This window comes from Arthrobacter cavernae, from assembly GCF_017368795.1.
GTDB classification, from domain to species: domain Bacteria; phylum Actinomycetota; class Actinomycetes; order Actinomycetales; family Micrococcaceae; genus Arthrobacter; species Arthrobacter cavernae.
The window spans coordinates 171,883-402,568 of the sequence record NZ_JAFNLL010000002.1 but is presented as its reverse complement, the minus strand read 5'-3'; the positions used below and the strand labels follow the sequence as shown (position 1 = coordinate 402,568).

Sequence of the window (230,686 nt, the reverse complement as noted above, 5' to 3'; positions counted from 1 at the left end):
GGCGCAAACCTCGCCCCCATCAACTGGGTGCTCGGCGCCCTCGGCATCCATCTCGGCCTCGGCTTTGCCGACACCGTCATCGTTCTGGTCCTGGGGAACCTGATCGGCATGCTCCTGTTCGGCTGCTTCGTCCTGCTGGGCCAGAAGACCGGCGCCACCGGCATGGTCTTGGCCCGCGCAGCCTTCGGCCGCCGCGGAAATTACCTGCCGGCCGCCATCCAGGCGCTTCTCGTGATCGGCTGGTGCGCGGTCAACACCTGGATCATCCTGGACCTCGTCATGGCCCTCTTCGGAACGCTCGGCTGGGTGGATCCGGAGGCCCACAACTACGGCTGGAAGATCGGCGTCGCCACGGGCATCATGGCCGCGCAGGTGGCCATCGCCTGGTTCGGCTACAAGGCCATCGCGGCCTTCGAAAAGTGGACCGTCCCGCCTACCATCATCATCCTGGCCGTCATGTCCGCCGTTGCCTGGTTCGGCATGAAGATCGACTGGGGCTACGCAGGCCCTGCCGGGAACATCCTGGAAGGCTCCGAGCGCATCGCCGCCATGAGCGCCGTGATGACCGCCATCGGCATCGGCTGGGGCATCACCTGGTTCACCTACGCCGCCGACTACTCCCGCTTTGTCAGCACCTCCGTCCCCAAGCGCAAGGTCTACCTGGCCTCCGTCCTGGGCCAGTTCATCCCCGTCGTGTGGCTCGGCATTCTCGGCGCCAGCCTCGCCACCAACAGCGGCGAGGTGGACCCCGGCAAACTGATCGTGCAGAACTTCGGCGTCCTCGCGCTGCCCGTGCTGCTGATGGTCCTGCACGGCCCCATTGCCACCAACATCCTGAACATCTACACATTCTCCGTGGCAACCCAGGCACTGGACATCACCATCAGCCGCCACAAGCTGAACCTGTTCGTGGGCGTCTTCTCCCTCATCGCGGTGGTGTTCTTCATCTTCCAGGAAGACTTTGCCGCGGTCCTGGATGCCTGGCTGATCGGCCTCGTGGCCTGGGTGGCAGCCTGGGGCGGCGTCATGCTGGTGCACTACTTCTGGCTCGAGAAGCGCTGGCCGGGCAAGGTGGAACGGCTGTTCGACGGCGTCGGAACCCGCCGCCTGCCGGTGGTCAACTGGGCCGGCGTCATCTCGCTCCTGCTCGGAATCTTCGCCACCTGGCTGTTCATGTACGGACTCATCCCCGTCATGCAGGGCCCCATCGCCGTGGCCCTGGGCGGCTGGGATCTCTCCTGGCTGGCAGGCGGCCTGACCAGCGCGGCGTCCTACGCCGTCCTCGGCCCGCGGGTCCACCGCAGCTTCGTGGCATTGGAAGAGGACACACGGCACGCCGGCAGGCACAACACGGGGCAGCAGCCTGTCCAGGCACCTCTCGCGGTCGGAGAGCCCTCCTGACCCGGAACCTCGCCGTCGTCGCTGCTTAGAAGTCCTTGCTGCAGGGGCCCGTGCCGAGCCTGGCCAGGCCGGCCCGGTCCCCTGCGGCATAGTCGCGGACCCAGGACGCTTCATCGAACATAAGCTGTTCGGGGTCACTGACGTGGTCCAGGCCCAGCAAATGCCCCAGCTCGTGCATGATGACGGCGATCCCGATCGCCTCGCCGCTGGGAGAATCCAGGATGCCGTGGAACTGCGGGGCATCCAGGGAAACAGAACCGGTGACGTACGCTTTGTAGCCATTGCTCAGACCGATGGACGAACTTCCAGCCAGCCCCACGGTCTGCCCATCCAGGCGCGGCACCACGCCCGGGGTGGTCCAGGCGATCAGCACTGGCGCCCAGCGGTCCCCGTACCTGTCCGGTTGGTAGCCGGCCCTGTTGCTTGACGGGGTTTCGTCCGTCGTCCCGTCGTAGACGAACTGCAGCCCGGAAGCCCAGCTGGCCTCCTCAATGGCATCCTCGAGCAGCCGCTGCCAGGACGCCGGTGCCAGGTCCGTGTTCACCACGTAGTGGATGGGACGGCACGGTGAGTACGTCAACGGTGAACCGTCACCTTTGACCGCAAGGAACTTGTAGGAATCGCTGGGCCAGGTGAACGGCGGCGGACTGCCCAGGGGCGCATTGGCCTCCTCGATGCCGGGAACCGGATCCCGGCGTTGGCCGAACGGAAGAGCTCCGGGCCGGGAGACCTGGCTGTCCTGCTCCGCGCCGAACAACGCGGGCCGCAGATCGCCACTGAAATAGGCGCCGGCGCACACCAAGGCAATGATTCCCAGCAGGAACAGGACCGCGGCAATGCTGCTGTGCCGCAGCCCTTCCCGGGGCGGAGGGACATAGGGGTCAGGCCAGCGCGGCGACCCATAAGGTTCCATTGAACCCCCTGCCAGGCGGCATCAAACGGGCGGTGATTGCCGCCGTCGGCCACTCAGACCAGCTTAGGTCGGGCACGAGGTGCCGTCCATGGGTGACCCTAGACGATCACAGCACCAAACGCGAGCCCCAGACCGTAGGTGGCGGCAGCCGCACCGATTCCGATCGCCAACTGCCGCAGGCCGCGGCTCAAGGGAGACGTTCCGGAGAGCAGTCCGACGACGGCGCCCGTCGCCAGGAGTGCCACGCCCACCAGCACGCCAGCTACCAGCAGCGCAGCCAGGCCGCTCATGCCAAAGAGGAAGGGCAGGATCGGTACGATCGCGCCGGAGGCGAAGAAGCAGAAGCTGGACAGGGCCGCACCCCAGGCGGAGCCGACCGTCTCGTGCTCGTCCTCAGGCTCCTCGGCTTCAGGCTGCAGGGAGAGGCTGGGATCGCAATCGCAGCTGTAGAGGCCCATGCGTTCGGCCGCGCGGTGCTCGGCTGCTTCATGGCTCATGCCACGGGCCAGGTACACCAGGACGAGCTCATTGTGTTCGAAGTCCAGGGATGGAGCAGCGGTCAGGGTGGCCTGGGTGGGCCGGGTGGCGTTCAGCAGTTCGCGCTGGGAGCGGACCGATACGTATTCGCCTGCGCCCATGGACAGGGCGCCGGCCAGAAGGCCCGCCACGCCGCTCATCAGCACCACGGGGCTGGGAACGCCGGTGGCGGCCATGCCCATGACGAGGGACAGGTTGCTGACCAGGCCATCGTTGGCGCCGAACACGGCAGCGCGGAAGGTGCCGGAGAGCCTGTTGCGGCCCCGTGTCGCCAGGCCACGGACCACTTCTTCGTGGATCTGCTCGTCGGCGGCCATGGCAGCGGTGGCCGAGGGATCGCTTGAGTAGGGGGAGCGGCCTTCGGCGCGCTGGGCGAGTGCCAGCACAAACACGGAGCCGAAGTGGCGCGCCAGGAAGCCGAGCAGCTGGCTGCGGGTGGATGCCCCCTTGGGCATGCCCGCATGTTCGCCCAGGAGCCGCAGCCAGTGGGCCTCGTGCCGGCCTTCGGCGTCGGCGAGGGCCAGGAGGATTTCGCGTTCCTCGCCTTCGCGGCGCAGGGCGAGTTCGCGGTAGACGGCGGCCTCGGCGCGTTCATCGGCCAGGTATTGGCGCCAGCGGCGGATGTCCGACGACGACGGCGCCGGGCGGGAGCCTGCGGTGTCGGCCGGGGTCCACAGGGGGGATTCTGCGGCTGTGGGGGCTTCTTCGAGGATGGGTGCTGCGTCCGGAGCGGGGCTCGACGTATGGTGGGATTCCTGGTGCTTCTGCACTTCTACTCCTGTGCTTGCTGGGGCTTTTGCGGCTCCATTGCACGCCCACTTTACCGTGAATTTCAGGGGATTTTTGGCCGGTGTTCCTCAAAGGATTTCTTAGGCGCACCGTAAAAACAATTCCGTGGCGCCTGCCGGAGAAAGGTGCCTTGACCCCTGCAACAGGCAGTGCTCAGATGGAAGGACAGGGACGGGGCGGCACTGATCCCGTACGCGCAGGGGCTCGCTTCAGCCCCCTCGGACGGAGGTTGCATCATGGACACCACCGAATCACACGCCAGGCATCCGGACCGGCCAACCATCGAGTCCGACCCCGCCTATGACTACAACGAGGACGAGGTAGTGGACGAGGCCTGGACAGAGGACGACGAGGCCCCAGCCGACGAGGAACGCGTGGTTCCCCTGGACGAAGTGGATGCTTTCCGCGAGCCCGAGGAGGAAATCTGAGCTTCCCCGCTCTATGGACTCGGCGCGAAGCTGAAGCGCTTTTCGACGCCTGCCTGCCGGCCCCTGGCCGCCACTGTCAATGAAAGGGTCTGCGTGGCCGGGAACCAGCGGGCCGGGCGCACAGACTGGCTCAGGGCGTCCGCGATCAGCCGGGGTTCGTGGTGCCAATGGCGCACAAGCTCCCCGTCAACAATGAACGTCACCGTGCCGAGCAAGAGGTCGACGCCCGGAATGACACGGACTGAGGCGGGTTCTGCTTGGGTGTGGACGACGTCGGGATAGTACGGCACGTGCCTGCTCCTTGGGGGAGATGCTCTTGCCCGCTCGGTTGTCTCTGGTCCGAAGCCGGGCCGCTTCCTCATCCGAACCACCCGGGAACATGGGGTTGGTGCGTGGCAAGTCGGAGCTTGGCGCCACATCTCTTGAAGCTGGCACCACTGTACCGCAACGATTCACCTGTACCGCAACGTTCACCGCAAAAGCCCGACGGCGGCGCGGCCCCCGCGTAAGGGGCGGCACCGCCGTCGTGGTTAATGCAGTTCCGGGACCCTACGCGGTGGGGGCCGGTACCTCTTCCTCCGCCAGCTTGGTGCCGGCGACGCGGTCCGTCCAGGCCTTCATCACGGCGGGGTCGGTGGGCTTGCTGGCGAGTGAAACCGCCACGTAGACCACTGCCGATGCGATCAGGCCGTAGTAGATGGGCTCGTTGGCGTAGATGCCGTCCAGCGGCGCCTTGGCGTTGATTTCGAGGACGATCATGGTGCCCAGAGTGATCACGGAGCCAACTCCCATGGAGGCGGCGGCGGCGATGCCCGTGCCGCGCTTCCAGACCAGGCCGCCGATGATGGCGACGAGGAGTCCGCCCACCAGGATGTCGTAGGCGATGGTCAGGGCCGCCACGACGTCCTTGGTGCTGATGGCGATGATGATCGCGACGATGCCCAGGCCCAGGACCCAGTAGCGGTTGGCCTTGACGTCGTGCTCGGGGTTGTCGGAATCGGAGGTGTCCACGTTCTTGCCGAACCAGCTGGCCACGAACGGCATGACGTCGGCGCGGGCAACGGTGGCGGCAGCAATCAGTGCGCCGGAGGCGGTGGACATCATGGCCGCAACGGCGGCGGCGAGCACGAGGCCGCCGATGCCGATCGGGAGCAGGTGCGTGGCGACCTCGGCGTAGACGTCGTCCTTGGCCTTGATCTCAATGCCAGCCAGGGCAACGTTGGCTGCCATGCCGATCAGGGCGCCGGCGAGGCCGTAGAGGATGCAGTAGACGCCGGCGGTGGCGCCGCCCCAGCGGGCGACCGTGGGGGTCTTGGCGGTGAAGACGCGCTGCCAGATGTCCTGCCCGATCAGCAGGCCCAGGGTGTAGACCACAAAGTACGTGATGATGGTCTGCAGGCCGATGCCGTCGATCTGGAAGAAGCTGGCGTCGACGCGGGCACGGATGCCGTCCAGGCCGCCGGCTGCGTTCAGGGCGAACGGCAGCATGAGGAAGAAAATGCCGACCGTCTTGATGACGAACTGCACCTGGTCGGCCAGGGTGATGGACCACATGCCGCCGATGGTGGAGTACACCAGGACGATCGCGCCGCCGATGGCGATGGCCAGCCAGCGCTCCCAGCCGAACAGCACCACGAAAATGGTGGCGTAGGCGCCGGTGGACGTGGCGCACAGCATGAGCGTGTAGGCCAGCATGACGATGCCGGAAGTCTGCGTGGCCGTGCTGCCGTAGCGGAGCGTCAGCATCTGGGAGACCGTGTAGATCTTCAGCTTCTGGATGGTGCCGGCGAAGAGCAGGCTCAGCAGGAGCACGCCGGCGCCGATGGCGACCACGAGCCACATGCCGGAGATGCCGAACTTGTAGCCGAGGCCCACGCCGCCAACCGTGGAGGCACCGCCCAGGACGACGGCTGCCATGGTGCCGGTGTAGAGGAACGGGCCCAGTCGGCGTCCTGCCACCAAGAAGTCACTGTTGTTTTTCGTACGGGACTTGCCCCACCAGCCGAAGGCCAGCATGGCGAGCAGATACACCACTACTATCGCGATGTTGATGAACGAAGAGTCCATGGTTGGCTCCCTGGAGCTGATGCGCAGAGTGTTGGGGGTTTTCCGACGATACTCCTGCGTATCGCCGAAGTCTCTGCGCTGATGGTTTGGGGGATGGGTCTGTGATGTATGCCTGACAAACAACACTTGTTGCCTATGAGAATACGTTGTGATCGGAGTAACAGTCAACAATCGGGGTGCCGTAAATGTGTTTGCAGGCCGGAATGGAGCGCAATCCCGTTAGTATGGCTGCAATGACAGGGCCGCCTGGGCGGCCTGAAAGGTTCGTGAATGAAGGCTCTACCCGTTGAACCGAGCAATGTACCTGTTGCCATTGGTTCCAGAATCCGCGCAGCCCGCCAGTCGCAGCGTCTCACCATCGAACAGGTTGCGGACGCCACCGGCCTGACCAAGGGATTCCTCAGCCGTGTGGAGCGGGACCTGACGTCGCCGTCGGTCGCCTCGCTCGTGACGCTGTGCCAGGTCCTGTCGGTGTCCGTCGGTGAGCTGTTTGCGGCCCCGGAAACCCATCTGACCCGGCGTGACGACGGCCCCAGGATTTCGCTCGGCGGCGAAGGGATTGTCGAACGGCTGCTGACGGCCCGTTCCGAGCGCCGCCTGCAGATCCTGCAGGCCATCATCGAACCCCGCGGCCGCGGTGAGTCCGAGCTCTACGCCGTGGACTGCGACGTCGACGTCCTTCATGTGGTCAAGGGGCGCATCAAGCTCATCCTCACCAACGAGGAATACGAACTCGAGGAGGGCGACACCCTGTCCTTCCCCGGCCGGGAGCCCCACACCTGGGTCAACCCCACCGACGAGACCGTCGAGGTCCTCTGGATTCTGGTTCCCGCCGCAAGCCGGTAGGCCTGGTTTCCTGCCCGTTTAGATGGTTCCCTGCGCACCCGATTATTCGACCCATCTAGTGCGCAGGGAACCCTCGAAACGGAGGGCCGCTACCCCACGTGCACCCAGGGGCGCCGGGTGATGTCCGGCTCGGCTTCGCGCAGCACTTCGCGGGTGACCGGGGCGATCTCGCCCTCGCCGAAGAACAGGAACTTGCTCAGGTTGGCAATCGGGTTGCCCTCGGTCCAGCGGAAATAGATGTGCGGCATGAGGCCGGTGACGTCGCGGATGTGCAGGAGAACCGCGGCCAGGGTGTTGGGCACGTTGTTGCTGTGGACCTCCAGGATCTTGAAGCCGTGCCGTTCCTTGCCCACCACCTGCAGCTCCTGTTCGAAGTCCGAGCTGTCGTCCACGATGATTTCGATGAACACCGCATCGCTGTCCGCGGGCAGGTGGTTGGCCTGCTCCGCATGGGAGAGCTTTTCGCGGTACCGGTCGGCGCTGAGCCGCTTGGGCTCGTGGGCGATGATCCGGATGGGCCCTTCCTCGTTGGCGGCCGTGAATTCGAGGGCTTTCTCGTCCATCTTGATGTGCGTGGCGCGCAGTTCGAAGGCGCGCCGGATGCGGGAAGCGAAGCTCACCAGCAGAATGCCCAGGATGAACATGCCCGCAATCTTGAGGCCGTCGGGGCGCTCCACGGAGTTGACCACTGTGGTGTAGATAAACACGAGGGACACCACGCCGAAGCCGATGAACTGCGGGCGCTGGCGTTTGCGCCGCGCGGAGAGCGTAACGGCGATTGAGGCGGAGGTGATCAGCACGAGGACGCCGGTTGCGTAAGCGCCGCCCTGGGCGTTGACATCGGCCTTGAAGATGATGGTGACGGCGAACGCGATGGCAGTGAAGACCAGTACGAGCGGCCGCAGTGCGCGGGCCCATGCCGGGGCCATGCCGTACTTGGGGAGGTAGCGCGGCACCAGGTTCAGCAGTCCGGCCATTGCTGAGGCGCCCGCGAACCAGAGGATCGCGATGGTGCTGATGTCGTACACGGTGCCGAAGCCATCGCCCAGGAACTTGTGGGCCAGGTACGCCAGGGCGCGGCCTTCCGCCGAGCCGCCAGGCTCGAACTCGGCGGCCGGGATCAGCATGACCGTGGTGAAGCTGGAGGTGACCAGGAACGAGCTCATGATGAGGGCCGCCGTCGTCAGCAGCTTCCGGGCCCCCCTGATTCGTCCGGCCGGGTTCTCTTCCGTGTCGCCGGGGGCGCCCTTGATCTGCGGCATCACCGCAACGCCGGTCTCAAAGCCCGAGAGCCCCAGGGCAAGCCGCGGGAACACGATCAGGGCGACGGCGATCATCAGGACGGGGTTGCCGTGTGAGGTGGTCAGTGCCGTCCACCAGTCACTGATGACCCGGGCATCGGTGAAGACGTGGCCGAGCGAGACGAAAATAACCACGAGGTTCAGTGCCAGGAACGCGGCCACCAGGACGACCGCCACGTTGATGGCTTCCTTGAAGCCGCGCAGGAAGACAACGCCAAGCCCGGCGATAAGCGCCAGCGTGATCACCACCTGCTGCCCTTCCAGGAAGTGCGGGGCGAAGGGGTTCTCGATTACGTGGGCCGTGGCGTCCGCGGCGGACAGGGTGATGGTGATCATGAAGTCCGTGGCCGCGAAGCCGAGCAAGGCGAGCACGAAAAGCTTGCCGCCCCAGCGGGGGAGCAGGCGCTCGAGCATGGAGATGGAGCCTTCGCCGCGGGGGCTCTCTTGCGCAACGCGCCGGTATACCGGCAAGGCCCCGGCCAGAGTGACAACCACGAGGACGATGGTGGCCAGTGGCGAGAGCAGGCCGGCCGCCAGGGCCGCAATCGCAGGCTGGTAGCCGAGGGTGGAGAAGTAGTCCAGGCCGGTGAGGCACATGACCTTCCACCAGGACTGGGCCTTGTGGGCTTCGTCGGTCCCGGCATGCGGACGCCGCTTTCCCGATGGCTCCGGCATGCCCTCCAGCAGCCAGGCCTTGAGCCGATGGGGCTGGTGCTTCCGGTGGTCGGAGGGGTCGGCCGGGGGCCTGGTCAGGGTTGTCACGTGGTCCTTTCGCGCAGCACGGGAGCTGCCTCACAAGGAGCGTATGGCCGGGCCCGACGGCGGGACGCCGGTTTTTATGGAATCTTTACGCCGCTTGTGACGGGCGTCTCATTTATTGCCCGGGAGAAAATTATTCCAGACGATGTAATAACTGTGGCTCCTCGGGAAACTAATGGGGTGACGGGGCAAGCGCCCCGCCCATCCGTCAGGACCCTTGTTCACGATTGGGGAAGACAATGCACTCTGCAAGATTCGGGAAAGCGGCAGAATTCAAGAAAGCTGCATCTTTTGGGAAAGCTGCGGCCGGGGCTGCCCTGGCGATTGCGCTCGCTTCCGCCACCGCGTCATGTTCGCCGGCGCCCGTACCAGGCTCGACGGCGGACCGGGGCTCCGGTTCAGCGCTCACCTTGACCTCGGTGACGCAGGCCGGTGCGGAAAAGGCCGGTGCGGAAAAGACCGCCGGAGACAAGGCAAAGGTGCCGGCGCCCGCGCTGAAGACCTTCACCTTCCCGGACGGGCATATCTCCTTTGCCTATCCGGCCAATTGGTCCATCCGCACCAACCCGGGTCCAACACTGCCCGGCGGTCCAGCCGACTGCGTCGAGGCGGTGCTGAGCGACCACCGCGGCAAGGACGTGGCGTTCATCGTCAGTGGCTCCTATGGTGATGGTGCATCCGGCCCGGTGGACCGTACCGTCTTTGACTCCGCGCCCGTTCCCGGGCTGGCTGCCTTTGGGGAGCCGACGTTCGGCTTCTTCCGGGATAGCTATATCGACGTCAATGACCACTTCTACATGGACGTCCGCCCAGCCGCCGAGTTGGGATCCGGAAGCGTCAGCAGCGGCAACGGCCAGGTGGTCCTGCCCAATGGTGCGGCGATCTTCCGGGTATACATCGACTCTCCCGGCTTCCCTTCGCCTGAAGCCGCCCGGGCCTGGGTGGCCACGCCCGAATACGCGCAGCTCAAGGCTCTTCTGCTGAGCGTGACGTACAACTGATCCTTGGGCGGGGCCTTGCGGCCCGTGCCTGACGGCGGGCGGGCGCCCCAGGTGACCGCCCGCCGTCGTTATTTCTTCGGCACGTTGATTAGTTTGTAAACATATGATGCATATAAGGCAACTTTGAGTGTATGATGGGTGTCACAGTCATCTATCGATCCCCACCTATCCAGCAAGGAGAGGCGTATTTTGGAAGAGCTTCGTATTGAGGCCAACGGGAACCTCGGCCCCATTGATTCGTCCCGCATCCCGCGCTACGCCGGTGCCGCCACCTACGCCCGCCTTCCGCGGCTGGACCAGGTCGCCAAGGCCGATGTCACCGTGGTCGGCGTCCCCTTCGACTCCGGCGTTTCCTACCGCCCCGGTGCGCGCTTCGGCGCCAACCACGTGCGTGAAGCCAGCCGCCTGCTGCGCCCGTACAACCCGGCCTGGGACGTCAGCCCCTTCGAGAACATCCAGGTAGCCGACGCCGGCGACATGGCGGTGAACCCGTTCAACATCAACGAGGCCATCGAGACCATCCAGCAGAATGCGCTGGATCTGACGGCCAACGGCAGCAAGCTCGTCACCCTCGGTGGCGACCACACCATCGCCTTGCCGCTGCTCCGTGCCGCCGCCGAACGGGCCGGCGAGCCGGTCGCCATGCTGCACTTCGACGCCCACCTGGACACCTGGGACACCTACTTCGGCGCCGAGTACACCCACGGCACCCCGTTCCGCCGCGCCGTCGAAGAAGGCATCCTGGACACCGAGGCCATCAGCCACGTGGGCACCCGCGGTCCGCTGTACGGCAAGAAGGACCTCGACGACGACCACCGCTTCGGCTTCGGCATCGTCACCTCGGCCGACGTCTACTACCAGGGCGTTGTGGAAACCGTGGCCAAGATCCGCGATCGCATCGGCAACCGTCCGCTGTACATCTCCGTGGACATCGACGTCCTGGACCCGGCCCACGCGCCGGGCACCGGCACGCCGGAAGCCGGCGGCATCACGAGCCGCGAGCTCCTCGAAATCATCCGCGGCTTCCGGGGCATGAACCTCGTGGGCGCAGACATCGTGGAAGTTGCCCCGGCCTACGACCACGCTGAAATCACCGGCGTCGCAGGCAGCCACGTTGCTTACGAACTCGTTACCCTCATGGCGGACAACGCCGTGGAAGGCGACCGCCAGGGCACCCCCAACGGCTATGCCGCCCAGGCCCTCGGCGCCCGCATGGCCGAGCTCGCCGCCGCCACTCAAACGGCCGGAGGAACCAAGTGAGTCCCCAGCTGCTCCCCACCCTTGCAAGCTCGGCCGGGGGCCCCTCGCGGCCGGAGGCCCCTGCCGGACCCCAGCGCAACGGCGGGGACCTCGTCGTCGAGACCCTCGAAGCGCTCGGTGCGAAGACCGTCTTCGGCATCCCCGGCCAGCACGCCCTGGGCCTTTTTGATGCCATGGGCCGCGGAAAGTTGCACTTCGTGTCCTCCCGCGTGGAGAACAACTCGGCCTTTGCCGCGGACGGCTATTCCCGCGCCACCGGCGAGGTGGGCGTGCTGTTCCTGTCCACCGGCCCGGGCGCACTGACGTCCCTCGCCGGTCTCCAGGAGGCCTACGCCACCGGCGTCCCCATGGTGGTTGTGGCCAGCCAGATTCCCCTCGAGGGCCTGGGCGCGCGCCGCAAGGGCATGCTGCACCAGCTCGATGACCAGAAGGCCTCGGCCGCCAACGTCACCAAGAGCCAGCGCCTCATCCAGCACGCCTCCGGCATCCCGTCCGCCATCCAGGACGCCTGGACCGAGGCCATCTCCTCGCCCCAGGGCCCGGTGTGGATCGAGATCCCGCAGAACGTGCTCCTGGACCCCATCATGGTGCCCCCGGTGGAGGACGCCCTCGCCGAAGCCGCAGACAACCCGCCGCGCGTGGAGCTGGTCCGCGAAGCCGTGAAATGGCTCTCGACGGCGGAGCGTCCGGCCATCATTGCCGGCGGCGGTACGCGCCGCGGCCGGGCCGAGAAGTCCCTGCTCTCGATTGCCGAGCAGTTGCGGGCCCCGGTCATCTGCACCCCCGGCGGCAACGGCGCGTTCCCGTGGAACCACGAACTCTCGCTGCAGTCCTGGATCGAGGACCGGTACATGACGGACCTGCTGGAGGACGCGGACGTGCTGATCGTGATCGGCTCCTCCTTGGGCGAGGTCACGTCCAACTACTTCACGTTCGAACCGCGCGGCCGGATCATCCAGATCGACGCCGAACCCCGGGTCTTGGAATCCAACCGGCCCGGCCTGGGCATCCGTGCCGACGCCGGACAGGCGCTGGCTACCCTGGACGAGGCGCTGGCAGCAGCCGGCACGGCCGAAAACTCGGCGCTGCGCAGCTGGCACGGCACCTCGCCCGAGGACTTGGTCAAGGACTCCCTGGCCAGGGTCAAGGCCCGCCTGGAATCCCAGGACCTCGGCAAGGAACTGAAGTTCTTGTCCGACATCCGGGAGGCCGTGCCCGCGGACATGCAGACCTTCTGGGACATGACCATCGCCGCGTACTGGGGCTGGAGCTGCTGGGACGCCCGCGACGGCGAGTTCCACTCCGCCCAAGGTGCCGGCGGCCTCGGCTACGGCTTCCCCGCGGCCATCGGAGGCGCCGTGGGCCTGGAAACCACCGGCAAGCCCGGCCGCGTGCTGGCCGTGTCCGGCGACGGTTCGTCCATGTACTCCATCTCGGAACTCGCCACCGCCAAGCAGCACAACATCCCGGTCACCTGGCTGATCGTGGACGACGGCGGCTACGGCATCCTGCGCGAATACATGGTGGGCGCCTTTGGCAAGGCCACGGCCACCGAGCTGGCCCGACCGGACTTCGTCAAACTCGCCGAATCCTTCGGCGTCCCGGCCCGCCGGGTGGCACCGGAGGACGTCGGGGACGCGCTCAAGACAGCATTTGAATCAGACGGTCCCAACGTCGTCGTGGTTGAGACGCTGCTGAAAATGTTCGGCCCCACCCACCTGGGCGGCTGACCCGGCACACACGTGTCAGGGACCCCGGAGCGGCGAGGCGACCACCACAACGTTCTTGCCCTGGGGGTCCTCGGTGTAGCAGCTGATCAGGACAATCCGATTGGGCACGACGGCCCAGATGGGGCTGTCCTTCAGGGAGCCCTTGAGGTACGTGGTGACCGAGTCCACCGTGTAGGTCATGGTTCCGGAAGCCGTGATTGCCGTGAACCGGTCTCCGGGACGGGCAGCCGAGCTCAAGTGGTTGAAAGGCGCGTCGCGGTCCTCCCAGCTGTGGCCAAGGATGTACGTGGTGTTCGCAGAGCCTGCGCCCGGCGTCCCGTAGAGGGTCAGCCAGTAGCCGTCCAATGTTTCGGGTGGCACGAGGGTCCTGCTCTCCATTTCGCTGCTGCTTGGCTCGAAGGGATGGACCACCACGTCAAGGTCCGCTGCCGGGTAGCTGATCCGGCTTGGGGCTGCTGCTGCCGGATAGACGGGCGACGGCGGGATGCCGGTTTTGTCTGTTGGCGGCAGGGTTGTTTCGCTGATCGGTCCGGCAGCGGGCGGGGTTGACTGCGTGACGGAACTCCCGGGAATGCCAGGGCCTGGGGCCAGCATTCCGGGCAAGAACAGAAATGCCAACAGGCCGAGGACCCCGCACAGGATCACCAGAATGTCTACGCGGTTGCGACCCCTTGGTCGGGGCGGGCCGTCCGCTCTGTGAAGGCGACGAGTTGGCATGCCGATCCTGCCTGGCTCTCATAGGATGGGCGCCGCACCGTGTGGTGCGGCGCCCAAGCTGATTTCCCTGAACTTTTGCTAGCTTATCCGTGCCCTCCTCCGCAGACGCACAGTTGCAAGCGCCATGAGCAGCAGCGCCACGCCAGCCGGCCACATCAGGAGGCCGGAATCACCTGTGGTGCCGGCTGCGGTCTGCGCATTGAATCCCGGGTTTACTGCCATCGGGGCTGCAGCACCCTGGGCCATGGCAGCCGCTGCCGGAGCAGCTGCAGGGGCAACCACTGCCGGGACTACCGTCGTGCCAGCTGCCGGAACCACGGGCGTAACCATCGGCGGAACGACGACCGGGGCCGGCGGAACGACGACCGGCGCCGGGGGAGCGACCATCGGGACGCAGCCGTGGCCGGGTCCGCTGCGGTCGCCGTGGGCGGGTCCGCTGGGGCCGGGTCCGCTGCGGTCGCCGTGGCTGGGTCCGCTGTTGTCGATTTCTTCACAAACTTCCACGTCATCATGCGGGTGTGCATTTGCCGGTGCGCTTGTGCCGAGCAGAGCGAGGCCCACAATCCCGGCCAGAGCAAAGATACGTCTCATCGCAGCTCTCCATTCAATCTGATCGAAACTGACCAGGCTGTCCGGGTAACCGCTATCCAACATCTATCCACCACAAACAGTGAGATTTCCGATGACGGCTGCCTTCGGCGAATAGTCAGTTTGCTGACGTGCTTAGTCTAGAATTGCCCCCCGTGTTAGTCGAGACTAATTTGCTCCGTGAAATCCCTACCTTGTCCGTGCCCTCCTCCGCAGAGCCACGATGGTTCCAGCCATCAGGAGCATTGCCAGGCCAGCCAGGGACAGCGGAGTTGCCGCTTCCGTACGTTCGCCGACTGCGGTCTGCGCGTCGAATCCGGGGTTCATGGCTGCCGGTGCAGCTGCTCCGACGCCCATGGGAGCCGGGACTGCCGCCGGCGGGGCCACCGGGGGAACAGCGGCTGGCGGGGCTGCCGGGGGAACAACAACGGTCGGCGGGGCTGCCGGGGGAACAACAACGGTCGGCGGGGTTACCGGGGGAACGACGGCCGGGGGGTCGACGACCGGCGGAACCACAGCGCCCGGGCATCCTGCGGCCGGAGCCGGGATGATGTCCTCGAGGCCCTGGTGGTTTTCGTGGGCCTTGACTGCGTTGACGCTGATGGTGATCTCGACGAAGGGGTTCGTCTCAGAGCCGGTAGCGTGGCAGATGGTGACCTTCTTCCCTTCTTCGCCCTCAGCCAACGCCGGCGTCATGACGCCAAGGTGGGTGAAACCCAAAACGGCGGCCACCAAGGCCACCAGTGCCAGGAATCGTCTCATAGCGGTTTCCATCCAATCTGATCGAAACTGATCGGACCGCCGCGGGCAACCGCTATCGAAGAGGTAATGCATCAGCCAGGTCGACGGTTGCTGGTGCAGAGCCATCAGTTTGCCTATTTCTTCAGGCTAGGAGCGCCGCTTCAAATAGTCGCGAGTAGTCGGTACTCGTGTTTTACTGCCTAAACCGGCGACGACGGCGAAAGAGTACTCGCTCGGGTTACGCGACTACTGGGAGCTACTCAGTTGTTGGCAGTGGGTTTGCCGCACGGAGGCGGAAATTGGCCGCCGAGACCTGAAATACTCCGCAGGGATGATCTTTGACCGCGGATGTTTCGCTGAGGCAACGGATTTCGTAGAGTGGTTCTTCCAAGACTGTCAGCCCCTGCTGATACTAATTTCCCGAACCCATTCGCGCACTCTTTCTAAGGATCCGTGGGCATGCTTGTCACACTGATACGGCGCTATTCCAAGCCGTATTTGCCGCAAATTCTGGCCGTCCTCATCTTCCAATTGGCGTCCACCATCGCCACCCTGTACCTCCCGAGCCTCAATGCCAAGATCATTGACGAGGGAGTTTCCCGGGGCGATACTGACTTCATTTGGCGGACGGGCGCCCTCATGCTCGCCGTGGCCTTCGGCCAGGTGCTGACCGCCATCGCCGCCGTCTACTTCGGCGCCAGGACGGCGATGGCGATCGGCCGGGACCTGCGCCGCAGCGTCTACCGGCAGGTCAGCGGATTCTCCGCCCAGGACGTCAACCGCTTCGGCGCGCCCACGCTGATCACGCGCGGCACCAACGACGTCCAGCAGGTCCAGATGCTGGTGCTCATGGGCCTGAACTTCATGGTGGCCACGCCCATCATGTGCATCGGCGGCATCATCATGGCCCTGCGCGAGGACCTCAGCCTTTCGTGGCTTGTATGGGTGTCCGTGCCCATCCTGATCGCCGTGGTGGGCTACCTCGTGGTCCGCCTGATGCCCTTGTTCCGTTCCATGCAGAAGAAGATCGACTCCATCAACGGCGTCCTGCGCGAGCAGATCATCGGCATCCGCGTGGTCCGTGCCTTCGTGCGTGAACCCTACGAGGCCAAGCGCTTCGGGGAGGCCAACCGCGATCTGACCGAGGTGTCGGTCAAGATCGGCAACCTGTTCGTCCTCATGTTCCCGGCCATCGGCATGATCCTGCACCTTTCCACCGCGGCCGTGCTGTGGTTTGGCGGCCAGCGCGTGGATTCAGGCGACATGCAGGTGGGAGCCCTCACCGCCTTCCTGCAATACCTCCTACAGATCCTCATCGCCGTCATGATGGGCACGTTCATGGCCATGATGATCCCGCGCGCCTCGGTATGTGCGGACCGCATCGGCGAAGTGCTCGACGTCGAATCCTCCATCCACGACCCCGGGTCGCCGGTGGCTCCGGCCGAGAAGAAGGGGCGCGTGGAGTTCCGCGACGTCACCTTCAAGTACCCGGGGGCCGAGGCTCCTGTGCTGAGCAACATCTCCTTCACCGCCGAGCCCGGACAGACGCTCGCCATCATCGGATCCACTGGTGCCGGCAAGTCAACCCTGGTGTCCCTGCTGCCGCGCCTCTACGATGTCGCCTCCGGTGAGGTGCTGCTCGACGGCGTTCCGGTCACCGAACTGGACCGGGCGGACATCACCAGCCGTGTGGCCGCGGTGCCGCAAAAGCCCTACCTGTTCTCCGGCACCATCGAACACAACCTGCGCTTCGGCAAGACCGACGCCACGGAGGAAGAACTGTGGGATGCGCTGGAGACGGCACAGGCCAAGGACTTCGTCCAGGAAAAGTCCTCGGGACTGAACCGCAGGGTGGCCCAGGGCGGAACCAACGTCTCCGGCGGGCAGCGCCAGCGCCTGTGCATCGCCCGGGCCCTGGTCACCAAGCCCAAGGTGTACCTGTTCGATGACTCCTTCTCGGCATTGGACGTCGCCACCGACTCCCGGCTCCGCAAGGCGCTCAGGGAGAAAACCCAGGACGCCACAGTCATCATCGTGGCCCAGCGCGTGTCCACCATCGCGGACGCAGACCAGATCCTGGTCCTGGACAACGGCAGGATCGTGGACCGGGGGACCCACGAGGAACTCCTTGAGACCTCTCCCACGTACCAGGAAATCGTTGAATCACAGCTGGCTGCGGAGGAAGTGGCATGAGCGATCACAGGCAGCACTACGACGATGACGACTTCGTCGAAGAGGAATACACTCCCGGCGAGGCCGATGGCGGCATGTTCGGCGACGTGCCGGCCAAGAAGGCCAAGGCATTCTGGCCATCGGCCAAGCGCCTCATGGGCCTGCTGAAGCCGGAGGGCGCAGGCGTGATCATCGTGATCGGCCTCGTGGTGGTCTCCGTAGTCCTGAACGTCATCGCCCCGAAGATCCTCGGCAACGCCATGGACGTCATCTTCGGCGGCGTCATGGGCAAGCAGCTCCCGCCGGGAGTGACGCAGGAAGAGTTCGCGGAGCTCATGCGCCAGCAGGGGCAGGGCAACTTCGCGGACATGGTGGCCAAGATGGAGCTCACCAACGGGATCGACTTCCCCAGGCTGACGTTCCTGATCTCGATCGTGCTCCTCATGTACTTCGTGGCGAACATGTTCCTCTGGGCACAAGGCTGGTTGCTGAACAGGATCGTCATGCGGGTCATCAGGAAGCTCCGGGATGACGTGCAGTCCAAGCTCAACCGGCTCCCGCTGGACTACTTCGACACCCGCCAGCGCGGCGACATCCTGTCCCGGGTGACCAACGACGTCGACAACGTCCAGCAGGGCCTGCAGCAGGCGTTCGCCCAGCTGGTCAGCTCGGTCCTGACGGTCCTGGGCATCATCGTGATGATGTTCATCGTTTCCTGGGAGCTGGCACTGATCGCCCTCATCGCGCTGCCGCTCTCCGGCATCGTGGCAGGCGTCATCGGCGCCCGCAGCCAGAAGCTCTTCGCCGCACAGTGGAAGAACACCGGGGCGTTGAACGGCCAGATCGAGGAATCGTTCTCCGGCCACGACCTCGTCAAGGTCTTCGGCCGCGACGCGGACATGCTGGAGCGTTTCGACGAGCGCAACGAGGCCCTCTACAAGGCATCCTTCGGGGCGCAGTTCGTCTCCGGCGTGATCTTCCCGGCCATGAACTTCGTGTCCTACCTGGCGTATGTGGGCATCGCCGTCGTGGGCGGCCTGCGCGTGGCGTCCGGCTCCATGAGCCTGGGCGATGCCACGGCCTTCATCCAGTACTCGCGTGAGTTCACCCAGCCGCTGGGCCAGATTGCCGGCATGGCCAACATGCTGCAGTCCGGCGTGGCTTCTGCCGAGCGCGTTTTCGAATTCCTGGACGCCGATGAAGAGGTCAAGGAGACCGCCACCGGGCACCTGCCGGCCAAGACCGACGGGCATGTCGAGTTCCAGCACGTCAGCTTCAGCTACGTGGCGGACAAGCCGCTCATCGAGGACCTGTCCTTCAGCGCCGAGCCGGGCCACACCGTGGCCATCGTGGGCCCCACCGGGGCCGGCAAGACCACCCTGGTCAACCTGGTCATGCGCTTCTATGAGCTCAACTCCGGCCGCATCACCCTGGATGGCGTGGACGTCAAGGAGCTCAGCCGTTCCGAGCTGCGCTCGAAGGTAGGCATGGTCCTCCAGGATGCGTGGCTGTTCGGCGGCACCATCTACGACAACATCAAGTACGGCAAGCTGGACGCCACGGAGGAGCAGATCATGGAGGCGGCCAAGGCCACCTACGTGGACCGCTTTGTCCGCGCCCTCCCGGACGGCTACCAGACCATCATCGACGAGGAAGGCAGCAACGTCAGTGCGGGTGAAAAACAGCTCATCACCATTGCCCGGGCCTTCGTGTCCGATCCTTCGCTGCTGATCCTGGACGAGGCCACGAGCTCCGTGGATACGCGTACCGAGCTGTTGCTGCAGAAGGCCATGGCCGCACTGCGCACCGACCGGACGAGCTTCGTGATCGCCCACCGCCTGTCCACCATTCGCGACGCCGACACCATCCTGGTGATGGAGAACGGCAAGATCGTGGAACAGGGCAACCACAACGAGCTTCTCACACTCCAAGGTGCCTACTACAGCCTGTACATGTCTCAGTTCGCAGGTGAAGACGTGGAGGAAACCACAGTGGATGATTCGACGGCGGTGCACAGCTGAGCACCGCAGATCTGAATACAGACGCACCCCGGCGCATCGAAGTCCAGGTGCCGATGCGCTGGGGCGACATGGACGCCTATGGGCACATCAACAACGTGCAGATCGTACGGATGCTGGAGGAAGCCCGCATCGCCGCGTTCGGCCCGCCCCGCGGCGCCGGGCTGCCCGGCGTCGAGCCTCCCGTGTCCCTCTTCAACGATGTTGCGGAGGGCATCATGGCCCTGGTGGTCGAACACAAAGTCCGCTACGTGCGCACACTGGAATACCGCAACATCCCTGCCGTGGTGGAGATCTGGGTGGGCGCCGTGAAGGGTGCCAGCTTCGAGCTGCACTACGTGATGAAAGACCCGGTGACGCGCGAGGACTGTGTGAAGGCCACCACGCACCTGGCCTTCGTGGATGAGGCCACGGGCCGGGTGCTGCGGCTGACCCCGGAACAGAAGCAGCGGCTGGAAGAGTATCGAGCCGTATAGCTCCGGCGGCCCTGCCCTCGGGAGCCATGCAGCCGTAGAGTGGCCCCATGAAACTAGAGATAGCCGTTGTCAGTGCGCTGGGGGCAGGCGTGGCCGCTTCGGAAGGCGCCGACCGTGTTGAACTGTGCAGCAGTCTTGAGCTTGGCGGAGTCACCCCCAGCCAGGGGCTGATGGAAGCCAGCCTCGAGCACGTGGACGGACGCGTGGAGATCCACCCCCTCATCCGGTGCCGGCCCGGCGATTTCCGGTACTCGGCCTCGGAGCTGGACACCATGGCCCGGGAGATCCGCGGCCTGCTGGCCCAGGGCGCACACGGCGTAGTGCTCGGGGCCCTGACGGCCGGAGGCGACGTGGATGTCCATGCCACCCGCCTGCTGGTCGACGTCGCGCGGGAGGCGAAGCCGGATACGCAACTGACGTTCCACCGGGCCATCGACCAGAGCCATGACCCCTTGGCCGCCCTGGAACAACTGTTGGAGCTTGGCTTCACCCGCGTGCTCAGTTCGGGCCACGCGGCCACGGCCGGGGCCGGCGTCGATACCCTGGCGAGGATGGTGCAGCGCGCCGGCGGGGAACTGGAGATCATGGCCGGGGGAGGCCTCGCCTTGGCGGACATTCCCGCCATGGGCCAGGCAGGCGTTGCTGCCGTGCACCTCTCCGCGAAAAAGATGGTGTCCACCTTGGCCGCCGGCGCGATCCCGCTGGGAGGCCAGGACGCTGCAGACCCGACGGCGTATATGGTCACCGACCGTGAGACGGTCCGGGCTGCGCGGGCTGCGGTGGACGCATCCAATGCTGTGGAGATCGGCACGACCCCCGAGTTCGCCGAAGTCACAGGGCATGATGTCACCACCATCATCTGCGTTTGCGGCAACACCGTCGGCGATCAGGGCCTGATCCAGGCCAACTCGGAAGGCATTCCCGTCCACCTCGGCGGCAACGCCGACGTGCCGGCCGGACTGGCCGCCTGGCCTGAGGATGAGGCCGTCTACACCCTCTGCCCCTCGTGCGGCCGCGTGTACCGGGACAACACCATCGAAGAGACCGGGACCGCGCCGGTTGAGTTCCAAGTTGATGTCACGGCCGGGCCAGTGGCTGAAGCCATCCGTGTCCACTGGGAGCTCAGCACTTAAGACGATCGAACTGGCCACCGACGTCGTTGCCGGCTTGAGGAGGTGCCCATGCCGGGCGGGGATGCCTGACGTAGCCGGGGTGGTGTATCTGGCCATCGGAATAGTGGTCGCCAGCACCCACGGGTACTTGGTGGCATGGAACATTCCCGGCAACATTCTCGAAGGCTTGGCGGCGATTGTGCTCTGGCCGCTCGTGGCCTTCTTCGCGGTCGATCTGCACACCCTGATCGCCTAGGGTTTGGTACTCCGAACCCCTGGGCGTCCTGCACGGTTTCGTGGCCGGCTGTCAAGGCGCAATTTCACTGAGTGCGCTTCGCAATGACCCTTTACAGGGCCACTGCCGCAGTCAATGATTGAAGGATTCACCACGTTGGTGAACAAGCCCTCACGAGCCACCTTCAGGAGCCCCAGCGATGCCGCTGAACCCGCCGGCCCAAGCAGCCGGAATAGTCCACACCACCGTCACCATAGGGAACACAGGCACCGGACACCCGGAGGTGGAGTGCGGCGTCGGGAGCTGGGACAAGCTGCTCTACGGGAACCACCGCTTCCTGGTTGAAGTGCCGGCGATGGAGGTGCCGGTGGCGGACGAAACACCTGAAACTGCCATGGCCCACCGGGTAGTGCTCCCATGGCGCCGGCACGACGCCGATCCTACCGGCGTGGAGGTCATCGTGGCCTCGGCGCGGACAGGGGCGCGGGTGCGCAACGTGCTGGTGGAGCGCGCCGATCAGGAGTCGGGCGAGATTCTGTTCGAAGCTGTGGACGGGCCGGGCCTGTACTTCTTCTACTACCTGCCCTACGCCATGCTCGGCAAGGCCCACTACCCGCAGGCGCAGTATCTTCCGCGGCGGCAGGGCGCCGAACCTGCCTGGGCGGCCGCCGTCGAGCATTCCGGCTGGGGGCCGGCGCGGCCCGAATTGCCGCGGGCGAGGGTCCTCCGCTACGAAGCCGCCAGCCAGCGGGACTCGTTCGCCCCCATGAACTTCACGGCGAGCAGCCAGGAACTTGACCGGCTGCACGCGAAGCATACCGGCCAGGCATTCCTGCTGTTCCCGGAGGACCGGCTGAACCCCGTCTCCATGCGGGAAGCCGTGCCGGCGCACTGGGCCATCAACGGTCCACGCGATGAGTTCCGGGCCACCGCCCAGCCGGGCGAGGACTACGTGGTGCAGCTTGGTCTCTACGCACTGCAGGACCTCGACGGCGTCACGGTGGAGGTGCACGGCTTCGAAGTGTACGGCGGGCCCGAGGCGGGCCACTGCATCAACACGCGCGGCACGGACCGGCTCGGCCGCCCAATGCTCCGCACGCTCGGCGTCGCCAAGGGCAGCGTCCAGGCCTTGTTCACCGTCCTGCCCATCCCCGTGGCGGCCGCCGGGACCACCATCGAAGCCAGCATCACCGTCGCCGCGGCCGGCCATGAACCACGCACCGTGGACGTCACCCTGGACGTCCTTCCGCTCGAGGACGCCGATCCGGAGATCGTGGCCGGCGGCTTCGGCGATCCCCGGTACCTGCGCCGCCTCGCGTGGCTGGACTCGGCCGTTGCCCAGGACCGCGAACTCGTAGCCCCCTTCACGGCGGTGACCCTCGATCCGCAGGCACGCACGCTGGGCATCCTCGGCAGGACGGTGCGGCTCGCGCCGTCGGGCCTTCCCGCCCAGCTGTCCTCCACCTTCACGTCCGCCGTCACGGGAACCGACGGCCCCGCCGTCGAGCTGCTGGCCGCCCCCATGGAACTGGAGCTCGACGCCGGCGTGGAGCCCGGCTGGAGCTACTCGCCGCTGGAATTCAGCATCGACGGCCCGGCCCAGGTGTCGTGGACGTGCCGCTGGACGGCCACCGGGACGGCCACCGGCAGCGGGGGCGGCGGGCTGTCGCTTGAGCTCCGGGGCGTGCTGGAGGCCGACGGCGCGTGCACCTTCGCGCTCAAGCTCGCCTCCGGCGGGACGGCAGCCGGGCTGTACGACGTCGGGCTGGCGCTCGATTTCCATGAGGCCGCGGTGCCGCTGGCCATGGGTCTGGGCGTTCCCGGCGGCCGCAGGCCCGAAACGCTCGACTGGAGCTGGGACGTGGCCACGCGCAACCAGGACGCGCTGTGGTTGGGCGGGGTCAACGCCGGCGTCCAGCTCGCCCTGCGTGACGGCAAATACGAACGGCCGCTGAACACGAACTTCTACCGGGAAAAGCCCCTGGTGGAACCGGCGTCGTGGGCCAACCGCCAGGACGGCGGGGTCCGCGGCGGCGTCTCCCTCCGCACTCTTGACAGCGCAGACGCCACCACGGTCAGCGTCCGCGCCTTCAGCGGCGCCCGCACCCTGGCCGCGGGGGAGAGCCTGGACTTCGACTTCCGCCTGCTGCTGACCCCCTTCAAGCCCATCGAGCCCCGCAAGCACCTGGCCAAGCGCTACTTCCACGCCCCGGCGGCGCCGAAACAGATCGCCGCGGCGGGCGCCACCGTGGTCAACGTCCACCACGCCACCGCCCCGGCCCCCTACATCAACGATCCCCTGCTGAGCGCGGAATCGCTCGCCGAGTACACGGCCGAGGCACACCGGCACGGGCTGACGGCCAAGATCTACAACACCGTCCGCGAACTGACCTTCCACAGCCCCGAGTTGCTGCCCCTGCTGTCCCTGGGCCACGAAATCTTCAGTGACGGCCCCGGCATGGGCCACATCTGGCTGCAGGAACACGCCGGGAGCGGCTACGTCTCGGCCTGGTTCGCCCCCAACGTGGAGGATATCGCCGTGGTGACCACGGGGGAGTCGCGCTGGGAGAACTTCTACGTCAGGAGCCTGCAGGAGCTGGCCCGCGGTTCTGGAGCCCGCGGTTCAGGAACGGACAACACGGGCATCGACGGCATCTACCTGGACGACATCGCCTACGACCGCCACGCCATGCTGCGCGTCCGCAAGGTCCTGGAACGGAACTGCCAGGCCCGCCAGACCGGCACCGGACCAAACCGCGACGCCCCGGAGATCGACCTCCACTCGGCGAACCAGTTTACGGCCCACGATGGCTTCGCGTCCTCGGCCAACCTCTACATGGAGCAGCTGCCGTACGTGGACCGGCTCTGGTTCGGCGAGTACTTCGACTATGACAACACCTCGCCCGAATACTGGCTCGTGGAACTTTCGGGCATTCCGTTCGGGCTGATGGGCGAGATGCTCGAGGGCGGCGGCAACCCCTGGCGTGGCATGGTGTTCGGCATGACCGGCCGGGCCCCCGCCGTGGACAACCGTCCCTTGTGGCAATTCTGGGCCGACGCCGGACTGGAGCAGGCAGAGATGATCGGGCACTGGGCCGCCGACGCCCCGGTCCGCAGCAGCCACCCGCAGGTGCTCGCCACCACCTGGCTGACCCATGCCGGGCTGGTGGTGGCGCTCGCTTCCTGGGCCGAGGAGACTGTGGACGTGACCTTGAGGTTCGACGGCGGCCCGGGATTTGCCGCCGCCCCGGTCACCGCACCGGAGATCGACGGCTTCCAGACGGCCGCCAGCTACGCGCCTGGCCAGCCCATCACGATCGAACCCAAGCGCGGACTCCTCCTGATGATCGGAAACCACGATGTCTGAAACGCGCCCGCCTGAAACACGCCCGTCTGAACCAACAACCACCGCATCCACCCTCACCGTCACCACCATCACCTTGACCATGGCGGAGCTGGGGCCGGAGAACCTGCTCCCGGTGGTGGCCGCCGAACTCAACCAGCCGTACACCATCGGCGACGGCGTCCCGGAGGAGCTGCAGGCCGCGGCCCGCTACGGCCAGGTGCCCAACATGTTCCCGTACCGCATGCAGGACGGCTACACGCGGGAGGCCGCGCCCCGGGAGATGGCCGCCGTCGTGCTCGACAACAGCAAACTGCGCGCGGTCATCCTGCCCGGCCTCGGCGGCAGGCTCTGGGAACTCTTCGACAAGGCCTCGGGGAAGCAGCTCCTGCACACCCACGGCGCCCCGCAGCTGGCCAACATCGCGCTGCGCAAGGCCTGGTTCGCCGGCGGCCTTGAATGGAACATCGGCACGCGGGGGCACTCGCCCAGCACCTGCGATCCGCTCCACTCCGCCATCGTCCACACGCCCGACGGCCAGGAAATCCTGCGGATGTGGGAGTTCGAACGGCTCCGCGAGGTGGTCTTCCAGGTGGACATGTGGCTGCCCGCAGACTCGGACGTGCTGTACGCAGCCATGCGCCTCCGCAACCCGAACAGCCACGACGTCCCCATGTATTGGTGGAGCAACGCCGCCATCCCGGAAACCCCGCGCACGCGCGTGATCGCCCCCGCGGACGAAGCCTTCGGCAGCGACTACGCCACGGACATCACGCGCGTCCGGCCCACGGACTACGAAGGGATCGACGGCACGTGGCCGGTCCGCAGCCCGCACGCCGCGGACTTCTTCTTCGACATCGACCCGGCAGAGCGGCGCTGGGTAGTGGCGGCCGACGACGACGGCGATGGGCTCGCGATGCTGTCCACCAGCCGCCTGCGCGGCAAGAAGTTGTTCGTCTGGGGACAGGGCCACGGTGGGCAGCGCTGGCAGGAATGGCTCAGCCCCGGCGCGGGCCCGTACGCCGAGATCCAGGCCGGGCTGGCACGGACCCAGTTTGAGCACCTCGCCCTGCCCGCCGGGGCGGAATGGAGCTGGGTGGAGGCCTACGGCAACGGCCGGCTGGACCCGGAGACCTCCCACGGCACGGACTGGGACGCCGCGGTGGCCCACGCCGGCGCCCGCCTCAAGGAGCTGCTGCCGAACGAACAGCTTGAGGCCATGCTGCCGGCAGCCATCCGCAATGCGGACGTCCCGCCGTCGACCATGCTCGGCCTGGCCAGCGGCTGGGGTGCCGTGGAGAAGGCTCGACGCCGGCACAACGGAAGCGCGTGGCTGGACGAGAGCGGTACCCCCTTCGCCGATGAAAGCGTGAGCGCGGAACAGCGGCCGTGGCTGGAACTGCTCGCGGGGCAGGACTTCGGCGGAGCAGCGAGCTTCGTTGCCGGTGCGGACTGGGAGGAACTGCTCGCCGCCGCCGGCAACAATCCGGAAGCTCGTTTCCACCTTGTCACCATGAAGCATGCCCGCCAGGACCTCGCCGGGGCCATCGCTGGCTACCGGGGGCTGCTGCAGGACCCGGTGGCAACTTCGGCCACCCAAGCCCTCACACGCCGCGGCCTCGCCCTGGCACTCTTCGCCACCGGAGAGGACGCGCAGGGCCTCGCCGAGCTGGCCACTGCCTGCCGCCTCGAGCCCGCCAGCATCCCCCTGCTCACCGAGGCCATGACCCTCAGCATCCGCCACGGCAACCCGGCCCAGGCGCTGGACCTGGCAGGCCGGGCACCCGAGGGGAGCGCCGCCGTCGGGCGTGTCCGGTTCCTGACGGCGCTGGCGCTCGCCAGGAGCGGACGTGTTCCCGAAGCGGCCAGGATCCTGCGCGACGGCGTGGAAATTCCGGACCTGCTCGAAGGCGAGGACGCCCTCTCGGCACTGTGGCAGGAAGTGTGCCCGGGGGAACCCGTTCCTCCTGCCTACCAGTTCGGAATGCACTAGCGCGGGCCCCTGCGCCGGGGGTGCCGGGGCCCGGCAAACCATGTAAATTTGCAGGGTGACTCCCTCAGCAAAGACCGTCCCTGACCGCGCCACCGGCATCTCGAAGGAGATTGAGGACGCGGCATGGTTTGTGCTGGGCCCGGCACTCCAGGGCAAGCCTTCGGCCTTCGACGGGACCACTCTCACCTGGACCGCGGATGCTGCCGCCGAGCTGCTGGAGCGCCTGGACCGCGAGGTGGAGGACTCCAAGGCGCCCATGATGACCAAGCTGCGGCAGAACCTTGAAGGGGCATCGCGCGAGGCCAAGCTGCTGGCGGTCGAGATGCTGTTCCTGCAGTCGCTGCCGCTGGCGCATGAAGTCAAGTCGCTCAAGGTCAAGCGCGCCCGCGTGGCCGAGGCCGCGTCCTGGCTGGAGCCGGAACTTGAACTGCCCGAGGAACTCTACGAGGGCATGACGGACCACGGCGTCATCCGGGACCGCACCGCGGAATTCAACTGGACCATCTGGGACCACCTGAAGTGGCTCTGCCGCTTCGTGGCACACCTGGACGGGCAGAGCACCGCGGCCATCAACAAGGCCCTCAAGGACCCGCTGAAATTCCACGACCTTGCCGCCGGAACCCCGGATGACCAACCGGCCATCCGCCGCAGCATCGAGTACCTGGCCTGGCCCAGCTACTTCGAACCCGTGGTGGCCGACGTCGAACGCCGGGAAATCCGCGACGCCTTCGCCTCCCTGGTGGGCGGTGCCAACGGTGAATCCGACGAGGACATCACCGCGGACATCCACCGCATCCGGCTGCACCTGGACGAACAGGCCGGCCAGCGCATCGACTGGTACGCCCGCCAGCTGGTCAGCCAGTGGCGCAAAGTGGGCGATCCCGGCCGCCGTTCCTGGCTGCTGCGCACCCACCACGACAACGCCGAGCTCCTGGCCGCCTGGCAGGGCGAGGAGAAGGCAACGCTCGACGTCGAACACCTGCGCTCGCTGGCCGCCGGCGTCACCGCCGGGGTGGTCCAGCACGCCGTGGATGAGGACTACAAGCACCTCGGCTATGTTGAGCGTGAAGACACCAAGACGGCGGTATTCGCCTTCCTTTCCGTCATGAAGCCCGGCGACCTGACGCTGTTCCAGCACTCGGGCACCGTCCACGTGGGCGTGGTGCTGGGCGAGCCCGAGCACAATGAGGACAACCGCCGCATCCGCCGCAAGGTGCGCTGGTTCGAGGAAAGCTACGCCATCGCCGAGCTCCCGCGCCATGTGCAGCGGCAGCTCTCCACGCCCGGCATCCTCGTGGACGTCACCCGCGTCATCCAGGCACTCCTTCCGCTGCTCCCGGCCGAGGCCGAAGCGGACGGCGAGGAAGACGCCGCCCCGGCCGCCGTCGTCGAGCCCGTCCCGGAAGGCTTCCGGCCGCTGACAGAAGAATTCGCGGCCTCCCTGCACATGGAGCTTGAGCCGCTCAAAGAAATCGCGGAACTGCTCGAAGAGAACCGCCAGCTGGTCCTGTACGGTCCGCCCGGCACGGGCAAGACCTACCTTGCCAAGCACCTCGCCGCCGAACTCGCCGGCGACAGTACGGACGAGCGCGTGAAGCTGGTGCAGTTCCACCCCTCGTACGCGTACGAGGACTTCTTTGAGGGATTCCGCCCGGACAAGACCGACGACGGCCAGGTGTCCTTCAAACTCGTCGCCGGGCCGCTGCGGCGCCTCGCCGAGGAAGCCGCCAAGCCGGAGAACGCCCACAAGCCGTACTTCCTCATCATCGACGAAATGAACCGCGCCAACCTGGCGAAGGTGTTCGGCGAGCTGTACTTCCTGCTCGAATACCGGGACGACCGGATTTACCTGCAGTACAGCCCCAACGAGCCCTTCAGCCTGCCGGACAACCTCTACATCATCGGCACCATGAACACGGCCGACCGTTCCATCGCCATGATGGATGCCGCCATCCGCCGCCGCTTCGCGTTCATCGAACTGCACCCCAAGGTGGAGCCGATCCGCGGCACGCTGCGGCGCTTCCTTGAGGCCCGCGGCCTGGATTCCCTGAACGCGGAGCTGCTGGATGCCCTGAACGACGCCATCGACGACTGGGACCGGGACCTGATGATCGGGCCGTCCTACTTCATGAAGAAGGCCGCCCAGAACCCGGCCGGGCTGCGCCGGATCTGGAAGTACGAGCTCATGCCGCTCCTGGAGGAGCACTACCACGGGCAGCTGAACCGGGCGCAGCTGGAGGAACGCTTCGGCCTGGACCAGCTGCTGGGACGCCTTGCGGTCCGCTAAGGCCGTTCCGCCCCGGCCGGGCCGCCAACCAACGGTGGGCCGGCACATCGTCCTGGACGAGTTGTCCCGCGGCGTGGTGGACAAGCTCGATCCCGAGTCCGCCGCCTTCGTGAACTCGAGCGGACTGGCGAAGGTCTCTCCCATGGGCATGGGCCTGTACCGGATCGAGCCCGTCGGCAAGGTCGGATCCGTCCGTACCCCCACCGTGCAGCTGGAGGTCCGCCCCAAGGGCCGCCTGGGCCTGAGCCGGTTGTTGTTCCTGCTCAGCTACGCCGGAGAGCAGGGCTTCCGGGACGACTCGGTGGCCGCCGTGGAGCACCCGGATCTGTGGAGCGCGCTGGCGGAATCCCTGGCCCAGCTGGCCGAGCGGGCACTCAGCCGCGGCGTGCTGCAGGGCTACCTCACCGTGGACGAATCCCTGCGCACGGTCAAGGGCCGCATCCGCATCTCGGAGCAGATCGCGAGGCGCCCGGGCATGATGGTGCCGCTGGAAGTCTCGTACGACGAATTCACGGAAGACATCGCGGAAAACCGGATCCTCCGCGCCGCCCTCGAACGCATGAGCCAGGTCCCGCGCGTCCGGGCCGACGTTCTGAGCCGCCTGCGGCAGCTCAAGGGAAAGCTCGACGCCGTCACCCGCCTCCAGTCCGGCGCGCCCCTGCCGCCGTGGCGGGCCAGCCGGATGAACCTGCGCTACCACGCCGTGCTGCGGCTGGCCGAGGTGATCCTGCGGAATTCATCGGCCGAGGCCGGCGAGGGCAAACAGCAGACGGCGGCGTTCGTGGTGGACATGGCGGAGGTCTTTGAACAATTCGTGGGCACGGCCCTGCGCGAGGCCATGGCCGCCCACCCAGGGGAGACCCGGCTGCAGTACGGGGCCCTCCTCAACGAGGCCGTGCGCGATTCCGACCGCCTCACCGTGCGCCCGGACGCCGTGCATTTCCTCGGCGGCCGGCCCGTGGTGGTGTATGACTCCAAGTACCAGGCCGCCACGGATGCCGGGGCCTCGCTCAACGCGGACCACTACCAATTGCTGGCATACTGCACCGCCCTGCAGGTTCCCACGGCCTGGCTGGTCTATGCCGGATCCGGCGAGATGAAGCTGCGGCGCATCCTGAACACGGACATCGACATCGTCGAATACCCACTGGACCTGTCCCGGCCGCCGTCGGAGATACTGGCCGCCGTAGCGGACCTGGCCGAGCAGTCCTGGGGCGACGTGGTGCGGCAAGCGCGGGAGCAGCCTGCCCGTCCATAGCCGGACTCTCCATAGCCACAGCTACGGCGGAGGTCTAGCCTGAAGATGCACGCTATTGCAGATGGAGGCACCATGGGCGGCAGGAAATCGTGGCGCGACATGAGCCGCAGGCAACGCATCACTTTCATGGCAGTCGGCACCGTACAGATGGCGATGCTGGGAGCCGCGCAACGCAGCATCAGCAAGACCCCGGACGCACAGATCCGGGGCAAGAAGGCGGTGTGGCGGGCGGTGTGCTTCATCAATTTGCTGGGGCCGCTGAGCTACTTCGTGTTCGGCCGGCGTCGGGACGTCGCGTAGCGTTTTAGCCTGAAATCCTCGGCCGGCGCCTTGGTACGTGCCAGGTTCGCCGTTACCTAAATGTGACATTGTGTAGGTGTTCAGGGTATGGTTGACCGGTGCCCGTTGTTTCGATACCGGCACTCCCGAGCTGATTGCCTAACTCTGCCGCGGCCCGGGATCCGTTCATAGCAATCGTTCGGCAGAGACGGGGAAACCACTTTTGACCTGCTGTTGAGCAGGTCTTGGGGTGAAGCCGCATAACGCCTGCACGTGCAGGGCGGGGTGCGGCCGGGTGCCTCCCATCCGAATCCGACAGCTCACCTCGCAGGCATTGGGAGAGGCTTCTGCCATGTCTTCAAGCACAACCATCGGCCACCACCGCGCGGCCACCGTCCGTACCGGCCGGCGCTCGGCCCATCCTTCCGCCGTCGCGAAAAATACAGGGGCAGTGGGCCGTCAGGCTCCCGTCATCGCGGCCGCATCCGGCCTCGTTCCCACCAGCGGAATCGCCGCCAACGCCGCCACCCCGATTAGCTCTGCCCCGCGCCGGCTTCCGCCCTTTGCCACACCGCTCCTGGTCCTGGCCGTAGCCGCCGCATGGATCGCATCCGTGTCCATCGGCTCGACAATCACGGTCGATCCACTGATTTCCCGGTTTGCGGTCATCATTCACATCATGTCCCTGGTCCTGTCCTTCGGCGCCATCCTGCTGCTCGACTGGGTGGGCTTCCTCTGGCTGACCGGCAGGCGCCGCCTGCACGAAACCAGCCGCTTGGAGTCCGCCGCCGGACCGCTCATCTGGGGCGGCATGGCCGGCCTGCTTGCCAGCGGTGCGCTGGTCCACCCGGACATCACCAGCCCGATCACCCAACTGAAGTTGGGAGCCATCCTGGCGCTGCTGCTCAACGGCATCCTCCTCATCCCGTTCATGCGCCGGCTCCACGCCATGCCGCAAGGCACGCGGTTCGCGGACTTGCCTCGGCGCATCCATGTTCGGCTCATCGCCTGCCTGACCATTTCCCAGGTGTCCTGGTGGACCGCCATCGTCATCGGATTTATCAACAGCGCCATCAGGGGATAGCCCGCCGCTGCCTGGGGACAATTTCCTGGGGAAACGACTTCTTGGGGAAACGACAGCAACGACGCCGGCACCTGAGGTTCCAATTCCGCGGAACTGCAGGTGCCGGCGTCGTTCTGCCTGTACCGGCACTAGTCACCCCCGAACCTGACACCCACCGGTGGATTCAGGTTTAGGTGGCTCCGCGTTCCAGGAATTCCGTGAGCTGGTCTTCCAAGGCCGAACGGTTCTTAAGTTCGCATTCCCACACCGTCAGCACATCCCAGCCGGACTCCTTGAGCTGTGCGCGCTGCTCGGCATCCCGGTCCCTGGTGCGGGTGCGTTTGGCCTCCCAGAACTCGGCGTTGGCCGCGGGGGCGTGCTGGCCCACCGTGCAGTCGTGGAAGTGCCAGAAGCATCCGTTCACGAAGATCACCTTGTGCCGGCCCGCGAACACGAGGTCAGGGAGCCCCGGCAGGTTCCCGCCCCGGGCCTGGCCATGGAGCCGGTACCGATACCCCTTGGCGTGCAGGAGCCGGCGGACCAACAACTCGGGCTGGGTGTCCTTGCCCCGGATCTTGGACATGTTCAGGCTGCGCTGTTCGGGCGTCAGCGTGTCCCGGCTCTCGCCCATGCATCCAGTCTAGATTCGCTCCTCCCCTGCGACCCCCTCTCACCTTTGGGGCGTTTCTGGCCGATCCTCTCTCACTTTTGGGGGCTTTTCGACGAACGCTCCCTCACTTTCCGCGCTCCACGGTGACCGTACGCGGGGCCTGGAAGGACAGTAAGCGGATCCACTCAGGGTGATGGTCCCGCAGGCGGACGCTTGGGAGGGCCGCGGCCGTTTCCTGAACGACGACGGCGGCCTCCAGTTCCGCGAGTTTCGCACCGAGGCAGCGGTGGATGCCGGAGCCGAACGCCAGTCCGTAGGCAGTGGGCCTGGCCCCGCCGCCGGCGGCGCTGGCTGCATCGCCGCCGTCGGGGTTTCCGGGATCCCAAGGGAAGCCATGGTTGCCGGTGAGTTCCAGCAGGATCTCGTCGCCGGCCTGGATCAGTTCCCCGTCCAGCACGGTGTCCCGGGCCGCAACACGCCGCCATGTGGGCACGGAGGATTCCGTCGCGAGCACATGCCGCACCAGCTCGCGGGCCTTGCTCGCGGAGGCGGCTTCTGTCCAGGCGATGCCGCGGGAGCCCTCGGCCAGGCGGAACAGCGTGGTGCTGATCAGCTGGGTGGTGGTTTCCTGGCCGGCGATCAGGAGGAAGTAGCCCATGGAGCAGATTTCCGGGGTGCTCAGGCCATGCCCGGCGAGGGACTTGAAGAGGTTCCGCCCGGGGGCGTCCACGGATTCGAGCACGAGGTCCCGCAGCCAGCCGTAGAACTCGGCGGCGCTGTGGGCGAGCTCGAGCTGGCGTTCGGCATCGGGCCAGCCCCAGAACAGTTCCAAGGAGTCCAGGCTCCACGCTTTCAGCTGCGGCAGATCCCGCACCGGCAAGCCCAGGAGCTCGAGCATCACCACGGCCGGGGGATAGGCGGCCACCGCTTGGACCAGGTCCACCGTGCCGGCTGCGTCCAGCTCGCGGGCCGCGTCCAGCGCAGCGTCCCTGGCGATCTGGCGGATGCGCGGCTCCGCGGCGGCCACCGTTGCGGGCGTGAAGAACCCCGCAACCACCTTGCGGATGCCCGCGTGCGAATCGGTATCGTTGCTGGCCAGCACCGGCGGGAGCGCGAACCGTGCCCGTTGCAGCACACGCAACGCCTGCCCGGACAACGGCGTCGCGGCGAGGAGCGCATTGGCCGGGCTGAAGTCCTCCGGGCGGTGCAACACCTCGCGGACGGTGTCCGGATCACGGAGCACCATGTACGGGCAGCTCTTGATGCTCTCGCCAGGGCCGGCGTCCAGGCCCATGTCCAAGCCAGCCTCCAGGCCGAGTTCGGCCGCCATCCCCGCGCTCATGCCGGCAGCCCGTTCAGCCATAGGGGCGCCTGTTCACGGAAGCGCTCCACCGGCAGCGCCGCGGCACCGGCCGGTAGCGTGCCGAGCAGCGGCGCAGGCCAGGACGTGATCGTCGCCCGGTTGCTGCGCTCCAGTTCCCCGGGATTATCCGGCCAGGTGCCCAGCACCACCCCCAGCACGGGAAGATCCCGGCGGTCCAGGGCCTCCAGCGTCAACGCGGTGTGGTTCAAGGTGCCCAGCGAGGGCCGCCCGACCACCGCGAAAGCAGCCCCGGACCCCAGCAGGATCCCCAGATCAGCAAGAGTTCCGCCGTCGTGATCCAATTCCACCAGCAGCCCGCCGGCACCTTCCACGAGCACGTGGTCATGCTCTTCAGCGAGCTCGCCGATCCGCCCGGCGTGTGCCGCCAGCGTCGGGAGCTCCACGGCGTCCAGGGCCGCGGCCGGCACCGGAGCCAGCGGTTCCTCGAGCACGACGCCGGCCTCGGCCGTGAGCGGGCCGGCGAGCCGGACAATTTCCGAACAGTCCGAATCGCCGTCCACGTTGCCGCTCTGGCACGGCTTGTACACGGCCACCGAGCGGCCGCGCGACTGCAGGGTCGAGGCCAAGGCCGCAGCGGTGACCGTTTTTCCGACGCCGGTATCCGTTCCGGTCACCAGGATGATGCGGGGCAGGCTCATGATGTTTCCTCCAGAATGCCGCGCAACGTTGCGCAGGCCTGATCGATTTCACGGGGTGTGAGGGTGGCCCGGGCGGTGAGGCGCAGGCGCGAGATGCCGTCAGGGACCGACGGCGGCCGGAAGCAACCCACGCGAACGCCAGCTGCGTGGGCGGCTTGGCTTGCGGAGAGCGCCGCCGCGGCGGACGGCATGGGGATGGACTGGACGGCGCCGGCCGCTTGGAAGGCCCCGGCTGGCCCGACGGCGGTGTGCCCGACGGCGGTGGCGAGCCGTGCGAGCGCCGGTGCCAGTCCGCTGGCCAGTGAGGCAGCGTGTTCGTGGACGGCCGCCGGGCGCCAGGGTTCCGAACGGATGATCCGGACGGCTGCCAACGCTGCCGCGGCGGACGCCGGCGCCAGGCCGGTATCGAAGATGAAGCTGCGGGCCCTGTTGACCAGGTGCTCGCGGAGCAGGGCGGAACCGAGCACGGCGCCGCCCTGGCTGCCCAGGGCCTTGGACAGGGTGGCCGTCAGCACCACGTTCGGATGCCCGGCGAGCGCGGTTCCCGCCACGGCACCGTGCCCCTGCCATGTGCCGGAACCGGAGACGCCCAGGCTGTGGGCCTCGTCCACCAGCAGCATGGCGTCGTGCTCTTCGGCCAAGGCCAGCAGCCCGGGCAGGGGAGCGGCGTCGCCCCACACGCTGTAGATGGACTCGACGGCGATCAGTGCCCGGGGTTCGCTCCGGCCACTGAGCATTCGGCCACTGGGCATTCTGCCAGCAAGCAGCCGCGCGGCGTCGGCGGGCTCGTTGTGCGCGAAGGTCTCCACCCGCGAACGGCTCAGCCGGAAACCGTCGATCAGCGAAGCGTGGCAGTGCTCGTCGGCCACGATCAGCGTTCCGGGGCCGCCGAGCGCCGTGGTGACGCCCAGGTTCGCCAGGTATCCGGAGGAGAGCACCAGCGACGCCTCCATACCGGTGAGCCGCGCGAGTTCGTGCTCCAGTTCCAGATGCAGCTCCGTGGTTCCGGCCACCAGCCGCGAGGACGTGGCTCCCGTGCCCCAGCGCCGGATGGCCTCACTCGCGGCCTCGGCCAAGCGCGGGTCCGTGGCCAGTCCGAGGTAGTCGTTGCTGGCCAAGTCGATGGCCTGATCGTCTGCGGCCCGGGTGAGAGGGGTGCGCACCAGGCCGCGGCGCCCGCGCACCTCGGCCTGCTGTTCCAGCCAGCGCGTCATGGACGTGCTCATGGCCGGGCACCTGTGAGCAGCCCGGCGTCGCGTTCGTCGTGAACCTCAGCCACCGCCGCCACCATGCCCGCCGCCATCGCCCCGGCCTCGGCCGCGGTGCTGATGTATGGGGGCATCGCGTAGACGAGGTTCCGGAACGGCCGGACCCAGACGCCATGCGCGACGGCGGCGCGCGTCACCGCGGCGACGTCCACCGTCTCCCTCAGCTCAATGACCCCCACGGCGCCGATGGTGCGGACGTCCTTGACGGCGTCGAGCTCCCGCGCGGAGGCGAGTCCGGCTGCCAGCCCGGCACCGACCCGCGCCACGTCCGAGCGCCACGCACCGCCGTCGATGATTCCCAGGCTGGCGTTGGCCACGGCGCACGCCAATGGGTTGCCCATGAACGTGGGGCCGTGCAGGAGGGCCCCGGCTGCGCCGCGGGAGACCGTCTCGGCGACCTCGCCGGTGCAAAGCATCGCGGCCAGGCTCAGGTATCCGCCGGTGAGGGCTTTGCCGACGCACATGATGTCCGGGACCACACCGGCGTGGTCGGCGGCGAACAGCTCGCCGGTGCGGCCAAAACCCGTGGCGATCTCGTCGAGAATGAGCAGCAGCCCGTGGTGGTCCGCGATCTCGCGGAGGACCCGCACACACTCGGCCGGGTAAACGAACATGCCGCCCGCACCCTGGAGCACGGGCTCCGCGATGATCGCCGCGAGCTCATCTGAATGCTTCGAGGCCAGGGCTTCGACGTCGGCCCGCCACTGCCGGATGTCCTCCGCCGTGGCCGTCGCCGCAGCCGGCGGCCGCGGCGCGAACACATTGGCGGCCAGCAGCCCTGGGAATGCCGAATGCATGCCGTCCACGGGATCGCACACGCCCATCGCCGCGAAGGTGTCGCCGTGGTAGCCCCCGCGGATGCTGAGGAAACGCTGCCGCTTCGGCCGCCCGGCCGCCGTCTGGAACTGCACCGCCAGCTTGAGCGCGACCTCCACCGAGATCGAACCGGAATCGGCCAGGAACACGCGCTCCAGCCGTGGCCGACCTTCCGCGGAGGGGGCCATGGCCACGAGTCGTTCGGCGAGCTCAACGGCCGGCCCGTGAGTGAGCCCGCCGAACATCACATGGCTGAACGTGCCCAGCTGGCGCTTGGCCGCGGCGTCCAGGAGCGGGTTCCGGTACCCGTGGATCACCGACCACCACGAGGACATGGCGTCGAGCACCTCGTGCCGGCCGCCGTCCTCGTCGCGGAGCCGCAGGGTCACGCCGTCGGCCTCCTCGACTTCCCACAGCGGGAGATTCCCCGACGCCGGGGCGTACGGGTGCCACAGGCTCGCCCGGTCGCGCTGAATCAGGCTCATGATTCACGCTTCCCGTGGCGCGAGCACTCTGCGGTCCAGCCCAGCGGCGTGACCTGGACCTTCATGCGGCGCCGGCAGTCCGCGCAATAGCGCGGCGGCTCCATCGCCAGGCGCTGTGCGCAGCTTTGGTGAGCGTCCGACGTCGGGGTCCCGCCGTCCGGTGCGGCCCCGACGCCGCTGGGCTCACCGCTGCTTGCCTCACCGCAGTGCCCGCAGTAAGTCTCCGTGACGGCGGTGCTCACAGCGACTTCTGGAGTTCCTTGATGGGCATGTTCAGTTCCACCAGGAGGTCCAGGTCCGCGTTGGCGGGGCGGCCCAGCGTGGTGAGGTAGTTGCCGACGATCACGGCGTTGATGCCGCCGAGCAGGCCCTCGCGGGTGCCCAGGTCGCCGAGCGTCAGTTCGCGGCCGCCGGCGTAGCGCAGCACGGTGCGCGGCATGGCGAGTCGGAACGCGGCGATGGCACGGAGGGCGTCCTTGCCGTCCATGATGCCCTGGTTCTCCAGCGGCGTGCCCGGGCGGGGGTTCAGGAAGTTAAGGGGGACCTCGTGCGGTTCGAGGGCTGCGAGCTGGCTGGCGAGTTCGGCGCGCTGGGCCACGGTTTCGCCCATGCCGATCAGGGCGCCGCAGCACAGTTCCATGCCGGCGGCCTTGACCATGTTGCAGGTGTCCAGGCGTTCCTCGTAGCTGTGGGTGGTGACGACCTCGGGGAAGTAACTGCGGGCCGTTTCAAGGTTGTGGTTGTAGCGGTGCACGCCCCATTCGGCGAGCTGGTCCACCTGGCGCTGGGTCAGCATGCCGAGGGAGCAGGCGATGTTGATGTCCACTTCTTCGTTGATGCGGTCGATCGCGAACTTGATCTGGTTCATGAGCTTGATGTCGGGGCCGCGGACGGCGGCGACGATGCAGAACTCCGTGGCGCCGGTGGCGGCGGTTTCTTTCGCGGCCTTCACGAGCTCGGGGATGTCGAGCCAGACGCCTCTTACCGGGCTGTCGAACAGGCCGGACTGGCTGCAGAAGTGGCAGTCTTCCGGGCAGCCGCCGGTCTTGATGGAGATGATGCCTTCCACCTCGACGTCCTCGCCGCAATGCTTGACGCGGACCTCGTGGGCGAGTTCCAGGGCGGCCGGAATGGCCTCATCCGGGAGCTCGAGGACTTCGAGCAGCTGGGCTTCGCTGAGGCCAATTCCGTTCTCAAGGACCTGCTCACGGGCGGTGTCCAGGATGGCGTAGCCGGTGGTTTCTTGGGGTGCTTGTGTGGTCATGGACTAGACCGTATCCCCGGCTGAGGACTGCGGTTTTGTGAGGTGTACACAAACAGCGCCGCCGGATTTTGGACGCAGCCACACCCAACTGGGTCGCATTTGTTGTCGTTTTCAGCCCTCTAAACGACATCAACTGTCACTCAGTTGGGGGCCCGGAGCTCCCGGTCGATCCGCTCCATCCGGGCACGCACCAACTGGAAACGGCCGTCGTCGGGACCGGTGAGCCGGGCCAGCGCGGCGGCCGCGGCGATGTCACCGGATCCCATGTCGGTGGCGCACCAGCGCGAGATCAGCTCGGCGTCTCCGCTCGAACGCACGGACGAGGCAACGGCCTCGTTCAGCTCGTCCCGCATCAGCTCGACGGCCAGGTTCGTTGAACGGTTGAGCAGGCGGGCCGGGTACGCCGCCAGGGCATCCCGGACACGGCCGAGCCGCAAATGTTCGGCCACCACACCGGCGTCGGACACCACCTGCACGCCAGCGGCGAAACGATACGGGTTTGCTTCCACCACGGCTCCGAGCGCGGCGCGGATCCGGTGCATCTCGGTGCGGATCGCCGCCGCGGCCCCGTCTTCGCCGTGCACCTGGTACGCGAGCTCTTCGGCGCTCCAGCCCTGCGTCCGGGAACTAAGCAAAGCCAGAATCTCCGCGCGGCGAAGGGTCACCGGAACGGTCCTGCCGCCGTCGAGCTCTGCCGCCGGCTTGTCGCCCAGGAGCCGCAGGAAAAGCGAGCTCCCGACGGCGGTCCCCGGACCGGTGCCCGGCGTCGCCCCGGCGGACCGCAGCAGCTCTTCGGCGAGCCTCACACCGCACCGCACCATCCGCAGGCTGTCCGGCGTCACCGAATCGATCGGCCCGGACACATCGAGCACGCCGAGGACATTCCCCGTGAAAGGGTCCCGGATGGGCGCGGCCGTGCAGGCCCAGTCGTGGTGCGTCCGCACCAGATGCTCGGCTGAAAACAGCTGGGCCGGTTCTCCCGAAATGAGCGCTTCGCTGATCGCGTTGGTGCCGATGCCGGCCTCGGACCAGTCGGCGCCCTCCACGAATTCCAGCGAATCGGCCTGCCGCAGGGCGGAGCCGCTGCCGATCCGCCACAGGACCTCGCCCTCGTGGTCCGTGACGATGAGCAGGTGGCGGCCGGCCGCTGATTCGTCGGCGAGCAGCTGGGACAGGGCCGGAACCACGGCTGCCAGGCGGTGCCCGGCGCCCAAGGAACGGGCCTCCGAAACCTCATGCCGGTGCACGGGGCTGTGCTGTTCGGGATTGATGCCCAGCGCGATTGAGCGCTGCCAGGACTCCACCAAAGCCTCGGGAAACGCCGGGTCGGGCGAGCCGGCCAGCGTCGCCTCCTGCGCCCGGCGCAGGGCCCTGGCATATTCCAAGGGTGAGGAGAAGCGGAGCCCGGGGTCGGGCGCCAACGCGTGCCGCATGCGCAAACTCCCAACTCGCCGTCGAATCGAACTGCCCGAAAAACCCCGCAGAAAAGCGGGAAAAGCCCGTGTAACCCGATTGTAACCCCCCATGGCATGTACTTGTGATGCGAGTCACTCTCCGGGCGGCTGTTACGGAACCGGGAAATGGCTCAACGTCAGCAATGGAAAGAGGAGACATGCCTGAGACCGCAAACGTCGCCGCCGAGGCCTGGTTGGCGCAGTTCGACGAGGCGCTGCGCAGCCACGACATCGAGGCCGCACTGGAGTTGTTCGAGGATGAATCGTATTGGCGCGACTTCGTATCCTTCACCTGGAATCTCAAGACACTTGAGGGCAAGGCCCGGATCAAGGACATGCTGGAGGCCACGCTCGGGGACGTCCAGCCGGCCAACTGGACCCTGGCCGAGGACGCCACCGGCGATGCCGCCAACACCGAGGCCTGGGTCAACTTCGAAACCGCCCAGGCCCGCGGCCACGCGCACCTGCGCCTCCGCAACGGCAAATGCTGGACCCTGCTCACCACCATGCAGGAGCTGAAGGGCTTCGAGGAGAAGAAGGGGCCCAACCGCGAGAAGGGCGTGGCCCACCACATCAGCAAGGGCCGCAAATCCTGGCTGGAACTGAAGGAAGAGCAGGAATCCCGGCTCGGCTACGAGGAGCAGCCGTACACGGTGATCATCGGCGGCGGGCAGGGCGGCATCGGCCTCGGTGCCCGGCTGCGCCGGCTCGGCGTGCCCACCATCATCATCGAAAAGAACGAAAAGCCCGGCGACTCCTGGCGCAACCGCTACAAGTCCCTGCACCTGCACGATCCCGTCTGGTACGACCACCTGCCGTACATGAAGTTCCCGGACGACTGGCCCGTCTTCGCCGCCAAGGACAAAATCGGCGACTGGCTGGAGCACTACACCCGCATCATGGAGCTGAACTACTGGTCCGGCACCGAATGCACCAACGCCCGCTACGACGAAAGCCGCGGCGAGTGGGAGGTCAGTGTCATCCGCGACGGCGAGCCGGTCACCTTGCGTCCCAAGCAGCTCGTGTTCGCACTGGGGGTCTCGGGTTACCCCAACGTGCCAACGTTCGACGGCGCCGGGAGCTTCCTGGGGGAGCAGTACCACTCCTCCAAGCACCCCGGCGGCGGTGACTGGACGGGCAAGAAGGCCGTGGTGATCGGCTCCAACAACTCGGCACACGACATCTGCGCCGACCTCTGGGAACACGGCGCGGACGTCACCATGGTCCAGCGCTCCTCCACCCACATCGCCCGCAGCGAGTCCCTCATGGACCTGGCCCTCGGCGACCTCTACTCCGAGAAGGCGCTCGCCAACGGCGTCACCACGGAAAAGGCCGACCTCCTGTTCGCCTCCCTGCCGTACCGGATCCTGCCGGAAGCCCAGATCCCGGTCTACCAGGAGATGGCAAAACGCGACGCCGATTTCTACTCCCAGCTTGAGGCGGCGGGATTTGATCTGGACTTTGGAGTGGACGGTTCGGGCCTGTTCCTGAAGTACCTGCGGCGCGGCTCCGGCTACTACATCGACGTCGGCGCCTCACAGCTGATCATCGACGGCCGGGTGAAGCTCGCCAACGGCCAGGTCAGCAAGATCACCGGCAACGCCGTCGTGATGGACAACGGCGCCGAGCTGGAAGCCGACGTCATCATTTACGCCACCGGCTATGGCTCGATGAACGGCTGGCTCGCGGACCTCGTCTCGCCCGAGGTGGCGGACAGGGTGGGCAAGTGCTGGGGCTTCGGCTCCGAAACGCCCAAGGACCCCGGCCCCTGGGAGGGCGAGCTGCGGAACATGTGGAAGCCCACCAACGTGGAGAACCTCTGGATCCACGGCGGCAACCTGCACCAGAGCCGGCACTATTCGAACTACCTGGCCCTGCAGCTCAAGGCCCGGCTGGAGGGACTGCCCACGCCGGTGTTTGAGCTTCAGGCATCCCACCACACCCGCTGATTAATCACTCACTCCGGCGACGGCTGCGCCGACACGGTGCAGCCGTCGCCTTGCCGCAAAGGATTGCTAACACCATGACTGTTCAAAACAAAGTAGCCCTCGTTACCGGCGCCGGCCAGGGGATCGGCCGCGGTATTGCGCTGAGATTGGCCCGGGACGGATTCAGCGTTGCCGTGGCGGATCTTCAGTCCCAGAAGGAGAAGGGCGAGGCCGTTGTTGCCGAAATTGAAGCCAGCGGGGGCACGGCCGTTTTCATAGCCGCCGACGTCGGGCAGCGGGCAGATGTCGTGGGCGCAGTCGAGACGGCCACACAGCAGCTCGGCGGCTTTGACGTCATCGTCAACAACGCGGGCATCGCCCAGGTCCGGCCGGTGATGGAGATTACCGAGGAGGATCTGGAGCAGGTCTTCCGGATCAACCTGAACTCCGTGATCTGGGGCATCCAGGCGGCCGCCGCAAAGTTTGAAGAACTACAACACGGTGGCAGGATCATCTCCGCCGCGTCGATTGCAGCCGTGAAGGGCTTCCCGATTCTTGGCGCGTACTCGGCATCCAAGTTCGCGGTCCGGGGTATCACCCAGGCCGCGGCGCAGGAGCTGGCGCCGAAGGGCATCACCGTAAATGCGTACGCACCGGGCATTGTGGGCACGGGGATGTGGGACCTCATCGACCGGGAACTGGGCAAGATTAACGGCAAGCCGGCTGGCCAGAACCTGCGGGACAACGTCGAAGCCATCGCCCTGGGCCGCATTGAGACGCCGGACGACGTCGCCAAGGTAGTCTCCTTCTTCGCTGGCGCGGATTCGGACTATGTCACCGGACAGACGCTGATCGTGGACGGCGGCATCCTGTATAGCTAGCCCGACGAATCAGACATCAATACGAAGGCGGAAGTGAACATGAAAGCAGCACGGTTTTACGCGCGCAATGACCTGCGGATCGACGATGTTCCGGAGCCGGAGGTGCGGGCCGGGACTGTAAAAATCCAGGTTGCGTGGTGCGGCATCTGCGGAACCGATCTCCATGAGTTTTTGGAAGGCCCCATCTTTGTCCCAGCACCCGAACACCCCCATCCTCTCTCCGGCGAAGAAGCCCCGGTCACCATGGGCCATGAGTTCTCCGGGACGATTGTGGAGGTTGGGGAAAGTGCTGACGGACTAGCAGTCGGCGACAATGTCGTCGTCGAACCCTATTTCGTGTGCGACGAGTGCGCACCCTGCAAGGCCGGCAACTATCATCTGTGCACGAAGATGGGCTTCATCGGCTTGTCCGGCGGGGGCGGCGGTCTAAGCGAGAAAATTGTTGTGGACACGAGGTGGGTCCATAAAATCGGTGACATTCCGTTGGATGAGGCCGCGTTGATCGAGCCGCTGTCGGTTGCCCACCATGCGGTGACCCGCAGCGGCGCCAAGACAGGCGACGTCGCACTGATCGGCGGTTCCGGGCCTATCGGGCTGCTGACCGCGGCCGTTTTGAAAAGTATGGGTGTCACTACGATCATCAGCGAGCTCAGCGCGGCCCGCAAGGAAAAGGCGCGGTCCAGCGGGGTCGCGGATTACGTGATCGATCCGAGTCAGGAAGACGTCCAGGCACGGGTACAGGAAATCACGGACAGCGTCGGCGCAGATGTGGCCTTCGAATGTGCTGGCGTCAATGCAGTGCTGGACACCCTGCTCGATGCCGTCAAGCCCGCCGGCGTGGTGGTGAACGTGTCCATCTGGGGACGCCCGGCGACGGTGGACATGCAGAAGCTGGTGCTCAAGGAGATCGACCTGCGCGGCACCATCGCCTATGTGCGGGACCATGCGGAGACGATCAAGCTGGTGCAGGACGGCAAGGTGGACCTCAAGCCATTCATCACCGGCAGGATCGCGCTGGAAGACCTCGTCGACAAGGGGTTCGATACCTTGATCAACCACAATGACACCGCCGTGAAGATTCTGGTCCACCCGTAGCCGCCGGCTGCGCTCAGAGGCCAAAGCAACGTGAGATGAGGCGTAAAGATGGAATTTTCGATAACGGTCGGCAAGGATGCCGACGCTGAGGTTCCCCTTGGCAGAGTCCCGGGCACGACGCGGACACGGTGGTTCCTGTACGGCATCTCGAACCTGGGTGTTGTGGTGGTGTTGGCGCTCGCGTCGTGGTATCTGCTTGCGGATCCGGTTACGAGTCCCTGGGCGTTTTATCCGCTGCCGTTCAACGCGGCATTGTTCTGGGCGATACTCTTCATCGTCTTTATCGGCTTCAACACCGAGTTCTGGGGAATCGACCGTATCCCTCAGCCGCTGCGCGGGTTTGTCATCATCTGTGCGACCACGGTTTTCGCAGTGGTTGTGACCTGGGTGCTCGCCAACGTGCTCGGCCACTTTTATCCGAGCTTCGCTGCGTCTCGCGACGGCGGGCTGGGGTACTTTGCCAGCGCACTGTTCGTCCTGTTCGGCTTCGCGACATGGGTGATGGTCGTGCTCAACTGGATGCACTGGCCGTGGACCAAGCTCGGCATGAAGCAGCCGTTGATCGGACTGTGCGAAATCGCGTCCATGATGGTGCCCACACTGGCGCTATATCTTGTTTTCGGTCTGCCCCCGGTATCCGAAAGCGCGACCACTTCGCTGATGTCCGTCGACACCGTGCTGGGATGGTTCTACTCGATCGTCGTCGCCGTGATCCTCACGGGTCAAACACTCGACAACTGGCCGTGGCGGCTGTTCGGTGGCGGCGGACGCACGGCTCTCGCGTCGCTGATCGGCAACGTGCTCTTCGGAACCGTAATCTACTTCCTTATGGTGCCCCTCTCCAAAGTGCTTGTCGGAAGTGCTGCGGTGCATGAGTTGGGCGGTGCGATCAATCAGTTCCCGGCCCAGATCGGTGTGTGCTGGGCGTTCTGGATGATCTTCTGGGCGAATGCTTTCGGAAACAAGCCCACAGGGTTCGGAGCCGCGGCGAACCTTACGGTCCGTACGCTGGTCACCTTCACGCTCGGCATCGCGACTTTTCTGGGGTACTACTACTTCGCTGCAGAACACATCCTGCACGAGCCGATGGTCGCAGGCGCGCTGTACGGCAACGCCCTGGGGTTTATCGACTGGTTGGTGCTCTGGACTCTGTTCTATGTCGTGGGTTTTCAGTCATTCGGGCTCGGCCCCCTTCGTTCCATTGAGCCTTCTCGCGGATGAGGTCCACGAATCCGCTGTCGAGTATTACCAACTCAGGACCGTCACCCCCCACAACGACACCGCGGTGAAGATCATCGTCCACCCCTGGCGAGCAACGTACGACGGCGGCCGGCGCCTCTTCCCGCAAAAGGTGCCGGCAGCCGTCGTCGGGGGTGTTGCCCCGGCGGCTGGCCGCGAGCGGCAGTGTGAGCCGCATCTCAACCGGAATAGTTGCAGGCGCGTTGCAGTTGCAGCGAGTGGACCCGTTTCCCCTCGAAAGGTACTGCGCATGCTGTTTTCACCCGTGGCCGTCGGCCAGCTGGAACTTCCGAACCGCCTGGTCATGGCGCCCCTGACCCGCCTCCGCGCCGACAAGGACGGCATCCCCGGTCCGCTCATGGCGGAGCACTACCGGCAGCGGGCCACGCTTGGCCTGATCGTGAGCGAGGGCGTCTACCCGGTCCCCGCCGGCCGCTCGTACCCGGGGCAGCCCGGGCTCTTCACTGCGGAGCAGATCAATGGCTGGGCGGCTGTCACTTCGGCCGTGCACGCCGACGGGGGCAGGATTTTTGCCCAGATCATGCACGGCGGACGGGTGTCGCACGCCGACATCACGGGCGGCCACGAGATCGTCGCCCCCAGCGCGGTGGCGATTGACGGCGAGGTACGCACACCCCACGGCAAGCAGGCGTACCCTGTGCCGCGGGAGCTGCGCAGCGATGAGCTGCCCGCCGTCATCCAGGAGATCGTCACCGCGTCGCTGAACGCCATCGAGGCAGGCTTCGACGGCGTCGAGCTGCACTCGGCCAACGGCTACCTCCTGCATGAATTCCTGGCACCGAACACGAACATCCGTACGGACAGCTACGGCGGTTCGCCCGAGAACCGTGCCCGCTTCGTCATCGAAACCGTCAACGCGGTGGTGGCCGCCTTGGGCGCCAACCGGGTGGGCATCCGCATCTCCCCGGAACACAGCGTCCAGGGGATCGCCGAAACCGACGCCGCCGATGTCCGTGCCACGTATGAGGTCCTGCTGGACTCCATTGCGCCGCTCAACCTTGCCTACCTCAGCGTCCTGCACCACGAACCGGCCGGCGACCTGGTCCAGGAGCTGCGGTCCCGCTTCAACGGCGCCTTCCTGCTCAACACGGGCTTCGGCACCATCACCACGCGGGAGGAAGCCTTCGCCCTGATCACCGACGGCCACGCCGACGCCGTGGTGGTTGGGCGCCCGGCCATCGCCAACCCGGACCTCGCCCGCCGCTGGCAGGACGGCCTGCCGGTCAACGAGCCGGACCAGGCCACGTTCTACGCCGAGGGAGCAACCGGCTACACGGACTACCCGTTCTACGGGGAGTCCGCCAACTGACATGTAGGAACGTCAGGAGGCAGCGGTGAGCGGCTCCTGACTTTGGCGTTAGGGGCCGCTTCCGTTGGGTGCCGTCCGTGCATCGGGGGCTCAAACGTCGGGGCCAGTGCGATGACCAGGCCACCGGCAAGCACCAGCAACACCCTGGTCCTGCCGTGCCAGGGCATGAGTGTCAGGGGGACGGGATAGGCTGACGGGCAGGCAAAGGAACCTTCAGGAACAAGCTGAGGTGTTCCCCGGAACGCCGAGGGAGATTGACCTGATGGATATGACAGATCGCCACCTGGATGCCATGACGGCGGCCCACGCGCTGGGGCGCCTGCTTGCTGCGGGTGAGCCAGGAGATGCCACGGCCGAGGATGTGGTCCACTACGTGGCGCAGATGCACGGCAGGGAATCCAGGCGATTTACCGACGACCGGCCGGACGCCAAGCTGGCGGAGCTGTACACGCTGGACCTGCTGAATGAGCTGCGCAAGGCCATCGACGCCGCACAGTACCACCACGCCACCAGTGCCAGAAGGGCCGGGGCGAGTTTGACCGAGATCGGCGCCGCCCTTGGAATCAGCAAGCAAGCAGGCAGCCGCAGCAAGGTTCAGGATCGGAGAGTAGCCGGGGCCCGGCTTCGCTTGGCCAGATGAGCAATTCCTTCCGCGGCTGCGGTGCGGTGGCCTTTGAAGCCAGGTGGAGGGTGCTGGTTCCGATATGCGAACCGCGACTTACTGTACGGTGATCAGGCCTGTACGGTGACCAGGCGGCAGTACCGCCGGCAGCATCAGGCACCCTTTTTGTGCCGGACGGCTCCGGCGATGCTTGTCCCCGGGGCGCCGGTCTTTGCCGTTCCGGCCGAGGGGGAGCGTGCGCCGGCATTCTTCGCCGCACGGCTCTCCATCACGCTGCGACGCAGGGCTTCCAACAGTTCCAGCACTCTGTCTTCTTCTTCTCCGACGGCTTCCCCGAAGGTCTCCCCTGTGTCCATGGCCTCGGCCTTCTCCAGCTTGGCCCGGATCAGCATATTGAGCTGTTCCCGGTATTCGTCCGTGAAGTCACCCGGCGAAAAGTCGGAGGAGAACGACTCGACCAGCGCGGCGGACATCTCCAGCTCCCCGGGGGAGATCCGCACCGTTTCCTCCAGGGCGGGGAAGTCGGCCTCGCGCACCTCGTCATCCCAGAACAGGGACTGCAGCGTCATGACGTTGCCGCGCACCCGCAGCGCACCCAGCCGGCTTTTTTGCCGGAGGGAGAACTTCACGATCGCGGTGCGGTCCGTTTCCTCCAGGGTCCGGCGCAGCAGCACATAGCCCCTGGTGGACTTCGAAGCCGGTTCCAGATAGTAGCTGCGCCCGAATCTCAGCGGGTCCAGCTGCTCGCCGGGCACAAACTGCACCACCTCGATCTCCCGGCCCGGTTCCACCGTCAGGGACGCGAGGTCCTCAGCCGTGAGCACCACGGTGCGTTCGCCGTCGTAGTACGCCTTGACGATGTGTTCGTAGTCGACCACCTGGCCGCACTCCTCGCAGCGGCGATGGTAATGGATCCGCCCGCCGTCCGCATCATGGACCTGGTGCAGGCCGATGTCATGGTCCATGGTGGCTACATGGATCTTCACAGGCACGTTCACCAGCCCAAAGGCGATCGCACCATTCCAGATGGATCTCATAATTCAAGTGAACACCAAGTGTACTTATTTGGGTATGACCCTCGTGTCCGAGAGCCTGTAGGCCTCCATCGGAACCGTCGGCGACGGCTACGATTCCGAATCCGCCAGGAGGCCGGGTTCGATGGACCGTTCGGCAGCGAGGCCCAGCAGCCAGTTGCGTAGCCCGAGCGTGGAGAGGCAGTCGTATTCGTTGTAGTCGGCGATGCCGGCCAGGATGCTTGCCGCCTCGTCCGAGTATCCGGAGTCTCGGGCCGTGCAGTAGTCGGCGTAGGCAACCACGGAGGCTCCGGCGTCGGTCACGTCCCCCGAACGCAGGTGCTCGCCCATGTAGAGCGGTTCGAGCTTCTTGAGGCTGTAGGAGTTCTCCGAGACGCGGATGCTGTGCCGCACGGTGTCGTAGAGATCCACCAGCACGCCTTCGCGGAGCAGGGTGTCCACGGCGGACTCGCCTACGGTGTGCATGACGGAGAGCTTGCGGAGCGCCGTCTTTTCATAGGCGGCGTAATGGTAGATCCGCATGTCCGGATACTTCCGGCGGCGCTGCTCCACGTAGTCCAGGAAATCGATGAACGCCTGGCGTTCTTCTGCCCGGGAATGCGCCCAGAACGGCCTGAACAGGGGCTCACCGCCCGGTTCCGTGGGGTTCTCGACCACCCCGAGCAGGTACTCGAGCCCCCATTGACCGGTGTCTGGATCCTGCCACAGCGGATCGCCCTCGAAGTCGAAGAAGATATCCCCGGCGTCAGGCCGCGGCAGCCGCGACAGGGAGTTGGCCCTGAGCACCGAGTACGTGATGCTCCTGGCTTGGCCCGACTTGTCCGTGTACGCCACCGTGCCGTCCGGGGTTGACGTCCCGGTCTGGAGCCGGGCCTGCTCCTGGAGCCGCCGCGTGGCCGAATCGGCGGCGTCGGCCATGGCCGCGAGCGCGTCAATCGTGTGGACCCCGGCTTCCAGGAGCTTCTTGCGGCGGGTGATCCGCATGCCCGCCACCATCAGCAGGTCCCTGTGCAGGACAACTTGCTCGGCGCAGTAGTCGCAGCGCCCGCAGGCCAGATAACGGGGATCGCCCCATTCAACGGGTGTGGGCTCGGCGCGGTGTTGGGTGGCCATGGCAAGAAACCTGTCCCGTCGCTCCCTGAACACGGGCAGGATGTCGTTGAGGGGATGGCCACTGTGGACGCCGTTGCCCAGCACCAGGGTCACCGTCGGATCCGGCGTGATGCCGGCTTTCTGCAGCTGGTCTCCGTAGGCGGCAAGCTGCAGCAGGGCCGTCACCTTGGCGCGGCGTGCAAGCTTGGTGTCGTACACCGCGTAGGCGCCGCCGGGCTGCTTCACGAGGAAATCGGAGCGGCCATGGAACTGGCCGTCAAAGAACGCAGCCTGGAACACGACGTCGGCCCCGGAACGCAGCGCCCCGATGGATTCCTCATGCTTCGCCAGCAGGCCGGCGCGGTCCGGCGCCCCTGAAGGCCCGGCGCCCCCGGCGGGAACGACGTCGTACACTCCGGTGCCCGCAGCAGGATCCCAGGTCCCGAACTGTTCCACGAACGCAGCCAGCACCTTTTTCTCATGGAGGTCGCCGAGCCGGGCGGTGCGCTCCAGCATGGCGTGGGCGGCGAAGCCCGGTTTCACGGATCTGCCCAGTTTCTCGTCCAGTTTCCGCAGGACCTGGTACTCGCACGTGGCAGCCGTGACCAGGTCAGTGGCCGAGAAGACCAGCTCCTGCGGCTGGCCGTCCAGCTCCGAATCAAGAAAGAACACTGTGCCCCCAAGGACGTTGAACCATTGGAGCCAAGCTATCAGCGGGCACCGACAATTTAGCGGCCGTCCGGAACACGGTCCGGACGACCGTCCGGACAGCGGACAGCCCGAGGACAGCCGAGCGGCAAAAGGTACGCTGGGGCCAGCACTGACACACGAGCCCTCGAGACAGGCGGACCCATGAGCCAGCAAACGGCCGAAACCAGCACGGACACGGCCTTCGAGGCCGCCTATGAGGCAGCCCGGAAGAGCCTCGCCGAGGGGGGCGTCCCCATCGGCGCGGCCCTGGCGCGGAACGGCCAGGTGATCGCGAGCGGGCACAACGAACGGGTCCAGCACGGCGACCCGATCGCGCACGGGGAAATGTCGGCACTGCGCGCTGCGGGCCGGCAGAAGAGCTACCGTGACACCACGCTCTACACCACCCTCGCGCCGTGTGCCATGTGCACCGGCACCATCATCCAGTTCAAGATCCCGCGCGTGGTGGTAGGCGAAGCCCGGACCTTCGACGGCGAATTTGACCTCCTGCGCTCGCGCGGCGTCGAGGTAGTGGTGCTCGATGACCAGCGCTGCGTCGACATGATGCGAAGCTTCCAGGAGGAGCACGCAGAACTCTGGGCCGAGGACATCGCTGAGTAGGGACTACCCGACGGCGGCCCCCGCTCGAGGCTGGTCAGGCTCCCGGCCCGGGCGTAGGCTGGCAGCATCGGCGTCGGTGTCGAGCACCCGGCGCCGGTACCCCAATCGATGAAGGAGGATCCATGAGTGTCGTACGTGAATTCATGACCACGAATGCCCAATGCATCGCCGAGGACAAGACACTGCAGGAAGCCGCCGCGCTGATGAAGGAACTGGACTGCGGTTCACTTCCGATCTGCGGCAACGACGGCAAGCTGACCGGTTTCATCACTGACCGCGACATCGTGGTCAAGTGTATTGCCGAAGGCCGGGATGCCCGCGAGGTTAGGGCCAGCGAGCTCGCCACGGGCAAGCCGCATTGGATTGACGCCGATGCCAGCGTCGACGACGCCATCGCCATGATGGAGAAGTGGCAGGTCCGGCGCCTGCCCGTCATCACCGACCACAAGCTGGTGGGCATCATCAGCCAGGGCGACATCGCCCGCAACTACGACGAGGAGCGCGTAGGCGAACTGGTGGAGCACATTTCCGCCAAGGCGCCGATGGCAGGCATGTCGTAAACCACACAGCAAAAAGCGAACAACCACCAAGCGCCGCGGAGCAGAATCCGTGGCGCTTTCTGGTGGGCTGTGCAGCGTGCGGCAGAAACTTACAGAAATGCCTCGCGGCCGGTTCCCTCGCGCAGCACCAGTTCGCCGTCCTCAATGGACACCAGCAGGCTCTTCGGCTTGCCGACGAGCTTCCTCGCGGCGCTGAGCCTGCGGCTGCTGACCTCCACTCCCACGGTGGCGCCCTTGGCCGGCAGCTCCACGGTCACCTCGGCGGCCATGCCCAGCAGCATCCTGGTGGTGACGTCCCTGTCCCTGCGGGCCTCTTTGCCGTTGACGGTCACGGCCACCTCATCGGCGTCGAACCCGTCTTGGAGGATGATCAGCAGTTCCTGCATGCTCCCACTACAGCACTAACGGCGCCGCCGGGATAGGGGCGGACGGGCCGGAGCGGAAACTGTCGGTGGGGTAGGGCAACTGTCATGGTGACTCAACTTCTCCAGCACCAGTCAGCAGACGCCGCCATCCACGCCCTGATCGCCGCGGAGCTCGGCGTCAAAGCCTGGCAGGTGAAGGCCGCCGTCGAACTTCTCGACGCCGGCTCCACGGTTCCGTTCATCGCCCGTTACCGCAAGGAAGTCACCGGGACGCTCGATGACACCCAGCTGCGCCAGCTCGAAGAGCGGCTGCGGTACCTGCGGGAACTGGAGGAGCGGCGCCGGACCATCCTGGAGTCGATCGCCGCGCAGGGCAAGCTGACGCCGGAACTTGAGGCCGCCGTCGTGGGCGCCGACACCAAGGCCCGGCTCGAGGACATCTACCTGCCCTTCAAGTCCAAGCGCCGCACCAAGGCGCAGATCGCGCGGGAAGCCGGGCTCGAGCCCCTCGCCGAGGCACTGCTTGCGAACCCGCAGCTTGATCCCGAGCGCGAGGCCGCCAGGTACCTGAGCGCCGAGCACTCCATCGACGACGCCGCCGCGGCGCTCGCCGGGGCCCGCTCCATCCTGGTGGAGCGCGTGGCCCAGGACGCTGACCTCGCCGAGACCCTGCGCGAGCGCCTGTGGACGCAGGGCCGCATGGTCTCGCGCGTGAAGAAGGGCAAGGAGGCCGAGGGGCAGAAGTTCAAGGACTACTTCGAATTCAGCCAGGTGCCGTCCGGCATGCCCTCGCACCGGGTGCTCGCGCTGTTGCGCGGCGAGAAGGACGGCGTGCTGGAGCTGGATCTCGCCGAGGCAGAACCAGCCGACGACGCCGGGCTGGCCGCCGCCCGCGGCCGCTACGAAAACGCTGTGGCCAGGTTCCTCGGGGTCGCCGAGCGCAGCAGGCCCGCCGATGCCTGGCTCATGCAGACCGCCCAGATCGCCTGGCGCTCCAGGGTCCTTGACCGGCTCACCACCGATCTGCGCGGCCGCATGTTCGCCGACGCCGAGGACGAGGCCGTCCGCGTGTTCGCCGCGAACCTGCGGGACGTGCTGCTCGCCGCTCCGGCCGGAAACCGTGCCACCCTGGGCCTGGACCCGGGGCTGCGCACCGGCGTGAAGGTGGCGGTGGTGGACGGCACCGGCAAGGTGGTGGCCACCGACACCGTGTACCCGCATGCGCCCATGAAGAAATGGGACGAGGCCCTGGCCACCCTCGGACGGCTGGCGAAGCAGCACGGCGTCGAACTCGTGGCGATCGGCAACGGCACCGCCTCGCGGGAAACGGACAAGCTCGCCAGCGAGCTGATCAAGCAGCTTGCGGCGTCAGGAACAGCGGCGTCCGGAACCGCAACGTCCGGCCTTCCGGCACCGCAGAAACTGGTGGTATCCGAGGCCGGGGCCTCCGTGTACTCGGCGTCGGCGCTGGCCGCCTCGGAGCTGCCTGGCATGGACGTCTCGTTGCGCGGTGCCGTGTCCATTGCCCGCCGCCTGCAGGATCCGTTGGCCGAGCTAGTGAAGATCGAGCCGAAGTCGATCGGCGTGGGCCAGTACCAGCACGACGTCACCGCCGCGAAGCTGGACCGCAGCCTGGATGCCGTGGTGGAGGACTGCGTGAACGCCGTCGGCGTGGACGTGAACACGGCCTCGCCGGCGCTGCTGAGCCGGGTGGCCGGCGTCGGGCCGCTCCTGAGTGAGAACATCGTGGCCTACCGGAACCAGAATGGGCCGTTCGCGAAGCGCAGCGAGCTGAAGAAGGTGCCGCGGCTGGGCGCGAAGGCCTTCGAGCAGTGCGCCGGCTTCCTGCGGATCACCGGGGGAGCGGAGCCGCTGGATGCCTCCAGCGTGCACCCTGAGGCGTACTCCGTGGCCCGGAAAATCCTGGCTGCTGCAGGCGGCAGCCCGGCGACGTCCTTGGATCCGCAGGCCTTTGTGGATGGCACGTTCGGCCTGCCCACGGTCCGGGACATCATGGCCGAACTCGAGAAGCCAGGACGCGACCCGCGCCCGGCCTTTGCCGCAGCGACGTTCTCCGAGGGGATTGAGAAGATCTCGGACCTCACGCCCGGCATGATCCTGGAGGGCACGGTCACCAACGTGGCCGCGTTCGGCGCCTTCGTGGATGTCGGGGTCCACCAGGACGGGCTTGTCCACGTCTCGGCACTCTCCAACAGGTTCGTCTCGGACCCGCGGGAGATCGTGAAGTCCGGCCAGGTGGTGCGGGTGAAGGTGCTCGAAGCCGATCCCGAGCGGAAGCGGATTTCCCTGACCCTGCGGCTCGACGACGAACCCGGCGTCCGCACCAGCGGGCCGCGCAATGCCGCGCCGCGCCAGTCGGCCCCCCAGGCAGCCCCGAAGGCGCCCGACGCAGCACGCCGGGCCGCCCCAAAGGCCGCTCCCAAAACTGCCCCCAAGGCCGCGCCGCCGGCCAACACGGCCATGGCGGAAGCCCTGCGCCGAGCAGGTTTGGGCAAATAGAGAGCTGTAACACTTTGTGCAATCTCGTTTGCAGAATAACCTTCTTGCAAACGAGATTGCATTTGAGCGCAGGCCCTGGCGTCCAATGAGTGCGGTCTCCTTCGTGGAAGGACTCCTGCATGTCTGTGGAGTTGGCAGGCGAAGGCTGGCTCGATGACCTGTTGCCGGAATCCGGGCTGACGCCTTCGCAGCAGCGCGTGGCGGACGTCATTTCCAGGAACCCGCAGTTGGCTTCCTACGCGGACATCGCCGAGATCGCCAAGCGTACGGCCGTCAACAACTCCACGGTGGTCCGGGCCGCCCAAGCGATGGGCTTCCGGGGCTGGCCTGACCTGCAACGTGAATTGCGGGCCCGGTTCCTGGTGAAGATCACCACGGAGGACACGCTCACGGTCCACGGCAAGTACCGCAGCCCCGTGCACGATGCCATCAACCATGACCTTGAAAACCTCCGCCTGACCCTCGAATCGAACGCACCGGAGGACGTCGAGGCGGCCATCCGGACCCTCGCGGACGCCACGTCCATCCTGGTGGTGGGCATGGGATCCTTCTCCGCGCCGGGCGTGGTCATGGCGCACCTGGGTTCGACCATGGGGTACCCGATTTCCCTGGAAAGCCGCGGTGGGGTCTTCCTGGCCACGGCCTCCAACTCCCTGGGCCCGGGCGATGTCCTGGTGATCATCAACATCTGGCGGTCCATCAAACAGGTGATCACGGCCGCCGAGCTTGCGCACAAGGCCGGGGCCACCGTCGTCGCCATCACCGACATGCGCCGCGGGCGCCTGGCCGAAATCGCAGACCACTCCCTGGTGGTCCCCAGCGAAGGCATCTCCTTCTTCCAATCCGTCACCGCCACCACCTCCGTGGTGTACGGCCTGCTGGCCGGCATGGAGGCGGCGCACCCCGAGCGCAGCCGGGCCACCATCCGCCGCTCCCAGCAGCTCTGGCAAGAGCTTGACATCCATCTCGACTAATAGACCCAAGCTAAGGACCAGGACAGTGCAACTCTCCGACATCATCCAAGCCGCCAGCGGCGTTCAGGGCGAGATCGCCGCGAACGTCGGCCGGTGGAGCGAGCGCGTTGTGGCGCTGAGCCGCGCCATCCACGCTGCCCCGGAGCTGTCGTTCGAGGAGGTCAAAGCAGCCGCCACCATCACGGGGCTGCTCGAGGAGGCCGGCTTCGACGTCGAACGCGGCACCGCGGGCCTGCCGACCGCCTTCACCGCGACCGCGGGCAGCGGTGAGCTGGTGGTTGCGCTGTGCGTCGAGTATGACGCACTGCCCGACGTCGGGCATGCCTGCGGACACAACCTCATCGCCGGCGCCTCCGTGGCCGCGGCGCTGGCGCTCCTGCCGCTCGTGGACGAACTCGGCATCACCCTCAAGGCCATCGGCACCCCGGCCGAGGAGCACGGCGGCGGCAAGCAGCTGATGCTCGAACGCGGAGTCTTCGACGGCGTCGGGCTGGCCCTGATGGTCCACCCCGTCCAGGACGGACTCACCTACAACCCCGTCGGCACCTCGGCCCAGGCCGTGGGCCGGTACCGGGCGACGTTCCGCGGCCATGCCTCGCACGCCGCGGCCGCCCCGCACCTGGGCGTCAACGCCGCCGACGCCGCCACCATCGCCCAGGTGGCCGTCGGCCTCCTGCGCCAGCAGATCCCGAGCGACCACCGCGTGGCCATGTACATCAAGGAAGCTGGCTACGCCACCAACATCATCCCGGACCTTGCCGTGGTCGAATTCGAGTGCCGTGCGTTCACCATGGATGAGTACCACGCCCTGCTGCAGCGGGTCCGGAACTGCTTCGAGGCAGGCGCCCTGGCCGCCGGCACCACGCTGGAGATCGAGGCCAGCGAACCCCTCTACGAACCCCTTCTCCAGAACGAGATCCTCGCCGGGCACTGGACCGACGCCATGGCCGCCTTCGGCCACGACGTCTCGCCGTCCGCAGGTCTCGGCGGCGGTTCCACCGACATGGGCAACATTTCCCAGGTCATCCCCAGCCTGCACCCGTGGCTGAGCATCCCGGGCGCCGACGTGGCCATCCACTCGCACAAATTCGCTGCCCTGGCCGACACCCCCCAGGCCTACGGCGTGATGCTCGAAGGCGCAGTCGCCATGGCCTGGGCCGTGGCCGCTGTTGCCGCAAATCCCCAACAAAAGAAACAGTTCATCGCGGCAGCCCTGACTCCCTCGGGAAATGCAGCTCCCTCAGGAAACGCAGCTCCGTCCGCGGCGAACGCAGCACAGGCTGCAGAAAACAAGGAAGGTGCCGCATGAGTACCAAGTCCCTTTCCCCGGGGCAGACCGTCGAGGCGCGCAGGACGCTGCCCATCGTCGCGCTCGCCCTGGCCATCGCCGTCGTCGTCCAGCTGATCGGCCAGTTCAAGCTCGATCTGGGCATCGGCGCGATTGTCGTGTTCCCCATGGTGTGGGGCCTCATCGCCGGTGTTCTCGTTTCGTTGCAGAAGTTCAAGCCGCTCGGCATGGACCTGCAGAAGATCGCCGCCGCCCTGGTGGGCGTCGCCGTCATGCTGCTCGTGGCGCGGCTCGCCTTCAACATCGGCCCCAGCCTGCCTACCCTGGTGAAGGCTGGCCCCGCCCTGCTCCTGCAGGAAGTCGGCCACCTGCTGGGCACCATCGTCCTGGCCCTTCCGCTGGCCGTGCTGCTGCGCATGGGCAAGTCCACTGTGGGCGCCACGTTCTCGCTGGACCGTGAACCGTCCTTCGCCATGGTCAGCGAAAAGTACGGCCCGGACTCGGACCAGTACCGCGGCGTGCTCGCGATGTACGTCTTCGGCACCCTGTTCGGCGCCGTGTACATCACGCTGCTGACCTCGCTCATTGCCAACTGGGGCATCTTCGATCCGCTGGCCCTCGCCATGGGCGCCGGCGTCGGCTCGGGTTCCATGATGGCCGCCTCCGCAGGCAGCATCATCGCCGCGTACCCCGGCGACAAGGAAGCCATCCTGGGCATGGCCGCGGTCTCCAACCTGATCACCACCATCCTGGGCGTCTACGTCGGCATCTACATCGCGCTGCCGCTGGCCGACAAGTTCTACCGGCTGCTGACCCGCAAGGAAGCCCGCAAGGAAGCCCTGGTGGCCGCGTCCGCCGAGGCGGGCACCGCTGAGGTCTCCGAGGCTGACGCCGCAGCGGCAACTGAGGCTGCCGAAGCCAACCGCCGCTTCCGCGAACAGGTGGCCGAGAGCTCCGCCGAGGTCAAGCTGCCGCTGTGGGTATCGATGGGTGCCCTGTCCCTGATCGGCATCGCCACCGCGGCAGTCGCCGCGAAGGGCTTCACCTGGTCGATCGTGGGCGGCTACGCCGTGCTGGTGGGCCTGATCCTGGTGAGCATGTTCCTTGCCAAGGTCACCCGGAAGATCTCCGCGATCGTCTGGGCCACTACCATCGGCGCCCTCATCTCGAGCCCCTGGTCGCCGGTGGGCGAGGTACTGGTCAAACTGGTGGGTGCTGTGGACTTCCTGTCCATCGCCACCGTGGTGCTGACCTGCGCGGGTCTCTCGCTGGGCAAGGACATCCCCTTGCTGCGCCAGATCGGCTGGAAGATCATCCCGGTGGGACTGGTGGCCATCACGGCCTCGTTCATCCTGTCCGCCATCATCGCCGAATTCGCGCTCGGCATGTGGAACTAGTTTTTTCGCACGGTTCTTTCAAAGCATGACGCCGGCGCCCGGGTTTCCTTCGACAGGAACCCCGGGCGCCGGTGCCGTTAACGGGACTTGTTAACGGACCCTGCTTGCCTTGTCATGTGTGGAAGTAGTGGTTTCTGCGGGGTGTTTGGCGGGGGTCGATGTGGGGTGGCGGGATGAACCAGGGCACGCCTTCCCGTGGTTCGATGTGCCAGTTTTCCTTGTGGATCAGATGGTGGTGGTGGCTGCACAGCAGGGTGCCGTTGTTGGTGCTGGTGGCTCCGCCGCGGGACCAGTAGTTGATGTGGTGGGCTTCGCACCAGGGGGCGGGGATGGTGCAGCCGGGGAAGGCGCAACCTTGGTCGCGGGCGGTGATGGCTTTGCGGATATGGGGTGGGAAGATGCGGGAGGCGCGGCCGATGTCCAGGATCTGGCCCTCGCTGCCGAGCACGACGGGGATGATGTCGGCGTCGCAGGCGAGTTTGCGGATGGTCCGGGGCGTGGCGGGGCCGGAGAACGTGAACGAGCCGGTGCCGGTGACAGCATGGATGCTGTGCCCAATCCCCGAGCCGCTGCTACTCTCCCTGCCAATTTCCGGGCCGTTTCCGCCTCGGCGTAGTCTCGTGTCCGTGGCCCGGGTGCCACTGCCGCCGTCCGTGCCCACCCCGGCGGCAGTTCCGGTGTCGTGTGGGGCGGTGCCGTGGTGGTGGAGTTCGGCCAGGAGGCTCTGGAAGTCGATGGTGACCAGGACTTGGGGGCGCAGGCCTCCGGTGGCGGGAAGGGTGCCGGTGGCGAGGGCGAGTTTGCAGGCGCCGACCAGGCCGTCGAGCATTTTCTGGGCACGGGAGCGCCGGTCCAACGGATCCTGGCCGCCGGCCGCGTCCCTGTCCGTTGCGTCACCCAGTCCTGACTCGTCGGCGCTTGGGCCACTGCCGGCCGCGTTGTCCGTGTCCGCCTGTCCGGAGCCGGTGCGGGTGCGGGGGTTGGTGGCGGTGTTCATGACGGTGAGGAGGTGTTCGAACTGGTCCGTGGTGGCGAAGACTTCCAGGCGGTGGAGGCCGTGGCGTGGGCGGCGGAGGAAGGCGCCTTGGCTGTGGCGGAGGTGTTCTTCGCTGGGTTCGGTGCCGTCCTGGTCGAGGGTGTCGGTCCAGCGGCGGGCGGTGCGGGCGAGGAAATCGGGGTCGTTCTCGGCGGCGGTGCGAGTGAGGGCGTGTTCCATGGCGGCGGCGGTCTCGGGGCTGCTGTAGGGCCGGACACGGTCCAGGGCCATGGTGATGGTGCTGGCGGAGCGGGTGCAGATGCTGCCGGAGGCCAGCGCGGCGGCGAGTTCTTCGCGGCGGGGCGGCATGGGCTGGCCTGCGAGTCCCTGCCTGGGCAGGACCGCGGCGGCGAGGTCCAGGCGGCGGCTGGCCTCGGCGGCGCTGATCCGCAGCAGGGAGCGCAGGTACTCGCCGGTGTTCCGGAATTCCTGGGCGAACTCCCGCGCCGCCGACGACGTAACGCTGGACGACGGGCTGTACGCCGTCGTGGACGCCACGGTGGAGACGGTCGTGGACACCATGCCAGAGGGCGCGGTGGGATCGGCGGAGGCGGGTGCTTCCTCGAGCCTGGGCTGCTCCCCGGAGCCCCATCCGGTGGTCCAGCCAGGGACCCGGCCGGCTGCTGCGGCAGGCGCCTCGGACCGGACGCGGTCCAGCTGCCCGGCCGCAACAATTTGCAGGTAGCCCAGTGTGCGGGAGAGCTCTTCGAGCCGGGAGGCGAGGGCGGCGGAGTCCTGCAGGCCGAGCCGGGCGACGTCGTCGGCTGCGCTGTCCGCGATGGTCTGCAGCTCCGCGAGCATGCTGTCCAGAGCTCCCTTGAGCATGCCGTCCAGCGCGGTGGAAGCGGCGCCGGGCTGGCTGGCCTGGCGGCTGCTGAGCTGCACAAGTGCTTCCATGACTCAACTCTCCCAGCACCCACTGACAATATAGCGAGCGGCCCACAGCCGGAGCGGCCGCCAGACGGCGTGGCCCCCAGGAGCCAGACTCAAGCAGCGCACAGCCGAGCAGCGCGGAGGCGGGCGGTCACGCCAACCCGGGCACCGCCGTCGGGCCTCATACCAGGCTACGCACCGGTCCCCGGCTAAGCACTACCCTCCGGAACGGGCCACCGGAAGCCGGTTCCTTTTGCCACGCCAGCGCCCGGTGATTTCCAGTTCCAGGGAGAAGCTGAGGAACGTCCGGATGGCCACGATGATGGCCAGCACGCCCACGCTTTCGTAGGCGGAAGCGATGGCCAAGGTGCGGATGATGTCGGCGGCCACGAGGAGTTCGAGGCCGAGCAGGGGTGGCTTGTGAATAAGTGGAATATCCGCTAAGCAAAGAAGCGTCCCCTGCTCACGACTGGGGCGTGGGAAAGCCGTGTCGGCTTGGCTTTGCCGTGATCTCGGGGAGAGCCCGGGCGAAGAAGCGTTCGTCGAGTGGTCAGGATCAAGTACCCGTTCATGCGGCATCGCCCGGGACGACCCAGTCAGCGGCCTCGGGCACGCCCTGCTGAGTGAAGTACCAGTCCTCCGCGGCAAGCCAACGCCGGATCTGCTCGGGATCGTTCTGGCCGCGGGCCAGCATCCGTTCCCAGCGTACCTGCGGCGCGGTCGCCACGAAAACGGTGACGTCCAGGAACGCCCGGCAGCGAAGGTCGGCGGCGTGCACGCCTTCCACGATGACCAGCCGGGTCGCCGGGGCGTCGCGCCACTCGCCCAACCGGTCGGTCGCCCAGTCGTACGCCTGGAAGCGCGCGGCGCGGCCGGCTCGCAGAGGAGCCAGCGCCTGCGTGATTAGGCGGTCGACGTCGAAGAACTGCTCGGCGCCCTCGGCCGGCGTCAGCGCTGCGCGTTTCGCGGCAGGCATCGGCCGGTAGAAGTCGTCCAGGTGCAGCACCGTCGACTGACCGGCGGCGCCGGCCAGGGTCCGGGCGAACGTCGACTTCCCGGCCGCGCTCGGCCCGTCCACAGCCACGATCGTCCGATCTCGACGGTCGAGGATGGCGGCGATCGCCACCGTCTGCTCATGCATGCTCATGCTGCCTCCTGGTTGGTGTTCACGGTGACATCGGCGTACCGGCCGGGTCGACACATGTCGCGGTAGCGGTCTTTTTCGGGCATCCAGACGTCGGTCCAGGTTGATCGCATCGACTCGCCGTCGCGAGCGACACCGCGACGCAGCCGTTCGTCCCGGTCGCAGTGAGCCGGCCCTGGCATGTCGACGATCACTTGAGCCGACGAAGCCTCAGTACTCGATACGGTGCGCAATGATGGCGGCATGGGTGCGCGTGCCGGGGTCGACTCTAGTGTGTTTCTCAACGACGGTAAACCCAGTGTTTGAGAGGAGGCGAGTCATCTCATCGACCGGCCATTGGTAAGCGGGTGTCACGGCATGAGGAAACGCCTCTATGGCATGCCCTTCGAAGAAGCCCAGCAAGAGGCTGCCACCTGGCGCGATGCACCGCGCGAACTCGGCCAGTACGCGGTGGATCTCATATGGCGGCGTGTGGATCACGGAGTACCACGCGAGAATACCCGCAACCGAGCGGCCGGGAACCTCCAGCTTCTCGAGGTAACCGACCCGGAATGCGACGCCAGGGTACAGCCCTCGTGCCACGTCGACGAACTCAGGGACGAGGTCGACGCCCTCGACAGAGACACCCAATGACTGAATGAAGTTCGTCCATTGCCCGGGACCGCACCCTGCGTCGATGGCTGTTCCCTTGAGGTTCTGCGCCCACTCCCGGACCAGTTCTTGGTCGGCGGCGTGCACATCATCGATGGACCCGAACCTCGTCGAGTATTCGTGGGCTTTAGCCGCATAGGCGGTTCTTACGTTCTCAGCGGACATGTCAACAATCTATGTGCGACGGTGCCGAAAATCGCGGTAACACCCGGACGGGCAACGACCCAATGACCATCACCGGATGCACCAGCGAGTGTCCAATAACGATCGTTACCCGACACTGCTCCACAGCCTTGGCGCTACTTTTCCGCGCGATGCCCCTCGGCCCCTGCACCCATCCCGGGTGCGGCGGGTTGTGCGGGCAGGGTTTCATCGAGCAGGGCCTCGGTCATGGCCGTGCCGAGGCGGTAGGCTTCGGCGACGGGAACGACGGAACCGCCCGGGTGGGTGTCGAGCCAGGGCTGTGCGGCCTCGGCTGAGGCGAAGAAGAGGACCTGGTTGCAGAAGGCCGACCGCACCGAACTCCAGGCCCCGGCACCCGTCCTCGCCCAGGCACTGGGCTACCACCACACCAGCACCACCAGGGTCGCCGCCGAGGCCGGATCGCTCTGGGCCGGCTACGCACCCAGGCGACCACGACTCAACCAACCGCCAGGACCCAGGCACCGCACCAATACAGACCACTTGAATAACGGCCATTACCAGTAGGCCTTCCCGAGCAGGATGGAGCGTCCCAGAAGCTGCGAGTCGTCTCAATGATGTGCTAGAAATCCAAGGTCTTCCCCAACCCCGCTGACCGCTGCGCCAGCTGACCGCCTGAACCTCCGCCGTCTCACGGGAAAAGGTGTGGAGCACGGATCCGTGCCCCACACCTTTGCCTGGCCTCACCGACTCAGCGAGTCACCGCCTCGCGCCCAAGGCCTCCCACGCCTTGGTCTTGAGTTCGGCCAGTTCCTTGCGGGCCACCAGGGCCTCGTCTTGGCTGACGGCCACGAAGTGCGTCGTGGTTCCGGGAGCTGCCCGGGCCACCAGGTCCATGTCGGCGCTGATGACGGTGCCCACCATGGCGTAGCCGCCGCCGGACACGGCATCGCGGTGCAGGATGATGGGCTGCGTGCCGCCGGGGATCTGGATGGAGCCCACCGCGTAGCCGGCATCCACGATATTGGAGGGGTCCGAACCGGCGCCGAACGGCTGTTCCCGTTCCTTCCATTCCACGCCCGGGCCGGAGTAGCGCAGGCCCATCCGGTCGGCCACCGGAGTCACTTTCCACTCGCCGGTCAGGAGGCTTTCCCGCCCGGCGTCGGTGAGGCGGTGGTCGTACAGGCCCAAGACGATCCGGACGGACTGTTCCTTCGCGAACACCGGGCGGAATTCCTCCGGGACCGTATCGACTTCGGGCAGTCCGCTTCCCTGCCCGACGGCGGCGCCCCCGGCACCCGCACCGCCCACCGGGACCACGTCCCCGGCCGCGAGCTTGCGGCCCTGGAAGCCGCCGATGGCACCCAGCAGGTAAGTCGAGCGGCTGCCCAAAACCTCGGGGACGTCGATGCCGCCCTGGACGGCGATGTAGTAGCGGGTGCCGCCCTGGATGGTGCCGAAGCTGAGTTCGTCGCCAGCCTTCAGCTGCAGCCGGGTCCACTGCGGCCGCGTTTCCCCGTTGACCTTGACCTCCACGGGTGCCCCGGTAACCGCGACGGCCGCGTCGGCGTCGGTGACGAGGACCGGGCCAAGATAGGTGCACTCGAGAACCGCGTCGCCGGGACCGTTGCCCACCAGAGCGTTGCCGAGCTCGGCGGAGTACTGGTCCATGGAGCCGCTCTGCGGGATGCCCACGTTGTAGTGGCCGGTGCGTCCCTGGTCCTGGACCGTGGTGGCCAGGCCCGGGTTCTTGATCTCAAATGACATTGAGGGCCTCCATGAGTTGCTGGTTGTAGCCTTCCGGGTCTGCCAGGGCTTTGGACAGCTCGAACGTCACCGGGACCTGCCGGTAGCGGTAGCTGCCGTCCTCCACCTGTGCCTGGATGGCGTTGTACTCGGCCTCGGACACGGGCTTGAACTTGACGATGTCGCCGGGGCGGAAGAACACCATGAAGTCCTTGAAGTCGGCCAGGGACTGCGCGGGGTCGTAGATCGGAGCGGCTGCCACGCCGAACATCTGGTAGCCGCCGGCACCGCGCACGGAGTAGATCGCGGCGAAGCATCCGCCGTGACCCACCGTGAGTTTGGGCGTATCGGTGCGCGGGCTCAGGTACTTGGGGACCTGGAGCTGCTTGTCCTGGTCCACCAGCTGGAACAGGAACGGCAGGCCGGCCACGAAGCCCACCATGGACACCAGCCAGGGCTGTTCGTGGTGGCGCTGGATGAATTCTGCTGTGTCCTTGAGGTTGTTGACCTTGGCGGCGTAGTCAAGGTCCGTGCCTTCGGGCTCCTGGTGGAAGCCTTCGCGGAAGCGCTGGGCCACCTCGGCGGTGAACGGATCGTCGTACCAGACCGGGACTTCGATGATCCGGGTCCCGAGCGAGAGCTCGCCGTCGTGGATCAGCTCGCGTTCGATGTCGCGGACGGTGGATTCAAGGCTCGACGGCGGCAGCACGTCGGGGTCGAAGCGCACCAGCAGCGAGGCGTTGGCGGGGCAGATGTCCACGATGCCGTCGAGGCCGGCGTCGGCGAGGTTCTTCGCCAGGGACATGACCTTGAAGTTGGCGGCGAGGCTCATGCCCTCGGCGACTTCCACGAACAGGAATTCGTCGCCGCCCCAGGTGTAGCGGGCTTCCTGCAGGGCCGGGCTTGGGCTGGTCATTTCGCCTCCATGAGATCAGCTGCGGTTTCGATGAACTTGGAGTGGTGGCTGACTGCCGCGAATTCGGGGCGGGACAGCAGCATCGTGTGGACGGGGATGGTGGTCTTGACGCCTTCGATCCGGGTTTCTTCCAGGGCCGCCAGCGTTGCGGCGATGGCGGAGTCCCGGTCGGCGGCGTGGACGATCAGCTTGGCGAGCATCGAGTCGTAGTACGGGCTGACCACGGAGCCTGCCTCCACGCCGCTGTCCACGCGGATGCCTGCAGCGGAGGGCCATTCCATGGCCTTCACCAGCCCGGGGCTCGGGAAGAAGTTGTTGTCCGGATCCTCGGCGTTGATGCGGCATTCGATGGCGTGCCCGGTGAAGCGGACGTCGTCCTGCGTCAGGGACATGGAGCCGGTGCCCGCGATGAGGAGCTGCTCCCGGACCAGGTCGACGCCGGTGATCTGCTCGGTGATGGGGTGCTCCACCTGGATGCGCGTGTTCATTTCGATGAATGCGGCTTCCTGGTTGATGGGGTCGTACAGGAACTCGACCGTTCCCGCTCCGCTGTAACCGCACAGCCGGGCGAGCTCCACGGAGGATTCCCGGATGGTCTGCCGGACGGCGTCGGGCAGGTCCGGGGCGGGGGCTTCCTCGATGACTTTCTGCGAGCGGCGCTGCATGGAGCAGTCGCGGTCGCCGAGATGGATGAATTGGGTGCCGTCGCCGAGGACCTGCACCTCCACGTGGCGGGCGAGCTGCACGAACCGTTCCAGGTACACGGTGGGGTCACCGAACACGGAGGCCGCTTCGCCGCGGGCCATCTCGATGGTGTCCAGCAGCTCGTCTTCGCTGTGCACGAAGCGGATGCCGCGGCCGCCGCCGCCGGCGGAGGCCTTGACCACCAGGGGGTAGCCGATGTCACGGGCGATCGCGACGGCGTCGGCCTCCGGGTCCAGCGGACCGTCGGATCCGCGCAGCACCGGCACGCCGGCCTTCCGGGCGGATTCCCGGGCCATGGACTTGTTGCCCATCATTTCGATGGCGTCCGCGTCCGGGCCCACCCAGATCAGCCCGGCGTCCGCGACTTTGCGGGCGAAGGCGGCGTTCTCGGAGAGGAATCCGTAGCCGGGGTGGACGGCGTCGCAGCCGCTTTCCAGGGCGGCGGCGATGATGGCGTCCTGGTTGAGGTAGCTGGCGGGGGCGGGCGCGGGGCCCACCACCACGAAATGGTCTGCCGTCCGGGCGGCCAGGGACGCGGCGTCGGGTTCGCTGACCACCAGGACCGTTTCGATGCCCATCTGGCGGGCGGTGCGGGCGATGCGGACGGCGATCTCGCCGCGGTTGGCAATGAGGAGCTTTTTCATGGGGGTGGCCTTAGCTTTCGCGTACGACGACGATTGTGTCGCCCGGGTTGACCATGTCGCCTTCGGCGACCTCGAAGGATTCGAGGATCCCGGCCACATCGGACTGGATTTCGGTGAACTGCTTCATGATTTCCACGACGCCGAGGGTCTGGCCGACCTCGATCGTGTCGCCTTCATTGACGAACGGCGGCTTGCCCGGGCCCGGCTTGCGGTAGAAGATTCCGGGGAGCGGGGAGACGATGGTTCCCATGAGATTCTCGCTTTCAGGTGGCTTGGTGGGGTGGTTTGTGCGGGGGGAAGCTGAAGCCGGAGCGGCTCAGCGTGAGTTGAGGACGGCGCGCACTGCCGAGGCAACGGCCACCGAGTTGGGTGCGTCCGAGTGGACGCAGATGCTGCGGAATGTGATGTCCAGTTCCGTGCCGTCGACGGCGAGGACCGGCTTTCCGGAGAGGGCCCTGCTGACGCGGTCGGCGGCAGCTTCGGGGTCCGTGGGTGCGGGCCGGCGCTGGATCAGCAGCTCGCCGGCGGGGCCGTAGTTGAGATCCACGTAGAGCTCCGGGATGAACTCGACGCCCATGGCCCGGCAGACGGTTTCGTGGGCCGTCCCGGCCAGGCCGAAGAACGGGACGCCGAACTGCTTGGCGGTCCCGGCGGCGGCCTGCATGAGTTCCTCATCGCCGGCCAGCATGCCGTAGAGCGCGCCGTGGGGCTTGATGTGGTTCAGTGCCAGGCCGTGCTTGCCGAGGAACGCTGTCAGCGCGCCGGTCTGGTAGAGGATGATCGATTCGACTTCCTCCGGACGCAGGGCCATCCGGCGGCGGCCGAAGCCAACGGGATCCGGCAGCCCGGGGTGGGCGCCGACGGCCACCCCGTTCTCCGCGGCCAGGGCCACGGTCCGGTTCATGACATCGGGGTCGCCGGCGTGGTAGCCGCAGGCAACGTTGGCGACGTCGATGATGCGCATGAGCTCTTCGTCGTTGCCGAATTCGTGAAGGCCCAGGCCTTCACCCATGTCCGAGTTCAACAGCACGGACGTCGGGAGTCCTAAGCCGGAAGTGCCGGGGGTCACATTCGTTTGCATGGGGGCAACGCTATCCAAGCGCGGCCCGCGGCGATATTGTGCACAGTGCTGAATCTGCGGATCGGGATTATGATGTCTGCACTACCTGCGGGCTTCCGCGGCTACTGGAGGCACTCTTGCGTATTTCAGACCTGGTCGACGACGCCGACCTGAAGATCACTCTGCGTGTTCCGGGCAGCGAGGGGCGCCTCGAGCGGCCCATCACGTGGTGCGCGCCCACCGAACACATGGACCCCACGCCGTTCCTCAGCGTCAATGCGCTGGTGCTCACCAACGGCATGGGCCTGAACGTCAAGGACTTCCGGATCTGGGACGCCTATGTGGAACGGCTGATGGCCGTGCCGGTCGCGGGCCTGGCCTTCGGGCTCGGTGCGGCGCACCGCGAGCTGCCGGCAGGCCTCGTCCAGGCCTGCGAGTCGCACGGTCTGCCCCTGCTGGAACTGCCCCCGGAGGTCCCCTTCGTCCTGGTCATGCGGCACGTGGAGCACGTCATCGCCACCGAGCGCTACGAGGAGCTGCGCACCGGCTGGGAACTGGCGGACGAGTGCACCAGGCTTGCAGCGGACGGACGCTCCCTGGCCACCGTCTTGGAACGCGTGGCGGCCGCCGTCCACGCCCGCGTCAGCGTGGTGGACCACAGCGGCTTCGAACTCATCGGCGCCGGGGACGCCGCCGGCGGAACGGCCCGCACCACGCTCCGGCTTCCCAGCGGCGACTCCCACCGCTTCAGGCTCATGATCGAAGGCATCAAGAGCCCGGTGGTGCTGCAGCCCATCCTGGGTCCCGTGGCCGCCGTCATCGCCATGCAGCTCAGCTACACCCTCGGTTCACGCTCGCCCCTGCACTCGCGGGAGGCGGCCCGGTTCATGGAGGCCCTGTACGAGGACCGCGGCGTGACCCCGGCCCAGCTCCGCCGCTTCGCCGTGGAAGCCGGCTTCGACCCCGAGGACACCTGGGGTTCCGTGCTGATCGGCGGCGCCGCGGACATGCCACCGCTGAAACTGCGGGCCATTGCCTGGCGTGCCCGGGTGGGCCTTGAGTCCGGCTTCGGAGCCGTCCGCTTCATGGAGGAATCCGGGCTCACCACCTTGTTGGTGCAGCATCAGCGGGGAGCCACAGGCCTGCTCGACGCCGTCAAGGGGTTCTTCGCCGACGCCCCGGAACTGTCCGTGGTGGTCACTGAGGCCAGCACCCTGAACGAACTCCCGCTGGCCCTGCAGCTTGCCCGCCGGCAGGTCGGCAGGCCCGGCGTCCGCCGTGCCCCACTGGCCGATCTCGCCGGCATCGTCCAGGGGCTGCCCAGCCCGGGCCTGGTGGCCATGTCCCAGCGCCTCCTGGCGCCGCTGGCCACCGACGGCGGCAGTGCCCTGCGCGAGACGCTCGCCTCGTACCTGCGGCACAGCGGGAACTCGCGGGAGATCTGCGATGAGCTGTTCATCCACCGGAACACGCTGAGCTACCGGGTGCGGAAAATCGAAGAGCTCCTAGGGCTGGACCTGTCCGACGGCGAGGTCCGTGCCACGTGCCTGCTGGCCGTGAGTATCGTCGCCGCCCATGCCTGAGGTACATGTGCAAGTTGCATAACAAGTAGCCCCAGTCTTGGGCAGACTCCCGATATCGGCCTGTGGTTCGCGTCACTAGTCTCGATTCACGGGCCCAAGTCGCCCGCCAGGCCACGGCAACCCCGGGCCAAGGCGGCAGGTATCCAGGCCCCCTTCTCCGTTTCGCCTGACCCTAGGGGTTACCTTGTCCTACGCAAATTACGTCATGCCGGAAGCACGCCGTGCTCCGCGCTGGTCCCTGAGCATGGCCTGGTGGGCCCTGTTCTCGGCCATGTTCTGGATTTACGTCGCCGTGGCCTCGGCCAACGCCGTCGGCACCGTCAACACCATCATCGGCATGGTTCTGACCATCGCCAGCTACGGCATCATCAATCTCATCTTGTCCCGCTACGCGGCGCGGACCGGGCTCACCGTCGAGCTCCTGTCCCGTACGCTGTTCGGCATCGTCGGTTCGGCCCTCGCGTCCCTCATCTTCGCCGCCACCGCCATCTACTACGCGGTGTTCGAAGGCTCCATCATCGCCGTCGCCTTCCAGAAGTTCTTCGGCGGCGAACTGACCATGTGGTACGCCATCGTGGTGGTTTACGCCATCCCGCTCGTGGCCGGCGGCGTGCAGAACTGGCTGGACAGGCTCAACGGCTGGCTCCTGCCGCTGTACCTGGCCGGACTGGTGGCCGTGGTGGTCGCGGCAACGGCCATCCGCGGCGTCCCGGTCGAGTTCCCGGTGGGCACCATTGACGGACCGCTCCCCGGCTGGCTCACGTCTTACCTGATCTACATGGGCGTCTGGATCATGATGATGTACACCTTCGACTACGCCCGGATGGGCCGCAAGCAGGACAAGAAGTTCCACGGCCGCATCACCTTCGGCTGGGTTTTCTACGCGTTCACCTTCGGCGTCAACGGCCTCGTGGGCATCTACATCATGAGCGCCTGGGGCCTGGCCGGGACGGAAACGGGGGTGGTGGACGCGTTCATCTCATCCCTTGGAATCTTCGGCGTGCTGGTCATCTTCATCTCGCAGACCCGCATCAACACGGCGAACTACTTCCTGGCATCCTCCAACCTGGACGCCTTCGCCACCCGTGTCTTCCGCCTGGCCCTGCCGCGGTGGGTGTGGGTGATCGTGTCCGGTGGCATCGCCTACTTGCTGATGCTGACCAATGTGCTGTCCTACCTCCTCAAGGCACTGGCCTGGCAGGGCGTCTTCGTCACAGCGTGGGTGGCCATCGCACTCGTCTACATCGCGCTGACCCGCAAGAACAAGAACCAGGTGCCGGAGATCCGGCGCGAACGGCTCACCAACTTCAACGCCGGCGCCGTGGCCTGGCTGGCGGCCTCGGGCGTGGGCATCTACCTCACCGAACAGACCGGCGCCCCGGTCCTGGCCCAGCTCGCCCCGCTCATCACGGTGGCCATCGCCGGCGGCGGCTACTACGCGGCCTACAAGCTGCAGAAGCCGCCGGCCATGGAGATCACCGAGGACGTCACCGTGAAGGAGGAACAGCTCGTCTAAGCAGCAAGACAACGACGGCGGCACTCCGGTCCCCTTTCCCAGGAACCGGAGTGCCGCCGTCGTGGGCTGTGCGTTTCTGCCGCCGTTACAGTCCTGCCGTTACGGCGCGGGAATCGGGAAGAACACCCGCGGGTCCTGGAGCAGCGCCGGGTAGTCGAACTCCGAGCGGTCCATGATCCTGGTGACCTCGAAGTCGCGGCCGAAGCGGCCGTCGTCGAGCGTGATCGGGCGGCCCTGGATCTTGCCCAGCGCGAACCGGGCGCCGCCGTCGATCGGGATGAGGACCGTGGTGTTGCCGGGCAGCGTGCGGAAGGCCTCGTCCTGGCGCTGGCGGTTGCGGGTGGGCTTCTTCACCAGTTTCTTCGGCGCCTTGCGGGCACCTTTGGCGGCCGGGCGCCGGTGCTTTTCCTCGGCGTAGACGAATTCGTAGCTGTCGGCTTCGGTGCCCGAGGCCTCGGTGCCGGAGGCCTCAGCGGCGGCGGGCCTGGCCTTGCCGGGCACGGGCATGCCCACCTTGTCGATCTTCTCGGGATCGACGTCACCGAGCGGGGCGCGCAGGACCCAGACGAAGTGATCCTGGGGGTCCTCGGGCAGGAATTCGTGGCGGGGCTCGGGCCACAGGAACTCCAGGTCCGTGGGGGTGCCGGCGAAGGCCTCCCCGTAGAACTGCGGGTCCTTCTGGAGCAGCTTGGAGCGCTGGCTCAGGTGGAAGTCCGGGTCTCCCAGCCACGGCGGCATGGGGATCTTGCTGGCGTAGTCAGGGTGGGCGGCCTGCGGAGCGAACTCCTTGATGCTGTCCCGGGTGTTGTCCGGGTTGCCGCGGGCGATCCACTCGTCGGCCATGGCCAGGGCGTACATGGTGAGCGCGGGGACGTAGCCCATCCACATGCGGATGACGGGGTGCGACTGCCGGCCGTACTCCGGGATCACCAGCGAACGAAGAGTCTGTAGCGCTTCGACGCGCTGCTTGCCGAGCCTGGTGGTGTCCAGGGCGGCGGCGCTTTGCTGGAAATCGGGGTATGGGAGGTAAGTCTGCATCCTCTCAGTCTGACGCCCCGCGCGCCGTGTGCCAATTGCGTTGACCGCCTGCGGGTGGAGACTTCCCCCACAGCCGGCTTGGATCTCCTCAAATGTCTCCCGCTTGGTCCTACGCTGGACGCGTGGAAACTTTTGGCGAAACGACGACGACGGCGGCACCCCCGGTTGCCGAACTGCACCTGCACATTGAGGGGACGCTTCAGCCCGAGCTGATTTTCGCTCTTGCCGAGCGGAACGGGATCGAGCTGCCGTACGCGGACCTGAACGAGCTGCGGGCCAAGTACGAGTTCACGGACCTGCAGTCGTTCCTGGACCTGTACTACGCCAACATGGCCGTGCTGCGGACCGAGGAGGACTTCGCGGACATGACGCGGGCGTACCTGGCCCGGGCCGCCGCCGGCGGCGTGCGCCACGTGGAAGTGATGATGGATCCACAGGCGCATGTCTCGCGCGGCGTCCCGCTGGAGACCTGCGTGAACGGCGTCGCTTCGGCACTCGCGACGTCGGCGGAGGAGTTCGGCGTCTCGACGCTCCTGATTGCCGCTTTCCTGCGGGACCTGTCCGAGGAGTCCGCGCTTGAGGTCCTGGAGCACCTGATCGCACTGGAGGCGCCGATCGCCGGGATCGGCCTGGATTCGGCCGAGGTGGGCAATCCGCCGTCGAAGTTTGAGCGCCTGTATCGCCGTGCTGCCGAGGCCGGGCTGCACCGGATCGCGCACGCGGGCGAGGAGGGCCCTGCCGCCTACATCACCGAGGCGCTGGACCTGCTGGGGGTGGAACGGATCGACCACGGTATCCGTTGCATGGATGACCCCGCCGTGGTGGAGCGGCTGGTGGCGGAGCAGGTGCCGCTGACCGTGTGCCCGCTGTCCAATGTGCGGTTGCGCGCGGTGGACACCCTTGCCGATCACCCCCTGCCGGCGATGCTGGCCGCCGGGCTGAATGTCAGCGTGAACTCGGACGACCCCGCGTACTTCGGCGGCTACGTGGACGACAACTTCGAGCAGCTCGTGGCCATCCATGGCTTCTCGGTGGCGCAGCGGGCCACGCTCGCGGCCAACTCGATCCGCTCCTCGTTCGCCGATGAGGCGCGGAAGGGGGAGCTGCTGGAGGCCGTGGCGGAGTGGGTGCGGGGCGCGGGGGAGTAGCTGGGGGCTGGCGGAGGCCGGGGACGGCCCATGCCCCCAACTGCAGCACAGCCTCACCGCTCTACCGTGTTTGCGGGCAGCCCTCGCCGCGCGGATTGACGATGCAGTTGTCTGCATAGTTCTTGGTCTGGGAACGCCAGACTTGGATGGTCTGGGCGGGGCTGGCTACCTGGGCCTGGCCGGGGATGGGCATCCACGGGCCGTTGCCGATCCGGTATTCGCCGCGGTAATGCGTGGTGACCGAGACGGAGAAGTTGCCCGTTTGTCCGTAGATGTGGCTGGTCCTGGTTTTCTCGCCCCAGCGCACTTCGGGGATGAATCCGCCGGCAAACATCGTGGGACCGAAGATTGTGCCGTCCCCGTAGTCGAAGGTGTAGGTGTCAGGGATCGCCCGGACCGTCAGGGCTGTGCCGAGGATGGTCGCAGGGATTTCCTGCGTCGCGGATTCGGCGTAGATGTTGGTCTCGGCGCCCTTCAGCGTGTGCGGACTCGGCTGCATGCCGAGCTTTGCCGCGGCGATGGGCAGTTTCTGGAATTCCTCCAATGAGACGCCGGGGAAGGGCTGGTTGTTGGCGGCCTGCGGCCTTGGTGCGCACCGCGGGGAATCAATGGGAACGGCTCGACCGGTGTCGCGGTACACGAGGTAGGTCTGCACGAGGGCCTCATCCTGAGGGCAGATGTCCACAACGCCGCACATCGGGTCTGCACTGCTCGTGGCTGAGTTGGCGCACGCATCGCGGGTCTCTTCGTACGTCGCGGGCAGGTCTTTGTCGTCGACTACGGGGACGATGATGCCGGGGTTGCCCGAGGACTCTTGTTCGGGAACGCCTTGGGAGCTGCATTGCGCCTTGGCAAGCGCTGCGTCATCGCCGAAAGCTACCTGGATGACGCGCCCGTCAGCGCACGTCACGTTTGAGGCAGGCTGGACGCCGATTGCCGATGCAGGCGCCGTTGTGCTCAGGAAAGCTAAGCCCAATGCCAAGACCAAAGCCAAACCCAGCCGCGTCTGCCGCACCGTCATGGCGTGCCCGTTGATATCTGGCCAACGTCAGCTAACGTCCAGCCCGCCTCCGACTCGACAACAAGGAAGAGCAGGGATCTCGGTCCTTTCCCAGGAATGGCTGTACTCACCGACCCATCCGCCTTGCGGTATTCCATTCCAGACTGCTCGAATGACAACGGGCCGTAGAACTGTCCGTACTGGTTCTTGACAAGACTTGTGTCCGCCGAGACGTAGGCGACGCTTCCGCCTGACACCCAGCCACCGTTCGAGTACGTGTCGTCCATGGTGACCTTGATGTCGTTGCAAGTCTGACAATGAGTACCTGTCACCTCAAACAGCGGCTTCGTGTCACCCGTCTCATACGCATACGACAGCAGCGCCACCCAGTGCTTCATGAACGCCTGCAGGCCCTCTTTGGTGTGTGCTTTGGCCGAGTCAGGCAGCACGGGCAACGGAACGTTCTCCGCCTTGCCCTGGGCGTCGGCGGGCCTGTAGTTCGGTGTGGCCGTGGCGGTTGGGGCGGAGGTTGACCTCGACGAGGTCGTCGGTGCCGGACTTCCCGTGCAACCGGCCAACACCAGCGCGAGCAGGGCCAGGGATGCTGCTGGTGCCAGTGCGCGCCTGAGCCAGCGCGAGGGACGCGAAGCCGTGCGCAGCGAAGTGAGGGACTGGGCCATGGGTTCTACTCCCCGGATAGACGAATGCCAGATCGGTTTCCAACGTTATCGGAGCCGCTGGGAAAGTGTCTTGTCACATCAAGTGCATGTGGATAACCTGCGGAGCCGACTAGCATCGCCACCATGACAAACCTCCTGCGCGTCGGTGGCGCGACCATCGAACACGGAAAAGCCCTCGAGTTCGCCGAGAAATACCTCGCCAACAAGGAGGGAACCTGGGCCTACCCTGCATACGACGGCTATCCAGGTCATCCAGGGCGGGAAATAGGCCGCGCGGATTTGCTCGCAGTCGCACTCTTGAATGCCCATCAGGCTCCGATCGAAAGCTACTACGGGCTCGAATCGCTCATTGACGATGTCAACGAAAGGCTGGAGGCACTGACGTCAGATGAAAGGCTCGAGACGGCCGATCAGCCACTGATCGACCGCGTTGCCCGCCTGTTTGGCGTACTGGACAAGCGTCGGCCAAAGCACGTGAGCCTGACCAAGTTGTCCAAGGTGTTGCACCGGAAACGGCCAGGACTCATTCCCCTCTATGACAAGAACATTCGCCGGTGCTACGTGGAACTCGGCAGCCCTCCGCCCGTTCTGGCTGATCCGGAGCGAAGCTGGGAGGACTATGCCAAAGTATTGCTCCCGGCAATCCAGCACGATCTGACCAGCCAGCTGATATGTAGAAGCTGTCTAGGTTCGAGCGTCATCGGTGTGGCCGTTTGCTCATAGCTGAGTCTCGAGTTGGCCCCGGGTGCTGCCACGTCACGTCCGCCATGCACCCGGACGGCACGTTTGTCAGGCCGCGTTCATGCGTTCCCCCTGCTGCAGCGGCGCGGCCAGGGACCAGCACCAGCCGGCCAGTTCCCTGGCGATCGCGGTGTTGGCCGTGACGGACCGTTTCTTCCGGGCGTCGAAGACTTCCCATTTGTGGTGGAGCCGGTGGTTGCCTTCCAGGGCCCGGATGCGGGTGGTCGGGGCGACCAGCTCGAGCTGCCGCAGCAGGCGCAGCCCGGGCCGGGAGTAGGGGCGCTGGTGCTGCCAGGCTGCCTCGATCAGGAGCTTGCGGGCGTATTTGCTGCCGGCCTTCGTAATTGGGCCCTGGCGCCGGGACTGGCCCGAGGATTGCTCGCTGGGGACCAGCCCCAGATAGGAACCGATGGAGGATCCGGTGAAGCGGGTCCAGTCCCCGATCTCCACGGCGAGCCCGAACCCGGTCGTGGTCTGGATGCCGCGCAAACACATCAGCGCGTCGATCACCGCGGCGTACTGGCAGTCCCTGGCGGCCGCCGCGACCCGCTGGTCAATGCGCTTGAGCTGCGCTGCGAGGAGTTCGGCCTGCTCGACATCGGCGTCGTAGGTGAACTGCAGCACCGGGGAGTCAAAGTGCTGCCGGTGCAGCCAGAGCACATGTTCCTTCGTCCACTTGCTGTCCTTCGCATACCTGATGCCGTGCCGGAGCAGGATCGCGTTCACGTGCTGGCGGGCATGGGCGAGGTTCCTTGCCGCCGTGGCCCGCAGCCGGGACAGGTCCCGCAGGTCTTCCTGGTCCCGCGTCGGGACCCGCACCTGGGTGATCTGGCCCAGGGCGAGCATCTCGGCGAGCAGGCGGGCGTCGCGTTTGTCGGTTTTGACCTTGTCTCCCGGGGCGCGGAGCAGCTTCGAGGACGCCGCGACCACGCAGTCGATGCCGGCCTCGCGCAGGTACCGGGCCAGGACGTATCCGGTCGGTCCGGATTCATACACCGCCTTCACCGGCGGTTCGCAGCGGCGGATCCACTCCAGCACCACCGCCGGGTCGGAGTCCATCTTCGCGTGGACCAGCTCGCCGGTATCCGGGCTCAGCGCGCAGCCAACAACGGAAACCGCGTGAACATCGAGCCCGATGAAAGTATGCTCAAACATAGCCGGGACCTCCCAAAACTCACATGTGGCACTACCATTGCAACGCTCCACGGACCGACAATCCAAGAGCACCGTCAATGGCAACCCACGGATCTGTGAAACAGAAGGCCCCGGCCTTCACGTCACCGACCCCGGGCCGTTCCCTGCCCGTCCGGACAAAGGCCAATTCCGCCGGGCCACAGGCCCCGCAGCGCCGCCCCGGCACCAGGGATACGCCGAATGCCAGGCCGGCGCTGCGCGGCCGCCCGGCGACAATGGGCCGCACCGGACGGGCAGAGAGACCGAACGCCCTCACTTCATATCGTCTAGGAAAATGGCAGGAGATCGCCGATTTGGCGCCAGGGCCGAGGATCACTCCGCTTCGGGCTTTGGACATCATTGGATGGCACCTTGGGATTGGATGGTACCTTGGGCGAAGGTAACCACGTGCGAAAGCACCTGATCTGACCCCTATGCGAGACCCCGCCATCACTTCCTGCGCCTCGATAGTCACAGTTGGTCACGACACGCGGTGTTAACCAATTACAGTCGCGTGAATTAACAATTCGTTGGCAGACTGCTGGGGGAGTGATCACCTTTTGAAGGAGAACTATGGGCGCGAACACCGTTGAGAACACCAACCTGCGGCTGAAGGCCGTACTCGAGATCCTGGCCGAGGGGGTGTGGTCCGGTGATTCGCTGAATGCGGGTGAGGTGCTGGCGCAGGCCATCGACCGGGTTCCGCTCAACACCCACGAAGCCGAGCTGCTCAGCGGCGGGATTCCCCGCGGCCACAAGACGCTCACCACCGCCTCCGCCAAGCTGGTCAAGGCTGGCTGGCTGGTCAAGGGCCGCTCGGGCTGGACCATCCCGGACGACGGCCTCCGCGCCACCGTCGCCTTCGCTGATGCGGCCGCCTTTGCCGACGCGCTCGACGCCGGCACTCCGGTACCGTCCGACGTCCCCGTGCCGACGGCCCCGCCCAAGTCCAAGCGCGCCGCCGCGCCGAAGAAGGCCGCCGCTGCCAAGGCTGCGCCGACGAAGACGAGCACCCGGAAGGCGCCCGCCAAGGCAGCCCCGGCTCCCGCCGTCGGGCTCTTGCCTCAGCCCGAGGCCGTCGCGATCGCCGGCGACTTCAACGTCCTGCTCGGTGCCCCGGAGGATTGGGCGCCGCAGTACGACGAGGCCCAGATGGCGTTCGCCCCCAAGGCTCAGCTGTGGACGCTGACTGCCGAGCTGCCAGCCGGCATCTACACCTACAAGATCGCGCTCAACCGCGCGTGGGACGAGAATTACGGCGCGTTCGGCGTGCCGGACGGCGCCAACCACGAGCTCCAGCACGACGGGGGCAAGGTCACCTTCACGTATAGCCACGCGACGCGGGACATCGTCACCGCGTAACCGCCCGCAGGCAGGCGGCGCGGACCACCGCCACGGCACGCTCCATGGCATCGAACTCAAAGGTCATGGACGGGTGGTGGAGCCCCGGTTCCAGGTCCGCGCCGACAGCGAGCATGGACGCCTGAAGGCCGGGGTTCCGGATGGTGTAGAAATGGAAATCGTCCGAACCGGAGGTCACAAGGCCCGGAACGAGGTGACCGGGTCCCAATTCGGCGTCCACCGCGGCCGCGAGCGTGGCTTCGGCCCGTGGCCCAATCACGGCAGCCGGAACCGCATCATGGAACTCAAGGTCAATGACCGAGCCTGTCGAGGCCGCCGCCTGGCTGCAAAGCGCCAGCAAGCCCTCCCGGAGAACAGCCATGGCCTCGTTGCTTTGGGCGCGCAGGTCCACGGCAAAGCGGCTGCTGCCGGGAATGACGTTGTGCGTCTCGCCTCCGGCCTGGAGCATGGTCATTTTGGCTGAGTGCGGCACCTGCGGGTCGCACTTGATCCGGGCGAGGCCCTGGGCAATCCCCAGGGCGAGCTCAATGGCATTGACGCCTTGATGCGGCCTGGCACCGTGGTGGTCCTCGCCGGTGATCGTTCCGACGGCGAACTGGCAGGCGCCGTGCGAAATGGACGGTGCCAGGCGTGGGCTCGGCAGCTCTGCCTTGGGCCGCAAATGCACCCCGAAGAGGTACGTGAGCTCGTCCGCAACTCCAAGCCCGGCAACCAGCTCGGCACCGTTGCCGGATTCTTCGGCCGGCTGGAAGATCGCCCGCACCGCCCCTCCCAGGCGCCCGCCCAGTTCGGCCAGCTCAAGCATCACCGTCGCCACAATGGCCATGTGGGCATCGTGGCCGCAGGAATGGATTGCCACCGGTCCGCCGTCCTGCTCGTGGATCAGGGCATCCATGTCGGCCCGGAGCCCCACCACAGGGGCACCGGGCCCGACGTCGACAGTGAAACCGGGAAAATCCTTGAAAGGGCGCGGGTCAAGGCCCCCGGCGCGCATGAGCTCCGCCAAGTATTCGGCGGTCCCGAATTCCTGCATGCTGGGCTCGGGATGCGCGTGCAGATACTCCCAGATTGCCGACAGGCGGTCCCGTCGGGTGCGCTCTCCGCCCACGGCCCTACAGGCTTACTTCGCAGGTGCTGACCGTGAGTTCGTCGAGGATGGCCTCATCGACCTCGACGCCCAGGCCGGGACGTTCGGTGATCTGCACCTGCGGGATCACATATTGGAGATCCCCGGGCTCACGCGAGAACTTCATGGGACCGGACAGCTCGGTGGAGACGATGTTCGGGTGGCTGAGGGCAAGGTGGAAGCCCGCCGCCGAGGCGATGCTTGTTTCCAGCATGGAGCCGATCTGGACCTTGAGGCCGCCGAGCTCGGCCTGCGTGGCCAGCCGGTGGCACGGGTAGATCCCGCCGCTCTTCATCAGTTTGAGGTTGACCATGTCAACCGAACGGGCTTGGACAAAGCGGGCCAGATCGCCCGGGGTGACCACGGATTCGTCCGCCATCAACCGGCTGCCCACCCCTTGCCGGAGCAGGGCGAAGCCCTCCGGATCGTCAGCGCGGATTGGTTGCTCCACCCAGTCGATGTCGAACGGTTCCAGGTCCCGGATCATGCGAAGGGCAGTGGCAGGGTCCCCCCACCCCTGGTTCGCGTCGACCCTGATCGCGAGGTCGCTGCCGATCGCCGCGCGGACCGCGCGGACCCGCTCAATGTCCTGTCCGTCGTCGCTGCCCAGCTTCATCTTCAGGTGGCGGTAGCCTTCCGCCCGCGCCTGGCGGGCCTGTTCGGCAAGGACGTCAGGCGCCAGGATGCTCATGACCTTGGCGATGCTGGGCTGCTCCGCGCGGCGACCCCCGAGCAGGCTGTAGACGGGCCGTCCGGCCGCTTTGCCGGCCAGGTCCCAGCAGGCGATGTCGACGGCGGCCTTGGCGGCGCCGTTTCCCTTCATCCTCAGATTCAGCTGCTGGTGGATCGCCGTGATGTCCCGCGGATCCATGCCCACCACGGCGGGAAGCAGCTCGGTCTTGAGAGCCTCGAGCGCCCCCGTGGGGGTTTCTCCGGTGACGTGAGCGTCCGGCACGCTTTCGCCGTAGCCGACAAGCCCGTCGTCGGTCCGCAGGGCGAGGATGATGCTGGGCATCGACGCGTAGGAGTCATAGGCGACCACGAAGGGTTCGCGCAGGGGTACGTCGATCAGGGTTAGGGTGGCCTGGGTAATTTTCATTTGGTTCACTGGTCCGATTCACATGACGCTGTTGAGGAAGGAGACGGTGCGGGGATTCTGCGGATTGTCGATCACCTCGGCGGGCAGGCCGGATTCGATCACCACGCCGCCGTCCATGAAGACCACTTTGTCCGCGGCGCTGCGGGCGAAGCCGATCTCGTGGGTGACCACCACCATGGTCATGCCATCCGCGGCCAGGCTGCGCATGACCTCGAGGACGTCGCCCACGAGTTCCGGATCGAGGGCGCTGGTGGGCTCGTCGAAGAGCAGGAGCTGGGGGTCCATGGCGAGGGCACGGGCAATGGCCACGCGTTGTTGTTGGCCGCCGGAAAGCTGTGCCGGGTAGGACGTGGCCACATGTGCCAGCCCGACGCGGTCGAGGAGTTCCAAGGCACGCTTCCTGGCGTGCTGCTTGTCGATCCTCTTCACACCGACGGGCGCGGCGCAGATGTTTTCCAGGGCGTTCATGTGCGGGAAGAGGTTGAAGCGCTGGAACACCATGCCGATGCCCCGGCGCTGGCGGGACACCTCCCGCGGGTTCATCTCGAAAATGCGGCCTTGCCGCTGGGTGTAGCCGATCAGCTCGCCCGCGACCGAGATCCGTCCGCCGTCGATCCGCTCCAGGTGGTTGATGCACCGCAGGAAGGTGGACTTGCCCGAACCGGACGGTCCCAGCAGGCACATCACCTCCCCGGCGTTGACGGTGAGCGAGATGCCTTTCAAGACCTGGACGTTGCCATAGTTCTTCCGGACGTTGCTGGCGCGCAGCAAGGGCGCCTGAGTGGTGGGTGGTGCCGTTGCTTCCGGGGTGGCCAGGACGCCGTTCATGATTTCCGTCCTCTCGTGTCGGTGGGGGTCGGTTCGGTGGGGGCGTGTTTTGCCCGGCGGAGGGCGGAGACGATCCGGACCAAGGGGGTGGGTGCTTGCTGCGCGGCGTTTCCGCGGCCGTAGTGGCGCTCCAGGTAGTACTGCGGCACGGAGAGCACCGAGGTGAGGAAGAGGTACCAGCAGCTGACCACCAGGAGCAGTTCCACCTGGCGGAGGTTCTGCGAGGAGATCTGCGTGGCTACCGTGTAGAGCTCCAGCACCGCGATGACGGACAGCAGTGAGGTCTGCTTGAGCATCGAGATGGTCTCGTTGCCCATTGGCGGGATGATGACCCTCATCGCCTGCGGCAGCACCACCTTGAAGAGCGTGTACGACGGCGACATCCCCAGTGACGCTGCTGCCTCATGCTGGCCGGGATCCACCGAGAGCATGCCGCTGCGGATGATCTCCGCGGAGTAGGCCGCCTGGTTCAGGGTCAACGCCAGCAAGCCGGCGGTGAAGGCGGGCACCAGGGTGTTGGTGTCCACGGAGAAGATGGTGAAGTCCGTGAACGGCACGCCGAGCGAAATCTGCGAATACAGCAGGCCCAAGTATCCCCAGAAGACGATCTGGATCAGCAACGGGGTGCCGCGGAACACCCACACGTAAAGCCATGCGAAGGCGTTCATCACCGGATTCTTCGCCAGCCGCATCACGGCCAGCAGCACGCCCAGCACGGTGGAAACCACCATCGCCACCACGGTGATCAGCAGGCTCAACCCCACCCCGTTGACGATCTTCGGGTTGAACAGGTACTTGCTGATGGTGCCATGGTGGATGTTCGGATTCGTCCACAGGGACACAACGAGCACCGCGATGCCGAGGAAGAGAGCGGCGGCCACCACCCAGCGCCAGGGGTGGCGCAGCGGGACGGCAGCGACGTCGTCGTCCGTGTTCACGTCGGCGTCCACAACGCCGGTCACCGTGACCGCAGGTGGAGGGCTACTCACTTGGTGTCCTTGCCGAGGTTCAGTCCGGTCTTCTTGACGGTGTAGTCGGAGAGCTCGTACTTCTTCAGGATCTTGTCGTAGCTGCCGTCGGCGATGATCGATTCCATGGCCAGCAGCAGGGCCTGGCTGAGCTCTGAGTCCTTCTTCAGCACGCCGATTCCGGTGTACACGGGCTTGTAGCCGGCCGGGTTGGCGGGATCGCGGACGATGTCGAAGGTCTTGCCGTCCCCCGCGGTCTTGGCGGCATAGGCCGCCACAGCGGAGTCGACGACGTCGGCGCTCGCCTTGCCGGAGCGGACGGCGGTCTGCACGTCGGTCTCCATGGGCAGTTCGGTGATGTTGACCGGAGCGGAGCCCTTGTCCTTGCACTGCTGCTCGTAGCTGCGCAGGATGTCGCCCTGCACGGTGGCCTTCTGGACGGCGACCGTCTTGCCGCACAGGTCCAGGACCGTGGTGATGTTCTCCGGGTTGCCCTCGCGGACCAGGATCGAGAAACCGGCGTGCAGGTAGTCCACGAAGTTCAGGGTCTCCTGCCGCTCCGGGGTGTCGTTCATGCCGGACATGATGATGTCGTTCTTCCCGGACTGCAGGGAGGGGATGATGCTGTCGAAGGCCTGCTTCTGCAGCTCCAGCTTCACGCCGAGCTTGGCTCCCAAAGCCGCCGCCAGGTCGACGTCGAGCCCTGTGAGGTTCTGGTTCTCGTCGAACATTTCCAAGGGCGGGTAGGGGATGTCCGAGGCCACCTTGATGACGCCGGCCTTCTTGAAACGCTCCGGGACTGCGGCGGCAACGGCGGGGTCGGCGCTGGTGGTGGACGCCGGCTTCTCCGGCTGGGCGGATGTGGCCGTGCCACCGCAGGCGCTCAACCCGAGCGCGAGGGGAAGGACGGCGGCGCACAGCAGCTGGCGCACGGAAGGGGACTTTGCGGGAAGGGCGCGCATGGGGACTCCTGGAATGGGGTGGTGGGACTTCGCTGAGGTTCAGTGCTGTTCGCTTGGCCGGGTCAGGCGGTACCAGCCGGTGCGCGTGACGCCGGTGGCCTGGTAACCGGCGTCGAAGGCGGTTTCGAACGATTCGCGCATGGTGCTGCGCCAGCGCGCGGCCTGGCCGGGATCGGCGGCGCGCAGGGCCACAATGTCCTGCGGTGCGCGGCACCAAAGGGTGCCGTCCGCCTCAAGCAGCTGCGCCTCGCCGTCGGGCCCGTATGTGAGAACCCTCGAAGAGGAAGGGAGATCAACGTCCCGGGCGAGGCCTTCGCTGCAGTCGATGCTGGTCTCCGAGGCCAGCGGCCACACGGCTACCAGGCGGTCGCTTTCGTCATTGGCGTTGATGTCGTCGTCCATCAGGCCGTAGAAGTTGCGGATGTATTCATCCACGTGGGCGCCCAGCTTGCTCAGGTTGAAGCGGGCGTTGCGGCTCACCAGCGGATCGAAGGTCCAGGTCATGGTTTCGATCCCGCGGTCCAGGGACCAGGCCCGCTGGTGCTGCTTCAGTGCAAAGCCGACGCCCTTGTCCGCGATGCCCGGGGCCACGCCGGCGATCAGCGAGTAGCTGGCCGCGTCGCCCGGCGTGACGATCGCGACGGCGGCCCCGCACAGGGTGCCGTCCGGCAGGTAGGCGGCGGAGATGTTGCAGCCTGCATGCGAGATGCTGCGCAGGATGTCGAAGGGAATCGGTGCGCCGTGCGAGGACATGCCCCAGATGGAGATCAGCAGGCTCTCGATGTCCCGGAGCTTTTCGCGGTCGGCTTCCTCGATGACCGTGACTCCGGCGGTGACCGCGGCTGCGGTTGCCGCTTCCCTGGCTTGCCGGGCTGCGGGATGTGCTTCAACTGTGATTGACATGCCTCCACTATGACGAGCGACACAGGGCGCTGACTTCATTGCCTAGCACCAAGTTTGGTTTCGCACCTTGTTGCCCAGCACAAGGAGCGGGTAGCTTGCTGGCATGGCTTCCGTCCCTAAGACACCCCGTCACATCCAATTGCAGGAGCTCCTAAACGTGCTGAAGAGTACGGGGCTGACCATCCGCACCCACGGGACGTTCCCCGAACTGGCACTGTTGAGCCCCAGCTTGTACGACCCCATTGCCCCGCTGGAGACGCTCCCCGGTGGCATCCTGCTTGGCATCGGCCTTCATCCGGCGGATCCGCGCACCGCTACCGTCGTGAAGGAGGCGGCCGAGGCCGGTTTCGCGGCGATCATCATCAAGATGATGTCCCAGGACATTGAGCAGCTGGCGGTCATTGCGGATCAGTCGGGCATTGCCTTGCTGGTGGTTGAGGACGAGGTTTCATGGCGTCAACTGGATGCGCTTCTGGAATCTGCGGTGGGCACGGTGGCGGAGGCAAACAGTTCCTTGGTGCCGCTTGGAGTGGGCGACCTGTTTGCCCTTGCCAACGCGATCGCCGCCATGGTGGGCGGGGCCACCACCATCGAGAACCTGCAGGAACAGATCCTCGCCTACTCCACCCTGCCGGACCAGCCCATCGATGAGGACCGCAGGAGCGGCATCCTCGGCCGCCAGGTGCCCTACCAGCCGGAGAACGCCGGGCAGTACGCCTCCGTCTTCCGGGCCGAGGGCGCCGTCCACATCGACGGGGTGGGTGACGCCGCCATGGACCGCCTGGCTATCGCCGTGCGCGCCGGGAAGCAGCCGCTCGGCTCCATCTGGGTAGTGGACGCGGACGGCACGCTGGACGCCGAGGCCAAGCGCGCCCTCGAAAGCGCCGCCGACATTGCCGCGCTGCACATGCTGCGGGCTCGGAGCAGTTATGACCTTGCCCGTCAGCAGCGATCCGAGTTGCTCCGCAGGCTCCTTGAAAGCGATGACGATTCCCAGCTCGTGGCCGAACAGTTGGCGTTGGGACGGACGGGCCCGTTCGTCGTCGTCGCGTTCGAGGCCGAAGTTGTCCCGGGCTCGGAGGAGATTGCACTTGCCCGCCTGCTGGATTTGGTGAGCACCCACTGCGAGTCCCACCGGCAGGGAACGCAGTGCGTGATGATCGGTACCACCATCTACGCGCTGTTCACCGAGGCCCGGGCGGGGAGCCTGCCCTTGATCGAAGGCCTGGCCCGCCGGCTGATTGACCGCGCCGCCGCTTCGCTGCACTTGAATCTCCGGGTCTCGCTGGGGACACCGGTCGCCGTGGTGAATGAGATCAGCCGTTCAAAGTACGACGCCGATCGGGTGCTTTTGATGCTTGCCGCCGGTGAGCGGGGCGGCACGTATGCAAGTGCCGCGGAGATGCGAAGCCGGCTCACGTTGTTGGAGGTGGCAGCCCTGTTCCGGAGCAGGCCGCGGCTAATGTCCCCGGCGGCTGAGGCCATGGTGGAACATGATTCCCGGGCGGATACAGAGTACGCCAAGACCCTGCGGACATACCTGGACTTTTCCTGCGACTCGGCCAAGACCGCCCAGGCGCTCTCGCTCCACCAAAACACACTGCGGTACCGGCTGCGGCGGATGAAGGAAATCTTTGGCATTGACCCCGGGAGGCCGGATGACATGGTGGTGCTGTGGCTGAGCCTGTACGTGCAGGACCTGCTTCTGGCACATCCGTCGGTGCGGCGGGATAGTTTGGACCATGGCTGATTTTCAGGATCCGCAGCCCGGAGAATTCGTCCGCCTGACCGCCCGCGTGCGCGGGATGGTGCAGGGTGTCGGCTTCCGGTACTGGACCGCCCGGCGGGCCGATGAGCTGGCGCTGACCGGGACCGTCCGGAACGTCGACGACGGTTCGGTGGCCCTTGTCGTGGAGGGGCCCAAGCCGGCGGTCGAAGAACTCCTCGACTGGCTGACGTCAGGACGCGCGCCGGGCCGCGTGGCCCAGGTGGAACACGCAATGGAAGCCGCGACGGGGGAGTTTGAAGACTTCCAGATCGTGTCCGCGCGCCGGTGGTAGGCAGCAGATCGTTATGACCATTAACGGTTCGGTGCCAATCACCTCAGCGGAGGATCCCAAGGCAGCGGACGGCGCCACACTTAAGGGACCGATTTCGGCCCAAGGAGGGTGGCATGCGCAGATCAGCATCGTCCAGCGTCGCGGTTCCCGCGGCGTGGGACGTCACAGATCCCGCCGGAGAGCTGGCTGAAGGTGGTGGCACCTTCGCGGAGATTACCAACGCGGCCGGGAGGCCATTGGCTACCCTCCGGACCAACATGGCCACCGGTTCGACGTGCATAGACCGGTATCCGTACTCCGTGCTGGAGTCGCAGGAGTTGACGGCGCTGACGCAGAACGGCGTGGCTCCCCGGTTCGTCTTCGAGACCCGCGGCGATGCAACGTCGCCCGGGCCGGCGGACACGCCGGCGGCCTACGGCATCACGTCTGTCCCGGCGCCCACGGGGGACTCGGCGTGCTACATGTTCCACTTCTTCACGTGGCCGCCCAACGCTGCCATGTTCGGGGCGTTCTACAATCCTGCGAACAACGAGACGCCCGGGGACGCTTCCCTGCCGTACCTGGAGAAGGCCAAGCTGTACATGGGCACCCCCGAGTACCGGGACATCAAGCGGATGATCACGTCACTGCGGCCGGCGAGTTAGCGCCGCTCCCTGTAGGGTTTCGTCCATGGCTACCCCGGTGAGTGTTCGCTACGCGCGCGTCGAGGACGCTGCCGAGATGGCGCGCGTGAATGTGCGGTCGTGGCGTGAGACGTACCGTGGGCTGATGGCGGACCACGTCCTCGACGATCCGGGGCTGCCCGCCGCCCGGGAACGGTTCTGGACTGCGATGCTCAGCGATGAGCGCTACCTCGCGAACAGCGTGGCGGTGGCCGAGCGCGACGGCGAAGTGATCGGGATCGCTATGGCGGGGCCCTCGCGGAGCTCCGAGTCGCAGTGGGGCACGCAACTGTACGTGTTGTACGTCGTTGCGGCTGAGCACGGGACCGGCGCCGGGGCCGGCCTCCTGGATGCCGTCATCGGCCCGCGCGATTCGGCAGCGCTCTGGGTGGCCGATCCGAATCCCCGGGCTCAGGCGTTTTATCGCAAGCACGGGTTCGTAGCGGACGGGACCGTGAATGTGGAGGATGGCGTGCGCGAGATCCGCATGGTGCGTTCAGAGCGTCAAACGGCGCCGAGGGCACCGTAACGTCCGCTGAGTGACGATTCAGCGTAAGCCCGTCAGCGGATCACCCGATAGCGCACGTGGGTGACGAGGCCAGTACCGCTCACTTCCGTCGGCTCCAGCGTGAGGTTCGCGACGCCGTCGAACAGCCGCTCGCCCGCTCCCAGGATCATGGGCGCGGTGTGGAGCCGCAGCTCGTCGATCAGCCCCGCCGAAAGGTATTGCTGGACGGTCTGCGCTCCGCCGGCAATGGACACGTCCTTGCCGCCGGCGGCCTCCCGCGCCTGGGTCAACGCAGAGTCGATCCCATCGGTCACGAAGTTGAACGTGGTGCCGCCCTGCATCTCCACAGGCTCGCGCGGTTGATGGGTGAGGACAAACACGGGTGCGTGATAGGGCGGCTCCTCACCCCACCATCCCCGCCAGTCCGCAGCCCACGCCCCGGGACCGGCGAACATGTTCCGTCCCATGATGAAGGCGCCGGCCGCGAGGATCCCTTCGATCGCTGCCGCGTTGGCCTCGGGTTCTTCGAACATCCACCGGTGCAGGAGCTCTCCGCCCTCGCCCAGGGGTTCCTCCATGCTTTGCCTCGGGCCGGCGAGGAATCCGTCGAGGGAGATGGTCAGATCGCACGTGACGCGGCTCATGCGCCCATCATGCCACCCGGTCACGGCCCTGAGTAGGGCTCGGATGCTCGATCGTGACGGTGCCGGCGTCGCCATCCACGCGGATCGGCTGGCCGCTGGTGAGCCGCTGGGTGGCGACTCCGGTGCCGAGCACGGCCGGGATGCCGTACTCCCTGGCCACGATGGAGCTGTGGCTCAATGGGCCGCCGACATCGGTCACCACGGCGGAGGCCATCGCGAACAGCGAGGTCCAGGCGGGAGTGGTGATGCGAGCGATGAGGACTTCTCCGGGCTCCATGAGGGCGAAGTCCTGGGGCCCTCGCAAGACGCGGGCCGGAGCAGTGACCCGGCCCGAGCTCGCGCCGGTGCCCTTGATGATGTCGCCAAGCTGGTGCTGCGAGCCTGCCGGCATCATTGACCCGAAGGCCCGTTCCATCCATCGGCTCTCCGGGAGTAGTTGCGGGGCAGCAGCCTTCATCTGCCCCCGCCACAGCATCTTGCGCTCCTCGATGACGGCGGCGCGGACGGGCCGGGAGGCTCCGGTAATGGTCACGGCGGCAGATGCGCCCGGCGCGGCCAGGCCGAACTCGATGGCGCTGCGCAGCTCCTGGTGCCGCAGCCAGAACACGTCGGCGGGCTCGGCGATGACGGCGGAGTCCACCAGCCGCTGTCCGAGTTCGAGCAGCATCCGCCGCAGCAGCGGCCACGCCAGGCCGACGTCGGCAAGGGCGTCCTCGCGGATCGGCGCGGCGTTCTGTGCCCACCGGAGCAAACGGAGGAACGCGGCCCGGCGGCGCGGCCCGAGCCGGGTGATGATCCGGCTGGTGTGGTCCTCCCGGCGGTTGGCCGACAGCCGCTGCCGCTCGTGTGGGTCTGTGCCCTGCCCCCGCAGGTAGAACTTCAGGGTTTCCAGCAGCGCGGACGGATCGTCGGCCGGCACCGGGCTGGCGAAGTCCAGATTGTACACCGCATGGCCGAACCGGTCCAGATGCTTCTGGAAGCGGGGATGCCACTGCTGCCACAACGGCTCACTGAAGCCGGCAGGCGGGGCCCCGTTGCGCTGGGACCCGGCCAACGCCGTCGTGCGTTCATTGAGGATCGCCGAAGCCAGCCCGGGAACGCCGCGGGCCCAGGCGGCGAGGTCGAACAGCGACTTTTCCGCCCGGATGGGTTCGCTGTCGTAGCCGAGGATGAACGTCAGGGCGGGGGGATCGCCGTCGCGCCGGACGAACTTGTCGTAGTACGCCCGGAAGGAGAGTTCGCTGGTTGCGGCGAGCGGAATGATGGACTGCACGGCGGTGTAGTACACGGTGCCGGCGTCCAGCAGCGCCTGCACACCCTCCAGCAGTTCCGCACCGGAGAGCTCTGTGACGGGCTTCGCCTGCCAGTCCTTGATCACGCCTTCGTAGCGGGGATGCGAGAATTCGCGCCAGCCGGCAATTCCCATGTGTGCCTTGCCGCGGGCCAGCGCGCGCACCGCCGTCAGCGACTTGCCCATCACCCGCCACATCCCCGAGGTGCGGTAGTAGTAATAGGCGTAGCCGTTGATGGTGGGCAGTCCTATGTCGTCTTCGCGGATAACGTTCTTGCCCACGGCCTCGGTCAGCAAGGATCGCAACGAGCGGGACACCGAGCCATCGATGAGGTCGGCGAACAGCGGCGAGAGCGGATCGGGCAACTGTTCCACGATGCTCGCCCGGAAGTAGAGCCCCTTCGGATAGGGCACGGGCCAGGTGTCCGGGGTGTCGGCCGCCGGTTCGGGCAGCGCGGTGATGGGCCGGGACTGCAGGATGAAGAACTGGTCGCCGGCCCGCGCCCACTCGATGTCCTGCGGTGCGCCGAAATGATCCGCAATTCGTGTTCCGTAGCTGGCCAGCTCGGCCGCCTCCCGGTCGTCCAGTACGGGCGCACGACGGCGGTCTGCCGGCACCGGCTGATCCCGGGCGCCGTGCTTGGCATAGACAGTCATGACCGCCTTGTCGGCGGTCCGTCGCGACAGCACCGAGCCCGTCCCGGCGTCGACAACGACGTCATCCGTGGTGACCGACCCGCTGACCACGGACTCGCCCAGGCCCCACGCGGCACTGATCGCGGTCTGCTCGCGGCGCCCGTTGGCCGGATTGGCGGTGAACATCACCCCGGCGGCCTCGGCCTGGACCATTCGCTGGACCACGACGGCGAGCCGCACCGAGTCCGGTCCGATGCCTTCACGGGCCCGGTAGGCCATGGCACGCGCCGTCCACAGGGAAGCCCAGCAGTCGATCACGGCCACGGACAACGCCTCCGCCCCGAGGACGTTCAGGTAGGTTTCCTGTTGCCCGGCGAAGCTGGCCGAGGCGAGGTCCTCGGCCGTGGCGGATGAACGCACCGCAACGGCCGTGTCCCCGTCGCCGAGACGCCCGTAAGCGGCGCCGAGTTCCGCTGCGATGTCGGCCGGCATGGTGCCGCCCGTGAACAGGGTTTGGATCCGCTCCGCGGCGTCCGCGTAGTCCTGTGGCGAGGCCTGCGGTGGCAGGGCGGCCAGTTCCTGGATGCCGGCGTCGAGGTGGTTGGCCTCCACAAAATGCGCGTAGGCGGCGGTGTTCAGCACAAACCCCGGCGGGACCGGCATTCCGGCCTGGATGAGGCCGCCCAGTCCCACGGCCTTGCCGCCGGCCACGGCGATGTCGCCTGCTCCCACATCGCCCAGATTGCTGACGTAGGTCATGTCCGCGAGTCCTTACTGCCCGGTTTTGGGGCGCCTTCAGCGAACCCGATTCTCCACATACTGGCATTGCCGCAGACAAGAGGCCATAGCCCATCCGTGTCCTGGGATTCACTCCCGCGGTGGCGCGCGTATGGTCGATCCATGGGCAAGGACCAGTACAGCGAGCTGGAAGGGCAGACCTCCATCAACGAGCTGCTCGACGAGCCCATCGGCGACACCCACACCCAGCTGGTGCTGCCCATCCATGTCCAGCTCCGGCCGGGAGAATTCCGCCGCGTGTCCTGACGCTTTGTAAGGAGACCGCAGAACGTACGACGGCGGCGCTTGGGCTGGGTGCTGGCGGTTGACTGAGGGCGCGGCTGGCTCAGCTCTTCGTCCTCAGCCACTGCCCGGACCAGCCCGCAACCGGGCAAGCAGCCACACCGTCCGCGGAATCGGCCAGAGGATCGCCAAGGCGAGCACCGGGACCAGCGAGACGCCGACGTCGGGAAACTGGCGGATGATCACGAACAGGTGGGTGTCGAACCGGGCCGGGGCGTAGCTGAGGCACAGCCACAGCGCGAACCCGTCGAGGGCGAGGGCCACGGCGCCCCAAACCAGGGGAGCCCACCGCTTCCGGGCCGCCGCACGTCGCCGGAGCAGAACCGAAAGCACCAGCCACAAGCTCAGCAGCTCCGCCAGCAACAGCCCCAGGGAGACCGCCCAGCTGTAGCGCTGCAGCCAGTCCTCGAACACAACCGCGGGCACCGGGGACTGGCCGTGGAGGATCCGCAGGAGGTTGGTGTCGATGGCCTTCAGGCGCGATGGGGCAGCGGTGTCATTGCCGTTGATGACCAGGGCGACGCCGAGGCCTGCCGAGGGAACCATGGCCAGGTAGGTGTGGCTGTTGCCCCATTCCCCTTGATGCTCCAGGAGCAGCGGCAACTCCTCGTCCGGGACGGGCTGGGCCGCGGGATCGGCGGATTCGAAAAGCGGCCGGGTGAACCACCCCATGGCGTACCGCTTGGATCCTTCCACCTGCACCAGGGGCTCGAACATCGCCTCCACGCTCTGGGGCTGGAGGATCCGGGTATCGCCGTACCGTCCGCCGTCGAGCAGTGCGATCAGCTGATGGCCCAGGTCCTCGGCCGAGGCGTACAGGGTGGAGGACGGCATTCCGGTGGTGGGGGCGGGCACGTCCGTCTGGCGCCAGAACGAGCCGAACCACAGGGAATAGCCGGCGGCGGCGTTGTCCGCGCGTGCGGCAGCCCGCGTCGGATGTGTGTGCGTCATTTCCAGCGGCCCAAAGACGTGCTGCTCCAGGTACTCGCCGTACGGCTGGCCGGAAACCGTCTGCACCAGCAGGCCCAGGATGTTGAAGTTGGCGCTGGCATAGTGGAAGGCTTTGCCCGGTTCGCCGTCCAGCGGGGAAGCTGACAGGGCTCGGACCCCTTCTTCGAGGGCCTCCGGGCCCTGCGCGTCGGAGGCCTCGAAAGCCGTGTCCTTGGACGCCATGCCGCTGGCCTGGTGGAGCAGGTGGCGTACCGTGATGGCTTGCGAGCGGCTGTCGGCCAGCGTGAACCACGGCAGGTAGCTCTGCACCGGCTCATCCAGCCGCAGCCGGCCAGCCTCCACCTGCTGCATCACGGCGATGGCCGTGAGGGACTTGCTGGTGGAGGCCAGCAGCACCGGCGTCTGGGCGGTCATCGGCCGCCCGGAGTCGTCGGCGTGGCCGAAGGCGGCTGAGTGCACCTGGACACCGTCCCGGACGACGGCGATTGCGGCGCCCGGAATCCCCAGGGATTCGATCTGCTCCCGCAGGAAGGAGTCCACCGCGTGATACGTCTGCTCGGGATTAGCGGGTCCTGTGGCCGGCGGGTCGGCGGTAGCTGCGGCCGTCGCGGTGGCGCCGCCGAGGATCCCCGACGCCAAGAAGCACAGCAGGAGGCAGCGCGCTGACCAGGAAATAGTTCGCATGCCCGCACCTGCACTTCGACCGACCGTCCCTTCACGGTATGGCCTGGCCGCTTCGTAGACAATGCACGCCGCGTGGGGGAGTACGACGGCGGCGCCCGGCCTGAGCTCCGACCGTCGCCTCAGCTGTACAGCAGCGAGCCGGGCGTGGTGAGCTTTTGGCCGGTTTCCAGCCAGGTCTTCAGGCCGGAGAGAATCATCGGCCAGCCGCCGTAGAGTTCGTCGTTGGCGCCTTCGCGGAGCTGGTCGTGCGTGACGGTGAGGTGGCAGGAGTCTCCCACCTGTTCGATCTCCCAGGTGACGCGCGAGGTGCCTTCGGCCTTAACCTCGTCGTCCCACAGGGCCCGCATGCTCTGCACCAGCCGGCGCGGGGGATCGACCTCCAGGTTTTCGCCTTCGCCCAGGACCATGCCGTTGGCCTTGGGGTTGGTCATCTCGTAGTGGCCGCCCGGCGTCCAGTCCGCGGTGTGGGTGTTTCCGAACTGGTATTTGCTGCGGATGTCGCTGTTGGTGATGGCCTCCCAGAGGAGCTCCGGGGTGGTCTTGATGTAGATTTCGAAGATCTTTTCCATGGGACTTTCCAATCTGGATTTGAGGTCGCTGAGGGCAGCGGCCCATGGTTCTGCATATTTGCTCACCCAGCGGTCGTGGACAAGCCTGATGGGTACCGGATTCAGGAAATGGAGCTTTTCACGCCCCCGACGGCGGGTGACCACCAGTCCGGCTTCCTCAAGGATCTTGAGGTGCTTCATGATCCCGAAACGGGTCATGCTGAACCGTGCCTCAAGCGCGCTCAGCGTCTGCCCGTCCTCGCGGAAGAGCTCATCGAGCAGCTCTCTGCGGGTGGGGTCGGAGAGTGCCTTGAATACGGCGTCCATACGGCCAGAATAGGTGACATTTTGGTCACATGTCAACGGGTTTTGGGTGGTGCTGGAACATTCATCGGCACTTGAGTGTTTAGGATGCCCAAGAGGAACAGAACAGGAAGTTGCCCGGAGAGGACCGAATGGACAACATGCTTATCAACCACAACACCGAGTGGGAACGCTTCGAGGTGCTCTCCGACGGCCGCGTGATCGGCAAAGCCGCGTACAAGGATTACGACGACGGACGGCAGCGGATTTTCTACCACACGGTCATCAACGAGGAATATGGCGGACAGGGCCTGGCCGGGAAACTCGCCACGGAGGCGCTGGATCAGACGGTCGCCGCGGGCATGAAGATCGTTCCGGTGTGCGCGTTCATCAAGAAGTTCGTCGCCAAATACCCCGAGTACCAGGCGCACGTTGTTGCGGCCACTCCCGCGCACCTCAGTTTCCTGACCGAGGCACGGAACCAGTCGGCCCGGGTCTGAGTCCTCACCGCCGCGCTTCTCTTTCGAGCACCGGATTCATGGACTCTTGTTCCCGACCGGGCGGGGGTCAAGAATGTTCAGCATGAGGGCACACCTGGATCCCAGGAACGAAACCAGACGCGCAGCCATCGGCACGGCCCTGTTTTCGGCGGGACCGCTGACGGTGGTGGGGCTGGGGCCGTGGCTGTTGACGCGCTGGAAGGTGCAGGAACCCGTTCCCGGCGGCGCACCCGCGCAGCTCGCCGGCACCTTGCTGGTGGTTGCGGGCGCCAGCGTTGTTTCCAATTCCTTTGTCCGATTTGCCCTGGAAGGCATCGGAACCCCGGCTCCTTTCGCCCCGCCGAAGCGGCTGGTGGTGGGCGGACTTTACCGCTTCGTCCGGAACCCGATGTACCTGGCCATGGGCGCCGCCGTCGTCGGGCAGGGACTCATCCTCGGCCAGCCGAAGCTCCTCCGGGCTGCCGCGCTCGCGGCGATTCCTATTGCAGCCTTTGTCAGGTTCTACGAGGAACCCGCCCTGACCCGGAAGTTCGGCCCGGAGTACGTCCAGTTCAAGGAAAACGTGCCGCGGTGGCTGCCGCGGCTCACTCCGTGGCGGCAACCGCCAGCCCAAGAGGCCGCGGCTGAACGTTAACCGTGAACCGCGCACGCCTTCGGCAGCTTGTAGCCGCGCTATGCAGTTGGGGATCCGGGGTCTACGAACGCGATCTGGTGGCCCTTGAGGTCGGCGGATGGCTGAGAGGTTAACGGCTGCTTGTGCACACTTTTCGTGACCCAAAGCAACCATGCACCAGACTTAGGGGCGTGACGAACAAACCCCGCCCCGGCCTCGCGATCGCTGCACTCGGCCTCGGGACATCCCTGAACCCGCTGAACTCGTCCATGATCGCCGTCGCGTTGGTGGTGCTGCGGGAGGATTTCGCGCTCGACGTCGCGACAGTCACCTGGGTGATCACCTCGTTCTACCTCGCCTCGGCGGCCGGGCAGCCGCTCATGGGCAGGCTTGCCGACCGTTTCGGGCCGCGGCGCTTGTTCACCTTCGGGATGGCGTTGGTGGCGGTGACCTGCGCCGTGGCGCCGTTCCTGCCCAACTTCGCGCTGGTCTGTGTGGCCCGTGCGCTCATGGCCGTCGGAACCGCGACGGCGTACCCGTCCGCCGTCGTGATGGTCACCGAACTCAGCCGGCTGGCTGAGCTGCCATCCACCCGCCCGCTGGGGCGCATCCAGATGGCGAACACCTCGGCGGCCGCGGTGGGACCTGTCGTCGGCGGTTTGTTGGTGAGCCTGCTGGGCTGGCAGGCGCTGTTTGCGATCAACGTGCCGCTCGCTCTGCTTGCGCTGATTGTGGTGCACCGGGCGGCGCCGGCCGACGTCGGGCGCGAAACAGGCTCCCTCGGGAAACTGATCCGCGAGTCCGACATCCCCGGCATCCTTGCCTTCGTCGCCTCGCTCACGCTGGCCATGATGGCGCTGCTCAACGTGATTCCGGGCTACCGCTGGTGGCTCCTGGGCGCCGCGACCGTTGTGGCGGGGCTGTTTGCGTGGCGCGAGCTGCGCTTCAGGCCGCCGTTCCTGGATCTGCGGCTGCTGGGCCGAAACCGGCCGCTGCTGCTGGTGTATCTGCTGTTCGTCGTCTTCAGCGGGGTGTATTACTTCGTGTTCTTCGGCCTGCCGCAGCTGCTGCAGGAGGCAGGACATTACGACGCCGGGCTGGTGGGCCTGCTTGTGCTGCCCCTTTCCGCGGTGTCGGTTGTGGTTACCCCGCTGGTGGTGCGGTTCATCGAGCGCTTCGGAGTGCGTTCCGTGATGATCGCCGGGGCGTTGGTGCTCGCGGGTGCCTCGGGCGCGCTCGGATTGCTGACGTTGTCGCTGTGGCCACCGCTGGTGCTGGTGGCGGCAGCGCTGATGGGTGTTCCGTATGGCGCCGTGAGCACGGCCTCCAACCAGGGCCTGTACGTGTCCGCGCGGCCGGAGGAGAGGGGAGTGGCCGCCGGGATCTTCCAAACGTGCCGCTACCTGGGCGCGATCACGGCGACGGTGCTGATCGGTGTGCTGTACGGGCCCGGGGTGAACCAGTCGAACTGGGGGCTGATGGTGCTGGTGATGCTGGGGCTCAGTGCGGTGGTGGTGGTGCTGGCGGTGGCTTGGCGGAAGCCGGGGGTTTAGGGGCTCAGGGAGTCCTCCTGAAGCGTCAGCTCAGCCGAAGACGACCTTGCCATCCGAGTTGATGCGCCAGCCCGGGTTGTGCGCGATCTCCCAGATGATGCCGTTGGGGTCCTTCACGTGGCCGTGGAAAATGCCGCCGAAGGCGCCGGCCTGCGCTGGCTTCAGGATGGTGGCCCCGGCTGCTGCCAGCCTCTCGATGGTGCTGGACACTTCGGCTGCGCTGCCGACATTGTGCGAGAGCGTCACTCCGCTGACGCCAAGAGTTTTCTCCTGGTTGTTCAGGTCCTGGTCGAACTTCACGGCGTCGAACAGTCCGAGGACCAGCCCGGGCGCCACCTGGAAGAAGATGATCTCGCCGGGGACATCCATCAACGGGTCCCAGCCGAGGCCGTCCTTGTAGAAGCCGCGGGCGCGGCCAAGGTCCTGGGTGGCGAAAGTGATGAAGTGCAGTTGCTGGTCCATGGGGGAATCGTAGCCCGCTGCGCGCGGGCATGCCCGGCTTGTTGAGGACCCGTCCGGGGCGGTGGGAGGATGAATCCGTGGAACCCTTCTTTGACTTCCTTGGCAGCTACTGGTGGCTCATCTTCCCCATCGGCGGGATGGCCGGCGGCTGGGCACGGCAATGGTCCAAGGCCAGCGAACGCCGCCACCGTCGCCGAGTGGAGCTCTACAAGCTCAAGAACCAGACCGTGCAGGCTGAGCAGGCCAGCCAGTCCGAGGTCGCCGCGCTGATTGCGGCGCACGACGCCGTGAACCAGCGGTGGCTGGACTACGAACTCGACGTCGGGAAGCTCATCGACTTCCCGGTCATGACGGATGTGCGGGAACCTCTCACGGTCGCGTTCCTCCGGGCGAAGAAGGAAGCCGACGGTCTGCGGCCAGCCGCCCCGGGAGAAATCACGACGGCGGCCCGGCTGGCGGAGTACCGGGCAGCCGTGAACGGCTTCGAGCTGGCCTTCGACGTCGCAGAGCGCGAGGCCAAGCGAATCAAGGATCACAACTTCACTGAGCCAGAACGCCAGCGGTTAGCGACCGCCAAGAAGCTGCTCAACATCGCCTCCGATAACGCCGCGACACCGGCCGAGCGGCAGACCGCCTACAAGCGCGCCCGGCGGGAACTGGATGGACTGATCGTCCTGCCCGAGGCTACGGTAGCGGCGCTGGAAGAGAAGATCGCGGGGGAGCTGGGCGCGCCACACGTCCCAGAGTGACCGGCCGGAATACTGCTTCGGGCTGACGGGGGCGGCACAATCCGAAGGTCGGGAGGCCTGGTACGAGGTCATCCTGCATGGACCCCGTACCAGCCCGTTTGGATTACTTCGCCCAGGTGCTTCCCGAGCAGAGCGCGTGTGCGCCCGTGCCGCTGCCGGTGTTCTTTCCGGCGCTCTTGCCGTCGATCAGGATTTCACAGCTCACTGCGGCGCTTGGGTCGCTGTAGCTGCCGGTCACCGAAAGGCTTGTGATGTTGAATTCCTTCGACGTGATGGATTTCCTCCAATCCGCAGTAATGTCTTCCTGCGATGACCCGCCAGGTGTCCAGTAGGACAAGGTGGCCGGACCGGACGTTGTGACGACATACTCCACCGTGTGCTCCGCATTGATGCTCTTGTCTACGGCCTGTACAGCGGCACCCACGACGGCAGTCACGATACCGGCGATGATAAGGCTGACGACACCGAGAACGATGCCTGCGATGGCCGTGCCCTTCTTCCGGTTCTTAAGGAAGACGGCGATAAGACCAAGGATGATGGCGACAGGGCCGAGGAAGAAAGCGACCATTCCCACGAGAGGAATGAGGCTAAACGCTGCGGCGACGATACCCACGACGAGTGATGCGACGCCGAGCCCATTCTTTCGCTTTTCCTCAACGATTTGGACGCGGTGGATCTGCGGTGATTCGGGTGATGCAGCTGGCAACGCGCCGTTATTGAAGTCAGACATGGTTCCCCATTTTCGTAGTTCGGTGAGACCCTTCCTGAACGCCAAATCAGACAATTATCTGAAACAGTTATCCACAATCAGCGGATTGCTGTTGCGTTCCGTGGTCCTTGCTGAAGCATATATGGTGCCTCTGACAAAAACTTATGCGTCGTGCGGAGATGTTCAGCCGGAGGGTCCATAGTTGCGCTTGGAGCCTTTTCCTTGCGTCTCAAGCAGTGTTGTCCTCCCCGTCGCCCGGCCCGGCTTACTGTTCGCTTGGTGCATCGTCCTGAACGGTCATGCCGAGATTCTTCCCATGCATCCACAGAACGACGTCCATTATGCGGAGGTCTGAGATTTGCAGATTGATCTCGGATTGCTCGCGGATGGCATGGAGACGCTCGGCGAGCCCGCGATCGCCAGTCAGGGCAGCGTGCCATCTGGTCCATTGTCCATCGGCACTCTCAAGGCCCATGAGCGGGGCTACCACCGAGTCGTAGATGGGAATGAGATGGGGCCGTTTCCGGGCCAATATTTTGCTAGCGGTTGTCGCTCCAACGCCCCATCGGTAAGTATCCGTACCCCGGAGCAGCCGCCACAGTTTGTTAGCCGGGCTATCGGAGCCCAGGAACCCCTCATAGTCTTTAGCATCGACTTCGTGGAGGGCCCTGTCCGTAGGAATTTGCTCCAGTAGTCCGGCGATATCATCGGATCGAGTTTCAAGGATCCCAATCGCCGCTGTCGCCGGGAAACGAATGGACAAGAGCGAAACAGCCACGAGATCGTCTGCGGTAATTTCATTTGCAATTTCTGATCGGTCGCCACCGCCGGCCCAATTGTCGAAGCGGCTGCCCGTGCGCGGAAGATCATGGCGGTACACCTTCGTGTAGTAGTCACGCACAAGAGCAGCGGCGTTGTTAACGTGCTCCGACGTGAGGATTTCTGGCAATGTCATGGCCGTGCCCTTTGCAATTGTTTGTTGACTATCGAGTTGGATTGTGGTCGTCGGGAAACCTGCGTTCAGCTGCCCTGATGACGGGGCAACGTCTCTATTCAGCGTGGAGCACCGGTTTCCACGCCTGCATCCGCGACAAAGCAACCTTCAGCTCCCGTCCGCCCGCTTCCGCCAGCAACTCTGAATCACCAACCACCACCAGCAGACTCCGCGCCCGGGACAAGCCGACGTAGAGTTGCTCAGCCGCCCGTTCCATGTCCTTGAATCCGTTGACGCAAAGCACCACAACCGAGCGTTCCAATCCTTTGAAGCCCAACACATGGCCATAGAACTCGGCTTCGCCGGCGTGGAACTCGCGCCAATACTCTTCAGTGGCGCCGCGTTCGAAGAAGTCCAGGTGCACCGGGTGTCGGTTCTTGGTGGTGAGGAGCGCAATCTGGTTGTTGGCCCATCCTTCAGCGATGAGCGCGTCTACGCAGTCACCCGCGACGTCGAGCGCCTCATCGGAGGTGCATTCGACCATCCGGACAGGCAGACCCGTGCTTCCGCGGGGTGTGAAGTGTTCACCCGCAAAACCCTTGAAGGTCTCGGCGATCTTTCGGGTGTTGCGCAGATTCTCATCGATGTGGATGGGCGCGAACGTCGCGGTGGGACCGAACGCGAAGTCCGCCGTCGTGCCGTTCCACCTGCGGTAGACGTCCTGGTGGTCGTCCATGAACGCGTAGACCTCTCCGCCAGCGGGGTCCTTGGTGCAGGCGAGCAGCGCGTCCCACCACAGCGGGGCAAAGTCTTGGGCCTCATCGACGACGACGGCATCCAAGCGCTCACTCGGCTCCATGCCGGCTGCCAGTTCCTTCAGCATCCGGGGCATTTCCACATCGAAGTAGTCCTGCCCTGAACCGTCCGGGACGCCCAGCCCGCGCACGTATTCGTGGAATTCGCCGGTGAACACGGGCTTGGCCTGGCGCCACGTGGAGACACGGTCCCGGAGATATTGGCCCAGGCCCTTGTTGTAGCAAAAGAGGCCGACGCGTTTGCCTTGTTTGCTGAGCAGCCGGGCCTTCTCCACCGCCAGCCAGGTCTTGCCGCTGCCCGCACCGCCGGTGAAGCGGATCCGGGGGAGTGACCGGGTTGCCTGAAGCAACACGGCCTGACGCTCCGTGAGGTGGTCCTGAACGTCTTCATCCTCCTGGGGGTTGCTGGCGGGCCCGACGGCGGCATCAAGGTCTCCGCTCAACTTGCGGACGATGCGGTCCAGGAATGCCGGTGCCAGCGGGGCGGCCCCGCCCCCTTCGTTCTCGATTGCCCGGCGCACAAGTTCGGCGGGGGTTCTGCTGTCGATCTGGTCCAGGATCAACGATCGAGGGCAGCCGGCCATGGCCCAGTTGTCGGGCACATCCGTGTACGGCAGGCTGACCATGTATACGAAGCGGCTGCTCAGGCGTGAACCAAGCTGGTTCTCAAGCCAGTTCTTGAGGGCGTGCAAGGAGCTTTGCGACTGGGCCACGGGGCTCTGAATCTTGCGCTTGTGGGTCCGGTCTGATTGGTACCACTGGCCCTCGGCGATGCTGACCTGGCCGCCTTTGACCTCGATGGCGGCGATGCCCACGCCGGGCCAGAGGACGAGGAGATCAATCTCGTATTCGCTCCGGCCGTCGCGGATCTGGACGGAGTGGGCCAGCACGACGTCGTCGGGAAGCGTTCGCTTCAGCGACTCCCAGGCAGCCTTCTCCGCCAGCTGTCCCTCGCCGAACTCCGGTTCCTCCGGTATGCACCTCATTGCTGCCCCTAAAACTGATGAACCGGCTGTCCGGCTAGCACTGATCCAACGTTAGCCGGGCGCACGCGGCTCGCCATGGCGACACGAACGGAGCCGCTCAGGCCTGTGTTCCGTCATGGACTGTCACGCTGGCCAGTTCGATGACGCCGTCGGCACACTTCCAATAGTGAAGGCGCCTTGCGGCCGCGACATTCTGTTCGATGTAGAGTCTCCAGCAGACATCTTGGCCGCCGTTGCGGGTCACGGCCGGGGATCCTCCGGAAGCAGCGGTGCGAAGCTGGTGTGCCTCACGTGCGCTGAGCTTTGCCGGATCGTTGACGAGGAGGTCAACGATCGCCTTGCAGGCTTTCTTCTGCTTTTCCTGGGGCTGATCCCTCAGGCTCCTGAGAAATTCTCCACCGATTCGGTACCGGCCCAAGGGCAGTCTGCTCTTTTCGGACGCCGGGATCTGGACCGCCCATGAGTATTTCAGCCGGAAGTCGAAGTCCTTGTCCGGATCCAGGAAAACCTGGTCCGGCACTGCCTCGTCCTTTCGGACGGCACGCAGCTTCTTCCGAAGATCTGAAAGTTGCCGATTCGTGGTGGCAAGCTCGCGGCGGAGGCGGTCGATTTCCCGCTCGACGCCGGACAGCTCTGCTGCCTGCTGGCGGCCAAGCATCACGTCTGCATCCAGCAGAGCCGCGTGCGTCTGATGCCGGTTGTTTGCGGCCCGCAACACCTGAAGCTCCACTTCAAGCTGCTGCACCTTGGCTCGTTCCGTGGCCAGCGCCAGTCCCGCTGATTTGAGGGCCTTGGCGCCTGCTGGGGACCTTTCATCCGGGGCTTCGGGCGCAGGTGTGTTGTGAAGGGATTGCGCCGTGGAAGTCCTCTGCACAAGGTCACGGCCCGGGACCAACCACGGCCCGCCACCTGGAACCAGCTCGGGTGCCCTCAGCACGGGTTCGGAGTCGTCGACGTCGAGCATCGACAGCCCTACATGACCGCTGCGTCGATGGAGCCTGACGGCGACAACTTCACCCACGGTCAGGAGGTCGGCTACTGAATCGAGTTCGTTGGACGAGATACTGCTGAGAACTACTCGGTCCTGCGCTTCTTCCGTGCCCTGGGCTTACAGGCTAGGCCTTCGCCACGCCAGAGCCGGCGGATCCGCTTCCTGTTCAGCGCCACCCCGTCCCATGCAGGCTGGGCCAGGAGGTGCCAGCGGGCCTTCCGCCAGCCCCACGCGGGATGCTTCACGGCCACGGCCCTCAGGTCCGCGCGCAGCTGCACCTCCTGGAATCCCATGTCAGGTTTCTTCTTGCGGAACGCGGACCGGTTCTGACCCAGAATTTTGCACTCAAGGCGCTCTGATGCCCCGAACTTCTCCACTGCCATGCGCACGGCACGGCGACGCGGTTCGGGGCTTAGGGTTTTCCCTTCGCCACCTCGTTCAGGATGTCGATGGCCAGTTCCTTCTCTGCCAGCTGCCGCTTGAGCCGGGCGTTCTCCTTCTCCAGCTGCTTGGTCCGCCTGGATGCCTCGGCGTTCTTCTCGGAACCGTACTGGTTCAGCCAGCGGTACCAGGTCGCCTCGGTGATCTGGAGTCCTTGATGACTTCGACCATCGGGCGTCCGTCGTTGAGCATTCTCTGGCCCTGCCGGACCTTGGCGATGACCTGCTCGGGGGTGCGTCTGCGTGCCATGCTTCGTGAAATTCCTCCTGCGTCCATTCTCGGACACGAAACTCACACAAACACTGGACTCCTACCCGGGGACCCAACCAGTACGACAGGACCTTGTTGCTGCTCGCGAGTCGGGAGCTTTCTGAATTGCGGCACGTTTGGATCGTTTCGAGGATCACGATGTCGCGGAGCAACACCGGGTTCGACGCCTTGCCACACTGACCGACTTGAGGATTCTCGACATCCTGGTCTGGTGGCTGGCTACAGCTACTGGTAAGCGAACTGCAATCTGTAGTAGGCGGGGCACGTATGAAGGCGACGGGCAGCCCACCCGGGCGACAGTATGCGTTGTGCTTGACCACGAGCGGCATCGATTCAGATATTGCGTTGAATATGCCTATTAAGTTCGAGCCCTGTATGTTGTCAACGTGGGGGAATCGAAACCTTGGGACGACGACGAGACACGTGCACTCGTGAGCGCTTATTTTTCTATGCTTGATCACGAAACACGTGGCAAGACCTACTCGAAGATTGCCCACAACAGACACGTGCAATCACTCACGGGGCGGAGCAAGGGCTCCGTAGAGTTCAAATTCTGCAATATTAGTCATGTGCTTGCCGAAGCCGGACTGCCATACGTCGTGGGCTACAAGCCGCGGAGCCACGTACAGGAAGCCTTACGCGCGGCCGTGCATGGTGAGCTGAGCGCAGGAAACAATCTATGCTCGAGCGGCGTCGAACCTCCAGTCCTTGGTGGCTTGGTGCTACCTTCGTCCGATACTCCCGGTATCGCTGCGCAGTCCGCCGCAGCCTTCAACGAAAGAGGCCCGTTGTCTGCATCAACCCCAGAAACGAATAACGGAAATTCTTGGGATGGCCTTGTCGGGCTGTGGGATCGGGCGACGGGGGGAACCGACGTCGCGGCACGACCGGACCACCCTGTGGATTCATCTTGGCCGACTTCGCTGCGTCCGGCCGGTGTGGAAGAGGCGTGTGAGTGGCTGAAGGCAGGCATATCTGCTGGGCAACCTCCCCGATTCCTGTTCCTAGTTGGAGGCCCCGGAGCGGGCAAGTCTCATGCCACGGCCCATGTGGTACAGGGTATGCGCCTAATGAGCGAGCTCGAAGAAGGACTGGCGCATCGAATTTACGACTACGAGGGGACGCTGTCCGATGTCGTCGTCGTGAACGACGCCACAATAAACCTTGATGGTTCCAATCGGGCACCACTAATGGCCGACATAAATCGCGTCGTCGGCATCTGCATGGAGGGGACTGTCCCTTTCCGTCCGCGCAATTTGATGGCCTGCGTAAATCGAGGCGTACTGGTTGAGGAAATGTCGGAGTCTCGGCTCCGTGATTCAGGGGACTGGACCGCGGGAGATGTACTGGTGCGCTGGCTGTACGGCTCCCCGCTGACGGACCCAGCCCAGTCGTCCTGGCAACTATCTGGCGTCGCCGGGCAGGACTTTGTTCGATCTGTCAGGCTGAGCTACGAGGGTGAGCACATCGCCAACATTGTGGCAGTGTTCGTTGACGAATGCTCTCTATTCGAGGAACGCCCGGGCATCAGCATCGGTGCCGACTCCAGAGTGTCCGCCGAGGAGTATCGAATTGCTCCCCTTACGCAGCGGCCAGAAATGGAAGCGTCGCACACTCCGGCAGCCGACTTGCTAGTAAACGTCTTGAAGGCGGTCGAAGACTGGGGATACGACACCGCAGAACAGGCGCGTGGGGTTCTAGTTGACCCTCTGGCAGCTAACTTGCAGTCACTCCGTTCTCCGCTGGTGCGTTCAGGGCTGTTGACCATTGCCCGAAGCGCTGAGCTAATGTCGGCAACCCGCATGACCTATCGGGAACTGTGGGGATTCCTGACGCGCGCCTTGGTTGGTGATGCACCATCCCGAATCCCTCGAGAACGTCTGGGCGAGTGGGTAATGGCGAACCAGCCATCAGGGTTGGGGGCGGAGGATGATTTTGAACGCATGCGAATCTTGTCCGGACTTAGGTTCAACCAGAGCATATTTGGTGCTGGGAAGCGATCCATAGCACCGGAGGGTTCAATGCGGGATCCCGTCCTGAAGCTACTCATTCCGGCAGACCCAGTAAGCGATGCCGTACCAGGATCGAACCCTGATGCTCCGGACCAAGGGTGGGCTACCCGTATCTCTGACGCTTTCGCCGTTCATGCCTCGGAAGGTACGCCGCTACAGAGCTTGCTTGATTCGGCACTCGAAGACGGTCCATTGCATGCTGTCGTGACGGACTTTGACTGGCGTCTCGACGAAAGCTTCGGTCAATTACTGCAGTTGCAACATCTCAAAGATGAGAAGCGATTGGAGGCCATTGGCTGGTATGGAGCCTACCTAACGCGCCTTTACGCTGTGTCTCACGGGATCAGTGCGTTTCGGCGTGAGGTAGACATGCTGATCAGGACCTGGGCGCAGTCCCCGCACCTTCCGGATGACCTGAAATCTCCGCTGCGTACCCTCATCCGGCCCAAGCGGAATCCTACTGAATCTGGCTCGTCGCTACTTCCGCTATTCGACAGTCGGACAGAACCAATTACCGGACGAACGGCGACGCCGAAGCTCGCTGTTCGCGTCAGGGAACCAGAACTTTCCACGGACAGGAAAGGACAGGGTGAGCAAGTCCTTCTGGTGATCGCGACGGACGGAACGACTATGAGCAAAGTGTCTTTGGACTTTCCGTTGATACGGGAGGCCTTGGCTTGCGTAGACGACCACATAGGCGTGACTGATCTCATTGATGTCACCGCACCCCGTTTGGAACGTGTTCGCGCATCCCGGCTTCTGTCGTCTCACCTACACGGGGCAGAGTTCTGCCTTGCCGATGGCGACCGTGAAGTCCAAATAACCCAGCGGTACATGAAGGAGTCTTGATGGACAGGGTTGCCGAAGCAAAACATCTCTTGCTCCCGTTTAATCGGCCCGAATACTTTTCGGTGCCCGAGGCCTTGCTTTCGGCACTTGCTTGGCGTGCCTACGAGATCGCATCAGACGCAGATGTGAGTAAGCCTGTCGGCCTGATGTACAAGGCCGATGCTAAGGAGACGCAGTACCTTTCGCTCCGGCCGACGAAGCCACAAGGCACTGCCGCGGAATCGCTTGGACATGGGCTCAAGAAACTATCCTTGAACACCGCTGCTTCAGATCTTGTTTTGGGTGAGGCTGTTGCATCCAGCGTCATGGGCATTCGAATCGAAAAAACGGGAAACCAACCCTCTAGTCCGATGACGCCTGCCCTTGCGCTGATGCAGGATCCACGTGGTGTCTTGGTGAAGAAGGGGCCACCCGACTTTGCGTCCATCATTGAAAGCCTCTTCACCGTTGGGCATGCCCCCGGGGGACCGGCGGTGTCCGCTACACAGCTATGGCTGCGTGCCGCGGACCGGCGGCTAGAGCTGGACCCACTGTTGAACGCGATTGATGCGTCCATGATGTCGACGGTCTTCGAAGATCGATGCACGCGACGTGGATCATTCCCCATTGCTGAAGACAGCGTCGATTGGTGTGGGTTCTATCCAGAAACCCCCTATGAGTGGTTTGCCAAGTCGTGGGCGGCCCTGACCTCGAAAGAATGGGTCGAGGCGCTTCCGGCTCGAGTCTGGGTCGACTGGGCAACCACTGTCCTGCGACTCGCAATGGGACTCGGATTCCTATGGGAATATGCGTGGTACGAGGCGCTGGGCGCCGCCATAATTCAGGACTCAGTACCTGAAACATTTCAAGAATTGCGAACCACGGTAAGGTCGCCGCTGCCTTGGCAATCGAGCCGATCCTCCATATCCGTGCGCGATGTTGGATCCACTATCAAATGGCGCATTTCGCGAGGTGAAAGGATCAGGAAGAGCCTCAAGGAGCGGTTGAATGAACTTGGGGGGCAGCAGGACGCCATGGAATTCCTGCGCAGCGCCGCCGAAAGTGACTTCAGGCGCTCATTGGCAGCCGAGGTTGCGGACAAGAAGGAAGCCGGAAAACTTGTCTGGGAGACCGTCAAATATGGCCTGCAGGTCCGCGAATCGAGTGGACCTTTCACTGACTACTACGGGATTCTAAAAACCCGTGGACGCCGGTACCTCGTAATCGATCCGGGCACAGAGTGGATTGCAGTTGTTGCCAGTCTCACCTGCGGGACGCCAGGGTCTCAGTGCAACGTCGGCGACGTATTGCGCGACCTAACGATATTAGGGATGCGGCCTGAGCTTGGCGACCTCGTGTCGTTGCTTGAGCGGGCCGGAATGGCGCGCGGCAGCGCAGACGCTGACCACGCAGTTATTGTCGAGAGCGCTTTCTAGGAGAATCATGGCGTCGATTTCATTGGGCAAAGTCCTCGGACGTGCCCTTGCAACAACCAACGGCCTCGTCCACGTTCACCTACCGGAGGGAATCGGGAGCGAGATAGCCGAGGAGATTGTTCGCTCGGCCAACACGGCCCGGCCGACGACACCGCCATTCGCCCTTCTAGTCACAGCAGGGAAACCCTCGCTTGACGATGTGAACTGTCCGCGGGTAATCCCCCAGCACACCATTCAGTACCGCCAGGGCGATCATTTGGCGGTCGTGTATGGGCGCCAACCCGACCTTTCATCGTTCGTTCAAGTTTTCCGCGAGGTCTTCGGCCAGAGCTTCCCGGAGCAGGCAGAAGGCGCAGTGGCTGTCCTCGAACTGTCAAACCAGATTGTCCATGAACTTGTCCGAGAGCTGGGGCTGGAAGGGCTGAGTGACAGCCAACGGGAACGCTGCTCCGAAATGGTTTCCTCCTGCCTCTCCACGCTTTCGACTGTTCATTCGCGGTCAGCGGACAGTGGACGGAGCTGGAACGCGGCCTGGTTTGCGCATGTCGACCGCGGAATCAGCAACCTGCTGGTAATACTGAACCACTTAAGGGCGACTGGTTCAGCTCTGGAGCTATCGGAGGCCTTAGCCAGGTATGTGTATGCCTGTTTCGCGCTGCCCAGACCAACTTCGGCAATGGCAAGATCGTTCGTGACCTCGGCTTCTGCGGCAGCAGCGCTGGGGGATTCCCTATCAGAGTGCTGGGGCGACGAGGAAACCTTCCGGATGAGCGCGGGACAGCTGGCTACTCGTCCAGAAGTAAAAGCGGTCGGGGGAAAACACGCCCTCGAGGATTTCGCTATTGACGACCTGGATGAGGCGGTGTCCCGTGAGGGCAACGCATGGTTGGGATTGGTCGATGTAATCGGAGCTTCCCCGGAGAACATAGAGCGCTTCTCGGAATTGACCGAGACACAGTTTAGGAGTCCTGCCCGCGAAGATATCGGTTCCTTGGCGATTGATATTTCGTTGGTGGGTGGAGGGTCACTCATGCTTGATCCTGAGCTCCCAGAAAGTCCCTTCCTCATTCCTTTGTCTTCGGATGGTTCTGCTGGTGGGCGGCAGCTCCAATCCGAGCTCTTGACGATTCGAATTCCAACTTTGGAGCGCATCGGACAAGATGTCGTTCGCTCCTCTCGGCTGACCATTCAAATTTTGCCTGCAAACATCGCAAATTGGGTGGGGAACGTGGAATTGGCAGAAGACGGCAGCCTGCTTGCCGTTGGCCGATTCGTCAAACCGCGCGGAAACGGACGCAGCGCAGCGCCATTTCGGCTGGTCTCACTCAAGGTTTCGCTGTCGACGAACGATTCGCTAGCGCCCTGGGTCCGGAGCGACCTGACCGCTAAGGGGTATGTCTTTTCCGGCATGCAGACTTTCCTGGTGGCAGCTCCGTTCAAGAAGTCGGGTGCCCTCGGGAAAATCTCGTACCTTGGGCCAACGGATTGGATCCCGTCCGCCAACCCCGATGAGCGAGAACAGGACTTCGCGGAGGAACTTCCGGACGTTCCGGGTGGTTACCAAGCGATGCTTTGGCACGCTGATGCCGCGGAGCAACCGCTCTTGGACGGTGTCGTGCTTAAGGGTCATCCCGTGCTCGCGGGGCTATTCCCACTACGTTTTGCGCCCACAGGCGACAACGAATTCGTGGCCAGTGGCACTACTTTCCGTGTGAGGCCTGTCGCAGCAGGAGGGGGCCACCAGTCCGCGCTCCTGGCTGCTGCAGTCAAGCAGCAAGTCGTCCCCGACAGGCCCAAACTAGCAACCGAGGGATCAGTCCGAGGGCAGGCTGAAGCGTTCTATGCCAGTCGTCTAGTTGCAGGGGACGATTCCATCATCGCGGCGCTTGGCCACATCATGATGCCGAGCAATGAGTCGACGCGCGTCGCGGACGCGCGACCCCAGGACCGCGGCTCAATTCTGATGCCGGATGCCGCGCGAATTGCTCTGGATAGGGTTAGCTACTTTGAGCTGGAACAAGACTTTGTAAATGGCGCCGAGGCGGAAAGGTTCCGAGACGCATTTCGGGCCCTGAATCTGGGTGACCTTCTCCTGAGGCAGGACGTACGCGGTGAGGGAGTTGATTTTGAATGGCCATCGCGGACGTCCTGGCGATCTCTCTGGGGCTCCGCGGCCTTGGGGGAATACTTGGATGCCTACACGCAACTCGTTGACGCTGCCCGCGCAACAGGAAGGGACGAGAACGTCTTCTGGGCGGCTTATCCGATGTCAGTCAGCGTTTGGGATGTCAGAGGCGACGAAGGTTGTCAGGCAGTGCTCCTGAGCCCCCTCCATCCTCTAAGGCTGACATGGCTAGCTGGTGCCGAGCATGTACTTTTCGAAGCCGAGAACTCAGTGCAACATGCAGGCTCGATCGAAGGCTGGAACCTCCCACTCGTTGGCCCTGGCGAGTCAAGCTCTGGACGGATGCTAGCGGTTCCCACGGACTCCGGGGAGGACCAAATATTCCTGGGCTGGTCCATGATGCTGCCTCCCGGTAAGTCAAGGCCCCGGCGGCTATCTCCGCCGGATCGGATTGGAAATGCCGTAACACCGGGAACGGCAGTAAGTGGACTTAACGCAACAGCGGTTGATGCGGCTCTGAGATCCTTCCGCAGGATGCATCCCCACATCACGACACTGACAGTGGACTTGCACGCTCATGACCGTCAGATACGCCTCACCGAAATCGATGACTCGGTCCTAGCCGTCGCGGAGGAATGGGGCAAGGACGAGACTGGGCGGCTGGTGGGCGGCGTAAGGGTGCTCGACTCCGTGATGCGCGAGGGCCCTGTTCCCCGGGACGCGGTCACGAGGCTAGTTCGTGACAACCGCGACATGCTGTTGACCTGGTCCCGGTACGCCCCACGCCCGGGTTCAAAGGTCTGGTGCAACATACGGCTACTGCAAGACTCAGGCACAACGGTCCGAGTGGGGGACGGTGGGCAGGCCCACGGTGTGCTGGGAAACGTGCCCCTTCGGCGATTCGAAAGCAACCTGAATCGGCTGACGGAGAGGCGGCTGAGCCTGAGCCATCCTGCGGTTCCCGGCGAAATGGGGTGGGTCTCCTTTAGCCGCGCCCTCGAAGCGTGTGAGTCCGACGATTCTGCTCCTGTCGTTGAAGCCGGGATGATGCGACGTGATGTAGCGGACGTAACGGCAGACTGGACAGTGATGGGAGAGTCGTTTCTCAGTCCCGCGATCATGGCTGAGCTGATGGATGCGCACGGTGAAGGTGCGCGCATGCTGTGGGAGTGGCGTCCGCCGGTCTTCGAGCGCTCCGCGGATGTTCCATTTATGGAACGGCGTCCCTTTGTAGCCATCGCCAAAGTCCCAGATAGCTTTGGGCATCAACTTGAAAGTCTCCTGACGAAAGCGACCGGGCAAGAGAATTCGTCTGCCCTCAAAGCTTTAGTCATGTCGAGACTTGGCAGCCGTGGAGTTGGCTTATCCTCGCTGCTCTCCATGGGCGGCACGCATGTGGCAGGCGCACTCGGATTCTTCCTCACATTTGGCCTTTTCGACAGGGCGGCTTCCGGGACAACCAACCGATTCGTTCTTCCGATTGATGCCGCCGACTACTTCCTGCGCACTCTTTCTGGTCAGGCGAACCATGGCCTGCACCAGCGTAGAGCTGACTTGCTTTTCATAGAGATGGACGAAAACCAGATTGTCCTTTCTCCGGTAGAGATCAAATGCTACGGCCTCAAAGGTGAATCGATCGGTTCCACACTTCCAAGCCCAGACTCGGCGGCGTTAAAGGAACCTCTTGCGCAGCTTGAAGCCAGCCATCGCCTTTTGAAAGGCATTGAGCACAGGGCTGCTGAAGTTGTGGGCGCCGACAGAGTGATCTGGATGAACAGCTTGGCCACACTGGTGGAGACAGCGGCGCGCCTCAACCATATTCTTGCCGGTTCACCGAAAGACTTCGCCAGCCGTTTATCGGCCTTGGTGGATGGCCAAATGAAAGTCCGCGTAGGTAGGCCGCTCCTCACGTACCTGCAACATGGCGCGACGACGTCCACGGGTGACGCCTTCTATGCTGGCAAGGTCGGCAGCGAGGAATTCCAAGTTGGGGCGTTGATCGCCGATACCGCGACAGTATTTGAGGGTTTGGACACAGTCGATCAGCGCGCGGTTATCGAGGGCTGGTGCGATCTGGTCGACTGGTCTGCGGCCGAACCAGCCAATGAGGATCTTCCCGCGCAGGGCAGTTCGGATGAAGACCCGATCGATCCGGATGACAGGCAGGCACGAGCCGCAGGCCACGATGCGGCCGATCCGGAGGCAGAGCCCGTCAGCACCAGAGGCCAGCAGGAACCACCTGGATCCTTCAGGGTTGATGCTGAAACCGAGTCCGAGACTGACGGGTCAGAACCAGGCCTGCCCGTTGACGTGGAGGCGGACTACCGTGCCGGTATTGCCGGGGATGGGGTCCGCATCAAGGTTGGCAGCCTCTTGGGTTCTGTTGGCAAAACTGAAGTTGATTTTTGGCCAAGCACAACGAACCTCAATCAAATGAATGTCGGAATCGTCGGTGATTTGGGAACGGGTAAGACCGAACTGGTTAAGGCGCTGATCTCCCAGATCCGGGAGCAGGCCCGCGAAAAGCAGCCTTCTGAATCGACGTCCATGCTGATTTTCGATTACAAGGGGGACTTCCAGAAGGAAGAGTTCGTAAGTCGAGTCGGCGGTGTTGTCTTGGAACCACACCAGATACCAGTGAACATTTTCATGCCGGTGACCGGCGAGCATTCAAAGTTGCCCTACCAACAGGCGGCGGCCTTCGTGGACGTGCTCCGGAAGATCTACAGGGGCGTGGGTCCGGTCCAAGCTAGCCTCTTGAACGAGGCCGTCAGGGAGCTCTATCAGCAGAACGACAATAGGCCACCAACACTCGCGGAGGTGAGGGTTGCGTACCTGGAGAAGTCGGGCAATCCAGATTCCGTGTCATCCATACTCGACAGCTTTGTTCTTAGCCAGATCTTCAGCGCCGACAGGGGAGTTCTAAAGCCGTTTGGGGAACTGCTCGAAGGCAAAGTGCTGATTGTCGCGCTGGACCGGCTGGGGCAGGACCAAAGCGCCAAGAACGCCCTTGTCGCCCTGTTCTTGAACCTGTATTACGACAACATGCTGAGGACGAAGAAGCCGCCGTTTCAGGGGGTCGCTCCCAACCAGCTGCGATATTTGAAGTCGTTTCTTTTGGTTGACGAGGCAGTCAACATCATGCGCTACGACTTCCAGGTCCTCATGGATCTGATGCTGCAGGGTCGGCAGTTCGGATATGGAGTGATGTTGGCGTCCCAATATCTGTCGCACTTCAAGGAAGGCCGCGAGAACTACGGACAGCCACTACGGACGTGGTTCATCCACAAGGTGCCATCGGTAAGCGGACGGGAGCTTGCTTCCCTGGGCCTGCCTGACCTTTCACAGGATGTACCCAGACGCATCCCCGAACTGCGCCAACACCAGGTCTTTTACAAATCCCTAGGGTATGACGAAGGCCGGTTCGTTCGTGTGGTGCCCTACTATGAGCGGTACGGGCTTTGACAAGTAGAGGAACGCTGCGCCGTGCCCAAGGAAGGGGTAGCTCTGGCACAATGTATCAGTGATGAAGTTCGTTGACCTGTTCTCGGGTTGTGGTGGTCTCTCGTTGGGCATGGAACGGGCGGGGGGCGACCTTGTCGCGGCCGTTGAGAAGTCAGATATGGCCGCTCGAACCTTTTTCCATAACTATGTCGCGGATGCGGCCGATCTGCGTGTCTGGCAGCAGTACCTGCAGCGCAGCCTCCGACGTCAGTTCGAAGGCAAGGTGTTGGTGACTGAGCTGGCCAACGTGCTCGCCGATAGGGACCTCATCGAGAGATTCAAAGAACGGGATCTCGATGCCGTGGTTGGCGGGCCTCCTTGCCAAGGGTTCTCTCTGGCCGGTCGTAGGCGTAAGGACGACTTACGGAACCGCCTTGCCTGGGAATACCTTGACTTCGTGGAACGTACCGAGCCCAAAGCGGTCGTAATTGAGAACGTTGTTGGCATGAGCCAGAGCTTCGTGAAGGGCGAAGAGTCCTCTTTTTCCCAGCTGCAGGCCGCCCTGACCAACATCGGATCTGGATACGTTGTGCAAGCCGTTCGTGTGAATGCTGTCCACTACGGAGCCCCCCAGTTCCGTCCCAGACTCATGCTAATTGCGCTTCGGAGCGACGTTGCGAAAAAACTACGGATATTGGCGACGCCTGGGATTTGGAAATCAGACTTCGTGGATCTTGTGGGCGATGTCCCGCCCCTAGCGCCTGTTCCCACCACCATGTCGGGTCGTGCATTCTCTATCCGTGATGCCATCTCCGATCTAGGCGGTTGGGAGGCTGCGGACGCCGGCAGGAACGGGGAGTACCTAGCCGGACTGAGGCAAGCGGAGGAGGCCGTACGTCCCAAACGCCGTGAAATTTCAACGGACCCCCCGAACCAGACGCCCAGACGCCACACGGATATTGTGGTTACGAGGTTCTCGTTCTATCGGATGTTGCACAGTTATGGCATTGACCAGAGGCTGCTCAGCCAAATGAGCTCCTTGGACCCGGAGGGTCAGAAATCGACTGCGAAGCGTGCATTGGCGAATGTCGAGTTTCCGCTGGATCTCCAGTGTTCGACGCGGCCTCCAGCTGCAAGGACTATCCGCTCCTTGGACGAGCTGGTGGAACTCGGTGTTGAGCTTATTACGCGGAAGCACAGTCAGAAGGTGCTCAGTGCCAGCGAACCGAGCCGAACCGTCGTGACCCTGCCGGACGACTATGTTCATCCCATGCAGTCCCGGATCTTTACGGTTCGAGAGCTTGCGCGTTTCCAAGGCTTTCCTGATTCATTCGAGTTTCTCGGTAGGGAAACGACTGGCGCGCATCGGCGGAAGTTGGAAGTACCCCAGTACACCCAGGTGGGGAATGCGGTATCACCATGGCAATCGTTTGCAGTGGGCGGCCTACTCTCGGGGCTGCTGGCAGAGTATCGGGGAATCAAGGCGTCTGAATAGCTGCCCGGATTATCGTCCAGCTTCAGCGTCACGGGAGGGCGCGGCCACTGGCCTGTCTGGTCAACCGCCAGCTACAGCGTCCGCGTGTGGTCGGAGCGGAACTAAAATTTAGACATGGCTGACTTCATGAGCCCTGAACAGCGAAGTGCCCACATGGCAAAAATCCGTTCCAAGGATACAAAGCCAGAGATCATGTTACGGCGAATTTTGCATCGCGACGGGCTTCGGTACCGCCTCCACGATCGCCGGTTGCCCGGAAAGCCAGACTTAGTATTCGCCGGGCGCAGGAAGGTCATCTTTGTCAACGGGTGCTTTTGGCACGGGCATGACTGTCCGGTGGGATCACGCCTACCGAAAAGCAACACTGAGTTCTGGGCTGAAAAGCGACTGCAAAATCAGGAACGGGACGCCAAGCAGCGCGTCCAGTTGGTTGATCAGGGTTGGGGCTACCTAGACGTTTGGGAATGTGAAGTGTTGGCCGGCGAGGACCTCGTCCGTCATGTCAGGCTCTTCTTGGACGATTGAATGACTGATGACGTTCAACGGTCGACAAAAGTCTTGAGAAAGGCAGATTTGTTAGCCCAACCGAAGGGGAACGCGAACGAAAAGCAGGGTCACGGACCACTATGGAAGTTGATCAATTTGGATGAACTTCGTTGATCTCCGGTGCCTGCTTCACGTTGCGCCTCTGTCCCTTACAGCCCCGCCCGCCGGTTCCGCGCCTGCCGCAGCAACTGCCTGAAGCCATAGACGAATACGGCCTCGATCAGCACCAACAGTCCGAGCAGCAGCCACTCGCCCTGGCCGGCGAACACGATCGCGCCGATCAGGACGGGCGTCGTTCCAAGGGCCAGGGCATAGATGGCGAAGCCGAGGGCCACCCTGGCGCTGCGCACGCCCGTGCGGAAGCCAAAGCCCTGGGGCTCACCGCCGGGGTACCCCTCCACGCGGTCCGGGCCCGCGGGCTTGAGATTGTCGAACTCAGCCCAAAGGTCATGATCCTGATCGGTCATGAATCCATTATCCCGCGCTCGCCGGACAGCGTCCCGGTCTCCACGGGGAGAGATCAACACCCACGCTCACCCTCAGCAATCCGCCCCGCCACGTACTCCGCATCGATCCCCACGCCGCCCACCAGCGAGGAGTAGTGCCTGGTCAGCCACGGCAGCCCCACTGCATACAGCCCTGGAACCTCCGTGACGCCGCCGACGTGCCGGGGGTAGCCCCATTCGTCCAGCACGGGGATGTCCACGAAGCCCAGGTCCAGCCGGTAGCCCGTGGCCCACAGCACGGACGTGATGCCGGCATCAGCCAGATTCAGCCGAACAGGCTCATCCGGCAGCCAGTCATCAACCGGCGAGACTGCCTCCTCGGGCGCGTCGATCCCGGCGGCCGCAATGTACGCGTCGATCGCCCGCCCCACCCGCTGGCTGAACCCGGCCTCAACGGCAGCCAAGCGTTCGGGGAGGTCGTCGCTGAAGGTGAGCTCGCCGTCGTCGGCTGCTTCAAGGTGACCGTGCAGGTGCATGCCGCGGCGGCCCAGATCCCGGAGGTGGAGGTCGTGGCCGCCGTCGGTGCCGGAGAGCAGGGGGTTGCACGCGAAGCGCGCGGCGGGCGAGGGCAGCTGCTCCCGGGTGAGGGCGTTCACCCCGAGCTCGGGCCCGTGCTTGGCGACCTCCAGCATCCAATAGATGAGGTCGCGGCCGCGGTACCGGCGCGGCGCCTCGGGGCACGTGGACACCGCCAGGTGCACCTCGCGGCCGGCCGCGTGCAGTTCCTCGGCGATCTGCCCGCCCGACTGCCCCGTCCCCACGATCAGCACGACACCGTCCGGCAGCTGCCCCGGATTGCGGTAGTGGTGCGTGTGACGCTGGACGATGTTCGCTGGAATGCCGGCGGCCAGGGGCGGGATTTTGGGCACCTGGTAGGCGCCGCTCGCCAGCACCACGTTCCGCGCCCGCCACGTCCCCTGCGACGTCTCAACGCTGAAGCCGCCCGGCGGCGACGCCGCTACCCGCGTCACGTCCACGCCCGTGCGGACCGGCGCGCCGATCACCTGCACGTACCGCCGGAAGAGCTCCACTACGGCATCGCGCGGCATGAACGCCTCCGGCTCCGGCCCGTCATACGGCATCCCCGGCAGGTCCAGCGTGAAGTTGGGCGTGTTCATGAAGAACCCGTCCCAGCGGTCCTGGAACGCACCACCCATCGCGGGGCGCCGTTCCAGCACAACATGCCCGACGCCGGCCCGGCCGAGCCAGTAGCTCGTCGCAAGTCCCGCTTGGCCGCCGCCGATGACGAGGGTGTCCATGGCCCGAAGGGGTTCCATGGACAAAGACTCTACGCCTCACGGAGGCCTTGCGGGCCGGCTACGTCCCCGGCGTCAACACTCCCACGCCGGCGTCCACGGCGGCGGCGAGCAGCTCGGCGTCGTACGCCACCAAGACGTCAGTCTGGAGCCTGATCGCTGTGGCCAGGTGGATGGCATCGGCGCTCCGCAGCCGGCCGGGCAGCGCGGCGGCGTAGAGGAGATCGGAACGTGCCACGTCCACGAGGTTGATACTGCCCAGGACCGTGTTCACCAGCTCGCCGGGGATCCCTCGCCGCCGCGCAGCGCAGTGCAGTTCGGTGTAAAGAAGCATGGACGCGAGCAGACGCCCGCCCTGCCCGGCTGCCGTTGTGAGGTACTCCGCGACGGCCTCCGACTCCGGCTCCTCCACCACAAGCTTGAGAACCGCCGAGGTGTCCACGTAGATGATCAACGGTCACCGCGCAGATCGGCCAGCATATCCTCCGTGCTCGTCACGCTCTTGATGCGCGGCAGGATGCGGAAATCGACAGGGTCTTGGGCCGCCGCTCGGACGCTGCCGGACAGCAGCGCGCGCTCGAACGGCGAAGCCGACGGCGGTATCAGTGTGGCGGCGATTTCACCGTTGTTGGTGACATCGATGGTTTCGCCGTTCTTGACGCGCTCCAAAATCTTGCTGCTGTTGTTGCGGAGCTCGCGGTGCGGAATGGTTGTCATGGCTGCCTCCGTAGCAATTGTAGCAAATCGGCCTGCGCAGCTTAGCCTTCAGCAACCCGCCCGGCAGCTCGCCCCCAGTGCTCGCGCAGCATGGCTGCGAGCCGTTCAGGTTCGATCCGGTGCGGGGGATCGAAATGGTGACGGTCCTGGAACACCTCAAGCCGGAAGTCCGGGAACACCGAGGACAAACGATCCGCAACCTCGCCGTAGTCGTCCGGGTTGCTCAGCCCGCCGAGCGCGAAGAACACAGGCCGGCGGAAGGCCGCCAGCCGCCCACGGTCCAGATCGTAGTTCTCGAACGTCCGCAGGAACGCCCTGATCCCCGCCGGCCGCTTGGCCATCCACGGCGGCGGGTCACCCTGCGGCGGAGGCGCAAGGACGACGTCGGGCTTCACCCCCAGCCGCATGAAACCGGCCATGAACTGCCCTGGTGGCAAGGCGTCCAGGGCGTTGTAGTCCTGCCACAACCTCGCATGGGCGGGGCTCCAGCCCCAGTTTCCGGCCCAGGCCGGCTCCAGCAACGCCAGGCTGAGCAGCCGGTGCGGGTGCTTCGCGGCGAAGGCAAGGGCCGCAGCCCCGCCGCCCGAATAGCCCAGCAGATGGAACGTCTCCCAGCCCCGGGCGTCGGCTTCCCTCAGGACGCCATCAACCTCGGTGTCCAAGGTCCAGCCGTCCGGTGGCTCATCGCCGTCGTACAGCTCGAGGTCCTTCGCGACCGCGTCGACGTCCGGCCCCAAAGCCTCGATCAGCGCGTCATACGCCAGGTGGGCGGGGAGGACGCTCCCGGGAAGAAGAATGGCCCGAATGGGTTCCATGGACAAGACTTTACGCCTGATGGTCGCCTGGCGTGCCGGGCTGGCCCTTTCCTGGGAGGCATGCCAGACTGTCCGGAACCCCCACAGGACAGGTTCCAGCGACTGGGGGTCCGTCGCAATACTTCACCCATCACGGCGGCTCTACAACGCGCCGCCGTGGCGTTAAGAGGAGAGCAGTGATGACAGGAAACAAAGCCGTTGCCTACAAGGAACCCGGCAAGGTCGAACTGATCGACATCGACTATCCAACTTTCGAACTTAAGGACGGCCCGGGCGTCAACCCGGCGAACGTGGGGCGCGCGGTACCGCACGGCGTCATCCTCAAGACCGTGGCCACCAATATCTGCGGTTCGGACCAGCACATGGTCCGCGGGCGCACCACGGCGCCGTCCAACCTGGTGCTGGGGCACGAGATTACCGGGGAGGTGGTTGAAGTGGGGCCCGGCGTCGAGTTCATCAAAGTGGGGGACATCTGTTCGGTGCCCTTCAACATCTCCTGCGGCCGGTGCCGGAACTGCAAGGAACGCAAGACTGGCATCTGCCTGAACGTCAATCCGGACCGCCCGGGCAGCGCCTACGGCTACGTGGACATGGGCGGCTGGGTAGGAGGCCAGGCCAACTACGTGCTGGTCCCGTACGCCGACTGGAACCTGCTGAAGTTCCCGGACAAGGACCAAGCCCTGGAGAAGATCTTGGACCTGGCCATGCTCTCGGACATCTTCCCCACAGGCTTCCACGGCGCCGTGACTGCCGGGGTGGGCGTGGGCTCCACCGTGTACGTGGCAGGTGCCGGGCCCGTTGGACTGGCAGCGGCCACCAGTGCGCATCTGCTGGGTGCCGCCGTCGTGATTGTCGGTGACATGAATGCGGACCGGCTGGCCCAGGCGCGCAGCTTCGGCTGCGAAACCATTGACCTGAGCAAGGGCGGGCCGGCGGAGCAGATCGAGCAGATCCTGGGTGTTCCGGAGGTGGACTGCGGGGTTGACGCGGTGGGCTTCGAGGCCCGCGGCCACGGCCACGACGCCAAGGAGGCGCCCGCAACAGTGCTGAACTCGCTGATGGAGATCACCGCGGCCGGCGGGGCCCTGGGCATTCCCGGGCTGTACGTCACCGGGGATCCCGGCGGCGTGGACGAGTCCGCCAAGAAGGGGGCGCTCAGCCTGAGCCTGGGCACCGGCTGGGCGAAGTCGCTGAGCTTCACCACGGGGCAGTGCCCGGTGATGAAGTACAATCGGCAGTTGATGATGGCCATCCTGCATGACAAGGTGAGCATCGCCAAGAACGTCAACGCCAAGGCGATCAGCCTGGAGGATGCGCCCAAGGGCTATGCCGAGTTCGACGCTGGCGCGGCCACCAAGTACGTCCTCAACCCCAACGGTTACCTCAGCTAAGAGGACCCGGGCAAAGCCCGGCGTCGGGCGCTGAGTTAAGGCCCGACGTCGGGCGCTCGCCCATGGTGGTCGCCGGCGCCGCTGCCGGCCGTGCCATCCGCGCCGCGAGGTCCTAACTGTAGTCACCTACCCGTCGAAACCCCCGTCCGAGTAGACTCGGACGGGGGTTTCGACGGTGTCCTTGACGGAAGCTACCCCTGCGCCACCAGCCCGGCACGCCGTCCTGGATCGCGAAGGAGGCCTTCGTGCGGACGGGGGATCCCGGCGTCGTGACGTAGTCCAGCACGCGGAATTCGGCTACGCGGAAGTCGGCGGTGAGCGCGTCCTTGGTCATCTTCGTGTTCACGTACCCGCGCGAGTCGTTGTAGATCTTCAGGTACAGGTTGACGCAAGATAACCCTATGAAAAAAATTGCAATAGCTAGTTTCGCGGCGCTAGTTATGGGGTTTGGCGCAATCACCTTCGCAGTCCCAGGCAACGCAGCGACCCGGTCCTCAGGCATCGCGGGGCAAATCATGGTTAAATTCCGCGACAATGGCGCGGCAGCCGGCGTGCTCCGCCAGCATGGCCTCAGCCAGGGCGCTGGTATCGGCAGCACCGGCGCTCACCTCATCAAAGTGCCGGCTGGCAAAGAATCTCAACTCATCGAAGCCTTGAGCCGGAACCCGGCGGTTGAGTACGCCGAGCCGGACGAGCTCGTTACTGCCGCTACAGCTGACCAGTATTTCGATCGCCAGTACGCACTGCACAACGTTGGTCAGTCATTCACCAACACCTCCGGTACGCTGACTGTGGCCGGGGGCATAGTGGACGCTGATGTGGACGCCGTCGAAGCGTGGAGCATCACCAAGGGTAGCGGCATTAGGGTCGCTGTTCTCGATACGGGTGTCGCAAGCGGCCACGATATTCCAAGCGACCCCGTCCCAAGCGACAACCGCGACCTCGAATCAAAGGTTGTTGCACGGGCCAACTTCAGTACTGCGGCAACCGGCAAAGACAATTACGGCCACGGCACCCACGTCGCCGGCATCGTTGCCGCCACCGCCGACAACACGATCGGCGTCGCCGGTGTCTGCCCGGAGTGCACGATCCTGGATGGCAAAGTTCTCAATGACAGCGGGTCGGGCTCCACATCAGCCATTGCAAACGGCATCAACTGGGCCGTCAACAATGGTGCCAAGGTCATCAACATGAGCCTCGGACAGAGCTTCCCTTCACGCACCCTCGAAACTGCCGTCAATAACGCATGGAAGGCCGGTGTGGTGATAGTTGCCGCAGCCGGCAACGGCGGTACTCAGGCCAAGTTCTACCCAGGCGCATACCGCAACGTTATTGCGGTGGCGGCAACCGACAACAGGGATGCCAAAGCATCCTTCTCAAGCTACGGCGCCCAGTGGGTTGATGTCGCAGCGCCGGGTGTCAACGTCTTCTCGACCTTCCCGAACCACCCCTTCGTCCTGGATAGGACGAACGACACGAATCCGCTGAACGACCGCTCCCAGGGCTATGACATCGCCAGCGGTACCTCGATGGCTTCACCTATCGTCGCTGCTGTTGCCGCGCTTGCCTGGAGTTCGCATCCTGGCACCACGAACGCATTGGTCCGTGATGCGGTCGAATTAACCGCCGACAACATTGGCGGCACCGACACCTACTGGGAACATGGCCGCGTAAACGCATACAACGCCGTCCGGTAGCCACTGTCCTTTGCTTTGACGCGCCGACTTCGCGCGCGCGGTCCACCCAAATCCTCCCGCAAAGAGTGCGTCGCTAGCGTCTCGATCGAAGGCGTGGAGCAGATCATGACAGTCATCGGATGTTACATGCATCATTAACTCATGAGTGTTAAGGACCGCGTTGCCCGCCACCGGGCCGCCATGCGAGCGAGGATTCCGACAGATTCAGATCTGGGTGCCGGACGCGCGAACGGACGAGTTCCGGCGTGAAGCACGGCGCCAGGCGCTGGCTGTTGCAGCTTCTGACCGGGCCGGTGACGACCAGGACTTCATAGAACAGATTTCGGAAGCCTGGCCGGAGTGAATAGAGGCGAGCTGTGGACTGTGTCAGGTGGAACATATGCGCAAAAGCCCTGGCCTGCCCTCATCATCCAGGACGATCTGTTTGAGGCCTCCGAGTCGGTGACCCTTCTGCCGTTGACGTCGCACCTGACGGATGCCCCATTGCTGAGGCTGACGGTGGATCCCGGGCAGCTGACCGGCTTGGAGCGCGTCAGCCAGATCATGATCGACAAGCTCACAACGGTGCGACGGGTCAATCTCGGGCAGCGGTTAGGAAGAATAGATTCAAAGACAATGGTTGCAGTTGAGCAATCATTGCTCGTCTTTCTGGGCCTCGGTCGCTGACTGTCGTCCGGCATCAGTCCTGGCGAGCCGCTCCAGCGCCCAGTCCCAGCGGATCAGCTCCTGCTCCAGACGTACCGCAGTTCCAAACAAGTCATCGCGCAGCCCGTCGTACAGCGCCGACTCCTCGGCGGTCAGCCGGCCCAACACACCCTTCGACGACGAGGGCTCGGTCACCCAGGCATCACGGTGAGCCAGCAGCGTGGCCTCGTCCATCAGCACGCTCACCACATGCGGGTGGACCGCGCGGAGCTGGTCCAGGATCCGGAACCCGTGGGTGTCCAGATCGCCCCAGTACAAGACCTCACAGTCCCGCAGCCACCTTGCGTCCCGCAGCGAGGAGAACCCATAACCGCCGCCATAAATTGCCAGCGTGTGCGGGCCCTCGGGGAGGGCCAGGAAGTTCACCAGGTTCTCCGTGATCACCACTTTGGCGATAGGTAGCCGCAGCGTGCTGAAGGCTTCAGCGGTCACGGTCAGGTCGCGTGCCTGGCCAAGCAGTGTCAGCTCAGGATCCAACAGGCGGAACCGGACAAGCTCGGGCGGATGCAGGAAGCCGTGCCCCGCAGCGAAGCGTGCCGCCGGCGTCCGGGCCGGCGTCAGTCCCAGCAGCGAGCCGGGCTCCGCGGTCGCGTCTGGAAGTGATTCGACAGACTCAGCGTTGTGTTCCGTATCGGCCCGCAGCCCCAGCGCCAGCTCACCGATCACCGCCCGGTGGTTCTCGATGAACTTGGTGTGCACGCCGGGAAGGCTCAACTGCCGCACGTAGATTCCGGGCTGGGGGTTGTCCTGCAGCCACAGGGCCACCAGGGCGGCCGTCAGCGCGTCGTCCCCGAGTTCCAACAGCTTGAGCGGCCGCTTCAGCACCCACGCGCGGAAGGACGGGTTCAACGAGGCCAGACCCCCGGAGAGCTCCACGAACCGGGCCGCCTCCTTCGCCTTGCCCACAAACTCAATCTCGGCCTCGGCAGACGCGAAGACAGCCGCGGCCGGCAGTTGGTTGGCCCCGACCGTGGTGCGCCCCACCTCGGCGGTTTCCAGGCCGAACGGACCCGCGGCGGCGAACAACTCAGCCGCCCACGCACGGGCCGCAGCATAATCGCGCAGGAGGCCCGCCGCCGTCGGGCGCTTCAACGGCCGACGGCGGGGGTACAGTCCGCCCGGTTCCAGCAGCTCGCGCAGCAGCGCCCCGCTGCCCCAGGCCTTCAGCGAGAGGGCGCGCAGGTCCGCAACGGTGGTCCAGCCCAGACTGCGTGCGTCACCCGGCACGCCGGTCCCGTTCCTCCCGGTATTCGGTGATGGTCATGTTGCGCAGCTGGGAGTCGTTCCCGTTACTGTTCGCGACGAAGCCCACATGTGCCACAAAGGGTTCGATCACGTGGATTTTCTGCAGCGGAGTGACGATCAGCAGCTGCAGCTTCATGCGCTGGAAGAGCTCCAGGCCGTAGCGCGCGGACTCGTCCGAGCCGCGGCCGAAGGCCTCGTCGATCACCACAAAGCGGAAACTGCGGCCCTTGGCGGCGCCCTTCGCGCCGGCCTTCGCCGTACCGCCGGCTTTCCCGGACCCGAGCCCGAACTGGAACGCCAGCGCCGCCGCCAGGATGGTGTACGCCAGCTTCTCCTTCTGCCCGCCCGACTTTCCGCCCGAGTCCGTGAAGTGCTCGAACTCCTCCCCGGTCTCGGTCCACTTTTCGGAGGCGGAGAAGGTGAACCAGTTCCGGACGTCCGTCACCTTGGCCGTCCACCGCTCGTCCAGCGCCGTGTAGCCCTCGCGTCCGCGGAACCGTTCGATCAGCCGCTCCACCTGCAGGTACTTCTGCTCCGAGTACTGCTCGTCATCGCCGATGGTCCCCTCCGAGCAGGCGCGCAGGTCCATCCCGAACTGGCGCACGTCCAGGTCCGTGGAACCCTGGTGCTCCAGCTGGATGTGCCGGCCCGAGTTGTACTCGATTCCCGCCAGCGACACATTGATTTCGCTGATCCGCTGCTCGATGTCCTGCTTGCGGCTGTCCAGGAAGGCGTTGAAGGCAACCACCTCGTGGATGGTGTTCTGCGTGAGCGACTCCTTGAACCGGGCCTCGAAGCGGGGGAGATCGTTGCTTTCCAGCTGTTCCAGCAGCCGGTTGAAGTCCCCGGCGGCCTCCAGTGACGCGTCGATCTCCACCGTCTCGTTGGGGTACTTGTGCCGGAAATCGCCCATGAGCCGCAGGGTGCGTTCGGCCGCGGTGGCGATGCGTTTGCCCAGCGCATCAATGCTGGCCGTCAACACAGATCGGACGGAGCTTTCCATGCTGCCCGTGTTCTTGTAGTTCAGCGCCTTCTCGCCGAGTGCCGTGGCGGTGAGCTGCTCGACGGCGGCCAGCACCCCGGCGTCGTCGGTCAAGGGCTGCTCGGCGAGCAGCGCACGGCATTCCTCGATCGCCTCCGCGATGTTCCTGGCCTCGTTGTTGTTCTCCCCGAGCCGTTCCCGGATCTTGTCCGACTTGGCCTCGAGGCGCTCGAGCCGCCCGGCCAGTTCCGTTTCCTTGGCAGCGAGCTGCTGCAGCACGCTGCTGGCCGACTGGAGCGCGGCCCTTTCCTCCTTGAGTTCCTCGATGCGGCGTGCGGTGAGCTGCCAGCTGATGTCCGCGTAGTCACCCGTGTTGCGCACAGTGCCGATCTGCTGGTTCTGCCGCGCCAGGGTGCCGAGGGCCGTATCCACCTTGGCCAGCTGGGCGTCGATGCTGCGGACCTTTCCGTGCACCTCATCCTGCTCGGCGAGGAAGCGGTTGATCTTGTCCTGGTTGTCCCAGCCGAGCACGTAATTGCGGCGGTCGGCCAGGTCCTTGCGGTCGTCCTTCTCATGCCTGCCGCGGCCGCCCTTCAGCTGGCCGTTGACGGTGAGCGCCCTGGGGTGGCGGCGGAACTCGTCCATGCCGGCGCAGCAGACGTAGTCGAAGCGGCCGACGAGTTCGTCAAGCAGGAAAGCCCGGAACGGGGTGCCTTGTTTGACGGCGATCTTCGCCGCCAGCGTGCCTGCCTCGGCAGTCCTGGCCTGGGCGGAGTCGCCGATCTTCAGGTACACCAGCCGGCCCCGGAGATTGTTCGAATCCACCCACGAGCTCACGGCCGGGTAGTGCTCGGCCGACACCAGCAGGGACAGCGCGAAGCCGCGCAGGGTCCGCTCCGCGGCACCCTCCCACTCGGCTTCGCCGTCGCGCACCCGCAGCAGTTCGCCCGCGTACGGCAGGGCCGTCTCCGCAATGCCGGTTCCTTCACACAGACGACGGCGGAGCTCCAGCTGGGCGAGCGGCAGCAGGGTCTGGCGCGACTTCAGGCTGCTGAGCTCGGCGTGGATCTCCGCCGCCTGCGTGGTGGACGTTTCACGCTCCACGGTCAGTGCCGTGCGGTTCCGCTGCAAATCGTTGGACAGCGAGACCAGCTCCGATTCCACCTCCGCCAGACGGTTCCGGTTGGCATCGAAAAGGACGCGGTCCTCGGGGGCGTTCAAGCCAAGATCGGCGGCCGCTTCCAGGTACTTCTCGAAGCGGGCGCGCTGGCGTTGCGATTCCTCGCCGAGCCGGGCGACGTCGGCGTCGATCGCTGCCAGCCGGCCGCCGCCGTTCGTCCGGATGTCTTCCTGGACGGCGGACAGCTCGTGGCGCAGCTGCACGATCTGGCCGCTGAGCTGGCTGCTGTCCTCGCGCAGCTTGACTCCGGTGTTCCCGAGCTCGTTCTGGTGCTCCAGGCTGAGGATCAGCTTCTGCTTGGTAAACCACGGATGCAGCTGGTCCCGCTGGGCACGGGCCAGACCATCCTCGGCGCTCAGTTTCGCATGCTGGGCCGCGCCCGACTGGATCGGCCTCAGCAGCTCGATCTGGTCCTTGGCACGCAGCACCGCGTCATGGGCCTTCTTCAGGTCATCGAAGTGGTGGATCAGGTTCCCGATGCGCTCGCTGACGTCATCGTCCTCGAGCATGTTGGTGCGCACGAACTGCGTGATGTTTTCCACTTGCTTCATGGACACCGTGCGGTGGAATAGCTCCATCGCTTGGTTCCCGCTGATGCCGAACTGCCGCTTGAACGCGGCCGCGTAGGGCTCGAAGGTGTCGTGGACGGCTACGCCGGCTGCCCGCAGCTTTTTCTTCAGCTTGACCGGGTCCTGGCCGAAGTTGGCGAAGTCCACGGCAATGGACTGATCGGACTCGGCGAGCGAGTAGAAACGGGTGGGCTGGCCGGCTTCCTGCATGGTCCAGAGCGTGATGGCCAGGGTGACGGATTTGCCCAGCACGGCATTGTGGAAGACGCCCAGCACCACGCTGAGTGTTCCCGGCTGGCGCAGGGCCACCGGTTTGGAGTGTTCGCCGCCGGTGCTGCGGGTGCTCTTGTGGAAGCCGCGGACATAGGACATCAAGGTGCGTTCGCGCTTCTGCGCGCCGGCGGCCTTGTTGTAGTCGATCTTGTGCGCAGGCAGCAGGAGCGTGGTGATCGCGTCCACCACCGTGGACTTGCCCGATCCGATGTCGCCGGTCAACAGGCTGTTGGCGCCGTCCAAACGGAAGGTCCGCACGCCCTCGTGGAACGTGCCCCAGTTGAGCAGCTCCAGGCGGTGCAGCCGGAAACCCGGCGGCAGGCCGCCGTCGGGCGCTGTTCCTCCAGCGGGACTTCCACCGGTACGGCAGGGTCCAGGCTGAACAGGCTGTCCTGAAGATCGGCGGTCACGCGCCCTCCACTTCCGTTGATTCAGTGCCCGATATCGAGGCGCCGGATGCCGCGGCGCCGGCGAGCGAAGCGCGGTAGTCGGACAGCCGCGCGTCGAACTCTTCGAGCCACTGGGCATCCACGTAGGCCTTGAGGATGCGGGCCACCTCGTAGGTGCCGGGCTGCCCGCGCATCTTGCGCAGGAATCCCAGCTCCACCACCTTCTTGATGTTGGTCCCGAGCTGGTCCAGGACGCGGGCCTCGTTGCTGGACTCGGGCAGGAACACGGACACCATGTCCGCGATCTGCTGCTCCGTCATGACCAGGCGAAGCTCGCTGGAGTTGGTGTCGAACTCCAGCATCCGCCCACGCAACAGCGCCAGCAGGAGGCTGACGTTGAAGGTGAGCTGGCGCCGCGGGATCAGCCGGGGGAGCGAGCCGTCCGCGTCCTCGCGCGACTTCAGGAACGCGTAGCCCTCCGATTCGTCCACGATCAGCTCCAGCCCCAGCACGGCCACGTAGTCGCGGACCTGCGAGACAAGGGCCAGGAGGGACTGCCACACTTTCTCGTCGTTTTCCGCGTAGAGCACGCCCTTGAACAGCCTGGTGACGACGCCGGGGAGCTCCTCAGGCGTGCGTGTCTCGTTTGCTTCTCTGGTTTCAAGGGTCATGCCGGCCTCGCAAAGATGATTTGGTCGATGGTCGCTTCCCGGATGCTGCCGTCCGCAAGAGTCCAGCTCAGCTGCTGTTGGGTTTCGGGATTGATGGTGGCCCACTCCGAGTCCGTGGCCAGTTGGTAATAGGCCACCAACTCGGCGAGCCCCTGGGACAGGGGATGCGCCCCGGTGATCTCGGCCAGCGTCGCCTGCTCCGCGTCCTCCAGCACGGCGTCGATGTTCGAGCGCAGCCGCTCCTTGTCCACATGGAACTGGCTGAAGAGGGCCCCGGCGTCAACGTCGCCGTCGTCGGCCATCACCACGTCATCCATCACCCAAACCTTCCGGCTCCCCTCGTAGAGGGGCCGCTCGAACGGCAGAGTCACGTCCACCGACGGCGCGGCCAGCTCCATGAACACCCCCGACGGCGGTGCTTGCCGGGTGGCCAGCGCACCGGATTCGACACGCCGGATCAGCTGCATGATGCGCTTGTTCTCGAGGAAGACTTTGTCGTCCAGGAGCCGGCGGAGCTGCTGCGAGAGCTGCCGGACGGTGCCTTGGGTCTGCTCGACGGCGGGCAGCCAGTCCTGGTGCAGGCCGGTCACCGCCTGGAGGTTCTCGACGCCGGCCAGCGCCTCGATCTCGGTGGCCCGCTGCAGGAGGTCCTTGAGTTCCGCGCGAAGCTGCGGCGACATGAGGTAGTCCCAGAATCCCTGGAAGGTGCGGCCCTGCAGGGAGCTGCTGATGTCCTGCTGGCTGCCGAAGATCGAGGCGAGCAGCTCGCCCTGGCTGCCCTCCCACGTGGCGATCTGCTCGCGCACCTGCCGGTCCAGTTTGCGGAAGTTCTGTTCGACTTCCCGGAAATCCGCGAGCAGGTCCTTGGCCAGGGCGGTGAGCTGCTGGAAGTGGTCCATGGCCTCGGGCGCGCTCATCACCTTGATGTTGCCGCCCCGGATGCGCTGCATCTCGGCGTCGATCTCGTCCCGCTGGCGCTGCAGCTCGGTGAGCCGGACCTCCGGGTCCGCCTCCGATTGCTGCACCAGGGTCTTGAGGACCGTGAAGATGCTGCTGAGCCGGGACTGGGTGGCCACGAAGTCCCGGCCGCGCAGGCTTTCCACCCAGCGGACCACATTCTCCGCGGCGGGGGTGAGGTCGTAGCGGGGCTCGTCCTGGCCGGGCAGGTAGTACTTCCGGAGCCAGGACCGTTCCGGTGCCGCCCAGTCGTCCAGGTATTCGCTCGCTTGGCGGGGGAACTTTTCCTCGCCGTAGCTCTCCCTGAGCCCGAAGAGGACGTCGTCCAGAATATCGATGAGGTGCTGGCGGCCGAGGTTTCGCTGATTGGGCCCGGTGAAGGCGGCCATGAAAAAACAAACAGCCAGGGGCGCATTTTGGGCTCGGAGGAGCGCCCATCCTGCATGGTTCTCACGCAGGGCGTTGATTGCGTAGTAGTCCATCCGGTCCTTTGTTGCACGGTGCCAGGGCCCGAACGCGGTGCTCAACCCGGGTTCCTCCATGATATTGGCCTGCGTCGAATGGCCATGACTCGCCGCGTGGAACGAAAATTCGCACAGATACTAGCCATCCGGCAAAACCTCTGTATGCTTGTAGCTGTTGTTGTGTTTGGCATTTGGTAGTTCAGGCAGTTCCCGCGGTTCCTTGAAGCGCGACCTTCTGAAGTAACGGTGGAGAACACCCCACACCGGAGGCCCGACAGTCGGGACAACCTCCACCTTCAGTAAGGACTGAAAAAATGGCTACAGGTACCGTCAAGTGGTTCAACTCCGAAAAGGGCTTCGGCTTCATCTCTCCTGAAGATGGCAGCCAGGACGTTTTCGCTCACTACTCCGCCATCAACTCCTCGGGCTACCGCTCCCTCGAAGAGAACCAGAAGGTTTCCTTCGACGTCGAGCAGGGCCCCAAGGGTCCCCAGGCAGTAAACATCCAGGCCATCTAGGTTTCGGATTTTCAAAGGAAGGGCCGGTCATTGACCGGCCCTTCCGGCGTTTAACCACCACGGGTGAAGAACGACGGCGATTCCCCGAGCCTGGCTTGGAGGCATGCCCGGATCTGGCATGATTGCCGTCATGGATGAACCCGGCAACGTTCCCGCCTTCGACCTCCGCATCACCATCGCCGGTACCGACCCGGAGATCTGGCGGAGACTGCTCTTGCCCGAGTCGGTCACCATCCCCGAACTCCATGAGGCGATCCAGAAAGCCTTCGGCTGGCAGGACTACCACCTCTACGGCATCAGGACCGTTGACCGCAAAGGCCAGCCCCGCGTGATCGTCGGCACGGAAGAAGCGGCCGACGAGCTCGGAGCGGAAGCTGCCGCCGGCGTCGTACTCTCCGAACTGATCGACCCATCAGCGGCAGGCACCTCCAAGCTCGAATACGAATACGACTTCGGCGACTCCTGGATCCACGAGATCGAACAGCTGGGCCCCGCGGAAATCCCGCAAGGAAGCATCCAGTGCGTCGACGGTGCCATGAGGGGGCCCGTAGAGGACTCCGGCGGCATCGGCGGCTACGCGGACCTGGTCTCGAAGCTGGGCGATCCCGAGTACCGGGACCATGACGGCGCCGCCGAGTGGCTTGAAGGCATGACCGGCGAACCGGCCTCGGACTTCGATCCCGCAGCCTTCAGCCTGGAGGCTATCAACACGCAACTGGCGCAGCTGGCCAGGCGGCTCTGGCCCGGGCCGGTGAGTGCGGAGGACATCCACACCGTCCTGAGGCCCGTCCAGTGGTTCCTGGACGAGGCCTCGCCCGCCGGCCTCGAGCTGACGAAAGACGGCTACCTGAAGCCCGCCATCGTCAAGGCCGCGATGACCGCCCTCGGGTGGGACGAGGACTGGCCCGGCACCGCCCGCCAGGAGATCCACGCGCGTCCGGTGCTGGCACTGCGTGAACAACTTCAAGAGTGGAAGCTGCTGCGAAAGTTCAAGGGACGGCTCGTCCTCACGCCATCAGGCCGCAGGGTCGGCAAGGACCCGCAAGCCCTCTGGGACTATGTTGCGGACCGATTGGCCAACCCCGAGGCGGCTGCCGTCAAACTGGCAACACGGCTGGCAGTGCATTGGCTCGTGGAGGGGCTGGCGCTGTCCTACGACAAGCGTCAGCGGCTGCTCCAGGAGGCACTGAACCGTGCCGGTTTCCGCATGCCGGGTGGCGGCGACGTGCCGCTGGATGCGGCGTCGGATGTGGACTTCGGCGTCCGCTCGAGCTTGCGCTCCTTGGAACTGACGGACACCCGCTGGCAGCAGGGACCGGAAGTCACCGACGCCGGCCTGAAGTTCCTGCTGGATGTGCAGCGCCGGCTGGCGGACGGGGGCGCATAGGCGGTCTGAACGTGCGCCTTTCGATGGTTGCGGAGTTATCCACATAGGGCAATTGGCCGCTGTCGGCCGGTAGAGCGGCTCCGTAGCGTGATGGCAAGACCACCACGTAGGGAGAACCATGAACCGGACCGCTGCCGCCTTGACCATCGCCGGACTGCTTGCCGTTGCCGGATGCGCCGTGCCCCCGGAGTCGGACCGCGCCACCGGAACTGCTCCCTCTCAGCAGCCAACGCCCGAGGCCGAGGTCGGGGCCGAGCCCGCCACAAGGCCTTCGGGCGAGCAAGCTGCGGAGATGACCGCCCAGGAGGTTTGTCTCGCGTGGCGTGATGGGATCAAGGCCGCCTCCAACCCTGCCACGGCAACGGAGGAGGACAGCCGAAGAATGGTCTCAGCCACCGGCGCCGCGCCCGAAGAAATACGAAGAGAGGCTTCGGAAGCACTTCAGGTGGTGCTCTACCGCGCGGTAGCGGGGAACCCGGCACAGGTGCAGGACGGAGAAGTCCAAATTCTCGAAGCCCTCCACCGCGCCTGTGCAAAGACCGGTGTGGAGATCTACCGATGACCAGCCGAGCCATCTTGAAGAGACTGCTGATCGCCATGGCCCTCGGCGCATGCATTGCGTTGACGGCATGCGGCCCCTCCGCCTCGGCAGGGACGGAGGTCCAGATGCCGTCCGCCAGCGAGGCGCTGACCGCCGAAGCCAGCACCGAAGCCGTGACCGAGGAAATCCGTCCGGCCTGTGCCAGCACGCCAGGCAGCAACGCGGACCCGCTCTGCGGCGTTGTCGGGCCGGAATGCGGCCCGGGGGAGACGCTCCTTCAGCTGTACAAGGTGACGACGGCGACGGGCGCCTCCGTGCCCACCAGCGAACCGTTCTGCGGCATAGAGTCGGTCGGAGCCGCCGGGCGGCTCAGCGGGGAGTCACCACGCCGCGTGCCGATTGCGCCGGGCGATATCCGTTCGACGGCGGGACCTCGGTGATGGTGCGGGCTGCGGCCGGTTCCTTGGCAGCGGCCGCGCTGGTAGCGGGCTGGTGGCTGTCGGTTGCCTCCACCGCAGCGGCAGAGCCCGTTCCCAGGCCACGTACCGTCCAGCCGGCCGTCCGCCAGGCCTCGGCGTCCAGGACATTCCGTGCGTCCAGCACCATCCGGCGCCGTACCAGCCCTGCGACGGCCGTGGGCGAAAGGTCACGGTATTCGTCCCACTCGGTCAAGAGCAGGACCAGCTCCGCGCCCTCCAGGGCCCGCGTGGTGGAGGCTTCGAAGCGGAGCTGGGGGTACCTCATCCAAGCGTTGTTGATGGCCTTGGGGTCCGTCACCGTAACGTGGGCTCCGGCTGCCGCCAATTGGAGGGCCACATCCAAAGCGGGGGAGTCGCGGATATCGTCCGTGTCCGGCTTGAAGGCCGCACCCAGCACAGTCACGGTGCGTCCGGCCAGGAAACCGCGGCACATATCGCGGGCCACCTCAACCGTCCGCGAGCGCTGGTCGAGATTGATCGAATCCACCACACCCATCCACTCGTCCACAGACGGAACGGACAGTGCGCGCGCCTGGGCCCGGAAAGAACGGACGTCCTTGGGCAGGCACCCACCGCCGAAGCCCAGCCCGGCGTGCAGGTACCGGTTTCCGATCCGCGGGTCCAGGCCCATGGCTTCGCTGAGCTCAGTGACATCGGCGCCGGACGCATCGCACAACTCGGCCATGGCGTTGATGAAGCTGAGCTTCGTGGCGAGGAAAGCATTCGACGCCGATTTGATCAGCTCGGCCGTCGCGAAGTTGCAGACCAACCGGGGAATGCCGGCCAGGACCAGAGGCTCGTAGACCGCGTCAAGGACCGCGGTGACCGGGGCACCGGCAGCGGCGCCCTTGCCGCCCGGGACGCCGTAGACGAAGCGGTCGGGAACCAGGGAATCCTTGACCGCCGTGCCCTGGCGCAGGAACTCGGGGTTCCAGCCGAGTAGCACATCGGAGCGGCGCGAGAGAAGGCTGCGCAGGATCTCCACCGTCCCCACGGGAACAGTGGACTTGCCGACGACGGCGGCACCTTTCGCCATGTGGGGGAGGAGGCTCTTCGTGGCCGCGACGAGGTAGGACAGGTCGGCGGTGTCCGAGGTCTTGGACTGCGGCGTGCCGACGCAGAGGAAATGGACCTGGGCATCGGCGGCATCGGCGAAGTCGGTCGAGAAGCTCAGCCGGCCCGTGGTGAAGCCGTCACGGAGCAGCTCGTCCAGGCCCGGCTCGTGGAAAGGAGCGAAACCCTTGTTCAAGTGGGCAACCTTGGCGGCATCCACGTCGATGCCCACCACGCTGTGGCCCATGGACGCGAGGGTGGCCGCATGGACGGCCCCAAGGTAACCGCAGCCGATGACGGAGATTTTCATGAAACGGGTCCTTTGCTTGAAGTCAGTGTGGTGTTTGAAGGGCCGGCCGGCTCAACCACGGCCCGGCCTGCCATCACGTCCTCGTAGTGCCGCACCAGGTTGGCGCTCAGCGCGGGCCACGTCCGGCCCTGGACCGAGGCGGCAGCCGTCGCGGCGAACGCGCGGCGCTTGGCGTCGTCGCCCATCAGGTCCTCCACGTAGCCGCGCAGCTGGGCCAGGTTCCCCGGTTCGAACAGCCAGCCGGTGCGCGAGTTCTCCACCAGGTCCAGGGGACCGCCACGGCCGGTCGCCACCACAGGAACACCTGAAGCCATGGCTTCCTGGATGGTCTGGCAGAAGGTCTCGAACTCGCCGGGATGGACGAACAGATCGAAGGAGGCCACAGCCTGGGCGAGATCGTCGCCGCTGAGGAACCCCGTGAAGACGGCGTTGGGCAGTGCCGCTTCGAGCGCAGCCCGCTGGGGACCGTCACCCACGATGACAAGGCGGGTTCCCGGCAGATCGGCAAGCACGGCGAGATCCTCCACCTGCTTTTCGATGGCCAGCCGGCCGACATAGCCGATGATGCGCTCGCCGTCGGGCGCCACGGTGGCTCGCCACGCCGTCGAGCGTTTTGCGGGGTTGAAGCGGGCAGTGTCCACACCGCGGCGCCACATGTCCACGCGCAGGATGCCGCGGCCGCGCAACTGGTTCAGCGCAAACGTGGACGGCACCAGGGTCCGGTTGGCCAGCAGGTGGATGTTGTCCACCCTGTTCCAGGCCCAGTTCTCCAGGAACGGGACCCCGTACCGGGCTGCGTAGCTGGGGATTTCGGTCTGGTAGATGGCCACCGTGGGGATTCCGAGCTGGTGCGCCGCCTGCACGGCCCGCCAGCCCAGGACGAACGGTGATGCGAGGTGGACCACGTCCGGTGCGTAATCGGCAAGGATTCTCTTGACCCGGTTCACACCGCCCAACGCCACCCGCACATTCGTGTATCCGGCCAGCGGCACGGAAGGGAGGCGGTACACGTACGCGCCATTCACAACGTCCGAAACAGCAGTGTCCGACGTCGACGGCGCAATCACCATCACCTCGTCCCCGCGGTCCTGCAGATGCTCCAGCACCCGCAGGATGGAGTGGGTTACCCCGTTCATGAGCGGCAGGAATGATTCGGCGACGATTGCGATCCTCACCCCTCCACGGTGTGGTCCGCGGTTGGCGGTGCGGGGGAATGGGTGTGACGCCCGGGGGAAGCTTGGGTAAACAGATGGGCGGGAGTCAGCCGCCTTGCCTACCCCCTCAAAACCTCCGGCAGCTCATCCACGTACACGGTCTGCGGCGGCTCGAAGTAGATCACCAGCACCTTGTCGCCCACCGGAAACTCGCTCGCCCCGTCGAAGGGGTAGGCAAAGAAGGCACTGGTGCCTCCGTGATAGGCGAGCATCACCTCGCCGATGGTGCCCGGCCCGATGCGCCCCGTCACTCGGCCGATCTTGCCGGTGAGGCTGCGGTCCACGTTCCTATGCATCGGGGGCTTTCGTCGGCCGTTTAGGGGCTTCCTTCCCGCCCCGGAGCGCGGCCGCAAGCGAAGGCAGGAAGTTCCCTACCTGGGACAGGATCCCGCCCACCATGTTGTTCAGGCCCTCGCCGCCGTTGAGGACGGTCAGCTGCCCCACATGCGCAAACGGCTCGGCTGCAGCCGCGACAATCGCCGGCATGTTCTCGGCCAACTGCTGTGAAATGACGGCGTCCTGATTCGTTTCGAGCGCTTCGCCGCGGGCCTTGATGCCGTCCGCTTCCGCAAGGGCCTTGGCCTTGACGGCGGACGCGGCGGCGTCTCCTCGCGCTTTGGTAGCTGCTGCCTCGGCTTCGCCAGTCACCCGGGTGGCTCCTGCCATGGCGGCCGCAGCGGTGGCGCTGGCCTGCGCCTCGACTTCCACGCGCCTGGCATTGGCTTGCGCCTCGAGTTCGGTGCGCCTGGCGCGGGCCTCGGCGGCGCTGATGTCTGCAGACTTCTGGGCTTCCGCTTCCGTGCGCTGGGCGTACGCCTTGGCATCCGCGGGCTTGCGGATGGTGGTCTGGAGCTTTTGCTCCTCACGGGCCGCCTCCAGCTTCGCTACTTCCGTCTCCTGGACCACCACTTGCTGGCGGGCCGTGGCATCGGCGAGCGGGCCGGCCTGCGCCGCGTTCGCCCGGGCCCTCTCTGCGTTGGCCTGCGCCGCCGACTGCTTGATGGCCGAAATGCTCTGGGCATCCGCAATCATTGCCGCTGCCTCGGCTTCCTTCTCGGCGGCCTCACGGTTGCGGGTGGCCTCGGCGACGCGGGCCTCCATCTTCACCTGGGCAATGTGCGGCTTGGCCAGGTTCTGGATGTAGCCAGTGGGGTCTTGAAGGTCCTTGATCTGAAGCGAATCGACTACCAGGCCGAGCTTCTCCATTTCCACGCCGCTGGCGCTGCGAACCAGCGAAGCTAGTTTGTCGCGCTCACGGATGATCTCTTCGACGGTCATGCTGCCAATGATTGAGCGCAAATGTCCTTCGAAGACGTTGTACACCTGGCTTTCCATTTTGGGTTGCTGTCCCAGGAATCTCCGGGCGGCATTCGCAATGAAAGGAGGGGCATCACCGATTTTGTAAATGACGACGCCCTCGACAATCACCTGGATTCCCTGCGAGGTAACACACGAAACTTTGAGCTCCGTTTCGTTCAAGGTCAGGGCCAACATTCTCACGGTCTGAAGCCCCGGGACCACCAGGGCTCCCTTCCCCGTTACGATCTTGAAGTCCATTCCATCGGCATTTTCAAGCGTCGCCCGGGTCAGGCCCGAAATAATCAGCGCCTCGTTCGGCTCGGCCACCTTCCACATCGCCTTGGTTGCCAGCCATATGAATCCGACAACAACAACGACGCCGAGAATCGCCGCGATGAGCGGAAAGAAAGCCGAGAGCTCGTCCATGTGACCCAGTCCCTTCAGACGTTGTGAACCGGCGGCACTGGTTGACCCGTAGGCCAATCGCCCGTTCGTGTACACAGTCTTGTTCTGCCGGGGCTGGAAATCCAGCAATTTTGCGTGCAATCTGCGCGGCAGCCGTCCGGCGAAAGACCACACGGCTCGAAGGGCAAACGCGCGGCAGGATGCAGACATGAATTGACCTGAATTGTCCGTATGCTGAAGTTCAGGAACCCCAACGCAGAGGACCAGCCATGACCGCGGCAGACCCCACCATCAGCACAGTTCCGGACGGCTACTCCAGCGTCAGCCCTTGGCTCATCACCCGGGACACCAAGGCCCTCTTCGAATTCATCTCCGTGGCATTCGGCGCGCAGGAGATCGACCGCGTGGTGGGCGAGGACGGAACCATCGGGCACGCGGAAGCGCGCCTCGGCGATTCAGTAGTCCTCGCCTTCGACGCCCGGCCGCATTGGCCCGCCACGCCGTCGTACCTTCGCGTGTACGTCGACGACGCCGATGCCGCCTTCCACGCCGCCCTCTCCGCGGGTGCCACCACAGTTTCGGTGCTGGACAACAGCGCCTGGGGCGACCGCGGCGCGCGCATCCAGGACCCGCTGGGGAATGTCTGGTGGATCATGTCCCACATGGAGGACGTCAGCGAGGAAGAGGCCGGCCGCCGCTGGCAGGCTCCGGAATACGCTGCGGGCATGGAGTACGCCATCGACTCCCTCCACCGGCACATGACGGGCCAGCCGAACAACCCGGACGACGGTCCCGAACTGGTCCGCACGATGGCTCCAATCAAACGGGCGGCGGGAGTCACCGCGGTCCCGGCGGGCTACCGCTCAGTTGAACCCTGGATCATCTCCCACAGCACCGCAGGCGTCCTCGACTTCATCACCGCGGCCTTCGGCGCCCAGGAGGCCTTCCGCGTTCCCATGGAGGACGGATCGATCGGGCACGCAGAGGCCCGCATCGGCGATTCCAACGTCCTCGCGTTCGACTCCCGCCGGGACTGGCCCCCGACGCCGGCGTTTCTCCGCGTCTACGTCGACGACGGCGACGCCACCTTTGCGGCTGCGCTTGCCGCGGGTGCCACGGCGGTGACGAACATGACGGAGATGTTTTGGGGAGAAAAGGTGGGCCGGGTCCGGGATCCCTTCGGGAACCTCTGGTGGATCCACTGCCGGGTCGCGGCACTGAGCGAAGAAGAAGCCTACGCGCGGGCCGGCCAGCCGGAGTTCATCAAGGCCATGGAGTACGTGACCAGCGCCGAGCTTGTGGTGCCGGACCGCTGAACCCGGCCACCCGCCGTCGGGCACTCACCATAAGGCAAACCGCCGGACACAAAGAAGGCTGGCGCAGCCCCCTGCAAATTTGTCAGCAGGACTGCACCAGCCACTGGTTACGACTATTCAGAATCGCTGTGAGTCTCATCCATTGGCCGCTCCTGGAATCCCGGTCTGCCTTGATCCGGGTCTATTTCTTCTCGTCAGCCAGATGCCGTGAAAACATCCAGCCGGCGGCGATCATCAGAACGCCCAGTACCATGTGCGTCCAGTTGCCAGCAGCGTTCAGCGACAGGAAGTTGGCCGCCGAATCCACTGGGACACTGAGTCCGTACACGCTGAGCACGATGTACAGGGCCCCGAAGGCCATCAGGAAATTCCGCGCGCCCGTCCCGGTGCGGGACATGGCCCAGCCTGTTGCGCCGATGGCCAGCTGCACAATGTTGAGCAGCATGGACACCTGGAACAGTCCCAGGAACATTGCGTGCGAATCAGGCCCGAGGAACTGCAATTCCCCGTACTGCATGGTGATGCCCGGAACGAATCCGAGAACACCCACCACGATCATCAGAATACCTACGCCCATGCCGACGTTCTGGATGTCGAGACGTCCGAAGTGAACGCCGTGTGCATGTGGAGCTGCGGTAGACATGTGTACCCTCCATCCACCTATTGCGAACACTCCAATTTTACGTCTGCTTTATCGAAAAAGCTCTGGGGCGGCCGGAGGGGCAGCGCGGAAAGCGTGGCACGATAGGACACGATGAAACTGCGCGCTGATCAGACCGGAAACCATGGAATCCCGATGCCCCTGTGGCTCCAGGGGGCCTTCGAATCCGCGCAGGCAGTCATCATCTCCGCCCTCATTGTGGTCCTGCCCCTGGTGGGGGTCTGGGTGACCGACGGCTTCCAGAACCGCAACGTCGATTCCCTGGCCCGCCTGGCGGGGCAGGCCTGGCTGCTCATTCACGGCGTCCCCCTGCATCTGGCCTCGGCCAACGCCGGCCTCGGCACGGCCGGCCAGTCCGGCACCGGGCTGCTGTCCCTGATCCCGCTGGGACTCACCCTCATCCCGTTCCTGCTGGCCTGGCGGGCCGGCCGCCGCCTGGCCAGGGCCTCATACACGGACCAGCTCTGGCAGGCCTTCCTGGGCGCCTTGCTGGTGTATTCGGCCTTCGGCGCCGCCACCGCCTTCATCTGCCGCACCTCAGATATCTCCATCAACCTCCTGTACGCCATGAGCCTGCCGCTGATCTCCTTCGGCCTGGGCATGGTGATCGGCGCCCGCCGCGAGGCAGGTTCCTGGAGCCGGCTGATCGGCGTCGACGCCGTCGCGTGGCTTGCGCGCACCAGCCAGCATTCGCGCTGGGCCGGCTCGTACCTGGGTTCGGCCGCCATGGCAGGGTTCGTGGCCCTGATGGCCGCGCTCTCGCTCGCGGCACTGCTCCTCACGGTGGACCTCGTGATCCACTGGACGGACATCATCGCCGTCTACGAGGGCCTCAAGGCCGGCGCCTTGGGCGGTGCCGTGCTGACCATCGCGCAGCTCGGCTTCCTGCCCAACCTTGTGGTCTTCACCCTGGCCTGGTCCTCCGGCGCCGGCTTCTCGCTCGGGGTCGGCTCGCACGCCGGACCGCTGGGCACCGCCGTCGGGCCCTTGCCTGCCGTCCCGGTGTTCGGCGCGTTGCCGGCCGGGCAGCTCGATCTCGGCGGCATGGCCCTCGCGCTGCCGGTGGTGGCCGGCGTCCTGGCCGGCTGGTGGTTCCTGCGCGCAGGCGAGAACCACTTCGACGAATGGCTCTCCATCAAGGTCAAGGCGCGCTGGTTCACCGCCGCGGCGTCGACCGTGGTCCTCGGCGTGCTGATCGGCGCGTCTGCCGGCCTGCTGAGCGGCGCCCTCGCGTGGATCGCCCGCGGCTCCGCCGGCATCGGCCGCCTCACGGAAATCGGCCCGGACCCGCTGTGGACGGCCGTCTGGGTGGCCGCCGAGGTGGGCATCGGCGTCGTGATCGGCTACGCGGCAGGACCCTGGCTGGAACACCGGCAGAAGCTGCGGGAAGCGGACCTGGACGCTGCAGTGCACGACGCCGACCGCGCCTGAGGCGGGAAGGTCACCTCGGGCTTTTCAGGGTCAGTGCAGCCTGGCGCGGTTCAGCGCAGCTGGCCGGGCATCGACTTTTCGAGCTCGGTGGTGCACTGCGTCTTGGCCGATTCCGTCAGGGCGCCACGGGCGCAGTCCTGGTACGTGACCACTTGCTTGTAGAAGAGCAGCGTGGTCACGACGAGCAGGGTCATCACGGCCACCACCACCAGCCCGGAGATGGTGCCGAACAGCACCAGCCGCGGCTGCTTGAGCTTCACTGTGCGGACCAGGACCACCACGCCCAGCACGCCGCCGGCCAACGTCAGGATGGCGCTCAGCCACACGTAGCTGACGTTGAGCGAGAAAACGAAGAACGATCCCAGCACCGTCAGCAGGAAGATCCGGAAGAGCCTCTGGGTCATGGCCAGGGTGGATTTGGCTGCTTCGCTGAGCGGGTGCTGGCTCGGCCGGGGGCCGCCGTCGGGATTCATGTTTTCCAGCCTACGCGAGCCGACCATAAGCTAGTGCAATGCGCATAGTTGTCCTCGTCTCCGGCACCGGTTCCAATCTCCAGTCCGTCATCGACGCCGTGAAGTCCGGTGAGCTGGACGTCGACATCGCGGCGGTGGGCGCAGACCGTCCGGACACCTACGGCGTGGAGCGGTCCGACGAGGCCGGGCTGGAAACGTTCGTGGTGAACTTCAACTCGTTCCCCACGCGCGCTGAATGGGACACGGCGCTGACGGAAAAAGTGGCGTCCTACAGCCCGGACGTGGTGGTGTCCTCCGGTTTCATGAGGATCGTCAGCGCGGACTTCATCGATGCCTTCAACGGCAAGTACCTCAACACCCACCCGGCCCTGCTGCCGGCCTTCCCCGGCGCCCACGGCGTCCGCGATGCCATGGCCTACGGTGTGAAGGTCACCGGCTGCACCGTGCACTGGGCCGACGCCGGCGTGGACACCGGCCCCATCATCGCCCAGGAAGCCGTGGTTGTTGAGCCCGACGACACCGAGGATACCCTGCACGAACGCATCAAGGTGGTGGAGCGGCGCCTGCTGCTCTCCACCTTGGCGCAGCTCGCCGCGGAGTAGGCAGCCCCCGCTCAACCGAGCTCGCGCTGCTTGGTCTCCGGGGAGAAGAACGCCATCCACAGCACGGCGAGCAGGACCAGCCCGCCCGCGAGGGCAAAGGACGTGGCCAGGCCGAGCTCGGGCCAGAAGTACGAGGCGAACACCAGCGGCCCCAGGCCTGCCCCGATCCGCGAGAACGTGGAGGCCCAGCCGAAGCCGGAGCCGCGCAGCTCGGTGGGGTAGAGCTCGGACACGTAGGCGTACAGCACCGGGATGGCCACCTGCACCACGAAGCCGAACACGAGCAGCCAGAACACCGCGGCCGTCGGGATGTCCACCACGAACGCCACAATCACCAGGGTGACGGCGGATAGCGGCCCGGTGATGGCCAGGACCCACTTGCGGCCCACCTGTTCCACGAGCAGCGCGGCCACCACTACGCCCAGCAGGCCCACGGCCGCCATGCCTGCCGTGGTCAGGAAGGCTTTGTACTCCTCGAAGCCGGCGCCGATCAGGATTCTCGGCATCCAGGTCAGGGACAGGTAGTAGACCAAGAGGATGCTGAAGAACAAAGCCCAGGCCGCCGTCGTGATCTTCCAGTTGAACTGCCAGACGCGGCGCAACTGGCCCCAGACGCTGCCGGCAGAGAGGCGCGGCACGTCCTGGGGTTCGGGCAGGCTGTAGGCGCGCGGTTCGGCGCCGGTGGCGCGGACCAGGCCGTCGATCACCTCGGCGGCCTCATTCCGGCGGCCCTTGCGGATCAGGAACAGCGGGGACTCGGGCACGCTGCGGCGCACCCAGAACACCAGCAGGGCCGGCAGCACCATGACCAGCATGGTGAGCCGCCAGTCGGCGAAGGCCGCCACCAGTCCGGCCGAGACGAAGCCGCACAGGGCAGCGCCCACCGGCCACCATCCGTCCATGGCCGTCAGCACCTTGCCGCGCTGCTTGCGGGGGGTGAATTCGCCCACCAGCGCATAGTCCACGGGGATGCAGCCGCCCAGGCCGAAGCCGGCCATGAAGCGGAAGACGCAGAACCACACGATGTCCGGGGCCAGCGCACCGAGCACCGTGAAGATGGAGAAAATCAGGAGGGTGGCCGTGAACGCCATCTTGCGCCCGATGGTGTCCGCGATGGTGCCCCAGGCGAAGGCGCCCAGCGCCATGCCGATCAGGTTGGCCGTGCCGATCCAGGCGGCGTCGGCGGGCTGTAGAGACCAGTGCTTGGATAAAAGGGGAATCAGGATCCCGTTGAGCGTCACGTCCCAGGCGTCGAACATGAAGCCCAGGCCGCCGATCAGGAAGATCTTGCCCTGGACCTTCCACCGCCACGGCAGTTCCTGCACCACATGTTCGCCGCTGGGCACGGTTGTGTACGTATTCATTTCCCCTCCTGCATAAACCTTAGGCGCAGGATGTGTCAGCGATGGTTTTCTATCGCTTTCCGGAGGAATCCGCCGGCCTCGTCCAGCGCACCCTTGGCCTGGCCGGGCTCGATCCCCGTCAGGAGCACCAGGATGGCGGCCTTGACCGAGCCGCCCACGGCGTCGAGCGCCTTCGTGGCCTCGTGCGTGTCGACCCCGGTGGCGTGCTGCACCGTCCGCTGGGAACGCGCGAGCAGCTTGTCGTTCGTGGCCCGCAGATCCACCATGAGGTTGCCGTAGGTCTTACCGAGCTTCACCATGGTGAGGGTGCTGATCATGTTGAGCACCAGCTTCTGCGCGGTGCCGGCGTTGAGCCGGGTGGAACCGGCCACGAACTCGGGACCCACCACCACCTCGATGGCGACATCCGCCAGATGGCTGATGGCCGAGCCGGGATTGCACGCCAGCGACGCCGTGAACGCCCCCTTGCTCCGGGCCTCCTCGAGCGCGCCGATCACGTAGGGCGTGCGGCCCGACGCCGAAATCCCGACGACGGCGTCCGCCTCGCCGATCCCGGCGTCGTGCAGGTCCCGCGCACCGGACGTGGCATTGTCCTCGGCGTATTCCACCGGCTTCTGGATGGCTTGCGGGCCGCCGGCGATGAGCCCGACGACGAGCCCCGGGGGAGTGCCGAAGGTGGGCGGGCATTCGCTCGCGTCGAGCACGCCCAAGCGCCCGGCCGTGCCGGCTCCCACGTAGAACAGCCGGCCGCCGCGCGCGAGCCGCTCCGCCACGGCGTCGACCGTTTTCGCGATCTGCTCGCTGGCCCGCTCGACGGCGGCGGGAACCCCGCTGTTGTGCGCGTTCATCGCGGCCACGAGTTCCTCGGTGCCCATGATGTCCAGCTCGCTCAGGCCGGGTGCGGCGGCCTCGGTCTGCAGCCCCGCGAGCACGGTGCGCAGCCCCTCGAGCCGGTCGGGCCCTTCGCCGGGTGCTTCGCCTGTGGGGTCGCTAGTCGGGCCAGTTTGTTCCGTCACGGTGGATGTACCTTTCCTGCAGGAGCCCGCGGCGCGTCGCAGCGAGGGCGGCGCCGTCCAGGCCATCGCCCAGGGCCGCCACCACCTCAATCCCAGCCGAAGCGAGGGAGTTCCGCAAGAGGCCTGCGAAGAACGCAGAGCCGACCACTCCGCCGAGCAGCGCCACGCGCCGTTCGGCGGCGGACGCCTCCCCTGCGGCCCGCACCACGGTCCGGGTCAGAATGCCGCAGGCCTCGTCCACGATTCCGCGCGCGACGGCGTCGCCCGCCTCCGCGGCGTGCAGCACCAGCGGGGCGAAACGCGCCATGGTCCGGGCGGGGTTGTCGGAACCGGCCAGCCAGGCGGGCAGCATTTCGGGGGACTCGACCAGCGCGCCGGCCGCGGCCAGCAGCGTTGTGGCCGGGCCGCCGTCGTGCGCCTGCAGGACCGCCTGCAGACCCTGCTGGCCGATCCAGCGGCCGCTGCCGCGGTCGCCCAGCAACGGACCCCAGCCGTCGGCGCGGTGGAGGGTGCCGGCGTCGTCGAAGCGAAAGGCCACTGCCCCGGTGCCCACAATCAGGATGGTCCCCGCCGCGCCCTGCAGGGCGCCGAGCTGTGCGGCGGTGGCATCGGAGAGGACCGCGGCGGGGACACTGAAGCGTTCCGTGAGCAGCCGGGCCAGCTCGCGTGAGTTCTCCGCGGACGCCTCCACGCCAGCGACGGCGGCGCCGATCCCCGTGAGCGTGCTGATGGGGAGCCCGGGCGGAAGCATCGAAACGGTGTCCAGCAGGAGCGCAAAGGCGGTGCGCGCGCCGTCCTCGAGGTGCACTCCGGGGATGCCGTGCTGGTCCGCGGTCCCGATGATTTCGCTCCCGCTGCGCAGCTCGACGCGGCAACGGCTCTTGCCGACGTCGGCAACCAGGACGACTGCTGTGGCTTCCATGGCACAACCCTACTTCCTGCCTTTCCTGCGTTGCGAGGCCCGCTCTACGTCCCCGGAAGCCCCCGAGGCGCGTGGAGCGGGCCTCGCAACGCACCCCAAGCGGGAGCAAGCGCGAAACACGATAAACTTGGGCCTATCCCCACCAACCGCGGAATCCCGCGATATAAGACGGAGACTTTTGTGAGCCTGACGCAGCTTGACCGTGTTCCCATCCGCCGTGCACTGATCTCGGTATACGACAAGACGGGACTGGAGGAGCTCGCAAAGGGCCTGCATGCAGCCGGCGTCGCCATCGTCTCCACCGGCTCCACCGCCAAGAAGATCGCCGCCGCCGGCATCCCGGTCAAGGAAGTCGAAGAAGTCACCGGCTCCCCGGAAATGCTCGACGGCCGCGTCAAGACCCTGCACCCGCGCGTCCACGGCGGCATCCTGGCCGACCGCCGCGTCCCGGCCCACATGGAGACCCTGGCCTCCATGGAGATCGAACCCTTCGACCTCGTGGTGGTGAACCTCTACCCGTTCGTCGAGACCGTCAAGTCCGGCGCAGCGCAGGACGACGTCGTCGAGCAGATCGACATCGGAGGCCCCGCGATGGTGCGTTCGGCCGCGAAGAACCACGCCGCCGTCGCGATCGTCACGGACCCGAACTTCTACGGCGCCGTGGTCACCGCCGCGGCTGAAGGTGGCTTTGACCTGAAGACCCGCCGCCGCCTGGCCGCGAAGGCCTTCGCCCACACTGCCACGTACGACACCGCCGTGGCCACCTGGACCGCCAGCCAGTTCCTCGATGAAGACGGCGACGGCGTCATAGACTGGCCTGCCTACGCCGGCCTGGCGCTGGAGCGCTCCGAGACCCTGCGCTACGGCGAAAACCCGCACCAGCAGGCCGCCCTGTACGTGGATAAGGCCGCTCCGGCCGGCATCGCGCAGGCGGACCAGCTGCACGGCAAGGCCATGAGCTACAACAACTTCGTCGACGCCGACGCCGCCCTGCGCGCCGCATTCGACTTCGCGGAGCCCGCCGTGGCCATCATCAAGCACGCCAACCCCTGCGGTGTGGCCGTTGCTTCCGCCGACGCTGCTGACCCGATCGCCGACGCCCACGCCAAAGCCCACGCCTGCGATCCCGTCTCCGCATTCGGCGGCGTCATCGCAGCCAACCGCACGGTCACGGCCGCCATGGCCGCCACCGTGGCCGGCATCTTCACCGAGGTTGTCATCGCCCCGGACTTTGAGCCCGAAGCCGTGGAGATCCTGTCCAAGAAGAAGAACATCCGCCTGCTCGCCCTGCCCGAGGGCTACGGCCGCTACCCGGCCGAAATGCGCCAGGTCTCCGGCGGCGTCCTCGTCCAGATGAGCGACAAGGTGGACGCCGACGGCGACAACCCCGCCAACTGGACCCTCGCCGCCGGCGAAGCTGCCGACGACGCCACCCTGGCCGATCTCGCTTTCGCCTGGACCGCCTGCCGTGCCGCCAAGTCCAACGCCATCCTGCTGGCCGGCAACGGCGCTGCAGTCGGCATCGGCATGGGCCAGGTCAACCGCCTGGACTCCTGCAAGCTCGCCGTGGAGCGCGCCAACACGCTGGGCGTGTCGGTGGAGTCCGACGTCGAAGGCGCCGGCGGTGCCTCCAACACGGACGCCAGCGGTGCACCCGAGCGAGCCCGCGGCGCCGTGGCAGCATCCGACGCGTTCTTCCCGTTCGCCGACGGCCTGCAGATCCTCATCGACGCCGGCGTCCGCGCCGTGGTCCAGCCCGGCGGTTCCGTCCGGGACGAGGAAGTCATCGCAGCAGCCAACGCTGCCGGCATCACCATGTACTTCACGGGTGCACGCCACTTCTTCCACTGAGTCCCCACCGCCTCCAGGAGCCAGTAACGCAAACGGCGGCCGCCCCCGGAAGGGGACGGCCGCCGTCGTTTAACCCAAGCGTCGGGTTACGACGCCGAAGCCGTGCTGTACGCCTGCTGGATCACGGTGCCCCAGTACGGGCCGTACATCTTGGATTTGCTGCCGTAGCCGTAGCTGTTGACGGAGTTCTGGTAGCCGCTGGAGCTGTTGCCGATGAACCACGGACCGCCCGAGGAACCACCGGTCATGTTGCAGGGGATTCCCTGGCTGTTGAACTGCGGGTTGTAGGGATCTTTCGTGGCCGTGCCGGAGCAGCTCTTGAGCGACTGGCCGTTGAAGGGCGGAGCTGCCGGGTAGCCGAAGGCCTTGTAGCTCAGGCCGCGGGCGGCGTTGAACTGGACACCGGAGGCGCCCACGACGTCGGAGAGGGTCTGGCCGTGGAGGGTGTTCATGACCGCGAAGCCGGTGTCGTACTGCATGTTGCCGTCGGATGCCCACTGCGTGGGGGCGTACAGCGCCTTCGCTGTCCACGTCCCGTACGGTGCCGCGCCGTTGAGGTAGGCCGGCACGAAGGCGAAGTTTGTGGCGAAGGCGCCGGGGCCTTCGTTCAGGCAGTGGCCTGCGGTGGAGACGGTGCTTTCGTTCGCGGCCGTGACCGAGTTGCCGGAGCACACGTAGTTGGTGCCACCGAGGGTGAAAAAGACCTTGCCGATGTGCTTGACGGGGTTTTCGCCCTTGTTGGCCTTGAGGCTGACGGTGCTGCCATTGGCCGCCGCGGGGTCCGCCGCTGCCTGCTTGCCCTCGACCGTGCTGGCCGGGCCCTGCTCGGCCGGGGACGTGAGGTGCTTATTCTGGCCTCGCTGCATGGCCTTGTCCGCCAGGACGTCGCCGGACGTGGCGTTCTTCATGCGGTCGGCGGTCCAGTACGACGCAGTGCCGCTGTCCGAAGCCGCCTGGCTGCTGACGACGGCGCTGCCGGCGTCGTTGCCGGGGGAAGGGGCCGCGGTTGCGGCACTGGTCCCCGCGAAGGCCAGCAGTGCTGCGGCGGAAAGACTCAACAGGCTTGTGGCCAGGGCCTTGGTTCGTGTCACAGTTTTTCTGCCTTTCGGGGTGGAGTAAAAGGATGGCCAGCCTGCCCACTGACGGAACTGAAGCTACCGAACGCATGACACGCTGTAAAGAGATGTCCAGGCGCTGTGATATCCAACTGTCGGATAGGCGGCGTGTCACGGAAGCGGGTGCGTGAAACCCCGGTAGGCGCCAAGGGGGTCCCCTCGGGTAAGTTAGAGACGTTGAAATCTGCAGACTTTCAGGGAGATGCCCCGCCAATGGCAAAGATTATCTATACCCACACTGACGAAGCGCCGATGCTGGCCACCTATTCGTTCCTGCCGATTGTAGAGGCCTACGCGTCCACCGCCGGTGTGGAAATCGAAACCCGCGACATCTCGCTGGCCGGCCGGATCATCGCCGTCTTCGGCGACTTCCTGAGCGAGGACCAGCAGATCGGCAACGCTCTGGCCGAACTCGGCGAGCTGGCAAAGCAGCCGGAAGCCAACATCATCAAGCTGCCCAACATCAGCGCCTCCGTCCCGCAGCTCAAGGCCGCCATCGCCGAGCTCCAGGCCCAGGGCTACGCCCTGCCGGACTACCCGGACAGCCCCTCCTCGGACACCGAGACGGACATCCGCTCCCGCTACGACAAGATCAAGGGCTCCGCTGTGAACCCGGTCCTGCGCGAAGGCAACTCCGACCGCCGCGCACCCCTGTCGGTCAAAAACTACGCCCGCCAGAACCCGCACTCCATGGGCGCCTGGACCGCCGAGTCCAAGACCAACGTGGCCACCATGGGCGCCAACGACTTCCGCTCCAACGAGAAGTCCGTTGTCATCGCCGCCGATGACGCCCTCACCATCCAGTTGGTCCGTGAAGACGGCACCGTCAAGGTCCTCAAGAAGGGCTTCCCGGTCCTGGCCGGCGAAGTGGTTGACGGCACCGTGCTGCGCGCCTCCGCCCTGGACGAGTTCCTGGCAGCCCAGGTGCTCCGCGCCAAGGAAGAGGGCGTGCTCTTCTCGGCACACCTGAAGGCCACCATGATGAAGGTCTCGGACCCCATCATCTTCGGCCACGTGGTGCAGGCCTACTTCTCCGAACTGTTCGAGACATACGGCAAGCAGCTCGCAGCCGCCGGCCTGAGCGCCAACAACGGCCTCGCCTCCATCCTCAACGGCCTGGAAGACCTGCCGGAAGACGTCCGCGAAGGCGTCAAGGCAGCCATCGCCAAGGGTCTCGAAGAAGGCCCGGCGCTGGCCATGGTGGATTCCGACAAGGGCATCACCAGCCTCCACGTCCCGTCCGACATCATCGTTGACGCCTCCATGCCGGCCATGATCCGTTCCTCCGGCCACATGTGGGGCCCGGACGGCAAGGAAGCCGACACCCTCGCGGTCATCCCGGACAGCTGCTACGCCGGCGTGTACCAGACCGTGATCGACGATTGCCGTGCACACGGCGCGTTCGATCCCACCACCATGGGCACCGTCCCGAACGTGGGCCTCATGGCCCAGGCTGCCGAGGAATACGGCAGCCACGACAAGACGTTCGAGATCCAGGCCGCAGGCACCGTGCAGCTCGTTGACGGCTCCGGCAAGGTCCTGATCGAACACGAAGTTGCCTCGGGCGACATCTGGCGCGCCTGCCAGACCAAGGACATCCCGGTCCGCGACTGGGTCAAGCTGGCCGTCACCCGTGCCCGCGCCTCCCAGACCCCGGCCGTGTTCTGGCTGGACAAGAGCCGCGCCCACGACGCCCAGCTGATCGCCAAGGTGCGTGAGTACCTCAAGGACCACGACACCGAGGGCCTGCAGATCGAAATCATGGCCCCGGAAGCCGCCACGGCCTTCACCCTGGAGCGCATCCGCAAGGGCGAAGACACCATCTCTGTGACCGGCAACGTGCTCCGCGACTACCTCACGGACCTCTTCCCGATCCTCGAACTGGGCACCAGCGCCAAGATGCTCTCCGTGGTCCCGCTGATCAACGGCGGCGGCCTCTTCGAGACCGGCGCAGGCGGCTCCGCTCCGAAGCACGTCCAGCAGCTGGTCAAGGAAAACCACCTGCGCTGGGACAGCCTGGGTGAATTCCTGGCCCTGGCCGTCAGCTTCGAGCACCTTGCCACCACCACGGGCAACGCCCGCGCCCAGGTCCTGGCCGACACGCTGGACCGCGCCACGGGTACGTTCCTTCTGGAGGACAAGTCCCCCAAGCGAAGCGTCGGCGATCTGGACAACCGCGGCAGCCACTTCTACCTGGCCACGTACTGGGCCCAGGAACTGGCCAAGCAGGGCGACGATGCAGAGCTTGCAGCTGCCTTCTCCGCTGTTGCCGAGGCGCTGACCTCCAACGAGGACACCATCGTGGGCGAGCTGAACGCTGTCCAGGGCTCCGGCGTCGAACTGGGCGGCTACTACCGCCCGGACGCAGCCAAGACCGCCGAGATCATGCGCCCCTCGGCCACGTTCAACAAGGTCCTGGACACGCTGAGCAAGTAGCGTGTAGCCAGCCCGGGTTAACGCCTGGGCGGGCAAAGGAAACGCCCCGCCGCTCGAAGAGCAGCGGGGCGTTTTTTTCGTGGCTGGCGGGCACGGCGCGCGGTGCTTGGCAGGAGGCGCCGGGCATGGAAGATTGGGACGGGTGAAATTCCTTCACCCGTCCCCCACGTCCTCCGCCCGCGGCGCCACCATCCTCCGGGTGGTCTTCGGCGCCCTGATCATGGTGCACGGGCTGCAGAAGCTCGCCGCCGGGCACGTAGCCTTCGCCGCCTCCGTGGCGGCCATGGGCGTGCAGAAACCCGAGCTCATGGCCTGGCTGGTGATCGCCGGCGAGACGGGCCTCGGCCTGCTCCTGGTCCTCGGCGCGCTGACCCGCGTGGCAGGCTTCCTGGCCGCCGTCCTCTACGGGGGAATCTGGTTCGTCACCGAGGTGGGCAAGCCCCTGCTCACGGACAGGCCCGGCGTGAACGCCGAGCTGCTGATCGTCTACATCGCGATTTCTGTGGCCCTCGCCTTCATCGGGCCCGGCGCCCTGTCCGTGGACCGGAAACTGGCCCGGCAAGGGGCCGGGACGCGCCGTCCGTGAAGGGTCCGCTGACTCTGCCGTGCCCCGGTGGACGCTTCAGCGGGCGTCGTTCGGGTACCGGATTCCCAGCTGCGCCCGGACGCCGTCGAACAGGCGCATCGTGTTGAGCGAATCGTCCAAGGACATGACCGGGCTTTCCGTGAGGCCCTGCTGCACGCAGCGGGTTACCTCGCGCAGCTCATAGGTGTAGCCTCTGCCCACGACGTCGAACCGTTCGGTCCGCGGCTCGTCCCACCCCGTGCGGACCAGCAGCTCGCGCGGGTTGTTGGCCGAGCCGTGCGTCTGCAGGTAGCCGAGGCTGCCGGCAACCGTGGCGGTTCGGGGTCCATGGGCCACCAGTGAAGACGTCAATTGGGCTTGTGCGCCGTCCGCGTAGCCGAGGGTCAGCGCATTCTGGGTGTCCACGCCGTCGTCGTTCAGTGAGCCCACAGCGCTGACGGACTGCGGGAAGCCCAGGGTTCCCAGTGCCCACAGCAGCGGGTAGATGGTCAGGTCCAGGAGGGCGCCGCCGCCGTCCTTGACCGCCCAGATGCGCGCCGAGGGATCGTACGGAGCCGGGAAACCGAGATCGGCGCTGACCCACTGGACGTCGCCGATTTCCCCGGACGCCGCAATGGAAAATGCGCGCTGCATGCTCGGCAGAAACCGGCTCCAGACCGCCTCCATGAGGAACACCTTCTGGTCCCGGGCGAGTTTGACGAGTTCGGCGGCTTCGCGGGCGTTGATCGTCAGCGCCTTTTCACACAGGACGTGCTTGCCGGCACGGAGCGCGGCCCCGGCGATCTCGAAGTGCTGGCCGTGCGGGGTGGCGACGTAGACGACGTCCACGTTTTCGTCGTCCACGAGCCGCTGGTAGCCGGGCACGCCGGCGTCGTCCCCGTACGCCGCGGTGAAGCCCAGGGACGCCGCAAAGGCATCCGCCGCTTCCTGGCGGCGGGAGCTGACCGCGTAGAGTTCCGCATCCTCGAGCTGGGCGAGGTCCTGGGACACCGTGTTGGCGATGTCGCCGGTGGACACGACACCCCACCGCAGGCGCTTGCCGGTGGCGGCGCGGGGGTCCTGGTTTCTCTGGCTGAACAACCACGGCTTGGCGATATGCAGGCTCATGCCTGACATCCTCTCACCCTTCCAACACCAGCCCGTCAAGTCATACGGATTGTGAATTCTGTCATGCCCTGCGTCTAGGCTGGGTGGATCATCCCTCGCAGAGAGGTTCTGTGGGGAGTTACCGAATGGAGCAGGGATGGGGATTTTTCGTCGCGTCATTTTGCCTGTGGCATGGTTGCTGGTCTTCGCAGTGATCGCAGTTGCCCTGGTCAAGATCGCCTTTGTGGACGGCTTGAAGCCGGTAGCTTCCGAACCAGGTCCGATGGCCCAAGTGGACACTCCCGTGGTCCCGGCAATCCGCGCCACGGTCACCAACACGGTGCAGATCAAGGCCACCGTGCAGGGCGACGCCGCAGTGGCCGTCCGCAGCACGGCGGTAGGCAAAGTGGTGCATATCTTCCTGGAGCCGGGAGCCGCCGTCACCAAGGGGGACCGCCTCTTCCAGATCGCCACCGAACGGCAGCGCCAGATCGCCGCGGTCCCGTCCCAGACCGACAGGAACCAGGCCGGCGAAAACCAGGCCCCCGCCAAGCCCGTGTACGACTACTTCGACGTTGTGGCACCCGCTGACGGCAAGCTGCAGTCCCTGACCGTGCTGGAGGACCAGCAGCTGAGCGTCGGCGAGACCGTGGGCAAGGTGGACCCGGGCACCTTCACCGTTTCAGGTCCAGTCAACGCCGGCCAGCAGTACCGGCTGCTCGGGAAGCCCGGCTCGGCCGAGATCTCCCTGGTGGGCGGCCCGGCACCGTTCCAGTGCGCTGCAGTGACGCTCAAGAACAACGCGTCCGACGACGGCGGCTCGTCCACCCCGGCTGGCGGCCCCGGCGGCGTCGGCATGTCCGTGCCGGGAATCTCGGCCCCCGCAGCGGTGGCCATCCCCGGCCCGGGTGCCGGGGCCCCGCAGGACGGTGGACCGGCCACCGGGACCCTGAGCTGCGCCATCCCGTCCGGCACCGAGGTCTTCGCTGGGCTTGGGGCCACCATGACGGTCAGCGCCGGCGTGGCCACGAATGTTGTGACGGTTCCGCTGACTTCGGTCAAGGGCAGCGTCAAGGAAGGCCTCGTATGGCTGGCCGGCGCCGGCGCTCAAGGCGCGGCCCCGGAACAGCGCACCGTGGCCCTGGGCCTCAACGACGGCACCAAGGTGGAAGTCGTTTCCGGACTGGCCGAGGGTGAACAGATCCTTGAATTCGTGCCGGGTGCTCCCGCGCAGATGCAGGGACCCGGCATGGCAGGTCCCGGCGGCGCCGTGTACGGCCCGGCAGGCGGCTGATCGTGGAGACCCTCGTCAACCTCAGGGGCGTCACCCGGAGCGTGGTCCTGCCGGACGACCAAGAGCTGCACATCCTGCGCGGCGTGGACTTCGAGGTCCACAGCGGCGACCACACCGCCATCATCGGCCGTTCCGGCTGCGGCAAGTCCACCCTGCTGAATCTGCTGGGCCTGCTGGACGTGCCGACCTCAGGTGAACTGGACTTCCAGGGCGTCCCGGTGCAGCAGCTGCGCGGCAACGCCAGGGCACGCCTGCGCGGCTCCACCGTGGGCTTCGTGTTCCAGCAGTTCAACCTGCTCCAGGGCCGGAGCGCCCTGGACAACGTCATCACCCCGCTCCTGTATGCAAAGGGCCGGGACTTCTGGCGCCGCCGCGAGCTCGCCATGGACATGCTGGACCGGGTGGGCCTGGCCGGACGTGCCCGGACCATGCCGAACATGCTTTCCGGCGGCGAGCAGCAGCGGGTGGCCATCGCCCGGGCACTCGTGCGCCGACCGCGGCTCATCCTGGCCGACGAACCGACCGGTGCCCTGGACGTGGAAACCGGCCAGGCCGTCATGGCGCTCCTGGATACCGTGGCCACCGAAACGGCGGCCGCCCTGGTGACCATCACCCACGATGCCAACGTGGCAGCCCTGGCCTGTGCCTGCTACCGGCTCGACGCCGGGGTCCTGACCGGGTTGAACGCCGGGCTGAACGCCCATGAGACGGCGGGGGTAGGCGCATGACCGGCTTCGTCTCCACGCTCGTCGAAGCCTGGCAGGAACTGCGGATCAACAAGGTCCGCATCCTGCTGGCACTGCTGGGCGTGGCCTTGTCCGTGGCCGCCCTGACCTCCGTGGTGGGTGTGGGCAACCTGGCCCGCGAAGGCATGAAGGCCATGTCTGAACGCAACGGGGGCCGGACGGCCACCCTGGGGCTCAGCGTCAATGGCCCCACTCCGCCGGACCCGGCGCGGCTCGAAAAGGCCTACCAAGGGATCGTCAGCCGTTATGGAATCACCTACTCCACCCATGTGGGGCAGGCGCAGGGCGGTTTCCAGTTTCCCCGCGGAGTGCAGCAGGTGCAGGTGACTGTGGTGGACCCGGGCTACGGGGTGATCCACCGCGTGGAGCTGCGGCGTGGCTCGTGGTTCGCAGCGGATGACGCCCAAAGGCTGGCACCCGCCGTCGTCGTCTCGGAAGCTTTCTACAACGCTGCCGGACGCCCGGACCTGGGCCGCAGCCCCACGGTGAAGATCACCGGCGAGCAGGAAACCACGGCGGTGGTGATCGGCGTCGTACCGGACAACTACCCGGAATCCCCGCCCATGGCGTTCATGCTGGGCGCCGGGGCCACGCTCGCCGGAATCCAGCCCACGCACAGTGACTTCAAAGTGTGGGTGCAGGACGGCCAGGCCGAAGCCCTGCGCCACGCGATCAAGGCCGACCTCCAAACCGAATTCCCGGACATGTATGCCGACACGTACCGGATGGACTACGCCGCGAACGGGGACCCCTTTGCCGTCGCCCAGCTGGCCGTGGGCGGCGTCGCCGGGCTGGTGCTGCTGCTCGGCGCCGTGGGGATGCTGAACATCTCCATGGTCACCGTGCGTTACCGGGTCCGGGAAATCGGCATCCGGCGCAGCTTCGGCGCCACCTCCGGACGCATCTTTGTGGGCGTCATGATGGAGTCCGTGGTGGCGACGGCCGTGGCAGGGATGGCCGGCGTGATGCTGGCCGTTGCCGTGGTGAAGCATCCTTGGATTGAATCCAAGATTGCCCCCGCGCTCAGCCAGTACCCGGCCTTCCCCGTGGAGGCGGCGCTCCTCGGCCTGGGCGCCGCCGTCCTGGTGGGTGCACTCGCTGGCGCCATCCCGGCGCTGGTGGCAGTGCGCGTGAAGGTGATCGACGCTATCCGGTTCTGACTGCCGCTTCCTCAGAAGTGAGAGAGCGTTGGGGAAATTCCCGCCAAAAGTGAGAGAGCGTTGGGGACGGCACAGCGAAGGCCCCGGTCCGCCATTGCTGGCGGGCCGGGGCCTGGCTTTCGAGAGAGAGCTACTTGGTGAGCGGGCCGAGGACCGGATCGTCCACGTAGGCCGCCTTGACGTTCTCCTTGGTCACGATGACCGGGGGCAGGAGGTACGCGGGGACGGTCTTGACGCCGTTCTTGTAGGAGTCGGCATCATTGATTTCCAGTTTCTTGCCTGCCTGCAGCTCCTTGGCCATCAGGATGGCGTGCTCAACCAGCTTGCGGGTGTCCTTGTTGATGGTGGAGTACTGTTCCCCGGCGAGGATCGACTTCACTGATTCAACTTCGGAGTCCTGGCCCGTGACAACCGGCAGCGGCTTGCCGGCGGCCTTGACGGACGTCAGCACTGCGCGGGCCAGCGTGTCGTTGGGGGACAGGACGCCGTCCAGCGGCGCGGTGCCGTAACTGCCGGTGAGCAGCGTGTCAGCGCGCTTCTGCGCGTTTTCTGCCTTCCAGCCCTGGGTCACAGCCTGCTCGAAGGACTTCTGTCCGGAGAGGACCTTCAGCGTGCCGTCGTCGATCTTCGGCTGCAGCACCTTCATGGCACCGTCAAAGAAGACCTTGGCGTTGGCGTCATCCGGGGAACCGGCAAAGAGCTCGATGTTGTACGGGCCCGTTGCCTTCTTCGCCTTCAGGCCATCCAGCAGTGCCTGGCCCTGGAGCTCGCCCACCTTGAAGTTGTCGTAGGCCACGTAGTAGTCAACGTTTTCGGTGTTCAGCAGCAAACGGTCGTACGCGATGATGGTCGCGCCGGCGTCCTTCGCCTGCTTGAGCTGGGTGCCCAGCTGCGCGCCGTCGATGGCACCGACGATGACCACCTTGGCACCCTTGGTGACCATGGCGGCGATCTGGTTCTGCTGCTCGGAGACGCCGCCGTTGGCGAACTGGACATCGGCCTTGAAGCCTGCGCCCTTGAGGCCGTCGTTGAAGAGTTTCTCGGCAAGGACCCAGTTTTCACTGGTCTTCTGGGGAAGCGCGACGCCGATCAGGGAGTCCTTCGGGAATGCCTCGCCGCCAGCCGTGGACCCGCCGCCAGCCCCGCCGTCCGTGCGGCCGCAGGCCGTCAGCGCCAGTGCCGCGATCGCAGCAACGGCTGCTGCCTTTCCTGCTTTACCAAACATTCGCATTTGTTGATTCACTTTCTTTTGGTGGAGTAGGGCAAGTGATGTGGGAGGCCGATCAGGCTTCCTTGGAGATGACTTCCTTGGTGGAAGTCGTCTCATCGGGCTTGGTGGGGACATTGTTGCCGCTGCCGCCGAAGTTCTTCATCAGCAGGCCGATGATGGACTTCTTGCCCTGGGTCTTGTTGTAGACATCGAAGGCCACTGCGGCCAGCAGAACGAGGCCCTTGATGATCTGGGTAAGGTCCGCACCGACGCCCAGGAGCTGCAGCCCGTTGTTGAGCACGGCCATGACGAGGCCTCCGACGATCGAGCCGATCACGGTGCCCACGCCGCCGGTGACCGCGGCGCCGCCGATGAACACGGCCGCGATGGCGTCCAGTTCCCAGCCGACGCCGTCGAAGGGGCCGGACGCGGTGGAACGGCCGACGAAGATCATGCCCGCCAGGCCTGCCAGGATCGACATGTTCATCATGACCAGGAAGTTGACCTTCTTGGACTGCACGCCGGAGAGTTCGGCGGCGTGGCGGTTGCCACCGACCGCGTAGATGTGGCGGCCGACGACGGTCTTGGCTGAGATGAAGCCGTAGATGAGGACGAGCACGGCCAGGATCAGGCCGGGGATGGGGAAGGACGTGCCGGTGCGGCCGGTGGCGAACAGGTAGGTCGCGTAGAGGATGGCACCGTTGATGAGCACGAGCTTGGTGATCATGACCCAGGTTTCGGGGACTTCTGCGCCGAGGGCCTTGGCGGTGCGGCGGGCACGGAGTTCACCGGTGATGACGAAGGCCACGGCGAGCAGGCCCAGGAGGACGGTGAGGTTGTTGAAGCCGGTGCTGGGCCCGATTTCGGGCAGGTATCCGGAGCCGAGGTACTGGAAGTCGGCCGGAACGGGGATGGTGTTGGACTTGCCGACGAACTGGTTGAAGCCGCGGAATAGCAGCATGCCGGCCAGGGTCACGATGAAGGCGGGGATGCCGACGTAGGCCGTCCAGTATCCTTGCCAGGCGCCGATCAGGGCCCCGAGCAGAAGCCCGAAGAGCACGGCGGCGTACCAGGGCAGGTTCCAGTCCCGGATGGCCAGGGCCACGGCGATGCCCACGAACGCGGCGACGGAGCCGACCGAGAGGTCGATGTGCCCGGCGATGATCACCAAGACCATGCCGATGGCCAGGATCAGGATGTAGGAGTTGCCGTTGAAGAGGTTGATGACGTTGCCGGGGGTCAGCGTGCGCCCCTCGGTGAAGATCTGGAAGAAGACGACCAGTGCCACCAGGGCGAAGATCATGCCGAATTGGCGGGTGTTGCCACCGAATAGCTTCTTGAGCGCGTTCATGGTTGTGGGTCCTTGTGTCCGGAAGGGTACGGGAGTTGGCAGGTCGCCGGTTTCAGGCGGTTTTGCGCGAAGACGTCATGAGTTTCATGAGGCTTTCCTGGCTTGCTTCGTTCTTGTTCAGGACACCGGTGATGGCGCCTTCGAAGATCGTGTAGATACGGTCGGACAGGCCCAGGAGCTCAGGCAGCTCCGAGGAAATGACGATCACTCCCTTGCCCTGGTTCGCCAGCTGCTGGATGATGCCGTAGATCTCGTACTTGGCGCCGACGTCGATGCCGCGCGTCGGCTCATCCAGGATCAGCAGCTCGGGATCCGTGAACATCCACTTCGCCAACACCACTTTCTGCTGGTTGCCGCCGGAGAGCTTGGCCACGCCTTCATTCACCGAGGGGGTCTTGGTGCGCAGGGACTTGCGGTAGTCCTCGGCGACCGCGTATTCCTTATTCGCGTCCACGACGATGCCGCGGCTGATCTTGCGCAGATTCGCGGAGACGGTGGTGGTCTTGATGTCGTCCAGGAGGTTCAAGCCAAGGGTCTTGCGGTCTTCCGTGACGTAGCCGAGGCCAGCGTCGATGGCTTGCCGGACGCTGCGCATGTGGACCTCCTTGCCGTCCACGTAGACGTGGCCCGAAATGAACCGGCCATAGGAGTGGCCGAACACGGACCGGGCAAGTTCTGTGCGGCCGGCGCCCATGAGCCCGGCGAATCCGACGATCTCGCCACGGCGGACATGGAAGTTCGAACCCTTGCAGACCAGACGGTCCTGGACCTGCGGGTGGCCCACCGTCCAGTCCTTGACCTCGAAGAAGACATCGCCGATCGTCGGCGCGTGGTCGGGGAAGCGGGACTCCAGGGTCCGGCCCACCATGCCCTTGATGATCCGGTCCTCGTCCACGCCGTCGGCCTTCACGTTCAGCGTCTCGATCGACTTGCCGTCGCGGATGATGGTGATCTCGTCCGCGATCTGCTCGATCTCGTTGAGCTTGTGGGAAATGATGATTGAGGTGACGCCCTTGCCCTTGAGGCCCAGGATGAGGTCCAGGAGGTGCTGGGAATCGGACTCGTTCAGGGCTGCCGTGGGCTCGTCCAGGATCAGCAGCTTCACTGACTTGTTCAGGGCCTTGGCGATCTCCACAAGCTGCTGCTTGCCGACGCCGATTTCCTTGATGGGGGTGTCCGGGTCTTCACGGAGGCCCACCCGGGCCAGGAGCTCGAGGGAGCGCCGGCGGGCCTCGGCCCAGTCGATCACGCCGCGGCGGGTGGGCTCATTGCCCAAGAAGATGTTCTCCGTGATGGAGAGCTCCGGGATCAGCGCAAGTTCCTGGTGGATGATCACGATGCCTGCGGCTTCGCTGGCCCGGATGTCCTTGAACTGTTGGACCTCGGCCTGGTAGACGATGTCCCCGGAGTAGCTGCCGAACGGGTAAACGCCGGAAAGGACCTTCATCAGGGTGGACTTGCCGGCTCCGTTTTCGCCGCAGATGGCGTGGATCTCGCCTGCCTTGACGCGAAGGCTCACGTTGGACAGCGCCTTTACCCCGGGGAATTCCTTGGTGATGGACTGCATCTCCAGGATGACCGGTTCACTTTGCGTTTCGAGGGTCGCCATGAGCCCTTACGCCTCCAATGCATGACTTCGTTGTCGCCCCGCAAACCGCGGGGCTGTCTGATCAAAAAGTAAACTGGATCACTGGTCTTGTCGTCAAGACTTGAACGCAAGAAGTGATCGACAATTTTTGTCAGATGCTTGTAATCCCGGCGTGCTGGAACACCAGGGCGGCGGCGCCCAGCGCCTCGGCGCGGGCGCCCAGGGAGGACATCGCGAGGTGTGTCGTCTCGCCCACCACGGGCACTGCGTGGCGCACCAGGCCGCGCCTGATGGGGTCCAGGAGCAGGTCCCCAAGCCCGGCCAGCGGGCCGCCCACCACGATCACTTCGGGGTTGATCAGATTCGCCACATTGCCCAGCGCGCGGCCGACGGCGAGGCCGGCGTCGTCCACGATCCGCTGGGTCGCGTTGTCCCCGGCGAGGCAGTTGCGCACGATGTCCTGGGGCGTCAGCGGCCGTTCCCGGCCCCGTCCCAGGAGCTCGATCATGGTGGTAGTGGAGGCGATGGTTTCCAGGCAGCCGCGGTTGCCGCAGCGGCAGATGAGCCCGTGTTCGTGGATGGTGGCGTGGCCGATTTCGCCGGTGATTCCCACGTTCCCGTAGTACGGTGCGCCGTTGAGGATCAGGCCGGCGCCGATGCCCGAGCCGATCTTGAGGAACATCAGGTTGGCGACGCCGCTGTGCGGCCCCCAGGTGACCTCGGACAGAGCGCCAAGATTGGCGTCGTTGTCAACAAAGACGGGGAATTGGAAGGCTTCCTCGAGCCGGTGGAGAATGTCGATCCCCACCCACTCCGGCAGGATCGCCCCCTGTGCCACGGTTCCGGTGCGCCGGTCAATGGGGCCTGGGATGCCTGCTCCCGCGCCCACCACCGCGCGCCGTTCCACCCCGCTTTCGCTGAGCAGTTTTTCCAGCAGCCCGACGGCGGCCGCGATGCCTTCTTCCGCGTGGTGGCCCAGGGGGAGCTCGATGGATTCCTCGGCGATGACGTTGTAGCCCAACGACGCCAGCACTACCCGCAGGTGGCGTCGGCCAAAGTCGATCCCGACGGCGACCGCGCCGTGGCTGTTGAGCCTCACGCTGAGCGCCCGGCGGCCGGAGCTCGTGATGGGTTCCGTGGAGACGAGCCCCGCGTCCTGCATGATCTTTACGATGTTCGAGACCGTGGCCGTGGACAGGCCGGTCTGCCGGGAGAGTTCGGCCTGGGTGGATGGCCCAGTCAGGAGGCACTCGATGATGCGCTGCTGGTTGAGGTGGCGCAGGGCTGACTGTGAGCCTGGCTTCTTGGGTGGGCTCTCCGTTGAGCGCTGCATTGAAGGCATGACAAGAAGCGTGCCGCAAAGCCCGGTTGTAGTCAAGAAATTAACACAAGACTCCGCTTGGTCGCCCCCACTACAAAAGCGCCACCGCATCAGGCTCCGCCACGGGCGATACGTCCCGAAGCGGCACATGACAGGTCTATTTGCCCCGCGCCGGCCGAAGAGCGGCTGGCTACGCTGGAAGAAAGAACAGTCCCGGGATGCGTGAATCTCGGGGGAAAAGGCGCTATCAAGGTGGTAACGATGCTGCTAGCCGTCCTGCAGGCCAACGCCGCAGTCCTGGACGTTGATGCCAATCTGCGGACGATCGACGCTGCAGCCCAACGCGCAGCCCAGACGGGCGCCGAACTCCTGCTGACCCCAGAGCTGTTCCCGGTGGGATATGCCCCGCTCAGGCTCCGTGCCGAGCTCGATCCGTCCACGCTCCCCGGCATCCGGGAGCGCCTTGCGCAGATCGCCCGCACGCATGGAATCGGGCTCGTCTACAGTCTTCCGGCCGTTGACCTGGACGGCAGCTGGCACATCACTGCCACGCTTCTGGACGCGCACGGCACGGTACTGCTGGACTACGCCAAGGTGCACCTTTTTGGCGGGGAGGAACGCAAGGCGTTTTCGGCCGCCCAAGCAGCCCCCGGCGTCGTGGATTTCAACGGCATCCGGACGTCCCTGCTGATCTGTTACGACGTCGAGTTCCCCGAGGCGGTGCGTGCCGCGGCCACCCGCGGGGCTGAGCTGCTGCTGGTGCCCACGGCGTTGTCCGCCGGCTTCGACGCCGTGCCGCAGGTGCTGGTCCGTGCCAGGGCGCTCGAGAGCCAGCTGAACGTTGCGTACGCCAACCACAGCGGGCACGAGGACGTCTACGACTTCCTCGGCGGCAGCGTCATCGCCGGGCCGGACGGCTCCCTGCTGGCCGCCGCCGGAGATTCTGCGGCGCTGCTGTTCGCCGAGATCTCCACGGAGAGCGTTCGCGCCGCCCGGGAAGAGGTCCCGTACCTTCGCGAACGCCGCCCCGAGCTCTACAGCAGCTGGGACGCCTAAGCCTCCGGCGCCCGCAGCAGTTCCTCTGTGTACTGCAGGGCGATCCACAGCTCGGCGCGTACCTGCGCCTGGTTCAGGTCCATGTCCAGGAGCTCGGCCAGGACGCCGATCTGGCGGCGCACGCTGTTGCGGTGCAGCCCCAGCAGCTTGGCGGAGCCGTCCCAGCTGCCGTTTTCGCCGAGCCAGCCGCGCAGCACCGCCAGGAGCGGATCGCGCCGCTCCGGCTCCAGCGCCAGCACGGGCTGCAGCAGCCGTTCCGCCAGCATGGTTCCGGCCTCGCGTCCCAGCAGCCCCGCGACGGACCAGGTGACGTCATCAACCCTGGCGCTCCTGCCGCTGGACTGCACCCTGGCCCGCAGGGAGGTGGCCCTCTGGTAGGCGGCCGCGAGGCCCGTGAGCTCGGTGGGCTCGCCGATCACCAGGCGCCAGCCCAGCTTTTCGACGTCCGCCAGCAGCGCGTCATCCACCTTGAGCCGCGTGACGGCGGCAAAACCGTAGTCCGTGATCTCCACGAGTTTCGTATCGAACATCCGCCGCCACTGCAGCAGTTCCCGCACGGGGCTGTCACCGGCGGGCCATTCCGGCGAATCCACTTTGACGCCCTGGACCACGCGCATGGGCGCCGAGCGGGTCGAGGAGAGGCTTTGTGCCAGCAGGTCCTTGAGGGCGTTGACATGCCGGGTGCCGCCGCTGCTGAGGCTCTCGGGATGTAGCAGCACGGCCGTGGCCAGCTGGCTGGGCGCGAGCGAGCCGCTGGTCCGTTGCCGGACCAGCAATTCCAGCAGCCCAACGGCGGACTGCACCACGTTGTTCTGTGCCGGGGTCAGCGGCGCGTCGGCCCCGAGGATCAGCGCGCCCAGATTGGCGTCCTTGGTGCTGCGCAGCGGGTGGCCGAACACCAAGGCCGAACCGGGCTGCTCGAAACCGTCCATCTCCACGCGGGGACCGCTGCCGGAGAGCAGCCGCTCCAGCATGGGCGCCAGCAAGGAATGCTCGACGCCGGTGCTGCCGCCGGGGGTGTGCCCGCGCGCCCGGACCCTGCCGTCCGCGCCGACCAGCAGGGCCCACACGGGCGCCCGCTGGACCAGCGCGGCCAGCAGTTCGTGCTCCGGCCTGGGGGAGAGGACCGCGCGCATGAGCTGCCGGTTGGTGTCGGCGAGCTGGCGGAAAACCTTGGCATTGTCCGATTCCAGGAGCTGGGAGAACTCCAGCCCGATCGCGGCGAACGGGATCGACTCCGGGACCTCCAGCAGGGTCAGATTGTGCCGCCGGCACGCCGCGAGCAGCTCCCGCGGGACGGCGTCGAAATACGGCCTGATGCCGAAGCCCAGCGCCGCCACCTTGGCGCCCACGAGCCGCCGCACATAGGCGTCCACGTTTTTGCGGGAACCGCCGTCGCCCAGGAAAGGCAAACCGGCGGTCAGCAGGAACTCGCCCTCCGGCAGGTACGGGGTGGGGTCATCCAGCTCGCTAGGCTCCACCCAGCGCAGCAGCTCGGCGCCGCTGCCGCCGTCGTGAAGCATCTTCAACTCCGGCGGCAGCTGCTCCAGGAACTGCTCAAGAGTGACAAAGCTCAGGCGCGAGGCGGCAGGTTCAGGCGACATGGCTCGTCTGCTCTCCGCCGGCCGGCTCCTGGTAATCCGGGCATTCGTAGGCACTGCTCTGGTACACGCGGGGCAGCCGAGGCGCGATCCGGTTGATGATTTCGTCACCGGGGCTGCCGATGGCGGCGCCCCAGTCGTCGGCGCTCGCGGCCCCGGCGGCGGGATAGCCAAAGAGCACGGCGGTATCGCCTACGCCGATTCCCGCAGCGTCGGGTCCCAGGTCCACCATGAACTGGTCCATGCACACCTTGCCGATCACGGGGACCTGCCGGCCGGCGATCTGCACCAGGCTGCGTCCGCTGATGCCCTTGGGGATGCCGTCCGCGTAGCCCAGGGGGATGAGCCCCAGGTAGCGGGGTTCGTGGGTGATGGCCTGGTGCTCGTAGCTGACGCCCGTCCCGGCGGGGACCTTCTTGACCATGACGAGCGGCGCCGTGACGCTCAGCGCCGGGCGGAGGCCGAAGTCCGCGGGATCCAGATGGTCCGCGGGTGCGAGCCCGTAGATGGCCAGGCCGGCGCGGACCATGTCGAAGTGGAACTCGGGCCGGTCCAGGATGTTGGCCGAGCTGGAAACGTGCCGCAGTTCCGGGTCCAGTCCGGCGGCGCGGGCTTCGGCCACGGCGTCCTGGAACCCGGCCACGGCCGCGGCGTTGCCGGGGTGAGCCGGGACGTCGGCCCAGGCCAGATGGGTCCAGATGCCCCGGACCGTCAGGGTCCCGTCCAGCTCCGCCTGGCGTGCCCGTGCCACGAGTTCGGCCCAGTCCTCCTTGCGCGCGCCGCCCCGGCTGAGGCCGCTGTCCAGTTCCAGATGCACGACGGCGGGGCGCCCCAGCTGCCGTGCGATGCCAGCGAGGACCTCGAGCTGCCCGACGCTTCCGAGGGAGACGTCGACGTCGTATTCGAGGGCCTCGCGGATGGTCGCGCTTGTCTGGGATGCCAGATAAAGCCACGACAGCACGGGCACCGTGATGCCCGCCTGCCGCAAGGCGATGGCCTCCGTGAGCTGGGCGGTGCCGAGCCAGTCGGCCCCTGCTGCGACTGCGGTCCGGGCCACATCAACGAGTCCGTGGCCGTAGGCGTTGCCCTTGACGACGGCCATGAAATGCGGCGCGGCAGTGCGCTTTTTCAAGGCCTTGATGTTGTCTGAAATTGCGGACAGGTCGACGTTGACCTGTCCGGAAAGGACCGCCTCGGCGGCGGTTTCGTGTTGTGCATTACGTCTCATGGTTGAACACTATAGGTCATTTTGCACCTCCCTGAGAGCTGGCTCACATGCCTACTCTGGTGGTGGGAAAACTGACACTACTCTGAAGGGGCGTCAACGGTGACTGTGCCTGCCAACACCAAAACAAGGACCGCCGAGGCTGCTGCCCGGCCCGGTCTCGGCGCGCAGCTGCTGCGCCGCAAGCCCATCGGCCAGATGGTCAGCGAGGCGGGAAGCAGCGAGGGCGGCACGCCCCTGGTCCGCAGCTTCGGCGTCCTGCAGCTGACCATGATCAGCGTGGGTGCCACGCTGGGCACCGGCATCCTCGTGATCCTGGGCGAATCCGTTCCGCTGGCGGGCCCCGCCATTTGGATCTCCTTTGTGATCGCAGGCCTTGCCGCCCTGCTCTCTGCCGTGTCCTACGCCGAAATGGCCGGCCTCGTGCCGGTGGCCGGATCCAGCTACTCCTATGCCTACGCCACCATGGGCGAGGGCATGGCCTGGATCTGCGGCTGGTGCCTCGTCCTGGAATACGCGGTCTCCGTCGCTGCGGTTGCCGTGGGTGCCGGCCAGTATGTCAACGAGACTTTGGCGGCCTTCGGCCAGTTCCTCCCGGAGGCCATGTCCCAGCCGCCGGGTGACGGCGGAGTGGTCAACATCCCGGCCATGGTGATCGTGGTGCTGGCCATGGTCCTGCTGGTCCGCGGCGCCCGGGAGAGCGCGTGGATCAACACGGCGATCGTCGTCATCAAGGTGGGCATCCTGCTCTTCTTCTGCGCCGTGGCCTTCAGCGCCTTCAACGCCGGCAACTTTGCGCCGCTCCTGCCCATGGGCGCAGCCGGCGTGTCTGCTGCCGCTTCGAGTGTCTTCTTCTCCTACATCGGCTTTGACGCAGCCTCCACGGCAGGTGAGGAAGCCAAGAACCCCAAGCGCGACCTGCCCAGGGCCATCATGCTCTCCATGGTGATCGTCACCAGCATCTACGTGCTGGTTGCCGTCGCCGCCATTGGGGCCCGTCCGTGGGGTTGGTTCGACGGTACTGAAGCAGCCCTGGTGCAGATCCTGCACGAGGTCACCGGGCAGCCCTGGATCGCCCTGGTCTTTTCCGCCGGCGCCGTGCTTGCCATTGCGAGCATCGTGCTGACTGTTCTTTACGGCCAGACGCGCATCCTGCTCTCGATGTCCCGCGATGGCATGGTGCCCAGGATCTTCGGCCGCGTCTCCCGCCGCACCGGCACCCCGGTGGCCGGAACGCTCATCGTGGGTACCGCCGTCGCACTCACCGCCGGGCTGGTCCCGCTGGGAGCGCTGGCGGACGCCACCAGCATCGGCACGCTCTTCGCCTTCGCCTTGGTGAACGTGGCGGTCATCTACCTGCGGCGCAACCGGCCGGAGCTCAAGCGCAGTTTCCGCGTCCCGCTGTACCCGCTGACCCCGGTCCTCGGCACTCTGATGTGTGCCTACCTCATGGCCAACCTCGGCGCCGATACCTGGGTGGTGTTCGGCGGCTGGATGCTCGTGGGAGTCGCCCTCTACTTCGGCTACGGACGCCGGAACTCGAAGGTAGCCGCGCTCAGCGAGCAGGACTACCGTGAACTATCCACCAGGGCCTCAAACCCGGAACCTGTGAAGGCAGAACTTTCATGACCATCGCCACCGAATTGCCCGCCGAGCTCGCTCCCGGGACGGCCGAGGCGCCCATCACCATGCTGAACCCGGACTTCCCCTTCAGCTACGACCACTACCTGGCGCACCCGGACGGCCTCGGCACGGTTCCGCCGGAGCTGTACGGCACGGAGGTGGCAGTGATCGGTGCCGGCCTCTCCGGACTCGTCACGGCGTACGAGCTCATGAAGCTCGGCCTGAAGCCTGTGGTCTACGAGGCCGACCAGGTCGGCGGCCGGCTCCGGACAGCCAGCTTCCCCTCGGCGCCCGGCGTGGTGGCGGACCTCGGCGGCATGCGCTTCCCGGTCTCGGGCAAGGCGTTCTACCACTACGTGGACCTCCTGGGCCTGGACACCCAGGACTTCCCCAATCCGCTCGCTCCGGCAACCTCCAGCACGGTGATCGAGTTGGCCGGCAAGAAGCACTATGCCGCCACCCCGGACGAGCTCCCGGAGTTCTTCCACGAGGTCGCGGCCGCGTGGAAAGCAGCCGTCAACGACGGCGCGGCCTTCAGCGAGATGCAGGAAGCCATCCGGGCCCGGGACACCTCCCGGATCAAGGAGCTCTGGAACGGCCTGCTCCCGCAGCTGGACGAGCAGACCTTCTACGGCTTCATCGCCGCCAGCACATCCTTCAAGGAGGCAGGCTTCGCCCACCGCGAGGCCTTCGGCCAGGTCGGCTTCGGCACCGGCGGCTGGGACACCGACTTCCCCAACTCCATCCTGGAGATCCTGCGCGTGGTCTACACGGATGCCGATGACCAGCACCGGCTCGTCACCGGGGGAGCGCAGCGGCTGCCGGAAGCGCTCTGGAACCACGCGCCGTCGGGCATGGCCCACTGGCCCGGGGGAACCTCCCTGGCCTCCCTGCACTCCGGTTCCCCGCGCGGCGCCGTGGACAGCATCAGCCGCGCGGGCAGCGGAGACCTCTTGGTGCGCGAGCGCTGGGGCCGCGAAGCCGCGTACCGGGCCGTGGTGACCACCTGCCAGTCGTGGCTGCTGTCCACCCGCATCCACACCGAGGAATCGCTGTTCCCCTCGGAGCTGTGGACGGCGATTGAGCGCTCGCACTACATGCAGTCGTCCAAGACCTTCGTGATGGTGGACCGGCCGTTCTGGAAGGACATCGACCCAGAAACGGGCCGGGAAGTGCTGTCCATGACGCTGACGGACCGGCTCAACCGGGCGACGTACCTGCTCGACGACGGCCCGGACAAGCCCGCCGTGATCCTCTTGTCCTACACGTGGAACGACGACGCCCTGAAGTGGCTCGCGCTGAGTGCCGAGGAGCGCGTCAAGCTCATGCTGCACTCACTGGAGCAGATCTACCCGGGTGTGGACATCGCCAGCCACATCGTGGGCCAGCCGATCACGGTGTCCTGGGAGGCCGACCCCAACTTCATGGGCGCGTTCAAGGCAAACCTGCCGGGGCACTACCGCTACCAGCAGCGCCTGTTCACCCACTTCAAGCAGGACAAGCTGCCGGAGAGCCAGCGCGGCATCTTCCTAGCGGGCGACGACGTCTCATTCACCGCAGGCTGGGCCGAGGGCGCCGTCACCACGGGCCTGAACGCCGTCTGGGGCGTGGTGAACCACCTCGGCGGAGCCTCGCGGCCCGGCAACCCCGGCCCCGGCGATCTGCTCGACGAGCTGGGACCGATCAGCCTGGACTGACCCGGCCCAAGCGTTGCGGGCCCCGCATTGTGATTACTGGGCCAGTTCTGCGTGCATCTCCCGGTGCGCCGCGGCGAGCTCCTGGTAGTGCGCCGCGTTGCGCAGCACGCCCTGGAACTCTTCCTCGCTGAGCTCCCGCCGGACCTTGGCGGGGACACCGGCCACCAGGGATCGCGGCGGGATGACTGTGCCTTCGAGGACCACGGCGCCCGCCGCCACGAGTGAGCCGGTGCCGATCACGGCGCCGTTGAGGATGGTGGCGCTCATGCCGATGAGGCAGTCGTCCTCCACCGTGCAGCCGTGCACGACGGCGGCGTGCCCCACGCTGACGCGCTCGCCGACGGTGCACGGGAAGCCGGGATCGGCATGCAGGACCACGTTGTCCTGCAGGTTCGAACCGGCGCCGACGCTGATGGCAGCGGTGTCCGCGCGCACGGAAACGCCGTAGAAGGCGCTGGAGTTTTCGCCCAGGCTGGCCTTGCCGATGATCGACGCGGTGGGTGCCACGAAGGCGGAGTCATGGATGGCCGGGGTGTCCCCGGCGAAGGTGTAAGAGGGAGCCATGGGGCAAGCCTAGATCACGGCGTCCGCCCCACCCATCCCATCCAAGTCGCATTTGTTGTGGTTCAGACGGACGGTGTCCGCAGCACCAGGAACTGGTAGTGCTGCACCCATTGCCCGGCGCCCGGGCCGGACTCGACGCCGAAGCCTTCCGGCCAGGTCCGGAAGTGTTCCACGGTGCCGTGCTCGCCAAAGATCCTCTGCACAGTCTCGTCGCTGCGCCGGCTGAAGAACCGCCGGGGTTCATCCTGGTCCTCCGGGTTGAGGACCTCTTCATCGTCTCCTGACCAGAGCCCGACGGCGATTGGCGCGCCGGGCGCGCTGACCCGCACGAGTTCGCCGGCGACGTCGTGGATTCTGCTGTTGGGGACATGCAGAAGGGTGCTCATCGTCCACACCGCCGGGAAGGCGCCGTCGGGAAACGGCAGGCTGCGGCCGCTGGCGACTGTGGCGTCGAGTCCGTTGCCACGGGCCACGTGGATGCTTTCCTCGGACAGGTCCACGCCGGTGTAGTGCAGTCCCGCCCGGACGAACTCCAAACCCTCGACGCCGGTGCCGCAGCCAAGTTCGAACACCGAATGCCTGTGCTCGTCCTTCAGCAGGCGGATGAACCACTCGCGGCATTCGACCCGGTGCGGCGTCAGGGAACGCGTGTTCCGGATGGGTGCCTGGCGATCGTAAAACGCCGCGAGGTCCGCCTCATGGTCGGCCGGTTCAGGGATGCCCTGCATGGGACCAGCTTAGGAGGGCAGTTAGTTGAACACCACGGTCCGGGAGCCGTCCAGCAGCACACGGTGCTCGGCGTGCCACTGCACGGCCTGGGCCAGTGTGCGGCCTTCCACGTCGCGGCCCATCTGCACAAACTGCTCGGCCGTGCGGGCGTGGTCCACGCGGATGACTTCCTGCTCAATGATGGGACCCTCGTCCAGGTCCGCGGTCACGTAGTGTGCCGTGGCGCCGATGATCTTCACGCCGCGGGCGTGTGCCTGATGGTACGGCTTGGCGCCCTTGAAGGAGGGCAGGAAGGAGTGGTGGATGTTGATGGCCCTGCCGTTGAGCTCCGTGCAGAGTTCGTCGGAGAGCACCTGCATGTAGCGGGCCAAGACAGTCAGTTCGATGTCATGCTCGGCGATGAGCTTCAGGAGCGCGGCCTCGGCCTGGGGCTTGGTGTCCGGGGTGACGGGAATGTGGTGGAACGGGATGCCGTAGAACTCGGCAAGGCCCTCAAGGTCGCGGTGGTTGGAGACGATGGCCGGGACCTCGATGGGAAGGGTGCCGGTGCGCTGCTGGAACAGGAGGTCGTTCAGGCAGTGCGCGTCCTTGGAACCCAGGATCAGGGTACGGACCTTCCGGCCCACCGGGCTGATCTGCCAGGTCATGCCGAAGGCTTCGGCCACGGGTGCCAGGGAAGCGCTCAGTTCGGCCTGGCTGGACGACGTGGTGGCTTCGACGCGCATGAAGAAGTTGCCGGTGCTGGGGCTGCCGTATTGCTGCGAGTCGGCGATGTTGCATCCGGCCTCCAGCAGGGCTCCGGCCACGGCGTGGACGATTCCGGGGCGGTCCGGGCAGGACAGTGTTACGACAAAAGCGGCAGGCAGGGTGGAGTCAGTCACACAGTCAAGCCTACCCGTGCTCCCTTGTTGTACTGTTTAAGGCGTCGCAACTGGCGTTGGGTGGTGTACCACCAGGGAGCGGCAATCATGAAGACCACGGATCGTACGCCTGGGCCGAGGGTCACGTTTTACCGGTGCCATCCCTCGTAATGAGAGGGACGCGGGATTACCCCTGCCGGTAGCCTGACCTGTAGCAGTTCCCCGTTGCCTAGCCAGGAGTTCTTCGTGACTACTACCACCTCCGCGACCATCAGCAACCAGTCGCTTGCCGAGATTGACCCCGAGATCGCCGCGGTCCTTGACCAGGAACTTGGCCGCCAGCGCGGCACCCTGGAAATGATCGCCTCCGAAAACTTCGCCCCCCGCGCCGTCATGGAAGCCCAGGGCTCCGTGCTGACCAACAAGTACGCCGAGGGCTACCCGGGCCGCCGCTACTACGGCGGCTGTGAATACGTCGACATCGCCGAGCAGCTCGCGATCGACCGCGTCAAGGCCCTCTTCGGCGCCGAGTACGCCAACGTCCAGCCGCACTCCGGTGCCCAGGCCAACGCCGCGGCACTGTCCGCCATGATCACCCCCGGTGACAAGATCCTGGGCCTGTCCCTGGCCCACGGCGGACACCTGACCCACGGCATGAAGCTGAACTTCTCCGGCAAGCTCTACAACGTTGCCGCCTACCAGGTCGAAGAAGACACCTTCCGCATCGACATGGACAAGCTGCGCGAGCAGGCCATCGCCGAGAAGCCGCAGGTCATCATCGCCGGCTGGTCCGCCTACCCGCGCCACCTCGACTTCGCAGCCTTCCGCTCCATCGCGGACGAGGTCGGCGCCCTGCTCTGGACGGACATGGCACACTTCGCCGGTCTGGTGGCAGCAGGCCTGCACCCGAGCCCGGTCCCGTACTCCGACGTCGTGACCTCCACCGTGCACAAGACCCTGTCCGGCCCGCGCTCCGGTGTGATCCTGGCCAAGCAGGAGTGGGCCAAGAAGCTCAACTCCAGCGTCTTCCCGGGCCAGCAGGGCGGCCCGCTCATGCACGTCATCGCGGCCAAGGCCGTGGCCTTCAAGATCGCCGCCGGCGAGGAATTCAAGGAGCGCCAGGAGCGCGTCCTCGAAGGCGCCAAGATCATCGCCGACCGCCTCAACCAGTCCGACGTCGCCGACGCCGGCGTCTCGGTCCTGACGGGCGGCACGGATGTCCACCTGGTGCTCGTGGACCTGCGCAACTCGCAGCTGGACGGCCAGCAGGCAGAAGACCTCCTGCACTCCGTGGGCATCACCGTCAACCGCAACGCCGTGCCGTTCGACCCGCGCCCGCCGATGGTCACCTCCGGCCTGCGCATCGGCACTCCGGCCCTGGCCACCCGTGGCTTCGGCGCGGCAGAGTTCACCGAGGTTGCGGACATCATCGCCACCGCGCTGAAGTCCGGCTCCGCCACCGACATCCAGGCCCTCCAGACCCGCGTCGACAAGCTGGCAGCCGACTTCCCGCTGTACCCGCAGCACGAGCAGTGGTAACCCGCCCCCTCGCGGAGCACTGACACGAACACCCCGGACACTGATCCGGATCAGCTGACGGGATCCGGCGCCCCACACCAGGCGGCGGATCCCGTCGGCATGAGCCCCCTCAACAGCTCACCCACCCAGAAAGAGCAGACGGAATGACACAGCCCACCGCACAGATCCTGGACGGCAAGGCCACCGCCGCAGCCATCAAGGCAGAACTGACCGAACGAGTGGCGGCCCTGAAGGCCCGAGGCGTCATCCCCGGAATCGCGACCGTGCTCGTGGGTGCGGACCCGGCCTCGCAGCTGTACGTGTCCATGAAGCACAAGCAGTCGGTGGAGATCGGGATGAATTCGATCCAGCGTGAGCTGCCCGCGGACGCCACCCAGGCCGAGGTTGAGGCCCTCATTGACGAACTCAATGCGGATCCTGGATGCCACGGGTACATTGTGCAGTTGCCGCTGCCCAAGCACATTGACACGGACGCCATCCTGGAGCGGATCGACCCCGCCAAGGACGCCGACGGCCTGCACCCGACCAACCTGGGCCGCCTTGTGCTCAACGTCAACGGACCCATCGACACGCCCCTGCCGTGCACACCCCGCGGTGTCATTGAGCTGCTGCTGCGCAACGGCTATGACCTCAAGGGCAAACACGTGGTGGTGGTCGGACGCGGCGTCACGATCGGCCGGTCCATCGGCCTGCTGCTGACCCGCCGCGAGATCAACGCCACGGTAACCCTGACTCACACGGGCACCACCAATATGTCGGAGCTGCTCCGGCAGGCCGATGTGATCGTGGGCGCGGCCGGCGTGAAGCACATCGTCAAGGCTTCGGACGTGAAGCCGGGCGCTGCATTGCTCGACGTCGGTGTCACCCGTGAGACCGACCCTGCCACGGGCAAGGGCAAGGTCCACGGCGACATCGACCCCGCCGCTGCGAAGGTGGCCGGCTGGATTTCTCCGAACCCCGGCGGCGTTGGGCCCATGACGGTGGCGCTGCTCATGACCAACGTGGTCGAAGCCGCCGAACGCCAGCTGGCCGCGCAGCACTAGTTCAGCAGGCTCTTAGCCAGGCACCGCCACGACGCCCGGCAACACCTCCCCGCATTTTCCGAGAGACCCCTCGCAGAAAACTCTGCAAGGGGTCTTTCACGCATTCCTTGGCTCCACTATTCTGCGGAGGGTGCACAATGAAGCCATCCGCTCCGCATCCACGTCAGCCAGCTTCCACATGAACCCACCCATCGTCATCAGCGCCCGGAACCTCACCAAGACATACGGCGACCTCACCGCCGTCGACGCCGTCTCCTTCGAAGTTCCGGCGGGGGAGTCCTTCGGCCTGCTTGGCCCCAACGGCGCGGGCAAGTCCACCACCATGAAGATGATCGGCGGCGTGTCCCGTCGGAGCTCGGGAACGCTCAGCATCATGGGACTGGACCCGGACAACCACGGCCCGGAAGTCCGCGCCCACCTGGGCGTGGTGCCGCAGCAGGACAACCTGGACGAGGAGCTGCGCGTCCGCGAGAACCTCATCGTCTACGGCCGCTACTTTGGGCTGCCCCTGAGCTACCTGCGTCCCAAGGCCGACGAACTGCTCGAATTCGCCCAGCTGACTGACAAGGCCAAGTCCAAGGTGGACGCCCTCTCCGGCGGCATGAAGCGGCGCCTCACCATTGCACGGGCGCTCATCAATGAGCCCCGGATCCTGCTGCTCGACGAACCCACCACCGGCCTGGACCCGCAGGCCCGCCACACGCTCTGGGACCGGCTCTTCCGGCTCAAGGAGCAGGGCGTCACGCTCATCCTCACCACCCACTACATGGACGAGGCAGAACAGCTCTGCGACCGGCTGATCGTCGTCGACAAGGGCCGCATCATGGCCGAGGGCTCGCCGGCCAGCCTCATCCGCGAACACTCCACCCGGGAGGTCCTGGAGCTCAGGTTCGGTTCCGAACGGAACGCGGGCATCGGCGTCGAGCTCCAGGGCATTGGCGAGCGGCTCGAGGCGCTCCCGGACCGCGTGCTGATCTACGCCGACGACGGCGAGGCCGCCCTTGAGCAGGTCACGGCCCGCGGGCTGCGCCCGCTGACATCGCTGGTGCGCCGTTCCTCGCTGGAGGACGTGTTCCTCCGGCTGACCGGCAGGAGCCTCGTTGACTAGGGAGAACAGTTGACTAGGGCCCACTCACCGGCCGTCTCTGCCGCGCGCGCCCGGCGCTGGGGTTCGTTCTTCTACGCCGAACAGGTGCTGCGCGTAATGCGGGGCTACGGCTGGTCCGTGTTCCTATACAGCGTAGGGCAGCCCGTGGCCTACCTCTTTGCCATGGGCGTCGGCCTCGCGAGCCTCGTGGATGCCAACGCTGACGCCGTATTCGGCGTCAGCTACCTGTCCTTCATCGCCCCGGCCCTGCTCGTCTCGGCCGCGGTCATGACGGCGTCCGGCGAGTTCTCCTACCCGATCATGGACGGCTTCAAATGGCGGCGGGTGTTCTTCGGCCCGCACGCCTCACCGCTGGTTCCGCAGCAGATCGCCGCCGGCCACATCATGGCCGGCACCCTGCGATTCCTGCTCCAATCGCTCATCTACTTTGCCGTCGTCGCGCTGTTCGGGGCGTCGCCGAGCGGCTGGGGCTGGTTGTCGGCGCTCGTGGCCACGCTGGCGGCGCTCTCCTTCGGGCTGCCCCTGATGGCATACGCATCGAGTCTCACCAAGGACTCCGGCCAGTTCGCCCTGGTGCAGCGCTTCATCGTCATGCCGCTGTTCCTGTTCTCCGGGACATTCTTCCCCCTGGATTCGCTGCCGCTGGCAGTGCGCTGGATCGGCTGGATCTCGCCGGTGTGGCACGGCACGGAACTGGGCCGCGTGCTGACATACGGACTGGAGGAGCCACCCCTGCTGACCCTCGCGCACCTCGTGTTCCTGGTGGCCACAGCCTCCGCCGGCTGGGTGCTGACGCGCCGCCAATTCGCCAAAAGGATGGGCTCATGAGCGCGCTGGCCGAAGGACACCCGGGACCCCGCAGCGCCACCGAGGCGGCCCGGCAGCGCACCTTCGGGCCACTGTACTCCCGCAACGCCCTGGCCGTTGTCTCCCGTGGTCTCATGGCGGCAAAGAGCAGCACCTGGCTCATCCTGGTGTCCGGCTTCTTTGAGCCGGTGCTGTACCTGATCGCCATGGGCGTGGGCCTTGGTTCGATCGTGGGCGCCATCCAGGGCCCCGGCGGGCAGGAGATCAGCTACGCCGCCTACATCGCCCCGGCGCTCCTGGCCGTGTCCGCGATGAACGGTGCGGTGTACGACTCCACGTGGAACGTCTTCTTCAAGATGAACTTCGCCAAGCTCTACCAGGGCATGCTTTACACCTCGCTGGGGCCGCTGGATGTGGCCATCGGCGAGATCTTCCTGGCCCTGCTCCGCGGACTCCTCTACGCCACCGGCTTCACCGCCGTCATGGGCGTCATGGGGCTCATCACCACGCCGTGGGCCCTGCTCATGGTCCCGGCCTCGGTGCTCATCGCGTTCGGCTTCGCCAGCTTCGGCATGGGCATCACCAGCTTCATGAAGACCTTCCAGCAGATGGACTGGATCAACTTCTTCATGCTGCCGATGTTCCTCTTCAGCGCCACGTTCTACCCGCTCAGCGTCTACCCGCAGTACATCCAGTGGCTCATCCAGGCCATGCCCCTCTGGCACGGGGTGGAGCTGCTGCGCCAGATCAGCATCGGCTCCTTCAGCTCCGCCACCGCCGTGCACGTGGGCTACTACCTCGTGATGATCGTCCTGGGCATCATGCTCACCACGGGACGCCTGCGCCAGCTGTTCCTGAAGTAGGGCTGTTCCTGTTCGCCATCCGTGGAATGGCGCAGGCATCCTCCGGGATTTGCGACAATTGATCCATGCATTCTCTTGGCGACCCCCAGTCTTCTGCACCGTCTTCCCAGCCTGCGAAGGGCGTCTTGAAGGGCTTCCGCATCGGCGGCCTGGGCATGACGGTGGTGATCATCGCGTTCCTGGTGGCCGTCATCTTCGCCGCCAACCAGAACGACGTCGTGGGCTGGATCGTAGCAGTGGTCTCCCTCGGCTGGCTCGCGCTCGCCGCCTTCGTGGTGTTCAGCATCCAGAAGGCAGCCAAGCGCGCCGGCGCCAGGCTGACGGAAGCGCAAAATGCGTTCAACGCCGCAGCCGGCCGCGCACCGTCGTCGGGCAGTGCGGACCAGGGCGGCACCCGGGTGGTTTCCGAGCGCAACGAGGCGGACGAGATCCGCGACCTCAAGCTGGACCACTCCTTCAAGATCGTCCAGGTGCAGGTCCGCGTGGTGGAGGACGAGCGTGCCAAGGGCGAGGCTGCGGACCAGGACACCATCAACCGCGCGCTGGAGACCATCGCCATCACGTCCACGAATGCCCGCGACATGATCAAGTCCCCGGGCGGCTCTGCCGAGCCGGTCAGCGGCACCATCATCGACTAGAGTGGAGCGGGTGAGCACGGCATTGAAGAAGGACTTCCTTCGCATCGCATCGGTCAACGTCAACGGCATTCGCGCCGCCTACAAGAAGGGCATGGCCGATTGGCTGGAGCCCCGTGACGTGGACATCCTCTGCCTGCAGGAAGTCCGTGCCCCTGACGAGGTGGTCCACCAGCTGATCGGCGAGGGCTGGCACATCCTGCACGCCGAAGCCGAGGCCAAGGGCCGCGCCGGTGTTGCGATCGCCTCCCGCCAGGAACCCGACGCCACCCGTGTCGGCATTGGCGACGACTACTTTGCCACCACCGGACGCTGGGTCGAGGCCGACTACGCGCTGAAGACCGCCGCCGGTGAGGACACCACCCTGACCGTGGTCAGCGCCTACGTGCACTCGGGCGAGGCGGATACCCCCAAGCAGGTGGACAAGTACCGCTTCCTGGACGTCATGAGCACCCGCCTGCCCGAGCTCGCCAAGCACAGCGCCCATGCGCTGGTGGTCGGCGACCTCAACGTGGGCCACACCGAACTCGACATCAAGAACTGGAAGGGCAACGTTAAGCGTGCCGGCTTCCTACCGGAGGAGCGTGCGTACTTCGACCGCTTCTTCGGTGAAGAAATCGGATGGAGGGATGTCCACAGGGGTCTGGCAGGAAATGTCGCTGGCCCCTACACGTGGTGGTCCCAGCGCGGCCAGGCCTTTGACACCGACACAGGCTGGCGTATCGACTACCACATGGCCACCCCGGGCCTTGCCGCAGCTGCTGTGTCGGCTGTGGTTGACCGGGCGGCGTCATATGACACCCGCTTCTCCGACCACGCACCGCTGGTAGTGGACTACCGGCTCTAAGCCTTTTGAAAGTTTCCCCATGACGAGCTCCACCACAACTGAAACCGCTGTGTCCGCTGCGACGGCCACCTCCACCAAACTGGCTGCCGGGGCCAAGCACCGCGTGCTGTCCGGCATGCAGCCCTCGGCCGATTCCCTGCACCTGGGCAACTACCTGGGCGCGCTGGTCAACTGGGTCCGGATGCAGGACGAGTACGACGCCATCTTCTTCATCCCGGACCTGCACGCCATCACAGTGCCGCAGGATCCGGTAGAACTGGCCCGCCGCACCCGGATCACCGCCGCGCAGTACATCGCCGGCGGCGTGGACGTGGACAAGTGCACGCTGTTCGTCCAGTCCCACGTGCCCGAACATGCCCAGCTCGCCTGGGTGCTGAACTGCATCACGGGCATGGGCGAGGCCGCCCGCATGACGCAGTTCAAGGACAAGGCCCAGAAGCAGGGCTCGGACCACGCCAGCGTGGGCCTGTTCACGTATCCGATCCTGCAGGCCGCGGACATCCTGCTCTACCAGCCGCACGGTGTGCCGGTGGGCGAGGACCAGCGCCAGCACGTTGAACTTAGCCGGGACCTGGCCAACCGCTTCAACAGCCGCTTCGGCGAGACCTTCCAGGTTCCGCAGGCCTTCATCCAGAAGGAATCGGCCAAGATCTACGATCTGCAGAACCCCACGGCCAAGATGTCCAAGTCGACGGACTCGCCCGCCGGCCTGATCAACCTGCTTGACGAGCCCAAGATCACCGCCAAGCGCATCAAGTCCGCGGTCACGGACACCGAGACGGAAATCCGCTACGACCGCGAGACCAAGCCGGGCGTTTCCAACCTCCTGAGCATCTACTCGGCCATCAGCGGCGAGTCCGTGGACAAGATCGTGGCGGACTATGAGGGAAAGATGTACGGCCACCTGAAGGTGGACCTGGCCGAGCTCGTCTCGGGCCACCTTGCCCCCATCCGGGACCGCGCCAACGAACTCCTGGCGGACCCGGCCGAACTGGACCGCCTCCTGGCCCACGGCGCCGCCAAGGCCCGAGAGATCGCCTCGGCCACGCTGGCCGATGTCTACGCCAAGGTCGGCTTCCTGCCGTACGGCGGAGCCCAGGGAAACCGCTAAGCCCATGTGCGCCGCCGGCAAGCTCAACGCTGAGACCTCTTCCCCCCGGGGTGCAGGCGGTCCGGACGTTGATGCGCGCCAGCAGCCTGTCTCCGGTACCGACTGCGGTACCGGAGACAGCATGTGCGTCGGCGTCATCCTCGGCTTCCCGCCGGAGATCGCCGAAGAGCTCCAGCAGTGGCGCGCCTCCTTCGGCGATCCCATGGCGGAGGTCATCCCGGCCCACATCACCCTGATCACCACCACGCCCACCCAGGACTGGGACGCCACACGGGACCACGTCCGGGAGGTCGCCCGGCAGCAGGCTCCCTTCAGCATCACCATCTCCGGCACCGGCTCCTTCAGGCCCGTCTCCCCGGTGGTGTTCGTCAACGTCGAGGACGGCTTCGAGGAGTGCGTCCGGCTGCACGAACGGCTCCAGACCGGCCCGCTCGAGCGGCTGCTGCCCTTCCCCTACCACCCGCACGTCACCGTGGCCCACGATGTCGCCCCGGAAAGCCTCGATGAGGCCGAAACGGTCCTGCAGGACTACAGCGCCACCTTCCCCGTGGTTAGCATGGGACTTTACGAGCACGACTCGAACGGCATCTGGCAGCTACGGGAAGAGCTGGACTTTGGCAGCGACAGTCACGAAGCACGCGAAGCGGAATCCAGCTCGAGCAGCGGACAAGCCGCCGCTGCCAACTGAGCGGGCCAAGCTCAAACTCCAGCTGATCCAGCGCAGGCAGGAATGGGGCCACGCCCGCCGCTCCGGCCAGGGCGTCTTGAAATCGGCGCCCGTCCTGTTCAGGCTCCTGCAGGCCAGGTTCTCCACGCTGCTGCCGCTGCGCGCCTGGCAGCACTACACGCAGCAGCACGGTCCCCTCCTGAGCGCCGGCATCGGCTTCACCATGTTCTTCGCCATCACCGGCCTCCTCGCCACGGGCTTTGCCCTGGCGGGCCTGGTCCTGAGCAGCAACCCCGCGTTGGTGGACTCCATCATCGAGAGTGTGTCGCTGGCGGCGCCCGGTCTGTTGAAGCTCGACGGCGGTGAGGGGCTGGTGGAGCCACAGGAGCTTCTGAATCCTTCCGGGCTGGGCCTGACCGCAGTCATCGCCGCAGCGGTCACCGTGTTCGCCTCGCTCGGCTGGATGAGCGGGGTCCGGGATGGCCTGCGCGGCGTCCTTCGCCTGCCCGCCCTCGAGCGGAACCCCGTCCTGCTGAAGCTCGGCGACGCCGCGACGCTCCTGCTGCTCGGCGTGGTCCTGGTCCTGAGCGCGGGCGTGTCCCTGGTCTTCGGCACTGCCGCGGGCTGGCTGATCGGGCTCCTGCGCCTGGACGAGGCCGTCGCCGGTCCGGTGGCTGGAATCGTGAAGATCGCCGTCCCCCTGCTGCTGAACTGGGCGACGGCGGCCATCCTGTTCCGCCTGGCCGGCGGCCTGAAACTGGGCAGGCGGCCCTTCCTGGAAGCCACGGCCCTGGCCGGTGCGGGCACCACCCTCCTGCAGGTCTTCAGCACCGAACTGCTGGCCCGGGCCCGCCGGCCAAGTCCGCGCTCGGCTCCCGCCACATCCCACCCCACGCGCCTGCGGACGCTAGACGGCGTCGAGGTACTGGTCTGCCCACGCGGCGATGATGCGGGCCACGCGGGCCGCCTGGCCCTTGCCCGTGAGCAGGTGCTCGCTGCCCTCGAGCGAGATGAAGCTGCGCGGGTGCCGGGCCGTGCGGAAGATCTCGCTGGCGTTGTCGATCCCCACAGTGTTGTCGGTGGGGGAGTGCATCACCAGGAGCGGCTTGTGCAGGGTCCGGATGCAGTCACGGAGATCGGCGGCCTCCACGTCCTCGACAAAGTGCCGGCGCACTTCCATGCGCCGTCCGCCGAGGTCCACCACGGCGCTGCCCTCGTTCAGGATGGTGCCGATCTCGGCGTCGAACATGTGCTCCACGTGCTTGGGCTCGAACGGTGCACCCACCGTGACCACGGCGTCGAGCCCGGGAACGCTCCGCGCTGCGGCAAGCACCGCGGCGCCGCCAAAGGAGTGCCCCACCAGCAGTGAGACCTCCCGGCCCTGGGCGCGCATGAACTCCGCGGCCAGTACGGTGTCCGCCACTTTGACGCTGAAGGAGCCAGCCGACCACTCGCCGCCCGAACCGCCCAGGCCAAGGTTGTCGAAGCGCAGCATGCCCACGCCCGCATCTGCCAGGCCCTTGCAGATGCGGGACGCTGCGGGGCTGTCCTTGCCGAGCGTCAGGCCGTGCGAGAACACGCCCCAGCCGCGCACGGGACCTTCAGGCACATCCACGATTCCTGCCAGCATCTCGCCGCTGCTGCCTTCGAAGCTGATCTTTTCCGAGCGTGACACGCTGATCTCCTTGTGATTGTCGCTGGCCGCTGTGCTTGTCGATGACCACATTAACGACGACGGCGCCGCTCACCATCAGTGGTGAGCGGCGCCGTCGTCGTGCTGTCCTTGGGTAACGGCGACCTAGATCTTGCGGGCCAGGATGGCCTGCTTGACCTCGGCGATTGCCTGCGTCACCTGGATGCCGCGCGGGCATGCTTCGGAACAGTTGAAGGTGGTGCGGCAGCGCCACACACCTTCCTTGTCGTTGAGGATCTCCAGGCGCATGTCGCCGGCATCATCACGGGAGTCGAAGATGAAGCGGTGGGCGTTGACGATCGCTGCCGGGCCGAAGTACTGGCCGTCGGTCCAGAAGACCGGGCAGGAGGAGGTGCACGCCGCGCACAGGATGCACTTGGTGGTGTCGTCAAAGCGTTCGCGGTCCTCGACGGACTGCAGGCGTTCCTTGGTGGGCTCGTGGCCCTTGTTGATGAGGAACGGCATGACTTCGCGGAAGGACTGGAAGAACGGCTCCATGTCCACGATCAGGTCCTTCTCCACGGGGAGGCCCTTGATCGGTTCAACGGTGATGGGCTTGGTGGTGTCCAGGTCCTTCAGCAGTGTCTTGCAGGCCAGGCGGTTGCGGCCGTTGATGCGCATGGCATCGGAACCGCAGACGCCGTGGGCGCAGGAACGGCGGAAGGAGACGCTGCCGTCGATTTCCCACTTGACCTTGTGCAGGGCATCCAGCACACGGTCCGTGCCGTACATCGTCAGCTTGTAGTCGTCCCAGCGCGCTTCTTCCGAAACCTCGGGGTCGTAGCGGCGCACACGCAGCGTGATGTGGAACGTGGGGATTTCACCGTCGCCGGCGACACTCGCGGGAAGCTCGATTTTGGAAGCGGGCTCTGCCATTTCGGTAGTCATTAGTACTTACGCTCCATCGGCTCGTAACGGGTGAAGACAACGGGCTTGGTCTCGAGACGGATGCCCGCAACGGATTCGGCCGACGAGCCGACGGTGACGGAGGAGTCCAGGTAAGCCATGGAGTGCTTCATGAACTTTTCGTCGTCGCGGTCCGGGAAGTCCTCGCGGTAGTGGCCGCCGCGGGACTCTTCACGGTGCAGTGCACCAACGGTCATGACCTTGGCCATGTCGAGGAGGAAGCCAAGTTCAACGGCTTCCAGCAGGTCCAGGTTGAAGCGCTTGCCCTTGTCCTGGACAGTGACGTTCTTGTAGCGCTCTTCGAATTTCTCGATGTCGTTCAGGACCTGCTCAAGGGATTCCTTGGTGCGGAACACCTGCATGTTGGCGTCCATGGTGTCCTGAAGTTCCTTGCGGATCTGCGCAACACGCTCGGTGCCGTTGCCCTCGAGAAGACCGGACAGCAGGCCGCGGGTCATGGCTTCCGGGTCTTCCGGGAGTTCGACGAAGTCGGCCGTCTTGGAGTACTCGGCGGCGGCGATGCCGGCGCGCTTGCCGAACACGTTGATGTCCAGCAGCGAGTTGGTGCCCAAACGGTTGGAGCCGTGGACGGAGACGCAGGCAACTTCACCGGCGGCGTACAGGCCCGGCACGATCGTGTCGTTGTCCTGCAGCACCTCGGTGGTGATGTTGGTGGGGATGCCGCCCATGGCGTAGTGCGCCGTCGGGAAGACGGGGACCGGATCCGTGAACGGTTCCACACCCAGGTAGGTGCGGGCGAACTCGGTGATGTCCGGGAGTTTGGCCTCGATGTGGGCCGGCTCCAGGTGGGTCAGGTCCAGGAGGACGTAGTCCTTGTCCGGGCCACAGCCGCGGCCTTCACGGACTTCGTTGGCCATGGCGCGGGCCACGATGTCACGAGGTGCGAGGTCCTTGATGGTGGGGGCGTAGCGCTCCATGAAGCGCTCACCCTCCGAGTTGCGCAGGATGGCACCTTCACCACGCGCACCCTCGGTGAGGAGGATGCCCAGGCCGGCGAGGCCGGTCGGGTGGAACTGGAAGAACTCCATGTCTTCCAGGGGGATGCCGCGACGGAAGGCGATGCCCATGCCGTCACCGGTGAGGGTGTGGGCGTTGGAGGTGGTCTTGAAGACCTTGCCGGCGCCGCCGGAGGCGAAGACCACGGACTTGGCCTGGAAGACGTGCAGTTCGCCGGAGGCGAGGTCGTAGGAGACCACACCTGCAACGCGCTTCTGCTTGTACGGGGTGCCGTCCTCGCGGACCGCGTCCTCTTCGACGATAAGCAGGTCCAGGACGTAGTACTCGTTGTAGAACTCAACGTTGTGCTTGACGCAGTTTTGGTAGAGCGTCTGCAGGATCATGTGGCCGGTGCGGTCGGCGGCGTAGCAGGCGCGGCGGACCGGGGCCTTGCCGTGGTCGCGCGTGTGGCCACCGAAGCGGCGCTGGTCAATGCGTCCTTCGGGCGTGCGGTTGAACGGCAGGCCCATCTTTTCCAGGTCCAGCACGGCGTCGATGGCTTCCTTCGCCATGACTTCGGCTGCATCCTGGTCAACCAGGTAGTCGCCGCCCTTGATGGTGTCGAAGGTGTGCCATTCCCAGTTGTCTTCTTCGACGTTGGCCAATGCTGCACACATGCCACCCTGTGCTGCACCGGTGTGGGAGCGGGTGGGGTAGAGCTTGGTCAGTACCGCTGTTCGTGCGCGCTGACCGGATTCGATCGCCGCGCGCATGCCGGCGCCGCCGGCGCCGACGATGACTACGTCGTACTTGTGGACCTGCATACTAGATGCTCTTTCTCTCTAATTCAGATGGTCGGCGGAGGCTGCTCCGCTGAGTTGCGCACTGCCGGCCAGGGCCGGCGGAGGCGCGGGAGCCGTTACGGCGCCGGGCAGAAACCGCCGGGCAGCTGAACGCCGTCGACGACGGGGCACGGGTTGAAGGTGAAGATCACCAGGGTGCCAAGGATGATGATGACCGTGGTGGCGGCGTACAGGACTACCTTGAGCCAGAAGCGCGTGGAGTCCTTTTCGGCGTAGTCGTTGATGATCGTGCGGACACCGTTGGTGCCGTGCAGCATGGCCAGCCACAGCATGGCAAGATCCCAGATCTGCCAGAACGGGTCTGCCCACTTGCCGGCAACGAAGCCGAAGTCGATGGCGTGGATGCCTTCGCCCACCAGCAGGTTCACGAACAGGTGGCCGAAGATCAGCACCACCAGGACGATGCCGGAGAGGCGCATGAACAGCCAGGCGAGCATCTCGAAGTTGCCCTTGCTGCCGCCGGTGCGGGTGTACTTGGGCGCAATCTTGCCGGAGCCGATGTTCCCACTGCGCGGGGACTGAATGGTCGTCATGGCTAGTGGCCTCCCAGAGCGAGGGACAGGTGGCGGATGGCGAAGGCCGCGAAGGTGACCAGCCACAGTGCCAGCACGATCCACAGCATCTGGCGCTGGTACTTTGCGCCCTTCTTCCAGAAGTCGACGGCGATGACGCGCAGGCCGTTGAAAGCGTGGAACACAATTGCGGCAACGAGGCCGGTTTCGCCAAGGGCCATCAGGGGGTTCTTGTATGCGCCGATGACGGCGGTGTAGGCCTCAGGGGACACGCGCACCAATGAGGTGTCCAGCACATGGACCAACAAGAAGAAAAAGATCACTACACCGGTAATACGGTGTCCAACCCAGGACCACATGCCTTCACGGCCGCGGTACAAGGTGCCAGCTGGTTTTGTCGGCACTGAATAAACCTTCCTGCAACACAGCGGCGCTGGCATGGGACCACGCGGGGGGAACGCCTGCTGCGAGAGCACTCGTAGCTCAGGCCTAAATCTAGGCTTCGCCCACAGCTTATTCAATTTAGGTACCCCTTGATGTCCCGGCAATTGCTTGAGTTTCGCGGAATACCAGTAAATTGGGGACATTCGTGAGACAAAGGCCACACATCGTCTTCTGTCCCGCAGTATCCATCTGCGTCAGATAAGGTACTGCGGTGACTACAGACAACGCGACCAACCCGAAATCGCCACTGAACCGCTTCCACGCGGTCATCCCGGCCGGCGGTGTCGGGACAAGGCTATGGCCGCTCTCGCGAGCTGCTGCACCTAAGTTCCTGCACGACCTGACTGGTTCGGGCAGCACGCTGCTGAGGTCCACGTACGACCGCCTGGAACCTCTCGCCGGCAGCCGCATCCTGGTGGTCACGGGAGAGGCGCACCGCGCCGCCGTCTGCCGGCAACTGCCTGAAGTCTCCGACGACGAACTGGTCCTGGAAAGCGAACCCAAGGACTCCGGCGCTGCAATCGGACTCGCAGCCGCCATCCTGCACCGCCGCGACCCCGGCACCATCATGGGCTCGTTCGCCGCGGACCAGGTCATCAGCCCGGACGAGCTTTTCCAGGACACCGTGCGCGAGGCCATCTACACGGCCGCCACAGGGAAGATCGTCACCATCGGCATCAAGCCGACGCACGCCTCCACGGGCTTCGGCTATATCCGCTCGGGCCGGGCACTCGACGTAGATGGTGCGCCGAATGCGCACACCGTGGTTGAGTTCGTTGAGAAGCCGAGCGAAGAGGTCGCCCGGAAGTACCTCGAAGCTGGCGACTACGTCTGGAACGCCGGCATGTTCGTCGCCCCGGTGGCGCTCATGCTCAAGCACCTCGAAGACAACCAGCCGGAACTGTTTACCGGGCTGCAGGAAATCGCCGCGGCCTGGGACACCCCGCATCGCGCAGAGGTCACCTCGCGCGTGTGGCCCACGCTGCCTAAGATCGCCATCGACTACGCCGTGGCCGAGCCCGCCGCGGCGGCGGGCGATGTCGCCGTCGTCCCCGGTACTTTCCGCTGGGACGACGTCGGAGACTTTGCCGCCATCGGCCGCCTTAACAATGCAGGCGACGTCGACGGCATGACTGTGCTGGGCGAGCATGCACGCGTCTTCAGCGAGGACGCCAGCGGGGTGGTGGTGTCCGACACCAAGCGCGTGATCGCCCTCATCGGCATCAAGGACGTGGTCATCGTGGACACCCCGGACGCCCTCCTTGTCACCACTACGGAGCACGCCCAGCTTGTCAAGGGCACGGTTGATGCGCTCAAGGCCAGCGGCGACACCGACGTTCTCTAGGGCCTTAAGCGGCGGCCCTCATACCGTCGTTCGTCTCCCGGGGACTGCCAACGGTGAACATGGCGTAACCAAGAGGCGACTTTCAGGCGCGGCCGGGCCCGGGTGGCTATGGTTGTGACGTGCGCAATTACTCGACTGAAACCGAGCCGACCCCCGCTGTCGGGCCCTGGCTGGACGACCTTCTGCCGGAACTGACCGAATTCCGCCGTGACCTGCATGCGCACCCTGAACTTTCCTTCAAGGAGTTCCGCACCACGGACAAGCTTGTCGAGCGCCTGGAGGCTGCCGGCCTGAAGCCCCGGCGCCTCGAAGGCACCGGACTGACGGTGGACGTTGGGGAGGGCCCCATCGCGACCGCCCTCCGCGGCGACATCGACGCCCTACCGATCATCGAGGAGACGGGCCTTCCGTTTGCCTCAAAGAACCATGGCGTTACCCATGCCTGCGGCCACGACATCCACACCGCCACCATGTTGGGCATCGCCCTCGTGCTGCATCGGATGCACGAAAGCACCCCGCTGGGCGGCGCCGTGCGCATCATCTTCCAGCCGGCCGAGGAGACCATGCCCGGCGGCGCGCTGTCCTGCATCGAGCAGGGTGTCCTGGAGGGTGTGCCGCGCATCCTCGCCCTGCACTGCGACCCGCGCATCAACGTCGGACAGATCGGCACCCGCATCGGCGCCATCACCTCCGCCTCGGACACCATCAAGATCGAGCTGACCGGCCGCGGCGGCCACACCTCGCGCCCGCACCTGACCGAGGACCTGGTCTTTGCCCTGTCCCAGATCGCCGTCAACGTCCCGGCGGTGCTGTCCCGCCGCGTGGACGTCCGCAGCGGCGTGTCCGTGGTGTGGGGCCAGATCTCGGCGGGCTCGGCACCCAACGCCATCCCCGCCAACGGCTACATGGCCGGGACCATGCGCTGCCTGGACCGCGACGCCTGGCACAGTGCAGGCGAATTGCTCGACGACGTCGTGCAGCAGGTCGCCGCCCCGTACGGAGTGGACGTCCACCTGGAACACACGCGGGGCGTCCCTCCCGTGGTCAACTCCGAGCACGAAACCGCCATCATCGAGGCGGCTGCCCGCGCCGAGCTGGGGGAGCACGCTGTAGTGCTGACCCCGCAGTCCATGGGCGGCGAGGATTTCGCTTGGTTCCTTGCCGATCTCCCCGGTGCCATGATGCGCCTGGGCACACACGTTCCCGGGGGCGAAGAATACGACCTCCACCGCGGCGACTTCATCGTCGACGAGCGCGCCCTCGGCTGCGCGATCCGCGTGCTCACGGCGGCCGCCCTGCGCACCATCCGCAACTCGTAGGAACCCTTCCCGGCACCAACACCGGAAAGATGCCCGTCCGCCTGTGACTTGCCTGTGACTTGCGCGCCCGGCTACTGCTTGGTAACAAAAGGTCAACAATCTGCCCAAGGGGACTGATTTGTGCTACTCGCGTGTGGTCCACGCCACTAGTGTTGGTGCTATCAAGGCGCTTCGGCGCAGTGCTGCGAAACTTCAGTGAAAACAGAATTTCTGCCTAGGGGTATTCGAAACGGACACTCATTGACCATCCGTCGTAGCGCCAATCTCTTTCTTCCTGGAGGAAAATTGAAGAACCCACTGCGTGCTACCCTCAAGCGCGGTTCAATGGCCGGTGTTGCAACTGCGGGTGCCGCTGCGCTCCTGCTCAGCGGCTGTGGAGCAGCCCCCGACGCCGGTTCCGGCACCGCCACTAAAAGCGACTTCGTCGGATGCATCGTCTCCGACGCCGGCGGATTCGATGACCAGTCCTTCAACCAGTCCTCCTACGACGGCCTGAAGAAGACCGAGAAGGACCTTGGCATCACGGTCAAGTCCGCCGAGTCCAAGTCCAACAGCGACTATGAAGCCAACCTGAACGGCATGATGAGCGCAGGCTGCAACCTGACCTTCACGGTCGGCTTCCTTCTGGGCGACGCCACCAAGGCCGCCGCAGCAGCCAACACCGACAAGCACTTCGCGATCATCGACTTCGCCTACGACGCCCCCCTCGCCAACGTGAAGGCGGTTGTCTACGACACCGCCCAGGCTGCCTACCTGGCGGGCTATGCAGCAGCGGCAACGTCCAAGACCGGCAAGGTCGGCACCTTCGGCGGCATCAAGATCCCCACCGTGACCATCTTCATGGACGGTTTCTATGACGGCGTTCAGGCCTACAACAAGGCCAAGGGCAAGTCCGTCCAGGTGGTTGGCTGGGACAAGGCCACCCAGGACGGTTCGTTCACGGGCGACTTTGACAAACAGGACACCGGCAAGCAGGTCACCCTGAACCTGCTGGATCAGGGTGCGGACATCGTGATGCCTGTCGCCGGTCCGGTCGGAAAGGGTGCGGGCGCCGCTCTCAGGGAAGCCAAGGCGGCCGGCAAGGACGTCAAGCTTATCTGGGTGGACTCCGACGGCTACCTCACAGCGCCTGAGTACAAGGACCTCATGCTGACCTCCGTGGTCAAGCAGATGGGCGAGGCCGTTGAGGCGGTCGTCAAGGACGACACGGAAGGCAAGTTCAGCAACGCTGCCTACGTCGGCACCCTGGCCAACGACGGCGTCGCGCTCGCTCCGTTCCACGACCTCGACTCCGCGGTCTCCGCCGAAACGAAGTCCGAGCTGGACGCGCTCAAGGCAGACATTGTCTCCGGCAAGCTCGTGGTCCAGTCGCAGGCCAGCCCCAAGAAGTAAACAATTCCTGGACGCGCCGCCAGTACCGTGCCTTCGGTACTGGCGGCGCGTTTTTGCCCTGACTAGCGCCTATCTTGCTCCCAAAGCTCGCTGCGCTCGCTTCGGGGCCCTCGCAAGATAGGCTTTGCCCAAGCAGATTGGTGCTTGAGCAGTACAGCCGTCCCTCGGACTAAAGAACGGTGGGAGTTGTGAAACTCGAATTGAAGGGGATCTCGAAAGCCTTCGGGACCTTCTACGCCAACCAAGACATCGACCTCGTGGTCGAATCCGCCCAGATCCACTGCCTCCTCGGCGAAAACGGAGCCGGTAAATCAACCCTCATGAACGTGCTGTACGGACTCTATGAGCCCACAGCCGGTCAAATCCTGGTTGACGACCGGCCCGTCAACTTCCGCGGACCCGGTGATGCCATGGCTGCCGGCATCGGCATGGTGCACCAGCACTTCATGCTGGTTCCCGTCTTTACGGTTGCTGAAAACGTGGCCTTGGGGGCCGAACCGACATCCTTCGGCGGCGTCCTTAGTATCGACGAGACCAGGAAGAAGATCCGGGACATCTCCGCGAAGTATGGCTTCGACGTGGACCCGGATGCACTCGTCGAGGACCTGCCAGTAGGCGTGCAGCAGCGCGTCGAAATCATCAAGGCGCTCGTCCGCGAAGCCAAGGTGCTCATCCTCGACGAACCCACGGCGGTGCTCACGCCGCAGGAAACGGACGAGCTCCTGGACATCATGCGCCAACTCAGGGCGGGGGGCACGTCCATCGTGTTCATCTCGCACAAACTGCGCGAAGTGAAGGCCGTTTCGGACGTCATCACTGTGATCCGCCGCGGCAAGGTGGTGGGGGATGCTCCACCCACGGCCTCGGCCACCGAGCTGGCCTCCATGATGGTGGGCAGGCCCGTCAGCCTGAGCCTGAACAAGGCCGCTTCCCAGCCGAAGGAAACCACGTTCGTGGTGGAAAACCTGACGGTCCGCGCACCCAACGGCACCAACGTGGTGGACGGCATCAGCTTCGACATCGCCCAGGGCGAGATCCTCGCCGTCGCGGGTGTCCAAGGCAACGGACAGACGGAACTGACAGAAGCCATCCTGGGTATTCAGCCGCATGTCACTGGCTCCGTGATGCTGGACGGCAAGCAGCTCCTGGGGCTGCCAGTCAAGGACGTGCTGCGCTCGGGCGTCGGCTTCGTTCCCGAGGACCGCACCGTGGACGGGCTCGTGGGTCCCTTCTCGGTGGCGGAAAACCTGGTGCTGGACCTCTACGACCAGGCCCCGTTCGCCAGCGGCATCAGCATGAAGCCCGCCAAGGTGGCGGAGAACGCCAAAGCCAAAATCGAGGAGTTCGACATCCGGACCCCTTCGGCGGGTTCAGCGGCCGGAACACTGTCCGGCGGCAACCAGCAAAAGGTGGTCATGGCGCGGGAACTGTCCCGGCCCTTGCGGCTCTTCATCGCGAGCCAACCGACGCGCGGCGTGGACGTAGGTTCCATCGAGTTCCTGCACAAGCGCATCGTCGCGGAGCGCGACGTCGGAACGCCGGTCATGATCGTCTCCACCGAACTCGATGAGGTTATTGAGCTCGCGGACAGGATCGCCGTGCTTTACAAGGGGAAGCTCGTGGGCATCGTTCCCGCGGGAACGCCAAGGGACACCCTTGGTTTGATGATGGCCGGCGTCGGCCCGGAAAGAGGCTCCGATGGCCAGTAAGGACAAGTCCAGTAAGGACAAGAATCCCGACGAATCCACGTCGGAGGTACAAGCGGCGGACGTCGTACTCGATACCGCAGGCGGGATGCTGGAACCGTCCCTTGTCCCGGTCTCAAGCCAGAGCGGGGACACGGGCCACCGGCAGGGCAGCCTGCTGCGCAGGATCGTCATGGGCAACGGCTTCGTGTCCGTCCTGGCGGTCATCGTGGCGCTCTTTCTGGGCGGCCTGCTCATCGCCAGTACAGACGGTGACGTCGCAGAGACGTCAAGTTACTTGTTCGCCCGTCCCACGGACTTCCTGCTGGCTACATGGGAAGCCATGACGGAGAGCTACGTCGCGTTGTTCCAAGGCTCGGTCTTCAACCCGCGCCAGGGTTTCCAGCCGTTGCTGGAAACCCTGACGGTGGCAACCCCGCTGATTTGCGCGGGCCTTGGCGTGGCCCTGGCTTTCCGTGCGGGCCTGTTCAACATCGGTGCCCAAGGCCAGATCATCATCAGCGCCACGTTGGCTGCCTACGTTGGGTTCACGTGGCATTTGCCGTTCGGCCTGCACCTGCTGCTCGTCATCGTCATGGGCGTCCTGGGCGGTGCCGCGTGGGGCGCGATCGTCGGCATCCTCAAGGCCAGGACCGGTGCGCACGAGGTCATCGTGACCATCATGCTGAACTACGTCGCACTGTTCCTGTTGGACTTCCTCCTGAATACAGCCGCGTTCCGGCGCCCGGGAGACAACAGCCCCATTTCGCCGCGCCTGGACGAGACAGCCACGTATCCGGTGCTTATTCCGGGCTCGCGGCTTCACTTGGGCTTCCTGGTGGCCGTGCTGCTGACGTACGGCGTCTGGTGGATGCTTAACCGCTCAACCATCGGATTCGAGTTCCGCGCCGTGGGCGCCAACCTGGTTGCCGCCCGAACTGCCGGCGTCAAGGTACCCCGTGCCACCATCCTGGTCATGGCATTCGCCGGAGCCCTCGCGGCCTTCGGTGGCGTGGCCCAGGTAGCCGGTACAGAAAAGGTCCTTACCGGCGGTGTTGCCGCCCAGATAGGCTTCGACGCCATCACGGTTGCGCTGCTGGGCAGGAGTACGCCGTGGGGGACGTTCTTCGCAGGCCTCCTGTTCGGTGCTTTCCGCGCGGGCGCAGTCCAGATGCAGATCCAAACGGGCACGCCCATCGACATCGTGCTCGTGGTCCAGTCCCTGATTGTCCTGTTCATCGCGGCACCCCCGCTGATCAGGTCCATCTTCCGGCTTGAGCCCAAGAAGAAGAGCAAGACACCCAAGGTGGCTCCACAGGCTGCCGTTGCCAACGCCACCGGAGGTGCAAAGTGAGCGCAACGTCCACTGCCCCCAAAGCCGGGGCCGGCGCTCCGGCTCCCACAGCCGCGCTCCGTCCTTCGTTGAAGGTCCCCATCTCGCTCAGCGTCCTGTCGTTGGTGGCCCTGGTCTTCTTCGGACTCCTTGGGCCGGGGAAGACAGCCGAAATGAAAATCAGTGATCCCGGTGACGCAGTTGAGGTGCCGGCCCTCATGATTCCAGGGCAGGTGGGCGGCATGGTGCTGGCCATCCTGCTGTTCGCCATGGCGGCCTATGCGATCTACCTCTGGACCCGCGGCGAGCGATCACCCAAGTGGTTGCCCATCGTGTTCGCTGTGGTCTTCGTGTTTGCCCTCCTGGTGTGGATCGTGGCGGGTGCCCGCCAACCCTCCATTTCCCTGGCGGGCCTTGTTGCCGGCTCGGTAACCTTGGCTGTGCCCCTGGTGTTCGGCTCGCTCTCAGGGGTGCTGTGTGAGCGGGTGGGAGTCGTCAACATCGCAATCGAAGGCCAGTTGCTCGGCGGCGCGTTCACGGCCGCCCTGGTGGCCACCGTGACCGGCAGCCCTTATGTCGGCCTGATCGCCGCTGCCGCCGCCGGCGCCGCGGTGTCCATGGTGCTGGCCGTCTTCAGCATCAAGTACCTCGTCAACCAGATCATCGTGGGCGTAGTCCTGAACGTCCTGGTCTCCGGCCTGACGGGCTTCCTGTTCGGCACTGTCATGGTTCCCAACAAGGCGCAGTTCAACACTCCCGGCCGGCTGGACATCCTGCCGATTCCGTTCCTCTCTGACATCCCGATCATCGGACCAATCCTGTTCGAGCAGTCCATTGCGGGCTACCTCATGTATGTGGCTGTCGCCGTGGTGTGGTTCGGCTTGTTCAAGACACGCTGGGGACTGCGTGTTCGGGCCGTGGGGGAGCACCCGCAAGCGGCGGACACCTTGGGCATCAACGTCAACGCCACCCGCTTCTGGAACGTGACGCTCGGCGGTGCCATCGCCGGCATTGGCGGCGCAGTCTTCACGTTGGTGACCATCGACTCCTTCACCAAGGAGATCTCCGGTGGTCGAGGCTTCATTGCCTTGGCTGCCCTGATCTTCGGCCGCTGGAACCCGATCGGTGCTTTCCTGGCCTCGCTGCTCTTCGGCTTCGCCTACAACCTGCAGTCCATCCTGGGCATCATCGGCACTCCGGTGCCGAGCCAGTTCATGGCGATGCTGCCGTACCTGGTGACGATTTTCGCCGTCGCCGGTCTGGTGGGCAGGTCGAGGCCACCGGCGGCCAGCGGCATACCGTACGTGAAGGGCTGAGCCTTGGCCGAAAGGTACGTGGACTGGAAAGCCCTGGAAACGGCCGCCCTCGCCGCCATGGAACGGGCCTACGCGCCGTATTCGAAGTTCCCGGTGGGGGCGGCAGCCCTCACCGAGGACGGCCGGATCATCAGCGGCTGCAACGTCGAGAATGCCAGCTACGGCCTCACCCTGTGCGCCGAGTGCGCACTGGTGGGGCAGCTCCACATGAGCGGCGGCGGCCGCCTGGCCGCCTTCTATTGTGTGGATTCCACAGGTAAGGTGCTCATGCCGTGCGGGCGCTGCCGGCAATTGCTGTATGAGTTCCGGGCGCCAGGAATGCAGCTCATGACGACGCAGGGCATCAAGAGCATGGATCAGGTGCTGCCCGATGCCTTTGGTCCGGAAATCTGGAGGAACCTCGATGACACAAGCAAACGAACCGTTTGATGCTGTTCAAATCATCAGCATCAAGCGGGACAAGGGCACCTTGAGCCCGGAACAGATCGATTGGACGGTGGATGCCTACACCCGCGGCGTGATCGCCGAGGAGCAGATGGCAGCCCTGAACATGGCCATCCTGCTCAACGGCATGGACCGCGCCGAGATCTCCCGCTGGACCGCGGCGATGATCGCCTCGGGCGAGCGGATGGACTTCTCCGCTTTGAGAAGGCCCGACGGCGGCATGAAGGCCACCACGGACAAGCACTCCACCGGCGGTGTGGGGGACAAGATCACCCTGCCGCTGGCCCCGCTGGTGGCCGTCTTCGGCGTGGCCGTGCCGCAGCTTTCGGGCCGCGGACTCGGCCACACCGGTGGCACGCTGGACAAGCTGGAGGCCATTCCGGGCTGGCGTGCGGCCCTGAGCAGCGAGGAAATGATGGCCCAGTTGCAGGACGTGGGTGCCGTCATCTGTGCCGCCGGTGCAGGACTGGCCCCGGCGGACAAGAAGCTTTACGCGCTCCGCGACGTCACGGGCACGGTGGAGGCCATCCCGCTCATTGCGTCCTCGATCATGAGCAAGAAGATTGCCGAGGGCACGGGATCGCTGGTGCTTGATGTCAAGGTCGGTTCCGGCGCCTTCATGAAGGACGAGGCCAAGGCCCGCGAGCTGGCCGAGACCATGGTGGCACTGGGCAAGGACGCGGGCGTGCACACGGTGGCGCTCCTGACCAACATGGCGACGCCGCTGGGGCTTACCGCCGGCAACGCCATCGAGGTCGAGGAATCCGTGGAAGTGCTGGCAGGCGGCGGTCCGGAAGACGTCGTCGAACTGACCCTCCGGCTTGCGGAAGAGATGCTGGCCGGCGCCGGAGTGCACGGCGCCGATCCCGCCGCCGCGCTCAAGGACGGCCGCGCGATGGACGTCTGGAACCGCATGATCGAGGCACAGGGCGGCGACCCGCGGGCCAAACTCCCCGTGGCCAGGGAATCCGAGACCCTCTACGCGCCCGCCGACGGCGTGCTCGTAGGGCTCGACGCCCTGTCCGTCGGTGTGGCCGCCTGGCGCCTCGGCGCCGGCCGGGCCCGGAAAGAGGACATTGTGCAGGCCGGGGCCGGCGTGCACATGCACGCCAAGCCGGGTGCCACCGTGCGCGCCGGCGAGCCCCTCATGACGCTCCTGACGGACACGCCGGAGAAATTCGAACGGGCCAAGGAAGCACTCGAGGGTGCCGTGGTCATTGCACCGGAGGGGTCACGCCCCGCGCAGCAGCTGATCATCGACCGGATCGCCTAGCGCCCAACTTGCTCCCAAACTTCGCTGCGCTCGGCCGGGGCCCCTCGCAAGCTAGGCTGGGTTCCCGGGTTGTCCCCTTCGGGCAGCCCGGGAGAGCAAGCATCCGGCTGCCAGTGGGGGAGCCGGCTACCGTGAGGAAACCGTGCAGGCCATCAACGACTTCATCCTGGCAGCCGCAGGACAGCCCTGGGTGCTTCTGCTGGTACTTGCCTGTTGCGTGATCGACGGGTTCTTCCCGCCGATCCCCAGCGAATCCGTGGTGGTGGGCTTGGCCGCCGTTTCGGCCACCGCCGACGTGCCCAATGCCTGGCTATTGGTGCTTGTGGCCGCCATCGGCGCTTTCAGCGGCGACAACATTGCCTACCTGATCGGACGCAGGGTCGGCGTGCGGCGCTGGCGGTGGATGCGCACGCAGCGCATGCAGGGTGCGTTCCGCTGGGCCGGCCGGGAGCTGCGACGCCGTTCAGCGTCCCTGATCATGGTGGCCCGCTTCATTCCAATCGGCCGTGTGGCCGTGAACCTCACCGCCGGGGCGACGCACTTCTCCCACGGCCAGTTCGTGTCGCTCACATCGGTGTCGGCCGTGCTGTGGGCCGGCTATTCGGTGGCGATCGGAGTCTTCTTCGGGCAATGGTTCGAGCACAACCACCTGCTGGGAGCCGTCATTGCGATCATCATCGCGGTGGTCCTTGGCATCATCATCGACCGCATCATCAGCAAGGTCCGCGGACCACTGCCCTTGGATGGGAAGAGAATCCCCGAAGCAGGTGCGCCGCCTCCACCCACGGTATGACGGGAACGACGCCGGAAGATCAGTCCCGCGGTGGACGCCTGAGCCCCTCATTGACCGATAGCCTTGAAGCTGTGTTCCCGTGGGTGTGGCGTAGCGAACGACGCCCCGGCCATGGGACACTGGGAGCGACTTCCGTCACAGTGTCAACTCATATTCGTCTAGGAGCTACCCTCGCGTGGAGTTTTTGAACCAAATGCTTGAGCATGCAGCCGGGCAGCCCTGGATTTACCCGGTACTCTTGGTCTTCTTCTTCATTGACGGATTTGCCACCATTCTTCCCAGCGAAACAGCCATTGTCGGGCTCTCGGCACTGTCCCTTCACAGCGGTCAGCCCAATCTGTGGATCCTGGGAACCACGGCCCTGATTGGCGCCATGGCGGGCGACAACATGGCGTACCTGCTGGGGCGCAAGATCGGCCTGACCCGGTGGAAGTGGATGCGCCGGCCCAAGGTCCAAAAGATGTTTGCCTGGGCGCAGTACGAGCTGGACAAGCGCGGTGCCGTGCTCATCTTTACGGCCCGTTACATCCCGTGGGGCCGTGTGGCCGTGAACTACGTGGCCGGGCAGACCGGATTCCGGCACCGGACCTTCTTCTGGCTGGATGCCTTCGCCTGCGTCACCTGGGTTGGCTACTCGATCGGCATCGGCCTCCTGGCAGGGCAATGGGTGCACCACAACCCGCTCCTGGGCGTCGGCATTGCCGTGGCGTTCGCCGTGGTGCTCGGCATCATCGTGGACCACGCCCTGCGCTGGTGGCACAAGTACCTGGAGAGGAAGGACCTGGCCAGGGAGGTTGCCGCCACTGCGGAGGAACTCAAAGTGGAGGCCGCCGAAAAGGCGATTGCCGGCGTCGACCGTTCAAAACCTGCTGGCTAAGCTTCTGCCGTCCCCCTTAGAGTTGGTACGTGACTGAGCCCATTGTTGACGCTGCCCCTGCCCTCGACTTCGATCTGAAGAGCCTGCCGAAGGTTTCCCTCCATGACCACCTGGACGGAGGACTGCGCCCGGCCACCATCATCGAGCTGGCCCAGGCCGTCGGCCACACGCTGCCCTCCACGGATCCCGTGGCGCTGGGCGAGTGGTTCCGCGAGTCCGCGGACTCCGGTTCCCTGGTCCGCTACCTCGAGACCTTCGACCACACCATTGCCGTGATGCAGACCAAGGAAGGCCTGGCCCGCGTCGCCAAGGAATTCGTCGAGGACCTTGCCGACGACGGCGTGGTGTACGGCGAAGTCCGCTGGGCACCCGAGCAGCACCTCCAGAAGGGCCTGACCCTGGACGAGGCCGTCGAGGCCGTGCAGGAAGGCCTGGACGCCGGCGTCGACGCCGTCGAGGACAGCGGCCGCCAGATCCAGGTGGGCCAGCTCATCACCGCGATGCGCCACGCCGACCGCGGCCAGGAAATCGCCGAACTGGCCGTCCGCCACCGCAACTCCGGGGCCGTGGGCTTCGACATCGCCGGCGCCGAGGACGGCTTCCTGCCCTCGCGCTTTAAGGACGCCTTCACCTACCTCGCTGAGAACAACTTCCCCGCCACGGTCCACGCCGGCGAGGCCGCAGGCCTGGAGAGCATCCAGTCCGCCCTCGTGGACGGCCGCGCCCTGCGCCTGGGCCACGGCGTGCGCATCGCCGAGGACATCCTGGTTGAGGTCGAGAACAACTCCGAGGACGACGGCGAGGAGACCGTGGGCCTGGTGACCCTCGGCAACGTGGCCTCGTGGGTCCGCGACCGCGGCATCGCCCTGGAAATCTGCCCCTCGTCGAACCTGCAGACGGGCGCAATCGCCCCCTTCGGCGAGGACATCGAAAGCCACCCGCTGGACATGCTCTTCCAGCTCGGGTTCAACGTCACCATCAACACGGACAACCGCCTCATGAGCGGTGTGACCCTGACGGACGAATTCGAACTCCTGGTCGAAACCTTCGACTACGACCTCGATGACCTCCTGGAGCTCACGCTCAACGCCGCCGAGGCAGCGTTCCTGCCCCTGGACGAGAAGGAAGCGCTGGTCGAGTACATCAACGACGTCTATGCCAACCTCGCCTAAGGACAGCAACGGCATGGCCGTCGTCGGCCTCGTGGGCGCCATCGCCGCCCTCCGGGAACACTGCCCGTGGACCGGCGCGCTCACCCACGAATCGCTGGTGGAGTACCTGGTCGAGGAAGCCTACGAAGTGGTGGAGACGATCGAGGCCGGCGCTGAGAGTTCCGGCACCGCCGGCTCCGGCACTCCCGACGAACTCCGAGGCGAGCTGGGCGATGTGCTGCTCCAAGTGGTGCTGCACGCCCGGCTCGCCGAGGAACACGGCCGCTTCGCCTTCGACGACGTCGCCCACGGCCTGTACGCCAAGATGGTGCGGCGCAATCCGCACGTGTTCAAGGCCGACGGCTCCCTGCAGGAGACCTTCCCCGCCACGGTGGAGGAAATCGAGCAGAGGTGGGACGCCGTCAAACGGGCAGAAAAACCGGAACGCGCCGATCCCTTCTCCGGCATCCCGCCGCACCTTCCGGCCTTGGCCCGCGCGCAGAAGTCCCTGGACCGGGCCGCCCGCGCGGGCCTGCCGGCCAGCCCCCACGCGGGGGCGGCCCCCGTCGGGATCCCCGACATCCCGGCCACCGAGGACGCCCTCGGTGAGCTGCTGCTCGCCGTCGTTGCCGGTGCCAGGGAGCAGGGGCTCGACGCCGAACGCGCCCTCCGCGGGGCCGTTCGGCGCTACCAGGGGAGCGTTGACGGCGCTTCATGACATGAGGAGCCGGACACCGTTCCGTAACCGGCGCCACTCTCGACTACGCTAGTAGCGACGAGGACGTCTTGATTTTCCCTCTAGATTCCCAGTAAATCGCTTCACCATAAGGAGCACATCCATGGCCATTATCGATGCCATCCACGCCCGCGAGATCCTTGACTCCCGCGGCAACCCGACTGTAGAAGTTGAGGTTCTGCTCTCCGATGGCCAGATCGGCCGCGCTGCAGTTCCTTCCGGTGCCTCCACCGGCGAGCACGAAGCCGTTGAGCTCCGTGACGGCGACAAGGGCCGTTACCTTGGCAAGGGTGTCCAGAAGGCCGTTGACGCCATCATCGACGAAATCTCCCCGGCCCTGATCGGCTTTGACGCCACGGACCAGCGCAGCATCGACCAGGCCATGATCGATCTCGACGGCACACCGAACAAGGCCAAGCTCGGCGCCAACGCCATCCTGGGCGTATCCCTGGCCGTTGCCAACGCCGCCGCTGCTTCCGCAGACCTGCCGCTCTACAAGTACCTGGGCGGCCCGAACGCCCACGTCCTGCCGGTCCCGCTGATGAACATCCTCAACGGTGGCTCGCACGCAGACTCCGACGTGGACATCCAGGAATTCATGATCGCCCCGATCGGTGCCGAGACCTTCTCCGAGGGCCTGCGCTGGGGTGTTGAGGTCTACCACAACCTCAAGTCCGTCCTGCAGGCCAAGGGCCTGTCCACCGGCCTGGGCGACGAGGGCGGCTTCGCGCCGAACCTGCCGTCCAACCGCGCTGCGCTGGACCTGATCCAGGAAGCCATCACCAACGCCGGCTACACCCCGGGCAAGGACATCGCCCTGGCCCTGGACGTCGCCTCCTCCGAGTTCTACAAGGACGGCGCGTACCAGTTCGAGGGCAAGGCCCTCTCCGCCACCGAGATGAGCGCCTACTACGCCGAACTCGTTGCCGACTACCCGCTGGTTTCCATCGAGGACCCGCTGGACGAGAACGACTGGGAAGGCTGGAAGACCCTCACCGACACCATCGGCGACAAGGTCCAGTTGGTGGGCGACGACCTGTTCGTTACCAACCCGGCCATCCTGCAGCGCGGCATCGACACCAAGACTGCCAACTCGCTGCTGGTGAAGGTGAACCAGATCGGTTCCCTGACCGAAACCCTGGACGCCGTTTCCCTGGCCCAGCGCGCCGGGTTCACCACCATCACCTCGCACCGCTCCGGCGAAACCGAGGACACCACCATTGCTGACATCGCCGTTGCCACCAACGCGGGCCAGATCAAGACCGGTGCCCCGGCCCGCTCCGAGCGCGTCGCCAAGTACAACCAGCTGCTGCGCATCGAAGAGGAACTCGACGACGCCGCACGCTACGCCGGCCGCAGCGCGTTCCCGCGTTTCAAGGGCTAATACCCGCGATAACAGCTGACCGGTGGCTATGGTGGAATGACCATGGCCACCGGTTCTGTTTAAGGTCCGCCCCCCAATCCGTGGGCCACCACGCAGTTCGCAGCACGCGCAGCAACCCGCCGGGCAAGCACCGGGCATTACAGGAGTGTCATGGCCACCCGCCGTCCAAAGGTTCCCCGGGCCGATGCCCTGGGCCGGCAGCCGAAGGAAAACGCCGACGGCGGCGCGGTCATCCGCGCCGACTTCGGCGGCACCCGCCAGGGCCCCGCTGCGCCGCCTGCCGCCCCTGGCCCCAAGGACCCCCCACCCAAGTCCTCCGCCGCCAAGACTTCCGCTGGGAAGACCGCCCGTGCCAAGGCGCCGTCAGCGGCGGCCGGCACGCCCGGCGTGGGCGGCTCCGCGGAGACCCCGCAGCACGACCCCGTCCCCGCCAAAGCGTTCTCCGGACGCATGCTGGCCCTCGCCGTCGTCATGATTGCGATCACCATCATGCTGGCTCCCACGATGAAGATCTTCCTGGAGAAACGTGCCGAGATCTCGGCGCTCGAGGCGGAGATCGAGAGCAAGAAGAGCGAACAGGCCGAGCTCAACAAGCAGCTCTCGCGCTGGCAGGATCCGAACTACGTGAAACAGCAGGCCCGCGACCGCATTAACATGGTTATGCCGGGTGAAACGGGCTACTGGGTGTTCGGCGGAGATGTTCCGGCCGGGACGCCGGGTGGCCGCACCGGCTCAGGAGCTTCCGGAAACCCGGCAAATCTGCCTTGGGTGGACGCGTTGTGGGAGTCCATCAGAAGATCGGCAACAGACTAGACGCGGTGCCCGCCGCCGTCGTGTCCGGACGGGACACGGCCACCAGGGAAGGAAGGATGGCAGCGCACGTGGAAGAGAACATGGCAGCCGTGCCGCAGGAATCCCGCCAGCCATCAGCACACGACCTCGAGGTGCTCAGCCGCCAACTCGGCAGGCCGGTGCGCGACGTCGTCGAAATCCCCGCACGCTGCGTGTGCGGCAACCCGCTGGTCGCCGCCACCGCACCGCGGCTCAGCAACGGGACACCGTTCCCCACCACGTTCTATCTGACCCACCCGGTCATCACCTCGGCCGTTTCGCGGCTGGAGGCCGGCGGGCTCATGAATGAGATGAACGAGCGGCTCACGGCCGACGAGCCGCTGGCCGCCGCCTACCACGGTGCGCACGAGGCCTACCTCCAGGCCCGCAATGAGATCGCCGGGCGTTCCGGCACCGGCGCCGTGCCGGAAATCGACGGCATCTCTGCCGGCGGCATGCCCACCCGCGTCAAGTGCCTGCACGTCCTGGTGGGCCACTCGCTGGCCGCCGGTCCCGGCGTGAACCCGCTCGGTGACGAGGCCATCGAGGCCATCAGCGAGTGGTGGACCAAGGACCGCTGCTACTGCGACGGCGCCTGGGACACCGCGGGGGAGGCTCCGTCCAGGGACCTCAGCCGCCACGGGCCGCAGGGCCTGCCGGACATTGTGGGCCGCCCGGCACCGGTGCGGAAGTCCAAGACGGACGACGCCGCCGACGACGCCGCCGGCTCTGCCTACGCAGACGCCGCCGGCTCTGCCGACGCAGACACCGCCGGGAGCGAGGCGTGAGCCGCGTGGCCGCGATTGACTGCGGCACCAACTCCATCCGCCTGCTGATTGCCGACATTGCGGCCAACGGGGCGGCGGCGCCGTTGTCGGACGTGGTCCGTGAAATGCGCGTGGTCCGCCTCGGCCAGGGTGTGGACGCCACGGGCGAACTGGCGCCGGAGGCGCTGGAGCGCACCTTCGAAGCCGCCCGGGAATACGCCGGGCTGATCAGGGAACACGGCGCCGAGCGCATCCGCTTCGCGGCCACCTCCGCCACCCGGGATGCCCGCAACCGCAGCGTCTTCGTGGACGGCATCCGCGAGCTGCTGGGCGTGGAACCCGAGGTCATCTCGGGGGACGAGGAAGCTGCCCTGTCCTTCGCCGGCGCCAGCAGCGTGCTGCCGGCCCGCGAGGGGGACGCAATCCTGGTGGTTGACCTGGGCGGTGGAAGCACCGAGTTCGTGCTGGGCGACGCCAACGGCGTCATCGCCGCCAAGTCCGTGGACATCGGCTGCGTCCGGCTCACGGAACGGCACCTGCGCAATGATCCGCCGACGCCGGAACAGATCGCCGCGGCGGAGGCCGACGTCGACGCCGCCATCGACCTCGCGGCCCTGACGGTACCGCTTGACCGGGCAACCGCCGTCGTCGGTGTTGCCGGATCCATCACCACCATCACGGCCCATGCGCTGGGGCTGGAGGAGTACCAGCCCGGGCGCATCCACGGTGCACTGCTGGACCTCGGGACGATCAGCGACGCCGCCACGAGCCTGCTGGAAATGAGCCGTGGCGAACGGGCCGCGCTGCCGTACATGCACCCGGGCCGGGTGGACGTGATCGGGGCGGGCGCCCTCGTCTGGCGCCGCATCCTGGAGCGCGTGTCAGCCGCCGGACACGGCGCCATCACCGGCGCTGTGTCGAGTGAACACGACATCCTCGACGGCATCGCGCTGAGCATCCGATAGGCGCATCCGCCAGGCGTAGCTGCCGCGCGGAGACCGCCAAACGCCCGACATCCAGCTGATGGGACCACGAATGACCCCGCGACACCAACGGAGCCGCCGGACCGTTTCCGCGGCCCTCGCCGCCCTGCTCGCAGGCGGCAGCCTGGCCGCGGCGCTCTTCACCGCGCCTGCGGCCTTTGCTGATTCCTGGCGGGACAAGGAGTACTGGCTCAAGGAATCCGGTATCTCCAACGCCTGGCAGGTCTCCAAGGGCACCGGAGTCAAAGTGGCGATCATCGACAGTGGCGTGGATGGCGACCACCCGGACCTGAAGGGCGCGGTGGTGGGCGGCACCGACGTTTCCGCGGCTGGCACGCCCGACGGCCAGAAGGGCATCGGCGCCAAGGCCGAACACGGAACGCTGGTGGCCACCATGCTTGCGGGCCGCGGCCACAAGACGGCCACCGCGTCCCCGTCCCCGTCCGCGTCCCCGTCCCCGTCCGCGGGTGCCGCCGCGGACGGACCTGACGGCATCATCGGCGTCGCGCCCGAGGCCGAACTGCTCACCGTCTCCACCTGGCTGGGCTCCCCGAACCCCGGCGGCAAATCGGACGAGGACCAGATCCCGGATGCCGTGCGGTGGGCCGTGGACAACGGCGCCAAGGTCATCAACATTTCGCTCGGCAGCACCTCCACCCAATGGCCGCAGAGCTGGGACGCAGCCTTCCTGTATGCCGAGCAGAAGGACGTGGTGATTGTGGCCGCAGCTGGGAACAGGATCGGCGGCAGCATCCAGGTGGGGGCCCCGGCCACGATTCCCGGCGTGCTGACAGTGGCGGGACTGGACCGCTCGGGCAACGCCAGCATCGATTCGTCCTCGCAGGGCATCAGCATCGGCGTGGCGGCCCCGGCCGAGAACCTCGTGGGCGGCCTGCCGGACGGGGGCTACGCGGAGTGGGCCGGTACCTCCGGTGCCGCGCCCATCGTCTCCGGTGTGGCAGCGCTGATCCGCTCCAAGTGGCCGGAGATGAGCGCCAAGCAGGTCATCAACAGGATCGTCAGCACGGCCAAGGACGCCGGAACCGCGGGCAAGGACCCGATTTACGGTTTCGGCGTGCTCGACGCCGAGGCGGCGCTGAAGGCAGATGTCCCCGAAGCCGAGGCCAACCCGCTGGGTTCCATTGCGGACTGGATCCGCATCCACCGCCGGGGTGATTTCTCGACGCCCACGCCGGAACCCAGCGAGAGTCCCAGCAGTGCGGAGCCCACGCTGCCCGACCCCACAGTGCCTGTTGCCAAGGCTCCGGCGCGGGTTGACGACGCGCTTCCGGCGGTCGTGGTGCTCGGCTTCGGCGGGCTGTTCCTGGCCATCGTGATCGGGGCGGCCGTGCAGCTGAGGCGCACGTACAAGAACCCGCCCGCAGTGCCGGAAGATCCCGATACCGGGACCTTCAGCAGGGTGGAACCGCCCACTCCGACGTAGTTAGTGAAGTTTTTCACAAGGTGTTGTATTCTGGATCCATGGCAACCACCCCTGAGCTCATTGACCGTCCCCGTGTTCTCGTTGTCGGCGGCGGTTACGTCGGCCTGTACGTAGCACTCAAGCTGCAGAAGAAGATCGCGAATGCAGGTGGCATCGTCACCCTCGTTGATCCCCTGCCCTACATGACGTACCAGCCCTTCCTCCCCGAAGTGGCCGGCGGCAACATCGAGGCACGCCACGCCGTCGTCTCGCACCGCCAGCACCTCAAGCAGACCGAGCTCCTCCAGGGCCGCGTCACCAGCATCGACCACGCCAACCGCACCGCGGTTGTTGCCCCGGCCGATGGTGGCGAGCCGTTTGACATTCCGTACTTCGACGTCGTGATTGCTGCCGGCGCCATCACCCGCACGTTCCCCATCAAGGGGCTGGCGGACAAGGGCATCGGCCTGAAGACCATCGAAGAGGCCGTGGCCCTTCGCAACAAGGTGCTGGAGCGGCTTGAAGCTGCCTCCACCATCACGGACCCCGCTGCCCGCGCCAAGGCCCTGACCTTCGTGGTTGTGGGTGGCGGTTTCGCCGGCATCGAGTGCATCACCGAGATGGAAGACCTGGCCCGCGCCGCGGTCAAGAACAACCCCCGCATCCGTCAGGAAGAAGTGCGCTTCGTCCTGGTCGAAGCCATGGGCCGCATCATGCCCGAGGTTACGGCGCCGCAGGCCGAATGGGTTGTGGAGCACCTCCGGAGCCGTGGCATCGAGGTACTGCTGAACACCTCGCTGGACAGCGCCGAGGGCACCCTGAAGCTCATCAACCTCCCGGACAAGACCCCGGCCCAGGAATTCGAAGCGGATACGCTCGTCTGGACCGCCGGTGTGCAGGCCAACCCGATGATCCGCTCCTCTGACTTCCCGCTGGAACCGCGCGGCCGCGTCCGCGTTCTTCCGGACCTCCGCATTGCCGGTGATGAAGGCATCATCGACAACGCCTGGGCCGCCGGCGACATCGCAGCCGTGCCGGACCTCACGGGCAGCGGCCTGCCGGACGGCACGTGCGTCCCGAACGCCCAGCACGCACTTCGTCAGGCCAAGCGCCTCGCGAAGAACCTGTGGGCCTCCCGCTGGGACAAGCCGCTGGTCGACTACAAGCACAAGAACCTGGGTGCTGTTGCCGGCTTCGGCGAGTGGAAGGGTGTTGCCAACATCAACATCGTCGGCCGCATCGGCCTCAAGGGCGGCCTCGCCTGGCTGGCACACCGTGGCTACCACGGCATGGCCATGCCGACGGTGGAGCGCAAGATCCGCGTGATCTTCGGCTGGATCCTGGCCTTCTTCATGGGCCGCGACACCACGCAGCTGATCGATCTGGACAACCCGCGCGGCGCCTTCGTGGCCGCAGCCACCCCGGCCCCCAAGCCGGCTGCTGCCGCACCGGCCGCCGAGAAGCCCGCAGAGGCTCCCGGCGAGGCCAAGACCCCGGTCCCGGCTGACGCCAAGTAGTCCACGCCCGACGGCGGCCGCTCCCTTTCCGGGGCGTGGCCGCCGTCGTCGTTTAAGCTGTGTTCATGGCTGGCGAAAGCGATCTCAAGACCCTGCTTGAATCCCTGCACCCCGTAGTCCGCGACGGCGACTACGTTTACGCGCTCTGGCCGCACGGCAAGCCCCTGGAAGGAGCGGTGGAGGCAGCCGTCCGGGAGGCCGAGGGGCTGACCGTGGTGCTGCGCCGCGAGGAAGCGGACCGGCTTGGCCTGAGGTACGACTTCGTGGCCACCTGGATCACGCTCCAGATCCATTCCGCGCTGGAGGCGGTGGGGCTGACCGCCGCGGTGAGCACGGCGCTTACCGCTGCCGGCATCAGCTGCAACGTCCTGGCCGGCTTCCACCATGACCATCTCCTGGTTCCGGCCGGGCAGTCCGGGCGCGCGATGGACGTGCTGGCTCTGCTGGGCCGTGGTGTCCTGCTGCGGACAGAGCGTCCGGAGGACCGCGAGGCCATCCTGGAGCTGACGGCACAGGCCTTTTCGATCTCGCCGGAGACCGGGCTGCCCGTGGCCGGCACTCCCGTGGAAGTGGGCCTGCTGCGCGGGCTCTTCGAATGCGAGGGCTACCTGCCGGAGTTCAGCATCGTGGCCGAGATCGGCGGCGACATCGTGGGCCACGTCATCAGCACCCGCGCCATGGTCGGAGGCCTTGAGCTGCTGGGGCTGGGGCCGATCAGCGTGCTGCCCACGCTGCAGCGGCGCGGCATCGGTTCGGCACTCATGCGCGAGACCGCCGCGCGCGCCGAGGCAGCAGGGGAGAAGGGCATCGCCCTGCTGGGCAGCACGGAGTACTACCCGCGGTTCGGCTATGTGCCGGCCAGTTCGCTCGGGATCGAGGCCCCGGAGGCTGCCTGGGGCGATCACTTCCAGCTCCTGGCACTCCCGGCCTGGCCCGACGGCGCCCGCGGGATCTTCCGATATGCCGAACCGTTCCAGGGCCTCTAGCAGGGATACCCCTCTGGCTGGGATAGCATGGTGCGGGCGCCCCAGTAGCCCAATCGGCAGAGGCAGCGGACTTAAAATCCGCTCAGTCCGGGTTCGAGTCCCGGCTGGGGCACAACTGCCGTTCAGCCATCCCAGCGGATTCCCCGCAAACCTCCGAGGCTACCGCCGAATCCGGCCATGATTCCTCACAGGCAACGAGCGTTATAGGGATGTGACCTGAATCACTTATGTTCCGGCCTCGATTGCATTAGTTTTGAGTCTTGATCAGGAATACCTGGTAAATCGCATCAAAGGCACAGTTCGCACCTTTCGATCGAGGAGACAATGAATGTTTGATCTTTCCCAGGCGGCCCCCCGAGCCGCCAGGCTTACAGCGCTTGGCATCGGCGTCGCACTTTTGGCCACTGCCTGTGGTGGTACCCCCACCCCTTCAGCGACCACCACTCCGGCCAAACCCGCAGGCATCAACTGCCCTGCACCAGCCAAAGGCGCCGATGCGCCGAAGATCCCGGCTCCAGGAACAGTTCCGGCGTCGACGACGACGACCGACACGCCGCTCAAGATCGGCACGCTGTTGCCCACGACAGGGACTCTGTCGTACCTGGGCCCGCCCGAGATCGCCGGCGTAAACCTGGCTGTCAAGGAGATCAACGCCGCCGGTGGCGTCCTGGGCAAACCAATTGAAGTGACCCACCGTGACTCCGGCGATACCTCGACGGATATCGCCACGCAGTCCGTGACGAGCTTGCTTGGCCAGGGCGTCGGCGCGATCATTGGCGCTGCGTCCTCCGGTGTCTCAAAGACCGTCATCAACCAGATTACGGGGGCCGGCGTTGTCCAATTCTCCCCGGCCAACACCTCTGTTGACTTCACCGCGTGGGATGACAAGGGACTCTACTGGCGCACGGCCCCGTCCGACGTCCTGCAGGGGTCCGTCCTTGGGAACTACGCTGCCTCGTGCGGCGCGCAAACCATGGGCATGATCGTGCTCAACGACCCCTACGGCACGGGCCTTGGCAACAAGCTGAAGGATACCTTTGAGAAGTCCGGCGGCAAGATCGTTGCCGAACAGCGCTACAACACGGGTGATTCCCAGTTCAACACCCAAGTCGACGCCATTGTGGCGGCGAAGCCGGACGCGGTGGCAGTCATCTCGTTTGCCGAAGGCAAGAGCATCATTCCGCTGCTGCTGGGCAAGGGGATCAAGCCGGAGCAGTTGTTCCTTGTTGACGGCAACACCGTTGACTACAGCAAGGATTTCCAGGCAGGCACCATGAGGGGCGCCCACGGCACCATCCCGGGCACCAGCGCCGGAGATACCTTCAAGAAATCGTTGCTGGAAGTCGACCCGGCGCTGAAGGACTTCATCTATGGTGGGGAAAGCTGGGATGCCGCCAACCTGATTGCGCTGGCCGCCGAGGCTGCCAAGAGCACCAAGGGTACGGATATCGCCAAGCAGCTCCAGGCCGTATCCAAGGACGGCGAGAAGTGCTACAGCTTCGCAGCCTGTGTGACGCTGCTCCGCGAAGGCAAGGACATAGACTACGACGGCCAGTCCGGTCCGGTCACCTTTGCAGACAGCGGTGATCCCTCCGAAGCGACCGTTGGTGTCTACGAATACGGTGAGGACAACAAGATCACCTTGGTCAGGGAAGAGTTCGGCAAGCTGTAAGCCGTACGCTGTACCAGGCTTGGCTGAAGGCCCCCGGAGGATTCTCCGGGGGCCTTCGGCGTGCGGGGGCTCTTTGAAGAGCGCAGCTTTCTCTGGCTTAGCTGGATCCAGAAGGGCAGCAGAAGGCCCGGCGCCCTTCTCGGGCGCCGGGCCTCCCTACTACTGTCCTTCACCCTCCACAGTGTCCGCCAGCGTACCCAGGTAGAGGTGGATGACCTTGGGGTCTTTCATGAGTTCCCGGCCTGTTCCCGTGTACGCGTCCTTGCCCTGGTCAAGGACGTAACCGCGGTCGCAGATCTGCAGGCAGCGGCGGGCGTTCTGCTCCACCATGATGACGGAAACGCCGGCCCGGTTGATCTCATGTACCCGCAAGAAGGTTTCGTCCTGCTTGACGGGGGAGAGGCCAGCCGACGGCTCATCGAGCAGTAGCACTGCCGGATCCATCATCAGTGCCCGGCCCATGGCCACCATCTGGCGCTCGCCACCGGACAGCGAACCTGCCCGCTGGGCCCGGCGTTTGCCAAGTTCCGGGAACAGCCCTGTGACGTAGTCGAATCGTTCCCGGAATTCCTTTGGCTTCTGGAACATTCCCATCTGCATGTTCTCCTCGATGGTCAGGGTGGCGAACACGTTGTTGTTCTGCGGCACGAAGCCCACACCCTGGGTCACCAGCTTGTTGGCTTTCAGTCCGGTGATGTCCTTGCCCCGGACCACAACTGATCCCGAATGGACCTTGACCAGGCCGAACATGGCCTTAAGCAGCGTGGACTTTCCGGCGCCGTTGGGGCCGATGATGCCGATCAGCTCGCCCTTGCGGGCCTCGATGCTGCAACCGTTGAGGATGTTCACGCCCGGGAGGTAGCCGGCCACCAGGTTGGTAACCCTGACGACGGCGTCGTCGGAGGGAGCCGTGCTGGGCGCCGGCATTGCGCTGGTTGCGCTCATTTCTGCTCCTTTTCTTGGGCAACTTCGGCGGCAATGACGTCCACGGAGAGGATGCCTGCGTCTTCGGTGCCCACCACCGATTCCTCGTCAGCTTCCAGTTCGGCTTCGAGTTCCTTGATGCCTTCGGCGTCGCCAAGATCAACGTCGTGATGAGCGCCGAGGTAGGCATCGATGACAGCCGGGTTCTTCATGACCTCCCCGGGGGGACCCTCGGCCACGATCTTTCCTTCGGCCATGACCACCACCCAGTCGGCAATATGCCGGACCATGTTCATGTCATGCTCTACGAACAGCACGGTCATGCCTTCGGCCTTGAGGTTCTTGATGTGGTCCAGCAGGGACTGGGTCAAGGCCGGGTTCACGCCTGCCATGGGCTCATCCAGCATCACGAGCTTTGGCTGGACCATCAGGGACCGGGCCATCTCCAGGAGCTTGCGCTGACCGCCGGAGAGTGAAGCGGCGTAGTCGTCCTTCTTGGCGTCCAGCTTGAATTTCTCCAGCAGGACATTGGCCTGGGCGGTGATCTCCTTCTCGCGGCCGCCCCAAAGGCCCTTGAACAGGGCCTTTGAAAGCCGTTCGCCGGGCTGGCTCGAGCCGCCCAGGCGCATGTTCTCCATGACGGTGAGCTTGCCCATGACCTTGGTCAGCTGGAACGTTCGCACCATCCCCATGCGCGCCACCTTGTATGACGAGACGCCGGCAAGGCTGTTGCCTTCAAACTGCCATTTACCTGAATTCGGGGTATCGAATCCGGTGAGTAGGTTGAACAGGGTGGTCTTGCCTGCACCGTTGGGGCCGATGAGGGCCGTGATCTTGTGCCGCGGGATCTCAAGGTACTCGACGTCCACAGCGTTGATGCCGCCGAAGCTGCGGGAGACGTTCTCGGCCACCACGATCGGGTCCCGCTTCTTGCATCCCGGCGTGTTCCCTCCGGCGGCAATGGGACGGGTGTCCGTCATGTAGTCGATGCCTCGTTCTGTTGAATCTTTGGCGTGCATGCTCATGCGAATGCGAGCTCCTTCTTGTTGCCGAAGACACCCTGCGGCCTGAATATCATCAGCAGCATGAGCGCGATGCCCACCAGGATGTAGCGCAGTTGCCCGGCCTGGATGGTGGAAAGCCACGTGACCGCTCCCGATTCGATCAGGCCTGTGAGGACGCCTTGCGTCAGGGAGAGTACAACCCAGAACATCATGGCTCCGATGACTGGGCCGAGAACCGTGGCCATGCCGCCCAGCAGGAGGCAGGTCCAGAGGAAGAACGTCAGCTCGGTGCCGTAGTTGGATGGCTGAACGGCGCCTCGGGGAAGGGTGAAGACCATTCCAGCGAGGGCGCCAAGTGAGCCGCCGATAATCAGGGCCTGCATCTTGTACGCGTAGACATTTTTGCCGAGCGAGCGCACGGCGTTCTCGTCCTCGCGGATCCCCTTGAGTACCCGGCCCCAAGGGCTGCGCATCAGGAGCCAGATCAGCACGCAGCAGACCACAACCAGGCCCCAGCCGACAACGCGGATGAAGAAGTCCCGGTTGTTCATGCCCAGGTATGAGCCTTCGGGGAAGGGGTTCATCGAATAGAAGCCGTCCTCGAAATCGGCCAGTCCATTGGCGGACCCAGTAACGGCGGTCCAGCCGCTTGTGGTCACCAGATAACGCACGATTTCGGCGGCCGCGATGGTCACGATGGCCAGATAGTCGGCCCGAAGGCGCAGCGTCGGGATGCCCAGAACCAGGGCGAAGACAGCCGACGCCACCACGGCGATCAGCAACCCGACAAAGAACGGCACTCCGAACGTCAGGGTCGAAATCGCGAAACCGTAGGCTCCCACTGCCATGAAGCCTGCCTGGCCGAAGTTCAGCAAGCCCGAATATCCGAAGTGCACGGCGAGGCCCAGCGCGGCGAGGGCGTAGGCCGCAGTCGTCGGGCTGATCAGTTCACCGATGGCGCTGGAAAGAATGCTTGAATAATCCATTGTTGGTCCTCCTTATCCCACGCGCTCGCGACGGCCCAGGATGCCCTGCGGCCGGAACAAAAGCACAACAATCATGACGCCCAGGGGGATCACGTATTTCAGGTCCGCCGGGGCTCCGAAGACGGTTGTCAGCTCGGTAAACAGTCCGACCACCACGGAACCGATGAGGGCACCAAAGACTGTCCCCAGACCGCCCAGCGTGACACCGGCGAAGATGAGCAGCAGAATCTGCGAGCCCATGTCGAAGGTGACGCCTGGCCGGTAGTAGGCCCACAGGATGCCACCCAATGAAGCCAGCACACCACCTACGATCCAGACGATGCGGATGACGCCGTCGACGTCGATGCCGGAGGCGGCTGCCAGTGCGGGGTTGTCCGCCACTGCCCGCGTTGCCTTTCCAAGCCGGGTCTTGAGCAGCACGATACCGATGAGTGTGATCACGGCGGCGCTGATGATCAGAGACCAGAGGTTGTTCGGGGAGATCGAGATAGGGCCAAGCTGGATCTCGGCACTTTGGGCGCCGGGCAGCTGCTGCGTGGCGCCGCCGAAGTTGAACTGGATGATGTAGCGGACAGCCAGCGCGAGGCCGATGCTGACGATCATCATCGGCACCAGGCCGGTGCCCCGCCGTCGCAGCGGCTTCCAGAGTCCGGTGTCCTGTGCGTAGCCGAACAGGCCACCGCCGACGAGGGCGAGAATGATTGCCAGCCAGAACGGAAGACCGACTGCGTTGAATCCAAAGACCAGCACGGCGCCGAGAGTCACCATTTCGCCGTGCGCAAAGTTGGTCAGGCCGGTGGTACCGAAGATCAGGGAAAGCCCAACAGCGGCTAGGGCCAGCAGGAGGCCGAAGCTCAGTCCTGCCACCAGGCGGTTGGTCAGGTCCTGGACGAAGTCGCCCTGCTGGACGACGATGCCTTTGCCGAAGGCAAAAATCGTGGTCTGCGTGGAGGTTTCGCCGAAAACCACGTTTCGCGGGTTTTCCTGGCCTTCGGCGAGCTTTATGCCCTCGGGAAGCGTCGATTCATCAAGCTGGACCTCGTACGTTCCCTTTTTGGGGACCCCGATGGTCCAAGAGCCGCTCGCGCCCGATGTCGCGGTGCCCTCGAAGCCCTCTCCCTTGGCGGTGATGCGGACCCCGGGAATCGGGGCGCGGGCGTCGTCGCGGAGGAATCCGCTGATGTTGTTTTGGAAATTTTGCGGGGATGGCGAAGGCGATGGGGTGGTTGCCTGTGCCGAGGGAGCGGCGACCAGCAGGGTGGCGATGAGGGCCGCGAAAAACGCCCCCACGACTCTCTGCAGTCCTTTGGACCGTCTGATGGACGGGTCTCGCGGTGTACTTCTCAAAATGGAAAAACCTCCACAGTGGGGGTGGTCCCGGCTGCGCCTTTGCGGCCGGTGCGAACGGTCATGGGATCGGCACGTCTCTTCATTGCCTCGACTGTGATGTCCGTCACCCATGTGACGCCTATGTTACCGCCCGGAGGCGGCAAAAAATGCCGTCCAGGGGGCTGGGAACGTCGCGATCAGGTAACAACCGTGAAGCTGCAGGCAACTATTCATGTAGTCGGGCTTAAGTAAACCTTTGTTGTTTCCCGGTGCTCCTAAAGAGTGTGGGAGTCTTCGAGAAGTGCCCGACGGCGGCGCCGGTGGAAGCGGGCACGTCACGGTTGCGTTGCGGCTCGGCAGTCAAGGGAACTTTCCCGGGCGGCGGGGCGTAGTACTTGGTATCGTGGACTATTACTACGCCCTTATTCAGGAGGACACCCGCAATGGCATCTGGCGGAAACCCGATCTTCAACGGAAAGTCTTTCCGTGGAGCAACGCAGGCACCGCCTGTTCCGCATAACCCGTATGCGCAGAACCCCTACGGCCAAAACCCGTACGGGCAGAATGCGTATGGCCAGAACCCGTACGGCCAGTTCGGCCAGGCGGCTCCCCAGCCGAACATGACCCCCGAGCAGCTGCAGCAGATGTACAGCCAGCCTGCCGCAGGTCCGGCCGATACCGGCCGGATGACCTTCGACGACGTCATCATGAAGACCGTCGCCTGCCTGGTGGTCTTGGTGCTTGGCGCTGCCGTCACCCTCTTCGTTGCCCCGGCGCTGTCCACCGTGCTCATGGTGGTGGGCGCCCTGGGCGGCTTCGTGCTGGCCCTCGTCAACACGTTCAAGAAACAGCCTTCGCCAGCCCTGATCCTGGCCTACGCCGGACTCGAGGGCCTCTTCCTGGGTGGCCTGACCCGCGTCCTGGATGGCCTGTACCCGGGCGTCGGCCTCCAGGCCGTCATCGGCACGCTGGCCGTCTTCGGCGTCACGCTCCTGCTCTTCAAGAGCGGGAAGGTGCGCGCCACCCCCAAGGCGATGCGCTTCTTCATGATCGCCACCATCGGCTACGCCGTCTTCGCCCTTATTAACATGGTGATGATGTGGACCGGTGCGGTCCAGGAGCCGTTCGGACTGCGGACGAGCGTTGAGATCTTCGGCATCCCGCTCGGTGTCCTCATCGGCCTGCTGGCCATCGGCCTGGCCGCGTTCTCCCTCATCATGGACTTCACCAGCATCGAGGAAGGCGTCCGCGCCGGCGCCCCGGAGCGTTACTCCTGGACCGCAGCCTTCGGCCTTACCGTGACGCTCGTGTGGCTCTACGTGGAGATCATCCGTCTGCTGTCGATCCTGCGCGGCGACGACTAACTCCTCTGGAGTTTATGTACACGTAGTGCCCCTCAAGACTCGTCTTTTGGGGCACTACGTGTACATAAACTCGTTTAGTTCAGCCGCTCGAGCACCACGGCCATGCCCTGCCCGCCGCCCACGCAGAGCGTGGCCAGGCCCAGCGTGGCGTCCCGTTCGCGCAGCCCGTTGATCAGCGTGGTGGCCAAGCGTGCTCCCGTCATGCCAAAGGGGTGCCCCAGCGCGATGGCGCCACCGTGGACATTGAGCTTCTCCTCGCCGATCCCCAGTTCCCGGGCGCTGGCCACCACCTGGACGGCAAAGGCCTCATTGAGTTCCACCAGGTCGATGTCCGCCATGGCCAGGCCCGCCTGGGCGAGCGCCCGCCGCGTGGATTCCACGGGTCCCATGCCCATGAGCTCGGGGGAAAGGGCGCTGATGCCAGTGGAGACGATCCGGGCAAGCGGCGTGAACCCGAGTTCCCGGGCGCGCACATCGCTCATGACCACCACTGCCGCGGCGCCGTCGTTGAGCGGGCAGGCATTCCCGGCGGTGACGGTGCCCTCGCGGCGGAAGACCGGTTCCAGGGCCGCCACGGACTCGAGGGTCACTCCCGGCCGGGGCGAGTCGTCGCGGTCCAGCACGGTGCCGTCCCGGCGCGTGTACGGGGTGATTTCACGGGTGAAGTAGCCGGAGGCAATCGCCGCCTCGGCCCGGTTCTGGCTCAGCACGCCCCAGGTGTCCTGCTCCGCCCGGCTGATGCCGTGGCTCGTGGCCACATTCTCGGCCGTCTGGCCCATGGCGATGTAGACGTCAGGCAGGCGGCCGCCCAGGCGCGGGTCCGTCCACGGCGTGTTCGACGCCGCCCGGGCCGCGGTGCGCTGGCCCGCGGCCCGGAACAGGGGGTTGCGGCTGCCGGCGTCCGTCTCGCCTGCGCCGGCCCAGTTCTGGTAGCGGGACACGCTCTCCACGCCCGCCGAGACGATGGCGTGGGCTTCGCCGGCCTTGATGGCATGGAACGCCATCCGGAGTGTCTGCAGGCTCGAGGCGCAGAAGCGGTTGATCGTGGCCGCCGGAACGTTGTCCAGGCCCGCCAATACTGCCACCACGCGGGCCATGTTGGAGCCGGCCTCGCCGCTGGGCTCGGCGCAGCCGAGCAGGATGTCGTCGAGCCCGCGCCCGTTGGTGGCCGCCGGATCGAAGCCGGGCAGTTTGGCCAGAGCCGCGGTGACCATGGCCGTGGCGAGGTCGTCCGGACGCTCGTCCTTGAGGGACCCCTTGAAGGCGCGCCCGATGGGGCTCCGTGCCGTGGAAACGATGACAGCCTCAGTCATGGCCCCAGCTTACGCCCGGCCCCCAGCAGCGCGCCCGGGGGCACTGGGCTAGGCGATCCGGCGTGCCCCGGCTGCCGGGGTGACCGTGAAGATGTCCGGAGCCGTGTAGCCTGCTTCCGCGAAGGAACGCACGACGGCGTCGCGCACCGCCTGCTCGTGCTCCACCGGGGTGAGGGCAATGGCGGAGCCGCCAAAACCTCCTCCCGTCATGCGGGCGCCGATGGCTCCGTTCGCGCGGCTCGTGTCCACGGCGAGGTCCAGCTCGGGGCAGGAGATTTCGAAATCGTCCCGCATGGAGGCATGGCTGGCATCGAGCAGCGCGCCGATCCCGGCCGGACCGTCGTTGGCGAGGGTCCTGACTGTCTGCAGCACGCGCTCGTTTTCGCTCACCACGTGGCGCACGCGCCGCAGGGTGGTGGGATCCAGCAAAGCCGCGGCGTCGTCCAGTGCCGCCACCCCGACGTCGCGCAGTGCTGTGACGCCCAGCAGCCCGGCACCCAGCTCGCAGGAGGCCCGCCGGGACGCGTAGCCGCCGTCGGCGTGGGAGTGCGAGACCTTGGTGTCGATCACCAGCATGACCAGCCCGGCCGCTTCGGCGTCGAAGGGGACAAGCTCGACGTGCTGGTCCCGGCAGTCGAGGAACACGGCCTGGCCCTTGGCGCCGCGCAGCGAGGCAGACTGGTCCATGATGCCGGTGGGGGCGCCCACAAAGACGTTCTCGGCCCGCTGCGTGGCCAGCACCAGCTCTTCCGCGCCGAGCCGGGCCTCCGTGAGCTCATTGAGGGCCGAGATGACCGCGCACTCTATCGCATGCGAGGAGGAGAGCCCCGCGCCGGAGGGGACATCCGAGTCGAGCAGCAGATCGAAGCCGGGGACCTCGATGCCGTGTTCCTGCAGTGCCCAGGCCACGCCCAGCGGATACCGGGTCCAGCCGGATCCCGAGCCCGGGGCGAGCCCGGCAAGGCCGGACTCGACCAGGCCGTGCCCGCCGAAAGTGGACAGCAGGCGGACCGTGGAATCGTCGCGGAGCCGCAACGCCACGCGGGCCGTCTTGTCGATCGCGAAAGGCAGCACGAAGCCTTCGTTGTAGTCGGTGTGTTCACCGATCAGGTTCACGCGGCCCGGCGCCTGCCAGACGCCGTCGGGGGCTGCTCCGAAGGTTTCCTCAAAGCGGGCGGCGAGGACGCCGGCCTCGGTGGTGGTGGTCATGCCCGGGTGCCTTCCAGTGCGGGGGCCGGAACTGCCGCGACGGCGCGCAGGCGCTCGGCCACGGATTCCGGAGTGGTGTCGTTGATGAACGCTCCCATGGCTGCCTCCGAGCCTGCGAGGAACTTCAGCTTGTCCGCCGCGCGGCGCGGTGAGGTCAGCTGCAGATGGAGGTGCCCCGCGGGGCGCAGGAGACTGTCCAGGGGAGCCTGGTGCCAGGCCGAAATGTACGGCGTGGGCGTCGGGTACAGGGCGTCAAAGCGCCGGAGCAGGTCCAGGTACACATGGGCCAGCTCGTCACGCTCGCCGCCCGTGAGAGCCGCGAGGTCCGGCACCCGGCGGTGCGGGACGAGGTGGACTTCCAGGGGCCAGCGGGCCGAGAAGGGCACATAGGCGCTGAAATGCTCGCCCTCCAGGACCATGCGGCTGCCGTCCTCCCGTTCGGCGCGCAGCAGCGAGGCCGTTAGCGTGTCCGTACCGTCGGCGTCGTCGTAGTACTTTCGGGCCGCGCTGCCGAGAACCGCCGCCCGCGGAGTCACGTAGGGGTAGGCGTAGATCTGGCCGTGCGGGTGGTGCAGGGTGACGCCGATTTCCGCCCCGCGGTTCTCAAAGGGAAAGACCTGCTTGATGCCCGGCAGTGCGCTGAGTGCCTCGGTGCGCTGGGCCCAGGCCTCGATGACCGTCCGTGCCCGGGTTTCGCCCAGTTCGCTGAAGGATCCGGTGTGTTTGGGCGTGAAGGAGACCACCTCGCAGCGGCCGTAGGCGGGGACCGCGGTGCCGTGCGGCGCGGAGTCGGGGACACCGCCGAGTGCGGGGCCCAGGGAAGGGAAGCGGTTTTCGAACACCACGACGTCGTAGTCCGGCGCCGGGATCTCCGAGGGGTTCGCCGCGGTGGTGGGGCAGATGGGGCACTGGTCTGCGGGCGGAAGGTGCGTCCGGCCCTGCCGGTGGGCGGCGACGGCCACCCAGTCGCCGGAGAGGGCGTCGAACCGGAGCTCGCCAGGTTCGCCCCGGCCGGGCAGCTCCCGGCAGTCCACCAGGGAGGCCGCGCTGCGGGGGGCCGTGCCGGCGTCGTCGAAGTAGAGCAGTTCACGGCCGTCGGCGAGATTCGTGCTGGTGATGCGCGTCATGGATCCATCATTCCACGAAACTCCCAAAAGCGCATAGTTTCAAACAAAAAGGAACAAACGGTGCCTTCGATAGTGCAGTACGGTGGTGCCATGCCTTCGACCACACCCCCCGCCGGAACCGCCGACGATTCCGCACACCGCCGCTTCGCCAGCGGACGCCAGTTCGAGCTGCGCCGCGGCGACGCGCTCGCGGTCATCACCGAACTCGCTGCCGGGCTGCGCCTGTACTCCCGCGCCGGCGTCCAGCTGACGGAAAGCTACGGCGACGCCGACATCCCGCCCGGAGCCACCGGCATCACGCTCGCTCCCTGGGCCAACCGGATCGAGGACGGCGTCTGGTACCTGGACGGCAAGAAGCAGCAACTGGACATCACCGAGGTCTCCCGCAACAACGCCAGCCACGGCCTCCTGCGCAACGCCCCGTACGAACTGGTGGACGAATCCGAGTTCTCCGTCACCCTCGAGGCCACGGTCTTCCCGCAGCACGGCTACCCCTTCCTGGTCCGCCACCGCGTCCGCTACGAACTCGACGCCGGGCTGGAGCTGCGCGTGTCCCAGACCCTGGTGAACGACTCCGGCAGCAACGCGCCCTTCGTGCTCGGCTCGCACCCCTACCTGCGCCTGGGCGAGGTTCCCAGCGAAGACCTGGTGCTGACCGTCAAGGCCGGCACCCGGCTGGTGGCCGATGAACGGCTCATCCCGCGCAGCAGCGCCCCCGTGGACGGCGACTTCGATCTCGCGGCCGGAGCCCGCGTGGCCGGGCTGGACCTCGACGTCGCCTACACGGACCTGGCGTACGACGGCGGCACGGCCCGCCATGTGCTGACCGCGCCGGATGGCCGCAGCGTCAGCCTGGAACAGGACGAGAGCTGCGCCTACGTCCATGTCTTCGTCACGGACGGTTTCCCCGGCCGGTCCAAGGCCGTGGCGATCGAACCCATGACCGGGCCGGCCAACGCCTTCAACAGCGGCGACGGGCTCCGCTGGCTGGCCCCGGGGGAGTCGTTCACGATGAACTGGGCCATTACGGCTTCCCTCTGAGCGGTTTCCCATACGGGACCGGCTGCGGAAGGATGGGGGAATGACGCCAGCACAGGACGCCAAGGCCCCGACTGACCGCCAGATCGCCGAGCATATTCCGTACGGGATCCGGATTGCCGCCGCCTGGTCGTGGCGGCTGGGCCTCATCCTGCTGATCGGCGGCGTTCTCGTGTGGCTGCTGGGCAGAATCAGCTTCCTCATCATCCCGGTCATGGTGGCCGCACTTCTTGCCGGGCTGCTCTACCCCGTCACGGCGTGGCTCAGAAGCGTCAAGGTGCCCACCGGAGCCGCCGTGGCACTGACGGTGCTGGGCTTCGTCGGATTGATTGCAGGTGCGCTCGCCCTGGTGGGCCGCCAGCTGGTCAGAGGGTTTGGCGAGCTGTGGAATCAGGCACTGGCCGGCATCCAGCAGGTCCAGTCCTGGCTGTCCGAGGGGCCGCTGCACCTGACCGCGGACCAGATCGACAAATACATTTCGGAGGGCGTCGCCGCCCTACAGGACAACACCAGCAGCATTCTCAGCGGCGCCCTGTCCTTCGGCAGCACGGCCGGGCATTTCGCTGCCGGGCTGCTCTTGGCGCTGTTCATCCTGATCTTCTTCCTGCTTGAAGGCGGTCGGATCTGGGGCTTCCTGGTGCGGCTGCTGCCGCGCGCGGCACGCACGGCCGCCGATGGCGCCGGACGCCGCGGCTGGACCTCCATGGTGAGCTACGTGCGGATCCAGATGTTTGTGGCCTTTGTGGACGCGGTGGGCATCGGTGTTGGCGCCGCCATCATCCAGGTACCGCTCGCGCTGCCGCTTGCCGTGCTCGTGTTCATGGGTTCGTTCATCCCCATTGTGGGTGCCCTGGTCACCGGAGCCATCGCCGTACTGCTGGCCCTCGTCGCCAACGGCCCGGTCAATGCGCTCATCATGCTGGCCATCGTGCTGCTCGTCCAGCAGCTGGAAAGCCACATCCTGCAGCCCCTGGTGATGGGCAAGGCCGTGGCACTCCATCCCGTGGCCGTCATCCTGTCCGTGGCAGCCGGATCGTACCTGGCGGGCATCCCCGGTGCACTGTTTGCCGTCCCCCTCTTGGCCGTAGCAAACTCGGCGATTCGCTACATCTCCGCCCGGACGTGGGAACATGATGAGGGATTGGCCGCGGCGGAGCTGCGCGCGGAGGCCGCTTTGCCCGGCCCCGGCACGGATACCACCATCAAGGAAATCCACTTGCCGGGCGGGAAATCCGGCCGCGGCAAGGGTGCTGCAAAGAAGAGTACGGCCGCAGAAGGGAAGTCCGTTGAGAACCCGGCAGCCGACACCACCAAAGGAGAATAACCAGTGAATACCCTCGAAACCCTGCCCGTCACCCTGGACGATGTCCTCAAGGCGCAGGAGCTGCTCGAGGGCATTATTACCAAGACCCCCATCGAGTCTTCCCGCGCCCTGGGCGCCATGGTGGGAGGCGAGGTCTTCTTCAAGTGCGAGAACCTCCAGCGCGCCGGTTCCTTCAAGGTCCGTGGCGCCTACGTACGCATGGCCCGGCTCTCCGAAGAGGAAAAGAAGCGCGGCGTCGTGGCAGCCTCGGCCGGAAACCACGCCCAGGGTGTGGCCGTTGCCGCCAAGAGCCTGGGCATCAACGCCCGCATCTACATGCCGTTGGGCGTTGCGCTGCCCAAGCTGGCCGCAACGCGCAGCCACGGTGCCGAGGTGGTGCTGCACGGCCACAACGTTGACGAGGCCCTCGCCGAGGCACAGCGCTACGCCAACGAGACCGGCGCCGTCTTCGTGCACCCCTTCGACAACGTGGACGTCGTGGCCGGCCAGGGCACCATCGGCCTGGAAATCCTGGAGCAGATCCCCAACGTGGACACCATCCTGATGGGCGTCGGCGGCGGCGGGCTCCTCGCCGGCGTCGCGGTCGCCATCAAGGCCCGCGCCAAGGAACTCGGCCGGGAAATCCGGATCATCGGCGTCCAGGCGGAAAACGCGGCGGCCTACCCTCCATCGCTGGCCGCGGACGCGCTGGTCCCGCTCAAGAAGGTCTCCACGATGGCTGACGGCATCGCCGTCGGACGCCCCGGCCAGTTGCCCTTCAGCATCATCCGCGAACTCGTGGACGATGTGGTGACGGTCAGCGAGGATTCCCTTGCCCGGGCGCTCATCTTCCTGTTGGAACGGGCCAAGCTGGTGGTGGAACCGGCCGGCGCCGTGGGAGTTGCCGCGCTCATGGACGGCAAGATCGAAAACCCGGGCACCACGGCTGTCATCCTGTCCGGCGGCAACATCGACCCCATGCTCATGCTCAAGGTGATCCAGCGCGGCCTCTCCGCCGCAGGGCGCTTCATGACCGTGCGCATGATGCTCGACGACCGTCCCGGCTCGCTGGCGACCATCGCCCGCATCATCGCCGAAAACGATGCCAACGTCACCGGCCTGGACCACACCCGCGTGGGCGGTTCCATCAGCATGGGCGATGTGTCCATCACCGTAAACCTGGAAACCAAGGGCCACGAACACAGCGAGCAGGTCCTGGCGGCGCTGCGCGCCGAGGGCTTCCAGCCCATCGTGGTGCACTGACAGGAGGCTGGCCAATGGTTCTTGGAACGCCCGGAAGCGGGAGCGGAACGGCCAAGGAGGCACTTGCGGAACGGGCCAAGGGCGGGCTGCTCTTCATGGGCGGCTTCGTCATCCTGCTGTACGTGATCGAGCTCCTGAACACCGTCATGCAGCACAGCCTCAACGGCACGTTCGGGCTGCGGCCGCGGAACATCAACGGGTTCCTGGACATCCTGACGTTTCCGTTGCTCCACGCCAATCTGGGGCACCTGCTGTCCAACACCCTGCCGCTCATCATTTTCGGTTTCCTGGTGTTCCTCGCGGGGGTGCGCACCTTCCTCACCGCTCTGGCCTTCAGCTGGCTGGGCTCCGGGACCGTCGTGTGGCTGATCGGCGGGGGAGGCGTGACAGTGGGAGCGTCGGGTCTGGTGTTTGGCTTCTTCGCCTTCCTGCTGGTCCGCGGCTTCTTCAACCGGAGCTGGTGGCAGATCCTGCTGTCCGTGGTGCTCTTCATGGCCTACGGAAGCATCCTGTTCGGCGTGCTGCCCACCGTCATGGGCTTCGTCTCCTGGCAGGCACACCTCGGCGGGGCCGTCGGTGGCATCACGGCTGCTGTCGTGCTGCGGCCCAAGCGCGGGGCCACGGACTGACGCCAGACACACAAAAAACGCCGGCCCGCCCCGTGAAGGGGAGGGCCGGCGTCGTGCTTTAAGGCTGCTTAGCCGGCGTACGGCTTGGCGGAAACGATCTCCACCGGGATTTCCTTGCCGTTGGGGGCGGTGTAGCTGAGCTTGTCGCCCTCCTTGTGGCCCATGATCGCGGCACCGAGCGGGGACTTCTCACTGAAGACGTCCATGTCGGAGTTGCCGGCGATTTCGCGGGAGCCGAGCAGGAAGGTCTCTTCGTCGCCGGCGATGCGGGCAACAACAAGCATGCCGGGTTCCACGATTCCGTCGTCAGCCGGGGCTTCGCCCACATGGGCGTCGCGGAGGAGCGCGGTGAGCTGGCGGATGCGGGCCTCGATTTTGCCCTGCTCTTCCTTGGCTGCGTGGTAGCCACCGTTTTCCTTGAGGTCGCCCTCCTGGCGTGCGGCTTCGATCTTCTGGACGATTTCCGCCCGGCCTGCACCGGAAAGGTGGTCCAGCTCTGCCTTCAGGCGGTCAAAAGCTTCCTGGGTAAGCCAAGCTGCAGGCGCGCTGTTGGTGGTAGACACGGATTTCTCCTTATGGATCTGACAAGCAAAGACCCCGCCGAGGTGGCCACTCGTGGAACTCAGTAACCAACTTAGCGGGGTGAAGGTTTTGATCCAGTGTAGTCATTCCTATGGACAAACCCAAGCTGGCTGAGACATGGCTCACGTGATTGTCATTTACCGCTGTCCACAATCCAGCAGCTGTCCACGACGCCGGACACGGCCGCGGACTCGGTCTGCAGAACGGTGCGCTGGGCGGTGGTGCTGCCGCCGTCGGCACCTGCCTTGGGATCGTTCGGGCCGATCTCAACAACCTTCCAGCCCACCACCGCGAACTTCGAATCCATCGCCTTGATGGCGCACTTGGCCGTGGATCCCGGGTACTTGGTGACCTGGTAGTCCACCTCGGCCTGGGTCTCATCCACGGTGCTGTAGCCGATGTCCTTGAAGGTCACCGGTGCCTGAGCGGACGACGTGGCGATCCAGGCCATGAAGGCCATGGCCAGCACCAGGGCGGCGATGACGATGTTGCGTTTGGTCTTGCCGCCCAGGGCGCGCTTTTGGCCGCCGTAGCGATTGGCTAGGCTGGTAGTTGCCGGCAGCGCGGTGGCCGATGGGTCCTCGGAAGTCACCCATCCAGTTTAGTTCGGATCCCGGCCCTCCAGTTGCACCGCCCATGAACTGCCCGATGAAAGAGGAGCCGTCCCGTGACTGCGTCCACCAGCCCCGCCCAGCAGCTGCGGTTGCTTGCCGTCCACGCACACCCTGACGACGAGTCCAGCAAGGGCGCTGCAACCATGGCAATGTATGCCGCTGCGGGCGTGGAGGTCATGGTCGCCACGTGCACGGATGGCTCCCGCGGGGACATCCAGAACCCGGCCATGGAGGATGCCCCGCATCCCAAGCGGGACATGGCAGGCGCCCGCCGCCTGGAGATGGACAATGCCGCCGCCGTGCTGGGGATCCGCCAGCAGTGGCTGGGCTTTGTGGATTCAGGATTGCCCGACGGCGACCCCATGCCGCCGCTGCCGGCCGGCTGCTTCGCGCTGCAGCCGCTGGAACGCGCCGCGGCGCCGCTGGTCCGCCTGGTCCGCGACTTCAAACCCCACGTGATCATCAGCTACGACGAAAACGGCGGCTACCCGCACCCGGACCACATCATGGCCCACAAGGTTGCCGTGGAGGCGTTCCATGCCGCCGGCGATCCGGAGCGTTACCCCGGCACCGGGGAAGCCTGGGTGCCCGGCAAGCTGTACTACGACCGCGCCTTCAGCCCGGAACGCTTCCGGGCCCTGCACTTCGCGTTGGAGGAAGCCGGGCTGCAGTCGCCGTACGCGGAGCGTCTGGCGGCCTGGCTTGAGGCTGACGCCGAGGGCCACACCCCGCCGGCAACGGCTAACCGGACCACCACCCAGATTGACTGCGGGGACTTCTTCGAAGCCCGCGACGACGCCCTCCGGGCGCACCGCACGCAGATCGATCCGCTGGGCTTTTTCTTCGCAGTGTCCCCGTCGATGCAGCGCAGGGCCTGGCCCTGGGAGGACTATACGCTGGTCCACTCCAACGTCCCGTCCGAGCTGCCTGAAAAGGACCTCTTCGCGGGGATAAGATAGGAGTGCCGGCTGCTTCTATCGCTCGTAGAAGTCGCCGGGCCGTCCAGTTGCGGCCCGGCCCCTTGCCGCGGAAGCAAACCGGCAGGAATCAGCTCCCACAGAAGGTTTGAACCGTGCACCATTTGCTCCTCACCCTGGCCACGACCCCGACGCCTTCCCCGACGCCGTCGCTGCGCCCCGGTCTGTCCGAAGACCAGGTGACACCGGGTACCTGGGGCTTCGTTCTGACGGCCTTCATCGTGGTGCTGACCACGCTGCTGATCGTGGACATGGTCCGCCGCATCCGCCGTGTCCGCTACCGCGGCCAGGTGGAGGAAGCCCGTTTGGCCGCCGAAGCCGCAGAGGCCGGCGACGCCCCCACAGAAGCCGACGGCGATGCCGCACCCGGGGCCCGCTGACACCGGAGCAAGCAACAGCATGCCCGGGGCCGCCAACGCCCTGGGCACCGAACCATCGGCCTATCTGCGCCAGCACGCACACAACCCGGTCCACTGGCGGCCCTTCGGCGACGAGGCCTTCGCCTTCGCCGCTGCCCGGGATGTTCCGGTTTTCCTCTCCATCGGCTATGCCGCCTGCCACTGGTGCCACGTCATGGCCCACGAGTCCTTCGAGGACCAGGACACCGCCGACTACCTGAACGCCCACTTTGTGGCCATCAAGGTGGACCGGGAAGAACGCCCCGACGTCGACGCCGTCTACATGGCGGCCACGCAGGCCATCAGCGGCCAGGGCGGCTGGCCGATGTCCGTGTTCCTCACCCCCGAGGGCCTGGCCTTCCACGCCGGCACCTACTTCCCGCCGCGGCCCATGCCCGGTAGCCCCTCCTTCCGACAGGTGCTCGAAGCCGTCCGCGAGGCCTGGCTGGAACGCCGCGACGCCGTCGAGCAGAACGCCCGCGGCCTGGCCGCCCACATGGGCGAGGCACAGCTCGCCGCCGCCGTCGCGCTCGACGGCCCGCCCGCCGTCGTCGACCCCGGGCTGCTGTCCGAGGCAGTCCGCATGCTGGCCCGTTCCGAGGATCCCGACGGCGGCTTCGGCGGCGCGCCCAAGTTCCCGCCGTCGGCGGTTCTGGAGTTCCTGGTCCGGCACGCTGCCATGCCTTCGGACACCGCCGAAGCCGCCAGCGGCATGGCCGCCCGGACGCTGGCCGCCATGGCCCGCTCTGCCCTGCGCGACCAGCTCGACGGCGGCTTTGCGCGCTATTCGGTCACGGACGACTGGTCCGTGCCGCACTTCGAGAAGATGCTCTATGACAACGCCCAACTGCTCCGTGTCTACACGCACTGGGTTCGCCTGGGCGGCACCGAAGTTTTCTCCGCCGGGGAGGCAGCGCAGGTGGCGTCCCGCTGCGCGGACTGGATGGTCGCTTCGCTGGGGCTGGGGGCCGCCGGCGACGCGGGTCCGGACGAGGTGGGCGGCCCGCAGGGCCTTGCCTCCTCGCTCGACGCGGACACGGTGGTGGACGGCGTGCACCACGAGGGCGCCGCCTACCTGTGGAACCCCTCCTCGCTCGGCGAGGTCCTGGACGATGTCCTGGGACTGGGAGATACCGGGGCGGTTGCCCGACTCATGAACATCCGCGACGCCGGAACGGTGTCCGAATTGGGCTCGCCGCTGCACCCTGGCCGCCGGCTGGACGGGCAGGAGCCGGGGCTGTGGGAGCGTGCGCGGCCCCTGCTGCTGGCCGCCCGCGCCCGACGGCCCCAGCCGGCCCGCGACGACAAGGTGGTGGCAGGGTGGAACGGACTCGCCGTGGCGGCCCTGGCGGAAGCCGGCGCCGTGCTGGACGGCCCTGGGCTCGTTGCAGCGGCCGCCAGCGTGGCCGGTTACCTCGAGCGCGTCCACTGGAACGCTGAGGCCAAGCTGCTGACGCGGGTCTCGCACGGCGGCGCGGCGCGGGGCATCGGCGGCCTGCTGGAGGACTACGCCTTCTGCGCCGAGGGCTTCCTGGCCCTGTACTCCGTTACCGGAGAGGCGCGCTGGTATGCCCTGGCGGAGGACGTCATCGGGGCGGCCTGTTCCCGGTTCGTGGCCGAAGGGCGCCTGACGGACTCGGCCGGGGAGTCTGCGCAGGTCTTCAACGCCCAGGGGCAGCATTCGGGACTGGATCCCTTTGACGGTGCCACGCCCGGCGGAGCCGCGGCCTTCGCCGGTGTGCTCCTGTCCTACGCGGCCTACTCCGGCTCAAACGAACACCGGATCATGGCCGGGAACATCCTGGGTCTGCTGCCGCCCATAGCCGCGCGGGCTCCCCGGGTTGCGGGCTGGCTGCTGGCAACAGCGCAGGCGGCCTTGGCCGGTCCGGTGGAGGCCGCCGTCGCCGGCCCTGACGGACCGTCCCGGCGCGGATTGCACCGGGCGCTGCTGCAATCTGCGAGCCCGGGCCTTGTGGTCGCGGTGCAGAACGACGACGGCGGTGCGGCCGACTCCGGGGGTGCCGGGAGCGCTGCGGGGACCGGGGCCCGACGCCGGGTCCCGCTGCTGGCCAACCGCTCGGCCGCTGCCGACGGCTCGCCGCAGGTGTATCTGTGCCGCGCGATGGTGTGCGACAGGCCGCTGGGGACGGTGCCTGAACTGCGGGAGCGCCTGGCCGCCATGGCCGCGGGGAACTGACAGCGCCTGCGCGGGCTGTTAGCTGAGCACCGCCATCATGATGGCGGTGAAGTGCGCGGCGAAGGCGAGCACCGTGAAGGCGTGGAAGAGCTCATGGAAGCCGAAGTTCCGGACGCTGAAGTTGGGCTTCTTGATGCCGTAGAGCACTGCCCCGGCGATGTAGAGGGCGCCGCCTATGCAGATGAGGGCCGCGGCGGCGGCGTTGGCCGCGAAGAACTGGGGCAGGTAGAACAGGGCCCCGCAGCCCAGGGCCACATAGATCGGCACATAGAGCCACCGTGGGGCCCCGGTCCAGAGCACCCGGAAGAGCACACCCAGGATGGCCCCGGACCAGATCACCCACAGCAGGAGTACGGCCTGCGGGCGCTCCAGCAGTGACCAGGCCAGCGGCGTGTAGCTGCCGGCAATGACCAGCATGATGTTGGTGTGGTCCAGGCGCTTGAGCAGCATCCTGAGCGGCGGGGACCAGTTGCCGCGGTGGTAGACGGCGCTGACACCAAAGAGGAGCACGCCCGTCACGGCGTAGACAATGGACGCGATTTTCCGGTCAGTTGTGGGAGCCAGGGCCACCAGGACGATGCCTGCGGCGACAGCGAACGGGGCGGCCACGGCGTGGATCCATCCGCGCCAGGTGGGCTTGGTGGTGAGCAGTTCGGCCATTGTTAAAGAGTAAGCTACGGATCGGTAAGTTACTTTTGAGTAGCGATTTCCTTGCCTGCCCTGCGACAGTCCCTGCACCGAGCGCCCAGCTTCGGCAGGTAGCCTAGAACATGCAGCTGCGGCACCACGGCCGCCGCTGAAAGCAGCCGCGTGCGGCCGCAGCCCGGCCCGCGGCCGGCCGCGCACCGCCGTCGTCAACTCAAAGGAAGTCAGGTGAGCATCCGGATGGAACTTCCCGGTTTCCTCTACGGCTTCTACGAACGCAGGCTGGCCCGCTCGCTTGATCCGGAGCGGATTCCGCGGCATATCGGCGTCATGGTTGACGGCAACCGCCGCTGGGCGAGGCAGTTCAACGCCCCCACCAGCCAGGGCCACCAGGCCGGCGCGGACAAGATCCACGAGTTCCTGGGCTGGTGCCAGGAACTGGGCGTCAAAGTAGTCACGTTGTACATGCTGTCCACGGACAACATGAGCCGCTCCGGCGAGGAACTGGACTTGCTCATGGGGATCATCGCCAACACCATGGACCGCCTGGACGAGGACGAGAACATTTCCGTCCACGCCATGGGCGCCCCGGAACTCCTGCCCGACTACCTCGCCGAGCGGCTGAACAAACTGACCGCCCGGACGCCCATCCAGGAAAAGATCCACGTGAATGTCGCCGTCGGGTATGGTGGCCGGCGGGAAATCGTCGACGCCGTCCGGGAACTCCTGCACGAGGCCGCCGCCGAGGGCCGCGGCATGGCCGAGGTCGCCGATGCTTTGTCCGTGGACGACATCTCCCGGTTCCTCTACACCCGCGGGCAGCCCGATCCCGAACTGGTCATCCGGACCTCGGGGGAGCAGCGGCTCTCCGGCTTCCTCATGTGGCAAAGCGCCTACAGCGAGTTCTACTTCTGCGAAGCGCTGTGGCCGGCCTTCCGCAAGGTCGACTTCCTGAGGGCCCTGCGCGACTATGCCGGCCGTCAGCGGCGCTTCGGCGCGTAGCTCGCGTGACCTGTGAAATCCCGTTAACGCGGAATTCACCTCTTCGATACAAGACAGGCCGCCGCGCCTACGCGGAAATGTAACCGCGCAGGAATACGTTAATCCCATTAGCAGGCAAACCGCCCGCTGATCGGGGAGGCCAGTAGATGGAGCGGATTTTCGCACCGAATACCAGGGAGGCCACGCCCGGCCTTCCGGCCGAACCGCCTCACCATTGAGCCGGGCGACCGCCCGGGGCTGGAGTCGATGTGGCTATTTCCGAGCAATTGCCCGTTGTCGTTTCAGACGAGGGAAGTTCAGCTACCTCTCACACCAAGCGGGCCTCCAAAGGGGCACGGACGGCACCGTCCGCTGCGAGCCGCAGCTACGTGATCGACACGTCCGTTTTGCTTTCGGACCCGCATGCGCTGCTGCACTTCGCCGAGCACGAGGTCATTGTGCCGATCGTGGTCATTACCGAACTGGAAGGCAAGCGCCATGATCCGGAACTGGGCTACTTTGCCCGCAAGGCACTCCGCCTCCTGGATGACCTGAGGATCGAACATGGCGGCCTCGACCATCCCATTCCCCTCGGCAACGACGGTGGTCACCTCCGCGTCGAGATGAACCACATCTCGCCCGAGGTCCTGCCTGCCGGGTTCCGCGGCGGCGACAACGACAGCCGCATCTTGGCCGTCGCCAAGAACCTGGCCAACGACGGCCACAACGTCACGGTGGTGTCCAAGGACCTGCCCATGCGCGTCAAGGCCTCGGCCATGGGACTGCATGCGGACGAATACCGCAACGAACTGGTCAGGGACTCGGGTTGGACCGGCATTGCCGAGGTGGAGGCCAACGAGGAGGAAATCACCACCCTTTACGGCCACGAACCGGTCTTCATCCCGGCGGCTGCCGAACTTCCCGTCAACACCGGCCTGGTGCTGCTGTCCAACCGCGGCTCCGCCCTGGGCCGTGTGGGCGCCGACAAGCAGGTCCGGCTCGTCAAGGGGGACCGCGATGTCTTCGGGCTGCACGGACGCTCCGCGGAACAGCGGCTCGCCATCGACCTGCTGATGGACCCGGCCGTGGGCATCGTGTCCATCGGCGGCCGGGCCGGTACGGGAAAGTCCGCGCTCGCCCTCTGTGCGGGCCTTGAAGCCGTGCTGGAGCGCCGCGAACACCGCAAGGTCATCGTGTTCCGCCCGCTGTTCGCCGTGGGCGGCCAGGAGCTCGGCTACCTGCCCGGCTCCGAAGCCGAGAAGATGAACCCCTGGGCCCAGGCCGTCTTTGACACCTTGGGCGCACTGGTCAGCCAGGAGGTGGTTGAAGAAGTCATGGACCGGGGCATGCTCGAGGTCATGCCGCTCACGCACATCCGCGGCCGCTCCCTGCATGACGCCTTCGTGATCGTTGACGAGGCCCAGTCCTTGGAGAAGAACGTCCTGCTGACCGTCATGAGCCGCATCGGGCAGAACTCCAAGATCGTGCTGACCCACGACGTCGCCCAGCGCGACAACCTGCGCGTCGGCCGGCACGACGGCGTCGCCGCCGTCGTCGAGACCCTCAAGGGACACCCTCTGTTCGGCCACATCACCCTGACCCGCTCCGAACGTTCGCCGATCGCAGCCTTGGTGACGGAACTGCTGGAGGGGGCGGAGATCTAATCCCTTGCGGTGTGTGCGCCGGTCACCCTTCCTCTGCGTGCTAGCTCGTTCCGCGCTTTTACGCACGCTGCCGGAAGGCTGACCGGCGCACACGTCAGGCGGCGGCTCTTCGCGTAGGAGCGCATCGCGGCGCATCGGGCCCAGAGGTCGCTCAGCGACCGACGGAGCCCTTATGCGTCGTGTCTAAGCGACGGCGAAGGGCCGGTGCCTGACGGACCAAACCACGGCTAGGCTACTGGATCCCCAGGAACCTGGCGAACTCTACGTGGCCTTCTACCTGAAGGGTCCAGTCGGGGCGTTTGAAGGATTCGGGGGTGAGGCGGACGCGCTGGACTGCTTCTGTTTTGGGGCCCCAGCTGGTGCGGTAGACGCCGTTGAGCTCGTAGCCGAGGGAACGGGAGACGCGGAGGGACCGTTCGTTCCAGGCGGCGGCTTCGGATTCGGCGACGTCCGCTTTCAGGTGGTCGAAGGCATAGCTGACGACGGCGGCGCGCATCTCTTTGCCTAGGCCGCGGCCCTGAGCGGACTGCTTGAGCCAGGAACCGGTGTTGACCGTCTTGAGTGCGTTGAAATTCTTGGCCTCGACGTCCTGGCAGCCGATGAACTCATCGTTGTGCCAGATGCCCAGGAGCAGCGTCCAGGATTCCGGCGACATTCCCGCACGGCACTTCCAATACCAGCGCGCCATGTTGGGGCCCAGTTCCTCGGCGGGCAGCTCTGTCCATGGGTTGCTGAACGGCGAGCGGCCGGCGTCGTGGATGCCGCTCCGGGCTGCCTCCACGGCTGCCGGGATTTCCTCGTCGCGGATCGTCCGGAGCACCAGGCGGGGCGTGGTCAGCGTGAGTCCAAACGGGGGCCAGAGGGCGGTGAGCGAGGTCATCCGAGAAGCCTAGCCGCTTCCACGCGCCCGCGGCGCCGGGCAGCGATCAGGCGACCGGGCCGATGTCCCAGGATATGTGGCGGCGCACGTCCGTGAGGTTCATGGACTCGGCCAGGAACAGGTCGTCGAGCATGTACTCGTCGACGGCGAGGATCTTCATCCAGTGACCCGTCCCCGAACTGTCGCCGTCGAGGGACTGGCTGGCGACGCAGACGCCGGTGCCGGCGTCGACGCGGATCAGGGTGCGGCCCGGATGGGCCAGCGGATCGGCCGGATCCGCCGGTGCGTAGTTGCGCCCCGGCCGGACGATGGCTTCAAGCGCCATCCGGCCCTCGTGCTCCACTTCCCTGATCTCGTCCACGTCCACGGGATTGGAGTCGGGGAATTCCATGGGCACGGGGGCGTTTCCGGCCAGCTCCACGGGATCCAGGGCGGCGGCCAGCCTGCTGTTGCCGAACGACGGTTCGCCGTAGGCGGCTTCCGGACGGCGCCGGACCAGGCCTGCGCCGTCGTACACCGGCGTCACCAGATGGGCGGGCAGCAGCCAGGATTTTCGCGTGGCGCTGATGTAGAGGCCGTCGCGGGAATCGTTGATGCCCGTGGTGCTGTGGAGGAGGAGTCCGTCCGGCGTCTCCAGCCTGAGGGCCCCGGGCCGGCGCAGCCAGGCGCGCACCATGTCGGCGCCGGTGCCTGGACGGTCGAGGTATTCGAACCTCAGGCTCGTCCATTTCCACGGCGAGGACCGGCACAGGTTCCTGAAGGTGGAGGACATGTCGGCCTGTTGATTGCCTTGCTGGTTACCCTGTCCAGCTGCACTGAAGCGCCCCATATCCACAGTTTAGCCGTGGGGCCCGCGCGGCCGGCGGGAAAACCGGTAGCATCCGAGTGTGATCCGACGACTTGCCGCCCTCTGGGACGCCAGCCCCTGGGGCTTCTGGCTGGTGGTCGCGGCGTGCCTGTATTTCGCCGTGATGGCCGTGCGCCTGACCATCATCGATGTCCGCCACCACCTGTTGCCCAACCGGATCGTTTTCCCGTCCTACGGCGTGGCCGGCGTCCTGCTGCTGGGGGCCGCGGTGCTCGCGGAGGTGTCCGGCGCCGCCGTTCCCGGAAAAGTGCCCGACGGCGGCGCGAACCTTTTCGGGGTCCCCGGGCTGGGGACCGTGGCCGGGGGAGCCGTGCTCTGGTTGTTCTACTTCGTGCTGCGCGTGATCTACCCGGCGGGCATGGGATTCGGCGACGTCAAGCTCGCGGGCGTGCTGGGGCTTTATCTGGGCTACCTGGGCTGGGCCCACGTCTTTGCAGGCACCTTCGCGGCGTTCCTGTTCGGCGGTGTGTGGGGCCTGGCGGTATTGGCCACGCGCCGCGGGAACCTGAAGTCGGCGATTCCCTTCGGGCCGTTCATGCTCGCTGGGGCAGCCGCCGCGATGCTCCTGCTGCCGGCTTGACGCGGTGGTGGGTGGCTTCCCAGCGGCGGGCCGTGAACACCGGGGATTGAATGGCGGGCCCGATGGGTGCATGCTCGTGCATAGCCGGGCGCATGGGGCGCAGCCGGGCAGAAGGGGACGCCCGTGGGAATTCCAGACAGGACCCGGCCTGCGGTCCGCGAAGCCGCGTGCAACGCCCACGCATCAAACTGAAGGAATCCTAGGCCATGGGTGCACCCGACTTTGTGCTCAGACTCCGCGAGAAAATCGGCAACGATCCGCTCTGGCTGCCCGCGGTGCGGGGTGCCGTGTTCGATGACGAGGGCCGCGTACTGCTGTGCCAGCGCTCCGACAACGGGCACTGGACCCTCATCTCGGGGATGCTCGAACCCGGGGAGCATCCCGCCCCCGGACTGGTCCGGGAAATCTTCGAGGAAACGGCGGTGGTCGCGGAGACCGAGCGGATCATCGCCGTCGGCGTCGTGGGTCCGGTGACTTTCCCCAACGGCGACGTCTGCGACTTCCTGGACATCGCCTTCCGTTGCCGGTACGTCTCCGGGGATGCACAGGTCAACGACGACGAATCCACCGCCGTCGGCTGGTTCGCCCTGGACGAGCTGCCGGACATGAGCGCCAGCCAGCTCGAAGTCCTCCGGCTGGCCACGGAACCCGAAGGTCCCGTGGCCTACCAGCTGGAGGACTGAGGCTGGCCCATGCAAAAGTTGATCGGGCTGTCCTTGGTGGTGATGCCGGTGCTTCTGTCGGCTGCGCTTGCCGGCTGCGGAGGGGCGCCGGGCGCCCCCGGCCCCGGCGCGACTGCAGGCCCCGGGACGAGCAGCTTGGCGGTCCCTCCCGATGAGCCTCCGGTGTCCGGGTCGCCGGAAAGCCGGACGACGCCGCCGGTCGCCGGGCCCGTTTGCGAAGGCGGACCGCTGGGTTGCCGCCTCTACCGCTCTGTCGATGGGCAGGATGCTTCCGGTGGGCTGGCCTGGTTGAAGAGCCACCCACTGGAAGTGTCCATGGTGTTCGTCAACGGAACCTGGACTGTAGGGGTGAAGACGCCGTGCAACCACCTGGGCGTCGAGGTTGAGGTCAATGGTGGGACGTGGATTCCGGGACGCCGGATCTCAACGGCGATGGCCTGTCTGGGACCGGAAAGCAACTATGAAACCTGGACCCACCGGCTGTTCGAGCAGCCGGTCACGTGGAGTTTGGAGGGGAATTCGCTGAAGCTGCACAACGCCCACGGCTCCGTGGAGTTCCAGGAGGCGGGCCCCATCCCGCATATGTAACTTTTGAATACAGCAAAGCCGGGGTGCCTTCCAGAGGCACCCCGGCTTTCCCGACGGCGAACCCACACCGGGGCGGTCGGCCGCCGTCGGGGGGCTGCTGCTGGAGGCTAGGCCTTGTGGGCCGGGCGGGTCATGGTGGTGACGTCGAGAGCCTTGTCCAGCTGCTCCTCGGTCAGTTCACCGCGCTCGAGGTAGCCGAGGGAGACCACTGCTTCGCGGATGGTCAGGCCTTCGGCAACTGCCTTCTTGGCGATCTTGGCGGCTGCCTCGTATCCGATGAACTTGTTCAGCGGGGTCACGATGGACGGGGAAGCCTCGGCCAGGAAGCGGGCGCGCTCCACGTTGGCGGTGATGCCGTCGATCATCTTGTCGGCCATGACGCGGCTGGTGTTGGCCAGCAGGCGGATGGACTCGAGCAGGTTGGCGGCCATGACGGGAATGCCCACGTTGAGCTCGAAGGCGCCGTTGGTGCCGGACCAAGCGATGGCGGTGTCGTTGCCGATGACCTGGGCGCAGACCATGATGGACGCCTCGCAGATGACGGGGTTGACCTTGCCCGGCATGATCGAGGAGCCCGGCTGCAGGTCCGGGATGGCGATTTCGCCGAGGCCGGTGTTGGGGCCTGAGCCCATCCAGCGGAGGTCGTTGTTGATCTTCATGAAGGAGATCGCGATGTTGCGCAGCTGGCTGGAGCCCTCGATGAGGCCGTCGCGGTTGGCCTGGGCCTCGAAGTGGTCGCGGGCTTCGGTCAGCGGCAGTCCGGTGTCGGCGGCCAGGAGCTCGATGACGCGCTCCGGGAAGCCGGCAGGGGTGTTGATGCCGGTGCCCACGGCCGTGCCGCCCAGGGGGACCTCTGCGACGCGGGGGAGGGAAGCGTTGATGCGCTCGATGCCGTAGCGCACCTGCGCGGCGTAGCCGCCGAACTCCTGGCCCAGCATGACCGGGGTGGCGTCCATCAGGTGGGTGCGGCCGGACTTGACGACGTCCTTGAACTCCACGGCCTTGCGTTCCAGGGAAGCTGCCAGGTATTCCAGGGCCGGGATCAGGTCGTTGATCAGGGCCGAGGTGGCGGCAACGTGCACGGACGTCGGGAAGACGTCGTTGGAGGACTGGGATGCGTTGACGTGGTCGTTCGGGTGGACAATCTTGTCGCTCCCGGCGGCGGCGAGGGCACGCGTGGCGAGCTCGGCGATGACCTCGTTGGTGTTCATGTTGGAAGAGGTACCGGAACCGGTCTGGAAGACGTCGATCGGGAAGTCGCCGTCGTACTGACCGGTGGCAACCTCATCGGCGGCCTTGGCAATCGCCTCGGCGAGCTCGTCGTCGAGCACCCCCAGTTCGGCGTTCGCCAGTGCAGCAGCCTTCTTGACGCGTGCAAGGGCTTCGATGTGGGTGCGCTCGAGGGTCTTGCCGGAAATCGGGAAGTTCTCCACGGCACGCTGCGTCTGGGCGCGGTACAGGGCGTTCACGGGGACGCGAACTTCGCCCATCGTGTCATGTTCAATGCGGAATTCAACAGTGGAAGTCATGGGGCTAGCTTAGGGCGATCGGACGCCGCATCGAAAACCCGGAATGGAGTGCTACGTGCTCCGGCCCGAGGGCCGGAGCACGGCTGCCTACAGCTTGCCGATGCCGGAAACCAGCTCCGCGCGGCCTTCGTCCAACTTGTAGGACAGACCCACGACGGCGACCCGGCCGTCGTCGATGGCGTCCGAAATCACACGCGAGCTGTCGGCCAGGCGCTTGGCGGTCTGCTTGACGTGCTCCACCACCATGTCGTTGACATCATGCTGATCGTTGCGCAGGGACGTCAGGACCGAGGGCGTGATGCGTTCCACGAGGTCGCGGATGAAGCCCACGGGCATGTCGCCGGTTTCCACGGCGGCCTTGGTGGCGGTCACGGCACCGCAGCTGTCGTGGCCCAGGATCACGATCAGGGGAACGCCGAGCTCGCCGATGCTGTATTCGAGGGAGCCGAGGACGGCGTCGTCGATGACCTGGCCCGCCGTACGGACCACGAAGGCATCGCCCAGGCCGAGGTCGAAGATGATCTCGGCGGCCAGGCGGGAGTCGGAGCAGCCGAAAATGACGGCGAAGGGGTGCTGGTGCTCGAGGAGCGAGGAGCGCCGGGACGCGTCCTGGTTGGGGTGCAGGGATTCGCCCGCGACGAATCGTTCGTTGCCCTCGCGGAGACGGCGCCAGGCAAGAGCAGGAGTCAGGTAA

The 230,686-nt window shown here is 65.9% G+C and carries 203 protein-coding genes, 1 tRNA gene, 6 pseudogenes and 3 riboswitches (2 of these 213 running past the window's edge); of the genes and pseudogenes, 112 read left to right on the top strand and 98 right to left on the bottom strand.

Going from position 1 to position 230,686, the window contains the following annotated elements; genetic code table 11:
* Positions 1-1,401: the 3' portion of a purine-cytosine permease family protein gene (locus J1902_RS01785; protein ID WP_242701434.1), read on the top strand. The gene continues 132 nt to the left of window position 1, outside the view; the window shows 1,401 of its 1,533 coding nt (coding positions 133-1,533); the start codon falls outside the window, past its left edge; its stop codon occupies positions 1,399-1,401.
* A 25-nt stretch (positions 1,402-1,426) separates the two neighbouring features.
* On the opposite strand, the gene J1902_RS01780 is transcribed toward J1902_RS01785, so the two are convergent.
* Together J1902_RS01780 and J1902_RS01775 are read right to left on the bottom strand one after the other, a co-directional pair.
* Positions 1,427-2,314, bottom strand: a complete 888-nt coding sequence (locus J1902_RS01780; protein ID WP_207614525.1) for a matrixin family metalloprotease — start codon at positions 2,312-2,314, stop codon at positions 1,427-1,429.
* 98 nt (positions 2,315-2,412) lie between these two features.
* A complete protein-coding gene (locus J1902_RS01775) occupies positions 2,413-3,621 on the bottom strand; it encodes a VIT1/CCC1 transporter family protein (protein ID WP_207614524.1) in 1,209 nt (402 codons plus the stop codon).
* Positions 3,622-3,876: 255 nt separating this feature from the next.
* Here J1902_RS01775 and J1902_RS01770 point away from each other — a divergent pair, with 255 nt between their 5' ends.
* Positions 3,877-4,068 carry a hypothetical protein gene (locus J1902_RS01770; protein ID WP_207614523.1) on the top strand — a complete coding sequence of 64 codons (192 nt, stop codon included), beginning with the start codon at positions 3,877-3,879 and terminating at the stop codon, positions 4,066-4,068.
* A gap of 11 nt (positions 4,069-4,079) precedes the next feature.
* On the opposite strand, the gene J1902_RS01765 is transcribed toward J1902_RS01770, so the two are convergent.
* Together J1902_RS01765 and J1902_RS01760 are read right to left on the bottom strand one after the other, a co-directional pair.
* Positions 4,080-4,358 carry a hypothetical protein gene (locus tag J1902_RS01765; RefSeq protein ID WP_207614522.1) on the bottom strand — a complete coding sequence of 93 codons (279 nt, stop codon included), beginning with the start codon at positions 4,356-4,358 and terminating at the stop codon, positions 4,080-4,082.
* A gap of 17 nt (positions 4,359-4,375) precedes the next feature.
* Positions 4,376-4,496: riboswitch (SAM riboswitch) on the bottom strand.
* Between the two features lie 121 nt (positions 4,497-4,617).
* Entirely contained in the window at positions 4,618-6,135 is a 1,518-nt protein-coding gene (locus J1902_RS01760) for a sodium:solute symporter family protein (protein ID WP_207614521.1), read from the bottom strand.
* Between the two features lie 270 nt (positions 6,136-6,405).
* Here J1902_RS01760 and J1902_RS01755 point away from each other — a divergent pair, with 270 nt between their 5' ends.
* On the top strand, positions 6,406-6,981 hold the full coding sequence (locus J1902_RS01755; protein ID WP_207614520.1) for a helix-turn-helix domain-containing protein: 576 nt from the start codon (positions 6,406-6,408) through the stop codon (positions 6,979-6,981).
* Positions 6,982-7,070: 89 nt separating this feature from the next.
* On the opposite strand, the gene J1902_RS01750 is transcribed toward J1902_RS01755, so the two are convergent.
* Positions 7,071-9,044 carry an APC family permease gene (locus tag J1902_RS01750; RefSeq protein ID WP_207614519.1) on the bottom strand — a complete coding sequence of 658 codons (1,974 nt, stop codon included), beginning with the start codon at positions 9,042-9,044 and terminating at the stop codon, positions 7,071-7,073.
* A 416-nt stretch (positions 9,045-9,460) separates the two neighbouring features.
* Between J1902_RS01750 and J1902_RS01745 the strand changes: the two genes are divergently transcribed.
* From J1902_RS01745 to J1902_RS01735, 3 genes are all read left to right on the top strand, one after another.
* Entirely contained in the window at positions 9,461-10,042 is a 582-nt protein-coding gene (locus tag J1902_RS01745) for a DUF1330 domain-containing protein (protein ID WP_207614518.1), read from the top strand.
* A 189-nt stretch (positions 10,043-10,231) separates the two neighbouring features.
* Positions 10,232-11,302 carry an agmatinase gene (gene speB, locus J1902_RS01740; protein WP_207614517.1) on the top strand — a complete coding sequence of 357 codons (1,071 nt, stop codon included), beginning with the start codon at positions 10,232-10,234 and terminating at the stop codon, positions 11,300-11,302.
* Positions 11,299-13,032: a thiamine pyrophosphate-binding protein gene (locus J1902_RS01735; RefSeq protein WP_307794344.1), complete on the top strand. Its 1,734-nt coding sequence runs from the start codon at positions 11,299-11,301 to the stop codon at positions 13,030-13,032. Before speB ends, J1902_RS01735 begins: the two co-directional genes overlap by 4 nt.
* A gap of 15 nt (positions 13,033-13,047) precedes the next feature.
* On the opposite strand, the gene J1902_RS01730 is transcribed toward J1902_RS01735, so the two are convergent.
* The 3 genes from J1902_RS01730 to J1902_RS01720 form a co-directional block, all read right to left on the bottom strand.
* The gene (locus J1902_RS01730; RefSeq protein ID WP_207614516.1) at positions 13,048-13,749 is read right to left on the bottom strand and encodes a class F sortase; all 702 of its coding nucleotides are present in this window, start codon (positions 13,747-13,749) and stop codon (positions 13,048-13,050) included.
* A 78-nt stretch (positions 13,750-13,827) separates the two neighbouring features.
* Positions 13,828-14,340: a hypothetical protein gene (locus J1902_RS01725; RefSeq protein ID WP_207614515.1), complete on the bottom strand. Its 513-nt coding sequence runs from the start codon at positions 14,338-14,340 to the stop codon at positions 13,828-13,830.
* Positions 14,341-14,526: 186 nt separating this feature from the next.
* Positions 14,527-15,099 carry a hypothetical protein gene (locus J1902_RS01720; protein WP_207614514.1) on the bottom strand — a complete coding sequence of 191 codons (573 nt, stop codon included), beginning with the start codon at positions 15,097-15,099 and terminating at the stop codon, positions 14,527-14,529.
* Between the two features lie 438 nt (positions 15,100-15,537).
* On the opposite strand from J1902_RS01720, the gene J1902_RS01715 reads away from it, so the two are divergent.
* The 11 genes from J1902_RS01715 (at position 15,538) to J1902_RS01660 (ending at position 31,335) form a co-directional block, all read left to right on the top strand.
* The gene (locus J1902_RS01715) at positions 15,538-17,271 is read left to right on the top strand and encodes an ABC transporter ATP-binding protein (RefSeq protein ID WP_207614512.1); all 1,734 of its coding nucleotides are present in this window, start codon (positions 15,538-15,540) and stop codon (positions 17,269-17,271) included.
* Positions 17,268-19,271, top strand: a complete 2,004-nt coding sequence (locus J1902_RS01710) for an ABC transporter ATP-binding protein (protein ID WP_278253574.1) — start codon at positions 17,268-17,270, stop codon at positions 19,269-19,271. Before J1902_RS01715 ends, J1902_RS01710 begins: the two co-directional genes overlap by 4 nt.
* Positions 19,272-19,324: 53 nt before the next feature.
* Entirely contained in the window at positions 19,325-19,744 is a 420-nt protein-coding gene (locus tag J1902_RS01705) for an acyl-CoA thioesterase (RefSeq protein ID WP_207614510.1), read from the top strand.
* A 47-nt stretch (positions 19,745-19,791) separates the two neighbouring features.
* The gene (locus tag J1902_RS01700; RefSeq protein ID WP_242701432.1) at positions 19,792-20,877 is read left to right on the top strand and encodes a copper homeostasis protein CutC; all 1,086 of its coding nucleotides are present in this window, start codon (positions 19,792-19,794) and stop codon (positions 20,875-20,877) included.
* Positions 20,878-20,938: 61 nt separating this feature from the next.
* Positions 20,939-21,112, top strand: a complete 174-nt coding sequence (locus tag J1902_RS01690; protein WP_207614508.1) for a hypothetical protein — start codon at positions 20,939-20,941, stop codon at positions 21,110-21,112.
* 178 nt (positions 21,113-21,290) lie between these two features.
* Positions 21,291-24,458: a glycoside hydrolase domain-containing protein gene (locus J1902_RS01685; protein ID WP_207614506.1), complete on the top strand. Its 3,168-nt coding sequence runs from the start codon at positions 21,291-21,293 to the stop codon at positions 24,456-24,458.
* On the top strand, positions 24,451-26,427 hold the full coding sequence (locus J1902_RS01680) for a DUF5107 domain-containing protein (protein WP_242701431.1): 1,977 nt from the start codon (positions 24,451-24,453) through the stop codon (positions 26,425-26,427). Before J1902_RS01685 ends, J1902_RS01680 begins: the two co-directional genes overlap by 8 nt.
* A gap of 55 nt (positions 26,428-26,482) precedes the next feature.
* Positions 26,483-28,714, top strand: a complete 2,232-nt coding sequence (locus tag J1902_RS01675) for an McrB family protein (protein ID WP_207614504.1) — start codon at positions 26,483-26,485, stop codon at positions 28,712-28,714.
* A 52-nt stretch (positions 28,715-28,766) separates the two neighbouring features.
* On the top strand, positions 28,767-29,972 hold the full coding sequence (locus tag J1902_RS01670) for a 5-methylcytosine restriction system specificity protein McrC (protein WP_207614558.1): 1,206 nt from the start codon (positions 28,767-28,769) through the stop codon (positions 29,970-29,972).
* Between the two features lie 72 nt (positions 29,973-30,044).
* The gene (locus tag J1902_RS01665) at positions 30,045-30,272 is read left to right on the top strand and encodes a PLDc N-terminal domain-containing protein (RefSeq protein ID WP_207614502.1); all 228 of its coding nucleotides are present in this window, start codon (positions 30,045-30,047) and stop codon (positions 30,270-30,272) included.
* A gap of 129 nt (positions 30,273-30,401) precedes the next feature.
* Positions 30,402-30,599, top strand: a riboswitch (cyclic di-AMP (ydaO/yuaA leader).
* Positions 30,600-30,603: 4 nt separating this feature from the next.
* Entirely contained in the window at positions 30,604-31,335 is a 732-nt protein-coding gene (locus J1902_RS01660) for a hypothetical protein (RefSeq protein WP_242701430.1), read from the top strand.
* 169 nt (positions 31,336-31,504) lie between these two features.
* Here the strand turns inward: J1902_RS01660 and J1902_RS01655 are convergent, their stop codons facing one another.
* The 8 genes from J1902_RS01655 to J1902_RS01620 form a co-directional block, all read right to left on the bottom strand.
* The gene (locus tag J1902_RS01655; protein WP_207614500.1) at positions 31,505-31,945 is read right to left on the bottom strand and encodes a very short patch repair endonuclease; all 441 of its coding nucleotides are present in this window, start codon (positions 31,943-31,945) and stop codon (positions 31,505-31,507) included.
* A gap of 103 nt (positions 31,946-32,048) precedes the next feature.
* Positions 32,049-33,218, bottom strand: a complete 1,170-nt coding sequence (locus J1902_RS01650; protein WP_372434313.1) for a cytochrome P450 — start codon at positions 33,216-33,218, stop codon at positions 32,049-32,051.
* Between the two features lie 44 nt (positions 33,219-33,262).
* Complete coding sequence (gene bioD, locus J1902_RS01645) at positions 33,263-33,946, bottom strand: dethiobiotin synthase (RefSeq protein WP_207614498.1); 684 nt, start codon at positions 33,944-33,946, stop codon at positions 33,263-33,265.
* On the bottom strand, positions 33,943-35,160 hold the full coding sequence (locus tag J1902_RS01640; RefSeq protein WP_207614555.1) for an 8-amino-7-oxononanoate synthase: 1,218 nt from the start codon (positions 35,158-35,160) through the stop codon (positions 33,943-33,945). Before J1902_RS01640 ends, bioD begins: the two co-directional genes overlap by 4 nt.
* 8 nt (positions 35,161-35,168) lie before the next feature.
* Positions 35,169-36,515 carry an adenosylmethionine--8-amino-7-oxononanoate transaminase gene (locus J1902_RS01635; protein ID WP_207614496.1) on the bottom strand — a complete coding sequence of 449 codons (1,347 nt, stop codon included), beginning with the start codon at positions 36,513-36,515 and terminating at the stop codon, positions 35,169-35,171.
* Entirely contained in the window at positions 36,512-36,757 is a 246-nt protein-coding gene (bsaP, locus tag J1902_RS01630; RefSeq protein ID WP_207614494.1) for a biotin synthase auxiliary protein BsaP, read from the bottom strand. The genes J1902_RS01635 and bsaP overlap by 4 nt, the downstream gene beginning before the upstream one ends.
* Positions 36,754-37,779: a biotin synthase BioB gene (gene bioB, locus J1902_RS01625; protein WP_207614492.1), complete on the bottom strand. Its 1,026-nt coding sequence runs from the start codon at positions 37,777-37,779 to the stop codon at positions 36,754-36,756. Before bioB ends, bsaP begins: the two co-directional genes overlap by 4 nt.
* Before the next feature lie 140 nt (positions 37,780-37,919).
* Entirely contained in the window at positions 37,920-39,212 is a 1,293-nt protein-coding gene (locus tag J1902_RS01620; RefSeq protein ID WP_207614490.1) for a GAF domain-containing protein, read from the bottom strand.
* Between the two features lie 179 nt (positions 39,213-39,391).
* On the opposite strand from J1902_RS01620, the gene J1902_RS01615 reads away from it, so the two are divergent.
* From J1902_RS01615 to J1902_RS01590, 6 genes are all read left to right on the top strand, one after another.
* A complete protein-coding gene (locus J1902_RS01615; RefSeq protein ID WP_207614489.1) occupies positions 39,392-41,182 on the top strand; it encodes an NAD(P)/FAD-dependent oxidoreductase in 1,791 nt (596 codons plus the stop codon).
* A 74-nt stretch (positions 41,183-41,256) separates the two neighbouring features.
* Entirely contained in the window at positions 41,257-42,042 is a 786-nt protein-coding gene (locus J1902_RS01610) for an acetoin reductase (RefSeq protein WP_207614487.1), read from the top strand.
* A gap of 39 nt (positions 42,043-42,081) precedes the next feature.
* On the top strand, positions 42,082-43,137 hold the full coding sequence (locus J1902_RS01605; RefSeq protein WP_207614554.1) for a 2,3-butanediol dehydrogenase: 1,056 nt from the start codon (positions 42,082-42,084) through the stop codon (positions 43,135-43,137).
* Positions 43,138-43,185: 48 nt separating this feature from the next.
* Positions 43,186-44,358 carry a hypothetical protein gene (locus tag J1902_RS01600; RefSeq protein WP_207614485.1) on the top strand — a complete coding sequence of 391 codons (1,173 nt, stop codon included), beginning with the start codon at positions 43,186-43,188 and terminating at the stop codon, positions 44,356-44,358.
* A 268-nt stretch (positions 44,359-44,626) separates the two neighbouring features.
* The gene (locus J1902_RS01595; protein WP_207614483.1) at positions 44,627-45,706 is read left to right on the top strand and encodes an alkene reductase; all 1,080 of its coding nucleotides are present in this window, start codon (positions 44,627-44,629) and stop codon (positions 45,704-45,706) included.
* A gap of 262 nt (positions 45,707-45,968) precedes the next feature.
* On the top strand, positions 45,969-46,346 hold the full coding sequence (locus tag J1902_RS01590; RefSeq protein WP_207614481.1) for a hypothetical protein: 378 nt from the start codon (positions 45,969-45,971) through the stop codon (positions 46,344-46,346).
* Positions 46,347-46,480: 134 nt separating this feature from the next.
* On the opposite strand, the gene ku is transcribed toward J1902_RS01590, so the two are convergent.
* Both ku and J1902_RS01580 read right to left on the bottom strand, forming a co-directional pair.
* Positions 46,481-47,365, bottom strand: a complete 885-nt coding sequence (gene ku, locus J1902_RS01585; RefSeq protein ID WP_207614479.1) for a non-homologous end joining protein Ku — start codon at positions 47,363-47,365, stop codon at positions 46,481-46,483.
* A 114-nt stretch (positions 47,366-47,479) separates the two neighbouring features.
* Positions 47,480-49,126 (bottom strand): annotated as a pseudogene (locus tag J1902_RS01580) (TM0106 family RecB-like putative nuclease); the annotation flags it as partial.
* Positions 49,127-49,306: 180 nt separating this feature from the next.
* Between J1902_RS01580 and J1902_RS01575 the strand changes: the two are divergent.
* Positions 49,307-49,765, top strand: a complete 459-nt coding sequence (locus J1902_RS01575; RefSeq protein WP_207614475.1) for a nucleoside deaminase — start codon at positions 49,307-49,309, stop codon at positions 49,763-49,765.
* A 122-nt stretch (positions 49,766-49,887) separates the two neighbouring features.
* Positions 49,888-50,325, top strand: coding sequence for a CBS domain-containing protein (locus J1902_RS01570; RefSeq protein ID WP_207614473.1), 438 nt, complete (start codon positions 49,888-49,890; stop codon positions 50,323-50,325).
* An 89-nt stretch (positions 50,326-50,414) separates the two neighbouring features.
* Here J1902_RS01570 and J1902_RS01565 read toward each other — a convergent pair whose 3' ends face one another.
* Complete coding sequence (locus J1902_RS01565) at positions 50,415-50,711, bottom strand: hypothetical protein (protein ID WP_207614472.1); 297 nt, start codon at positions 50,709-50,711, stop codon at positions 50,415-50,417.
* An 84-nt stretch (positions 50,712-50,795) separates the two neighbouring features.
* Between J1902_RS01565 and J1902_RS01560 the strand changes: the two genes are divergently transcribed.
* From J1902_RS01560 to J1902_RS01545, 4 genes are all read left to right on the top strand, one after another.
* On the top strand, positions 50,796-53,210 hold the full coding sequence (locus J1902_RS01560; RefSeq protein WP_207614470.1) for a Tex family protein: 2,415 nt from the start codon (positions 50,796-50,798) through the stop codon (positions 53,208-53,210).
* A gap of 119 nt (positions 53,211-53,329) precedes the next feature.
* Positions 53,330-54,184, top strand: coding sequence for a MurR/RpiR family transcriptional regulator (locus tag J1902_RS01555; RefSeq protein WP_207614468.1), 855 nt, complete (start codon positions 53,330-53,332; stop codon positions 54,182-54,184).
* 25 nt (positions 54,185-54,209) lie between these two features.
* Positions 54,210-55,493, top strand: coding sequence for an amidohydrolase (locus tag J1902_RS01550; RefSeq protein WP_207614466.1), 1,284 nt, complete (start codon positions 54,210-54,212; stop codon positions 55,491-55,493).
* Positions 55,490-56,869 (top strand): DUF3100 domain-containing protein, encoded by a 1,380-nt coding sequence (locus J1902_RS01545; protein WP_207614464.1) that lies wholly within the window; start codon positions 55,490-55,492, stop codon positions 56,867-56,869. Before J1902_RS01550 ends, J1902_RS01545 begins: the two co-directional genes overlap by 4 nt.
* 112 nt (positions 56,870-56,981) lie before the next feature.
* On the opposite strand, the gene J1902_RS01540 is transcribed toward J1902_RS01545, so the two are convergent.
* The 10 genes and pseudogenes from J1902_RS01540 to pxpA all read right to left on the bottom strand — a co-directional run bounded on the left by J1902_RS01540 (position 56,982) and on the right by pxpA (position 65,806).
* The gene (locus J1902_RS01540; protein WP_207614462.1) at positions 56,982-58,802 is read right to left on the bottom strand and encodes an HNH endonuclease signature motif containing protein; all 1,821 of its coding nucleotides are present in this window, start codon (positions 58,800-58,802) and stop codon (positions 56,982-56,984) included.
* A 157-nt stretch (positions 58,803-58,959) separates the two neighbouring features.
* Positions 58,960-59,192 (bottom strand): annotated as a pseudogene (locus J1902_RS19225) (DUF1622 domain-containing protein); the annotation flags it as partial.
* Between the two features lie 154 nt (positions 59,193-59,346).
* The gene (locus J1902_RS01530) at positions 59,347-59,925 is read right to left on the bottom strand and encodes a uridine kinase family protein (RefSeq protein WP_207614458.1); all 579 of its coding nucleotides are present in this window, start codon (positions 59,923-59,925) and stop codon (positions 59,347-59,349) included.
* Positions 59,926-60,132: 207 nt separating this feature from the next.
* Complete coding sequence (locus tag J1902_RS01525) at positions 60,133-60,738, bottom strand: class I SAM-dependent methyltransferase (protein WP_207614444.1); 606 nt, start codon at positions 60,736-60,738, stop codon at positions 60,133-60,135.
* A gap of 134 nt (positions 60,739-60,872) precedes the next feature.
* Positions 60,873-61,094: pseudogene (gene merB / locus J1902_RS01520) on the bottom strand (organomercurial lyase); the annotation flags it as partial.
* 379 nt (positions 61,095-61,473) lie between these two features.
* Positions 61,474-62,481: a 5-oxoprolinase subunit C family protein gene (locus J1902_RS01515; protein ID WP_207614440.1), complete on the bottom strand. Its 1,008-nt coding sequence runs from the start codon at positions 62,479-62,481 to the stop codon at positions 61,474-61,476.
* On the bottom strand, positions 62,471-63,376 hold the full coding sequence (locus tag J1902_RS01510; protein WP_207614438.1) for a 5-oxoprolinase subunit B family protein: 906 nt from the start codon (positions 63,374-63,376) through the stop codon (positions 62,471-62,473). The genes J1902_RS01515 and J1902_RS01510 overlap by 11 nt, the downstream gene beginning before the upstream one ends.
* The gene (locus J1902_RS01505) at positions 63,373-64,725 is read right to left on the bottom strand and encodes an acetyl-CoA carboxylase biotin carboxylase subunit (protein WP_207614436.1); all 1,353 of its coding nucleotides are present in this window, start codon (positions 64,723-64,725) and stop codon (positions 63,373-63,375) included. The genes J1902_RS01510 and J1902_RS01505 overlap by 4 nt, the downstream gene beginning before the upstream one ends.
* A 10-nt stretch (positions 64,726-64,735) precedes the next feature.
* Complete coding sequence (locus J1902_RS01500) at positions 64,736-64,975, bottom strand: acetyl-CoA carboxylase (RefSeq protein WP_207614434.1); 240 nt, start codon at positions 64,973-64,975, stop codon at positions 64,736-64,738.
* A gap of 66 nt (positions 64,976-65,041) precedes the next feature.
* Positions 65,042-65,806 (bottom strand): 5-oxoprolinase subunit PxpA, encoded by a 765-nt coding sequence (gene pxpA, locus J1902_RS01495; protein ID WP_207614431.1) that lies wholly within the window; start codon positions 65,804-65,806, stop codon positions 65,042-65,044.
* A gap of 116 nt (positions 65,807-65,922) precedes the next feature.
* On the opposite strand from pxpA, the gene J1902_RS01490 reads away from it, so the two are divergent.
* Together J1902_RS01490 and J1902_RS01485 are read left to right on the top strand one after the other, a co-directional pair.
* Entirely contained in the window at positions 65,923-67,368 is a 1,446-nt protein-coding gene (locus J1902_RS01490; protein ID WP_207614422.1) for a PucR family transcriptional regulator, read from the top strand.
* A 184-nt stretch (positions 67,369-67,552) separates the two neighbouring features.
* Complete coding sequence (locus J1902_RS01485; RefSeq protein ID WP_242701427.1) at positions 67,553-68,884, top strand: purine-cytosine permease family protein; 1,332 nt, start codon at positions 67,553-67,555, stop codon at positions 68,882-68,884.
* Positions 68,885-68,983: 99 nt separating this feature from the next.
* On the opposite strand, the gene J1902_RS01480 is transcribed toward J1902_RS01485, so the two are convergent.
* Positions 68,984-69,922 (bottom strand): MSMEG_6728 family protein, encoded by a 939-nt coding sequence (locus tag J1902_RS01480; RefSeq protein ID WP_207614420.1) that lies wholly within the window; start codon positions 69,920-69,922, stop codon positions 68,984-68,986.
* A gap of 122 nt (positions 69,923-70,044) precedes the next feature.
* Between J1902_RS01480 and J1902_RS01475 the strand changes: the two genes are divergently transcribed.
* Entirely contained in the window at positions 70,045-71,070 is a 1,026-nt protein-coding gene (locus tag J1902_RS01475; RefSeq protein WP_307794342.1) for an adenosine deaminase, read from the top strand.
* 61 nt (positions 71,071-71,131) lie between these two features.
* On the opposite strand, the gene J1902_RS19220 is transcribed toward J1902_RS01475, so the two are convergent.
* Positions 71,132-71,980, bottom strand: a complete 849-nt coding sequence (locus J1902_RS19220) for a hypothetical protein (RefSeq protein ID WP_242701426.1) — start codon at positions 71,978-71,980, stop codon at positions 71,132-71,134.
* A 107-nt stretch (positions 71,981-72,087) separates the two neighbouring features.
* Entirely contained in the window at positions 72,088-72,750 is a 663-nt protein-coding gene (locus J1902_RS01465; protein WP_207614416.1) for a DUF6318 family protein, read from the bottom strand.
* Positions 72,751-72,873: 123 nt separating this feature from the next.
* Here J1902_RS01465 and J1902_RS01460 point away from each other — a divergent pair, with 123 nt between their 5' ends.
* The gene (locus tag J1902_RS01460) at positions 72,874-73,473 is read left to right on the top strand and encodes a DUF6308 family protein (RefSeq protein WP_207614415.1); all 600 of its coding nucleotides are present in this window, start codon (positions 72,874-72,876) and stop codon (positions 73,471-73,473) included.
* A 66-nt stretch (positions 73,474-73,539) separates the two neighbouring features.
* Here the strand turns inward: J1902_RS01460 and J1902_RS01455 are convergent, their stop codons facing one another.
* Complete coding sequence (locus tag J1902_RS01455) at positions 73,540-74,646, bottom strand: IS110 family RNA-guided transposase (RefSeq protein ID WP_207614413.1); 1,107 nt, start codon at positions 74,644-74,646, stop codon at positions 73,540-73,542.
* A 591-nt stretch (positions 74,647-75,237) separates the two neighbouring features.
* On the opposite strand from J1902_RS01455, the gene J1902_RS01450 reads away from it, so the two are divergent.
* On the top strand, positions 75,238-76,026 hold the full coding sequence (locus tag J1902_RS01450; protein ID WP_207614404.1) for a pullulanase X25 domain-containing protein: 789 nt from the start codon (positions 75,238-75,240) through the stop codon (positions 76,024-76,026).
* On the opposite strand, the gene J1902_RS01445 is transcribed toward J1902_RS01450, so the two are convergent.
* The 6 genes from J1902_RS01445 to J1902_RS01420 are packed head-to-tail and all read right to left on the bottom strand — an operon-like array spanning position 76,016 to position 81,912.
* Positions 76,016-77,134: an amidohydrolase gene (locus tag J1902_RS01445; protein ID WP_207614403.1), complete on the bottom strand. Its 1,119-nt coding sequence runs from the start codon at positions 77,132-77,134 to the stop codon at positions 76,016-76,018. The genes J1902_RS01450 and J1902_RS01445 overlap by 11 nt on opposite strands.
* A gap of 4 nt (positions 77,135-77,138) precedes the next feature.
* Positions 77,139-78,251 carry a mandelate racemase/muconate lactonizing enzyme family protein gene (locus J1902_RS01440; protein WP_207614402.1) on the bottom strand — a complete coding sequence of 371 codons (1,113 nt, stop codon included), beginning with the start codon at positions 78,249-78,251 and terminating at the stop codon, positions 77,139-77,141.
* Positions 78,252-78,269: 18 nt separating this feature from the next.
* The gene (locus J1902_RS01435) at positions 78,270-79,079 is read right to left on the bottom strand and encodes an amino acid ABC transporter ATP-binding protein (protein WP_207614401.1); all 810 of its coding nucleotides are present in this window, start codon (positions 79,077-79,079) and stop codon (positions 78,270-78,272) included.
* The gene (locus J1902_RS01430) at positions 79,076-80,068 is read right to left on the bottom strand and encodes an amino acid ABC transporter permease (RefSeq protein ID WP_307794341.1); all 993 of its coding nucleotides are present in this window, start codon (positions 80,066-80,068) and stop codon (positions 79,076-79,078) included. Before J1902_RS01430 ends, J1902_RS01435 begins: the two co-directional genes overlap by 4 nt.
* Positions 80,065-81,009 carry an ABC transporter substrate-binding protein gene (locus J1902_RS01425; RefSeq protein WP_207614400.1) on the bottom strand — a complete coding sequence of 315 codons (945 nt, stop codon included), beginning with the start codon at positions 81,007-81,009 and terminating at the stop codon, positions 80,065-80,067. The genes J1902_RS01430 and J1902_RS01425 overlap by 4 nt, the downstream gene beginning before the upstream one ends.
* Positions 81,010-81,048: 39 nt before the next feature.
* Positions 81,049-81,912 (bottom strand): hypothetical protein, encoded by an 864-nt coding sequence (locus J1902_RS01420; RefSeq protein WP_207614399.1) that lies wholly within the window; start codon positions 81,910-81,912, stop codon positions 81,049-81,051.
* A 157-nt stretch (positions 81,913-82,069) separates the two neighbouring features.
* On the opposite strand from J1902_RS01420, the gene J1902_RS01415 reads away from it, so the two are divergent.
* The 4 genes from J1902_RS01415 to J1902_RS01400 all read left to right on the top strand — a co-directional run bounded on the left by J1902_RS01415 (position 82,070) and on the right by J1902_RS01400 (position 85,163).
* On the top strand, positions 82,070-83,662 hold the full coding sequence (locus J1902_RS01415; protein ID WP_207614398.1) for a PucR family transcriptional regulator: 1,593 nt from the start codon (positions 82,070-82,072) through the stop codon (positions 83,660-83,662).
* Positions 83,655-83,972 carry an acylphosphatase gene (locus tag J1902_RS01410; RefSeq protein WP_207614397.1) on the top strand — a complete coding sequence of 106 codons (318 nt, stop codon included), beginning with the start codon at positions 83,655-83,657 and terminating at the stop codon, positions 83,970-83,972. Before J1902_RS01415 ends, J1902_RS01410 begins: the two co-directional genes overlap by 8 nt.
* A 113-nt stretch (positions 83,973-84,085) precedes the next feature.
* Entirely contained in the window at positions 84,086-84,616 is a 531-nt protein-coding gene (locus J1902_RS01405; RefSeq protein ID WP_242701425.1) for a hypothetical protein, read from the top strand.
* A 25-nt stretch (positions 84,617-84,641) separates the two neighbouring features.
* A complete protein-coding gene (locus tag J1902_RS01400) occupies positions 84,642-85,163 on the top strand; it encodes a GNAT family N-acetyltransferase (RefSeq protein WP_207614395.1) in 522 nt (173 codons plus the stop codon).
* A 32-nt stretch (positions 85,164-85,195) separates the two neighbouring features.
* Here the strand turns inward: J1902_RS01400 and J1902_RS01395 are convergent, their stop codons facing one another.
* Together J1902_RS01395 and J1902_RS01390 are read right to left on the bottom strand one after the other, a co-directional pair.
* Positions 85,196-85,786: a dihydrofolate reductase family protein gene (locus J1902_RS01395; RefSeq protein ID WP_207614394.1), complete on the bottom strand. Its 591-nt coding sequence runs from the start codon at positions 85,784-85,786 to the stop codon at positions 85,196-85,198.
* A gap of 7 nt (positions 85,787-85,793) precedes the next feature.
* On the bottom strand, positions 85,794-88,472 hold the full coding sequence (locus J1902_RS01390) for a PEP/pyruvate-binding domain-containing protein (RefSeq protein WP_207614393.1): 2,679 nt from the start codon (positions 88,470-88,472) through the stop codon (positions 85,794-85,796).
* Between the two features lie 141 nt (positions 88,473-88,613).
* Here J1902_RS01390 and J1902_RS01385 point away from each other — a divergent pair, with 141 nt between their 5' ends.
* Complete coding sequence (locus J1902_RS01385) at positions 88,614-88,757, top strand: hypothetical protein (protein WP_207614392.1); 144 nt, start codon at positions 88,614-88,616, stop codon at positions 88,755-88,757.
* Between the two features lie 93 nt (positions 88,758-88,850).
* Here J1902_RS01385 and J1902_RS01380 read toward each other — a convergent pair whose 3' ends face one another.
* Both J1902_RS01380 and J1902_RS01375 read right to left on the bottom strand, forming a co-directional pair.
* Positions 88,851-90,428 carry a serine hydrolase domain-containing protein gene (locus J1902_RS01380; RefSeq protein ID WP_207614391.1) on the bottom strand — a complete coding sequence of 526 codons (1,578 nt, stop codon included), beginning with the start codon at positions 90,426-90,428 and terminating at the stop codon, positions 88,851-88,853.
* Between the two features lie 119 nt (positions 90,429-90,547).
* Positions 90,548-91,303 carry an ArsR/SmtB family transcription factor gene (locus J1902_RS01375; protein WP_207614390.1) on the bottom strand — a complete coding sequence of 252 codons (756 nt, stop codon included), beginning with the start codon at positions 91,301-91,303 and terminating at the stop codon, positions 90,548-90,550.
* Positions 91,304-91,431: 128 nt separating this feature from the next.
* On the opposite strand from J1902_RS01375, the gene J1902_RS01370 reads away from it, so the two are divergent.
* The 3 genes from J1902_RS01370 (at position 91,432) to J1902_RS01360 (ending at position 93,945) form a co-directional block, all read left to right on the top strand.
* Entirely contained in the window at positions 91,432-91,779 is a 348-nt protein-coding gene (locus J1902_RS01370) for a GNAT family N-acetyltransferase (RefSeq protein ID WP_207614389.1), read from the top strand.
* 82 nt (positions 91,780-91,861) lie between these two features.
* Entirely contained in the window at positions 91,862-92,413 is a 552-nt protein-coding gene (locus J1902_RS01365) for a methyltransferase family protein (protein ID WP_207614388.1), read from the top strand.
* A gap of 170 nt (positions 92,414-92,583) precedes the next feature.
* Positions 92,584-93,945 (top strand): MFS transporter, encoded by a 1,362-nt coding sequence (locus J1902_RS01360; protein WP_207614387.1) that lies wholly within the window; start codon positions 92,584-92,586, stop codon positions 93,943-93,945.
* 30 nt (positions 93,946-93,975) lie between these two features.
* Here J1902_RS01360 and J1902_RS01355 read toward each other — a convergent pair whose 3' ends face one another.
* Positions 93,976-94,407 (bottom strand): VOC family protein, encoded by a 432-nt coding sequence (locus tag J1902_RS01355; RefSeq protein ID WP_207614386.1) that lies wholly within the window; start codon positions 94,405-94,407, stop codon positions 93,976-93,978.
* 77 nt (positions 94,408-94,484) lie between these two features.
* Here J1902_RS01355 and J1902_RS01350 point away from each other — a divergent pair, with 77 nt between their 5' ends.
* The gene (locus J1902_RS01350; protein ID WP_207614385.1) at positions 94,485-95,156 is read left to right on the top strand and encodes a hypothetical protein; all 672 of its coding nucleotides are present in this window, start codon (positions 94,485-94,487) and stop codon (positions 95,154-95,156) included.
* 103 nt (positions 95,157-95,259) lie between these two features.
* Here the strand turns inward: J1902_RS01350 and J1902_RS01345 are convergent, their stop codons facing one another.
* From J1902_RS01345 to J1902_RS01325, 5 genes and pseudogenes are all read right to left on the bottom strand, one after another.
* Positions 95,260-95,886: a DUF4190 domain-containing protein gene (locus J1902_RS01345; RefSeq protein ID WP_207614384.1), complete on the bottom strand. Its 627-nt coding sequence runs from the start codon at positions 95,884-95,886 to the stop codon at positions 95,260-95,262.
* A gap of 244 nt (positions 95,887-96,130) precedes the next feature.
* The gene (locus tag J1902_RS01340; RefSeq protein WP_207614383.1) at positions 96,131-96,820 is read right to left on the bottom strand and encodes a DUF6308 family protein; all 690 of its coding nucleotides are present in this window, start codon (positions 96,818-96,820) and stop codon (positions 96,131-96,133) included.
* 94 nt (positions 96,821-96,914) lie between these two features.
* Positions 96,915-98,600, bottom strand: coding sequence for an NERD domain-containing protein (locus J1902_RS01335; protein WP_207614382.1), 1,686 nt, complete (start codon positions 98,598-98,600; stop codon positions 96,915-96,917).
* A gap of 97 nt (positions 98,601-98,697) precedes the next feature.
* Positions 98,698-99,621, bottom strand: coding sequence for a hypothetical protein (locus J1902_RS01330; protein ID WP_207614381.1), 924 nt, complete (start codon positions 99,619-99,621; stop codon positions 98,698-98,700).
* A 59-nt stretch (positions 99,622-99,680) separates the two neighbouring features.
* Positions 99,681-100,281, bottom strand: a pseudogene (locus J1902_RS01325) (transposase); the annotation flags it as partial.
* A 1,091-nt stretch (positions 100,282-101,372) separates the two neighbouring features.
* Between J1902_RS01325 and J1902_RS01320 the strand changes: the two are divergent.
* The 5 genes from J1902_RS01320 (at position 101,373) to J1902_RS01300 (ending at position 112,167) form a co-directional block, all read left to right on the top strand.
* Positions 101,373-103,163, top strand: a complete 1,791-nt coding sequence (locus tag J1902_RS01320; protein WP_207614380.1) for a hypothetical protein — start codon at positions 101,373-101,375, stop codon at positions 103,161-103,163.
* Entirely contained in the window at positions 103,163-104,578 is a 1,416-nt protein-coding gene (locus J1902_RS01315; protein WP_207614379.1) for a hypothetical protein, read from the top strand. The genes J1902_RS01320 and J1902_RS01315 overlap by 1 nt, the downstream gene beginning before the upstream one ends.
* Positions 104,579-104,933: 355 nt before the next feature.
* Positions 104,934-110,168 carry an ATP-binding protein gene (locus tag J1902_RS19775; RefSeq protein ID WP_207614378.1) on the top strand — a complete coding sequence of 1,745 codons (5,235 nt, stop codon included), beginning with the start codon at positions 104,934-104,936 and terminating at the stop codon, positions 110,166-110,168.
* A 61-nt stretch (positions 110,169-110,229) separates the two neighbouring features.
* Positions 110,230-111,642 carry a DNA cytosine methyltransferase gene (locus tag J1902_RS01305; protein ID WP_207614377.1) on the top strand — a complete coding sequence of 471 codons (1,413 nt, stop codon included), beginning with the start codon at positions 110,230-110,232 and terminating at the stop codon, positions 111,640-111,642.
* A gap of 114 nt (positions 111,643-111,756) precedes the next feature.
* A complete protein-coding gene (locus J1902_RS01300) occupies positions 111,757-112,167 on the top strand; it encodes a very short patch repair endonuclease (protein ID WP_207614376.1) in 411 nt (136 codons plus the stop codon).
* Positions 112,168-112,337: 170 nt separating this feature from the next.
* On the opposite strand, the gene J1902_RS01295 is transcribed toward J1902_RS01300, so the two are convergent.
* The 5 genes from J1902_RS01295 to J1902_RS01275 are packed head-to-tail and all read right to left on the bottom strand — an operon-like array spanning position 112,338 to position 115,482.
* On the bottom strand, positions 112,338-112,655 hold the full coding sequence (locus J1902_RS01295; RefSeq protein WP_207614375.1) for a hypothetical protein: 318 nt from the start codon (positions 112,653-112,655) through the stop codon (positions 112,338-112,340).
* Between the two features lie 53 nt (positions 112,656-112,708).
* Complete coding sequence (locus J1902_RS01290) at positions 112,709-113,971, bottom strand: flavin-containing monooxygenase (RefSeq protein ID WP_207614374.1); 1,263 nt, start codon at positions 113,969-113,971, stop codon at positions 112,709-112,711.
* A 40-nt stretch (positions 113,972-114,011) separates the two neighbouring features.
* The gene (locus tag J1902_RS01285; RefSeq protein ID WP_207614373.1) at positions 114,012-114,404 is read right to left on the bottom strand and encodes a type II toxin-antitoxin system VapC family toxin; all 393 of its coding nucleotides are present in this window, start codon (positions 114,402-114,404) and stop codon (positions 114,012-114,014) included.
* Positions 114,401-114,667: a type II toxin-antitoxin system Phd/YefM family antitoxin gene (locus J1902_RS01280; protein ID WP_207614372.1), complete on the bottom strand. Its 267-nt coding sequence runs from the start codon at positions 114,665-114,667 to the stop codon at positions 114,401-114,403. Before J1902_RS01280 ends, J1902_RS01285 begins: the two co-directional genes overlap by 4 nt.
* 41 nt (positions 114,668-114,708) lie before the next feature.
* Positions 114,709-115,482 (bottom strand): alpha/beta fold hydrolase, encoded by a 774-nt coding sequence (locus J1902_RS01275; protein ID WP_207614371.1) that lies wholly within the window; start codon positions 115,480-115,482, stop codon positions 114,709-114,711.
* Between the two features lie 179 nt (positions 115,483-115,661).
* Here J1902_RS01275 and fdhA point away from each other — a divergent pair, with 179 nt between their 5' ends.
* Complete coding sequence (gene fdhA, locus J1902_RS01270; RefSeq protein WP_207614370.1) at positions 115,662-116,873, top strand: formaldehyde dehydrogenase, glutathione-independent; 1,212 nt, start codon at positions 115,662-115,664, stop codon at positions 116,871-116,873.
* Positions 116,874-117,081: 208 nt separating this feature from the next.
* Here fdhA and J1902_RS19210 read toward each other — a convergent pair.
* Positions 117,082-117,258 (bottom strand): annotated as a pseudogene (locus tag J1902_RS19210) (alkaline phosphatase D family protein); the annotation flags it as partial.
* A 16-nt stretch (positions 117,259-117,274) separates the two neighbouring features.
* Between J1902_RS19210 and J1902_RS01265 the strand changes: the two are divergent.
* From J1902_RS01265 to J1902_RS01255, 3 genes are all read left to right on the top strand, one after another.
* The gene (locus tag J1902_RS01265; protein WP_207614369.1) at positions 117,275-118,570 is read left to right on the top strand and encodes a S8 family serine peptidase; all 1,296 of its coding nucleotides are present in this window, start codon (positions 117,275-117,277) and stop codon (positions 118,568-118,570) included.
* A gap of 145 nt (positions 118,571-118,715) precedes the next feature.
* A complete protein-coding gene (locus tag J1902_RS01260; RefSeq protein ID WP_307794340.1) occupies positions 118,716-118,913 on the top strand; it encodes an antitoxin MazE-like protein in 198 nt (65 codons plus the stop codon).
* Positions 118,910-119,236 (top strand): type II toxin-antitoxin system PemK/MazF family toxin, encoded by a 327-nt coding sequence (locus tag J1902_RS01255; protein WP_207614368.1) that lies wholly within the window; start codon positions 118,910-118,912, stop codon positions 119,234-119,236. Before J1902_RS01260 ends, J1902_RS01255 begins: the two co-directional genes overlap by 4 nt.
* Here J1902_RS01255 and J1902_RS01250 read toward each other — a convergent pair.
* The 4 genes from J1902_RS01250 to J1902_RS01240 form a co-directional block, all read right to left on the bottom strand.
* Positions 119,204-120,502 carry a Wadjet anti-phage system protein JetD domain-containing protein gene (locus J1902_RS01250; RefSeq protein ID WP_207614367.1) on the bottom strand — a complete coding sequence of 433 codons (1,299 nt, stop codon included), beginning with the start codon at positions 120,500-120,502 and terminating at the stop codon, positions 119,204-119,206. The genes J1902_RS01255 and J1902_RS01250 overlap by 33 nt on opposite strands.
* The gene (locus J1902_RS01245; protein ID WP_278253581.1) at positions 120,492-123,818 is read right to left on the bottom strand and encodes an ATP-binding protein; all 3,327 of its coding nucleotides are present in this window, start codon (positions 123,816-123,818) and stop codon (positions 120,492-120,494) included. The genes J1902_RS01250 and J1902_RS01245 overlap by 11 nt, the downstream gene beginning before the upstream one ends.
* Before the next feature lie 112 nt (positions 123,819-123,930).
* Positions 123,931-124,584, bottom strand: a complete 654-nt coding sequence (locus J1902_RS19205; RefSeq protein WP_242701423.1) for a DUF4194 domain-containing protein — start codon at positions 124,582-124,584, stop codon at positions 123,931-123,933.
* A complete protein-coding gene (locus tag J1902_RS01240) occupies positions 124,581-126,023 on the bottom strand; it encodes a DUF3375 domain-containing protein (RefSeq protein ID WP_207614365.1) in 1,443 nt (480 codons plus the stop codon). The genes J1902_RS19205 and J1902_RS01240 overlap by 4 nt, the downstream gene beginning before the upstream one ends.
* A gap of 296 nt (positions 126,024-126,319) precedes the next feature.
* Here J1902_RS01240 and cspE point away from each other — a divergent pair, with 296 nt between their 5' ends.
* The 4 genes from cspE to J1902_RS01220 all read left to right on the top strand — a co-directional run bounded on the left by cspE (position 126,320) and on the right by J1902_RS01220 (position 128,891).
* Positions 126,320-126,523 (top strand): transcription antiterminator/RNA stability regulator CspE, encoded by a 204-nt coding sequence (cspE, locus tag J1902_RS01235; RefSeq protein ID WP_011773907.1) that lies wholly within the window; start codon positions 126,320-126,322, stop codon positions 126,521-126,523.
* 103 nt (positions 126,524-126,626) lie between these two features.
* On the top strand, positions 126,627-127,910 hold the full coding sequence (locus J1902_RS01230; protein ID WP_207614364.1) for a plasmid pRiA4b ORF-3 family protein: 1,284 nt from the start codon (positions 126,627-126,629) through the stop codon (positions 127,908-127,910).
* Positions 127,911-128,028: 118 nt separating this feature from the next.
* Positions 128,029-128,472: a hypothetical protein gene (locus J1902_RS01225; protein WP_207614363.1), complete on the top strand. Its 444-nt coding sequence runs from the start codon at positions 128,029-128,031 to the stop codon at positions 128,470-128,472.
* A complete protein-coding gene (locus J1902_RS01220; protein ID WP_207614362.1) occupies positions 128,469-128,891 on the top strand; it encodes a hypothetical protein in 423 nt (140 codons plus the stop codon). Before J1902_RS01225 ends, J1902_RS01220 begins: the two co-directional genes overlap by 4 nt.
* Here J1902_RS01220 and J1902_RS01215 read toward each other — a convergent pair.
* The 4 genes from J1902_RS01215 to J1902_RS01200 form a co-directional block, all read right to left on the bottom strand.
* A complete protein-coding gene (locus J1902_RS01215; RefSeq protein WP_207614361.1) occupies positions 128,821-130,293 on the bottom strand; it encodes a UDP-glucose dehydrogenase family protein in 1,473 nt (490 codons plus the stop codon). The two genes, J1902_RS01220 and J1902_RS01215, sit on opposite strands and share 71 nt — an antisense overlap.
* Positions 130,290-131,468, bottom strand: coding sequence for a glycosyltransferase family 4 protein (locus tag J1902_RS01210; RefSeq protein WP_207614360.1), 1,179 nt, complete (start codon positions 131,466-131,468; stop codon positions 130,290-130,292). Before J1902_RS01210 ends, J1902_RS01215 begins: the two co-directional genes overlap by 4 nt.
* Positions 131,469-131,566: 98 nt before the next feature.
* On the bottom strand, positions 131,567-131,791 hold the full coding sequence (locus J1902_RS01205) for an NfeD C-terminal domain-containing protein (protein WP_504739359.1): 225 nt from the start codon (positions 131,789-131,791) through the stop codon (positions 131,567-131,569).
* Between the two features lie 4 nt (positions 131,792-131,795).
* Positions 131,796-133,232, bottom strand: a complete 1,437-nt coding sequence (locus J1902_RS01200; protein ID WP_207614358.1) for a flotillin family protein — start codon at positions 133,230-133,232, stop codon at positions 131,796-131,798.
* A 248-nt stretch (positions 133,233-133,480) separates the two neighbouring features.
* Between J1902_RS01200 and J1902_RS01195 the strand changes: the two genes are divergently transcribed.
* Positions 133,481-134,527 carry a VOC family protein gene (locus J1902_RS01195; protein ID WP_207614357.1) on the top strand — a complete coding sequence of 349 codons (1,047 nt, stop codon included), beginning with the start codon at positions 133,481-133,483 and terminating at the stop codon, positions 134,525-134,527.
* 181 nt (positions 134,528-134,708) lie between these two features.
* On the opposite strand, the gene J1902_RS01190 is transcribed toward J1902_RS01195, so the two are convergent.
* Entirely contained in the window at positions 134,709-135,170 is a 462-nt protein-coding gene (locus tag J1902_RS01190; RefSeq protein WP_207614356.1) for a DUF4383 domain-containing protein, read from the bottom strand.
* 111 nt (positions 135,171-135,281) lie between these two features.
* Between J1902_RS01190 and J1902_RS01185 the strand changes: the two genes are divergently transcribed.
* Positions 135,282-136,619, top strand: coding sequence for a cell division protein PerM (locus J1902_RS01185; RefSeq protein WP_207614355.1), 1,338 nt, complete (start codon positions 135,282-135,284; stop codon positions 136,617-136,619).
* A 50-nt stretch (positions 136,620-136,669) separates the two neighbouring features.
* On the opposite strand, the gene J1902_RS01180 is transcribed toward J1902_RS01185, so the two are convergent.
* Positions 136,670-137,119: a hypothetical protein gene (locus J1902_RS01180; protein ID WP_207614354.1), complete on the bottom strand. Its 450-nt coding sequence runs from the start codon at positions 137,117-137,119 to the stop codon at positions 136,670-136,672.
* Positions 137,120-137,130: 11 nt separating this feature from the next.
* Here J1902_RS01180 and purN point away from each other — a divergent pair, with 11 nt between their 5' ends.
* Positions 137,131-137,694, top strand: a complete 564-nt coding sequence (gene purN, locus J1902_RS01175; RefSeq protein WP_207614353.1) for a phosphoribosylglycinamide formyltransferase — start codon at positions 137,131-137,133, stop codon at positions 137,692-137,694.
* A gap of 11 nt (positions 137,695-137,705) precedes the next feature.
* Here the strand turns inward: purN and J1902_RS01170 are convergent, their stop codons facing one another.
* From J1902_RS01170 to J1902_RS01160, 3 genes are read right to left on the bottom strand one after another with little or no spacing between them, the layout of a single operon-like run.
* The gene (locus tag J1902_RS01170) at positions 137,706-139,058 is read right to left on the bottom strand and encodes an MFS transporter (RefSeq protein ID WP_207614352.1); all 1,353 of its coding nucleotides are present in this window, start codon (positions 139,056-139,058) and stop codon (positions 137,706-137,708) included.
* A 35-nt stretch (positions 139,059-139,093) separates the two neighbouring features.
* Positions 139,094-140,074 (bottom strand): N-acetylmuramic acid 6-phosphate etherase, encoded by a 981-nt coding sequence (murQ, locus tag J1902_RS01165; RefSeq protein WP_307794339.1) that lies wholly within the window; start codon positions 140,072-140,074, stop codon positions 139,094-139,096.
* The gene (locus tag J1902_RS01160; protein ID WP_207614351.1) at positions 140,049-140,996 is read right to left on the bottom strand and encodes an N-acetylglucosamine kinase; all 948 of its coding nucleotides are present in this window, start codon (positions 140,994-140,996) and stop codon (positions 140,049-140,051) included. The genes murQ and J1902_RS01160 overlap by 26 nt, the downstream gene beginning before the upstream one ends.
* 180 nt (positions 140,997-141,176) lie before the next feature.
* Between J1902_RS01160 and purH the strand changes: the two genes are divergently transcribed.
* Positions 141,177-142,847: a bifunctional phosphoribosylaminoimidazolecarboxamide formyltransferase/IMP cyclohydrolase gene (gene purH, locus J1902_RS01155; RefSeq protein ID WP_207614350.1), complete on the top strand. Its 1,671-nt coding sequence runs from the start codon at positions 141,177-141,179 to the stop codon at positions 142,845-142,847.
* Positions 142,848-142,933: 86 nt separating this feature from the next.
* Here purH and J1902_RS01150 read toward each other — a convergent pair whose 3' ends face one another.
* A complete protein-coding gene (locus J1902_RS01150; protein WP_207614349.1) occupies positions 142,934-143,938 on the bottom strand; it encodes a trypsin-like serine peptidase in 1,005 nt (334 codons plus the stop codon).
* A gap of 237 nt (positions 143,939-144,175) precedes the next feature.
* Here J1902_RS01150 and J1902_RS01145 point away from each other — a divergent pair, with 237 nt between their 5' ends.
* The gene (locus J1902_RS01145) at positions 144,176-146,398 is read left to right on the top strand and encodes an NADP-dependent isocitrate dehydrogenase (protein WP_207614348.1); all 2,223 of its coding nucleotides are present in this window, start codon (positions 144,176-144,178) and stop codon (positions 146,396-146,398) included.
* A gap of 142 nt (positions 146,399-146,540) precedes the next feature.
* A complete protein-coding gene (locus J1902_RS01140) occupies positions 146,541-146,984 on the top strand; it encodes a DoxX family protein (protein WP_207614347.1) in 444 nt (147 codons plus the stop codon).
* A gap of 36 nt (positions 146,985-147,020) precedes the next feature.
* Here the strand turns inward: J1902_RS01140 and J1902_RS01135 are convergent, their stop codons facing one another.
* Positions 147,021-148,091, bottom strand: coding sequence for a Gfo/Idh/MocA family protein (locus J1902_RS01135; RefSeq protein ID WP_207614346.1), 1,071 nt, complete (start codon positions 148,089-148,091; stop codon positions 147,021-147,023).
* A 136-nt stretch (positions 148,092-148,227) separates the two neighbouring features.
* Between J1902_RS01135 and J1902_RS01130 the strand changes: the two genes are divergently transcribed.
* The 3 genes from J1902_RS01130 to J1902_RS01120 are packed head-to-tail and all read left to right on the top strand — an operon-like array spanning position 148,228 to position 151,270.
* Entirely contained in the window at positions 148,228-149,364 is a 1,137-nt protein-coding gene (locus tag J1902_RS01130; RefSeq protein ID WP_207614345.1) for an efflux RND transporter periplasmic adaptor subunit, read from the top strand.
* Between the two features lie 2 nt (positions 149,365-149,366).
* Positions 149,367-150,092 (top strand): ABC transporter ATP-binding protein, encoded by a 726-nt coding sequence (locus J1902_RS01125; RefSeq protein ID WP_307794338.1) that lies wholly within the window; start codon positions 149,367-149,369, stop codon positions 150,090-150,092.
* A complete protein-coding gene (locus tag J1902_RS01120; RefSeq protein WP_207614344.1) occupies positions 150,089-151,270 on the top strand; it encodes an ABC transporter permease in 1,182 nt (393 codons plus the stop codon). Before J1902_RS01125 ends, J1902_RS01120 begins: the two co-directional genes overlap by 4 nt.
* Before the next feature lie 130 nt (positions 151,271-151,400).
* Here J1902_RS01120 and J1902_RS01115 read toward each other — a convergent pair whose 3' ends face one another.
* From J1902_RS01115 to J1902_RS01100, 4 genes are all read right to left on the bottom strand, one after another.
* A complete protein-coding gene (locus J1902_RS01115) occupies positions 151,401-152,501 on the bottom strand; it encodes a substrate-binding domain-containing protein (RefSeq protein WP_207614343.1) in 1,101 nt (366 codons plus the stop codon).
* Between the two features lie 52 nt (positions 152,502-152,553).
* Positions 152,554-153,831, bottom strand: coding sequence for a multiple monosaccharide ABC transporter permease (mmsB, locus tag J1902_RS01110; protein WP_207614342.1), 1,278 nt, complete (start codon positions 153,829-153,831; stop codon positions 152,554-152,556).
* Between the two features lie 52 nt (positions 153,832-153,883).
* A complete protein-coding gene (gene mmsA, locus J1902_RS01105; RefSeq protein WP_207614341.1) occupies positions 153,884-155,440 on the bottom strand; it encodes a multiple monosaccharide ABC transporter ATP-binding protein in 1,557 nt (518 codons plus the stop codon).
* Positions 155,441-155,570: 130 nt separating this feature from the next.
* A complete protein-coding gene (locus J1902_RS01100) occupies positions 155,571-156,761 on the bottom strand; it encodes an ROK family transcriptional regulator (RefSeq protein ID WP_207614340.1) in 1,191 nt (396 codons plus the stop codon).
* A gap of 240 nt (positions 156,762-157,001) precedes the next feature.
* Here J1902_RS01100 and J1902_RS01095 point away from each other — a divergent pair, with 240 nt between their 5' ends.
* Positions 157,002-157,796, top strand: a complete 795-nt coding sequence (locus J1902_RS01095; protein WP_207614339.1) for a carbon-nitrogen hydrolase family protein — start codon at positions 157,002-157,004, stop codon at positions 157,794-157,796.
* Here J1902_RS01095 and J1902_RS01090 read toward each other — a convergent pair.
* The gene (locus tag J1902_RS01090) at positions 157,793-159,400 is read right to left on the bottom strand and encodes a PucR family transcriptional regulator (protein ID WP_207614338.1); all 1,608 of its coding nucleotides are present in this window, start codon (positions 159,398-159,400) and stop codon (positions 157,793-157,795) included. The genes J1902_RS01095 and J1902_RS01090 overlap by 4 nt on opposite strands.
* Positions 159,390-160,625: an alanine racemase gene (gene alr, locus J1902_RS01085; RefSeq protein ID WP_207614337.1), complete on the bottom strand. Its 1,236-nt coding sequence runs from the start codon at positions 160,623-160,625 to the stop codon at positions 159,390-159,392. The genes J1902_RS01090 and alr overlap by 11 nt, the downstream gene beginning before the upstream one ends.
* 195 nt (positions 160,626-160,820) lie before the next feature.
* Between alr and J1902_RS01080 the strand changes: the two genes are divergently transcribed.
* Together J1902_RS01080 and J1902_RS01075 are read left to right on the top strand one after the other, a co-directional pair.
* Positions 160,821-162,251 carry an amino acid permease gene (locus J1902_RS01080; RefSeq protein ID WP_242701483.1) on the top strand — a complete coding sequence of 477 codons (1,431 nt, stop codon included), beginning with the start codon at positions 160,821-160,823 and terminating at the stop codon, positions 162,249-162,251.
* On the top strand, positions 162,248-163,942 hold the full coding sequence (locus tag J1902_RS01075) for a flavin monoamine oxidase family protein (protein WP_207614335.1): 1,695 nt from the start codon (positions 162,248-162,250) through the stop codon (positions 163,940-163,942). Before J1902_RS01080 ends, J1902_RS01075 begins: the two co-directional genes overlap by 4 nt.
* A 33-nt stretch (positions 163,943-163,975) precedes the next feature.
* Here the strand turns inward: J1902_RS01075 and J1902_RS01070 are convergent, their stop codons facing one another.
* The 3 genes from J1902_RS01070 to purU form a co-directional block, all read right to left on the bottom strand.
* Positions 163,976-164,506: a gamma carbonic anhydrase family protein gene (locus J1902_RS01070; RefSeq protein WP_207614334.1), complete on the bottom strand. Its 531-nt coding sequence runs from the start codon at positions 164,504-164,506 to the stop codon at positions 163,976-163,978.
* Between the two features lie 62 nt (positions 164,507-164,568).
* Positions 164,569-165,234, bottom strand: coding sequence for a class I SAM-dependent methyltransferase (locus tag J1902_RS01065; RefSeq protein WP_207614333.1), 666 nt, complete (start codon positions 165,232-165,234; stop codon positions 164,569-164,571).
* Between the two features lie 21 nt (positions 165,235-165,255).
* Positions 165,256-166,116 carry a formyltetrahydrofolate deformylase gene (purU, locus tag J1902_RS01060; RefSeq protein WP_207614332.1) on the bottom strand — a complete coding sequence of 287 codons (861 nt, stop codon included), beginning with the start codon at positions 166,114-166,116 and terminating at the stop codon, positions 165,256-165,258.
* Between the two features lie 36 nt (positions 166,117-166,152).
* Positions 166,153-166,238: riboswitch (ZMP/ZTP riboswitch) on the top strand.
* Between the two features lie 103 nt (positions 166,239-166,341).
* Here purU and glyA point away from each other — a divergent pair.
* From glyA to J1902_RS01010, 10 genes and pseudogenes are all read left to right on the top strand, one after another.
* Positions 166,342-167,634: a serine hydroxymethyltransferase gene (gene glyA, locus J1902_RS01055; protein ID WP_207614331.1), complete on the top strand. Its 1,293-nt coding sequence runs from the start codon at positions 166,342-166,344 to the stop codon at positions 167,632-167,634.
* Positions 167,635-167,777: 143 nt separating this feature from the next.
* Positions 167,778-168,677: a bifunctional methylenetetrahydrofolate dehydrogenase/methenyltetrahydrofolate cyclohydrolase gene (locus J1902_RS01050; RefSeq protein WP_207614330.1), complete on the top strand. Its 900-nt coding sequence runs from the start codon at positions 167,778-167,780 to the stop codon at positions 168,675-168,677.
* A gap of 178 nt (positions 168,678-168,855) precedes the next feature.
* Positions 168,856-169,785, top strand: coding sequence for an ABC transporter ATP-binding protein (locus tag J1902_RS01045; RefSeq protein ID WP_207614548.1), 930 nt, complete (start codon positions 168,856-168,858; stop codon positions 169,783-169,785).
* Positions 169,786-169,794: 9 nt separating this feature from the next.
* Positions 169,795-170,613: an ABC transporter permease gene (locus J1902_RS01040; RefSeq protein WP_207614329.1), complete on the top strand. Its 819-nt coding sequence runs from the start codon at positions 169,795-169,797 to the stop codon at positions 170,611-170,613.
* Positions 170,610-171,455, top strand: coding sequence for an ABC transporter permease (locus J1902_RS01035; protein ID WP_207614328.1), 846 nt, complete (start codon positions 170,610-170,612; stop codon positions 171,453-171,455). Before J1902_RS01040 ends, J1902_RS01035 begins: the two co-directional genes overlap by 4 nt.
* Before the next feature lie 65 nt (positions 171,456-171,520).
* A complete protein-coding gene (locus J1902_RS01030; RefSeq protein ID WP_207614327.1) occupies positions 171,521-172,093 on the top strand; it encodes a hypothetical protein in 573 nt (190 codons plus the stop codon).
* 10 nt (positions 172,094-172,103) lie between these two features.
* Positions 172,104-172,937 (top strand): exodeoxyribonuclease III, encoded by an 834-nt coding sequence (locus tag J1902_RS01025; RefSeq protein WP_207614326.1) that lies wholly within the window; start codon positions 172,104-172,106, stop codon positions 172,935-172,937.
* Positions 172,938-172,956: 19 nt separating this feature from the next.
* A complete protein-coding gene (gene trpS / locus J1902_RS01020) occupies positions 172,957-174,048 on the top strand; it encodes a tryptophan--tRNA ligase (RefSeq protein ID WP_207614325.1) in 1,092 nt (363 codons plus the stop codon).
* A gap of 4 nt (positions 174,049-174,052) precedes the next feature.
* Positions 174,053-174,736 carry a 2'-5' RNA ligase family protein gene (locus J1902_RS01015; RefSeq protein WP_207614324.1) on the top strand — a complete coding sequence of 228 codons (684 nt, stop codon included), beginning with the start codon at positions 174,053-174,055 and terminating at the stop codon, positions 174,734-174,736.
* Positions 174,663-175,565, top strand: a pseudogene (locus tag J1902_RS01010) (YhjD/YihY/BrkB family envelope integrity protein); the annotation flags it as partial. The gene J1902_RS01015 and the pseudogene J1902_RS01010, both read left to right, overlap by 74 nt.
* Before the next feature lie 57 nt (positions 175,566-175,622).
* On the opposite strand, the gene J1902_RS01005 reads toward J1902_RS01010, so the two are convergent.
* The 5 genes from J1902_RS01005 to sdhC form a co-directional block, all read right to left on the bottom strand.
* Positions 175,623-176,390, bottom strand: coding sequence for an alpha/beta hydrolase (locus J1902_RS01005; RefSeq protein ID WP_207614323.1), 768 nt, complete (start codon positions 176,388-176,390; stop codon positions 175,623-175,625).
* A 123-nt stretch (positions 176,391-176,513) separates the two neighbouring features.
* Positions 176,514-177,296 (bottom strand): succinate dehydrogenase iron-sulfur subunit, encoded by a 783-nt coding sequence (locus J1902_RS01000; RefSeq protein ID WP_207614322.1) that lies wholly within the window; start codon positions 177,294-177,296, stop codon positions 176,514-176,516.
* Positions 177,296-179,095, bottom strand: a complete 1,800-nt coding sequence (gene sdhA / locus J1902_RS00995) for a succinate dehydrogenase flavoprotein subunit (protein WP_207614321.1) — start codon at positions 179,093-179,095, stop codon at positions 177,296-177,298. Before sdhA ends, J1902_RS01000 begins: the two co-directional genes overlap by 1 nt.
* A 95-nt stretch (positions 179,096-179,190) precedes the next feature.
* Entirely contained in the window at positions 179,191-179,667 is a 477-nt protein-coding gene (locus J1902_RS00990; RefSeq protein ID WP_207614320.1) for a succinate dehydrogenase hydrophobic membrane anchor subunit, read from the bottom strand.
* A gap of 2 nt (positions 179,668-179,669) precedes the next feature.
* A complete protein-coding gene (gene sdhC / locus J1902_RS00985) occupies positions 179,670-180,050 on the bottom strand; it encodes a succinate dehydrogenase, cytochrome b556 subunit (protein WP_207614319.1) in 381 nt (126 codons plus the stop codon).
* A 251-nt stretch (positions 180,051-180,301) separates the two neighbouring features.
* On the opposite strand from sdhC, the gene J1902_RS00980 reads away from it, so the two are divergent.
* From J1902_RS00980 to J1902_RS00880, 21 genes are all read left to right on the top strand, one after another.
* Entirely contained in the window at positions 180,302-181,435 is a 1,134-nt protein-coding gene (locus J1902_RS00980) for a mannose-1-phosphate guanylyltransferase (protein ID WP_207614318.1), read from the top strand.
* A 119-nt stretch (positions 181,436-181,554) separates the two neighbouring features.
* The gene (locus J1902_RS00975) at positions 181,555-182,754 is read left to right on the top strand and encodes an amidohydrolase (protein WP_207614317.1); all 1,200 of its coding nucleotides are present in this window, start codon (positions 181,555-181,557) and stop codon (positions 182,752-182,754) included.
* A 285-nt stretch (positions 182,755-183,039) separates the two neighbouring features.
* Complete coding sequence (locus J1902_RS00970) at positions 183,040-184,146, top strand: BMP family lipoprotein (RefSeq protein ID WP_443623195.1); 1,107 nt, start codon at positions 183,040-183,042, stop codon at positions 184,144-184,146.
* Between the two features lie 188 nt (positions 184,147-184,334).
* Positions 184,335-185,855, top strand: coding sequence for an ABC transporter ATP-binding protein (locus J1902_RS00965; RefSeq protein ID WP_207614316.1), 1,521 nt, complete (start codon positions 184,335-184,337; stop codon positions 185,853-185,855).
* On the top strand, positions 185,845-187,185 hold the full coding sequence (locus J1902_RS00960) for an ABC transporter permease (RefSeq protein WP_207614315.1): 1,341 nt from the start codon (positions 185,845-185,847) through the stop codon (positions 187,183-187,185). Before J1902_RS00965 ends, J1902_RS00960 begins: the two co-directional genes overlap by 11 nt.
* A complete protein-coding gene (locus J1902_RS00955) occupies positions 187,182-188,480 on the top strand; it encodes an ABC transporter permease (protein ID WP_207614314.1) in 1,299 nt (432 codons plus the stop codon). The genes J1902_RS00960 and J1902_RS00955 overlap by 4 nt, the downstream gene beginning before the upstream one ends.
* A 57-nt stretch (positions 188,481-188,537) precedes the next feature.
* Entirely contained in the window at positions 188,538-188,909 is a 372-nt protein-coding gene (locus J1902_RS00950) for a cytidine deaminase (protein WP_242701476.1), read from the top strand.
* Positions 188,884-190,197 carry a thymidine phosphorylase gene (locus tag J1902_RS00945; protein ID WP_207614312.1) on the top strand — a complete coding sequence of 438 codons (1,314 nt, stop codon included), beginning with the start codon at positions 188,884-188,886 and terminating at the stop codon, positions 190,195-190,197. The genes J1902_RS00950 and J1902_RS00945 overlap by 26 nt, the downstream gene beginning before the upstream one ends.
* A 142-nt stretch (positions 190,198-190,339) precedes the next feature.
* Positions 190,340-190,990, top strand: coding sequence for a DedA family protein (locus J1902_RS00940; RefSeq protein ID WP_207614311.1), 651 nt, complete (start codon positions 190,340-190,342; stop codon positions 190,988-190,990).
* Positions 190,991-191,183: 193 nt separating this feature from the next.
* Positions 191,184-191,867, top strand: coding sequence for a DedA family protein (locus J1902_RS00935; protein ID WP_207614310.1), 684 nt, complete (start codon positions 191,184-191,186; stop codon positions 191,865-191,867).
* 29 nt (positions 191,868-191,896) lie between these two features.
* Entirely contained in the window at positions 191,897-193,039 is a 1,143-nt protein-coding gene (locus tag J1902_RS00930; RefSeq protein ID WP_207614309.1) for an adenosine deaminase, read from the top strand.
* Positions 193,023-193,736, top strand: a complete 714-nt coding sequence (locus J1902_RS00925) for a MazG nucleotide pyrophosphohydrolase domain-containing protein (protein ID WP_207614308.1) — start codon at positions 193,023-193,025, stop codon at positions 193,734-193,736. The genes J1902_RS00930 and J1902_RS00925 overlap by 17 nt, the downstream gene beginning before the upstream one ends.
* Positions 193,737-193,857: 121 nt before the next feature.
* Positions 193,858-195,138 carry a phosphopyruvate hydratase gene (eno, locus tag J1902_RS00920; protein WP_207614307.1) on the top strand — a complete coding sequence of 427 codons (1,281 nt, stop codon included), beginning with the start codon at positions 193,858-193,860 and terminating at the stop codon, positions 195,136-195,138.
* Between the two features lie 150 nt (positions 195,139-195,288).
* Positions 195,289-195,951 carry an FtsB family cell division protein gene (locus tag J1902_RS00915; RefSeq protein ID WP_207614306.1) on the top strand — a complete coding sequence of 221 codons (663 nt, stop codon included), beginning with the start codon at positions 195,289-195,291 and terminating at the stop codon, positions 195,949-195,951.
* A 56-nt stretch (positions 195,952-196,007) separates the two neighbouring features.
* Positions 196,008-196,757: a DUF501 domain-containing protein gene (locus J1902_RS00910; RefSeq protein WP_207614305.1), complete on the top strand. Its 750-nt coding sequence runs from the start codon at positions 196,008-196,010 to the stop codon at positions 196,755-196,757.
* Positions 196,754-197,701 carry a Ppx/GppA phosphatase family protein gene (locus J1902_RS00905; RefSeq protein WP_207614304.1) on the top strand — a complete coding sequence of 316 codons (948 nt, stop codon included), beginning with the start codon at positions 196,754-196,756 and terminating at the stop codon, positions 197,699-197,701. The genes J1902_RS00910 and J1902_RS00905 overlap by 4 nt, the downstream gene beginning before the upstream one ends.
* 70 nt (positions 197,702-197,771) lie before the next feature.
* Positions 197,772-199,163: a S8 family serine peptidase gene (locus tag J1902_RS00900; RefSeq protein ID WP_207614303.1), complete on the top strand. Its 1,392-nt coding sequence runs from the start codon at positions 197,772-197,774 to the stop codon at positions 199,161-199,163.
* 38 nt (positions 199,164-199,201) lie between these two features.
* Positions 199,202-200,659 (top strand): NAD(P)/FAD-dependent oxidoreductase, encoded by a 1,458-nt coding sequence (locus tag J1902_RS00895; protein WP_207614302.1) that lies wholly within the window; start codon positions 199,202-199,204, stop codon positions 200,657-200,659.
* A 65-nt stretch (positions 200,660-200,724) separates the two neighbouring features.
* Positions 200,725-201,645, top strand: a complete 921-nt coding sequence (locus tag J1902_RS00890) for an N-acetyltransferase (RefSeq protein ID WP_207614301.1) — start codon at positions 200,725-200,727, stop codon at positions 201,643-201,645.
* Between the two features lie 38 nt (positions 201,646-201,683).
* A tRNA-Leu gene (locus J1902_RS00885) sits at positions 201,684-201,757 on the top strand.
* 216 nt (positions 201,758-201,973) lie between these two features.
* On the top strand, positions 201,974-203,317 hold the full coding sequence (locus tag J1902_RS00880; protein ID WP_207614300.1) for an ABC transporter substrate-binding protein: 1,344 nt from the start codon (positions 201,974-201,976) through the stop codon (positions 203,315-203,317).
* A 159-nt stretch (positions 203,318-203,476) separates the two neighbouring features.
* On the opposite strand, the gene J1902_RS00875 is transcribed toward J1902_RS00880, so the two are convergent.
* From J1902_RS00875 to J1902_RS00860, 4 genes are read right to left on the bottom strand one after another with little or no spacing between them, the layout of a single operon-like run.
* On the bottom strand, positions 203,477-204,262 hold the full coding sequence (locus tag J1902_RS00875) for an ABC transporter ATP-binding protein (RefSeq protein ID WP_207614299.1): 786 nt from the start codon (positions 204,260-204,262) through the stop codon (positions 203,477-203,479).
* Positions 204,259-205,266, bottom strand: coding sequence for an ABC transporter ATP-binding protein (locus J1902_RS00870; protein ID WP_207614298.1), 1,008 nt, complete (start codon positions 205,264-205,266; stop codon positions 204,259-204,261). The genes J1902_RS00875 and J1902_RS00870 overlap by 4 nt, the downstream gene beginning before the upstream one ends.
* A complete protein-coding gene (locus J1902_RS00865; protein ID WP_207614297.1) occupies positions 205,263-206,231 on the bottom strand; it encodes a branched-chain amino acid ABC transporter permease in 969 nt (322 codons plus the stop codon). Before J1902_RS00865 ends, J1902_RS00870 begins: the two co-directional genes overlap by 4 nt.
* A 12-nt stretch (positions 206,232-206,243) precedes the next feature.
* The gene (locus J1902_RS00860; RefSeq protein WP_307794337.1) at positions 206,244-207,521 is read right to left on the bottom strand and encodes a branched-chain amino acid ABC transporter permease; all 1,278 of its coding nucleotides are present in this window, start codon (positions 207,519-207,521) and stop codon (positions 206,244-206,246) included.
* A 482-nt stretch (positions 207,522-208,003) separates the two neighbouring features.
* On the opposite strand from J1902_RS00860, the gene J1902_RS00855 reads away from it, so the two are divergent.
* On the top strand, positions 208,004-208,924 hold the full coding sequence (locus tag J1902_RS00855) for a Bax inhibitor-1/YccA family protein (protein ID WP_207614295.1): 921 nt from the start codon (positions 208,004-208,006) through the stop codon (positions 208,922-208,924).
* Between the two features lie 74 nt (positions 208,925-208,998).
* Here the strand turns inward: J1902_RS00855 and J1902_RS00850 are convergent, their stop codons facing one another.
* From J1902_RS00850 to galT, 3 genes are read right to left on the bottom strand one after another with little or no spacing between them, the layout of a single operon-like run.
* The gene (locus J1902_RS00850) at positions 208,999-210,237 is read right to left on the bottom strand and encodes an acetyl-CoA C-acetyltransferase (RefSeq protein ID WP_207614294.1); all 1,239 of its coding nucleotides are present in this window, start codon (positions 210,235-210,237) and stop codon (positions 208,999-209,001) included.
* 48 nt (positions 210,238-210,285) lie between these two features.
* Entirely contained in the window at positions 210,286-211,446 is a 1,161-nt protein-coding gene (gene galK / locus J1902_RS00845) for a galactokinase (protein ID WP_207614293.1), read from the bottom strand.
* Positions 211,443-212,573 (bottom strand): galactose-1-phosphate uridylyltransferase, encoded by a 1,131-nt coding sequence (gene galT / locus J1902_RS00840; protein WP_207614292.1) that lies wholly within the window; start codon positions 212,571-212,573, stop codon positions 211,443-211,445. Before galT ends, galK begins: the two co-directional genes overlap by 4 nt.
* A gap of 90 nt (positions 212,574-212,663) precedes the next feature.
* Here galT and J1902_RS00835 point away from each other — a divergent pair, with 90 nt between their 5' ends.
* The 4 genes from J1902_RS00835 to J1902_RS00820 are packed head-to-tail and all read left to right on the top strand — an operon-like array spanning position 212,664 to position 216,806.
* Positions 212,664-213,614 carry an aldose 1-epimerase family protein gene (locus tag J1902_RS00835; protein ID WP_207614291.1) on the top strand — a complete coding sequence of 317 codons (951 nt, stop codon included), beginning with the start codon at positions 212,664-212,666 and terminating at the stop codon, positions 213,612-213,614.
* A 40-nt stretch (positions 213,615-213,654) separates the two neighbouring features.
* On the top strand, positions 213,655-214,935 hold the full coding sequence (locus J1902_RS00830; protein ID WP_207614290.1) for an AI-2E family transporter: 1,281 nt from the start codon (positions 213,655-213,657) through the stop codon (positions 214,933-214,935).
* 3 nt (positions 214,936-214,938) lie between these two features.
* On the top strand, positions 214,939-216,177 hold the full coding sequence (gene ilvA, locus J1902_RS00825; protein ID WP_207614289.1) for a threonine ammonia-lyase: 1,239 nt from the start codon (positions 214,939-214,941) through the stop codon (positions 216,175-216,177).
* A gap of 14 nt (positions 216,178-216,191) precedes the next feature.
* On the top strand, positions 216,192-216,806 hold the full coding sequence (locus tag J1902_RS00820) for a rhomboid family intramembrane serine protease (protein WP_207614288.1): 615 nt from the start codon (positions 216,192-216,194) through the stop codon (positions 216,804-216,806).
* Positions 216,807-216,874: 68 nt separating this feature from the next.
* On the opposite strand, the gene greA is transcribed toward J1902_RS00820, so the two are convergent.
* Complete coding sequence (gene greA, locus J1902_RS00815) at positions 216,875-217,369, bottom strand: transcription elongation factor GreA (protein ID WP_207614287.1); 495 nt, start codon at positions 217,367-217,369, stop codon at positions 216,875-216,877.
* A 152-nt stretch (positions 217,370-217,521) separates the two neighbouring features.
* A complete protein-coding gene (locus J1902_RS00810) occupies positions 217,522-217,980 on the bottom strand; it encodes a DUF4307 domain-containing protein (RefSeq protein WP_207614286.1) in 459 nt (152 codons plus the stop codon).
* A 75-nt stretch (positions 217,981-218,055) separates the two neighbouring features.
* Here J1902_RS00810 and mca point away from each other — a divergent pair, with 75 nt between their 5' ends.
* The 3 genes from mca to J1902_RS00795 all read left to right on the top strand — a co-directional run bounded on the left by mca (position 218,056) and on the right by J1902_RS00795 (position 221,574).
* Positions 218,056-218,961: a mycothiol conjugate amidase Mca gene (gene mca / locus J1902_RS00805; protein ID WP_207614285.1), complete on the top strand. Its 906-nt coding sequence runs from the start codon at positions 218,056-218,058 to the stop codon at positions 218,959-218,961.
* A 113-nt stretch (positions 218,962-219,074) separates the two neighbouring features.
* On the top strand, positions 219,075-219,359 hold the full coding sequence (locus J1902_RS00800) for a hypothetical protein (protein WP_207614284.1): 285 nt from the start codon (positions 219,075-219,077) through the stop codon (positions 219,357-219,359).
* 19 nt (positions 219,360-219,378) lie between these two features.
* Complete coding sequence (locus tag J1902_RS00795) at positions 219,379-221,574, top strand: thioredoxin domain-containing protein (protein WP_242701418.1); 2,196 nt, start codon at positions 219,379-219,381, stop codon at positions 221,572-221,574.
* 18 nt (positions 221,575-221,592) lie between these two features.
* Here the strand turns inward: J1902_RS00795 and trhA are convergent, their stop codons facing one another.
* A complete protein-coding gene (gene trhA, locus J1902_RS00790; RefSeq protein WP_207614282.1) occupies positions 221,593-222,234 on the bottom strand; it encodes a PAQR family membrane homeostasis protein TrhA in 642 nt (213 codons plus the stop codon).
* A 225-nt stretch (positions 222,235-222,459) separates the two neighbouring features.
* Between trhA and J1902_RS00785 the strand changes: the two genes are divergently transcribed.
* Positions 222,460-223,221, top strand: a complete 762-nt coding sequence (locus J1902_RS00785; RefSeq protein WP_207614546.1) for an isoprenyl transferase — start codon at positions 222,460-222,462, stop codon at positions 223,219-223,221.
* Between the two features lie 248 nt (positions 223,222-223,469).
* Complete coding sequence (phoH2, locus tag J1902_RS00780; RefSeq protein ID WP_207614281.1) at positions 223,470-224,864, top strand: RNA 5'-3' helicase PhoH2; 1,395 nt, start codon at positions 223,470-223,472, stop codon at positions 224,862-224,864.
* A 232-nt stretch (positions 224,865-225,096) separates the two neighbouring features.
* Here phoH2 and J1902_RS00775 read toward each other — a convergent pair whose 3' ends face one another.
* Together J1902_RS00775 and J1902_RS00770 are read right to left on the bottom strand one after the other, a co-directional pair.
* Positions 225,097-225,744 (bottom strand): GNAT family N-acetyltransferase, encoded by a 648-nt coding sequence (locus J1902_RS00775; protein ID WP_207614280.1) that lies wholly within the window; start codon positions 225,742-225,744, stop codon positions 225,097-225,099.
* A gap of 46 nt (positions 225,745-225,790) precedes the next feature.
* On the bottom strand, positions 225,791-226,516 hold the full coding sequence (locus J1902_RS00770) for a hypothetical protein (RefSeq protein WP_207614279.1): 726 nt from the start codon (positions 226,514-226,516) through the stop codon (positions 225,791-225,793).
* A gap of 115 nt (positions 226,517-226,631) precedes the next feature.
* On the opposite strand from J1902_RS00770, the gene J1902_RS00765 reads away from it, so the two are divergent.
* The 3 genes from J1902_RS00765 to J1902_RS19995 all read left to right on the top strand — a co-directional run bounded on the left by J1902_RS00765 (position 226,632) and on the right by J1902_RS19995 (position 228,463).
* Positions 226,632-227,192, top strand: a complete 561-nt coding sequence (locus tag J1902_RS00765; protein WP_207614278.1) for a prepilin peptidase — start codon at positions 226,632-226,634, stop codon at positions 227,190-227,192.
* A gap of 206 nt (positions 227,193-227,398) precedes the next feature.
* On the top strand, positions 227,399-227,875 hold the full coding sequence (locus J1902_RS00760; protein ID WP_207614277.1) for an NUDIX hydrolase: 477 nt from the start codon (positions 227,399-227,401) through the stop codon (positions 227,873-227,875).
* A 9-nt stretch (positions 227,876-227,884) separates the two neighbouring features.
* Positions 227,885-228,463 carry an META domain-containing protein gene (locus J1902_RS19995; protein WP_504739358.1) on the top strand — a complete coding sequence of 193 codons (579 nt, stop codon included), beginning with the start codon at positions 227,885-227,887 and terminating at the stop codon, positions 228,461-228,463.
* Positions 228,464-228,570: 107 nt separating this feature from the next.
* Here J1902_RS19995 and J1902_RS00750 read toward each other — a convergent pair whose 3' ends face one another.
* Positions 228,571-229,992 (bottom strand): class II fumarate hydratase, encoded by a 1,422-nt coding sequence (locus J1902_RS00750; protein ID WP_207614275.1) that lies wholly within the window; start codon positions 229,990-229,992, stop codon positions 228,571-228,573.
* 87 nt (positions 229,993-230,079) lie between these two features.
* On the bottom strand, positions 230,080-230,686 hold the 3' portion of the coding sequence (locus J1902_RS00745) for a carbonic anhydrase (RefSeq protein WP_207614274.1). 8 nt of this gene lie beyond the right edge of the window; only the last 607 of its 615 coding nucleotides appear in the window; its start codon lies off the right edge, out of view; it ends in the stop codon at positions 230,080-230,082.

Coding starts and splice junctions, on each gene's coding strand:
- J1902_RS01780 (WP_207614525.1), bottom strand. CDS start 2,314: ATGGAACCTTATGGGTCGCCGCGCTGGCCTGACCCCTATGTCCCTCCG.
- J1902_RS01770 (WP_207614523.1), top strand. CDS start 3,877: ATGGACACCACCGAATCACACGCCAGGCATCCGGACCGGCCAACCATC.
- J1902_RS01760 (WP_207614521.1), bottom strand. CDS start 6,135: ATGGACTCTTCGTTCATCAACATCGCGATAGTAGTGGTGTATCTGCTC.
- J1902_RS01755 (WP_207614520.1), top strand. CDS start 6,406: ATGAAGGCTCTACCCGTTGAACCGAGCAATGTACCTGTTGCCATTGGT.
- J1902_RS01730 (WP_207614516.1), bottom strand. CDS start 13,749: ATGCCAACTCGTCGCCTTCACAGAGCGGACGGCCCGCCCCGACCAAGG.
- J1902_RS01725 (WP_207614515.1), bottom strand. CDS start 14,340: ATGAGACGTATCTTTGCTCTGGCCGGGATTGTGGGCCTCGCTCTGCTC.
- J1902_RS01720 (WP_207614514.1), bottom strand. CDS start 15,099: ATGAGACGATTCCTGGCACTGGTGGCCTTGGTGGCCGCCGTTTTGGGT.
- J1902_RS01715 (WP_207614512.1), top strand. CDS start 15,538: ATGCTTGTCACACTGATACGGCGCTATTCCAAGCCGTATTTGCCGCAA.
- J1902_RS01710 (WP_278253574.1), top strand. CDS start 17,268: ATGAGCGATCACAGGCAGCACTACGACGATGACGACTTCGTCGAAGAG.
- J1902_RS01705 (WP_207614510.1), top strand. CDS start 19,325: ATGCGCTGGGGCGACATGGACGCCTATGGGCACATCAACAACGTGCAG.
- J1902_RS01700 (WP_242701432.1), top strand. CDS start 19,792: ATGAAACTAGAGATAGCCGTTGTCAGTGCGCTGGGGGCAGGCGTGGCC.
- J1902_RS01690 (WP_207614508.1), top strand. CDS start 20,939: ATGCCTGACGTAGCCGGGGTGGTGTATCTGGCCATCGGAATAGTGGTC.
- J1902_RS01685 (WP_207614506.1), top strand. CDS start 21,291: ATGCCGCTGAACCCGCCGGCCCAAGCAGCCGGAATAGTCCACACCACC.
- J1902_RS01680 (WP_242701431.1), top strand. CDS start 24,451: ATGTCTGAAACGCGCCCGCCTGAAACACGCCCGTCTGAACCAACAACC.
- J1902_RS01665 (WP_207614502.1), top strand. CDS start 30,045: ATGGGCGGCAGGAAATCGTGGCGCGACATGAGCCGCAGGCAACGCATC.
- J1902_RS01660 (WP_242701430.1), top strand. CDS start 30,604: ATGTCTTCAAGCACAACCATCGGCCACCACCGCGCGGCCACCGTCCGT.
- J1902_RS01655 (WP_207614500.1), bottom strand. CDS start 31,945: ATGGGCGAGAGCCGGGACACGCTGACGCCCGAACAGCGCAGCCTGAAC.
- J1902_RS01650 (WP_372434313.1), bottom strand. CDS start 33,218: ATGGGCCTGGACGCCGGCCCTGGCGAGAGCATCAAGAGCTGCCCGTAC.
- bioD (WP_207614498.1), bottom strand. CDS start 33,946: ATGAGCCTGCCCCGCATCATCCTGGTGACCGGAACGGATACCGGCGTC.
- J1902_RS01640 (WP_207614555.1), bottom strand. CDS start 35,160: ATGACGCGCTGGCTGGAACAGCAGGCCGAGGTGCGCGGGCGCCGCGGC.
- J1902_RS01635 (WP_207614496.1), bottom strand. CDS start 36,515: ATGAGCCTGATTCAGCGCGACCGGGCGAGCCTGTGGCACCCGTACGCC.
- bioB (WP_207614492.1), bottom strand. CDS start 37,779: ATGACCACACAAGCACCCCAAGAAACCACCGGCTACGCCATCCTGGAC.
- J1902_RS01620 (WP_207614490.1), bottom strand. CDS start 39,212: ATGCGGCACGCGTTGGCGCCCGACCCCGGGCTCCGCTTCTCCTCACCC.
- J1902_RS01615 (WP_207614489.1), top strand. CDS start 39,392: ATGCCTGAGACCGCAAACGTCGCCGCCGAGGCCTGGTTGGCGCAGTTC.
- J1902_RS01610 (WP_207614487.1), top strand. CDS start 41,257: ATGACTGTTCAAAACAAAGTAGCCCTCGTTACCGGCGCCGGCCAGGGG.
- J1902_RS01605 (WP_207614554.1), top strand. CDS start 42,082: ATGAAAGCAGCACGGTTTTACGCGCGCAATGACCTGCGGATCGACGAT.
- J1902_RS01600 (WP_207614485.1), top strand. CDS start 43,186: ATGGAATTTTCGATAACGGTCGGCAAGGATGCCGACGCTGAGGTTCCC.
- J1902_RS01595 (WP_207614483.1), top strand. CDS start 44,627: ATGCTGTTTTCACCCGTGGCCGTCGGCCAGCTGGAACTTCCGAACCGC.
- J1902_RS01590 (WP_207614481.1), top strand. CDS start 45,969: ATGGATATGACAGATCGCCACCTGGATGCCATGACGGCGGCCCACGCG.
- ku (WP_207614479.1), bottom strand. CDS start 47,365: ATGAGATCCATCTGGAATGGTGCGATCGCCTTTGGGCTGGTGAACGTG.
- J1902_RS01575 (WP_207614475.1), top strand. CDS start 49,307: ATGAGCCAGCAAACGGCCGAAACCAGCACGGACACGGCCTTCGAGGCC.
- J1902_RS01570 (WP_207614473.1), top strand. CDS start 49,888: ATGAGTGTCGTACGTGAATTCATGACCACGAATGCCCAATGCATCGCC.
- J1902_RS01565 (WP_207614472.1), bottom strand. CDS start 50,711: ATGCAGGAACTGCTGATCATCCTCCAAGACGGGTTCGACGCCGATGAG.
- J1902_RS01560 (WP_207614470.1), top strand. CDS start 50,796: ATGGTGACTCAACTTCTCCAGCACCAGTCAGCAGACGCCGCCATCCAC.
- J1902_RS01555 (WP_207614468.1), top strand. CDS start 53,330: ATGTCTGTGGAGTTGGCAGGCGAAGGCTGGCTCGATGACCTGTTGCCG.
- J1902_RS01545 (WP_207614464.1), top strand. CDS start 55,490: ATGAGTACCAAGTCCCTTTCCCCGGGGCAGACCGTCGAGGCGCGCAGG.
- J1902_RS01540 (WP_207614462.1), bottom strand. CDS start 58,802: ATGGAAGCACTTGTGCAGCTCAGCAGCCGCCAGGCCAGCCAGCCCGGC.
- J1902_RS01530 (WP_207614458.1), bottom strand. CDS start 59,925: ATGAGCATGCATGAGCAGACGGTGGCGATCGCCGCCATCCTCGACCGT.
- J1902_RS01525 (WP_207614444.1), bottom strand. CDS start 60,738: ATGTCCGCTGAGAACGTAAGAACCGCCTATGCGGCTAAAGCCCACGAA.
- J1902_RS01515 (WP_207614440.1), bottom strand. CDS start 62,481: ATGTCATTTGAGATCAAGAACCCGGGCCTGGCCACCACGGTCCAGGAC.
- J1902_RS01510 (WP_207614438.1), bottom strand. CDS start 63,376: ATGACCAGCCCAAGCCCGGCCCTGCAGGAAGCCCGCTACACCTGGGGC.
- J1902_RS01505 (WP_207614436.1), bottom strand. CDS start 64,725: ATGAAAAAGCTCCTCATTGCCAACCGCGGCGAGATCGCCGTCCGCATC.
- J1902_RS01500 (WP_207614434.1), bottom strand. CDS start 64,975: ATGGGAACCATCGTCTCCCCGCTCCCCGGAATCTTCTACCGCAAGCCG.
- pxpA (WP_207614431.1), bottom strand. CDS start 65,806: ATGCAAACGAATGTGACCCCCGGCACTTCCGGCTTAGGACTCCCGACG.
- J1902_RS01480 (WP_207614420.1), bottom strand. CDS start 69,922: ATGCAGACTTACCTCCCATACCCCGATTTCCAGCAAAGCGCCGCCGCC.
- J1902_RS01465 (WP_207614416.1), bottom strand. CDS start 72,750: ATGGCCCAGTCCCTCACTTCGCTGCGCACGGCTTCGCGTCCCTCGCGC.
- J1902_RS01460 (WP_207614415.1), top strand. CDS start 72,874: ATGACAAACCTCCTGCGCGTCGGTGGCGCGACCATCGAACACGGAAAA.
- J1902_RS01455 (WP_207614413.1), bottom strand. CDS start 74,646: ATGTTTGAGCATACTTTCATCGGGCTCGATGTTCACGCGGTTTCCGTT.
- J1902_RS01450 (WP_207614404.1), top strand. CDS start 75,238: ATGGGCGCGAACACCGTTGAGAACACCAACCTGCGGCTGAAGGCCGTA.
- J1902_RS01440 (WP_207614402.1), bottom strand. CDS start 78,251: ATGAAAATTACCCAGGCCACCCTAACCCTGATCGACGTACCCCTGCGC.
- J1902_RS01435 (WP_207614401.1), bottom strand. CDS start 79,079: ATGAACGGCGTCCTGGCCACCCCGGAAGCAACGGCACCACCCACCACT.
- J1902_RS01425 (WP_207614400.1), bottom strand. CDS start 81,009: ATGCGCGCCCTTCCCGCAAAGTCCCCTTCCGTGCGCCAGCTGCTGTGC.
- J1902_RS01420 (WP_207614399.1), bottom strand. CDS start 81,912: ATGTCAATCACAGTTGAAGCACATCCCGCAGCCCGGCAAGCCAGGGAA.
- J1902_RS01410 (WP_207614397.1), top strand. CDS start 83,655: ATGGCTGATTTTCAGGATCCGCAGCCCGGAGAATTCGTCCGCCTGACC.
- J1902_RS01405 (WP_242701425.1), top strand. CDS start 84,086: ATGCGCAGATCAGCATCGTCCAGCGTCGCGGTTCCCGCGGCGTGGGAC.
- J1902_RS01400 (WP_207614395.1), top strand. CDS start 84,642: ATGGCTACCCCGGTGAGTGTTCGCTACGCGCGCGTCGAGGACGCTGCC.
- J1902_RS01395 (WP_207614394.1), bottom strand. CDS start 85,786: ATGAGCCGCGTCACGTGCGATCTGACCATCTCCCTCGACGGATTCCTC.
- J1902_RS01390 (WP_207614393.1), bottom strand. CDS start 88,472: ATGACCTACGTCAGCAATCTGGGCGATGTGGGAGCAGGCGACATCGCC.
- J1902_RS01385 (WP_207614392.1), top strand. CDS start 88,614: ATGGGCAAGGACCAGTACAGCGAGCTGGAAGGGCAGACCTCCATCAAC.
- J1902_RS01380 (WP_207614391.1), bottom strand. CDS start 90,428: ATGCGAACTATTTCCTGGTCAGCGCGCTGCCTCCTGCTGTGCTTCTTG.
- J1902_RS01375 (WP_207614390.1), bottom strand. CDS start 91,303: ATGGACGCCGTATTCAAGGCACTCTCCGACCCCACCCGCAGAGAGCTG.
- J1902_RS01370 (WP_207614389.1), top strand. CDS start 91,432: ATGGACAACATGCTTATCAACCACAACACCGAGTGGGAACGCTTCGAG.
- J1902_RS01365 (WP_207614388.1), top strand. CDS start 91,862: ATGAGGGCACACCTGGATCCCAGGAACGAAACCAGACGCGCAGCCATC.
- J1902_RS01355 (WP_207614386.1), bottom strand. CDS start 94,407: ATGGACCAGCAACTGCACTTCATCACTTTCGCCACCCAGGACCTTGGC.
- J1902_RS01345 (WP_207614384.1), bottom strand. CDS start 95,886: ATGTCTGACTTCAATAACGGCGCGTTGCCAGCTGCATCACCCGAATCA.
- J1902_RS01340 (WP_207614383.1), bottom strand. CDS start 96,820: ATGACATTGCCAGAAATCCTCACGTCGGAGCACGTTAACAACGCCGCT.
- J1902_RS01335 (WP_207614382.1), bottom strand. CDS start 98,600: ATGAGGTGCATACCGGAGGAACCGGAGTTCGGCGAGGGACAGCTGGCG.
- J1902_RS01320 (WP_207614380.1), top strand. CDS start 101,373: ATGAGCGAGCTCGAAGAAGGACTGGCGCATCGAATTTACGACTACGAG.
- J1902_RS01315 (WP_207614379.1), top strand. CDS start 103,163: ATGGACAGGGTTGCCGAAGCAAAACATCTCTTGCTCCCGTTTAATCGG.
- J1902_RS01305 (WP_207614377.1), top strand. CDS start 110,230: ATGAAGTTCGTTGACCTGTTCTCGGGTTGTGGTGGTCTCTCGTTGGGC.
- J1902_RS01300 (WP_207614376.1), top strand. CDS start 111,757: ATGGCTGACTTCATGAGCCCTGAACAGCGAAGTGCCCACATGGCAAAA.
- J1902_RS01295 (WP_207614375.1), bottom strand. CDS start 112,655: ATGACCGATCAGGATCATGACCTTTGGGCTGAGTTCGACAATCTCAAG.
- J1902_RS01290 (WP_207614374.1), bottom strand. CDS start 113,971: ATGGAACCCCTTCGGGCCATGGACACCCTCGTCATCGGCGGCGGCCAA.
- J1902_RS01280 (WP_207614372.1), bottom strand. CDS start 114,667: ATGACAACCATTCCGCACCGCGAGCTCCGCAACAACAGCAGCAAGATT.
- J1902_RS01275 (WP_207614371.1), bottom strand. CDS start 115,482: ATGGAACCCATTCGGGCCATTCTTCTTCCCGGGAGCGTCCTCCCCGCC.
- fdhA (WP_207614370.1), top strand. CDS start 115,662: ATGACAGGAAACAAAGCCGTTGCCTACAAGGAACCCGGCAAGGTCGAA.
- J1902_RS01265 (WP_207614369.1), top strand. CDS start 117,275: ATGAAAAAAATTGCAATAGCTAGTTTCGCGGCGCTAGTTATGGGGTTT.
- J1902_RS19205 (WP_242701423.1), bottom strand. CDS start 124,584: ATGACCCTTGAAACCAGAGAAGCAAACGAGACACGCACGCCTGAGGAG.
- J1902_RS01240 (WP_207614365.1), bottom strand. CDS start 126,023: ATGGACTACTACGCAATCAACGCCCTGCGTGAGAACCATGCAGGATGG.
- cspE (WP_011773907.1), top strand. CDS start 126,320: ATGGCTACAGGTACCGTCAAGTGGTTCAACTCCGAAAAGGGCTTCGGC.
- J1902_RS01230 (WP_207614364.1), top strand. CDS start 126,627: ATGCCCGGATCTGGCATGATTGCCGTCATGGATGAACCCGGCAACGTT.
- J1902_RS01225 (WP_207614363.1), top strand. CDS start 128,029: ATGAACCGGACCGCTGCCGCCTTGACCATCGCCGGACTGCTTGCCGTT.
- J1902_RS01220 (WP_207614362.1), top strand. CDS start 128,469: ATGACCAGCCGAGCCATCTTGAAGAGACTGCTGATCGCCATGGCCCTC.
- J1902_RS01215 (WP_207614361.1), bottom strand. CDS start 130,293: ATGAAAATCTCCGTCATCGGCTGCGGTTACCTTGGGGCCGTCCATGCG.
- J1902_RS01200 (WP_207614358.1), bottom strand. CDS start 133,232: ATGGACGAGCTCTCGGCTTTCTTTCCGCTCATCGCGGCGATTCTCGGC.
- J1902_RS01195 (WP_207614357.1), top strand. CDS start 133,481: ATGACCGCGGCAGACCCCACCATCAGCACAGTTCCGGACGGCTACTCC.
- J1902_RS01190 (WP_207614356.1), bottom strand. CDS start 135,170: ATGTCTACCGCAGCTCCACATGCACACGGCGTTCACTTCGGACGTCTC.
- J1902_RS01185 (WP_207614355.1), top strand. CDS start 135,282: ATGAAACTGCGCGCTGATCAGACCGGAAACCATGGAATCCCGATGCCC.
- J1902_RS01180 (WP_207614354.1), bottom strand. CDS start 137,119: ATGGTCGGCTCGCGTAGGCTGGAAAACATGAATCCCGACGGCGGCCCC.
- purN (WP_207614353.1), top strand. CDS start 137,131: ATGCGCATAGTTGTCCTCGTCTCCGGCACCGGTTCCAATCTCCAGTCC.
- J1902_RS01170 (WP_207614352.1), bottom strand. CDS start 139,058: ATGAATACGTACACAACCGTGCCCAGCGGCGAACATGTGGTGCAGGAA.
- J1902_RS01160 (WP_207614351.1), bottom strand. CDS start 140,996: ATGGAAGCCACAGCAGTCGTCCTGGTTGCCGACGTCGGCAAGAGCCGT.
- J1902_RS01145 (WP_207614348.1), top strand. CDS start 144,176: ATGGCAAAGATTATCTATACCCACACTGACGAAGCGCCGATGCTGGCC.
- J1902_RS01135 (WP_207614346.1), bottom strand. CDS start 148,091: ATGAGCCTGCATATCGCCAAGCCGTGGTTGTTCAGCCAGAGAAACCAG.
- J1902_RS01130 (WP_207614345.1), top strand. CDS start 148,228: ATGGGGATTTTTCGTCGCGTCATTTTGCCTGTGGCATGGTTGCTGGTC.
- J1902_RS01120 (WP_207614344.1), top strand. CDS start 150,089: ATGACCGGCTTCGTCTCCACGCTCGTCGAAGCCTGGCAGGAACTGCGG.
- J1902_RS01115 (WP_207614343.1), bottom strand. CDS start 152,501: ATGCGAATGTTTGGTAAAGCAGGAAAGGCAGCAGCCGTTGCTGCGATC.
- mmsB (WP_207614342.1), bottom strand. CDS start 153,831: ATGAACGCGCTCAAGAAGCTATTCGGTGGCAACACCCGCCAATTCGGC.
- mmsA (WP_207614341.1), bottom strand. CDS start 155,440: ATGGCGACCCTCGAAACGCAAAGTGAACCGGTCATCCTGGAGATGCAG.
- J1902_RS01100 (WP_207614340.1), bottom strand. CDS start 156,761: ATGCCTTCAATGCAGCGCTCAACGGAGAGCCCACCCAAGAAGCCAGGC.
- J1902_RS01095 (WP_207614339.1), top strand. CDS start 157,002: ATGCTGCTAGCCGTCCTGCAGGCCAACGCCGCAGTCCTGGACGTTGAT.
- J1902_RS01090 (WP_207614338.1), bottom strand. CDS start 159,400: ATGTCGCCTGAACCTGCCGCCTCGCGCCTGAGCTTTGTCACTCTTGAG.
- alr (WP_207614337.1), bottom strand. CDS start 160,625: ATGAGACGTAATGCACAACACGAAACCGCCGCCGAGGCGGTCCTTTCC.
- J1902_RS01080 (WP_242701483.1), top strand. CDS start 160,821: ATGGTCAGCGAGGCGGGAAGCAGCGAGGGCGGCACGCCCCTGGTCCGC.
- J1902_RS01075 (WP_207614335.1), top strand. CDS start 162,248: ATGACCATCGCCACCGAATTGCCCGCCGAGCTCGCTCCCGGGACGGCC.
- J1902_RS01070 (WP_207614334.1), bottom strand. CDS start 164,506: ATGGCTCCCTCTTACACCTTCGCCGGGGACACCCCGGCCATCCATGAC.
- J1902_RS01065 (WP_207614333.1), bottom strand. CDS start 165,234: ATGCAGGGCATCCCTGAACCGGCCGACCATGAGGCGGACCTCGCGGCG.
- J1902_RS01050 (WP_207614330.1), top strand. CDS start 167,778: ATGACACAGCCCACCGCACAGATCCTGGACGGCAAGGCCACCGCCGCA.
- J1902_RS01045 (WP_207614548.1), top strand. CDS start 168,856: ATGAACCCACCCATCGTCATCAGCGCCCGGAACCTCACCAAGACATAC.
- J1902_RS01035 (WP_207614328.1), top strand. CDS start 170,610: ATGAGCGCGCTGGCCGAAGGACACCCGGGACCCCGCAGCGCCACCGAG.
- J1902_RS01030 (WP_207614327.1), top strand. CDS start 171,521: ATGCATTCTCTTGGCGACCCCCAGTCTTCTGCACCGTCTTCCCAGCCT.
- trpS (WP_207614325.1), top strand. CDS start 172,957: ATGACGAGCTCCACCACAACTGAAACCGCTGTGTCCGCTGCGACGGCC.
- J1902_RS01015 (WP_207614324.1), top strand. CDS start 174,053: ATGTGCGCCGCCGGCAAGCTCAACGCTGAGACCTCTTCCCCCCGGGGT.
- J1902_RS01000 (WP_207614322.1), bottom strand. CDS start 177,296: ATGACTACCGAAATGGCAGAGCCCGCTTCCAAAATCGAGCTTCCCGCG.
- sdhA (WP_207614321.1), bottom strand. CDS start 179,095: ATGCAGGTCCACAAGTACGACGTAGTCATCGTCGGCGCCGGCGGCGCC.
- J1902_RS00990 (WP_207614320.1), bottom strand. CDS start 179,667: ATGACGACCATTCAGTCCCCGCGCAGTGGGAACATCGGCTCCGGCAAG.
- J1902_RS00960 (WP_207614315.1), top strand. CDS start 185,845: ATGGCCAGTAAGGACAAGTCCAGTAAGGACAAGAATCCCGACGAATCC.
- J1902_RS00950 (WP_242701476.1), top strand. CDS start 188,538: ATGGAACGGGCCTACGCGCCGTATTCGAAGTTCCCGGTGGGGGCGGCA.
- J1902_RS00945 (WP_207614312.1), top strand. CDS start 188,884: ATGACACAAGCAAACGAACCGTTTGATGCTGTTCAAATCATCAGCATC.
- J1902_RS00935 (WP_207614310.1), top strand. CDS start 191,184: ATGCTTGAGCATGCAGCCGGGCAGCCCTGGATTTACCCGGTACTCTTG.
- J1902_RS00925 (WP_207614308.1), top strand. CDS start 193,023: ATGCCAACCTCGCCTAAGGACAGCAACGGCATGGCCGTCGTCGGCCTC.
- eno (WP_207614307.1), top strand. CDS start 193,858: ATGGCCATTATCGATGCCATCCACGCCCGCGAGATCCTTGACTCCCGC.
- J1902_RS00915 (WP_207614306.1), top strand. CDS start 195,289: ATGGCCACCCGCCGTCCAAAGGTTCCCCGGGCCGATGCCCTGGGCCGG.
- J1902_RS00910 (WP_207614305.1), top strand. CDS start 196,008: ATGGCAGCGCACGTGGAAGAGAACATGGCAGCCGTGCCGCAGGAATCC.
- J1902_RS00900 (WP_207614303.1), top strand. CDS start 197,772: ATGACCCCGCGACACCAACGGAGCCGCCGGACCGTTTCCGCGGCCCTC.
- J1902_RS00895 (WP_207614302.1), top strand. CDS start 199,202: ATGGCAACCACCCCTGAGCTCATTGACCGTCCCCGTGTTCTCGTTGTC.
- J1902_RS00890 (WP_207614301.1), top strand. CDS start 200,725: ATGGCTGGCGAAAGCGATCTCAAGACCCTGCTTGAATCCCTGCACCCC.
- J1902_RS00880 (WP_207614300.1), top strand. CDS start 201,974: ATGTTTGATCTTTCCCAGGCGGCCCCCCGAGCCGCCAGGCTTACAGCG.
- J1902_RS00875 (WP_207614299.1), bottom strand. CDS start 204,262: ATGAGCGCAACCAGCGCAATGCCGGCGCCCAGCACGGCTCCCTCCGAC.
- J1902_RS00870 (WP_207614298.1), bottom strand. CDS start 205,266: ATGAGCATGCACGCCAAAGATTCAACAGAACGAGGCATCGACTACATG.
- J1902_RS00865 (WP_207614297.1), bottom strand. CDS start 206,231: ATGGATTATTCAAGCATTCTTTCCAGCGCCATCGGTGAACTGATCAGC.
- J1902_RS00855 (WP_207614295.1), top strand. CDS start 208,004: ATGGCATCTGGCGGAAACCCGATCTTCAACGGAAAGTCTTTCCGTGGA.
- J1902_RS00850 (WP_207614294.1), bottom strand. CDS start 210,237: ATGACTGAGGCTGTCATCGTTTCCACGGCACGGAGCCCCATCGGGCGC.
- galK (WP_207614293.1), bottom strand. CDS start 211,446: ATGACCACCACCACCGAGGCCGGCGTCCTCGCCGCCCGCTTTGAGGAA.
- galT (WP_207614292.1), bottom strand. CDS start 212,573: ATGACGCGCATCACCAGCACGAATCTCGCCGACGGCCGTGAACTGCTC.
- J1902_RS00835 (WP_207614291.1), top strand. CDS start 212,664: ATGCCTTCGACCACACCCCCCGCCGGAACCGCCGACGATTCCGCACAC.
- J1902_RS00830 (WP_207614290.1), top strand. CDS start 213,655: ATGACGCCAGCACAGGACGCCAAGGCCCCGACTGACCGCCAGATCGCC.
- J1902_RS00820 (WP_207614288.1), top strand. CDS start 216,192: ATGGTTCTTGGAACGCCCGGAAGCGGGAGCGGAACGGCCAAGGAGGCA.
- J1902_RS00795 (WP_242701418.1), top strand. CDS start 219,379: ATGCCCGGGGCCGCCAACGCCCTGGGCACCGAACCATCGGCCTATCTG.
- trhA (WP_207614282.1), bottom strand. CDS start 222,234: ATGGCCGAACTGCTCACCACCAAGCCCACCTGGCGCGGATGGATCCAC.
- J1902_RS00785 (WP_207614546.1), top strand. CDS start 222,460: ATGGAACTTCCCGGTTTCCTCTACGGCTTCTACGAACGCAGGCTGGCC.
- J1902_RS00775 (WP_207614280.1), bottom strand. CDS start 225,744: ATGACCTCGCTCACCGCCCTCTGGCCCCCGTTTGGACTCACGCTGACC.
- J1902_RS00770 (WP_207614279.1), bottom strand. CDS start 226,516: ATGTCCTCCACCTTCAGGAACCTGTGCCGGTCCTCGCCGTGGAAATGG.
- J1902_RS00760 (WP_207614277.1), top strand. CDS start 227,399: ATGGGTGCACCCGACTTTGTGCTCAGACTCCGCGAGAAAATCGGCAAC.
- J1902_RS19995 (WP_504739358.1), top strand. CDS start 227,885: ATGCAAAAGTTGATCGGGCTGTCCTTGGTGGTGATGCCGGTGCTTCTG.
- J1902_RS00750 (WP_207614275.1), bottom strand. CDS start 229,992: ATGACTTCCACTGTTGAATTCCGCATTGAACATGACACGATGGGCGAA.